This window comes from Arenimonas oryziterrae DSM 21050 = YC6267, assembly GCF_000420545.1.
In the GTDB taxonomy this organism is placed as follows: Bacteria; Pseudomonadota; Gammaproteobacteria; order Xanthomonadales; family Xanthomonadaceae; genus Arenimonas; species Arenimonas oryziterrae.
The window spans coordinates 1-229,032 of the sequence record NZ_ATVD01000001.1; the positions used below are offsets into that span (position 1 = coordinate 1).

Consider the following 229,032-nt stretch of genomic DNA (forward strand, 5'->3'; position numbering starts at 1 on the left):
AGCGCGGAGTCGGCGACGATCAGGCGATCGAGATCGTCGTAGCCGAGGTCGCGAGAAGTCAGGCCAGCCTGCGCGGCATCCGTGATGTAGTCCACATTGCCGTTTTCGTCGAAGACGTAGTTGTCATCCAGGATCGTCTTGCCTGTCACCGGATCCAAATCGATGTCCAGACTGCGACTGGGCATCTGTCGCGTGTTCTGGGCCATCGTGTGCTTGACGCCGTTGCCATAGAAGAAACTACTGATCGCGCCATTCGGGTAGTAAGTGATTGCGTTGGCAAAGACTTGACCGCCTGGCACACGGACTTCGGTCGCACGACCCAGCGCATCCGGGGTATAGGCAATTTCCCAGCCATTCGGATATTTGAGCGATGACAAGTGCGCGTTGGCGTCGTAGTAGTAAAAGATGGAATGCTGCACGCCAGCATTGTCCGACAGCTCGTCGGTGGGAAGGCGTCGTTTGTTGTAGCCGTAAGTCGTGGTAACCGTCTTGTTGCTCGGGTTCGCGGCCGCAATGGTTGCGAGCAATCCGTCCGGCTTGTATGTCATTGCCATGTTGGCCGTATTGCCCGGCGTGGTCACGGCAGTCACGCGATTCATGCTGTTGTACGTGCGCGTTGTCTTGGCGGTTGCAACTACGGCATTGCGATCGCACGTCAGGCTCGTGAGCGCGGTTCCATCGGCGCTCCAGTCGATGTTGCCCGCCGCGTCGTAATTCACCAAGGCCGCTCCCGACTCTGGATTGACCGTCTTGCACAGGCGCTCGCCTGTGTCATACACATAGCTGCGCGTCGCGGTTACGGCGTTGCCGCCATACGTACCACTGCGCGTGACAGCCAGCGGCTTGCCGAAACCGTCGCGTGTGATACTCGTGGTCACGCCCATCGGCAGACTGACGGTCACCGGCGCGTCTGTGCTCGGGCTGTCTTCCGCACGGTAGCTGGTGGTCGTCTGCTTGCCGCGAGGATTTGTGGTGCGGATCTGAAAGCCGGTCAGATATTCCGTAGTCGCCACCAACTGACCCGGAACCGCCTGCCCAGGAAGAATCAGCTCGGAATCCTGCTTGGACTGTGTCGCACGTCCAATGGCGTCGTAAACGGTCGTCACGCCTTTCAGCGTGTCGTCGACCGTGGTCAGGCTGCCCTGCGGGTAGGACGTGAATACTTCCCGGCCCGCAGCATCGTAACGCTTGACCACATACGACTTCGTCGCGGCATTCGCCGTGTCCTCGGTCAGGATCAGGCGCGGACGCCACTGGGCGTCGTAGTACGTCGTCGTCTTGCCATTACCGGTCTGGACGACCTGCTTCCAGTGCCCTGCGCCGAGACCGAATTCCGTCGACGCCACCGGCACAAAGCTGCGCGTGGTGTTGTTCCAGGCCGTGGTGTCACCGGTCGGATACGTAATGCCCGTCATGCGACCGAGGGCGTCGTAACTGTAGCTGGTGACGTAGGTGTTCTGATCTTCCGTCGTCAGCAGGCGGCCGATCGCATTGACCGTTGCTTTCTGGGTCGTGGCGTCGGCGTAAGTGATCAGTCGCGGGATGCCGCGATACCAATTTCCGACCGTCGTGGTGTTGTTCAGACCATCCTTGACGGTCTTCACGACACCGTAGGCATCGGCGACGGCGAATTCATAGGTCAGCTTTTGCTGCAGCACGCCGAAGGTATAGAACTCAATCGGCAGCAAGGACGTCGAGTCGTAGACGACCTCGCTCTCTACCTTGCTTGTCGCCGCATCGGTGACCGTCTTGCTCAGCCCCAGCACCCATTTGAGTGTGCTGTTCTCGTAAGTCAGAAGGTCAGTGCTCGTGTACGTCGATACCGGACCGCCCGCCAGACCGGCGCTGGTGCGCGTGATCTTGGTCGGATTGGCATAGACATCAAAGCAATACGCCGCCGACCCACCCTTCAGGCAGCTATTCGGCACCTGCCAGGTGAACGTCGCGCCTTGCTGGGTGATCGTGCGCACCGTCGTCGGCGTCAGTTTTTCCGACGTGCGATCGCCCTTGAAATACGGGCTCGAGCCGATCAGCGTCGGATAGATCTGCCCGGTCGGGTCCAGCAGATAGGTCGTGTCTTCCGTGGTCAGGATGCCGGTGGGGCCACTGCCCCGCTCGACCTTGAGCAGCTTGCCTTCGTTGACCAGGAACTTGTTGCCAAAGGTGTAGCGGATGTATTCGCCGGCCGGCGCGCTGACTTCCACGGTGCGCGTGGTCGGGCAACCGCTGGCGCATTCGTCTGCGAAGCTGGCATTGGCGGGGCCGTAGGTGTACGCCCACTGCGCCGTCGTCATGCCGGGACCCGAGATGGTCTTGGTCTTGAGGGCGATGACGTCGTACCACTTGGGATAGACGGCGAAATTGGAATAGGCCGGATCGTAGGTGTCGCACACCTTGGTGACGTAGGAGCGGCCATGCCGCTGCGCTTCGAAATAGAACGTGCCCGTCGCGCCCGAGGGATGGGTCATCGTGCCGGTGCGGGCACTCGGGTAGAGCGCGCCCATGTTCTCGCAGGAGAAGGGCTCGGGATCGGTCGTGACGAAGGCGTAGTCCAGATCATCGAGATGGATCTGCCAGGCACTATTGTCGGGCAGCGTGACGCTGGACAGCGTCACCATCGGACCACCAGTGACATAGGTGTAGGTCCAGGTGCGCGTGCCGTCGCTGACGGTCGAGACCTTACCCGCCGCGTTGTAGGTCAGCGTGATCTTGCGGCCGTCGCCGACGTGCGTGCCCCAGTCGGTCTCGATGCTCTTCAGGCGCCAGGGATTGGCGCTGTCGTAGGTGTAGTGAACGGTGTTGCCGTGCCGATCGGTGATCTCGGTCGGCATGATCCAGAACTCCTGCCGGGGCAGGATGTAGGAGTTGGCGATGACGTTCGGCTCGATCTCGCCCGGACCGTCGACGCTGGCCTGCGAGGACTGCGCCATCATCAGCTCGGGCAGCTGCGTGGTCTTGGTGATCGCGGCGTAGTCGCGCTTGACCACCCAGTCGAATTTGTAGGTCGTGCCATCGGGCGCCACGGCGAGGAAGGCTTCACCCGCGACGCCATTGGCCGTGGCGGACAGGCACGAGAAGTACCACTGGTTGTTCGTCACCCAGTAGTAGGTCTTGCCGTCGGTCGGGCCGGTGGGATTGTTGGTGGCGTTGGCCGACAGCATTTCCTGACTGCCCGCACCCGGGACATAGAGGGTATTGCCGCTCCAGTACTCGGTGCCGCTCCAGGAAATGCTCTGATGACTGACCGTCGGCGGCTGCGCGTTATTGGCGCCGACCGAGCAACGGGAATTGGGCGAGTTGTACTTCGAGCTTTGCCAGACGTTCTTGGCGAAGATGCCTTGCAGATGCGGGATGTCGAGGTCCCAGTCGCCAAACGCGCCGTTGAACAGCGGCTGGCCCATCTTGTCCATCGTGAAGCGACGGCCGACGGAGACGGGAACCGAGTAGTTGCCGGGGAGCGAAACATCGGTCGCACGGAATTCCGTGGTGCCGGTGTAGAAGTTGGTCTCTTCGCCGAACATGTCGGGCCCAAGGGCGCCTACCTGTTCCGCGGATTTGATCTGCTTGCTGTATTCGTCCTTGAACTCAACCGCGTTCGAGGACACCGACACCAGACACAACAACACACTGGCCAACACGGCCGACTTCTGCAAACGCATTCCATTCCCCTGAGGAGGTTTATCCGGCAACCACGGGAGTATTGAATCACGCGGCAGTATCACTAACTGCGACACGGAGCACGGAGGACCACGCGTCAGACAAAGTTACTAACTAGGCCAACTGGGCTAGGTTGCTGCACTGCCGCATGACCGGACATCGGGCAGCATGGCTATACACTTTTGGCCATTATGACTGCCTACGGCAGTATCGCTAACTTCCTGCCTGCCCCACCCGCCTGGCAGCTCACGACCCGCGCTTCGACGGCCTCACCCGATAAACCAGCACATACACCCCAAACACCCACGCACAGGCCGATGCCCAGCCCGCCAGAATGTCCGATGGATAGTGCACGCCCAGGTACAGGCGCGAGGCCGCGATCAGCAGCACCAGCGCGAAACTGACCGACACCACCAGCCAGCGCCAGCGCGTTGGCCAGCACAGCAGTACGACCGCAAGCGCGAGCGTCATCGAGCCCATCGCATGGCCGCTGGGGAAACTGAAGGTGCTCTCGGGGGCGATCGACTCCCACAGGCTCGGGCGCTGGCGCGCGAACAGCTGCTTCACGCCGAGATTGAGCAGGGCCGAGCCGGCGACCGACAGACCGAAGAACAGGCCGTCGCGCAGGCGACGCGTCCAGGCGAAGTAGCCGACCAGGATCAAATCGATCGGCACCACGCCCCAGGCGTAACCAAACGCCGACATCGCGATGAAGAACGCATCCAGCCTCGGCGCATGGCGCGCATGCGCCCACAACAGCACCGGGTCGTCGAACAGGAAACGCTCCTGCCGGTGCACGTCTTCGGCGATCTCGGTGAAGCCCCACAGCGGCAGCAGCACGCAGACGAACAGCAGGACCATCGTCCCGCCGTGCTTGCGCGCGAAGTCCAGGCCGAAGCGCAGTTCGTCCGCGAAACGCGACGCAAAGGTTTTTACCGGCTCAGTCGGGCCGGGGGACATAGCGCCTAGCGACGTAATCGTCGATGACGGCAACGAACTCCTGCGCGATGTTCTCGCCGCGTAGGGTCATCGCCTTCTCGCCATCGATGAACACCGGCGCCGATGGCGCTTCGCCTGTGCCCGGCAAGGAAATGCCGATATCGGCGTGGCGCGATTCGCCCGGGCCATTGACGACGCAACCCATGACGGCGAGCGAAAGATTCTCGGCGCCGGGGTTGGTGATTTTCCATTCGGGCATTTTCGCGCGCACATGTTCCTGCACGGTCTTGGCCAGTTCCTGGAAAAACTCCGAAGTCGTGCGGCCGCAGCCGGGGCACGCGGTGACCAGCGGCGTGAATGCGCGCAGGCCCATCGTCTGCAGCAGTTCCTGCGCAACGATGACTTCCTGCGTGCGCGAGGCGCCGGGTTCGGGCGTCAGGGAAATGCGGATCGTGTCGCCGATGCCTTCCTGCATAAGCACGGCGAGCGCGGCCGCCGACGCGACGATGCCCTTGCTGCCCATGCCCGCTTCGGTGAGGCCCAGGTGCAGCGGGAAATCGCAGCGCAGCGCGAGGTCGCGATACACGGCGATGAGTTCCTGCACGCCGCTGACTTTCGCCGAGAGGATGATGCGCTCGCGCGCCAGACCCATCTCGACAGCGCGCTCAGCCGAATCGATCGCCGAGCGCACGAGGGCTTCACGCAGCACGCGACTGGCTTCCCAGGGTTCGGCGCGCGCGTGGTTCTCGTCCATGAGCTCGGCGGCGAGTGCCTGGTCGAGCGAGCCCCAGTTCACGCCGATGCGCACGGGCTTGTCGTACTCGATGGCTTTTTCGATGATCGCGCCGAACTGGCTGTCGCGTTTCTTGCCGAAACCGACATTGCCGGGATTGATGCGGTATTTCGCCAGGGCGGCGGCGCAGGCCGGTTCCGCGGCGAGCAGCTGGTGACCGTTGTAGTGGAAGTCGCCGATGATCGGCACGTCGATGCCCATCATCGCGAGCTTCTCGACGATGCGCGGCACGGCGGCGGCGGATTCGGGGTTATTGACGGTCACGCGCACCATTTCCGACCCGGCGCGCCACAGGTCGGCGACTTGTTTGGTCGTGCCGGCGATGTCCGCCGTATCCGTGTTGGTCATCGATTGCACGACGACCGGGGCATCGCCACCGACTTTGATCTTGCCGATGACCACCTGCCGCGAGGCGCGTCGCGCCCGCGTTGCCGCTTCGCTCATGCCAGGGCTCCGTTGCCGGGCGCGGGTTCGCTCGCGGCCTCCGAGGCCATGACCAGATCCTGACGCAGAGGACGCAGCACGGAGTAGTCGCCGGCGTTCATCAGAACGTCCACGCCGGCCAGCAGATCTTGTTTCAAGGATTTCGCCTCGTAAGCATAGGGGTCGCCGTCGCGCACGACGTCGAGTTGCAGGGGTTCGCCATTGGGCAAGCTGGCCGCGACGAAACAGCGTTCGTCGCCACCGTCGAGCGAATCGATTTCCAGTCCGCGCATCGCCGGGCGGATGCTGCCGTCGCGCTCATGAATGCGCAGGCCGACGGCGACAGCATTGCGCGACATCAGTTCGACGCCGGCCGACAAGCCGCCATTGGCTTCGTAGCGCAGCCAGCGCACGACACCGAGCATCCATTCCGGGTCTTCGTCGCCTTCGGCGAGCGTGATGCCGACGAGTTCGCCGACGCGGGCGCGGATCTGTTCGGCATTGTCCCAGGACATGCGGTAGCCGCCGAGGCTCTGGTCGCGCACGGTCGCCGAATACACGGGCACGCGCGCCAGATCGGTGCTGCCACCGCTTGCCCACTCGGCGCGCGTGACGGTATGCACGACGTGTTGCGCGCTCTGGCGCATGAAGGTGTCGAAATCGCGCAGGCCGGCAAGATGGAAATGCAGACTGCTCAGGCCGATGACGGTGCGCAGTTCGTGCCCGGCCGTCAGGCGCTTGTGGCTGCGCGCGGCGGCGAGGCCGAAGGCGCGCTTGAGGCGCACCAGCATTTCGGCACTGACGCGGATGCCGACGCCGCGCGCGGGCACGAGTTCGGAAAAGCCGTCCTGCTGGCGTGCGATCGCCGAGTCGACTTCCTGGCTGAAAGGACGCATGTCCAGCCACTGCGAATGACTTTCGCCGGCGGCACCGGGGCCCGGGCCGCGGTCGGCGTCTTCGGGCACGACCGGCGCGTTTTCTTCCGGCGCCTGCTTGAGCAGGGCGCAACGCGGCGCGTAGCTGCGCGCGATCTGCCACAGGCTGTCCTGCTCGGACTGGCTGAAAGCGAGCGGATTGGTCACCGCCATCAGCAGGGTCTGCACGTACAGCGCGCGGATCTCGATCGAGGTGCCGGCGACCTTGTCTTCGACCGCCTTGTTCTCGAGCTTCTGTTCGACGGCGAAGCTGTGCACACGATGCAGGCCCTGCCAGGTGCCGACATGCGGCGCGCGATACACGCGCCAGGCCACGGACAGGGCGCGGCTGTAGTGGAAGGCCGCGCGTTCGAGCGCCTGCCCCACGGCGCCGCCGCGCAGCATCGGGATATTGCCCGCCGGTGCGCACAGCTCGACCGCGGCCTTGCGGTAACCGTGCGCCAGCGCGAGGTGGAAGGCTTCGGCCTGGTAGGCCGCCTGGGCTTTCGGGGCCGGCAGGGGCAAGGCACTGCCGGCGTATTGCTGCTGCAGCAGGCCGATGGACTCGACCACGGCGCCGCGGATTTCTTCCATCGCCGCCAGGCGGGAGCCGCCGTCCAGGCGCTGGCCGGACAGGCTGTCGAGGGCTTGTTCGAGTTCCTGCTGGGCGGCCTGGGCATTGGCCCGGGGCAAGGCGGCGACCCAGGATTTGACCTTGCGCGCCTCGGCGTGAAAATGCCCCGCGCCGCGCCCCTGGGGATCGGGCATGCCTTCACGCAACAGTCGATAGGCCTGGCTCATGGGGTCGCTCCTTGCGAGGGAGCAGTTTAGATCAACCTCGCGGGGGAGTGGGCGATTGCCGGGTCGGGGCCCAGGGGCCGCCGGGTTTAGAGGCTAAACCACGGCGTCCGGGAAATTGTCGTTCACGAAAGCGAGCACGAACTCGTAGGGGTCGATGGCCGTGCCATGGTCCTGCGCGAGCGACACATTTTTTTGCCAAATCGCGCGGACCTGAGCAGGAAAGGAGTCGGGGAATTCCATCTGGTCGGCAACGATCTCCGTCCAACTTCCGTCCACGCCGAACGTCGAAGCCAGATTGGGTTCCATGGCCTCAAGCGCCCCGCGTTGCAGATCGTCGAGATGGCCGATGGCATCCAGCACGTAGCAGTCCAGCAGTCGCAGGAAGGGTCGGCCGTCGTACCTGCTCATGAATGGCTTTCCGCTCCTTCGATTATCGGTAGCGCCACCCCGGAAGGTCGCTCCGGGGTGGCGATCACAGTCTACTTCTTGTTCGCGGGCGCGCCGGCAGGCACGGCCCATTCGGCGTAACCGCCTTTCGCGCCGGCGTCCGGATGCAAGGTCCGCCAGAACGGTGAACTCGGCGTGTGCTGGGCCGAAGGCACCAGGCGCATGACGCCCGACTGCCCGAATGCCGTCGACGACGACGCGTGTTCCCAGGTCCAGCCCGCAGGCGTCTTGCGTCCACCGACCGAGGATACCCGCGCGCTGATACCTGGAATCTGCTCTTCCATCATTCGGGCATAACTGGGGTCGGCCTTCATCGCCGTATCCAACGCCGCGTTGGCGCGATTGAAATGCACGCTTCTTCGTCGACCGAAATCCGTCGGGTCAAGCTTTGTCTCGAAAGCGACGCTGTAGGCACTCGGTTTGGTGGGCGTGGACTTTGCTGCCACCGTAGCCGCTTCCCTGCCCGTCTTGGCGAGCAAGGAAGACCCTGCCTCGCGCGCCGCAATCTTCGCCGCCGCCGCCGCACCATCGCCGGCGACCGGGATGAAGGTCGCTGCGACACCGACCGTCGCGAGTCCCACGTCCGTCCACGTCGATTTGCCAAACGGCACTTCGACCGCGGTGAACACCAAATCCACGACATCCGGAACGATGCCCAGCCCCGGGATCACGCCAGCTACGCTCAGCGTGCGATGCGTCCACTTGCTGAAAGTGTCGTAGGCACTTTCGGGATTTTCGGCTTCGAAACCGGACGGGTCGACGAGATTGGTCGGGCTGTTGTTCGCGTACGCGTAGCGGTTGAGGGTCTGCGGACGCTCCGGATCCGGTGCGCTGCTCGGGTCGGGCGTGACGAAAATGCCGAGCGACGGATTCATCTCGCGCGCGCCCATGTGGTACAGGCCCGTCGCATCCAGACGTTGTCCGGCCAAGCCGATCGGATCGGACGGATGGTCGGATGCCAGACGACGACCGTAGGGCGACAACACCTGGCGGCCCAGCAGCTGGCCGGCGAAGTTGCTCAGCGTCGTGGCCGAATTGAGCTGGTCACCGTGGTAGTAGGTGCCGGCCGTTCCCTTGGCGCTGGCCAGGCGCACGCCGTTGAAGAAGTAATAGCGCGTCTGCGTTGCGGTCGCGAGATCGTCCTCGTAAAGCTCGCCGGCCTGGATCGTGTTGCCGATCTTCATGCGCTTGCCGTTGGCGTCGTATTGCATCGCGATGCCGCCGACCGAGATCGGGCGATTTTCCGCGTCGTAGAAGATCGACGTGGAGCCGTCCGAGGTCATGTTGCCGTTGGCGTCATAGGCCAGCGTGGTCGTGTTGCCGGAATAGCCGATGCTCGACGGCGCATGCAGCGGGCGGGTCGGACCCGGCGCGTAGGCATACGGACCGAGGCGACTGCTGGATGTCATGCGACCGATTTCGTCGTAGCCGAACGACTCGGACCAGACCGAAGCACCGCTGTTGGTCGCCGACGTGAGCCTGCGCAGATCGTCGTAGAGGTAGGCCCAGTTGTCGGTGCTCAGCAACGCGTTGCTGCGCGAGGTCACTTCGCCACGCGCATTGCGCGGGAAGGTGACCGAATGCAGCGTCGACCCGCCCGACACCACGGTCACGCCCTTGAGCCACAGGCGATCGGCGTCGTAGGTAAACGTCTCGACCGCGCCGCTGCCCAGGGTGCGACTGGTCATATGTCCGCGCGCGTCGTAGGACGTGGCGGTAACCAAGGGCGTCGCAAACAGGCTCGAACTCAGCGTTGTCACGCGACCGGCGACATCGTAGCCGTAGGTGAGGACTTCGTTGTTGGGATAGGTCTGCGTGCGTACCCTGCCCGCCCCGTCGTAGGACGTGAGGAAGTTGTAGCGGCGCACGGCCGGCCCTTTCAGCATGACTGCGCCGGCCGAGCGCCCCTGCGTGTGGGAAATATCTTCACCCACCTGCAGGGTTTCGCCCGTCACCCGGCCCATCGCATCGTAGCCGTACCAGTTGTAGACATCACCGCGGCGGGCGAACCAGACTCGGCCGATGGTGTTGGTGCACAGGCCCGCACAGTCGTAGGTGAATTCGGTGAGGATGGCGCCGGCGCTTTGCGTGCTGAGAACCCGGCCGATGGCATCGTAGTAGAACTCGATGACCTGGCCCTTGGCGTCGGTCTGCGTGGTCATGCGACCCGCCGCGTCGTAGGTGTAGCTCCACGCTCCCATGTCCGGATCGGTCTTGCTGGTACGACGGCCGAGGCTGTCGAACACCGACTGACTCAGATTGCCCTTGGCATCGGTATAGGCCACCTGTTGGCCGAGCAGGTCGTAGCTGATGGTGGTGTCGAACATGTCCACGCCCAAGGTGCCGGCCGGCGCGAGTACGCAGGTCTTGCCGAGGAACTCGCGGACCCTGACCACCCTACCAGCGGCGTCGCGATAGCGGGTGCGCGGCTTGCCGAGTTCATCGCAGGTCGTGGTGAACCAATCGCCGAAGAGGAAGCGTTGCTGGCTGCCGTCGGCGAACGTCACGGCGGTGACGCGACGCATGGAATCGTAGGTGTACGTCGTCCATTTGGGCGTCTCGCCCGTCAGATGCGGGGCGGACGTCGCCGCCAGCAAACCACGCGCGTCGTAGGTCGACTCGGTGATTTCTGGGACATTGTTGTAGGCCTGCCACTCGCGGCCGAGACCGTCGAAGTAGCTGACCTTCCATTGCGCGCCACCCTGCCCGTCGAACAGGGTCTCCGACAGGTACTGCCCGCCCGCACTTCCGAAATTGACGTAGCCATAGTCGGTGTAGCCGTTGTCGGCGCGGGTTTCGCGAGACCGGCGACAAAGCATGTCGTATTGCGAGGAGGTCGTCGCCTGATTGGGGTCGACCTCGCTGGCCTTGGACGCACAGACGTCGAGCCAGGTGTAGTTGGTGACATGACCCAGTGCGTTGGTACTCGACGAGGGATACAGCGCCCAAGGCGTGGCCCAGGCCGTCGAGGAGGTGTTGCCCATCGGGTCGGTTTCGGTGAGCCGGTTGCCGACGCCGTCGTAGGTGTAGGTCGTGGCGACGTAGCTCGCCGTGGTGTTGAGCCAGCGTTCCTCGCGCGTGACATCGCCCTTGGTGGGCATGACGCCGTAGCCGCCGCCATCGAAGAAATAATGCGTCTGCTTGAGCATCAGGCCATTCGTGCCGTTGCCCGCATAGACGGTCTCGTTTGCCGGTTTGGACACGATGAAGGAGCCCCAGTTGCCGGCGAAATCGTAGATCGTCGTCGTTTCGTCGCCCGCCTGCGCGGTATCGCCCAGGTCGACGACTTTGATGACGTTGCCGAAGAGATCGTAGGTGAAGAGCTTTCCTCGCTCGCGATGATCGGCGTCGCCGTTGTATTCGTGATCATGATCCTGGGTGACATTGCGGACCCAGGGGCCGTTGGGAAGATCGGGTCCGAGACCTTCGACCAGGCGGTACTTCACCGCTGTCACGGCGTTGGCGGCGTTGTACTGATTGCGCTGCATCAGTTCGCCGACCTGGAATTCGCGACCCTGCAGGAAATAGCTGTCGTCGTGCGCGCCGGTCGGATCGACCACCGAGACCTGGCGGAAGCCCAGATGCCTGCGTTCCAGGGGATCCCAGGCGCCGCCGGCGTAGTAGTAGATCGTCGCCATCGACCAACCGCGACCGTCCTTGACGGTCAATCGACTGACGGTCTGCGACTGCGGCGGATTGCCGGTCACCGGCCAGGTCGGGCCGACGACGGCCGGCCATGTGGCGGAAGGCAGGTAGTCGACTTCCGTGATGCCGCCGTAGCCGTTCTGGATCGACGTGACCTGGTTCGACAAGGCAGACGATCCCTTGAGCACGACATGCGGTGTCGCGAACGCGCCGTTGTAGGCGTGCACAAGCACATCGTCGTCGCCGTCGCCGTCGTAGTCGGCGATGCGGAAGTCGGCGTAACCCCATCGGTTGGCGGTCATGCCCGAGACGGTGGTGATGTCGACCGCCGGGCGAAAGCCGTTGCCGCCAATAGAGGTGAGCTGGTAGGCGGCAGCGGGATACGCCGTGACGTTGTTTCTCGCCAGAAGGTCGGTGCGGCCATCGCCGTTGAAATCGCCGGCAAAGACCGGGCCGCGTCCCCATCGCTCCGCATTCATGCCGTAGAGGTTGGTGACGTTCACCGCCGCGTCGAAATACGCGTGAGGCGGACCCGTCGCCGCGTCCGAACCTTGGGCGTACAACAAGTAGGACGAGCCCGCCGGGGCCGCCCAATGATGAATCAGAATGTCACCGCGACCATCCCCGTTGTAGTCACCGACGATCAGCTCGGCGTCGTACCAGCTGATGGCGCTTAGACCGTAGTTGGTACTGATCTCGATGAGGTTATTGAAGCCGCCCAGCGGGTTGGCCATCAACAGATACGTGTGATAGATGCCCGCGTAGATTTCTCGCACCACTAGATCGGTCCTGCCGTCGCCATTGAAGTCGCCCTGGGTGAGCACGGCATGCCAGCGACGCCCCGTCATGCCATAGGCCTGGGTCACATCCACGGCGTTGTCGAATCCGCCGCTGGCGTTGGCGTAGAGGATCGAGGCGTTCGGCAGACCTGACCAGTAGTACAGGGCCAACAAATCGACCCGGCCGTCACCGTTGAAGTCCGCCGGCACCAGGTTCGAGCTGTACCAGCGGATGGAGTCCATCCCTGAGGTGTTGCTGATATTGACTGCCGTCTGGAAACCGCCCGTCGTGTTGGCCAGCAGTTTTTTGGTGATGTAGTCCGACCCCCAGAGGTAGCGAATGAGAAGATCCGCGCGCCCATCGCCATTGAAATCGCCGGTCAGCACACTGGACTTGCCTGCCGTCCAGTCGATGCTGGTCATGCCGGATTGATTGGTGATGTCCACAGCGTTGTTGAATCCGCTGGCATTGGCCAGCAGGAGATAGGAACGCGTCAACGCGAGCTCGCCGCCGCCAAAGGTGTAGACGAGCAGGAAATCCTTGCGACCGTCGCCATTGAAATCGTCGGTGTAGAGCTCGGAGTTCTGCCAGATCTGCAGAGTGAGGCCGTAGCTGTCGGACATCTGCAGAGGCGCGTCGAATCCCGTCGCTGCATCGGACCAGGCCATGGTCGTGGCCGGCAGGGCGGTGCCGCCCGTGACGACACCCGAGATCACCGTTGCGTCGCGACCGAACTGCTGCACCTTCTGCAGCAACGAGCGCGAGGTGCGGACGCTGGTGATGTAGCTCAGACCATAGGCGCGGGCGCGGGCACCGCCCACCACGACGTCGACAGACTTGAGCAGCCGCTTGCGCTTGCCCAGCGTGTAGCCAGTCGCAAACGTGTCGATATCGGTGCGATCGGCGCGGTTGAGTGTGATCGCGACATTGGCGTAGGTCACGCTGGCCGGATAGCACTCGACCGTGATCGCGCTTTCCTTGTCGCAGAACCAGTTGTAGCTGACCGTATTACCGTGGGTATCGACGACCGTGCTCAGGCCCCAGCGCAAGGTCTTGCTGTTGTTCACGAAGGTCGGCAGATAGGTCATGACCGTGCCGTCGGGCTGGGTGACCGTCCAGACGCCGGCGGTACCGGTGATCCGCATCGGGCGCTGACGCAAGGTCACGTGCGTACCGCCCAAGGCGGTGGAGACGACAAGCTCTTCGCCGTCGAGCAGAAAGATGTCGCTCGACGAGGGCAGCGAGAAGCGCGGCGAGCCACGGCGCGGCGCGGCGCGTTCGATCGTCGAGAATCCCTGGAGATCCCAACCGACACCGGCAAACCCGTTCGCGCCCGACGAACTGTAGGTCAGGGCCAGTTTGGGTTCGATGCCATGGAAGGCGGGCGCGTCGAAAGCGATGGAACTGGTGAAGGCGCCGTTCTGCAGGGCCACCTTGGAATCAGCGAGTGCGCGTATTTGCGGCGTCTGTTGGGTCGTTTTCCCGACGGGAGTGTCCGCAGCCGTCGCAACGGCGGACGCGGCCAAGGTCGCGCACAGAATCAGCAGGATGCGAGTCGGGCGTGCGCCGATTCGCAAAGCGCAGTCAAGGAATCCGCGAACGGCGGCGATGGTCGGCATTGGATGTTTCCCCGGTGTTGGTTAGCGGGGCTACCCCTGCCCGCGCCCGTGACTTATACGGGGGCGCCACACCGTACGGCTATCTTGCAAATTGTGAGCAACTGCTCATAACCGATGTCGCTATGCACAAAAAGTAAGCAGCCCCCTTCAAGTAGAGGACTCTAAGTTTCGATGGAGTTAGCAATATTCAACAGGCAAAAAAGGGCGGGGATCGCTCCCCGCCCTCTGTTCGACGCCGGTGTTGCGAATTACTGGTTGATGCCGAAGTTCACGTAGAAACCGCGCATCGAGATGTCGTCGTTGCGGTCGCCCATCGCGGCGTAGCCGGCGACGTACTGCGCGCCGAGGTTCGGGCCAGCGAGATTGGTTGCCGTGGTCTGGGAGGTGTCGAGACCGCCCTGGCGCTGATCCTGATAGCCGAGGCTGATCGTGGCCTTCTGGCCGCCGAAGAGGAAGTGCTTGCCGATCTCGATGCGGGCCATCTGCTGGGTTACGCCGACGTGGTCATCCGGACGGATGCCGTAGAAGAAGCCCGGCGGAAACGCGCCAGGATACTCAAGCACGAGGGCACGGTCGCGCTTGCCACTGGCGTGCGCGTGCTGCAACTCGGCACCGAAGAACCAGGTCTGCGCGAACTCGAGGTTGTAGCGACCGCCGATGACGTAGCCGATGTGGTCGAAATTGGTCTTGAGCTCCTGGTCCTGCACGAAGCCGCCGAGATCGTCGCGGCCAATGCGGCGATCCTGGAACTTGATGCGACGCGCACCGATGTACGGGCTCAGGGTCGAGGCCGGGCTGAGCTTGAAGTCCCAGCCGGCGATCAGGTCGACATTGCGGCTGCGGTATTCGCCGGAGAAGTCGCTGCGCAGCGAGCACTGGCCCCCGAAAAAGTTGCCCGAGGCCGGGCACGGCGTGAAGGGTGAACCGGCGATGGTCGGCTCATGTCCTTCGGCTTCGGCACGCGAGACGATGAGCTCGACGAACAGCGGGTTGGAAAAATGCGCGCCGATGGTCAGGGCGCGGTTGTCCGCCGAGTCGAAATCCGACGGCGGGTACGGGGGGAAACTGCCGGGGAACGCCGCCAGGAATTCGTAGTTGTACTCGCCGCCGCTGACCTGGTTGGCGTGGCCGAACTCGAGGTTTGCGTAGAAGGTCGGGGTCGAGGCAAAAGCGGCGGGAGCCATGAGGCAAAGGCTGAGGCCGAGGGCAAGAGTCGATCGTTTCACTATGCAATCTCCTGAGGCGAGAAATGAAGGAAAGCGCGGGAAGAGGTTCTGATTGGAACGGATCCACGACCCCGAGAAAGGCCAAATGCGACGTGCCCCGCCGGGGTTGTCCGGGGATGGCGAGCCCAACCTTAGCAAAAAAATAACGTTTGGGACGACTTCCGCGCTGCCCGGCCCCGGCGGCCGGCCAAAAAAAATGGGCGGGGAAATCCCCGCCCATCTTCGACCGCGATGGCTTGACCGCTTACTGGTTGATACCGAAGTTCAGGTAGAAACCGCGCATCGAGACGTTTTCATTGCGATCGCCCGAACCGCCCAGGCCGATCCCGTAGCCGATCGACGGACCGATGTTGAGCGTGTTGATCTGGCGCGTGTCCAGGCCGCCGTGGCGCTGGTCCTGGTAGCCCAGGCTGAGCGTGGCCTTCTGGCCACCGAACAGGAAGCGCTTGCCGACTTCCACGCGGGCCATGCGCTGGGTCACACCGATGCTGTCGTCCGGACGGACGCCGAAGAACGTACCCGGAGGCGCGAAACCCGGCAGTTCGAGCACGGCCGTGCGGTGACGGTCGCCGCTGGCATGGGCCTGCTGCAGCTCGCCGCGGAAGAACCAGGTCTGGGCGAACTCGAGGTTGTAGCGACCGCCGACGACCCAGCCGATGTGGTCGAAATTGGTCTTGATCTCGGTGTCATAGGCAATGCCCGGACCGGCAGCGAGCATGTCGCGGCCGACGCGGCGGTCCTGGAACTTGATGCGGCGCGCGCCGATGTACGGGCTGATCGTGGAGGCTTCGCTGAGCTTGAAGTCCCAGCCGGCGATCAGGTCGACGTTGTGGCTGATGTATTCGCTCTTGAAGTCGCTGCGCGTCGAGCAAATCGGCCCGAACATGTTCAGCGAAGCGAAGCACGGCGCCGCCGGGGCACCGACCAGGGTGGGCTCGCGGCCTTCGGCCTCGCCGTGGCTCACGTTGAGCTCGATGAACAGCGGATTGGAGAAATGCGCGCCGATGCGCAGACCGCGGGAATCGGCGGAATCGAAATCCGACGGCGCGGCGTTCTGAAAGGTGGGCGGCGTGACGACGGCTTCGTAGTTGTATTCGCCGCCACTGACATGGTTCGCATGACCAAACTCGAGGTTGGCGTAGAAGGTCGGGGTCGACGCGAACGCGGCCGGAGCCAGCAGGCAAAGACCAAGACCCAGGGCGAGGGGTGACTTTTTCACGGTGACATCTCCAGGAAGCAAAGTGGGCTAGATAAAGACGAGCAAAGAATCTTGTTGCTTTTGTTTGCGACGAGGCCGGATCCTCGGCGCGCCCGCAGGCCGCCGCGAGGCTCCAGACCGGACCCGCGGGAGGCAATTTAGCAAAAAAATAACGTCTAGCGCTCCCCGTGCCGCAGCCACAGATCGGCCTGGCCCTCGTCCTCAAATACCTGGGCGTCCAGGCCCGCTTCGCTGGCATAGATCTGGCAGTACTCCACCAGTTGCAGCCCCTGCGGTTTGACGTGGGCAATACGGACCTGCTCCAGCCCCTGCCCGCGCATCGCTTCGACCAGGGACTGCCACTGCCCGGCGGACAGCGGGTCGCCGCTCATCTCGTCGATCAGCAGCACCCCGCCCGGCTTGCGCAGGCTGGTGCGGACTTCCGCGAGGATTGCCTGCCAATAGGCGATGGTGTTTTCCAGGCTGCCCTCGCCGCGCACACGCACGCGCAGACCGGCGGGATGGGGAGCGATGAGGATGTCGAGTTCGGAGCTCATGATCGGCCTCCTAATTACAGACAATCGGGCACGGAACATCGCGCGGGCACCGGCGTGCCGCCATGGTCGCCGCGCACGGGTTCGCGCAGGTTCCGGGCCGCCTGATTTTCATAATTTACTATGACATTGCGTTCTTCGGCGGTGTCGTACTGCGCATCGACAATCGCCGTGTTGGTCGTAAATGCGCCATCGAGTTCGTTGACCGCGTGCTCGACTTCGTGGCCCATCATCAAAGCCGGCGACAGCGTGCCCTTGACGCCGGTGGTCGCGTCGGTGACTTCGACCGCGCCGCGATCGGCCCAGGTGATCACGTTGCCGAAGGCGTTGTAGCGCGTCTGGCTGGCATCGGTGGGATCGGCCGCTTGGCGAATCGTGAGCACCGCCGGATCGGCCTGCAGCTTGGCGAAACCGTCCGCAGCGCCCTGGCTGGCGAGATATTTGATCGCGGCCTGGACGTTGTTCTTGAACTCCTGCGTCGTGCCGGGCGCGAATTCGATGACGCGTCCGTCCGGGTCGGTGAAGGTGTAGGGATTGTTCGCGGCGTAGGCGTAGCGATTGAAGTTCCAGCCGCTGCGCGGATCGACTGCCATCGGATCGACCGACAGGAACCGGCCGAGGCGCGGATCGTAGTAGCGCTGCTGCAGGTAGCTCAGTCCGGTGGCCGCATCCATGACGTGGCCGGCATAGCCTGTGTCGTCGATGGCCGCGTTCAGCGCTTCGCCAAACGGCGCATAGTCGGTGCGGCTGACCACCGCACCGGTCGCATCGGTTTCGGCGACGGGACTGCCGAGCGCATCGGTGTGCCGATAGCGGATCGTGATCGCCCCCGAGCCCCAGGCCACGCTGCGCGTGGCGACCTGCGATTGGCCCAGATAGAGGTAGGCCGTGTTGACGCGGCGACGGCCGTCGGAGACATAGAGCAATTGTCCCTGCTCGTTGTATTGCCAGAGCATCACCGCCCCGTCGCGGCCGGTCGCCTGCACCCGGCGGCCTTGCCCGTCGTAGCGGTAGTGCTCCACACCGATGGCGGCATTCAGGCGATTGCGACTGTCGAAGGCAAACGCGAGGGTGTCGCGACGCGTGATGTTGCCGCGGACATCGTGCTCGACAGCGACCTGCTGCAGACCCGCGGGGGTGCCGATCGCGGAGAGCTGTTGGCGCGCGGCATCGTAGTGATAGCGATAGCGACGCTCACCGACATCAGCGAGACGCAGATTGTCCAGCGGGTCATAGGCATAGTCGGCGATGCCCCACAGCTGGGGGGCGCTCGCGCTGATCAGCCGGTCGAGCGCGTCATAGGTCAGGCGGCGATTGGTCCGCCCGGCATGTGCCAGATCGATCAGGCGAGTGACATTGCCCCTCGCATCGAAACTTATCGCGTCGTCGAGAACGACGAGGGATTCGCCGGCATCGCGCGAGCGTGCCGGCAGATGTCGGGCGTTCTGCGTCATCGCATGCGTGAGGCCGTTGCCATAGGCAAAACCGCGGATCGCGCCATCGGGGAAATAATCGATGCCGCCGACGTAGTCGCCGATGCGAGTCGGACGGCCGAGCGCATCCGGCGCCAGCCAGACGGTCTGGCCATCGGGATAGGTCAGGCTTTCCGGATGGCCGTTGGCGTCGTAGCGCGTGCCTAGCACGAGCTGATAGTTCGGCAAGGTCTGCGACGAGGCCTCGCGCACCAACAGCCGACGCGGGTTGTACTCGTAGTGCGTCGTGACACGCGCGTCCTCGGGATTGTTGGCGACGAGGGTGTCGATTCGTCCGTCAGGCGTGTAGACGGTGTCGACATCCGCGATCCCGTCGGGGCTGCGCACGTGGGTGACCCGGTTCATCGCATCGTAGGTGTAGCGCGTCGTCAACTCGGTCGCGACGAGTTCGCGATCGCAGACAGGCTCGGCCAGGGTGGGCGCACTCGCCCGCCAGTCGAGGTTGCCGGCGGCGTCGTAGTCGAAGAGCGTGGCACCGGATTCCGGCTCCAGCGTTTTGCACAGTCGCTGCCTGCGATCGTAGATCCAGCGCCGGGTCGCGGCGAGCGCTTGCCCCAGATACGTGCCGCGCCGCGTGATGGCGAGGGCCTTGCCGTAGCGGTCGCGATCGATCGCGATCTGCACCGACAGCGGCAGACTCAGCGCGACCGGGTGCCCTGAGTCGGGCTCATCGAAGGCCTGATAGCGCGTGACGCGTTCGTTGCCGCGCGCATCGCGGGTGCGCGTGGCGAACGCCGGCAGATACTCGGTCGTTTCCGCGAGCACGCCGGCCTCGCTGTCGATCTCGGTACGGATCACGCGACCGAGCGCGTCGAAGACCCGGCGCGTGCCTGGCAAGGGATCGTCGATGCGCGCCAGGGTCGCGACCGGATAGGACACGAACACCTCGCGCCCCTGCGCATCGTAGCGACGCAGCACGAAACTCCGGCTCGCGGCGCGGCTGGTGTCTTCGACCTGGGTGAGCACCGGCTGCCAGCGACCGTCGTAGTAAGTCGTGGTCCGCCCCTGCCCCGTGCTCGTCGTCTGCCGCCAGTGACCGGCCGGCAAACCGAACTCCTCGCTCGCGACGGGGACGAAACTGCGCACGGTGTCGTTCCAGACGGTGGTGCCGCCCTCGGGAGGAATCGCGCGTGCCAGGCGCCCCATCGCATCGTAGTGATAGCCGGTACGAAAACCGTTTTCGTCGGTGACCGAGAGCAGTCGTCCGGCGGCGTCGACCTCGGCGCGGCGCTCGGTGCCATCGGCCTGCTGGATCCGGCGCGGAATGCCGCGAAACCATTGCGTCAGTGTCGTTGTATTGCCGCGCCCGTCGCGGATGGATTGCAGGCTGCCGTCGCCGGCATACGTCAGCGTCTGCTCCAGCACGCCGAACGCGTAGGTCTTCCACGGCATCGCCCGGGCGTCGTAGTCGATGCGTCGGATCGGCTCGCCGGTCGCCGTGTCGTTCACCGAAGCGATCTGCCCGAGCACCCAGGCGCTGCGGTCGTCGAAATAGGTCGTCGTGTCGCCCCGCGTGTAGCCCAGACTGCTGGCCTGGATCACGCGCAACGGACGAGCGAACGCGTCGAAGGCATACGCTCCATTGGCGTCGCGTGCGACCTCCCAGCGAAAACTCGTGCCTTGGCGGGTGATCACGCGCGACACCGGCGGCGTGAGCCGTTCGCCGGCGCGATCGCCCTTGAGATAGGGGCTGACGCCGACCTGCGCAGGAAACGCTTGGCCCCGGCCGTCCAGCAGGTACGTCGTCTCCTGCGTGGTCAGGATCGCGTCGGGACCACTGCCCTGTTCGATCTTGAGCAGTTTCCCTTCGTTGTCGAAGAATCGATTGCCGAAGGTGTAGCGCGTGAACTCGTTCCCGGGCCCGTGTACGTCGACGGTTTTCGTGCCCGGACAGGGCTCGGTGCATTCGCCCGCGTAGCTGTCGTTGGCCGGGCCGTAGTCGTAGCTCCATTGCGCCGGTGCCAGCCCCGGCCCGGTGATGGTCTTACGCAACAAGGCGAGCGTGTCGAATTGCTTGGGATACCGCGCATGCGCGGCGGCATAGCTCGCGCCCGAATACACGCACTGTTTTTCGACCTGGGAACGTCCGTGGCGCACGGTGTCGAAGACGAACTCCGCGCTCGCGCCCGAGGGATGGGTCACAGTGCCGGTGAAGGCTTTGCCGAGGACCTGACCGAGGGCGTCGCAGGTATTGGGCTCGTCGGTGACCCAGGGCGTGGCCGCCGTCAGACGACTGAAATCGTAGGTCCAGCGACTCGCGTCGGGCAGTACGACCGCGACCAGTCCCGTCGACGAGTACAGGTAAGTCCAGGTTCGCAAACCGTCGGACACGGCGACGATCCGCCCGCCGGCGTCGTAGCTCAGCGTGATCTGGCGGCCATCGCTGGCGATGAGGCGCAGCAGTCGCCAGGGATGCGCGGCATCGTAGACATAGTCGACGGCATTGCCGAAGCGGTCCTGCACGCGCGTGGGATAGATGTGCACTTCGCGTCGCGGCAGGGTCGGCGTCGCGGCGATCTGCGGTGCCGGGCCTGTCTTGCGACTCGCCACCGCCGCGAACGACGGACCAGGCGCGGGCTTGCTGAAGGACGCGGTCGGTCGCGACACGATCCAGTCGAAACGGTAGCTCGTGCCATCGGGTGCGACCGCGAAGAAGCCTTCGCCGGGCACGCCATTCGCGGTTGCCGGCAGACAGGATAAATACCATTGGCTATTGGTGACCCAGAACCAGCGCCGCCCGGCCTGCACCGGCTGCTGAGGATTGTCGGTCGCCGACGCCGTCAGCATTTCCTGCGTGCCGCTGCCGGGCACGTAGAGGCTGTTGCCGCTCCAGTAGTCGTCGCCAGAAAACCCCACGCCCTGATGGACCACGGTCGGTGGCACCGCCGTGTACTGGGATACGGAACAGCGCTGATCGGGCTTGCCCGCGACCTGCCCTTGCCAGCCGTCGCGGCCGAAGGTGCCCGACAGATGCGCGATCTCGATATCCCAGTCCATGAACGCGCGATCGAGACCGTTCGTGTCGGCATTGCCGACGCTGAAGTGACGACCGATTTGTACGGGCAATGCCTCGTTGCCGGGCACCCGAACATCGATGACGGCGAACTCGGTTGCGCCGGTGTAGAAATTGCTGCGATCGCCGAACAGGTCCGGCCCGAGTACGCCGATCGCTTCGGCGGATTTGATCTGCCGCGAATATTCGTCGGCGACATCGACCGCGTGCACGAAACCGGCGATCGCGCAGGCGGCGATCGCAAACATCAGCCGCGTGAAGAAGCCTGGGCTTCCCGGCGTGCCGGTGACCGCCGGCGCATCGGCGCGACCGCGCGGATCCCATCCCCTTCGGCTGCGTCTGCGTAAAGAAAATTCAACGTCTGGCGCAGGATTCCGAACACCCGAAATCCACGCCGTCGCCGGGCCCGATCCACCCCTGTCCGTTGCGAACATTCGATCCCCCTGAATGCTTCGTCCCGCCCCTGCGTGCCGCTGTTTTCCGCAGTCCGGCGCTCGAGACTAGCCACATCGGGGAAGAAAGTTTTGATGTAAGCCGTTCATTTGATGTAGTTTCTGCGCAGCGGCACTGCCGCCCGGGCGGCATAACAGGGAGGAAACGCGCCAGCCCGCAGAATGGTCAGTGCAACCGCGCATGTTGTTGTTAGTTTTTGCTTCCTGCTCACACGTACTAACGAAGTCAAAAAAATACAGATAAATGTTCTTTTATTGCCTGGGAAACGCTCAACATGAAAACGCTCACCAACAGGATCAGACAGGCGCGGCGCGCCGCAAGTTATTCACAATCGGAACTGGCGCAACAGGTCGGCGTACAACGAAGCGCCGTGGCGCAGTGGGAACGCCAGGGCGGCTCGAGGCCGACGACGGAAAATCTGTCCAAGATCGCGCTGGCGACCACGATCAATTTCGAATGGCTGGCGACCGGTCGCGGCCGCATGAAGCTGCAGCTCGATGGCGGCGACGACGGCGACGAGGGCCCGGCCCTGCTGCTGCAGTACTTCGCGCAGGATGAAGTCGAGGAACGCATGCTGGTGGCCTTGCGCAAACTCGACTATCGCGAGTGCATGGCCCTGGTGGAAATGACCGAAACCCTGGCGCAGGTGCGTGCGGGCAGCTGACCTCGCTGCGGCCGCGTTCCGATCCAGCAAAAAGAAGCCGCCCTTTCGGGCGGCTTCTTCATTTCTGCGTCGTGCCTTCGGTCAAATCAACCGATGCCTTCGGCCTTGAGTGCGGCCTGCACCGACGGGCGCGCCGCGATGCGCGCGTGGTGCGCGGCGATGACCGGCCACTGGTTGATGTCGAGCTTGACGAACTTCAGCCAGTTCATGACGACGAACAAATAGACGTCGGCAACGCTGAAGGTGTTGTTGGCGATGTAGTCCTTGCCCTCGAGCTGCGCGGACAGCTGGCTCAGTCGCGTGTCGATCTTCTCGGCCGTGGCGGCGCGCGCCTCGTCGCTGAGGTTCGGCGCGAACAGGCTGCCGATGATCTTGTGCAATTCGGAATTGATGAAACCCAGCGCCGACTGCACGCGATAGCGTTCCAACGTGCCATTGAGCGGCGCGAGCTGGTTGCCCGGCACGAGGTCGGCCAGATACTGCACGATGGCCGGACCTTCGGTCAGGATCTCGCCGTTGTCCAACTGCAGCACCGGCACATAGCCGTAGGGATTGAGCTTGAGGAAATCCTGGCCGTCTTCGGTGGTCTTGGTCTTGGTGTCGACCTTGACCAGATCGAAGGCGATGCCGGCTTCGCGCAACACGATATGCGGCGAGAGCGAACAGGCGCCGGCTTTGTAATAGAGCTTCATGGGGATCTCCGTCAGGTAAGGGTCGATCGGGCCCGGCATCATGTGCCGATGACGGGCGCGAGCCTAGCGTCACGGCTGCAACGATGCGTGACGAAAATCCGCCGTTGGTTAAATTCCGGCAAAACTACGCCGCTCAGGCGGGCTTCAAGCGCTCGCCGAAATACGTTTCCAGCTTCTCGACCTTGGGCATCGACACGAAGCGGATGTAGGACTGTCCGGGATTGAGCCGGGCGTAGTCGTGGTGATAGCTCTCGGCGACGAAGAACGCTCCCAGCGGTTCGATCGTCGTGGCGATCGGCGCGTGATAGATGCCGGCGGCATCTAGCTGGCGGATGTATTGCCCGACGACCTCGCGCTGCGCGGCATCGAGCGGAAACACCGCCGAGCGGTATTGCGTGCCGACATCGTTGCCCTGGCGGTCTTTCTGCGTCGGATCGTGCGCGACGGCGAAGAACACCTTCAGCAATTGGCCATAGCTGATCTTGACCGGGTCGTAGACGATCCGGATGACTTCGGCATGGCCGGTGCTGCCGCTGCAGACGGCTTTGTAGTTCGCCGCATCGGCCGCGCCGCCGGCATAGCCGGGCTGCACGTCGGCGACGCCGTCGAGACGGCGGAACACCGCTTCGGTGCACCAGAAACAGCCACCGGCGAGCACGGCCTCGCCGATGTCCTGGGCAGGCGCCAGGTCCTGGGCCGGATCGGGGACGTCGCGCGGGGCGATGCGCAGGCCTTGGCCGGGGATTTCGCAGACTGTCATGGCGGTTCCTTCGTGATTGGCCTGGCTAATGAGGCATCGGGTGGGGCGAAGGATGCGCGAAGAGCCTCCCCTCATCCGGCCTGCGGCCACCTTCTCCCCGGTGGGGAGAAGGAACTTCCCCCTCATCCGGCCTGCGGCCACCTTCTCCCCGGTGGGGAGAAGGAAACCTTGCCGCGGCAGCTGACTCCCTCTCCCGCCTGCGGGAGAGGGACGGGGTGAGGGCCGCCTACTCCTCGGCCGGCATCAACGCTTCCGCATCCTCGGCATAAATGGTGTCTTCCCAGCTGCCCATCAAGGCCAGATACAGCAGTTTCTCGAACTCCGGCCGGAAGCGGCGAATGATCGCGTCGGGATCGGGAATGAGCTTGGCGTCGCCGATCAGGCCGAAATGCACCTTGCCGTTGTAGCTCATGATCGAAATGCCGACGCCGATGCTGCCGTTCTGCGGCACCCAGAACATCATCTCGTGGATCTTGCAGCCGCCCAGATACAGGGGCAGCTGCGGTCCGGGCACATTGGTCGCAACCAGGCTGGCCTTGCGGCTGAACATTTCCAGCGCGATCGACTGGATGCCGGCCGGCGCCATGCCCACCGCCGCCAGCGCGCCGAAGGTCGCCGCGGCCTGGCGCGAGGTCTTGAGCATGCGCATATGCGCCGCGACGCGTTCAAGACGACGCGCGGGATTGTGTTCGCCCACGGGCAGGTCGAGGAAGACCAGACCGAAATGATTGCCCAGCTTCTGTGCATGCTCGAGCGGACGCAGGTTCACCGGCACGGTCGCGCGCAGGGTCACGCCATCGAGTTGCTCGCCGCGTTCGAGCATGTAGCTGCGCAAGGCACCGGCCGCCGACGCGAGCAGCACGTCGTTGACCGTGCAGTCGAACGCGCGACCGACGGCCTTGACCTCTTCCAGATCCAGCGGCTCGGCCCAGGCGACGCGTTTGCTGATGCCCAGCCGGCCCTTGAACACGGTGTCGGGATCGTCGCTCAGGCTCAGCGCGAGCGCGAGTTCGCGCGCGATGTCGGTGCCCTCTTTCGCCAGCACGGTCGCCAACGACGGATCGCGGTACATCTCCATGCCCTTGCTGAGCAGGTTCTCGGTCATCTTCATCGCGCGGTCGACGGTACCGAAACGGCGTTTTACCTTCTCGCCGTCTTTCTTGAGCCAGGCTTTTTCCAGGGCGCTGCTCTTCTTTGCTTCGGCGGTGGTATCGGTCAGCGACAGCAGCACCTGCACGAGGGCGATGCCGTCGGCGTAGCAATGGTGGATGCGCGTGACCAGGGCGGAACCGCCGCCGTATTTCTCGACGAGATGGAACTGCCACAGCGGTTTGGTCTGATCGAGCGGCGAAGACGCCATCTGGCTGGTGAAACGCTCGAGCTCGCGCTTGCCGGCGCGGCCGGGCAAGGCGGTCAGGCGCACGTGGTGGTCGAGATCGAAATCCTGGTCGACTTCCCAGAACGCGGCAGCACCGGTATCGACGGCTTTCTGGGTGAAGCGCGGAAACGCGAGGAAGCGCTGCTTGATGACTTTCTTCAGGCGCTCGAGCGACATCGGCGTGTCGAACATCATCACGCCGGTGATCATCATCAGGTTGGTCGGACGCTCCATGCGCAGCCAGGCCGTGTCGACCCGCGTCATCGGTTCGCGACGGCTCTTGCTCGGTGCTTCGTCGGTCATGGCGCATCCCTCTGGATTGAGGGGATGGTGCATCGCCGACTGCAAGCGGTCAACGAGCCGGCGGCGAGGCGTCGGTCAGATGCCGCCGTGCCACTGATAGCCCTGGTCGTCTTCCCAGTAGCCGCCGTTGCCCTGGCCGATACCAGACAGGTCCGCGACCAGTTCGATGGCCAGCAAATACTTGGCCTGCTTGTAGCCGAGCTTGCGCTCCACGCGCAGGCGCAGCGGCGCGCCGTGCGGCACATCCAGGGCGGCATCGTTCAATTCGTAAGCGAGGATCGATTGCGGGTGCCGGGCTTCGTGCAGGTAGATGCTCTCGTAATAGCGGTTTTCGTCGCCGTCCAGGCTGTCGGCGCAGCGGAACACGACGTAGCGTGCCTCGGGCAAGGGACCGGCGCGATCGATCAGCGGACCGAGCGTGGCGCCCTTCCATTTGCCGATGCAGCTCCAGCCTTCCACGCAGTCGTGGCGGGTGATCTGCGTGCGCGACGGCAAGGCGCGCAGTTCCGGCAGGGACAGGCTCAGCGGCGTGCGCACCAGGCCGCGCACCTGCAGGCGGTAGTCGGCGAACCCGTTCTGCAGCAGGGCGAGGTATTCCGGCGTTTTCGGGTTCACCGAGCCATTGGCCTTGAACACCGGCGACAGGTCGGCCTCGGTGAACTCCTGCGCGAGCGAATCTTCCGGCGTCAACGCATGCAGGGCGGTATCGGTCGGGCCGTCGGCGCGCTTGAGCAGGGCCTGCACGGCCGGCATCTTGTCGAGGCGGTCGCAGCCGCCGAGCAGGACCGCGCCGCTGGCCAGCGCGAGTTTTTCCAGAAACCGGCGACGATCGCTCTTGCTCATGCGCCCTGCTCCTTGTTCTCGACCGGCGCCGGCTTGGGCGCCGGATCCTCATGCCAGGCATAGCGGCCGGTGATCATCGAGCGGATCTGGTTGAGCGGTCCGCTGACCAGGACCATGAAGACATGGATCGCGATAAAGGCCACGAAGGCGAACGCGATGATGAAATGCCAGGTGCGCGCCGACTGCCGGCCGCCGACCAGGTCGACCATCCAGCCCAGCACCGAATCCATATGCGGTGACATCGCCAGCCCCATCAGCACGATGCCCGGTCCGAACACGACAATGACCGCCAGATACGCGAGCTTCTGCAGGATGTTGTAGCGCAGGGCTGCCGCGCCGGTCGGGTGGCGGAATTTCAGATGCTCGACGATCGAATGACCCAGACCGCGCCAGTCGCTGCCGGTCGGCGCGAGATCCGCGCTCAGGTGTTTCGAACGCCAGCTCCACAGCCAGTAGCAGGCGCCATTGATGACGAACAGCCAGGCGAAGAAAAAATGCCAGCGCCGGCCAGCCGCCAGCGATTTGTAGCCCGGCAGGGTCGACCACATCGGAAACCCGCGCGCGCCGATCTCGCCCGACATCTTGACCGAGGCGCCGAGCACGCCGGTCGTGTCGAACCGCAGCGTGCCGATCTGGGTCTCGCCGCGCAGCTTGCCGTCGGGCCCGGGCTTGGCGGTCATCGACAAGGCAGGCCGGTCGAACGTGGAAATGTTGCCCCAGTACAGGGCCGGATGCGCGTTGAAGATCGACAGGCCGCTCATCAGCAGGACGAACAAACAGACCACGTTGATCCAGTGCATGATCCGCACCGGCAGACGATGGCGATAACTCAGTCGGGTGGCGGACTCGGACATGCGCGATCCCGGGGGACGACGATGGCCACAGCCTACCCCGAATCGCTCGCAGGCACTACGCCATCGCCGGAATCGCGTTTCCGCCCCTAGCGGCTGGCACTGAGCGCCCCGAGCGCCGCTTCGCGCGATGCCTTGAGATCGACGAAGGGCTGGGTCGGATAGGCCGGCGCCAGTTCGCGCGCCAGTTCCGCGTGCTCCCAAGGCGCGAACAGGGCCGGCACCGGCATCCGCGCCAGCTCGGGCACCCAGCGACGGATGTAGGTGCCCTGCCCGTCGAAGCGTTCCGACTGCGTGACCGGATTGAAAATGCGGAAATACGGCGCCGCATCCGCGCCGGTACCCGCGGTCCATTGCCAGCCCTGCGTGTTGTTGGCCAGGTCGGCGTCGACGAGCGTGTCCCAGAACCAGTTTGCGCCATGCAACCAGTGGTAGCGCAGGTTCTTGCACAGCACGCTGGCGACGATCATGCGCACGCGGTTGTGCATCCAGCCGGTGGCCCAGAGTTCGCGCATGCCGGCGTCCACGATCGGAATGCCGGTGCGCCCGCGCTGCCAGGCCGCGAGTTTTTCCGGGTCCGGATCGGCCCAGCGGAACGAGGCGAACTTCGGGCTCAGGTTCTCGTTGCTCGTCTTCGGATAGTGGAACAGCAGGTGGTGCGAGAACTCGCGCCAGCCCAGCTCGCTGATGTAGTGGTTGATGTCGATTTCGTATTTCACCGGCCAGTTTTCCGCGCGCAGGCGCTGCAGGATCTGCCGCGGCGAAATTTCGCCGAAGTGCAGGTGCGGCGACAGCTTCGAGCTGCCGGTGCGGTCGGGGAAATTGCGCTGATCCTTGTAGCCGCGCGCGGCGCCGTCGATGAACACGTCGAGCAGTTCCTGCGCACCGGCCTCGCCCGGTCGCCAGTGCTCCCAGAACGTCGTGTCCCAATCGCGCGTCGGCGCCAGTCCCAGGTCGTCGACCGACAGCGAGGACACGGCTTGGGACACCGCCGGCAAACGGGTCGGTGCCGGCGTCGCGAGTTGCGCATCGATGCGCTGCACGGCGTTGCGCCAGAACGGCGTGAACACACGATACGGCTCGCCGGCGCCGGTCGCGATGGTCCAGGGTTCGATCAGCAGCGCGGCGTTGTGGCTCTCCGCCAGCAGGCCGCGGTGCCTGAAATGTTCCTTGACGCGGGTGTCGCGGGCGATGACCGCCGGTTCGTACAGGCGATTCCAGAACAGGGCCTCGGCCTCGGTTTCGGTCGCGAGCCGATCCAGTTCGTCCAGGCTGTTGCCACGACGAATGACCAGGCGCGAGCCCAGCGCCTCGAGATCTTGCTGCAGCGACTGCAGCGACCGGTGCAGCCAGGTGTGGCTGGCCGCGCCGGGTGACCACGGCGCTTCTTCTTCCGGCGCGTGCACGTACACCGGAACGACGGCGTAGCCGGCCTCGAGGGCGGCACGCAAGGCCGGATTGTCGGCCAGCCGCAGATCACGCCGAAACCAGACGATCGCGGTCGCCATCAGCCGCCCCTTACGAGTGGACGTACGGCCGAGAAGCCGCCGTCCAGGCCGATCACCTGCCCGGTGATCCAACCCGCTTCCTTGGACAGCAAAAACGCGGCGAGCGCGGCGGCGTCATCGGCTTCGCCGTGCCGGCCGAGCGGATACTGCGCGGCGAGCTGTTTCGCACCGGCTTCGTTGGCGACCAGGCGCTCGGTCATCGGCGTGCGCATCAGACCGGGCGCGATGCAGTTCACGCGCAGACCGATCGACGAAAAATCAGCTGCCAACGACCGCGTGAGCGCCTCGACGGCGCCTTTCGCCGCCGCGATCGCGGCATGGTTGCCGACCCCGGTGCCAGCCACGACCGACGAAAACAGGATCAAGGCCCCGGCCTGTTTCTCGGCGGTCAGGGCATTGGCGTAGGCCTTGCTGGTAAAAAACGCGGTATCGAGATTGGCGGCGAGCACGGCACGGTACTGCACTTCGCTGGTGCGCGAGATCGGCGCGATCAGGGTGCTGCCGGCGCAATTGATCACCGCGTCGGGTGGCTTGCCGAAGGCCAGGGTCGCCGCTTCCACGGCAAGCACGGCACCGGCTTCGGTGCTGACATCGGTGACGACGAGATCGCCGATGCCGGCCTCCATCTTGCCCGCGTCGCGACTGGCCAGAACCAGACGCCAACCCTGCGCTTTCAAGCGGCGCGCGAGGGCCCGGGCGACGCCGCTGGAGGCGCCGGTGATCAGTGCAGTCTTCATGCGCGCAGAGTAATCGGCTGCCGCGTCCACGGATCGTGAACCCGGTCGCGATGAGCGCCACCGCCCGCCCTCGGTGTCGCGATCCGTGACGGGCTGCCCACCGTAGAATGCGACACCGATCCGCCGGAACGATGCCCTCGAGGCCTGCGCATGACCCTGATCCGAGATTTGCACACGGAAGACATTCCGGCGCTGACCGCGCTCGCCCACGTCAGCGTGCCGCTCGCCTGCCCGCCCGACACGAAACGGGAGGACATCGACCAGCACCTCGATGCGGTCTATTCGCCCGGCAATCTCGCGGACTGGCTCGCGAATCCCGCGCTCGAACTACGCGGCGCGTTCTCCGACGAACAATTGGTCGGTCTGCTGATGCTGGGCGCCGAGGCGTCCCCGGTTCCCGTGCCCGCGTCACGCTCGGCCCGCGAACTGTCCAAGCTATACGTGCATCCCTCGGCGCACGGCCAGGGCATCGCCGCGACGCTGCTTGCCGATGCCCGTGCGCGGGCGCGCACGCAGGGCCACGACGCCCTGTGGCTGAGTACCTCGAAGAGCAACGCCCGCGCTCTCGCCTTCTATCGCAAGCAGGGCTTCCGCGAATTCGGCGAACGCCAGTTCTGGGTCGGCAACGATCCGCAACCGGACTGGTTGCTGGTGTTGCCCTTGGATTGAGTCGGGTGGGTCAGCAGGCGCTGGCGTTCGCCGTCTTGCCGTTGCCCAGCATGATGCCGACACTGCAGGTGTACTCGCCGCGCGTCGTATCCATCGTGCACTGCAAATCACCGGCCTGTTTGCTCAGCAGACCGGCGTCGCAGACGCTCTTTGCCGGACGCGCCGGCATCCTCGCATACATATCTCGCGCCGTAGCGCCGTCGAAATAGAACAGCACCCGATCCGGTCTGTCATCGGGGCCCGGGTCGGTGAGATTGTCCGACGCGATCGCGTAGCTCCCGACGATCTGCTTCGTGTCCAGGGCCAGTGCGACACCTGCTGCAAAGGCGCAGCCCAGCAGGAGCGCAGCCAGGAATGACGTATTGCGCATGGTTTTCTCCAGGGGCTTTACAGCGAAATTTCGGAGCGCGAGGTCGCCGGCGAGCCGGCTCCTACAAGTCGGAGGGGCGTTGGGTGCGGGTGGCGGAGGTGTCGTCGTTGTCGATCTTGCCCATGCCTTCGCCGCGGGCGATGCGCGCACCGAGGACATTGCTGACCTGGACGCGGAACACCTCGTCAGCTTCGACCTGACTGTCGCCGTACACCTTCACCGAGAACGTCGCCGTGGTCTGTCCCGCCGGGATGACCAGGCCGAGTTGCTGCACGGCACCGTAGTCGCGGCCGGCGATCGCGCCGTTGTTCGCATCGGTATCGGCCGTGGCGATGTTGAAGCTCACGCCGCCCGGCGGCGCCGGCGCCGACAGGCCGATCGTGAAATTGGTGGGCTGCCCGCCGATATTTCCCTCGAGCACTTCCATGTCGTAAACCGTCAGGGCCGGCCGGCCATCGAGGATGCGCAAGGCGTCCACGCAATCGATGAATGGATAATTGCGCGCCGATACCGGATCGAACACCGTCGTCGGCGCCAGCTTCATCGCGTCGATGCGCTGCGTCACCGTCGAGGCCGGCATCGCCTGCTTCAAAGCCGCCGCACAGGCCGCGACCATCGGTGCGGCCTGCGAGGTGCCGCCATACGTCGACGTGCCACCGGTATGGCCCGCAGAGGTCACGAACGCGCCCGCGCCGTAGATATCGGTGGTCGTGCTGCGGTTGGTGAAACAGGTCGGTTTCTTCGGCGCCGTGCTTGCCTCGGTGCAGCTGAGAAAGGTCACGCTACCGCCGGTGAAATCCCAGGTCGCGCCGACGCTCATGGCCGTGCTCACGCACGCAGGCGCGCTCATGCCATTGCTGTTGGCCTGGTTGCCGCTCGACACCGTGACGACAGCGCCTTTCGAGATCAGGGAATTCACCGCCGTCGCCAAGGCGATGGTGTACGCCGTAGCCGTGTCGCAGTCGCCGGCGAAGTTCGCGCCCGTGCCCAGGCTCAGGTTCACCGCGTCGACGTCGGGATGATTGGTCGCCACCCAGTCCATCGCGGCGACGACATCGGAACTGCAGCAGAAACTGTTGTTGGCATCGAGCACCTTCACCGCCACCAGCTGCGCATGCGGCAAGGCGCCGCGCGGTGCGACATTGCCCTCGCCCAGGATGATGCCGCTGACATTGGTGCCGTGACCGTTGTTGTCCTCGGCCGACCCATAGCCGCCCATCGTCGCCTGGCCGTTCGGGCAGCAGCCACCGATACCGCTGGAATTCGAGCAGAAGCATTGCTGCGACACGAGCCGCGCATGCAGATCGCTGTGGTCGGTATCCACACCCGAATCGATCACCGCGACTTTCATGCCGGTGCCGTCCAGGCCCAGGGATTGCAGCGGACTGACCGCATTGAGCACGGAGGCGGCATCGGGATCGGCATGACCGCGGCCGGGCACGTCCGGATCGATGCGCAGCACGGCGGGATCGCTCTGCAGACGACGCAAGGTCGCCAGATCGACGTCGAGCGCAAAGGCCGGCACCAGCACGAAGCGCCGTCGCAGGGTGTAGCTGCGTAAGGGCAATGCGGCGAGCACCGCATCGACGCGGGCTTTGACTTGCAGACGGCGGATCAGGCCGGCGTCGCCCTTGGCCGTTGGCAACGCGGTGAGTTTGTCGGTCGCCGGCGCATCGCGCAGCGCCACGAGCACGCGCAAACGGCCCTGCGCGCGTACCGCCTCGACCGTCTGTGGCGAGACCACATCCGCCGCTTGCGCAGTCCATGCCACGAGCAGCAGACACAGGACGGCAACGATGCGGGACAGACCTGCGGACATGCGGGCTCCGGATGGGTGCGGGGGATCGGCTCGCCGAGTATAGAAGCTCGGGCGCCCGGACGGCGCCATGTCTTGGCTAGGCGGTGAAAAGCAGGCTGCAGCAGGTCACGGCGCCTTCGGCTTTCTGCAGCTCGGAGACATCGACGGTGGTCACGGCGATGCCGGCCGCCGCGAGACGCGCCTGCGTGCGGGGGAAACTATCGGGATAGACGATGCCCTGCCCGGCGCGCACGGCATTCGCCGCGTGTTCCTCGCCGGGATCGATCTCGATCAGCCGGTAACCGGCGAACACCGTGGTATCGACCCAGCCCGGATGCACGAGCAAGGTGTCGTCGGCGACCGCGGTCACGGCGGATTTCAGGTGCAGGCAGTCACGCATCGGCACGCTGCGTACCGAATAGCCATAAGGCGCGATCAGGGCGCGCAGCTGCGCGACGCCGTCGGCATTGCTGCGTGCGGAGTCGCCGACGTACACGTCTCGTCCCAGACGCAACACGTCGCCACCGTCGATCGTGCCCGGCGCGACGATGTGCCGCAGCTCGCGATACTTGCCCAGCTCGTCGGCGACCGATGCGCCCTCGCGGCGACGCGATTCCGCGCCGGGCCGCGTCATCACCGCGATTTCGTCGAATACCAGCGCGACGTCCTCGACGAACACGGCATCGGGCAGATCCGCTTCTGCAGGCAGGGACAGCACCCGGCAGCCCAGTGACTCCAGTGCGCGCTGATAGGCCTGGTGTTGCCGGCGTGCGAGCGCGACATCGATCGGCGCGCGGTCGACGAAGGACAGTTCGCAGGCAGCCATATCGGGGCTGACGTCGCGGGTGATAGCTAGCTGCATGATGGGAGAATCCGAAGAGAGAGTTCAAAGGGTAATGCGTGGCCGATGCGGAATCAGGCGGCGGGATCAGCCAGGCTCGCCAGTTCGGTGGCATCGACGAACACCAGCGATTCGGAGTTCACGCAATAGCGCAGTCGCGTCGGTGCCGGCCCGTCCGGAAACACGTGACCCAGGTGCGCGTCGCAGCGTGCACAGAGAATTTCCGTGCGCACCATGCCGTAGCTGCGATCGACGTGGTTGACCACGTTTTCTTCGGCGATCGCCCGGAAAAAACTCGGCCAGCCCGTGCCGGAATTGAACTTGGACGTCGATTCGAACAACGGCAGGCCGCAGCACAGGCAGGCGTAGACGCCGTCGCGCTTGTTATCGAGCAAGGTGCCGCAGAACGGCGCCTCGGTGCCTTTGCCCCGCGCGACCTTGAATTGCTCCGGCGTGAGCTGCGCCTGCCACTCGGCATCAGTCTTGGCGACGTGCGCGCTTTCGACGGGACCGACGAGTTCGCCTTGCGGGTTGAATACCTTGACCTTCATGAAGGACCTCGACTGTGGTTCATGCGCTGAATGGCGTACAGCTTATCGCGGTCGGGCCCGCTCCCACGAGATGCGGTACCATGGGGCGTTGTCCGTCGCTCGTCCGGCGTTTTCACGCCGCTTCGCTCCTTCATCGCGTCATCGCCCGTCCTGCGGGCGACGCTTACAGGAGCGCCCATGCCGGGCTACGTCACCCGAATGCTCACCGTCCGTCTGGGCGGACACGATTACCGGATCCGGGCACTCAGCGACCTGCAGCAATTCGCCGATCCCAACGGCCTGGCCGAACGCGCCGGCATCTCTTCCGCCCTCTGGAGTCTATTCGGCCAGGTTTGGCCCTCGGGTCGCGTGCTTGCCGAAGCGATGTCGACCTTCGATGTCGCGGGAAAACGCATACTCGAAGTCGGCTGCGGCCTGGGTCTGTCGAGCCTGGTGCTGCAGCGCCGGCGCGCCAATGTCGTGGCCAGCGATCATCATCCGCTCGCGAAGTCCTTTCTCGCGCACAACGCCGCGATCAACCATCTGCCCGCGATCGCCTACCACGACCTGCCCTGGGCCGTGCCCGATGCGGGACTCGGCAAGTTCGACCTGATCATCGGCAGCGATATCCTTTACGAGCGCGATCACTCGGCGCAGTTGGCCGCGCTGATGCATCGCCACGCGACGCCGGACGCCGAAGTGCTGATCACCGACCCGGGCCGCGGCAACAGCAGTCCGTTCACGCGCGCGATGGCGACCCAGGGCTACGGCCTGAGCGAACGCCGCAGCCGCTTCAACGCCGACGATGTCGAACCCTTCCGCGGCCGCCTGCTCAGCTACCGCCGCGGCGGCGAGCCGGTGCACGCATGAGCATCGAGATGCGCGACGATGATCATCGGGTCGATCCGAGTATTTCCTGCGATCACTGCGACGCCGTGTGCTGTCGCCTCACCGTTGTGCTCGCCGGCGATGACGTGATTCCCGAGCCTCTGGTCGAAGTCCGCGCGGACGGCGTGCGCCTGATGGCGCGCGCTGCCGATGGCTGGTGCGCCGCACTCGACCGCGCGCACATGCGCTGCGGCATCTACGACCACCGTCCCGGCATCTGCCGGAAATTCGCGATGGGTGGTGCCTACTGCCGCGACGAACGCGAACGCTACCGGCTCGCTCCGCACACGATCGACTCCCACCTCCTGCCCTGACCCGACTTCTCACGCAAGGAACAGCCACCATGGCTCATGTACACGCTCCCGGGCTCGTCCTGCACATGTATCCCGAAGAACTGCTCAAGCACGGCGCCGGCCACACCGTCGAACCTGAAGACGCCGTCTCGGCGCAACACTATTTCGTCTGTCTCTCCAGCGATGCCAAGGAAGGACTGTGGGTGCCCTTGTTCCAGGCGCCGGGCAAGGATTTGAAAATGATTTCGGAAAGCGCGAAGTCCGGCCACGCCCGCTGGACGCGCGGTCCGTCGTACTACGACCTTGAACAGCTCTGGCGTATTCCGCACAAGGCGGCGCAGCGCGGTGCGGCGGCGGCGATGGATCAGTCGCTGACGAAATCGCCGAATACGGTGGCTCTGACCGCCCTGCCCCAGCGCGAGGAATTTCCGTCGGCGACCGCGTTCCGGCCCGCCGCGCGCTGAAACGACACTAGGCTTCGACGCGCTCGGCGATCGGCACGGTCGCCGACGCCGAATCGCCAACCACACGATTGCGGCCCGAGCGCTTGGCCGCATACAGCGCACGATCGGCACGACCCAGCGCGGCGGCGACACTGCCCTGGTTCGCGCGCCACTCGGCCACGCCGATGCTGACCATGACCAGCACGCCGACGAAGTCGCTGCCGGCGATCGCCACGCGCAGCCGCTCGGCCAAGGCCAGCCCGGTGCCTTCGTCGGCATCGGCGAGCATGATCGCGAACTCCTCGCCGCCGTAACGGAACAAGGGCACGCCCGGATCGAGCACGCGCCCGAGCTCGGCAGCGACCTGGGTGATCACGCGGTCGCCGACCAGATGACCATGCTGGTCGTTGATCGCCTTGAAATGATCGATGTCGATGAGCAGGAACGTGCAGCGACGATCGCCGCCCGATGCCGTCAGGCCGGCGATGGCCTCGTTGAAGGTGCGGCGGTTGAAGCAGTTGCTGAGCGCGTCGTGATCGGAGTGGTAGCGCAGCATCGCCGCGGCGCGTTCCTGCAGCAGCGCATAGGTGTACATGAAGCACACGAGCAGGCCGTAGCCGCTCGCGAAGCGCACGACCTCGATCAGCGGCACCAGGGCTGAAGTCACCCAGGACACGTAGACGCCGTAGATCACCATGCCGACCAGGGCGCGCGAGGAACGCATCAGGAAAATCAGCACCGGCGGCAGGATGTAAGCCCAGTGCTGCATCGGCCGGCCGTGCTCGTAACCGAAGGCGACCGCACCGACCAGCAGCGCCGCGATGGCGGTGAAGAAAATCGTGCCACCGATGCCGCGCGGCAACACCAGCAAGGCGACGGTGCAGCTGGCCGATACGCCGAGCACCATCCAGGCGAGCAAGGCCGTGTCCTGCAAACCGAGCCGCGTATTGAGCGTGCCCAGTGCCACCATCAATACCGTCACCAGAACCGCCAGGACGAGCGCGACCCGCCAGCGCATGCTTTCGCGCAGCAGCGAGAACGAATCCCGGCGCATTGACAGCATCTATGACCTCCCCCGGCAAGCTGGACAGTCTAGCGCAAGCGGCCGCCACTGCCAGCGGCGCTTCGCGGGAAACCGACGCGCGCATTCCGTCGCAGGCCCAGGCAGCGAAAGCGATCAAACCCGCTGAAATCAGCCGTTTGCCGAAGAATGGCGCAAACACAGCGCCGCACACGGCGCCGCCACGGCAACCCGATAAGTTATCGTTCCTATCCTTGTTATCGCAGCTCACTTGAGCCGGGCAAGCCGATCAGACCCGACGCGCGGACGCCACCGGCACATGCCAGACCGCGTAGTCCGGCGCCGTCTCGATCGCATGGATCATCGTGTCGAAGTCGGCGGCGACTTCCGCGGCGCGGCGGCCGGAGGCGCCGGCCAGCGCTTCGGTGTAGCCATCGCGCCAGGCGCGGATGATGCCGGCGAAGGTCGCCCGCGGCACGCGCAGGGTGTCGACGGTGAGATAGTCCATCGCGATTTCGCGATAGCCCGCGCGTTCGAGCAAGGGCGGCGTGTGCCGGCCGATGCGGCCGTCGCAGCCGATGCTGCCCAGGAAAGCAACGGCATTCGCGTTCCAGAAACGATCGGCGTCGAACACGGTGGTCGGCATATGCAGCATGCCGTAGTCCTCCGACAGCAGATGCAGCCAGCCGCCGGGCTTGAGCACGCGACTGATTTCGCTGAGCACCAGCGGAAAATCCGGCACCGCCTGCGACATGTGCCGGCACACGACCAGATCGAACGTGGCGTCGTCACTGGCCAGCGCGAACGCATCGCCGACCTCGTAGCGCACCTGCTCGCCGAGTCCGGCGCTGTCGCGGCGCGCGAGCCGCAGGTTGGATTCGAGAATGTCGATGCCGAGCACACTGGCCTGCGGATAGAGCGCGGCCAGGCGGCGCGAAATCTCGCCGGTGCCGCAGCCGAGGTCGAGAATGCGCAAGGGACCCGACAACCCGTAGCGCGCAAACAGCGGCGACTCCTGCGGCCAGATCGCCTGCGCCTGGTGCGCGAGATTGCGCACCATCGACTCGTCGCCCATCTGTTCGGCCTGGGGATTGCGGTCCTGGGTCATGGCGGAGCTCCGGTCGCGGGACAGAGCCGGCATGGTCGCGCAATCTCCGCGTCCCGGCGAGCGCCCGCTCAGGGCATCGAATCTGCGTCGGCCGCCGCGTCGGGATGTCGCGTCAACCATTGCGCCAGTTGCGCGTCGTAACGCGCCAACGCGTCGTCGTAGAGGTCGAAGATGCAGCGTACGCAGCCGCTGCCGCAGCAATCGGCCGGATCCGGCGGCGGCGGTGGCAAGGGGCGAGGATCGGCGCTCATGGCGATCGCAGCAGCACCTAGGCGACCGGCCGGCCCTCGGTGATGGCCAGCAATCTGTTCACCGTCGCCTGCATGTTGCGAATGTCCTCGCTGCGCGGATGCTCGGGGAAACGGGCCGCGAGCGTATCCAGCAACACGCGCGCCTCCGCTTCCTTGCCGAGCTTGTCGTAATACAGTCGCGCGACAGTCAACTGCACGTCGACGATATCGGGACTGCGCGGGAAACGGCTGTCGAAGGCATGCGCAAGACGCACGGCGACCTGGCTCTGCCCGCGTTCCGCGGCCAGCGCGACCAGACGCACGATGTCTTCGGCCTGGGTCAGCGCGAAGGCCGGATCGTAGGCCAGGCACTCGCCGGCGATCGCGAGGGCGCGCTTGTCCTGGCCCTGCGCCATCAATTGCGGAATGTAGACGCGGCCGTGTTCGCACAGCCTTTCGCCGTCGCGCAGGTCGACCAGCAGCTTGCGATAGCGGTCATGGATCGGGGCCGTGGCGCCGCGGCCCATCACCAAGGTTTGCAGCGGTCGCGTCGCGGCGTCGAGATCGCCCTGGTCGACCCCGACCTGCGATTGCCGCATCGCCTCGTCTTCTTCGGCATTGGCGAAGGTCGGGCGCACGATCGTTTCGGTCAGGTCCAGACCGAGCGCGACATGATGTTGGTAGATCAGGTAGCCGATCAGGTGATAGCCCGTCACCAGCGCAAGCAAGGTGATGACACTGCCGACCGGGACGGCGATGAAGCCCGGCGCGAACGCCAGCACGACGTTCGCGATCACCACGACGATCTGCAGCACCCAGATCAGCGCGACCGCGACGACATAGCCCATGCCCACGCGTTGCATCAGGGTGAACCAGGCCTGCGGGTTCAGCGCATACCAAAGGCTCTTGTCGATCGCGAGCAAGGCGACGGCCGCCGGCAGCACCAGCGTTTCCACCAGCAGCACGGCCAGGGCCGCCCAGATGCTGATCCAGTAGCCGACCGCAAGCGGCGCGAAGAAGAACAGCACCAGCAGCAGGATCTGGTCGCGCGCATCGCCATCGGTCGCCCAGGAATTGCCGCCCTTGCCAGGCGTGAGATGACCGCGCGCGGTGTTCTCCAGGGCTTCCACGGCGATCTTGAACGCCATGATCCAGAACACCAGCGACACCAGAAAGCCGGGAATGGGCAGGAAATTCAGCACCATGCGCCCGACAGCGAGCATCGCGATCGGGAACAGCACCTCGAGGTGGAAGGGATAGGCGAGGATCTGCGGGAATCGCTGCCAGAACGGAGCGATGGGTTGGCGCGGGGGCGTCATTGCGGCGGTATCTCGGACGGCATTCGATGATCGTCAGAGTGCCCGAATCGACCGCGGGGGTCGATGGGTGCCTAGCCGCTGAGCTGTTGCAGGAACTGAATGAGCTGGGCGCGCTGGTTCGCCGACAGCAGACGGAAAATCGGCAACAGGCGATTGAGGATCTGCGGCATTTTTTCCAGTGCCGGCTGTTTGTTGCCCAGGCGCACCTGCTCGAGCAAGGGATCGAGCGCGACCGGCTCAGCTGCCGGCGGCGCGGGAGCGGCTGCGGGTGTTTCGACCGCCTTGGCTGCGACCGGGGCGGCCGGTTCGGGGGCTTTGACCGGCACTTTGACCGGTGCTTTCTCGGTCGTCTGCGCGACTTTTCCGGCGCGGCGCGCTTCCAGCTGGGTCTGGCAACGTTCGAGTGCTTCCGGCGCCGTCGGTCCGAGGTGGACCTCCGGACTGTAAACCGCCGCACTCACGGTGATCGGCACGATCTCGCCGTCGACCTCGGGTGGATGCGCGGCGATTTCCGCACACAGGCGCTCGACCATACCTTCGATGCCATCGGGCTTACCCGCCGGCAAGGACAAGGCAAAACCGCCCAGACCGATGCGGCCGGCGGTGTCTTCCTTGCGGATGCGCTCGCGCAGCAGGCGCGCGACATGCACCGCCAACGGTTCGGCGACGGTTTTACCGCGCTTGAGAAAAATATCGCGGAAGCCATCGATTTCCAGGCAGACGAGCGTCAGCAAATGGTCGTGACGCCGCGCGTACGCGATGTCCTGCTGCAGCCGCTCGAGGAACCCAGACTTGTTCGCGAGCCCGGTCAGGGCATCGAGCGTGGTCTGCGCCTGCAGCTGTTTGGTGATGCGCTGGTAGTTGGCATGCGCACGCGCCCGCGCGAGCAGATCGACGCTGGTGAAAGGCTTGGTGATGAAATCGGTGGCGCCGCCGTTCAGGGCCTGCAGGCGCGCCGATTCGTCGTTTTCCGCGCCGGTGACGACGATGACCGGCAGATGGCTCAGACCGGTGTCGCCGGCAGCGCGGATCATGCGCAGCAGTTCGTAACCGTCGCAGCGCGGCATGGTCAGATCGGTGAATACGACCTGGATGCTGTCGTCCGCCTCGAGCTGGGCCCAGGCTTCCAACCCGTCGTTGGCGATGACGATGTCGAACTCGCCGCCCAGCATCTTCATGGCGGCTTTCTGCATGAGCTTGGAGTCGTCGACGACGAGGACCCGCGTCTTGGTACTTGCCTCGTCGCTCATCGGTTTCTCGCCGGCGGGGGGTCGGGGTCGAACTGCGGCCTGCCACGGGCCGGGGCCCGCGCAGGGGTCCAATCTAAACCAAACCCGGGGCGGCCGTTTGCGACGCCCTTCTCATCCCGCCGGGGCGGGCCCGCACGGTGGTGGCACCCGCTATTTCGCTTGCAGTCCGCGCAGGCCGGATTCCGCTTGATGGGCCACGAATTCATCATCGGGCTTGTTCAGATCGACGGTTTCGATCGCCTTGCGGAAAGCCGTCATCGCCTCTTTCTTGTCGCCGCGCACCACGGCCAACTGCCCTCGCAGCAGCCAGCCTTCTGCGAGGCCGGGGAAATCGGCGTTGAGGCGCGTCACCTGCGCCCACCCCCTTTCGGCCTGGCCCGACTGAAACATCATCCTGACCACCTGAAGCGGCGCCAGCTCAGCGAATTTGGGATCCTTCGATGCGATGAGAAACGCTTTTTCCGCCGCTTCGTTTTTCCCCAAGCGGAAGAACAGATCGCCCAGGAGATACTGGTCCTCGGTATCCATATCCGGCATCCCAGGCAAGGGAGCGATCACCTTGGCAGCCCACTCGATTTCGTGGGCGTTGACGAGCGCATTGGCCAACATCAGTTGATGGAAACTTTCGCGCGACCCAAATCGCGTCGCCTCCAGCAGATACATCGCCGTCGTCCATCGGTCGGGACTTCCCGATAGCAGCATGGCCTCGCCAGTATGTATGGTCAGCTCCGTATGCGTGGACGTCCTGATCAACGGCTCGAGCAGGGCGATGACCTCGGCATACCGCCTTTGTTCCAACAATCTTTCGGCGATGGTCACCTGTGGCCAGATGGTATTGAGAGCGAGCAAAGGCCTCTCGGCGACATGCGGCTGCAGTTCCGCAGACAGCGCCATCATTTCCTCCAGGCTGCCGCCCCATTGAGGCTCCAACGACTCCATCAGGTAGCCGGTGATCGCCCGGCACCAGGGATCCTGTTTGCGGCCCTTCTGCACGGCATCCATGACGACGTCCGGCCGGGAATCGAGCTTGCCCAGATCGATCAGCCCCGCATAGGACTGCATCAGTCTCGGCTCGATCGCCAAAGCGCGATAGTTCAATTCGATCGCCTGACCGACGTACTCGCTCATTCGTCGGAAGTTTTCCCTTGGCGTTTTCGACGCCAGCTCTCCTCCTCGAGCCCCGTGCGCCTGCAGGCGCAGGTACTCGGCACGCGAAGCCAGGGCGAAGGCACTCTGCGGCGCCATCTCCAGCCAACGGGCGGTCGTTCGATCGAAATCACCGGCATCGCCGGGATGGAGCAGCGCGCCGTGAATCGACTCGTCGAAATCGTCGTGCGAGAAATGGCGTTCCATGTACCCGCGATAGATGGCGTCGAGTTCGGCCAGTGCCTTGCGATCCAGATAGCCGTCGATCTCCGACAATGTGATCTCGCGGCCGAAAACCATTTCGCAGCTCGCCTTGGCCAGATCGCGAGGCCACGCGTTGCCGGGAAGATCGGGATAGGCCAGGCAGCGTTCGAGGGGGTCCGCTAGCGCATCGGCGGCCTTGGCCTTTGCGAAAAACTCCGCCACGGCCGGCGGCGGTGTGGGACTGACCTGTCTGACTAGCGGCACGACAGCGGGTGCCGCGGGAGCCGCGGGAGCCGCCAAGGGATTGCCGGAGGATGATTGGGCGCTACATCCCGAGGCAGCGATCAGCACTGTCCAAGAAATGCAGAACAGGAAGCGATGCCGCGTGGTCGATCGTGGAAAATTCACTGACACGCTCTCCGGCGCGGAACAAGGCCGCCAGAGTGCCTGAGGATGACGGCCGTTCCAAGGAACGCCATCCCGGCGCATGCAGTTCTGCCAACCGCCTCACGCTTTGTTTCCGAAACCCAGGCAAGATCTTCGGCCAGTTACCGTTCTTGTCGTCGCCGACGAGACGCATGAAAAGGCAGCGTTCACCGCGAATACAAATCGATGATCGTGCTGACCGCATCCCGGCACACCTGACAGAACGCATCGGATCGGTCGAACATCAGGCACTGCATCTGCGAACGGTAGTAGCCGTGCGCTTCGTAGTTCGCGCCTTCGAATGCGCCAATCACGCGGTAGTTGGGGTCGGGCGAGAACAGTTTGTTGGTGTAGGCGCGTTCGCGCTGGAACAGGGCGCTCATTTCCGATTCCGGACGCTGCGCCTTGCGCAGGGCGGCGCGCTCCTTCTGATAGTCGCGCTGGAAGGCTTCGTAGGCGGCCTTTGGCCAAGTTGTCGGTAGCGGCGTACCGGCGGCGACGTGTTCCTTCCATTTGAGGGCGGCCGGATCGCGCAGGGTCGTGACATTCGGCTCCCAGGGCTCGGGGCGCACATCGCCGGTCTGGTAGGCGACCGCGGAGGTGTAGTACTCGTCGGCGAGACCGGCGAAGTGATGGCCGAACTCGTGTACGAACAGATAATTCGCCCAGTCGTTGCTCGCGGCCGCCGTGCTGAACTGGCCGAAGATGCCGCCCCCGCCGTAGGTCACGTTGTTGACGAGAATCTCGACGAATTCGTAGGGCGCGTACTGCGCGAGCTCGCGGAACGCACGATTGTCGAGCGTGAGCACGTAGCGCTCGCTGCCGAAAATGTCGTAACGCGCACCCGTCGCCGACGGCGTGTTCTTGCCTTCCGAGGGACGCGGCACGCCGGACGCGCCGGTCGGCACGGCCAGGGCCCAGACGTTGAAATCGTTCGCGCGCTCCTTGAACGGCGAGACGGAAAAAAGATGATCGCTGAGCCGGCGCACGTCGGCTTCGAACTTGCCCATTTCCGCTGCGGTGTAACCATCGCCGATGATCAGCAGATCGACCTTCTGCGCAGACGGACCGTTGTTGCGAATCGCGATGGGCTGCACCGGCGCCGGCGGCAACTCGCGTACGACGTCGAGCGCCGCCGGATCGATATCCACCGACCAGACCGGGGCGAAGGCATTTTGCGCATCCCGGGCCAGCACGCGGACACGCACCGGTTGCGCGGGCATCGGGAATCGCAGGGATTCCTGGAAAGCGCGGTCGACCGTCCTGGCCTCGTCGGTCGTACGCCATTCGCCGAAGATCGTGCTGTAGCCCCGCGAGTACAGCAGCTGGCCGGTTTTCGCATCGCTGACTTCGAACAGGTTCATGCCGCGATTGCTGTCGTCGAGCGGATGCGCGGGATTGCCGGGCCAGGGCAAGGGCTCGACGACCACGCGCTCGAGCGCGAAATGTTCGGCCTGGGCATTGCCCGAGTGCTGGAAATCCACGCGCAGTGTCGCGGGGGTTTCGGCATTCGCCAGTGGGCTGGCCAGGGCACACACCAGCGCCAGCCAGAATCTCAAACCCGCCGCGTTCATGCCCATGCCCTGCCCTCTGTCTGTGGTGGTTGGATGGCGTCGCCGCCGAGCCCGCTCAGATCGATACGAAAACCTTGAAGCCGCCCCAGAACATGCGCTTGCCGTCGAAGGGCATGGATTTGGGATCCATCATGCAGGCCAGGCGCGGATCGGCCATCGCCTTCTTGTTGACCTTGTCGCGGTGCGCGCGCGACTTGTAGACGATCCAGGAGAAGACCACCGTTTCGCCGGGCTTGAGCTTGACGCTCTGCGGGAACGAGGTGTGCTTGCCGGGCGAAACATCGTCGGCAACGCATTCCTTGTAATCGAGGGCGCCATGATCGCGCCAGACCTTGCCGGCCGTGCGCGCCAGCTTGCGATACGCCGCGAGATTCTTGGTCGGAACCGGCACCACAAAGCCATCGACATAACTCATACGTCCTCCTGCCAAGGATGGATTGCACGGACAGCGTCCGCCTGTCGTGCATGGCGGTCAAGTCGGTGCGGGAACCGCCTTCAGGCGAGCGGCCAGCGCGCCAGTTCCCGATAGGCCTGCTCGTCGGCGAGGCTGTGCACGAGCCTGAGTTCATGGGCGCGCCAGGAAATTGGCGCGATGGCCCGGGGGACCGCCTCGCGGTCACCGTAGCAAAGCGTCACGTGCGGTTCGAAAATCGCGCTCAGCTGCGCGGCGAAGCCCGCGTGCACGAGGGCGTGATGCAGTTCCTTCCACAAATGACGCAAGGGCGCGTCGCCGCTGAGGCTGCGCAATACACAGGGCGGCCGACGCCCCGGAAAACTGCCGAGCGCATCGAGGCGAACGTCGAACGACACCGGATCGAGGCTGTCGGCCGCCGCGCTGGCCGCGGCGACCTGGTCTGCCGCCAGCGGGTCGTATTCGCCCAGAAAATGCAGGGTCAGGTGACGGCGCTCGGGCCGGACCCACTGGCAGCGGCTCGACAGGGTCGGTCGCAGTTCTTCGGCGACGCGCTCGATGCGCTCCGAGGCCGCCGCATCGGGAAAAAGCGCAAAGAACAGGCGATGGATCGGCCGCGCTGCCTCGACGCCGAACAGACCGGGTTGCTGCGCGGCGTGGGTCCAGCGGGAATGGATGGGCGGCATGGGCAGTCGATTGGGAATTCGCGGCATCTTACCGGTTGCCAAGATGGAACCCCGGCCCCAGGCCCTTTTCGAATCTGTTTCACCCCCGTTTCGGGCCGTCCCGTCTTCCCATGCCCGGTTTCGTCGCATCATGCTGGGCGCCGTCCCATCGGCTTCCTATGCTGCCCCCACGTTCCGACACCGGCATGCCCGCATGATCTCCAGCTTCGTCTTTCTTGTCCGCCTGACCTTCGCTTGGCTCATGCCGCTGATGTTCCTGACGATGTTCATCGGCAGCCTCGCCAATCCGGGAACCGACGACGCACCCTGGCCGATCGTGCTGAGCGTGACCGTGGTCATGATCTGGGTGATTACCAAGGCGTTTTCGCATGTCCGCCGCGTGCGTCTCATCGCCGGCGAGGTCAACAACAGCACCCTGTCCAATCGCCAGCGGCGCAAGATCGAAGTGCCGTTCGAAGCCGGTGAGTCCTTCGACCTGCTCGATGCGGCGATCCGCGAGCTGCCCGGCACCGAACAGATCGAAAGTGCGCGCGACAGCCTGCAGGTCCGCGCCAAGATCAAACGCGTCGATCCTTACGGCGACTTACCTGCCAGCCTCACGCGCTGGATGTGGTGGGGACCGTCGCGCAACCAGATCCTCGCGACCGTCACGCCGGGCGACGGCATCGGCAGCCTGACCCTGATCTGCGAGCCCGAAGCTGGCGCCTGGAGCGACTGGTTCCGCGTTGACGACGGCACCAATCTCGAGAATGCCGAAGCCATCACCCGTGCGATCACCCGCCGCGTTTCCGAACGCCGGCGCGGCGAGCAGGCCAGCGCGCGCCAGACCGTCACCGAGAAAGAACTGACGGTCGCCAAACTCAGCCTGCTGCATGCACAGGTGGAACCGCATTTCCTCTACAACACGCTGGCGAGCGCGCAATACCTCACGCGCAGCGATCCGCCGCTGGCCGACCAGATGCTCGGTAACCTGATCACCTATCTGCGTCATTCCCTGCCGCGTACCGATGATTCCCTGTCGACGCTGGGCGAGGAACTCGAACGGGCGCGTGCCTATCTGGACATCCTGAAGATCCGCATGGGTGCCCGCCTGACCTTGCAGATCGAGATTCCCGATTCGCTCCACGCGATTCCCTTCCCGACGATGATGCTGCAGACCCTGGTCGAAAACGCCATCAAGCACGGGCTGGAGCCGAAAACCGGCGGCGGCACGATCTGGATCCTCGCCCGGCGCAACGACGACAGCATCGCCGTCACCGTCGCCGACGACGGCCAGGGCTTCACGGCCCAGTGTCAAAGCCAGGGCACCGGCATCGGACTCAAGAACGTGCGCGAGCGCCTGCGTCTTTCCTACGGCAATGCCGCGTCTTTCGTCATCGTCGCGAATTTCCCCAGCGGCGTCGCCGCCACGATCACCCTGCCGGTGAACGGAGTCGATCATGCCTAAGTGTGTGATCGCCGAAGACGAAGACCTGCTGCGCGCTGCCCTCGTGGATCTGCTGCGCGAGACCTGGCCCGAGCTCGAGATCGTCGCCGAGTGCGACGACGGCGGCAGTGCGCTGGACGCCATCGAAACCTTCCAGCCTGAGGTGGCGTTCCTCGACATCCGCATGCCCGGCCTGACCGGCCTGGAGGTTGCAGGCGCGATCCCGATAACGAGCCCGACGACGGAAGTAGTCTTCGTGACGGCCTACGACCAGTACGCCATCGATGCCTTCGACAAAGGCGCGGTCGACTACCTGCTCAAGCCCATCGCACGCGGACGCCTGATCGCCACCGTGCAGCGCCTGAAGTCACGACTCGCCGCCGGAAGAACCGACACCGGCGCGTTGACCACCTTGTTGCAACAGCTCGCGACGGCTTTGCCGGCAGCAACGAAACCGCCGCCGCTGGGCTGGATCACCGCCAGCACCGGCAAGGAAACCCGGTTGATCATGATCGAGGATGTCGTTTATTTCCGCGCCGACAACAAATACACGGTCGTGATGACCGCCGCTGGCGAAGCCCTGTTGCGCAAGCCGATCCGCGAGTTGCTCGATGCACTGGATCCGGCGGTCTTCCGGCAGATTCACCGCGCCACCATCGTCAATCTCAAAGCCATCGAAGCCATCACCCGCGACGACACCGGCAAGAGCCTGATCAAGCTCAAGTCCCGTCCGGAAACGCTGACCGTCAGCCAATCGTTCATGGCGGTTTTCCGCAGCATGTGACGGCAGGCGGCACCTCGGCCACCGATTCTTCAAGGACACTCCCATGCGCAAGTTATTCGCCTTGCTGCTGTTCGTGCTCAATCTCAACGCCTGCGATTTGGATCCGTCAAAGACGACGCGCGTCAGCGCGATCCGCGAACTCAGTCTTCCCAAGGGGCGCATGCACGAACTGCGCGACCTGCCGAAAGGCTTCCAATACTGCCTGACGCATGGCGCGAAACCGGTCGCCCCGGCCTGCCGGTTCGCCAAGGCCTGAGCGGCGCGGCTAGGACGCGTCTTCGGCGGCGGCTTCGCGGCCCTGCTGGCGGATGATCGCTTCCTGGCGCGCGTCCTCGATCGACATCATCACCGACTGCACGTCGGCGCTGTGCTCGTCGAATTCGAACTCGCCGGTCAGCACGGCATCGGGCTTGAGCTCGCCGCGCTCGAACAAGGCCCACATTTCCTCGCCGTAGTGCGTAAGCGCCAGTTCGGGCGCGAAACGGGCGAGGCAGTCGCGCAGGTTGTGCACGTCGCGCAGCAGCATCGTGCGCGCGGCGTTGTTGCCCGCGGCACTGACGACCTGCGGAAAATCGATGATGACCGGGCCGTCGGGCGCGACCAGCACGTTGTATTCGGACAGATCGCCGTGGATCAGGCCCAGGCAAAGCATGCGCACCACGTCGGCCATGAGCTCGCGATGGAAATCGCGCGCCTGTTCCGGCGTCAATTCGACTTCGCCCAGGCGCGGCGCGCTGTGGCCGTTTTCGTCGGTGACCAGGGCCATGACCAGCACGCCGTGAAAATAGCCGTACGGCCGCGGCACGCAGACGCCGGCATCGGCCAGGCGATAGAGCGCGTCGACTTCGGTGTTCTTCCAGGCGGTTTCCTGCTCGCGGCGACCGAATTTGGTCGCCTTGCCGATCGCGCGGGTCTCGCGGCTGCCGCGGACCTTGCGCCCTTCCTGGTATTGCACGCGCGCCTGGAAACTGCGTTGCGCCATGTCCTTGTAGACCTTCGCGCAACGAATGTCGTCACCGGCGCGCACGACGTAAACCGACGCTTCCTTGCCGCTCTTGAGCGGCCGCAGCACCTCGTCGATCACACCGTCATCGATCAGGGGCTGCAGACCCTTGGGGGTTTTCATCAGGGACGGCGCGGTTCGCAAACAGGGGGCGGCCATTATGACCTGTTTCCCGGGGGCGGACCTACGCGGTGGGCTCCCAGCGGGCTTCGTCGACGATCGTGCGGTTGCGGCCTTCGCTCTTGCTCCGGTACAGCGCCGCATCCGCACGCGCGAGCCACGACTGCCAGTCTTCGCCGCGACGCAGGGCGGCACCGCCGATCGACACCGTCACCGGGCCGTCGTCGCAGCGCAGGCGGTCGGCGATGCGCACGCGCACATGCCGGTCGATCGCCAGCAGGGCCTGGGCATCGGTGCCGGGCATGAGCAGGACGAATTCCTCGCCACCAAAACGGAAGCAACGATCGGCCTTGCGCGTGCAGTCGCGGATCAGACCGGCGAAGCGCACCAGCACCTCGTCGCCGGCCTCGTGGCCGTAGTGGTCGTTGATGCGCTTGAAATGATCCAGATCGAGCATCGCCAATCCGAAGGCGGAGCCGTCGCGTTTGCTGATCTCCACCGCCAGCTGCAATTCGCGTTCCATCGCGCGCCGGTTCTGCATGCCCGTCAGCGGGTCGAGCGTGGCGAGCAGTTCCAGCTGCTCGCGCTGCGTCTCGGTGCGGTACGCGAACACGAATGCGACCATGCCCGACACCGCCGCCGTAGCCAGGAACATCGCCAGCTGCATATTGGAATCGTAAGCCCGGTGCTGCACGGTCAGGATCAGCATCGCGATCGCCGTCACCAGCACGGCGACGTTGCGGCTGAGCAGCAGGAAATTCCCCAGCAGCGCCGGATACATCCAGTACAGCCCCGGCGGACCGAGCACCGTCGCGCTGGCCAGACAGCCGACCGTGTTCACGATGGCGACGAACAGGCTTGCCGCACGCCGGTCCTCGTTGCGCCAGGCATGCGCAACCGCGGCGAGAATGCTGATGACGATGGCGAGATCGAGCGTACCGGCGACCGCGTTGCCGCTGACGAACCGGTAGACCGCGAAAGGCAGGATGCCGAACAAGGCCGCGCCGCCGAACGATGTGATGATCGTCAGCTGGAAGTCGGTCCGCAGCCTCTGCACCAGTGCGCGCATCCCTCCCCCCCGGGTGGCTTGCCCCTAGCCTACGCCTAAAGAAGCGGCGAATCCCAGCCCGGCCCTCGACCAACCCCGGTTCAGGCCGACAGGGCCTGCATCGCCAGCGCGAACGAATGCAGTCGCGCGGCGTGATCGAAGATGTTCGCCGTGAGCAGAAGCTCGTCCGGGCGATGACGTGCGACGAACGCGGCGATACCCGCGCGTACCGTGTCCGGCGCACCGACCACGGCACAGGCCAGCGCCCGGTCGACGCCGGCCTTCTCCACCGGCGTGCAGAATTCGCGGATCGCCCCGGCCGAGGCCAACGGCGGTGGTATGAGTCCCGGCCGGCCGCGGCGCAGGTTCACGAATGCCTGCTGCTGCGTGGTGAAAAGACGCGCGGCCTCAGCGTCGTCGTCGGCGGCGACCACGTTCAGCGCCAGCATGACGTGGGGCGTCGACAGGCGCGCCGACGGCTGGAATTCACGGCGGTAGAGCGCGATCGCCTCATCAAGCGCCTCCGGCGCGAAATGCGAGGCGAAGGCATACGGCAGTCCCAGGGCAGCGGCCAGGCGCGCGCCGAAAAGACTCGATCCGAGGATCCATGCTTGCACGTCCGTGCCGGCACCCGGTACGGCACGCACCGGCTGGTCGTCGGTGGCCGGTTCGAAATAGCGCAGGAGTTCGACGACATCGGCCGGAAATTCATCCGCGCCCTGGTAATAGCGACGCAGCGCGCGCGTGGCCGCCTGATCGGTGCCGGGCGCGCGACCCAGTCCCAGATCGATGCGCCCCGGATACAGCGATGCCAGCGTGCCGAATTGTTCGGCGACCTGCAGCGGCGCGTGGTTGGGCAGCATGATGCCGCCGGCCCCGACACGAATCGTCGACGTCCCGCCAGCGACATGGCCGATCAACACCGCCGTCGCCGCACTCGCGATGCCGGGCATGTTGTGATGCTCGGCCAGCCAGTACCGGCGATACCCCAGCCGCTCGCCCGCCTGCGCGAGTTCGAGCGTATTGGCGAAGGTCTGCGTCGGCGTACTGCCCACGGTGACCGGCGCGAGATCGAGGATGGACAAGGGAATCATGCAAAGCCCCACGAACACGGGAGCCTCCTACATGGGGTCGAACCCACACGACACAATCGCCGGGCCTAGACCAGGCTTGCGACGAACGGTCCAGCGCCCTTGCGTCCGCGTTTCGACCAAGCCGGTAACGTGCGGCGACTCGAAACGCGGGCGCAAGGGCGCCAACGCGACGCCCTCCGGCAGTCATGCGCTTACACTGACGAACATTCCCACAGGTTTCCCCCATGTCCGATCCGGTTCGCCTCGCCAAACGCGTCATCGAACTGACCGGCTGCTCGCGCCTGGAGGCCGAGCAATACATCGAGGGCGGCTGGGTGCGCGTGGACGGCGAACTGATCGACGAACCGCAGTTCATGGTGTCCGGGCAACAGGTCGAACTCGATGCGAACGCCCAACTCGCACCCACCGAACCGGCCACCCTGCTGCTGCACAAGCCCTCCGGCTTCGACTCCGTCGACGGCCCGCAACCGGCGGCGCCGCTGTTGAATGCCGATTCGCGCTGGCAGGACGACCCCACCGGCATCCGTTTCCTGCGCCGGCATTTCGCCCGCCAGACGGCCGTCATGCCCCTCGAACGCGACGCCAGCGGCCTGCTCGTCTACACCCAGGACGGCCGACTCCTGCGCCGCATCGGCGAAGACGCCGATCGCATCGAACAGGAATTCGTCGTCGAAGTCGCCGGCGAAATCAAACCCTACGGCCTGCGCCAGCTCGCCCTCGGCCTGCACTACCAGGGCCGCGCGCCCGCGCCGGCGAAAGTCAGCTGGCAAAACGAAACCCGCCTGCGCTTCGCCATGAAAGGTGTCCGCGACGGCCAGATCACCGCGATGTGCGCCGAAGTCGGCCTGCAGGTCGTCTCGATCAAACGCCTGCGCATCGGCCGCGTCTCGCTCGCCAAGATGCCCATCGGCCAATGGCGCTATCTGCCTGGGAACGAGCGGTTGTAGAGCGGTTGTAGAGCGGGGCTTTCGCCGTAGGCGGTCTTGCATTCGCGCTCCGAGTCGCCGCACGGTACCGGCTTGGTCGGAGCGCGAACGCAAGCCCGCTCGACCAAACGCAGAAAATTTATGGGAAAAGCAAAAGCATCAAGCAGAGCTTTCCCGCCGTGATGTACCTCAACCGATCGAGCGCCCTTGTGCTCGCGATTCAACCAAGCCGGTAACGTGCGGCGACTTGAAGCGCGAGCACAAGGGCGCCCTCAGCGTCGCAGCATCGATGTGCGAGCTTGGAATCATCAAGAGATCAAAATCGTCCATGGCGAAGGCGGTCTTGCCTGCGCATTTCGAGTCGCCGCACGTTACCGGCTTGGTCGAACTGCGCAGGCAAGACCGCCAGACCAACCGTAGAAAATTGAATGAAAAACCGACGGTTTTGTAAGCAATGATGTACCTCATCCGGTCTAGCGCCCTTGTGCTCGCGATTCAACCAAGCCGGTAACGTGCGGCGACTTGAAGCGCGAGCACAAGGGCGCTTTCTGCGACGCAGCATCGATGTGCACGCTGCGAGCCGAAACATCATGCCAAGCCAAGAAATCGTGTTCACCTAAATGAACCCGAAAATATTTCATTAAAAACCCATCGCAAACAGCCGTTTTTGCTGACCGCCAGCTGAAGCGGTGCTTACATGTTGACCGCTGTGGCTGTTAGCCTCGAAAGCCCCCCGCTGCTCAGAGGCCACTGCCATGTCCATCTGGAAAGATCAGTCCCCCGCCAAGCCCGCACCGACGCCTGCGCCCGACACCAAAGAGGCCAACCGTCCCAGTTTCGTTCCGCCCGAACCCGAACCCTTCCGCGCCGCCCCCACCCCGCCCGCGCGTACCGAGCCCGACGTCGTGCGCAAGGAATCCACCATCGCCGCCGACATCACCATCGAAGGCAAGATCGATGGCGCCGGCAGCGTCCGCATCCACGGCAAGTTCAAGGGCGACGTCAACGTCCAGGGCGACTTGACCATCGAGTCCGGCGCCAAGGTCACCGGCGGCGTGCATGCCGACAAAGTCATGGTCTCCGGCGAACTCGAAGGCAATATCGAAAGCGCCTCGCGTGTCGAACTGCTTGCGACCGGCGTCATCATCGGCGACGTCAAAGCCACCTCAATGACTGTTGCCGCCGGTGCCCGCATGCGCGGCCAGGCCGATTTCGGCTGGGACGACAAAGCCGGGAAGTCCGGCCGCAATGGCGGCCACGCGGAGAGCGGTTCGAGCTCATGAGCAATCTGCGCCCGGGCACTCCAGGGGCAACCCGCGAGTGCCCGCATTGCAAGGAAGCCATCCTCGAAAGCGCGGCGATCTGTCCGGGCTGCAAGCATCATTTGCGCTTCGAGCCCGGCGCAATCGCGACCGACCCCGGCACGCTGACGCCGCTGCGCATCGAAGGCAGCATCCGCCACCCGCCCGATGGCGACCCCTGGGAATACAACGTCGTCGTCTCGATCCGCAACGATCGCGGCGAGGAAATCGCCCGCAAACTCATCGGCGTCGGCGCGATCAATCCCAACGAAATGCGCACGTTCACCCTCGCGGTGGAAGTGATGCCCGTGAAATCCAAAAAACCGCTGAAGGCCGGCACAAGGCACTGAGCTTTCTTCGCGAAGGGCGGTCTTGCCTGCGCATTTCGAGTCGCCGCACGTTACCGGCTTGGTCGAACTGCGCAGGCAAGACCGCCAGACCAACCGCAGACAATTTATGGGAAAAGCAAAAGCACCAGCCCATGCTTTTCCGCAGTGGCGTACCTCAACAGACAGAGCGCCCTTGCGTCCGCGATTCAACCAAGCCGGTAACGTGCGGCAGTTCAGAGAGCGAACGAGAGGGCGCCAATCGCGACGCAGCATCGATGTACGAGCTTGGAATCATCAAAAGATCAAAAGCGTCCATCGCAATGGCAGTCTTGCCTGCGCATTTCGAGTCGCCGCACGTTACCGGCTTGGTCGAACTGCGCAGGCAAGACCGCCAGACCAACCGCAGAAAATTTATGGGAAAAGCAAGGGCATCAAGCACAGCTTTCCCGCTGTGATGTACCTCAACAGACAAAGCGCCCTTGCGTCCGCGATTCAACCAAGCCGGTAACGTGCGGCGACTTGAAGCGCGGACGCAAGGGCGCCAATCGCGACACCGTTGCGGAATGCGAGCTTCCCCTCAGCGCAACTGACTATCCTTGCTCCCCCGCCGGTTGTACCCACTGAACCCATCCCCTTCCGCATCGTGGATTTCCTGACAGGAAACGCAGCGACGCACGCCCGGCACAGCCTTGCGCCGTGCCGCGGGAATTTTTTCGTCGCAGTCTTCGCAGCGCAGCAGTCCCGGGCCTTGCGGCAGCTGGCTGCGCACCCGCTTGATGCCGTCCTTGATCGTCGCATCGATCTGGTCTTGCACGGCGCCGTCGCCGGCCCAGCCGGTAGCCATGGCTGTCTCCGCAAATCCTGAAGGGGAAGGCGATTTTACGCCTTCCGCCCGAAAAGGTCCGCTGAACCGCGGCCAGCCGCGTTCACCAAAGAGGTTTGAGGACCATCAGCAGCCCCACCAACCCCGCCGCCCAGATCACCGTGCGCAGATACGGAATGCCGGCCGCATACACCGGCACGTAGGCCACCCGCGCCCAGAAATAGATCTGCGCACCCAGCGCCGTTTGCCCGTCGTTCTTCTGCAACAGCGTCACCAGGAGCACCGCGACCGCGAAAAACGGGAACGTCTCCAGGAAATTTTTCGAGGCCCGATCCAGCCGCCCGGCCACGCCGGTCAGCGGTGGCGGCACGCCATCGCGCGGGCCGGCATTCCAACCCAGGCCACGCTGTTGCGTGGTCAGTGTCGCGGCCAGGCCGATCTGCACCAGACCCAGCACCATCGCCCACACCAACATCTTCAGTTCGATGCTCATTCCTACCTCCCGTCGTGATTGCGTTCGCCACGTCGCCTTCCCCGGCGGCGTGCCCCGGCCCAGCCTACGCTACAGACCGGCTCAAGGACGAACGATCGGCTCGAGCTGCAGTTCCACGCGCGTGGCACTCGCACGCCCCGGCTTCGCCGGCACGCCCGCGACGACAATGCGTTTGTTCGCCACGCCGGCATCGGCGAATTGCCGCGCCAATGACAGCGCCCGCTGTTCGGCCAGGCGCGGATTGCTCAGCGACGCGGCATCCACCGGGCTGACCCGCACCGAAACGAGCACATTCCGGTACTCAACCAGCACCTTGTTCAGGGCCGCCATCGATTCGCGCGTGCCCGGACCCAGCTGCGATCCCGTTGGTTCGAAACTCACCTGTCGCGACAGATCGAGCACGAGGCGCTCACCCTTGCGCGTGACGACGACATTCCGGCCCGCGACTTGCCGCAGACGACCTTGCAGCACATCGAGGTAATAGCCGACCTCGGACGCGGCCAGCGCTTCGCGATCGTTTTTCCCCAGCGTCTGTCGGATGCGCCGTTTTTCCTGCTCGTAGCTGGCCGGCGCGAGTACGACGAAGGCCGGCGCCGGCTCGGCGACCGGGGTGACCGGCACGACTGCCGGCGGCGGCCGCGGCGTCGGCGTTGCCGGCGGCGGTGTACGCGCGGGCATCGTCGAGCAGGCCGACATCCACAGGATCGTCATGGCGAGCAAAGGAAGCCAGCGATAACGGGCACGGCCCCGGGGCGCAGACTCAGGGATGGGATCGACGATTGGCGCGGAAGAACTCAATGAACGCTCCTGCAGGCAAGGGTTTGCTGAAGATGAAGCCCTGTCCGTACGACACTCCGTGCGCCAGCAGCCAGACCACCTGATCGGGTGTTTCGACACCTTCGGCGACCGTCGCCAATCCTAGGGACTTGGCCATCTCGATGACGTGAACGATCACCTGGCTGGTCGCCGCCTCCGTGCCGATCGCGTCGACGAAGGATTTGTCGATCTTGAGCACGTCCAGCTCGAAACTCTGCAGGTAGGAAAGGCTGGAATAGCCGGTACCGAAATCGTCCACGGCCACCTGGTGCCCGCGATCGCGGAATGCCCGGATCAGCGCGCGCGAGGTGTCGCTGTTGACCAGGGCGCGTTCGGTGATCTCCAGTTTCAGCGAATTCGTCGGTAGCCCGGCAATCTCCAGGCAACGCGCGACCTCGGTCCCGATGCGGTCGTTTTTCAGATCGTCCGGCGCGAGATTGAGGTTGATGCTGATGGCGGGAAATTCCTTCAGCACCTTGCGCATCTCGCGCACCGTGGTGCGCAATACCGCGATCGTCAGATCCTGGACCTGACCCGACTCTTCGGCGACGGGAATGAAAACATCCGGGCTCACCGCCTCGCCGCCGTCGCGCTCCCAGCGCGCCAGGGCTTCGGCGCCGACGCAGCGACCGGTCTTGAGTTCGATGACCGGCTGGTAGTGCACGCGGATCTCGCCTTCGGCGAGGGCATCGCGCAACTCCGTGGCGAGACTGAGCTGATGGCGGGAATAACGCAGGATCAGATAGATCCACGCCGCCACGAGCACCAGCCCGACGCCGGCGCCGATCGCCAGCGACTGCGCGTGGCGATGCCAGAAATCGTCGATCGGTTCGATGGCGACGATATCGATCGGCAACAGGCCATTGCGCGCGAAATGCGAGACGACGCGGCCCTGCGCTCGATCCATGGTCACGCCCACGGGCAGGGTTTCCGGCAGCGGCAACTGCGCGCCGACCGGGCTCGAGGCCATGCGCAGTTTTTCCACCCACAGGCCTGCTTGCCGGCGCTCCATCGGCCCCAGGTCAAGTAGCAGGCTCGGGTCGATCGCCACGTCGTGGTCGCCAAAGCGCATCAAGAACAATTGCACGCCGCCGACATCGGTCTGCGGACTCGGCCACCAGGCGATCACGCCGGTGTCGTAGATGCGGTCGGCGCGCGTGGGCTTGAGGCCCTCGCCGGGCACGAATCCCACGCCGCATTGCCGTTGCGCCGCGTGCCAGTAGCCGATCGCTCGCACATACGGGCGCGACACGGCGGCGTCCTGCAAGGCGCGCAGGTGTTCGGGCGAACAGCGCTCGGCGGTCAGATGATCGAAGCCTGCGAGCATGTCGCGCGTGTCGAGGAAAATATGCTCGGTGCGCCGGCCCAGGGCATCGGCGAGACCGCCAGCATTGGCTTCTTCGGCGTTGACCGATTCGTTCCAGAGAAACCAGACGATCGACCCGAACAACAGCGCAACGCCCACCAGCGCCGCGAGCGCCGAGCCGAACATGATGCGGCGCCGACGCAGCATGCGTGCCTAGTGACCCGAGGGAGCTAGCAGGAAGCTGGACGCGAAGGTATCGCCGGGCAGCGGCCGGCTGACTAGGAAGCCCTGCATCTCATCGCAGCCCAGACGGCGCAGGATCTGCCGCTGGGCCTCGGTCTCGACGCCCTCCGCAACCACCTTGTGCTGGAAGGAATGCGCCATGTTGACGATCGTCGACACCAGGGCCTCACCCTGCGGCGTGGCCGTCATGTCGTTGACGAACATGCGGTCGATCTTGAGCGTGTCCATCGGCAGCTTCGACAGATAGCTGAGCGAGGAGAATCCCGTGCCGAAATCGTCGACCGCGATCGTCACGCCCATGTCGCGTACCGCCTGCAGGATCGCGATGTTGTGGGCGACGTCCTCCATGACCAGGCTTTCCGTGATTTCCAGTTCCAGCCCCGCCGCGGCGCGCGGGTCGACCGACAAGGCCTGCCGCACCTCCTCGACGAAACTGCGCGAACGCAGTTGCAGCGGCGACACGTTGACGGCGATGCGCACCGAGGCCAGGCCGGCATTGAGCCAGCGCAGGTAGTCCTCGATCGCCTTGTGCATTGCCCAGCGGCCGACGTCGAAGATCAGGCCGGTTTCTTCGAGCACGGGAATGAACAGCCCGGGCGGCACCAGGCCCGTCTGCGGATCGTTCCAGCGGATCAGGGCTTCGCCGCCGGTCAGCGCTCCATTCACGAGATTGATCTTGGGCTGGTAGTAGAGGACAAACTCGTTGCGCTCCAGCGCCTGGCGCAGGCGCCCCTCCAGCGACAGGCGCTCGGCGACGCGCTCGGTCATCTTGTGCGCGAAGAACAGATAGCGGTTGCCGGTGGCCTTGGCCTTCTTCAAGGCCGCTTCGGCATGGCGCAGCACCTCATCGGCATCGCTGCCGTCGTCGGGATAGATGGCGATGCCGAGCTTGATCGAGACATGCAGTTCGTTGCCGCCGACGTGGAAGCTTGGACTGAACACCTTCGCCATCCGCTCCTCGACATAGCGGCCGACCTGCTCGACATTGCCCATGCCCGGCGCGTAGATGGCGAAGCGGTCGCCACTGATGCGCGCGAAGCGATGAATGCCCTCGCCGTCCAGCCGGCCGAAACGCGCCGCGAGTTGCCGCAGCACCTCGTCGCCGGTCTTGCGGCCCAGGGCGTCATTGATTTCCTTGAAGCGCTCGATGTCGACCACGAAGACCGCGGTCTTGACCTCGCTGTCCCCGGTGGCATGGATCTTCTGCTGCAAGCGCTCGAGGAACGAGGCCTGGTTGCCGAGGCCGGTCAACTCATCGTAACGCGCGAGATAGGCCAGGCGCTCGCCCCGTTCGATATGTCCGATCGCGAACGCGATGTCATCGGCCAAGCCGGTCAACAGCGCCAGCTCCTCGCTATCGAAGAAGCCCGCGCCGGCGGCATAGAGCACCAACACGCCCACGGCCTCGCCATTGACCAGCAAGGGCAACACGATGCGCGAATGCGCGCCCGCCGCGAACGGTTCGTGCGCCAGCATCACGCGGGAATCGTTGCGCAATTCATTGGATACGATCGTCCGCCGCTGGCGTACGGCCTGCGCCACCGCCGTATTCGCACCGGTGGCATCTTCGCGCAGCGGAAAGCTGTCGTAATTGTCGGCCAGGAAGCTCGCCGAGGTGCCGGCCGATGCCGCTGGAATGACCTGCCGCTGCCGGCCGTCGACCAGGCCGATCCAGGCGACGCTGTACTGCCCGAGTTCGACCGCGATACGGCAGGCGTCGCGGAACAGTTCCGAACGCTCGTGCACGCGCACGGTCAGGGCATTGATGCCACTAAGCACGGCGTAGACGCGATTGAGTCGCTGCAGGCGCCGCTCCGCTTCCCGCCGCTGGGTGATGTCGCGGATGAAGCCAGTGAACATCGGCGTCGCCGTCTCGCCGATCGGCGCGATGGTCAGCTCCATCGGAAATTCGCTGCCGTCGGCACGCATCGCGTCGAGTTCGATGCGCTTGCCGAGCACGGGCCCCTCGCCCGTGGCGAGGTAGTGCGCCATGCCGCGGCGATGCGCGTCGCGAAATCGCAGGGGCACGATCAACTCGTCCATTGGCTGGCCCAGGGCCTGCGCGCGCGTATAGCCAAACGTCGTTTCCGCGGCGGAATTGAATTCGACGATGTGGCCTTCGTGGTCGATCGCGATGATGCAATCGAGCGAGGATTGCAGGATCGCCGCCTTCAGGCCCTCACTCTGGCGCAGCCGTTCCGCCGCCTGGGCCACGGCGGCCTCGGCCTGCCGCTGCTCGGTGATGTCCTCGCCGATGCTGGAAACGCCGACGACCTCGCCGGTTTCCGAACGCAGCACGCAGTTGTTCCAACGCAACAGGCGACGCTCGCGCGTGCGCGTGTACATCTCGTTTTCGACGTGCCAGGCCTCGGGAGCGTTTTCCAGCAGGGCCGCGAACGTCGGCTTCCTGTCGCCGAGTTCGGCCGGCATGAAGGTCTCGAACCAGTCGCGCCCCAACACCTCCGCCAGCGTCCACCCGGTCAGGCGCAGCAGGTACGGATTGCAGTAGGTGATGCGCGCCTCGCGGTCGAGCGTCACCGAGGCCAGGTGCATATTGCCGAGCATGTCGCTGAAACGGCGTTCGCTCTCGCGCAGCAATTGCATGGCACGGCGTTGTTCGGTGATGTCGCGGGCCAGTACCGCGATGCCGATGACCTGCCGCTGGTCGTCGAAATACGGCACCTTGTCCAACTGCAGCACGTGCTCGCGTCCGTCCTCGCCGGTCAGGGTCTGCACGATGCCCAGCTTGGGCCGGCCCGAGGCAATCACTTCCAGGTCATCGGCGTAGAACGCATCCGATTCATTGGGATAGATCTCCGCGGCAGACCGACCCTCGATCTCGCAGACCGCGCGACCGGCCGCAGCCGCGGCGAACTGGTTGATGCGCAGGATGGTGTTCTGCGTGTCCTTGAACCAGACCATCGCCGGCATCAGGTCGAACAGGACACGCAGTTCGGTCTGCTGGCGGCTCAGCACTTCCGCGATGCGCATGCGCTCGCTGATATCCACATGCATCACCACCACCCCGGCTGGCTGCTCCGGGCCGATGGGCGTGACCGTCAATACGAACCAGCGCTGCATCGCCGGCGAATGGCAGGGATATTCGAGCGAGTAATGCGGCGCTTCCCCGGAAAGCACGGCGCGGATACCGGCGGCGGCATGCCGGGCGAGCAAGGCATCGTCGCCTTCGGCCTCGTCGCAGATGTCCAGGTAGTTCGTGCCGACTTCATGCCCGGGGCTGTGCCGGCGGTTGGCGTCGCCGAAATCGCGCCAGGCCTGGTTGACCGACGTGATGACGCCCTCGGCATCGAGCAGGGCGATGTGCGCAGTCAATGCGTCCAGGATCGCCTGGCTTCCGATCTCGGCATGGCGGAGCGGACGCAAATCTCTCATCGGGGTCCCCAGCGGGTTCCGGGTGTTGGACACCGCCGAGCACCAGCCTACGCCGGTTGCGTGAACTTGGCGTGGGCCGATCGCGCCCGTCGTCCGCCGGTCGTGTGATACGGCGCCCGGTTCGGTCAAATTGCCTGATGCCGGCACGCGTTGCCGGTCTGTGGGACAATCGCGCCCCCTTACTCCCACCCGGAACTCGCCATGAAGAAGGCTCGCAACCGCCGCCGCGCGGCTCGTCTGCTGAAGTCGCGCTAAACCCGCGCTGCACGGACGACCAGGGGCCAGAGGAGATTCGCGACAGCGCGGGTCCCCTCTGGCCCCTTCTCTTTGGCTCCGGCGGCCGTTGTTCGGCTTGAAAATTGTGGGAGCGCTCCCACAGGGTCCGCTCCTGCAAAAAGCGAAAACCCGGCACACTGCGACGATGCACCGACCGCACCGTCTCCGCCTCTGCCTGCTGCTCGCGCCGATCCTCGCACTCGCCAGCTGCGATACCGCCGAACCGCCGCCCAGCCCCGATCAGGTGCGCGCGCAGATCGTGCGTCTGTTGCCACCAAAGCTCGCCGACCGCCAGGGCTGGGCGACCGACATCTACGCCGCATTCGAGTCGCTGGAAATCCGTCCGGTCACGCCGAACCTGTGCGCCACACTCGCGGTCATCGAGCAGGAATCGGGCTACCGTGTCGATCCCGTCGTGCCGGGCCTGGCGAAAATCGCGCGCGACGAAATCGATCGCCGCGCGACGCGGATGCATATCCCCTTGTTCGTCGTGCAAGGCGCACTCGGCTTCGACTCGCCGAACGGCCAGACCTACGAAGCCCGCCTGGCTGCCGTGCGCACCGAGAAAGACCTCAACGATATCTTCGAGGACTTCATCGATTCCGTGCCGATGGGCCGGCGACTGCTCGGCGGCGTGAACCCGGTGCATACCGGCGGTCCGATGCAGGTCAGCATCGGTTTCGCCGAGCAGTACGTGAAAGCGCGGCCGTACCCGTATCCACTCGCCGAGGACGACACGGTGCGCGGCGAGGTGTTCACGCGACGCGGTGGCGTGTATTTCGGCGTCGCACATCTGCTCGGTTACCAGACCTCGTATTCCTCGCTGCGTTATCGCTTTGCCGATTTCAATGCCGGGTTCTACGCCAGCCGCAATGCCGCGTTCCAGCAGGCCGTGAGCATCGCGGCGGATGCGCGTCTGGATCTGGACGGCGACCTGATCGGCTACGGCCGCAAGAAGAAGGACATCGGCGCGACCGAAACCGCGCTGCGTTCGCTGGCGCCCGCCCTGAACCTGAGCCATGCGCAGATCCGCCGAGCGCTGCAGCGGGGCCAGACACTGCGCTTCGAGAAGACCGAGCTCTACGAACGGGTCTACGCCCTCGCCGAACAGAAAACCGGCAAACCGCTGCCACGCGAGATGATGCCGCGCATCCGCCTCGACAGCCCCAAGATCACGCGCCAGCTGACCACCGAATGGTTCGCCACGCGTGTCGAAGGTCGTTACCGCCAGTGCCTGGCACGCGCGCGCAAATAACCGGCGGGATTACAGGAATTTCGCGACGCCGAGCTGGAGGCCCTTGCCCGGCAAAGCCATCAGCGTCGACGTGCCGTGCGCGATCAGCTCGTCTTTTTCGTCGAACACGCTCGCTTCGGAATAGCTGATCTGACGACCGGCGCGCAGGCAACGTCCTTCCGCGCGCAGCTTGCCGCCGGCAACGGCTTTCAGATAATTGAGCTTGAGGTCGACGTTCACCAACCCGGCGTCCTCGGGCAAGCGCAGGAAGCCGGCCCAGAAGGTCGCGGTATCGATCAGGGTCGCGAGCACGCCGCCGTGCACGATGCCGAAAGGCTGCATATGCCGTTCGCCGAGTTCGAGCACAATGCGGCAGGCATCGAATTCGATCGAAGCGATGCGCATGCCGATGAGGTTCGGGTACGGCGACTGGCGCACGCTTTCCTGCAGGGCATGGAGGTAGACGGGGTTCGGGCTCATGGCGAGGTCGCTGCAAGGGTCGGTAGCGCAAAGTTTACCGCGAGTCGCTAAAGTGCCGTGCACGCGTCGCACTCCCTGCCCTCACTCCGGATCGCCGATGAAATTTCTGCCGCAGATCGCCCTGCTCTCCTTCGCGGCCCTGCTGCTGCCGGTCACCGTCGCAGCGGCCGATGCCGCTAACGCGGCGGACCCCTTGCTCGAGCGCATGGCGGCACTCGACGGCGCGGTGTTCGACGCGTTCAATCACTGCGACGCGCCCGGTGAGCTGGACAAGCATGCGGCGTTCTTCGCGCCCGACGTCGAGTTCTATCACGACACCGGCGGCGTGACCTGGACGCGCGACGCGATGATCGCGAACACGCAGAAATACGTTTGCGGCCATTTCCGTCGCGAACTCGTGGCCGGCAGCCTGCGCGCGTACCCGGTCAAGGATTTTGGTGCCATCGTCCAGGGCACGCATCGCTTCTGCCAGTTCGACACCGGCGCCTGCGAAGGCATCGCGGATTTCTCAATGGTCTGGCGCGAAAAGGACGGCCAGTGGCAGATCACGCGGGTGCTCAGCTACGGCCATCGCGAGAATCATTGACTCAAGGTTAGGGGCGGCACGGCCAGGCTGCGGTCCATGTCGGCGCTGGTGCCGGTGAGCATGTTCGGCGGCAGATGGCCGACGTCGCCGGCGGCGATGACCTGCATGCTGCCATCGGCCTTGATGCGGATCGTGGTGATACTGGCGTGGCCGACCGACATTTCCAGCCAGGCCTGGCTGTCGACGCCGAGCGCGCGCGTGATCAGGTAACGGATCACGTTGCCGTGGCAGACGAACAGATCGGTCTGACTCTTGCCCTGCGCTGCCCGGAAATACGTCGCGAAGATCCGGTCGAGCTGCGCCTGGCAGGCGGCCAGGTCCTCGGGCGTTTCCTTGGCCATGATGTCCGCACGGCGCGTGGGCGGCGTGCATTCTTCCAGATCGTCGACGACGGTGAACGGGCGGCCGGGGAAATCCTCGCCAATCACCGCCGCCGTATCGCGGGCGCGCTGCATCGGGCTGACATACAGCGCATCGAACGCCAGCGGACCCCGGGCCAAGCGCGCGCCGGTCAGGTGCACCTGCGCCACGCCGAGCGGTGACAGGCCGGGCCCACGCGCGGGATCGGCCGCGGGATCGGCCACGTAGTGCCCGTGGCGTACCAGCACGATCGTATGCACGACGGGGGCAGGCGCGGGTTTGTCCGCGGCCTGCGCCAGGCCTGCGCTCAGCAGAAGCAGAACACCGATGAGTTTTTTCATGCCCCGCTCAGCCCGCCAGCATCGGCGTCTCAGTCCCCGGTTGATCCCTCACGGCGTCGCTGCCGTACTGCATCCAGCGATACGCGACGATGCCGGCGAGCCAGACGACCGGGCCGGCGAAGATCAGGCCGATGAAGCAGGCAAGCATGCCGGCCATGACGATCAGGAAACTCAGCAGGGCCAGCACGAACAGATTCACGCGGCTGTTTTCCGTGAGCGTGGAGCTGTATTCGAAGGCCGCGATGACGCCGAGGTCGCGGTCGACGATGGCGGTGAGGAACTGGCCGTAGCGCATCGCGATGTAGATGCCCGGAAAGATGAGCAACAGGATGCCGATCATGAAGGCGATGCCGAACAGCAGCGAGGCGCCGATCGCGCGCAGCAGCTTGCTGCCTTCGCCAAATAGCATGCCGACCGAAACTTCCCGGCCCGAGACCAGATTCAGGCCCACGCGCACCAGCCCCAGCTGCAGGAAGATCGAGAACACCTGCAGGATGATCTGCACAAACATCGACAGCACGATGCGCACCGCACCCGGCTCGACAGGGCCGCCCTGCTCGCGCGAGGTCGCCACCGTGATCATCATGTCGATGATTCCCCAGATGAAACCGGGGCCGGACACGCAGATGAAATACACCAGGCCGATCAGGAAAATATTGAGGTAATAGCGCTTGGTCAGATCGAAGCCGCGACGCACGCATTCCATCGCATCGATCGGCTGGCTGCCCGGCACGATTTCCGCCAGACCAATCGTCGAGGCATAGCTTGGGTCGTCCCAGCGGCTTTGCGGCGCGGCATAAGGATTGGCGCCGCCGGACGCCACGGGCTGCGGGTGCGCGGGCGCGTCGAACAGTTCGCGCATTTCGCCGGCCAGCTTCCAGCCGGACATCGTCGAATTCCACACGCTGTCCACCGCCGGATCGATGCCGCCGGTCCGCACGAGATGCTGCAGCTGTTCGAAGCTCACCGGGCCGTGCTGCTGGCCGCCGCGGGCGTAGTACCAATCGGTCATGGAAGAGCCCCTGTCTGGAATGCGTCGCCGAAAACGAGAAAACCGCGCCCGATCCTGCGGCCGGCGCGGTCTGTTCGACGGGGAGTATTGCGCAGAACGGCGGCGGCGGCCAAGCACCGGCCGCGTGGGGAATCAGTCCTCGGTGCCGGGCTTTTTCGGGGGCTGCAGCTGCGGGTGGACCTCGGGAATCATCATCGCGGCGGCCGAGCCGTACCAGACGTGGTATTCGGCGACCATTTCGCCATTGATGATGACCGGGTCGGTGGCGACCAAGCGCTTGGCTTCCTCGATATCGGTGACCGCGAACAGGAACAGACCGCGCCAGCCCGCCGGGTCGTCGGAGAACGGACCGGCGGTGACCAGTTTCCCTGCCTTGGCCAGCCGGCCCATGTTGGCGAAATGCCCCGCGAACATCGCATCGCGCGCCTCGCCGTCCGGTACGCGCGTGGGTCCGGTTTTCAGGATCACCAGGATGTAGGCGCGCATGCCGCGTTCGTCGGCACCGAGGCGGGTGGCGAGGTCTTTATCGTAGGTGGGTTTTGCTGCGGGGACCGGGTCGGCGGCGGACGCGGCGAAGGACAGCACGAGCAGGCAGCTGGTGGCGAGGGATCGGATCATGAAGAGCGTTCCTTGGTTGATCGATCTTGGGTTTTGCAACGGCTTATCGCGGTCAGGCCCGCTCCCACAAGCTACGCAAGATCCTGTGGGAGCGGGCCTGACCGCGATGCTCTCTCTCAGCTCCTGGCATCCGCATGCCAAGCCGCCAACAACTCCGCTTCGCGCTCGCGCGTGAGTCCATCGCGCAGTTTCGCCTGCCGTTCCGCCGGCAAGCTGCCGAACCAGGCGAGCAGATCGGTGACTGTCGTCGCCAGCGGCCGGAAGGTCAGGCCGGTCGCGATTGCGCGTGCATTGCTGACATCGCCATAGCCTTCGAAGGCATTGTTCTTGGCCGGCACCCAGATCGGCGTCTCGACTTTCTGTTCGTCCAGGAAATCTGCCGACACATGCGTCATCGTCACGCCGCCGCCGGTGACCGCCTGGCAGCCGTGCAGCATCGCGTCCATCGACATCGTGTAGTTGGGGCCGACGGCGTTGAACACGCCGGTCGTGCCGGTTTCGGCCAGACGCACCATCCATTCGGCGAGATCCCGGCCATCGATGATCTGGATCGGATCGCTGCCGTCGCCGGGCACGAGCATCTCGCCGCCCTGCGCCACGCGATGCGGCCAATAGGTGAAGCGGTCGGTCTCGTCGCGCGGGCCGACGATGTAGCCAGGTCTGACGATGGTTACATTTTTGCCGAACTGTTTATGCGCTTCCGCCTCGCTCAAGGCTTTCAGCGAGCCATACAAATGTTCGATATCGGCGCGCAGCGTTTCCTGCGTCTCGGCCATCGCGTCCTTGCCCGGATATTTCGCGAGCGGCGCGTCCTCGGTCATGCCGTGTTTCGTGCCGTCTTCGTAGACCGAGATCGTCGAGATGAAGAGGTAGTGCCCGACCTTGCCCTTGAGCACCTTGCCGGCATCGCGCACCCAGCGCGGCAGGCTGGTCGGGTTGTCGATGCAGACATCCCAGGTGCGACCTTCGAGCGATTTCAGATCGCCGGTATTGCGATCGCCATGCAGTTGCTCGACTTCGCCCGGCCATTCCGGCGATGGCCGCTTGCCGCGATTGAACAGCGTGATCTTGTGGCCACGCGCGAGCGCGTAATTGACCTGGAACGGCCCGGTGAACCCGGTACCGCCGAGGATGAGGATGCGCAGTGGTTTCGCCGCGCGCCCGACCGGCCCGGGCAGACCCGCGGATGAGAGCGTCGGCACCATCGTGGCAGCAGCGGCGAGCGCGCTGATCTTGATCAGTTCACGGCGGGTCAGCGACATGCGATCTCTCCCTGGCGGCATCGAACCCGACAGATACCACTTTCCGCCCCCACCCACCTAGGCCAGAAGTCGTGGTTGTGGGAGCGGGTCTTGTGGGAGCGGGACTTGTGGAAGTGGGCCTTGTGGAAGTGAATCTTGTGGGAGCGGCCCTTGTGGGAGCGGGCCTGACCGCGATGCCTTCAATTCAAATCAAGGCAACTTCTTCTCACCCACCAAATCCCACCCCTTCCACTCGCCGGTGCCCAAATCCACCGACACCAAATGCGGAACCCGACTCGTCACCCCGTCTTTCACCGACTCCTCGTCCCCCATCACCACCAACCGCCCCGGCAACAACCACGTCGACACCGGATTGATCGTCCCCGTCTCACTGAGCGGCAACCTCGCCTCCCACACTGGCTTCAACTCGGCATCCAGTCGCGTCAAGGCCAAGCGCCCCGCCTGATCGATGCGCGTGCTGTGCCAGACCATCAGCCCGTCCGGCGCCGTCATCGTCAAGGCTGTATCGATCTTGCTGGGATCCTTGAAGAAGCGGCCTTTCAGATACACCGGCGCACCCGCGATCGGCTCCAGCTTGCCCAGCCGCGGAAAGCGCTCATCGAAACGCTGCGCCTGCACCACGGTGCCGCGATGGAACGTACGCCGCGCCTGCGCGCCTTCATCGAGCACGGTGTACGGATAGCGAAAGCGCGTACCGAATTCGTCATGCAGCGCATCGGCGGCTTCGCGCTCGGTGTACAGGCCGAGCCACTGCCCGCCCAGCGTCGCCGTACGCGCGGGCACCTCGCCGATCGGCGGGCGCATCGGCACGATGCGCTCGCGGCCATTCGCCTCGCGCTCGGGCTCCGGCGCCACGATCGCCCGCGCCACATAGTCGCTGGCCTTCAGGTCCGCGCCACGGATCACCATCTGACGCGCATCGGCCGTCATCAGCACCAGCCCGCCATCGAACCCGAAATACTTCGACTCCACCGGCAACAGACCCACCAACGCGGGATTGTTCTTCTCAATCGCCACGGCATCACCGACCACATGCCCGTCATGCGCACTCACCGCATACGGCGCATTGCCGATCAGCAACCAGACCAGCTCGCCGTCCTGCCCGAGCATCTGCGCCTCGACATCGGAGCCGATCACGCGCGACGGCGTGGTACCACGCGCCTTCGCATCGCCCAGCGTCACCAGCCGCTGCGTCCACGCCGGCTGCGCCGTCAGCGGATCGAACGCCTTGATCGAAAAATGGAAATACGTATCCGTGCGCCAGCGCCCGCTGCTGCGATTGCTCCCGCCGACACTGACCTGCCGCGATTCTTCCTGCTTGCTCAGCACCCACAGACGCTTGTCGCCGGCGTCGTCGACCAAGGCGGGGCGGCCTTGGATTTCAGGGGGATCGAAGTGGGATGTAGTGCAGGCGGAGAGGAGCAGAGCCAGGCCCAGGAGCAAGATGTCGCGGATATTCATCTGTGGCATCGGGGCGTTCTCTCGCGGTGGCCGAAAAGTGGGCAGGCTCTGGGGACAACGGAAGCGCGACGAAAGTGAGGACGAAAGCAGGAAAAGCCACGCACTCTTACCTGGCGCCCCGCTTTGCCTCCTACTTCGATGCGCTTTTCACGCCGAAGTCGTCGTCCAGTGCATCTGCCAGCAACATCTCGTAAGTATCCAGTCGCAGGGTCGTCAATACCGACCACCAACCGATGCCATACAGGGCAATGAGAACCAAAGCTGCGAGCAATTCAAGATAGTTGGGAATGCCTTCCCACTTGAAGCTGCGGAACTGAAGGAACAAGGCCGCGAGGAGAGGAAGTATTCCCAACCGCTCCACACCACCGCTCAACAGGCCGAGCTTTCGCTTCATTCTCTCGCCGCGACGCCGCACGTACCCCAAGCATCCTCGAAGAACCGGCGAGGGATATCCTCGCAGCCATTCGATGAACTTTCGATGGAGCGAATAGTCAGCGTCCATGTCGCGCGCAAAGTTGATCTTGCCATTGCGCAGGCTCTGCCACTCTCGGCGGGCAATGATCGTTACAAGTACTGCGAAAGCAGCCAGCTCCAGAATGAAGCCGCCGACCACAAGCACCACTTTCCAATTGCCGACAGGAAGGAAGACACCTAGGTAGGCGATGAGCGCACCCGAAAATCCCGCGAAGAAGGAGTACTTCTCCCACTTCGTCTCGAATACCGGGATGTCAGGGGAATATTTGGCGACTTCCTGTTCAAACAGGACGAAGGTGAATTCTGGGCGGTCGGGGCGCATAGGCGCAGTGTGTTCAAAAGCCGGCGATGGCACAACCAGCCCCCACGTCAGCCCCTACCTGGTAACCTGGCAACAGGGGTGCTTCGGCCATGACCAACGCTGTTTTTACAATGTCAGAAAGTTCGGCTTATGACGATCAGCCGGAACTGCGCTATCACTTCCCAAAAACCTATCTTCGCCAAGTGCAACTGGCCCTAGGCGACGGTATTGTTTACTACGAACCGCGTCGCGACGATGGACCAAGCAGCTCCGGCGGCCGGCAAGCCTATTTTGCGACGGCATTTGTAGATCGCATCGAACCGGACGAGCGCCGGGCAGAACATTTCTATGCCTATCTGAAGAATTACACCGAATTTGATTGCGCCGTTCCGTTCCGGGAAGGAGATATCTATAGGGAAGCACTGCTCCGCAAGGATGACGGCAGCACCAACAAAGGGGCATTTGGCCGATCGGTGCGGCAACTACCTCGCAACGAGTTCGAAGCAATCGTTCAACTAGGACTTTCGCATCAGGCTGAGCCTTGGGAGCTGACATCTGGCGTCAATGAAGATGTCGTTCCGGAGTATGTCACTCGACCGATTGTCGAACGCCTGGTCTCGCGCAAGTTCCGCGACGAGGTGTTCCGTCGCCATGTGCGCGCCGCATATGACAACTCCTGCGCCGTCACAGGTCTCAGGCTGATTAATGGCGGAGGGCGACCGGAAGTTCAGGCAGCCCATATTCGCCCAGTGGAAGCTGATGGGCCAGATACCGTGCGCAATGGCCTGGCACTAACAGGCACCATCCACTGGCTGTTCGACAGAGGACTACTATCACTCGATGATCAGTGCCGCGTAATGCTATCGCCGCAAGGTCTGCCCGACGACCTGGATCGGCTAATCCCATCCAATCGCATGTTGCGACTGCCTGCGGCTCCAGAGCTACGACCTCATCCCACCTATCTCTCTTGGCATCGCGAATTTCGTTTCAAGAGATAGCCAGAGGAGCCGGATGAAACTCTACTCTGACCCCGGTTTCCCTGCTTCCGTGTCTACAAGGGTCGGAAAAAAGTAATGATACCGCTGGAGAACAACGCACCGCATCTTATCCTCGCCTACTCTGCGTGAGGCTGAGGGTCAACGACTCGACGCCAACTAGCGCCTTTCAGTGGACCCCGCTAGAGCATGCGCGACCGGGAGCAGGAATCATATCCCGCGCGTCAAGACTGGGCACTGCGCGCGGCTCCACATCCCCAACTAGTCCGAAGCCATTCACGTCATCGCGCAGGCGACTGTCCATAGAAACAATTATCTTGCGGAAGCTTCTAAAAACCGTCCGAGCTACAAGCACATCGGGCGGATTGCAAGTGTAGTGATAGTGCCTATCCATTCCCTCGAACGCAGCGAGAGTCGCCTTGTTTATCTTGGCGTACCTACCTTCTTTGACCAAAGATTGCAGAAGAGCCGCCACAAACGAAGACCCCTGCCCAGAGTATTCGGTCAATAGGCGCTGGGACACGCACAATGACCCGCAGCAATTCAGCCAAACAAATAGCGCCTTTGCGCCACGAGCACCAGAGGCCCCATAGAGCGCCATGATGTTTGTATCAACCACAACATCATTCTGAGGCATGGTCGTCGTCCCCCATCACCGTCATGGCTAGATTGAACGTGTCTACGGAGTATGTAGAAAAGAACTCCTTCGGCATGCCTGAAAGGGTTCCATCTCTCTTCATTGTTACTTTGCTTACACCCGACGGATTCTGCGTCGTTTCCGATCCGCAATAGTAGATAACGACATCACTTTCTTGAAGCTCATTTCTGGCAACCAGAAGACGAAGTCTATTGATCAGATACTCGCTGTGAGTCTCTACAACGTACTGCCGTTTTTTAGAACGCGACGAGAAATAATTCCCAAGCAGCGCCTGACTCGATGGGTGCAGATGGATCTCTGGTTGATTCACCATGAGCATCCCGCCATCCTCGAGCGCGGCGTCTGCCACGAGCATTGGCAATACTTGCGAAACTCCAAAGCCAACATCAGCAATGGTATCCGGGAACTGCCTCCCCTTCGGTTTCACCAGCAACTTTAGGAACTCTCCAAGCTCTAACTCTGCATTGAGATCAGTTGCCAGCTCAAGATTTACCAACGCCTGCTTCACTTCAACGAACCGGGGATTTCTATTTTCCTTCCAGAGAGCCAGCGTATGAGACATGGATTCGCCGTAAGGATCAGCGGTGAAATTCTGCCGTGCTACGGAGTAGTACCGCGAAGGATGAGCTCTAACGGGGCCCAAGTAGCTGGATTGACCGCGAAGAACGTCAAGGGCTTTGTAAACTTGATTTCGGATAGGAACAAAGAATGGCCTCCCTTCAAATTCTGAAAGTGACAGACCAGCATCTGCCGAGGACGACTTTATTCCCTCTCGCCCTATCTCTACGCTCTCAGAAAGCAGGTCTACTAGCATCCCAGTGGCCGGCCCGCTGTCCTCTCTAATGGCGGAGACTAGCTGCGCGACTGACTTCTGATCACTTGGCCTGTTGACCTTGGCGAGCTCAATAAGCGTATCGATGAGTCGCTTTGAATTTCCTGCCAATAGTGATTGTGTCGGATCTATCTTCAATTTGAACTTTCGATCTTTCTGATTCCATTCAATTGATATCGATCCGGACTTTCCTGTTGAACAGCTGATGCTTCGAGGAAAGAGGTTTGGTGAGTCGTCAGCCACCTTGAAGGTGCCGCCAGCTGAATATTCTTCGCCCCCCAAACTAAATTTAATGTGTATTCCGAAGGAGTGTTTCGCGTTGTGTCCATGCACAACATTTCTATAGCTTCCCAATTGGGTTAACTGACCGTTGAGAACAAAATCAAACGGAAATCCTCTTTCACTTTTTGACTGAAGGACTCCATTTATCGCTTGCAGAATGCTAGATTTTCCGGAGCTGTTCGCACCAGCAAGGATGGTAATTCTTGAAAAGTCGATTGTTACCTGCCTGAATGCCCTGAAGTTTTCTAGCCGCAATTGCTTGAGCATTGTCGCCATCCCCTTCCAATTCTGGCCAGCACCAATGTGCACACGCTTACCACTCCACTACGCTTGAGGCTTCCGCAGGGCGAGTGCGATTAAGCCCGCCTAAAACCCGTGAGCTTGAACGGATTGTTCGTGGGACGCAGTTAGCACCCACAACTCCCCTCAACCCCCACCCCAACCCGCTGCCCCTCCGCCTCAACATCCACCTCACACTGGTACGACGTCGATTCGCAGCTCTCGCTGGTGCTCTCGGCACAAGTGACGGTCGCCTTGCAGTCGATAACGGCTTTTGTCCGGTCACCGGCCAGGGTGAACACGGTGCGGTCGCCTTTCTTGAGTTCCTGATCGGCGTCGGTGTTGTCGGGCGTGACTTCGCTGACCAGTTCTAGGCGGCGCGTGCGGCCATTGAGCTGGATGGGGACGTGTTTCTCTTCGCCGAACTCCCAGCCGATGACCGTGCTGCCGCCGCCGGGGCTGCGCTTGGGAGCATAGAAGTTGCAGCTGCAGCCTTGGATTTCTTTTTCGACGAGGGGCTGCGGGAGGAGGCTTAGCGTTAGGGTGCCGTCTTCGGAGCTCGCGACTTCGTCGCCGCTGAGGATGACTGGGGTGGTGGTCAGGGCGAGGAGGAGGATTAGGGGGTGCATGGGGGCACCATCGCCAATTATTGGGGGTGGTGCAAGGTGGGAGGGTTATCGCGGCCGGGGGGGCGCTCCCACAAAGGCTGCTCCCGCAAGAGGCGGTCCCACAAAGGTTGATTCCAGCATCAGTTGCCGGTGGTGGGGAGGTTGCGGACGTCGGGGATGGGGATCTGGTGCCAGGGCTGGTCGAGGTGGTCTACCGATTGCCATTCGACGTGGTAGTCGCCGAGGGCGCTGCCGGGGTCGGGGATGTCGATCTGCCAGATCGTCGTGGTGATCGCGCCCATCGTGCCGCTGTCTTCGGGGCAGCCCCAGGGTTTGCCGGTGTCGTCGGTGCTGGTCGTGGAATCGGCGCGGCTGATGACGGGTTTTTCCTTGACCGTGCGCCAGGGTTGCACGAGGCGCGCGCAGATCGGGCGTGTGTGCAGATTGCTGAAATACGTCGGCACTTCGCGGCCGTGGTTGATCCAGTTCGCGCGGCGCAGGCGCACGCCTTCGAGGCGCGCGACGGCGGCTTCGTCTCCGGGGTCGCGCACGGGCCAGCGATACCAGCGTGTGCGCGTCGTGCGGCCGAGTGAAATGCTCGGACTGTCGCCCCAGCCGACGCTGCTTTCGTAGCTGACGGTTTCGCCAACGATCAGCGCGCCGCTCCAGTCCTGGCCGAGGCGCAGTTTTTCGTAGCGGAAATCGTCCTCGCCCACGTCGTCGCGCGCGTAGCTGTATATCCAGCCGTTGCGGCAGTAGTACTGCGCGTCTTCCTTCAGCGTGATGCTGTGGCCGAGGCCGCCGAACCGTCCTTCGCCTTTGGCCTGTTCGCCACGCGCGGCGAGCATGCCCTTGGCATTGAGACCGAGGTCCAGACGCAGCCAGGAGCCGTCGTCGGCCTGGGTGATGCGCGCATGGTGATCGCGCCAGCGGTCCATCGTCGAGCCCACGCCGAACATCACGAGGAATTCCGCGTCCATGTCGGTGTAGTCGCCCTCGAGGTTCGGGCAGGACACGCCTTTGCGGCCGATCAACATGCCTTTCTTGCCGGGCCAGTCGTCGGGGTATTCGTCGCGGCTGCAGCCGGTCAGCGCGGACATCACCACGATCAACGCGCCCACCCGCCGCCAGCGCGGCGTGCCGGAGCGTGGTGCCCGGTGCGTGGATTCCAACGAGGGATCGATCGATCCGCCCTGCTCCGGTGTTCGCATGCATCCCCGCTTCGGATCGATGTAGGTCGTCGTCGGAATCATAACCAAGATCGGTGCGCGTTCACGGTGGCCGTCACGCTTTCGACGCGACGGGACTGACAGACGCCGGGCGCGCCTGCTAGCGTTCCGGTCCAGCCCGATTCCCGCCGCGAGGAGATGCCCCGAATGACGCCTGCCCTGTCCTGCCGTGCGCTCGCCCTGGCGGCGTTGATTGCCATGATGTCCCTCGCGCCCGCCCACGCGGCGACTGCACCCGCCGCACCGCGATCCGAAACGCGCGTCGGCCTGAGCGAGGCGGACTTCAAGGCCGCGAATGCGCAGTTGTTTGCGCAGGGCCTGCGCCTGGTCGACATCACCGTCGCCGAAGTCCAGGGCAAGCCGGTCATCGGCGCGACCTGGTGGTGGAACGAAGGCATGGCGGCGGGATCGACCGAGCGGGCCAAGCTATTGCAGCAGCAGATCTATCTGAAAAAAAGCGAAGACGAGATCCACGCGCTCGCGCAGCAGCGGCAAAGCCAGCCGGAAGTCATGGACAGCTACAGCGCGGGCGGCAAGGTCTGGTTCGCGGCCGTGTTCGCGCCGCCCGGCGAAACGCCGCTGCAGCCGGTCGGCCTGTTCCTGACCGATGCACAGGTCGGCGCGATGCGCGACGAGGCGCGGCCGGCCGGGTTCGACGTCATCCGTCTGGAGTTGTACGCCGGTGCCGGCGGCGCCCGTTACCTGCCCGCCTTCGCGCCGCGGCCCGCAGCCGAGCTGGACTTCGCCCAGGAATCCACGGCCCTCGGGATGCAGGCCCGCGCGGCGGGCATGACGATCGCCAACAAGTCGCCGCTGTCGGTGTCGGTCCTGGAAACCAAACCCGGCGACCGCAACAGCCTCGCGTTCGTCGCGTCGTTCGACCAAGTCATGGGGCGCAAGCTGCTGCTCATGCAGACCGTCGCGGAGTTCCGCCAGTCGCTGGCCGAGGTCGGCATGGTCTCGGACCTCGACAGTTATGCCCTGCCCGAAGGCGTGCGCTATTCGGCTGTCGTGGTCCCGGCCGCGAAGAAGGTCAACACCGACGCATACAAGACGATGGGCGACGGCCTCCAGCAGATCATCAACCGGCAGTAGCACGTCGCAAATCCGGAAAATCGCGCGCGTTTCCGGATTTGAGGCGCGCGGGCACGGGGGTGGCGGGCAAGGTGACTGGGAATCTCACCCTGGAGCCGTCATGACTCGTCTTCTCGCTGTGGCCCTCGCGGCCCTGTTTCTCCTTTTCCCGGCGCTGGCTTCAGCCACCGCCCCCGCCCGCCTGACACCGAAACAGGCCGCGCGCGAACTGCGCCTACTCGAACGCGCGCTCACCGATCTGCATCCGGGCCTGTATCGCTATCAGACCGAGGCGGGATTGGCCGCGGAATTCGCGGCGGCCCGCGCGCAGGTTGCCGAGGGCGCGGAGCCGGGCGAGATGTTCCTGCTGGCCACGCGTCTGACCGCATCGGTGCGTTGCGGGCATACGTGGACGAACCCGCTCAACCAGAGCGAGGCGATGCAGGCCGTGCTCGCAGACCTGCCCGCCTTGCCGGTGCGCGTGCGACTGCTGCAGGGGCGCTTGCTGGTGACAGCGAGTGCCGATGCGGCGATGCATCGCCACGACGAGATCCTGGCGATCGACGGGCGTTCGGTGACGTCCCTGGTGGCGGAGCTGATGCCGTATCTGCGTGCGGACGGCAGCAGCGACGGTAAGCGGCTGTCGCAGATCGACTCGGTCGCCGAGGGCGGCGTGCTCGATCGTTTGCTGCCGCTGCTGCATGCGCCGCAGGACGGCGTCTATGTGTTGCGGCTGCGCGCTGCCGCGGGCGGCGTCCGCACGGTGCACGTACGTGGCCAGCATGTTGCCGATCGCGAGAAGACCTTGCTGGCCGCGGGCCTCGCCGAAGAAGACATCCGCTGGCGACTGACGTTCGCCGGCGACACCGCGACGCTGACCTTGCCGACCTTCGCGTTCTGGAACAGCGAGTTCGACTGGCGCGGCTTTCTGCAGCGCAGCTTCGACACGTTGACCGAACGGCATGTCACGCGCCTGATCATCGATCTGCGCCAGAACGAGGGCGGCGATTCGGCTGTCGGCAATGCCCTGGTGTCGTATCTGATCGCGGCGCCGCATGCGCTGCCGGTCGGGCGCGTCGAGTCGGCGTACGAACGCGTTCCGTATGATCTGGCGCACTATCTCGACACCTGGGATTTCAGCTTTTTCGATCGCACGGGCCTGGTCGAGCGCTCGCCCGGGCAACGCAATTGGCGCCTGAAAGCACAGCCCGCGCCGGTTGTGCTGATGCCGCGTGCACCGCGCTTCGCCGGCAAGACGATTGCACTGATCGGACCACGCATGAGTTCGGCCGGCTACCTCGTCGCCCGCGACCTGCAGGCGAGCCACGCCGCAACCCTGATCGGCGAACCCACCGGCGGCAACCGCCGCGGCCTCAACGGCGGCGAGCTGGCCTGGCTGACACTGCCGTATTCGGGCGTGTCGATCGACATCCCGCTGATCGCCGCCGTCTACGAGGGCGCACCGGATACCGGCGTCACGCCAGACCGCGTCGTGCCCACGACGATCGAAGACGTGATCGCGGGGCGGGATGCGGTGATGGCGGCGGCGCGGCGGTGATGGCGACGGCGAGCGCTGAGGGCCACGTCGTGCTCGCGACCTGAGCTAGACTCGCGGCACCTCCTGCCAAGGAACACCCGATGAGCCTGCATCGCCTGGTTTCCCGCCGCAACCTCGCCCTGGCGTCGACGTTCGCCCTCGCCTCGCTCTCGCCGCTGAGTTTCGCTGCCGACGCACCCGACCTGGCGCCGGTGCGTGCGCAGCTCGCCGCGCAGCACGATGCCAATGTGCAGCGCCTGCGCGACTGGATCGCGTTGCCGTCGATCGCCGCGGAAAATCTCAACCCGCAGGAAGGCGCCGAGTACATGGCGCAGCTGTTGCGCGATGCCGGCTTCGACCACACCGAGATCATTCCCACCGACGGCAAGCCCGGCGTGTTCGCCACGCTCGATGCCGGTGCGCCGAAAACGCTCGGTGTGTACTTCATGTACGACGTCAAACAGTACGACCCGGCCGAATGGAGTTCGCCGCCGCTGGCCGGGGAACTCGTCGACAAACCCGGCATCGGCAAGGTGATGATGGGCCGCGGTGCGGTGAACCAGAAAGGCCCGGAAATGGCCTTCCTCTCGGCCCTGCATGCGATGCGCGCGGCGGGACGCAAGTTGCCGGTGAACCTGGTGCTGGTGGCCGAGGGCGAAGAGGAAATCGGCTCGGTGCACATCAGCCAGATCGTGCGCACGCCACGCGTGCAGGCCGCACTGGCGAAGACCGAGGGCGTGTTCATGCCGTCGGCTATGCAGGACCTGGACGGCATCATCACCGTCAGCCTCGGTGCGAAAGGCATCGTCGAACTCGAACTCATCGCCAGCGGCGAGGCCTGGGGTCGCGGACCGAGCAAGGACATCCATTCTTCGCTCAAGGCGATGGTGGACAGCCCGGCCTGGCGACTGGTCAAGGCACTGGGCACCCTGGTGTCGGAGGACGGCAACACCATCACCATCGACAACTATCCCGTCGCGCCGCCGATCAGCGCCGAACACCGTGCGATGGTGCTCGCGGCCTCGCCGCAGTCGAGCGATGCCGAGGCCAAGAAGACCTTCGGCGTGCAGCATTGGATCGACGACCTGCCCTATGCCCAGGCGCAGGAGCGCCTGGTCTCGCAGCCGACGGTCAATATCGAAGGCCTGGTGGGCGGCTACACCGGCGCCGGCGGAAAAACCGTGCTGCCGCATCGCGCCGTCGCCAAGATCGACATGCGTCTGGTGCCCGGCATGAAGTTCGACGACGCGGTGGCCGCGCTCAAGGCGCATCTGGCCAAGCGCGGTTATGGCGACATCGAGGTCAAGGTCACCGGTGGCTACAACCCGACGCAGACTGCCGCGAACACCGCGCTGATCCAGTCGGCGCTCGCCGTGCTGCGCGGCCGGGGCATCGAGCCGCTGCTGTGGCCGCGCAATGCTGGCTCGTATCCGGGCTTCGTGTTTACCGATCCGCCGCTGAGCCTGCCGTCCGGGCATTTCGGCCTGGGCTACGGCACGGGTGCGCATGCGCCGAACGAGTTCTTCCTCATCGAATCGGCGAACAAGAATCTCGACGGTTTCGACGGCGCGGCGCTGTCGTACGTGGAATATTTCTACGAGCTGGCCAAGTAGGACCGAACGACGCATGCGAACGTTTGTCTTGAGAGCCCGTGCGGCACCGACCGACAGCCAGAAACTGCTGGCATCGGTCGGTCAGGAAGCCCACGCCGAAATCCTCGCGCATACGCTGATGAACACGATCTTCGTCGCGCAGTCGCACCGCCCCGATGTGACGGTCTATCTGGTGCTGGAAAGCACGCAGGATTTTTCCCGCACGATCCGTTTCGAAGCCAACGCGATGCACGAGATCGGCGGCTTTGACGAGCGCGCCCTGCTGAGCAAGGTCGCCAAGGCCCTCGACGCCTCGCGCGGTATGGGCAAGGAAGAAACCTGCCCCGTGGAATCGGGCGTCACCGTGCGCACGCAGAGTTTCGAAAAACTGGTGCAGGCGCTTGCCGAAGACCACCAGCTATTCGTCATGGACCGCAAAGGCACGTCGATCCGCGAACAGGCCTTCGCCGGCAACCCCTGCTTCCTGCTCACTGACCACATCCCCATGCCGAAAAACACCTTCCACACCCTCGACCGCCTGGGCGCGAAACGCATCACGCTCGGGCCGACGATGCTGTTTGCGTCGCAGTGTGTGGTAGTCATCCACAACGAGCTGGATTTGCGATAGCAAGGAAGCCGTAGTCGCGCTGCGGACCCGCCGCGCGTGGCTCGACACCTCGGCCGCCATCGTGCTGGTCTCGATGGCGCCGGTCTTCATGTCGAAAGGCGAATGCGAGGGTACCTGTTGCGGCATGGATTGGTGTGCGAGCAGTCGGACGCGGGGATCGCGGCCAGGTCCGCTCCCACATCCGATGCTACATGTTGCGGCGGTACTCGCCGCCCACGTCGTACAGCGCGTGGCTGATCTGGCCGAGGCTGTGGGTTTTTACGGCTTCCATGAGGGCGGTGAAGATGTTTTGGCGGGCACGGGCGGTGGATTGGAGGTTGGTTAGGCCGGCCGAGGTGACGGGGCTGCCCTCACCCTGCCCTCTCCCGGGGGGAGAGGGGAGCACGAGGTTGTTGCGGAGCGACTGATAGGTTTTGACGTTGTCGATCTGCTGGTGTTTTTCCGGCTCGGTGCTGCGGATGAGCTCGATCGTCGTGGCGATCTCGCCGCCGTGTTCCTTGGGCAGGAAGGTGTTCACGCCGATCAGCGGCAGGCTGCCGTCGTGCTTCTTGTGCTCGTAGTACAGGCTCTCTTCCTGGATCTTGCCGCGCTGGTACATCGTGTCCATCGCGCCGAGCACGCCGCCGCGTTCGGACAGCGCTTCAAATTCCTTGTAGACCGCTTCTTCGACGATGTCGGTGAGCTTGTCGACGATGAAACTGCCCTGCCAGGGGTTCTCGCAGAAATTCAGGCCCAGTTCCTTGGTGATGATCATCTGGATCGCCACCGCGCGGCGCACGCTCTCTTCCGTCGGCGTGGTGATCGCCTCGTCGTAGGCATTGGTGTGCAGCGAGTTGCAATTGTCGAACAGGGCGTACAGCGCCTGCAGCGTCGTGCGGATGTCGTTGAACTGGATTTCCTGCGCGTGCAGCGAGCGGCCGCTGGTCTGGATGTGGTACTTCATCATCTGGCTGCGCGGATCGGCACCGTAACGCTCGCGCATCGCGCGTGCCCAGATGCGGCGGGCCACGCGACCGATGACCGTGTACTCCGGGTCCATGCCGTTGCTGAAGAAGAAGCTCAGGTTCGGCGCGAAATCGTCGACCTTCATGCCGCGCGCGAGGTAGTACTCGACGATGGTGAAGCCGTTGCTCAGCGTGAAAGCGAGCTGGCTGATCGGGTTCGCGCCGGCCTCGGCGATGTGATAACCGCTGATCGACACCGAATAGAAATTGCGCACCTTGTGGTCGACGAAGAACTGCTGGATGTCGCCCATCATGCGCAGCGCGAATTCGGTCGAGAAGATGCAGGTGTTCTGCGCCTGGTCTTCCTTGAGGATGTCGGCCTGCACGGTGCCGCGCACGGTCGACAGCGTTTCGGCGCGGATCTTCGCGTAGACCTCGGGCTCCAGCAGCTGGTCGCCGGTGATGCCGAGCAGGGCCAGACCGAGACCGTTGTTGGTCGGCGGCAGCTCGCCGTCGTAGGTCGGGGCCTTCTTGCCCTTGAAGAAATCCTTGATCTTCTTCTCGGCCGCGGCCCAGCGCGCGGGCTCGGCCTGGAGATATTTCTCGACCTGCTGATCAACGGCGGTGTTCATGAACATCGCCAGGATCATCGGCGCCGGGCCATTGATCGTCATCGACACCGAGGTCGTCGGCGCGCACAGATCGAAGCCCGAATAGAGCTTCTTCATGTCGTCGAGCGTGGCGATGTTGACGCCGGAGTTGCCGACCTTGCCGTAGATGTCCGGACGCATCGCCGGGTCTTCGCCATAGAGCGTGACCGAGTCGAACGCGGTGGACAGACGCGCGGCCGGCTGGCCGACCGACAGGTAGTGGAAACGGCGATTGGTACGTTCGGGCGTGCCTTCGCCGGCGAACATACGGATCGGATCCTCGCCGACGCGGCGATACGGATACACGCCGCCGGTGTAGGGATATGCGCCCGGCAGGTTTTCCTTCATGAGGAAGGTCAGCAGCTCGCCCCAGCTCTTGTAAGTCGGCGCGGCGATCTTCGGAATCTTCTGATGGCTCAGCGATTCGCGGTAGTTCTCGACCTTGATGGCCTTGCCGCGCACTTCGTATTCGGTGACTTCGTCGGTGATCGACTTCAGGCGCGACGGCCATTCGATCAGCAGATGCACGGCTTCGCTGGTGAGCGCCTTGACGGCGTCCTGGTAGCGCTGGCGCAGCAGCAGCAGCGACCGGTCGATGGGTGCGGCGGGTTCGGCGGCACCGGCCACTGATGTCGGAGTCGAGGCCCCACCGACGCTCGCGTCGAGGCGTTTTTCCCACTGGAACTTGGGCTTGCGACGGTCGCCCTGACCGGTGCGGCGATCGCCAGTGTCCGGATAATGCGTGTCGCTGGTTTCGGCGACGCGGCGTTCGACGGGCGCGAGCGAAGGCGCGATCTGGGCGGGATCGTACAGACCGAGCATCGACGGCAGCTGCGGATCGCCGATGTCCTTGAGCGACTGCCAGTAGGACTGGGCGCGATCGGCGGCTTCGGCTTGCTTTTCGATCGAGCTGTTGATCGCTCGGCCCTGTTCGGCGATTTCCGCGAGGTAACGCGTGCGTGCCCCGGGAATCAGGATCGTCGCGCGCGGCTCCTTCAGCGACGTGTCGAGCACCGGCTTGAAATCACAGCGCAGGTCCGCGCCTACGACGTCGCCGCCGAGACCCAGCTTCTCGCGCAGCAATCGGCAAAGGTTGACGAACATCCAGGTCACGCCCGGATCGTTGAACTGGCTGGCGATGGTCGGATACGCCGGCACGTCCTCGTCCTTGACCATGAAGGCGACGCGGTTGCGCTTCCACTGCTTGCGCACGTCGCGCAGCGCGTCTTCGGCGCCGCGCTTGTCGAACTTGTTGAGCACGATCAGCTCGGCGTAATCGATCATGTCGATCTTTTCGAGCTGGCTGGGCGCACCGAAATCGCTGGTCATGACATAGACTGGGAAATCGACCAGATCGACGATTTCCGAATCGGACTGGCCGATGCCGGCGGTTTCGACGAGCACGAGGTCGTAGCCCTGGCCTTTCAGAAACGCGATGCAGTCCTTGAGCACGACGTTGGTCGCGACATGCTGGCGACGCGTGGCCATCGAGCGCATGAAGATGCGCGGGCTGCGCAGCGAATTCATGCGGATGCGGTCGCCGAGCAAGGCACCGCCGCTGCGGCGACGCGTCGGATCGACCGAGATCACGGCGATGCGCATCTCGGGAAAATGCTGCAGGAAGCGATTCATGATCTCGTCGGTGACCGAGGATTTGCCGGCGCCGCCCGTGCCGGTGAGGCCGACGATCGGCGTCTTGCCGCCGGCGAGCTGCCATTCCTTGCGCAGGGTCGCGAGTTCGTTTTCCTCAATGAGGCCTTCTTCGATTGCGGTGAGCATCTTGCCGACCGAAATCTCGTCGTCCTTGGTCACGCGCGCCGGACGACCGGCGGCGACACGGTGCTTGCGCGTGCGCGCGACGAGATCTTCGATCATCGCGACCAGGCCCATCTGCATGCCGTCGTTCGGGTGATAGATGCGCTCGACGCCGTAGTCCTGCAGTTCCTTGATTTCTTCGGGCGTGATCGTGCCGCCACCGCCGCCGAACACGCGGATGTGCGAGGCGCCGCGTTCCTTGAGCATGTCGACCATGTACTTGAAGTACTCGACGTGGCCGCCCTGGTAGCTCGACAACGCGATGCCGTCGGCGTCTTCCTGCAGCGCGGCGCGCACGACGTCCTCGACCGACCGGTTGTGGCCCAGATGCACGACTTCCACGCCCTGCGCCTGGATCAGGCGACGCATGATGTTGATCGCGGCGTCGTGGCCGTCGAACAGGCTGGCGGCGGTGACGAAACGTAGCGGGCTGCGCTCGTTCTGGGAATCGGAGTCGGCGAGAGTGCTGGCGGGGCTGCTCATGGTGTCGTTGCCCCGGCGAGGGGGACTTGGATGCGGGCAAGTCCCGATTGTAGCGCGCAGGGAAAATGGGAAGCGCCCCTCATCCGGCCTGCGGCCACCTTCTCCCCGTGAACGGGGAGAAGGAGAGGTGTGGCGCAGCAGACGACTCCCTCTCCCCGCGAGGGGAGAGGGCCGGGGTGAGGGGCGCTCCCATCCCATCACCGGTATAGTCGGCGCGGGGGATACTTTTGCGTATGGAAAGAACGGTTCCATCGACCGCTTCTGCCAGGGGACTGGTGCTGCTCTTGGCAGCGCTGTTCGCCGCGCCGCTGTGCGCGCGCTCTGCCGGCCCGATCGATCTCGAACAGATCAGCCAAGTGCCGGCGCAATTGTTCGACGAAGGCAGCGGCCTGCCCGATCTCACCGTGACCGCCGTGGAAACCGCGCCCGACGGCTTCGTCTGGGTCGGCACGATGCGCGGCGTCGCGCGTTTCGACGGGCATCGCATGACCGCGGTGCCCGGTCCCGACAACGCCCTGACGGGCCCGATCCGCGATCTCAAGATCGAACCGACCGGTCAGGTTTGGGTCGCGACCGCGCGCAACGGCGTATATCGCTGGGATGGTCACGACTGGCAGCGCTTCGACGAGAACGTCGGGCTGCCGGCGCAGAACGCGATTCGTCTGCGCGTGTTCGCCGCCGAACAGGGACCGCGATTGTTCGCGACCGGCGCCGGCTTCGTCGCCGAGTGGGACGGCAAGCGCTGGCATCCGCATGCCTTGCCCGACGCGCTCGCGGACGTCGAAATCTTCGACGTGGAACTGCTCGAACAGGACGGTATCCAGACGCTGTGGATTGCCAGTTTCGGTCAGGGCCTGCTGCGTTGTGTGGCGCGCGCGCCGTGCACGTCGGTCACGATGCCGGGACCGGGGCCGCGGTTTTTCGAAGTCAGCTCGCTCGCCAGCGTCGCCGAAACCGATGGCAGCACCAGTCTGTGGGTCGGCAGCTACGGCGGCGGTCTCGCGCGGTTGAATGCCGGCCAATGGACGCGCTTTCATTCCGGCAACACCGCCTTGACCGGCGACTACGTGCTGCGCCTGCAGACCCTGCCGCGCACTGGTAAACGTCCGCAATTGTGGGTCGGCCTGCGCAGCGGCCTGGCGCGCCTGCGCCACGGCGAATTCGAGATGGTCGCGCCGGTCGGGCAATGGGCGAACGGCCGCATCAATTCGCTGTCGGTGACGCGCGACGCGCAGGACAACGCACAATTATGGGTTGGCAGCGACGCCGGCGCGGCGCGCATGCGCCTGCAAGGCAACTGGCGGACGATCAGCCGCGCCGGACAACGCGGCAATGGCGTGTGGTCGGTGCTGTTCGAAGCCGACGGCGCGGGCAACGAGCGTCTGTGGCTGGGCACCGACGGCGAGGGCCTGCTGCGCTACGAAGGCGGCGAATGGCAGCAATACGGGACCGCCGAAGGCCTGCCGACGATGACCGCACGCACCGTGGTGCGCGTGCCCGATGGCAGCGCGCTCGGCCAGTTGTGGGTCGGCACCTGGGACGGACACATCGCGCGTTTCGACGGCGCGCGCTTCCGGGAAATGCCGACGCCGTGGCCGAAATTCGATCGCGAGGCCGTCGGCGTGATCCTGCCGGTGTCCGAGAACGAGGTGTATGTCGGTCTGCGCGCCGGTGGCGTCGCGCACTGGATCGATGGGCAATGGCGGCGTTTCGATCCGGCCGATCCGGTCAATCCCGCGCGCGTGCCCGATCTGCAACTCACCGGCACCGACGGCGACCGCGTGCTGTGGGCGACGACCTATGGCCGCGGCCTGGCGCGACTGCGCGACGGCCAGTGGCGATATTTCTATCGCGACATCGGCTTGCCCGCCGACGATCTGGGCGGCATCACCCTGATGCCCGATGCCAAAGGCCGGCAGATCCTGTGGATCGGCTCGAAAGCCCACGGTGTGCTGCGCATCGACGTCAGCGAGCCCGACGCGCCGCGCATGGTGACCACGCCTGCCCTGCCCGATCCGCCGGATCGCTATGTTTATGGCGTCGAACGCGACGGCGCGGGCGATCTGATCGTGTGCACGAATTACGGCGCGGCGCGCTGGCGGCCGCGCGCAGACGGCAGTTTCGATGCGCTGACCTTCCATCGCAGCGACGGCCTGCCGCACGACGAATGCAACGGCGGCGCACTGACGATCGACTCCCTGGGTCGCGCCTGGATCGGCACGATTGGCGGTGCGGCGGTGTATCTGCCGCGGCCGCCGGGCAGCGAAGGCGCACAGGCGCCGCTGCGCATCGCGCGCGTCACGGCCGATGGTGTCGACCGCACGGCCGATGTGCTCGCCGGGGCGATCCGGCTCAAGGCCGATGCCCGCAGCTTCGACGTGCAATACAGCCTGCTCAACGGCGACCGCGAAGCGCTGACGCGTTATCGCACGCGCCTGGAGCCGGTCGAGGCGCAGCCCGGCGACTGGTCGGATGCGCATAGCCGCTCGTTCACCGGATTGCCGCCGGGCAGCTACGTGCTGCATGTGGAAGCGCGCGATTACGCGGGTGTGCATGCCAAACCGCTGGCGGTGAAATTCGACATTCCGCTGCCGTGGTGGCGCCAACCGCTGGCAGAGGCGGCGTTCGCAATCGTGGCGCTCGGCGCCGGCCTGATCCTGCTGCGCTGGCGCGAGCGGCAGTCGCGCCAACGCGAACAGCAGCTCATCGAACTCGTGCGTCTGCGCACGCACGAACTGGAAACACGCGGCCTGGAACTGCGCCGCATGAACGAGGAACTCACGCGTCTGTCCTACCACGACGCGCTGACCGATCTGGCCAATCGCCGCATGCTGCTCGAACGCCTGCACGGCGAGTGGGAGCTGAGCCAGGCGCGCGGCACCTCCCTCGCCTTCCTGCTTTTCGATCTGGACCAGTTCAAGGCCTACAACGACCATCGCGGCCATCTGGCGGGCGACGATTGCCTGCGCGACCTGGGACACCGCATCGAAGCGGAACTGCGCAAGCCCGAAGACACCGCCGGTCGTTACGGCGGCGAAGAATTTGGCGTGGTCCTGCCCGGCCTGTCACTCGACCAGGCGATGGTGGTGGCCGAGCGCATCCGCCGCGCGGTCGAAACCGCCGGGCTGTCGCATCCGACAACGCCACAGGGCGTGGTCACCATCAGCGTAGGCGTCGCCGCGATGCAGCCGCGCCCCGGCCTGAGTGCGGAACTGTTGATCGCCGCCGCCGACGCCGCGCTCTACCGTGCCAAGCAGACCGGCAAGAATCGCGTCGAAGCCGCGAGCCCCGATCATCCGCGCAACCCGGCCAATTCCTGACGGTGCTCGCTGGTCAGCGCTCCGGGTTCTGGCGCAATCGTTCGATGTCCGCCTGCAATTGCGCGATGACTTGGTCTTTTTCCTTCAAGGCGGCCAAGACATCTTCGGCTTCGAAACGCACGGGGATGTGCTGGGGGCAATTCGCATCCCAGGCGCTGACCTGGAACAGCAGTATCTGCTCAGGTTTTGCCCGATAGCCCTCGGGCATGAGGCGGGCAAGCCAGGCTTCGTCCGCTTCGGCAGTGCGTGCCTGGCCCCATATCTTGACGCGCCGGCGCTGCCGGTAGTCGATCAGGAACAGATGCGCCTTCGGATTCTCCAGCAGATTTCCGCTACTGATGTATTGGCGGTTTCCGACGAAATCGACGAAGGCCAGCGTGTGCTCGTCGAGCACGCGCAGGAACCCCGGTGGACCGCCGCGGTGCTGGATGTAGGGCTGTCCTTCCGCATTGACGGTGGCGAGGAAGCAACTGCGCTGCGCCGCGATGAAGTCGGCGAGCTCCGGCGTGATGCGCGTCTGCCAGGACCCGTTCTGCTCCATCCGCGCATAGGCCGACCGCGAGCCGCGGGCCGTCTGCAGCCCCTTGACGGTCTCCGTGAATGCAATATCGCTGGAAGGAATGTCCGCCGTCATCGCAGGTCACAAACCAAGGTCGCTCAATGACGGCGCGCTGTCGGGGCGCCTGCCCATCGGCCAGCGAAACAAGCGCTCATCCTCGTCGATCGACAGGTCATTGATGCTCGCGAAACGCGTGCGCATCAATCCATCCGCATCGAACTCCCAATTCTCGTTGCCGAAGCTCCGGAACCAGGCGCCCGTCGGGTCCCGCCATTCATAGGCGAAGCGCACGGCAATGCGGTTTTCGCGGAACGACCAGAGTTCCTTGTTCAGGCGATACTCGTGTTCTTGCTGCCACTTGCTGACGAGGAAGGCCTCGATGGCTTCGCGACCTTGCAGGAAAACGTTGCGATTACGCCATCGGCTGTCGAGGGCATACGCCTGGGCCACCCGAACAGGATCGCGGGAATTCCAGCCGTCCTCCGCCAGGCGCACCTTCTGCAAGGCGGAGTCGAGGTCGAAGGGCGGGAGCGGAGGACGATGCATGGCGGTATCCGGTGGTGCCGAAAAGTCGGGTCATGGCCGCTCAGCGGCCGTGCGAGGCACGGCCGGCGAAAGCGATCGACGCAGGCTTCAAGCCGCCTGTCGCAGCGTGACCACGGGGAAGTCGATGTCGGTCTTGGCGACTTCGTTGATGTAATTCGTCCAGGTGTTCAGCGCGACGTGCTGCACGATCTCGATGAGCTGAGCATCGCTGTAGCCGGCGGCTTTCACAGCATCGACATCCCCGGCACTGACCTTGCCGCGTTGCTGCGTGACCTTGGTGGCGAATTGAACGGCCGCAGCAGCCTTCGGATCGTTGGAACTCCCGGCTCGGTTGGCGGCGATCTCGGCGTCGTCGAGCTTGGCCAAGTTCTTCCCGAGGAAAGCATGCGCCGACAGGCAGTACGCGCAGCCGTTGACTTCGGCCACGGCCAGCGCGATGCGTTCGCGGGTCGCGGCGGGCAGGCTGCCTTTTCCGAGGGCGCCGGACATGCCGAGATAGCCTTCCAGTGCGGCGGGACTCAGCGATACGAGGCGGAACAGATTCGGCACGGAACCGATCTGCTGGTTCACGGCCTGCAACAGGGGCTGGGAGGCGGCGGGAGCGGAGGCGATATCGGCGGGAATGGCGATGCGGGACATGACGTTTTCTCTTCGGTGGATGGGCGCTCGGCCCGGTGAAGAGAGCGTATTTAGTTCCACCTGACGAAACTAGCCGGCATATAATGAATCCACCCTTCCATTAAATGGAATATTCTAGATGGACCGACTCGAAGCAATGAGCGTCTTCTTGCAAGCCGTGGAAGGCGGAAGCCTGTCGGCCGCCAGCCGAAAGCTGGATATGCCCCTGGCCACGGTCAGCCGGAAGCTGTCCGACCTCGAAGGCCACCTCAAAGCGCGTCTTCTTAATCGATCCACGCGTCGCCTCACGCTCACCGACGCTGGTCGCGACTATCTGGTCGCCTGCAAACGCATCCTCGAGGACGTCGACGATGCCGAGCGCTCGGCCGCGGGGGAATTCAGCGAGCCACGCGGCGATCTGGTGGTGACCGCGCCGATCGTGTTCGGTCGCCTGCACGTCCTGCCAGTGATCACCGAATTCCTGACTGTTTATCCGCAAGTGGATGTGCGCCTGGTGCTCGGCGACAGGATCGTGCATTTGCAGGAGGAACACGTCGACGTGGCCGTCCGCGTCGGAGCACTCCCGGACAGCCGCCTGGTGGCAACACGCCTCGGCACGACCGCGCGCGTGGTCTGCGCCAGCCCGGACTACCTCGCCGCCCGTGGACTTCCCGCTGCGCCGTCCGACCTGGCAGGTCATCACTGCATCACTTTCGATGCGATGGGTTCGACCGATAGCTGGAGCTTCCTCGTCGATGGCGCCGAGGTCCGCGTTCCGGTGCATTCGCGACTCGGGGTAAACACCGCCGAAGCCGCGATTGACGCGGCCATTGCCCGCGCGGGCGTGACCCGCGTGCTCTCCTACCAGATCAGGGAAGCGCTGGGTCGCGGGCAATTGCAGACCATTCTTCGTGACTTCGAATCCGCGCCGCTGCCGGTGAGCCTGGTGCATGCCGGTCAGCGACGCCTGGCGTTGAAACTGCGCATGTTCCTGGACTTCGCGACACCGCGACTGCGCGAACGCCTTGCCGAAATCCCATGATGCTCAATTCCCCGGGCTGGGTGCCCGGGATCGGCTTCGGATGATCGCTGGCAGATCTCCCTCCTGAGCTAGAGCGTCTCAATCTCCCGATGCATCGGCGCCAGCTTCGCCAGCAGCTTGTTCTGCGCCGCGAACGGAATCTTGCGTTTGTTCATCGCGATTTGCAGATCCTCGACCAGCGCATTGAAGCTGCCACGATCGATACCCAGATTCGCGTGCGAGCTTTTCATGTCGCGACCCGTGTACGTGCACGGGCCGCCGAGAATCACGCAGAACTGCTCGACCAAGTGCTTCTTGATGCCCGCCTGATCGGCGTTCTCGAAAAATGGTCGCGTGCGCTCGTCGGCGAGCAACAACACCATGAACTCGTCCATCAGCGCGACCAACCCCGCTTCCTCCCCGAACTGCCGGTAGACCGGCAATAGCGCAGGATCGGCCTTCGCCGGGTCGGCCGCCGTCGGGTCGCGCATCGGCAGCGTTGACGCGGGCGTGGCCGGCGTCGCCGGAGTTTCCTCAGTCGCATCGTCTTCGGCGATGACTTCCTCTTCCGGCGCTGCCTGCGTGGCCGGCGTCGGTGTTTGCTGCGCCTGCACCGGGGCGATCGCCGCGAGGGCGAACGCCAGACCGAGTAGCAGGCCGATCGATTTGTTGTTCATGCACCTCTCCTTAGAAACCGACCTGCAGCGAGGCATAAAAACCGCGCTGGTTGTCCTTGATGACGATGTTGCCGAGATCGGCGTAGGCCAAGGTCAGCGACACATTCTTGTTCGGGGCGTAGGCGACGAATAGGTCGTACCAGTCGTCTTCCTTGGCGATGCCGAGGTTGTCGGGCTTCATGCGGTACTCGGCGCCGATCGCGACCTTGCGGCTGAGCAGCCACGCCGCCGACAGTTCCAGTTGCGGCTTGTAGCTGTCGTTGCGGTCGCCGCCAAAGCCGAGGATGCCGATCTGGTTGGCCTTGGTGAAGCGCAGCGTGCCGTTGAGCAGCAGCCCCTGCCCCAGGTACAGCTTGGTGGCCGACACGTACAGATCGGTGCCGGAATCGCTCTCGGCGCCGATGAAGGCGAGCACGCCGCTGCGATTGTTTTTTTTGTACTGCAGACCGACCGAGATCTGCGGCATCGCACTGTCGCTGTCGAGTACGGCTTCGCCGGCGACGCGCACTTTCACGCCGAGCACGTTCTGCTGGAAGGTGTAACCCTGGCCCAGGCCGAGCGCAGCGCCGACGTCCTCGGTGTCGAATCGTTGCTGGGCCAGGCTGATTTCGACGCGGTCGCGGATGCCGATCATTGCGCCGTAGTCGTCGAGATGGTAATCGCCGACCGTGACGCGCGTGTAGAACGCGTTCGCGCCGATCTGGTCGCGCGTACCGTTGCCGCCGATCACGGCCCAGGGCGTCAAACCGCCACCGGCCGCGCCTTCGAGCTGACTGACGCCGCCGGTGAGCAGCAATTTGCCGCTGGTGCCGACGCCGATGTCTTCTTCGGACGCCGCGTCCTGCGCGAATGCAGGCAGCGACAGCGCGCACAGGGCGAGAAACAGCGAGGCGCGACGCGGGCGCGTCGCGCGATCAGAGCGATGCGACATCGCGGCGATCTCCCTGTGGCGACTCATCGGATGCCCTGCCCGTCGGCGCGTGCCGGCGTTGTCGTGGTCGCGGGTTTCGGCGCCGCCGCCGTCACACGCACCAGATGCCAGACGCCGCTGACGCCATCGCCGCCGGCATCGCCGCGTTTGTAATCGGAGGCCCAGCGGTACAGCGGCTTGCCGCGATACGCCCACTGACGCGTGCCGTCGTCACGAACGACGAGGGTGAACGGCGGCTTGGGCTGCGCGTCGGCCTCAGCAAGAATCGGCGGCCACAGCAGTCGGCACTGGTTGTTGCAGCTGCTGCGACCGGGCGTTTTGTCGCCGTCGAAGGTGTACAGCCCGCGCCCCTTGATGTCGACGAGAATGCCGGCGCGCTGGCGGATCGGCGGACTGCCCGGCGCGGGTTCGGCGGCCTGCAGGCAGGCGGTGGCGCCGGCCAGGATCAGGCAAAGAAGAAATTTGCGATGCATGCGGATCCCCTGGACTCGCGACAGGCCCAAATGGCCTCGATGTTGCTTACGCAGGGATCCACGTCGCCGGATGCAGCACTCAGCGCGGCAAGCGCGCCAAAACGGCCGGATCGGGAATCGGCTCACCGCGGATCAGGAACAGCGCGCCTTCCGGCGCTTCGAAAACCCTATGGCTTTCGCCGGCCCGTGCGAGCAGGTAGTCGCCAGAGAAATAGGAAACGCCGTCGTGGACGATGCGGCCTTCGAGCACAAGGCATTCTTCCTCGTGCGCATGCACATGCGGCGGCACGCGGCCGCCGGGCTGCACGCGCCACAAGGTGGTCTGCGTCTGCGCATCGCGGCGCAGGGTCTTGATCTGCACGCCGGGCAACAGATCGCGCCATTCGCCTTCGTCGCGGCGGATCACGTTGATCGGGGCGGCGCCAGCGCGCTGCAGGATGTCGACGCGCAATCGCTCGCGCACGGCGTCGGCAGGACCTTGCTCGGGCAACAGGCCCGCCATGGCCGCCAGCAGGAGCGCGTCGTGGGTCGAACGCTCGCTCATTCCGGCTTCCATGCCGCCAGAACCTCGCGCAGCGCGGCCAGGCCTCGACGCGCATGCGATTTCACGGTTCCGAGTGGCAACTGGGTCAAGATGGCGATGTCCTGGTGGGTCATGTCTTCGTGGAAGGCGAGGGTCAATACGCGGCGTTGTGCCTCGCTGAGCGCGGCGAAGGCCCGTTGGATGGCCTGCGCCGAGGTCCAGGCTTCGGTCGCCTGCTCGGCGTTGAGGCTTTCACAATCCGTATACGCCTCTTCCCCGTCTTCCGGATGCAGCGAGATGTCGCGCGCGCGGCGCAGGCCGCGCCGCTGCCGGTCGACCGCGCGGCTCCAGGCCATGTTGAGCATCCATGCCATCACCGTGCCACGCGTCGCCTGATAGTCGCGGGCCTTCTCCCAGACCTGCAGATAGAGATCGCTGACGACTTCCTCGGCGTCTTCGGGTTGCCGCAGGACGCGCAGGATCACCGCATAGGTTCGCGCCAGCGTGCGGTCGTACAAGGCGCCGAGGGCGGCGGTGTTGCGGTCGGCGATCTGTTGCAGCAGCTGCTGCAGGGCCGTTTCGTCGGCGAAGGCGGTGGGCAGTTCGGCAGCGGAGGTAGTCAAGGCGGGGCGCAGGAAGAGGTCCGCCGCCATTGCAACATTCCCGACGTGCACGACGATGTGAAGGCAGTTTGCAATCCCGACCGGGCCGCTCTGCGGCGGCGCACAAAAAAAGGCGGCCGGAGTGCGGCCGCCTAATCCCTGCTCAAGGGTCTGTGCCGGCCGGTTTCCGGGGAGAGACAAATCGGCCAGGCAAGAAAGGGAACGGGCGGTCTTCACAAAAGCGGACAGCGATCGCGATGGCAGCCGATTTCCCGTGCCGGCACCCCGGTTAGAGCGATTGCTTTACACTACGGCGCGCCGACGGCCCTGCCCGCCCCGGCCTGGTTCGAACTATCCTTTAAATTACATACACTTGCGGACGTTTTTTGAAGCCCAATCGCACTGTCAGCGGTTGTCGTTTCAGCGCACGCGAGCACGGAGCTCCCCATGATTTTCGAAACCCTCGCCCAAACCGGTCACGAAGAAGTCGTCTTCTGCCATAACAAGGACGCTGGCCTGAAGGCCATCATCGCGATCCATAACTCGGTGCTCGGCCCGGCCCTCGGCGGCCTGCGCATGTGGCCGTATGCGACCGAACAGGATGCGTTGAACGACGTGCTGCGCCTGTCGCGCGGCATGACCTACAAGGCGGCGGTGTCGGGCCTGAATCTGGGCGGCGGCAAGGGCGTGATCATCGGCGACCCGAGCAAGGACAAGTCCGAGGCGCTGTTCCGCGCGTTCGGCCGCTTCGTCAATTCGCTCAACGGCCGCTACATCACGGCCGAGGACGTCGGCATCGACGTCAACGACATGGAATACGTGTTCCGCGAAACCGAATTCGTCACCGGCGTGCACCAGGTGCATGGCGGCTCGGGCGACCCGTCGCCGTTCACCGCCTACGGCACGCTGCAGGGCCTGATGGCCGCGCTGCAGGTCAAGTACGGCAACGAGGACGTGGGCAAGTATTCCTACGCCGTGCAGGGCGTCGGTCATGTCGGCATGGAATTCGTCAAGCTGCTGCGCGAGCGCGGCGCCAAGGTGTTCGTCACCGACATCAACAAGGAACTGGTGCAGCGCGCGGTCGACGACCACGGCGCCGAAGCCGTCGCCCCGGACCAGATCTACGACGTCGACATGGATGTGTATTCGCCTTGCGCGCTCGGCGGCACGGTCAACGCCAACACGCTGCCGCGCCTGAAGTGCCAGGTCATCTGCGGCGCGGCGAACAACCAGCTCGCCACCGACGAGATCGGCGACGAAGTCATGCGCAAGGGCATCCTGTACGCGCCCGACTACGCGGTGAACGCCGGCGGCTTGATGAACGTCTCGCTCGAGATCGACGGCTACAACCGCGAACGCGCGATGCGCATGCTGCGCACGATCTACTTCAACCTCGGCCGCATCTTCGAGATCAGCAAGCGCGACAACATCCCGACCTACAAGGCTGCGGACCGCATGGCCGAAGAGCGCATCACCACGATCGGAAAGCTGCGCCTGCCGCACCTGGGCCAGACGGCGCCGCGTTTCCAGGGCCGCCGCGGCAACTGATCCACGCACCAACCATGTAGGAGCGGACCTGGCCGCGACAAACTGCTGATCGCTTGCTTCGAACGACAAGCGATCGCGGCCAGGTCCGCTCCCACGTGGTGCTGTTTCTTTCTCAACTCACGGACGAACCATGCGCGCATTCCCCCTCGGTGACGACATCGACGCCCTCCGCGACGCGGTTCGCCGCTTCGCCGACAGCGAGATCGCGCCGCGCGCCGCGCAGATCGACCACGACAATCTCTTCCCCGCCGACCTGTGGCCCAAGCTCGGCGAGATGGGTCTGCTCGGCATCACGGTGCCCGGCGAATACGGCGGCAGCGATATCGGCTACCTCGCGCATCTGGTGGCGATGGAAGAGATTTCTCGGGCGTCGGGTTCCGTCGGTCTGTCCTACGTCGCGCACTCCAACCTGTGCGTGTCCAATCTCTACGCGAACGGCAACGAAACGCAGCGCCGGAAATACCTGCCCGGCCTGTGCAGCGGCGAGTCCAAGGGCGCGCTGGCGATGAGCGAACCCGGCGCGGGCTCCGACGTGGTCGGTTCGATGAGCTGCCGCGCGGAAAAGCGCGGCAATGCCTGGGTCGCGAACGGCAACAAGATGTGGATCACCAACGGCCCGGAAGCGGACGTGCTGGTCGTCTACATGCGCACCGCCGGCAAGGACGCGGGCAGCAAGTGCATGACCGCCTTCATTGTCGAAAAGGGCATGAAGGGTTTTTCCACCGCGCAAAAACTCGACAAGCTCGGCATGCGTGGTTCCAACACCTGCGAACTGGTGTTCGAGGACTGCGAGATTCCCGCTGAGAACGTGCTCGGTGAGGTCAACGAAGGCGTCAAGGTGCTCATGCGCGGCCTGAACACCGAACGCCTGGTCATCACCGGCGGTCCGCTCGGCCTCATGCAGGCAGCGCTCGACATCGCCCTGCCCTACGTGCGCGAGCGCAAACAGTTCGACCAGGCGATCGGCACCTTCGGACTCATGCAGGGCAAGATCGCCGACATGTACACCGCGCTGCAGTCTTCGCGCGCGTTCGCCTACCAGGTCGCGCGCGATTTCGACGCCGGCCACGCCTCCCGCATCGACCCGGCCGCCTGCCTGCTGCACGCCTCCGAGGCCTGCGTGCAGGTCGCGCTGGAAGCGATCCAGTCCCTGGGCGGCAATGGCTACATCAACGAATACGCCACCGGCCGTATCCTGCGCGACGCCAAGCTTTACGCGATCGGCGCGGGCACCAACGAAATCCGTCGCATGCTGATCGGTCGCGAGCTGTTCGAAGGCAAGCACTAGCCCCACGCTCCTCATCGCGAGCTTTTGCGATGGTGTACCTCAGCCCATCAAGCGCCCTTGCGCTCGCGTTTCGACCAAGCCGGTAACCTGCGGCGACTCGAAACGCGAGCGCAAGGGCGCCGCTGCGAGGGCGTTTCAGCCAGGCCTGACCGAATCCCCTCTCCCCGCCGCCCGCGCTCGTGGGATAATTTCGGTTTACCCGTATCGGCCGCTTCCACGGCCAGCCACTTTCCGGAGTCGCCATGTCTTCTGTCGTCATCGTCGGTGCCAAGCGCACCGCCCTCGGTTCCCTGCTCGGCCAGTTCACGGGCGTCCCCACGCCGGCGCTTGGCGCCACCGCGATCCGCGCGGCGATGGACCAGTCCGGCCTGCCGGCCGAAGCCGTTTCGGAAGTCATCATGGGCTGCGTCCTGCCGGCCGGTCTGGGCCAGGCCCCGGCGCGCCAGGCGGCCATCGCCGCCGGCCTGCCGCTGGCAGCGGGCGCGACCACGATCAACAAGGTCTGCGGCTCGGGCATGAAGGCCGTCATGATGGGTGCCGATCTCATCAAGGCCGGATCGGCCGAGGTCGTCGTCGCCGGCGGCATGGAAAGCATGACCAATGCCCCGCACCTGCTCAACGGCTCGCGCACCGGCATCCGCTACGGCAGCGCCGAAATGCTCGACCACATGGCCTGGGACGGTCTGACCAATCCCTATGACAAGCAGGCCATGGGCGTGTTCGGCGAACTTTGCGCCGGCAAGTACCACTTCACCCGCGAAGAGCAGGACGCCTTCTCCGCCGAATCCGTGCGCCGCGCGCTGGCCGCCCAGGCCAATGGCGACTTCCGCGACGAGATCGCTCCGGTGACCGTGACCGGCCGCAAGGGCGACGTGGTCGTCGACACCGACGAACAGCCCGGCCGCTGCGACATCGCCAAGATCCCGACCCTGCGCCCGGCGTTCAAGAAGGACGGCACGATCACCGCCGCCAGCTCGTCGAGCATCAACGACGGCGCCGCCGCCCTCGTGCTGATCGGCGAAGACCAGGCCCAGGCGCGCGGCTTGACCGCGCTGGCCCGCATCGTCGCGCACAGCACCCATTCGCAGGAGCCGGAGTGGTTCACCACCGCACCGGTGGCGGCGATCTCCAAGGTGCTGGCGAAGGCCGGCTGGGACGTCGGTTCGGTCGATCTGTTCGAGGTCAACGAGGCGTTTGCCGCCGTCGCGATGGCGCCGATGCGCGAACTGGGCATCCCGCACGAAAAACTCAACGTCAACGGCGGCGCCTGTGCGCTGGGACACCCGATCGGCGCCAGCGGCGCCCGCCTGATCGTGACCCTGATTCATGCCCTCCAGCGGCGTGGCGGAAAGCGCGGCGTGGCGGCTCTTTGCATCGGCGGTGGCGAGGCGACGGCACTGGCGATCGAACTGCCCTGACCGGCCGTTCCGGGCCCGCAAGGAATCGCTTGACTAAAGCAAAGATATTGTCATCATATCCAGCACGTGCGCCTTCGCGCACGTTTTGTTATTAACAAACGTTAACGTCTAGACGAGGAATCACCCATGTCCCTGAACAAAACCCTGCTCGCCCTGGCTCTTGGCCTGGCCCTGACGGCCTGCACCAAGCCGGCCGACGAAGCTGCTGCCACCGCCACCGACGCCGCCGCCACCGCGACCGACGCCGCTGCCACCGCTAGCGACGCCGCTGCTGACGCCGCTGCCGCCGCTACCGACGCCGCCGCCACCGCGACCGACGCCGCTACCGACGCCGCTGCTGCCACGACGGACGCTGCTGCGACCGCCGCTGACGCCGCCACCACCGCCGCTGGCGCTGCTACGGACGCCGCTGCTGCTGCGACCGACGCTGCCGCCGCTGCTGGCGACGCAGCTGCTGACATGAAGGCCGAAGGCGACAAGAAGTAATATCGCCTTTCGACTTCTGTCGAAAACGAAAGCCGCCGACGCAAGTCGGCGGCTTTTTTCATGCCCGCGATTCGGCACCGCCGCACCCGTCCAGCCAGCGCAGTGCTAGGCGCATCCGGAGCCTGCCTTTAAACTCGCCCGATCAGCCAGGAAGCGATCGCCCATGCCCGTCCTCCCGTCCCAGATCGACCCGCGCAGTCCCGAATTCCGGGACAACGCCGACACCCTGAAAGCCCTGGTCGCCGATCTGGACAGCACCCTGGACCGCATCGCCCTCGGCGGCGGCGAAAAAGCCCGCACCAAGCACACCGAACGCGGCAAGCTGCTGCCGCGCGAACGCATCAGCGCGCTGCTCGATCCGGGCTCGCCGTTTCTGGAGTTTTCCGCGCTCGCCGCCGAAGGCATGTACGAGGGCCAGGCGCCCTGCGCCGGCATCATCACCGGCATCGGCCGTGTGCACGGACAGGAAGTCGTGGTCGTGGCCAATGACGCCACGGTCAAGGGCGGCACCTACTTTCCGACCACGGTGAAAAAGCATCTGCGCGCGCAGGAAATCGCCCTGGAAAACCGCCTGCCCTGCGTCTACCTCGTCGATTCCGGCGGCGCCTTCCTGCCCCTGCAGGACGAGGTGTTTCCTGATCGCGAACATTTCGGCCGCATCTTCTACAACCAGGCACGCCTGAGCGCGCTCAACATTCCGCAGATCGCCGTGGTCATGGGCAGCTGCACGGCGGGCGGCGCCTACGTGCCGGCGATGTGCGACGAGAGCATCATCGTGCGCGACCAGGGCACCATCTTCCTGGGCGGCCCGCCGCTGGTAAAAGCCGCGACCGGCGAGATCGTCGACGCCGAATCGCTGGGCGGTGCCGAAGTGCATACGAGCGTGTCCGGCGTCGCCGACCATCTGGCCGAAAACGACCCGCATGCGCTGGCGATCGCGCGCGACATCCTCGCGCATCTCAATCGCCAGAAGACCCTGCCCGTCGCCGTCCAGCCGGCCACCGAACCGGTGTACGCGGCCGACGAGCTGTACGGCATCATTCCCAAGGACACGCGCCGCCCGTTCGACATCCGCGAGATCATCGCGCGCCTCGTCGACGGCTCGGAGTTCCAGGAGTTCAAGGCGCGCTACGGCAAGACCCTGGTGACAGGCTTCGCGCATATCCACGGCTACCCGGTCGGCATCGTCGCCAACAACGGCATTCTGTTCGCGGAATCGGCGCTCAAGGGCGCGCATTTCATCGAGCTGTGCAACCAGCGCAATATTCCGCTGGTGTTCCTGCAGAACATCACTGGCTTCATGGTCGGCAAGAAATACGAGAACGCCGGCATCGCCAAGGACGGCGCGAAGATGGTCACGGCGGTCGCGTGCTCGCATGTGCCCAAGTTCACCGTGGTGATCGGCGGCAGCTTCGGCGCCGGCAACTACGCGATGTGCGGTCGGGCGTACGGCGGCCGCTTCCTGTGGATGTGGCCGAACGCGCGCATCAGCGTGATGGGTGGCGAACAGGCTTCGTCCGTGCTCGCGACCGTCAAGCGCGACGGCATCGAAGCGTCCGGAAAAACCTGGAGCGCCGAGGACGAGGAGGCCTTCAAGGCCCCGATCCGCGACCAGTACGAACGCCAGGGCCATCCCTACTACGCCAGCGCACGTCTCTGGGACGACGGCATCATCGATCCGGCCGATACCCGCCGCGTGCTCGGACTCGCGCTGTCCGCTTCGTTCAATGCGCCCATCGAACGATCGAATTTCGGCGTGTTCCGGATGTAGTCCACGCTGCACGACTGCCTCCCGCGCTACGCGCCACCTGCCTGCCGTCGCCCGGCGCGGCGACCACCTCCACCGGATTTGTCTGAATGCTCGTCGGTATCGATCTCGGCACCACCCACTCGCTGATCGGCGTCTATGGCCCCGACGGCCCCCGCCTCATCCCCAACGCCCTCGGCGAATTCCTGACGCCGTCGGCGATCAGCGTCGATCCCGACGGCACGGTGCTGGTCGGGCGCGCCGCACGCGATCGCCTGGTCACGCAGCCGGGCAACAGCGTCGCGGCCTTCAAGCGCTGGATGGGCACGCCGAGGGAAACCCGCCTCGGCAAAAAGTCCTTTCGCCCCGAAGAACTGTCGGCGCTGGTATTGCGCAGCCTGGTCGCCGACGCCGAGGCGCATCTGGGCGAAAAGATCACCGAGGCCGTCATCAGCGTGCCGGCCTACTTCGGCGATGCCCAGCGCAAGGCCACGCGTGCGGCCGGCGAACTCGCCGGACTGCGCGTCGAACGCCTGATCAACGAACCCACGGCCGCGGCGCTTGCTTATGGTCTGCAGGAGCGGCTCAGTGGCTCGACTTTCATCGTGCTCGACTTGGGCGGCGGCACCTTCGACGTCTCCATCCTGGAGATCTTCGACGGCGTCATGCAGGTGCATGCCAGTGCCGGCGACAACCACCTGGGCGGCGAAGATTTCCTCGAACTGATGCTGCAGGCTTGCTGCGCCGACTGGCAGCTCAAGCCCGAATCGCTCGCGCCGCCCCTGCGCGCGCAGTTGCTGAGCAAACTCGAGCGCGCCAAGCGCCAGCTCACTGGCAAGGGCGATGTCGCCATCGAAGCCGAGATCGACGGCCAGACGCGGGAATGGCGCCTGGGCAGCGAGCGCTTTGAAGCCCTGGCCGAACCCTTGGTGCAGCGTCTGCGCCAGCCGATCGAACGCGCGATGCGCGACGCCAAGCTGCGCCCTGACCAGCTCAATGAAATTTTGCTGGTCGGCGGCGCCTCGCGCATGCCGGTCGTCGCACGTCTGGTCGCGCGCATGCTCGGTCGCCTGCCGATGCGTCACGTCGATCCCGACCAGGCGATCGCGCTCGGTGCCTGTGTCGCGGCCGGTATGAAGGCGCGCGATGCCGCCCTCGAAGAAATCGTGATGACCGATGTCTGCCCATACACCTTGGGCGTGGAGATCAGTCGCCGCGATGCCGACGGCCGCATCACGCCGGGCGTGTTCTCGCCGATCATCGAGCGCAACTGCTCGGTACCGGTCAGCCGCGCCGAAACGTATCAGCCGATGCAGGCCAACCAGACCCTGCTCGAACTCAATGTCTTTCAGGGCGAGAGCCCGCTGGTGGCCAACAACATCCGATTGGGCCAGTTGCAGATCAAGCTGCCGCCCAAACGCGAGCCGACCGACAATATCGTCGAGGTGCGCTTCACCTACGACGTCAACGGCGTGCTGCAGGTCGAAGCGACGGTGCTGTCCACGGGAGGCAAGCACGAGTTGATCCTGCAGCAGAACGCGGGCGTGCTGACCCAGGCCGAGATCCGCAGTCGGCTCGACAGCCTGGCTGCGCTGAAAGTGCATCCGCGCGACCACCAGGAAAACCTCGCCCTGATCGCCCGCGCCGACCGTCTTTACGCCGAGAGCCTGGGCGCGACGCGCGAACAGGTGCAGCAATGGCTGGTGCAGTTCATCGCCGAGCTCGATCGCCAGGACATGGCCAGCATCGCCCGCCATCGCCAGGATTTCAGCGCGGCGCTGGATGCGCTGGAGGCGAGCTTCGACGAATGAGTCCGTTCCGGTATCTGGGGCTGACCAAGCGCGCGACGATCGTGGAGATCAAGCGCGCGTATGCCGCGAAGCTCAAGCAGACCCGACCCGACGACGACGCCGCCGGCTTCCAGCGCCTGCACGAGGCCTATCAGGCCGCGCTGGAACAGGCCCGGCATCGTGATCTGTTGAACGAAGCCGGGCTGCTCAACGCCGACACCGATCCCACCGGCGAACACGAAGGCGAAGACGCGTCGGTCGACCTGTGGCCGGTGTTCGCTGCGCCCGAGCCCGCGGCGGAAATACCCGCCATGGAAGCCTTGCCGGAGACTTCGCCGCCTGCCGAGCCCGCGCTGGCCGACGACGGCGAAACCGAAGTCCTGACCTTCGATTTCGCGCGCTTCATCGCCGAGCTGCACCAGGCCGCCGACGGTGAACTCCCGGCGTTCCAGCATTGGCTGGACAGCCATCCGGATCTGTATTCGCTGTCGCTCAAAGACCAGCTGGCCTGGCCGCTCATGGAATATCTGGCCAGTGCCGAACGCCCGCTGTTGCCGAAATGGCTGGCCGCGCTCCTGCATTTTTTCCGGCTCGACACCGTCGGTTCGCGCAGTTACGAACTCGACCACTTCATTGAGGCCGCGCAGCAGCATGCCGAACGCTACTGGCGTCCGAATGCGATCGCGCACCGCTACCGCGACGGTCGCGGCTCGGTGATCGACCGGCTGCTGTTCCGCGAACTGCAACGCCCGCTGCATGCCGGCCGCCGCGTGTTCGTGACCCTGGTTCCGGGCCTGCCGACGCGCATCTGGGAAATCGCCGCCGAGCTCAATACCGTGCCGGTTGACTACCAGCAACGCGTCGCCGATCCCGAGGCCGTGCAGTTCTGGCTGGACCAAGCCGACCCTTCGCGCATTGGTGCGCGCCGGGCGATCGCGGGTGCGCTGCAGATCCTGCTCGTCGTGGCCTTGATCTGCCTGCTGCCCGATTCGGCGACGCTCGCGCTTCCGGCTTTTATCGTGCTGTATGCGCTCTGGTGGCTGGTGTCCTGGAACCGGACCCGCGTTTTCCGCAAGCAACAGGCCATCGCCGAAGGACGCGCGGCACCGGGGTCGGGCTTCGACTGGCGGTGGCTGTGGCTGGTGTTCCTGGCCGCGCAATTGGCACGACTGGCGGCGCAGTAGGACGCCGCAAGCTCAACCTTGCAGACGGATGTGCAGGGGATTGGGTTTTTCGACCGGATTGGTCGCGCAACCGCCGCAGGTCGAACAACCGCTGCCACAACCATCGCCGGTCGCGACTTCAGTCGGGCGCAGCCAGTGTCCGAACGCACGCGACCACGCGGGCCGCCCTTTGCGTTCGAAGAAATACGACAGGCCCGCCTGCGACCGCCATGCGGTCTTCGGCGCGTAGCGCTTGATCGCACGCCAGGCGCATACCGCGACGATCAATCCGACGATCAGCAGCTGCAGGGAGTCGCTCAAGCCAGCGCCCTCGCTACCTGGTAGGTGATGAACGAGGCCAGGTAAGCCAGCGCGAACAAATAACCCGCCGCGATGAAGACGTTGCGCCAGGAATTGGTCTCGCGCCGGATCACCGCCAGCGTCGACAGGCATTGCGGTGCGAACACGTACCAGGCCAGCAGCGACAGTGCCGTCGCCAGCGACCACTGGCTGCCGATGATCGTGCCCAGCTGCTGCGCGGCAACCTCGTCGGCGCCGGAAATCGCGTACACCGTCGCCAGCGACGACACTGCGACTTCGCGCGCCGCGAGACCCGGAACCAGGGCGATGCAGATCTGCCAGTTGAAACCGATCGGCGCGAACAGCGGTTCCATGAAGTGGCCGATGCGTCCGGCGAAGCTGTAGTCGATCGCGGGCAGCGTGGCGTCGACCGGCGCGCCCGGGAAGTTCAACAGGAACCACAGCAGCACAGTCAGCGTCAGGATGATGCCGCCGACGCGTTTGAGGAAGATCATCGCGCGCTCGTACAGGCCGATCGCGACGTCGCGCGCGTTCGGCACGCGATACGAGGGCAGTTCCATCAGCAACGCATGTTCGCTCTTGTCGCGGCGCAGGGCTTTCATGACCCAGGCCACCGCCATGACGCTGAGGATGCCGAGCACGTACAGCGAAAACAGCACGATGCCCTGCAGATTGAAAATGCCGGCGACTTCCCGCTGCGGAATGAACGCGCCGATCAGCAACGCGTACACCGGCAGACGCGCCGAGCACGTGGTCAGCGGCGCGACGAGGATCGTGGTCAGGCGATCGCGTGGATCCTGGATGCTGCGTGTGGCCATGATGCCCGGGATCGCACAGGCATAGCTCGACAGCAGGGGGATGAACGAGCGCCCGGTCAGGCCCGCCGCGAACATCGTGCGGTCGAGCAGAAACGCCGCGCGCGGCAGATAGCCCGATTCTTCGAGCACCAGAATGAACAGGAACAGGATCAGGATCTGCGGCAGGAACACCACCACCCCGCCGAGGCCGGCGATGATGCCGTCCACAATCAGACTGCGCAGCAAACCATCGGGCAACAGACCGCCGACTAGATGACTGATTGCGCCCGTGGCGACTTCGATGCCGTCCATGAGCGGTGCCGCCCAGGAAAAAACCGCCTGGAAGATCAGGAACATCACCACCGCGAGCATCACCAGGCCCCAGACCGGATGCAGGGCCCAGCGATCGAGCGCGTCGTCGATCTCGGCTGTGCGCCGCGGCATCACGACGGTGTCGTCGATCAGCGCGCGCACCTGCGCATGCAACTCGGCATCCGAATCGGTATTGACCGCGGGCGCCGCGGGCAGGTCGCCATCGAGCTGCCTGACCAAGGCCTCGGCCCCGCCGCGTTTGACCGCGATCGTTTCCACGACCGGCAGACCCAGACGCTGCGACAGCGCGGCGACATCGATCACGATGCCACGCCGGCGTGCGGCGTCCATCATGTTCAGCGCCAGCACCATCGGCCGGCCCAGCCGGCGTACTTCCAGCACGAAGCGCAGGTGCAGACGCAGATTGGTGGCATCAGCGACGCAAACGATCAGATCCGGCACCGCTTCGCCGGGGAAGTTGCCGTGGCAAACGTCGCGCGTGATCTGTTCGTCCGGGCTCGCCGCGTCGAAGCTGTAGGCACCCGGCAGATCGAGCACCTGGATCACGCGACCCGAGGGCGCGGTGATGCGGCCTTCCTTACGCTCGACGGTGACGCCGGCGTAGTTCGCGACTTTCTGGTGGCTACCGGTGAGCTGATTGAACAGCGCGGTCTTGCCGCAATTCGGGTTGCCGACCAGGGCGATGCGCATCGTGCTCATTCGCTCAGGCCTCGAGCACGATGCGGATGCGCGCCGCTTCGCTGCGGCGCAAGGCGAAGCGCGTATAGCCGATCTGCACGAGCAGCGGCTCGGCACCGACCGGGCCCTGCGCGACGATGCGCACCGGCTCGCCCTTCACAAAGCCCAAGTCGCGCAGACGCTTGGCGATCCCGTCGACGGCCGCGACGTTTTCGACCCCTTCGACGACGGCAGCAGCCCCCTTGGCAAGCTCGGAAAGGCGCACGGGCGAACATCCACGAATAAGAATTGTTCTCATTATACGCAAGACCCGGGTCTTGGCGACCGTCCGGCCCCGTCCGGGCCGACGGGGAGGAATCGCCAATCCGGCTATCATTCGAACTTTCCAGCGCGTGGGGCCTGCATGTCCGACACCGTCCAGATCTCGCGCCAGGGCGGCGTCGCCCGGGTCACGATGCACCGCCCGGAAGTCCACAACGCCTTCGACGAGGCGCTGATCGCCGATCTCACCCAGGCCCTGCTCACTCTGGACGCCGATCCGGGCGTGCGCGCCGTCGTGCTGACGGGTGCCGGTTCGACCTTCTCCGCCGGTGCCGACCTGAACTGGATGCGCGGCATGGCCCGCGCCAGCGAGGCCGACAACCTCGCCGATTCCCTGCGCCTGGCCAAGCTCATGCGCACGCTGAATTTCCTCAGCAAACCCACCCTCGCCCGCGTGAACGGCTCGGCCTACGGCGGCGGCGTCGGGTTGGTGGCTTGCTGCGACATTGCCATCGGCGTCGACGGCGCGAAGTTTTCGCTCAGCGAGGTCAAGTTGGGGCTGGTGCCGGCGGTGATTTCGCCGTACGTGATCGCCGCGGTTGGGCAACGCCAGGCGCGCCGCCTGTTCGTGACGGCGGAAGTATTCGACGCCGGCGAAGCCGAACGCATCGGCCTGCTGCACCAGCGCGTTGAAACCGGCGCCTTTGACGACGCCGTCGATCGCGCCCTGCATTGGCTGGGCAAAGGCGGTCCGGTCGCCCAACACGAAGCCAAACAGCTGGCGCTGCGCATGTCCGGCATGGACGCCGCGAATGCCGAACGCATCGATGCGGAAAACGCCGCCCTGATCGCACGCCTGCGCGTGTCGTCGGAAGGCCAGGCCGGCCTCGGCGCCTTCCTCGCCAAACAATCCCCGCCCTGGACCGACTGAGGAGTTCCGCATGATCGATCACATCGGTTTCCCCGTGTCCGACTACGCGCGCAGCAAGGCGTTCTACAACCATGTACTTGCCCCGCTCGGTTACGGGCTGGTGCTCGAAGTGACGCCGGAAATGACCGGCAGTCAGGACTCGCACGCCGGCTTCGGCCTGCGCAGTCGCCCGCAGTTCTGGATCAGCTCCGGCGACGCCCTGCGTGGCCGCATGCACATCTGTTTCCAGGCGAACACGCGCGCACAGGTCAACGCCTTCCATGTCGCCGCGCTCGCCGCCGGCGGCAGCGACAACGGCGCGCCGGGCCTGCGCCCGCATTATCACGAGAACTACTACGGCGCCTTCATCATCGACCCCGACGGCCACAACATCGAAGCCGTCTGCCACACCCCGGCCTGACTCCACGGACCCTCACGTCATGAGCAAACCGATACTCAACCTCGACGAGGTCGAACTCGCACCCATGGGCTTCCCGGTTCCGGACGCGCAGGCCGCGCGTTTCGGCGCGAGCTTCGGCCAGATCGGCACGGTGGTCGGCGCACAGAAGCTCGGCTACAACCTCACCGTCGTCCCGGCCGGCAAGCGCGCGTTTCCGTTGCACAACCACCGGGTGAACGAGGAGATGTTTTTCATCCTCGAAGGCCGCGGCGAAGTCCGCATCGGCACCCAGACGCACCCGATCCGCCGCGGCGACGTCATCGCCTGCCCACCCGGCGGCGTCGATACCGCGCATCAGATCATCAACACCGGCGACAGCGACCTGCGCTACCTCGCCGTCAGCACGAAAATGTCGCCGGAAATCTGCGACTACCCCGACTCGGGCAAGTTCGGGGTCATGGCGATCGCGCCCGGCGCCGACGGCAAGCCGGACATCTTCCGCTACGTTTCCCGCCCGGGTACGAGCCTCGACTACTGGGACGGCGAATAAACGCATGTTCGACAAGATCCTGATCGCCAACCGCGGCGAAATCGCCTGCCGGATCATCCGCACCTGCCGACGCCTCGGCATCCGCACCATCGCCGTGTATTCGGACGCCGACGCCCGCGCGCAGCATGTACGCCAGGCCGACGAGGCGTTTCCGATTGGCGGCCCACGTCCGCAGGACAGCTATCTGCGCGGCGATGCGATTCTCGCTGTCGCCAAGGCGACCGGTGCGCAGGCGATCCATCCCGGGTACGGGTTTCTGTCGGAAAGTGCGGAGTTCGCCGAAGCCGTCGAAGCGGCGGGCCTGGTGTTCATCGGCCCGAAGGCCGCCTCGATGCGCAAGATGGGCAGCAAGGCCGGCGCCAAGGATCTGATGGCCTCGCATGGCGTTCCGGTCGTGCCCGGCTATACCGGCGAAGACCAGGACGTCGCACTATTGCAGCGCGAAGCCGACCGCATCGGCTATCCGCTGATGATCAAGGCCGCGCACGGCGGCGGCGGCAAGGGCATGCGCATCGTGCGCGCCAGCGGCGAGTTCGCTGCGTCGCTGGAATCGTGCCAGCGCGAGGCGAAAAACGCCTTCGGCAAGGACCGGGTACTGCTCGAGCGCTATATCGAACAACCGCGCCATATCGAATTCCAGGTTTTCGCTGATTCCCGCGGGCAGACGATCCACCTCGGCGAACGCGAATGCTCGGCGCAGCGCCGCTACCAGAAGATCATCGAAGAATCGCCCTCGCCCTTCCTCACGCCCGAGCGTCGCATGGCGATGGGCGCGGCGGCCGTGCAGGCGGCGCAGGCGATCGACTATGTCAACGCCGGCACGGTCGAATTCATCGTCGGCGCCGACGGCGATTTCTATTTCATGGAGATCAACACGCGCCTTCAGGTCGAGCACCCGGTGACCGAACTGGTGACAGGACTGGATCTCGTCGAATGGCAGTTGCGCGTGGCCGCCGGCGAAGCGCTGCCACTGGCGCAGGACGCGATCGTGCATCGCGGCCATGCGATGGAAGTACGCCTGTACGCCGAAGATCCGGAAAAAGGCTTCCTGCCCGGCTCCGGCAAACTCGACTCGCTGCGTCTGCCCACGGCCGACGCGCACGTGCGTCTGGACGGCGGCGTGATCAAGGGCGATGTCGTCAGCATCTTCTACGACCCGATGATCGCCAAGCTCATCGTCTGGGACGAAGACCGCCCGCGTGCCCTCGCCCGCCTGCGCGAGGCCCTCGCCGACAGCGAGATCGTCGGTCCGAAATCGAACATCGAGTTCCTCGAACTGCTGATCCGGCACCCGGTCGTCGTCGAAGGCCGCATCGATACCGGCTATCTGGACAAACATCTCGACGAAGTACTGCCCGTTGCCGTAGCGCCAGATGCGGAAACCCTCGCTGCCGCGACCACCGCCTGCCTGCTGTTCGACGAGGCCGCGACGCGCACGCACGCACGCGCGTCCGGCGATCCGACCTCGCCCTGGGCGATCGCCGACGGCTGGCGTCTGGGCCATGCCGGGCAGCGTCTGCTGTGCTTCGGCCACCGCGACCAGCGCATCGAAGTGATCGCGCACGGCAGCGGCGGCAACTACCACATCGACGCCGGCGGCATGGGTCTCGCGGTCGAACGTGCGCTGATCGGTGCGGGCAAGCTCTCGCTCGAACTCGGCGGCGCGACGCGCCGTTACCGCGCGCACGCCGACGCCGAGCGCGTGTTCCTGCATGACGGCACGCGCCGCACGACGTTGCTGCGCCTGCCCGCGTTCCAGGCCGACACCGCCCAGGCGGCCGGCAGCGGCCACCGCGTCGTCGCCCCGATGCCTGGCCGCATCGTGCTCATCAAGGTGAACGCCGGCGACAGCGTCAGCGAAGGCCAGGAACTGGGCGTCATGGAAGCGATGAAGATGGAGCTGTCGTTGAAAGCCCCGCGCGCCGGCCTCATTGATGCCATCCAGGTCGCTGCTGGCGATTTCGTCGAGGCGGATGCGGTGCTGGTCAAACTCAAGGAGTGATGCCATGAATGCCGGAACACGGATCGCCGCTGTCCTGATCGCGCTCGCGTCCCTGGGGCTCGGTGCCTGTTCGACGACGCTCGTCGAAACACTCCCGGCCGGCAAGCGCACGACCTGCGATGCGTCGTGGCCTGGACGCTGGGAAGCCAGTTCGCCCGCGCCGAAGAAGCCCGACGAGCATTACTTCCTGGAAATCAACGCCGATTGCTCGGAGTGGAATTTCATCGACACCGAAAAAGCGGACGTCGAGAAACATACGATCACACTGATCTCGTCGAAAGCCGGCGACTTCATCTCGATCTCCAGCCCCGACGACAAGCCCGAGTGCTTGGGTACTGACAGCGCCAAGCGCTGCGGCGTCGAACTGATGCGCTACGAGCGCACGGGCGACGAAATCCGCATCTACCAGCCCGATCACGTCAAGGTGAATGCGGCGATCGCCGCAAAAACCGTGCAGGGCCTGACCGAACAGACCGGCATCACCAAGCCTGCAGAAGAACTAGTGGCCAGCGACAAGCCCAAGCAAGAGGCCAGCGAAGCACCGGATGCGACGCCGCCCGCGACGGACGCCGCCGCCACCGGCCCCGCCGAAGCGCCCGCCACGCCGACCTATCGCAATCTGTTGCTCGGCAATGGCGCAAAAATCGCCGAAGTACTCAGAAAGCACCCCGAGTTCTTCGAGTCGACGCCCTGGCTGATCCTTCGCCGCGACACGAAACCCGCCGAAAGCAATAAACCATGATCGACTCCCTTCGCATCGTCGAAGTCGGTCCGCGCGACGGACTGCAGAACGAAAAAACGCTGATCGCGGCGGCCGACAAGATCGCGCTGATCGACCGGCTGTCCGAGACCGGGCTGCGCTCGATCGAGGCGACGAGCTTCGTCAGTCCGAAGTGGGTGCCGCAGCTCGCCGATGCCGCCGAAGTGTTCGCCGGCATCGCGCGCAAGCCCGGCATCCGCTATCCGGTACTGGTGCCCAACGAGCAAGGCTACGAACGTGCGCGCGCGGTAGGGGCCACGGAGGTTGCGATCTTCACCGCCGCGTCGGAGGCTTTCAACCGCAAGAACATCAATGCCTCGATCGACGAGAGCATCGAGCGTTTCCTGCCCGTCCTGGAGCGCGCGAAAATCGATGGCGTGAAGGTGCGCGGCTATGTCTCCACCGTGCTCGGCTGCCCTTACCAGGGCGAGGTCCCGATCACCGACGTGGTTCGCGTCGCGAAACGCCTGCACGACCTCGGCTGCTACGAAATTTCCCTTGGCGACACCATCGGCGTCGGCACGCCGGCAAAAGCCCGCGCGATGCTCCACGCCGTCGCCGCCGAGGTTCCGATGAGCGCGCTGGCGGTGCATTTCCACGACACCTACGGCCAGGCGCTCGCAAACATTCTTTCCTGCATCGAAGAAGGTGTGCGCGTCGTCGACTCGGCCGTGTCGGGCACCGGCGGCTGCCCCTATGCCAAGGGCGCCAGCGGCAATGTCGCCAGCGAGGACGTGGTCTACATGCTGGAGGGGCTGGGCCTGTCCACCGGCGTCGATCTCGACCGTCTGGTCGATACCGGCCGCTGGTTGTCCGGCCTGCTCGGGCACGCCACCGGCAGCAAGGTCACGCGCGCGCGCAGCGAGGCCTGACCGCCGCCACCGGGGCCTCACGTTGGTGCTAACCTGAGCCCAGGTCGATGGCGCCAGCACCATGAGCGGAAACGGCATCCGATTCCAGGACGAAGTCCCGAGCGACCCCGGGATGGCCTTGTCCCGCGCCGAAGCCGCTCTCGCCGATCTCCTCCTGCTCTCGACTTCCCCCGACCTCGCCAACGGCGCCGCCGAACGACTGGCCGCGGCCATCGCCGCGCTGCAGTCGGTCGTGCGCGATGCCCAGGCCGAACGTCTGCGTTACGAGGGTCTGTTCAACGCCCTGCCCGACCCGATCAGCATCCTCGACGACGAAGGCCGCATCCTCGATCTCAATGTCGCGGGCATGACCGCCTACGGCATGGCGCGCGACGCGCTCGTTGGCAAGCTCGTGCACGTGATCAATCCCGATCTGCCGCGCGATCACATGAAACCCGTGCTCGACGTACTCAATCAGGGCCAGAGCTACGTCATCGAAGTCACCAATATGCGCAGCGACGGCAGTCGCTTCCCGGTCGAGGTGCATTCGGCGGCCTTCATCGATCGCGGCGAGCGCCACATCGTCGCGGTGGCGCGCGATCTCAGTCGCCGCCACGAAGCCGAGCGTCGCTACCGCCAGCTGATGGAGAGCATCGACAAGGGCATCCTGATCCAGGACGCCAACGGCCGCATCCTGTCGGGCAATCCGGCGGCGATGCGCATGTTCGGCATCGACGACGGCGACAGCCTCGCCGATGCGCTGAGCCTGGACAAATGGCTGATCGTCGACGAACGCGGCCAGCCCGTGCCCTTCGAGGAACTGCCGCCGGTGCGTGCGCTGCGCAGCGGCCTGACCATCGAAAGCACCCTGCTCGGCCTCTACCACCATCGCGACAAGCAGCTCACCTGGCTGTCGGTGACCTCGGTGCCGCAGTACGCGGCCGACGGCAGTCGCCCGCACATGGTGATCTCGCTGTTCAGCGACGTGACCTCGCTCAAACGCGACAGCGCGCTGTTCGACCGCGCGCAATCGCTCGCCAGCATCGGCGGCTGGGAATGGGATGCCGCGCGTGGCGGCCTCTACCTCACCAACGAAGCCCTGCGCATCATGGGCCGCGAGGACGACCCGCCCAGCGATCTGCCCGAGGCGCTGCGCCTGGTTGCGCCGCACGATCGACCTGCCGTCGAACAGGCAGTTTCGCGTTTGCTGCGCGAGGGCGGCAGCTTCGATCTGGAGGTGTTCGGCCATCGCCCGGACGGTCAGGCCCTGTGGGCGCGCATGATCGGCGAGGCCGAGCGTCGCGGCCCGATGACCACGCGCATCACCGGGACGGTGCAGGACATCACGCAACGCAAGCTCGAGGAAGACCGACTGCGCGTGCTCTCGCGCACCGATCCACTGACCGGCCTGCTCAATCGCGACGGCATGATGTCCGAACTCGCCACGCGCCTGGCGCGCGAGGACGGCGACACCGCGCTGTTCTACATCGACCTCGACCGTTTCAAGATGGTCAACGACGTGCTCGGCCACGGCGCCGGCGATCAGACGCTGATCGCGGCCGCACGGCGGTTGCAGCGCGCGGTCGGCGACGGCGCGGCGCTCGCGCGCTTCGGTGGCGACGAATTCCTCGTCGTCGCCGACCCGACCTCGCTCGATGACACGCCCGAGCGCGTGGCCGCACGCATCAATGCCGCGTTCGCCGACAGCTTCCGCGTCGGCGAAGAGGATTTCTCGATTACCGCCAGTGTCGGCCTGGCCTGTGCGTCCGACGCCGGCCGGCATCCTGAAGAACTGCTCAGCAATGCCGACGCCGCGATGTACGACGCCAAACGCCGTGGTCGCAATACTTGGCAGCGCTTCAATCCCGGCCTGGCGCGCCGGCAACAGGATCGCGTGCAGATCGAATCGCAACTGCGTCGCGCGCTCGACGACGACGAATTCCATCTCGTCTACCAGCCGATGGTGTCCCTGCACGACGGCCGCGTGCGCGGCGCCGAAGCCCTGCTGCGCTGGCGCCATCGTACGCTCGGCGAAATCATGCCGGACAACTTCATCGGCCAGGCCGAGGCCACCGGCGACATCGTGCGCATTGGAGCGTGGGTGATCGGTCAGGCCTGTCACCAGATCTGCGCCTGGCGCAAGAGCGGCCTACCGATCGAACGCGTGTCGGTGAACGTGTCGCACCGGCAGTTCCTCGGCGAGGAGCTGCCGCAGATCGTGGCAGCGGCACTCGGCAAATGCGATCTGCCGGGATCGATCCTCGAGCTGGAAATCACCGAACGTGTGCTCATCGAGGAAGCGCCGGACATCCTCGCCACCTTCGCAGCGCTGCGCGCGCTTGGCGTGAGCCTCGTCATCGACGACTTCGGCGAGGGCTACAGCGCGCTCAACTATCTGCGCCGCTTGCCGATCCAGGGCATCAAGCTCAGCCGGCAATTCCTGCAGGGCGTGCCCGAGAACCGCTCCGATGTCGCGATCTGCCAGGCGGTCGCGGGCATGGCCAAGGGCCTGGGGCTGTCGGTCGTCGCCGAGGGCGTCGAGACCATCGCGCAACGCGATTTCATGCTCGACCTGGGCATCGAACAGGGCCAGGGTTTTCTCTACAGTCGCGGCCTGCCGCCACTGGAAATGACCGAGTACCTGCGCAGACCGTCGCGCTGAGGGCTTCGCATCCGTCGGCATGGCTGGTTAGACTTGCGGCATGGACTTCCGCATCCGCCCCATCCGTCCCGAAGACGACGCCACCATGGCCGCGGTCATCCGCACCGTCATGCCCGAGTTCGGCGCGACCGGCGACGGCTTCGCGATCAACGACCCGGAAGTGGACTGGCTGTCCAAAGCTTATGCCGAACCGCGCTGTGCGTATTTCGTCGTCGAACGCGACGGTGTCGTCATGGGCGGTGGCGGCATCGCACCCCTGGTCGGCGGCGAGGACGATGTCTGCGAACTGCGCAAGATGTATTTCCTGCCAGCACTGCGCGGCGTCGGCGCTGGCGCGGCGATGATGGCGCAGTGCCTGGATGCCGCCCGCGCGATCGGCTTCCGCCGCTGCTATCTGGAAACCCTGCGCGGCATGGACGCGGCCATGCGTCTGTACGAACGCACCGGCTTCCAGCGCTTGCCCGGCCCGATGGGCGCCACCGGCCATGGCGGCTGCAACGCCTTTTACCTGCTGCCCCTGTCGCCGGCCTAGGCGCGACATCGCGGCTGAGGCCGCTCCTGCGGTAAAATCACGGCTTTCCTGATTCCGGGATATCCCATGCAGCTTTCCCATACCCGCGCCGTCATCACCGGCGGCGTCTCCGGCCTCGGCTTTGCCGTCGCCCAGCACCTGGTCAAGCACGGCGGCAAGGTCGCCCTGTTCGACATCAACGATCTCAAGGGCGACAGCGCGGTTGCCGAACTCGGCGCGGGCCAGGCCCGCTACTTCCGCACCGACGTCACCGACGAAGCGAATGTGCAGGCCAATCTCGCCGCGGCGAAGGAATTCCTCGGCGGCCTCAATGCCGCGATCAGCTGCGCCGGCATCCTCGGTGCCGGTCGCGTGCTCGGTAAAGAAGGCGCGATGCCGCTCAAGCAGTTCGCCGGCACCGTGATGGTCAACCTCGTCGGCAGTTTCAACGTCGCCAAGGGCGCAGCCGAACTGATGCAGCACAACGAAGCCGGTGAAGACGGCGAGCGCGGCGTCATCGTCAACACCGCGTCGGTCGCGGCTTACGAGGGCCAGATCGGCCAGGCCGCGTATTCGGCCTCGAAAGGCGGCGTGGTCGCGATGACCTTGCCGATGGCGCGCGAGCTGTCGCGTTTCGGCATCCGCGTGATGACGATCGCGCCCGGCATCTTCTGGACGCCGATGGTCGATACGATGCCGCCGGCGGTGCAGGAATCGCTCGGCGCTTCGATCCCCTTCCCGTCGCGCCTGGGCCGGCCGGAGGAATTCGCCGACACCGTCGCCTTCATCCTCGGCAACCGCTACCTCAATGGCGAAACCATTCGCCTCGATGGTGCCGTGCGCCTGGCTCCCAAATAATCAGAGACTGCAGGAACCCCAATGAAAGCCTCCGAAGTCAAGAAAGGCAACGTCGTCGAGCACAACAACACCGTCTACCAGGTGCGCGACATCGAACGCAGCGCGGCCCAGGGTCGCAGCGGCAACATCACCTTCCGTTTCATCATGTACAGCGTGCCGGGCGGCAACAAGTTCGACCTGAGCCTGCGCAGCGAAGATGAAATCCGCGAAGTCGAACTGGTCCGTCGCGAGGCGACGTTCTCGTACAAGGACGGAGAGGCGTTCGTTTTCCTCGACACGGAAGATTTCACGCCGTATCAGCTCGACGCGGACGTCGTCGGCGACAATGCCGGCTACATCACCGAAGGCCTGGAGAACTGCCAGATCCAGCTCATCGACGACGCGCCGGTCGCCGTGCAGCTGCCGCCGAACGTGATCCTGGAAGTCGTGGAAACCCCGCCGGAACTCAAGGGTGGCACGGCCACCAAACGTCCGAAGCCCGCGCGCCTGAATACCGGTCTGGAAATCCAGGTGCCGGAATACATCACCAACGGCGAAAAGATCTACGTCAGCACGATGACCGGCGAGTTCAACGGTCGCGTCTGAGCAACCAACGCTGCGCCATGCGGCGCAGCGATTCGTCCGTCCGCGGATCGCCGGCGATGTCGGCGATCGGTCGCCACGCCAGCGCCTGCGATTCCTCGTTGAGCACGAAGGCTTCGTTGTCCGTCGCCCGCACGACGAAACGCACGTCGTAATGCCAATGCTCGGCTTCGGCACCACGCGCCGGAATCGCATGCCGGTCCAGATCGAAAACGGTTGGCTCCACGCGCAGCCGGGTCAGGCCCGATTCTTCCTCCGCCTCGCGCAAGGCCACACGCGCCAGGTCGCTGTCGCCATCGGCATGGCCGCCCGGTTGCAGCCAACGGTCGAGCTTGCGGTGGTGCATCAGTAGCGCACGCTCGCCGTCGGCCGAGACCAACCAGGCGGAACCGGTGAAGTGACCGCTTGCCTGCGAGCGCTCGCAGGCATCCGGATGCGCCCGGGCGAAGCTCAGAAAATCACCGACGACGGCGGCGTCGAAACCGGCGCGGCCGAGCAAAGGTTCCAAAAGATCAATCACTTGCCGCTGAGCGTCGTTCAGCATATCGGTCCGGGAGGGGTGCCCTTGCTGGTCTGCGGGCGGGTCGCGTATGGTACCGGGGCCTTATACAGCCGCGACATGACAGCGGCCCATCGAAACATCCCCGGGGAGAACACAATGCTATTTCAGCGCGTAAAGCCGCTGGACCAGATTCTTGCGACGGCAGAAAAGAAAGGACTCAAGCGCCAGCTGGGTGCCTTCTCGCTCACGATGCTCGGCATCGGCGCAATCATCGGTACCGGTATCTTCGTCCTGACCTCGGTCGCCGCCAACAAGGCCGGCCCGGGCATGATGTACAGCTTCGTCATCGCGGGCATCGTCTGCGCCCTGACCGCCTTGGTCTACGCCGAAATCGCCTCGATGGTGCCGGTCTCCGGCTCCGCCTACACCTATTCGTACGCCGTGCTCGGCGAGATCCTCGCCTGGATGGTCGGTTGGGCCCTGATTCTCGAATATGCCGTGGCCGCAGGCGCCGTCGCCGTCGGTTGGGCGGGATACGCGAACGGATTCTTGGCCGCAAACGGCTGGGGACTGCCGCACTTCCTCACGGCCGGTCCTTTCGATCCCGTGATCCTGCCGGACGGCACCGCCGCAAAGGGCAGCTTCAACCTGATCGCGTTCCTGCTCTCCCTCGTCGTGACCTGGCTGCTGGTCATCGGCACCTCGAAGAGCGCAAAAGTGACCTCGGTGCTCGTGCTGGTGAAGATCGCCGCGCTGACGGTCTTCGTCATCCTGGCCCTGCCGGCAGTGCAGAGCGCCAATTTCCTGCCGATGCTGCCCAATGGCTGGGGCACCCCGCTTTCGGGCGTGGGCGTGCTTGGCGCCGCGGCGTCGATCTTCTTCGCGTACGTTGGCTTCGACGCGGTCTCGACCGCCGCCGAGGAAACCGAAAACCCGAATCGCAACATCCCGATCGGTCTGATCGGCTCGCTCGCGGTCTGCACGGTGTTCTATCTGCTGGTGGCCTACGCGGCCGTCGGTGCGATCGGCGCCCAACCGGGCGGTCCGCTGTCGCTGTCGAAAGAACCGCTGGCGTTCGTGCTGCGTGAACTCGGCCACGGCCAGATCGGCAATTGGGTCGCCGCCGCCGCCATCATCGCGCTGCCTTCGGTCGTGCTGATGATGATGTTCGGCCAGACGCGCATCCTCTTCACCATGGCCCGCGATGGCCTGATGCCGAAAATGTTCGCCGATGTGCACCCGACCTACTTCACCCCGCACAAGGTCACGATCATCACCGGCGTGCTGGTATCGCTGTTCGCCGCGATGTTCCCGGTCGGCGCGCTCGCTGACATCTCCAACTCGGGCACGCTGTTCGCGTTCTTCCTGGTCGCGCTGGGCGTGATGATGCTGCGCATCCAGCAGCCTAATCGCGCGCGTCCGTTCAAGACCCCGCTGATCTGGATCGTTGGACCGCTGGCCATGGCCGGTTGCGCCCTGCTGTTCGTCAGCCTCGGCCTCTACACGATCAAGCTGTTCCTGGTTTGGGCCGTCATCGGCATCGTCGTGTACTTCGCCTACAGCCGCAGCCGCAGCCACCTGGCAAACGGCACCTCGCACGACTGACGTTCCTGCAAGCAGCTACCAACCAACGGCGCGGATCATTCCGCGCCGTTGTCGTTTTCGGGGTCCGATTCGGCGTCGGCATCCGCCTCGGGAAGGCCGAGGGCGCCGCCGAGCAGACGCTGGCTGTCGCCTTCGCTGGCCGCTTCCACGCCGCGCAGCTTGCGTTCGATCGCGCGCGTCCGGATGTCGGCCTGGTCGATGACATTGGTCGCTTCGGTGAGCTTCTTGCGCGTCTTTTCCAGCACGCCGGCGAACTTGCCGAACTCCGTCTTCACGGCGCCCAGCACCTGCCAGACCTCGCTGGAGCGCTGCTCGATCGCGAGCGTGCGGAAGCCCATGCGCAGGGAATTGAGGATCGCCGACAGCGTGGTCGGACCGGCAACGACGACGCGATGGTCGCGCTGCAGGGCTTCGACGATACCGGGCCGGCGCAGCACTTCCGCGTACAGACCTTCGGTCGGCAGGAACAGGATCGCGAAGTCGGTCGTGTGCGGCGGCGACACGTATTTGCCCGCGATGGTTTTCGCCTCGTCGCGGATGCGGCGCTCAAGCGCCGCGCCAGCCAGCGTAGCCGCCTCGGCGTCGGCGCGTTCCTGCGCATCGAGCAGGCGCTCGTAATCTTCGCGCGGGAATTTCGCGTCGATCGGCAGCCACACCGGCGCGTCGGGCCGGTCGGCCGCGCCCGGCAGGCGGATCGCGTATTCCACGCGTTCGTTGGATCCGGGCACGGTCGCGACATTCGCCGCGTACTGGTCGGCGGTCATGACCTGTTCGAGGATGCCGCCGAGCGCGACTTCGCCGAAGATGCCGCGCGTCTTGACGTTGCCAAGCACGCGTTTGAGGTCGCCCACGCCGGTGGCCAGGCTCTGCATCTCGCCGAGACCGCGCTGCACCTGTTCCAGCCGTTCGGAGACCAGACGGAAGGATTCGCCCAGGCGCGTTTCCAGCGTCGACTGCAATTTTTCGTCGACCGTCTGCCGCATCTGTTCGAGCTTGGCGGCGTTGTCGGTCTGGATATCCTTGAGCCGGCCTTCCAAGGTTTGCCGGACGTCGCCCAGACGGCGCTCGGTCGTCTCGTTGAGCTTTTCCAGGCGCGCCTGCAGGGATTCGCCGAGGCGTTGCTGGCTGGCTGCCGATTCTTCGCGCGACCGGCGCGCGTCGTCGCCGAGATTCTGGCGCAGGGCGCCCAGTCCGACTTCCGTGCGCTCGGTGAATTGCCCCAGTCGCGTCTCGAAACCGCTAAGCGTGGTTTGCGCCTCGTTGCGGCCCGTGCGTTGCTCTTCGCGGACATTGCGCTCGACACGATCGATATCCGCACGCAGCAAGGCTAGCTGCGATTCCAGCTCGGCCGCCAGCCGGCGCGCAGGGTCGCGGCGCCAGAGCAGGATCTGGAAAACGACGGCGACGAGGGCCAGGCCGATCAGCAGGTAAAGCAGGAGTTCCATTCCGTTTCCCGGTCGAGGCCACGGCGGGGCGATCGCCGGCGGCCCAAAAAAAACGGCCCCGCCTGTCCGGCTGGGGCCGATTCTACGGGGCCGTGCGTCTCAGGGGTCGAGATGCCGCCCGGTCAGGCTTTCTTGGCCCAGGCGCTACACCAGCCCTTGGTGTTCACGCTGAAGCCGGCGAACAGGGTGCAGGCGCCGGTAGCCGCCGTGAAGAACTGGCAGTTGCCGCAGATGCTGCCCGGTTTGTGGGCGGCTTCGGTGGTCTTGCTGGCGTCCTCGACGTACTTGAGCGCGATGGCTTGGGGATTGCTGGCCGGCAGTTTCTTGAGTGCCTGGGCCTGCGCGGTCTCGCTGCCCAGAACGCCCAGCAGCGGCAGGGCACTGGTCGCGATCGCGGCCTGGATCAGGAAGCGGCGGCGGGGAGGCTGTGGGCTGTTCATGGCAGGTCTCGGCGGGGAACTGGGCGAACTATATGCCCGTTCCGTGAACGCCGCGTTGATGTGAATCAATCGCAGGCGGGCCCGCCGACCCCGCGCTAAACTGTGGCCATGACGACCCTGCCCTACGACCCGGCCCGCCTGAGCGTCTGCGCCGCCGACATCATCGCCAACACCCGCGAGCTGGCCGCGCTGGGCTGGACTCCCGCGACCAGCAGCAACTTCTCGATGCGCCTGGACGATCGCCATGCCGCGATCACCGTCTCCGGCCGCGACAAAGGCAAGCTCACCGACGCCGACATCATGGTCGTGGATTTCGACGGCCAGCCGGTGGCCACGCCGCATCGCCCGTCGGCGGAAACCCTGCTGCATACGCAGCTGTACCGTCGCTTCCCGGAAGTGGGCTGCGTGCTGCACACGCATTCGCTGAACCAGACGCTGGCGTCGCGCCTGTACGGCGGTGCCGGCCACATCCGTTTCGAGGACTACGAGCTAATCAAGGCGTTCCGCGGCCAGAACACGCACCAGACCTCGATGGACGTGCCGGTGTTGCCGAACAACCAGCACATCCCGACGCTCGCCGCGCAGGTCGACGTGCTGCTCGATGCCGGCTCGATCTGGGGATATCTGATCAACGGCCACGGCCTGTACGCCTGGGGCGCGGACATGGCCGAAGCCCGGCGCCACCTGGAGGCCTTCGAATTCCTGCTGGCCTGCGAACTGGAAATGAGGAAGCTGCACCGATGAGCCGTTTGCGCATCTTTTCCGAACAAGACCCGTCGAGCCCCCTGCTGATCGCCTCCACCCACGAATACATCGCCGAACAACTGGCGAAGATCGGCGTGCGCTTCGAACAATGGCGCGCCGACCATCCGGTCGAGCCGGGCGCCTCGCCGGATGCGGTGATGGCGGCGTATCGCGGCGACATCGACAAGATCGTCGCGGAAAAAGGCTTCCGCACGGTCGATGTGGTCAGCATCCATCCCGAGCATCCCGACCGCGAAGCGATGCGCAAGAAATTCCTCGACGAACATTTCCACAAGGAAGACGAGGTGCGTTTCTTCGTCGCCGGCTCGGGCCTGTTCACCTTGCATGTCGACGATCGCGTCTACGAGATCAAATGCGAATCGGGCGACCTCATCGGCGTACCCGACAGCACCAAACACTGGTTCGACATGGGGCCGGCGCCCTACTTCATCGCGATCCGCTTCTTCACCGAGCCGGACGGTTGGGTCGGCCATTTCACGGGCAGCGATTGGGCGCAACGCTTTCCGCGCTATGAAGCGGGACAGGCGGGCTGAGGCGCATGAAAAAAACCATTCTTACCGACATCGAAGGCACCACGAGCTCGATTTCCTTCGTCAAGGACGTGCTGTTTCCGTACGCGCGCCGCGAACTGCCCGGCTTCGTGCGCGAACACGCCGACGACCCGAAGGTGCGGCACTGGCTGGAACAGGTGCAGCTGGAACTGGGCGGCGAAGACTTCGGCGACGACCTCCTGGTCGCGACGCTCATCGACTGGATCGATGCCGACCGCAAGCACACTGCGCTCAAGGCCCTGCAGGGCATGCTGTGGAAGCGCGGCTATGCCGACGGCGACTATGCCGCGCATGTGTATGCCGATGCGGTGACCGCGCTGCAAGCCTGGTATGCCGCCGGCCATCCGCTGTACGTGTATTCGTCGGGCTCGGTGCCGGCGCAACGTTTGCTGTTCGGCCACACGACGGCCGGTGACTTGACGCCGCTGTTTTCTGGCTTCTTCGACACCGAAGTCGGCGGCAAGCGCGAAGTGCGCAGCTACCGCAACATCCTCGATGCCCTGGCCCTGCCCGCCGATCAGGTGATCTTTCTTTCCGACGTCGTCGAGGAACTCGATGCCGCGCGCGAAGCCGGTCTCGACACGGTGCTCATCGATCGCCGCGAGGACTATGCCGAACCCCGCCTCGGCGAAGCGACGCACGGGCATGCGCGCAGCGTGTCGTTCGACGGGATCGTCGTTTGAATGCGAGCGACAACGACCTGCGCGGGAGCGTTCGACTGCTCGGCCAGGGATTGTCGCTGGCGCTGTTCCGCCGGCCCGATACCCGCATCGCAGCGGTGGATTTCAGCGGATTTCTCGTGCTGATGCTCGTGTCCTTGCTGGCCTTCGAAGTGCAGGACTGGCGCCTGACCGAGGGCACGCATCATTTCATCGCCGACAATCTGGGCCTGCACGGCGGCTGGTTTCTGGCCGTGCTGATGGTTGCCTGGCTGTCGGCCAAGCTGCTCCTGCGACCGGCGATGTGGCTGAGCCTGGGTAGCGTGATGCTGGCCGCGAGCCTGCCGTGGAGCGTGCTGCAACAGGAACTGGCCTATCGGTTCGTCGACGCCGAACCCATCCGGCTCGGCGCCTGCCTGCTCCTCATCGGCGTGGCCCTGTGGGCGGTCTTGCTGCGCGTGTTCGGCACGATCGCCGGCGAAGCGTCCTTCGCACGACGCCTCGCCGTCACCTGTCTGGCCTGGGGGCTGCTGGCGGCGCCCTGGAACCAGCATCAGGTCGCCTGGTTGTGGTTTTCCGACGAGGACGTGGCGACGGAAGACGCGCCCCTGCCTGCCGACGCGTTGCCCGACTCCGCGCCCTCGCCCACCAAACCGCCGATCTCGCCAGCCGAACTCGCGCGCACCGGCCTCAGCGAGAACGACCGCCGCCTGCTGGCCGAACAACCGGCGCGCCTGAAAGCCGCGACCGGCACACTGCGCGCGCAGACGCCGGGCAAGGTCGATCTGTACGCCGTCGGCTTTGCCGGCGACGGCGAGGAGGCGGTGTTCCGCAACGAGGTCGAGTTTTTCGACAAGCTCGTCTCCGCGCGTTTCAATGCGCAGGGACGGATCCTGCCGCTGATCAACTCGCCGTTGACGACCGACCAAGTGCCGCTGGCGACGCTCTACAATCTGCGCACGGGTCTGGCCGACGTCGCCCGTCGCATGGATACGCGCGAGGACGTGCTGCTGCTTTTCCTCACCAGCCACGGCAGTCGCGAGCATGAACTATTCGTCCAACTGGGCGACCTGCCCCTGCAGCAGATCACCCCGCGCGATCTGCGCAGCGCGCTCGACGATGCCGGCATCCGCTGGCGCGTCGTGGTCGTGTCGGCGTGTTTCTCCGGCGGTTTCATCGATGCGCTGCGCGATGCGCATACGCTGGTGATCACGGCCTCGCGCCGCGACCGCAGTTCGTTCGGCTGCGGCAACAGCTCCGACATCACCTGGTTCGGCAAGGCCTTCCTCGCCGACGGCCTGAATCACAGCAGCGATTTCCGCGAGGCCTATGCCATCGCGAGTCGCCGCGTGCGCGAGTGGGAACTGGCCGAGGACTACACGCCGTCCTCGCCGCAGATCAGCGAGGGCGCCCTCATCGGCGCGCGTCTGGATGCCTGGCGGGCCACGCTGGCGCCGTCCGAACCCGTGCCTTTCGTGCCGGCTGTGCCGGCGTCGAAAATCGAAGACGACAGCAAGTCGAACGAAAAACGCTAGCGGTTACCCGCTCCGGCACCGGTCTCGTCCAAGCGGTAGCTTGAGCTCGCGCGCACTTCGCCGCGCCAGCGATCGAACGCGCGCACCTCGATGCGATGCTCGCCGGCGGCCAGCGTCGTCGGCAAGGCGCCGCGCCACAGATGCACCGAGGCTTCGGCTTCCGGGCTGCGGTCGAAACCGCGCAGGCCCGGCGCGAGATCGTCGGCGATGTTCTCGGCGAGCATCGCCGGATCGGCCTGCACGACGCGGACCATCGGCTTCCACTCGCCCTCGTCGATGCGGTATTCCACGCGCGACTGCGCATCGCCCATGTAGTAGTTCGCGAACACGCCGTAAGCCGGATACGCGCCGCGTCGCAGCACCTTCGGCGCGTGCAGGCCGATCTGGGCCGATTCCGGACCGCGTGCGGGGAACCAGCGCAGACGGTAGTCCTTCGCCGTGAGCGACAGCACCGCGTAGCCGTTGGGCGTGCCGTCGGCCATCGTCGCGGACGGGATGCCGTCGGCGTCCTTCACGCCCGACCAGTAGGCGCCGCAGGCGGCGCCGACATTGAACTCGTGCAGCGGCTGCGCACCCAGCCAGCCGTTCTCGGGACCGTGGAAATAATGTTTCTGCGCATGCGTATGCGCACTCAGCAACAGCACGCGTGGAAACTTGCGCAGCAGTCCGAACAAGCGTGTGCGGTCCGCGCGGCGGAACGTTTCCACGCCGGGGGCGGCATCGTCGAAGAACGGGATGTGCACCGAGATCACCAGCAGCCGGCCGGGATCGGCGCCCGCGAGATAGGCTTCCAGGAACGCGAACTGATCCTCGCGCAGCCCGCCGACGTACGCCGGCTTCTGTCCCGGACGGTAGATCACGTCGTCGAGCACGATGAAGTTCGCCTGCGGCTCTTCCCAGGCATAGGTGTCGGGACCGAAGGCCTGACGGAAACTCTGCAGCGAATCCTCGTCGCGAACAGCATCGAAATCGAGATCGTGATTGCCCGGCGTATGCAGCCACGGCAGTCCGAGCTTGGCATCGACCGCCTTGAGCGCGGGATACAGCGACAGGTCGTCGTTGACCAGATCACCCATCGTCAGGCCCAGGCGGGCCGGCGTATGTCCGACCAGCGGCGCGACGATGTCGCGTTCGTAGTAGCCGACGTCGATCGTGGATTTGGGCTGCGGATCGCCGAACAGCAGCACGTCCATCGCTTTCGCGGGCTTGCGCTCGCGCTGCAGACCGTAGTCGCGGCACATCGGAAAGGCCTGCGGCACGCCGCCGAAACGAAGCGTCGGTGGCGTCTGGTACTGGATCGTGCGCCAGGTGTCGGGCAGGCCGTCCGGACGCAGCGCGGCGCGATACCCCGCCGGCTTGATCACGAAACTGCTGCGCACCCCATCGACACCGAGATGGTAGGCGCCCTGCGCGTCGGTGCTGACGATGTGCTGGCCATCGGAAACCCGGATGCCGGCCAGACCATGCTCTCCCGCATCGCGTTGTCCATTGCCGTTGCGATCTTCGTAAACGGTGCCGCTGTTGCAGGGTGGCGCCAGGGCAAAGGCAGGCGTGGACAGACAGACAAGGCAAAGCGACAGGAATACGCGCATGGATCCTCCGGGCAGGCGGCGATTATCGCCGCCCCGGGCCGGAGTTCCTACCCAAGTCCACCCAAGGGCCCGGGGCCGGCGTGCCTAACGGTGACGGCTGTCGAGCACCTGCACCGCATCGGCCAGCGCCAGACCGCGTGCGCGCAGCAGCACGGCCAGGTGATAGACCAGGTCCGCGGCTTCGCCCAGCAAGGCCGCATCGTCCTGGACGACACCCGCGAGCGCGGTTTCGACGCCCTCCTCGCCGACCTTCTGCGCAATCCGGCGCACGCCGGCCTCGAACAGGCGTGTGGTGTAGCTGCCCTCGGGCCGTTCGCGTTCGCGCTGCGCGATCAGCGCATCGAGATCGGCAAGGAAGTTCGCCGGCGCGTGTTCGAAACAGCTGACCCGCGCGAGATGGCAGGTGTCGCCGCGGGGCGTGACCTGAACGAGCAAGGTGTCGCCGTCGCAGTCCGCTTCCAGCGATACCAGCTCGAGGATGTGTCCGCTGGTTTCGCCCTTGGTCCACAGCCGCTGACGGCTGCGGCTGAAAAACGTCACGCGACGCTCGGCGATGGTTTTCGTCAGCGCTTCGGCATTCATGTAGCCGAGCATGAGCACGCGGCCATTGCCGGCGTCCTGAACGATCGCGGGCAAGAGGCCGCCCTGCTTGTTCCAGTCGAGGCGGGCGATGTCGTCGAGGGTCATGGGAACGTCCCGGGAGAATCAGTGCGGATGTGGAAGCCTTCGCGGCGCAGATAGTCCTTGAGCACGGGAATCGGCAAGGCGCCACTGTGGAAAACGCTGGCGGCGAGCGCAGCATCCACATCGGCCTCGGCGAAGACCGCCGCGAAATCCTCTTTCGCGCCCGCCCCGCCCGACGCCACCAGGGGCACCGCGCACACGGCCCGCACCGCTCGCAGCTGCGCGATGTCATAGCCTCGCCGTTCGCCATCCGAGCCCATGCAATTGAGCACGATCTCGCCGGCACCGCGCGACACCGCCTCGACGATCCAGTCGAGCGTTTCCTTGGCCAGCGCGCGCGTCTTTTCCGGATCGCCGGTGTACTGACGCACGCGCCAGACGCCATCGGCATCGGCGAGGCTGTCGACCCCCACGACCACGCATTGCACGCCGAAGGCCGTGGCCAGCTCGCCGATTAGCGCGGGGTTCTCCAGCGCCGGCGAGTTGATCGAAATCTTGTCGGCGCCGGCCGCGAGGACCTCGCGCGCCTGCTCGACACTGCGAATGCCGCCCGCCACGCAGAACGGGATATCGATGAGCCGGGCCACGCGCTCGATCCAGCGCCGGTCGACCGAACGACCCTGCGGACTCGCGGTGATGTCGTAGAACACCAGTTCGTCGGCGCCTTCGTCGCGATAGCGCAAGGCGAGGTCCTCGATCGCACCCATGACCACATGGTCGCGAAAGCGCACGCCCTTGACGACCTCGCCATCGCGCACGTCCAGACACGGAATCAGCCGGCGACTCAACATGCCAGGGCCTCCGTCAGCGCAAATTTTCCTTCGAGCAGACCGCGGCCCAGGATCGCGGCACCCGCGCCGGCCGCTCTGGCCGCACGGATGTCGTCGAGACTGCGCACGCCACCCGATGCCTGTATCCGCAGGGCCGGCCAGGTCTGCGACAGCCAGCGATACAGCGACAGATTGAAGCCCGACAACATGCCGTCGCGCGCGATGTCGGTGCACAGCAAATGCACGAGCCCGGCATCGGCATAACGTTGCAGCAGGTCGGCCAGACGCCAGGGCGAGGCTTCCGTCCATCCCGCCGCCGACAACCGCCATTCGCCGTCGTCGTCCGCGCGCGTGTCCAAGGCCAGGGTGATGCGCTGCGCCCCGAAGCGCGCGATCCAGGCGAGCACGCGCTCGGGTTCGCGCACGGCAAGCGTGCCCACGACCACGCGCGCCGCACCGGCCTCGAGCAGCGCTTCGACATCGGCCTCGCTGCGCACGCCGCCTCCGGTCTGGACCTGCAGATCGGCGCCGATCTCTCTGAGCAGAGGCAGCAGCGTGTAGCCGCCGGCCCGGGCCGCGTCGAGGTCGACCAGATGCAGCCAGCGCGAACCCGCGGCCGCATAGTCCTGTGCCAGCGTCAGCGGCGATTCGCCGTAAACGGTCTCGCGGGCATAGTCGCCCTGGTTCAAGCGCACCACGCGTCCCTGACGGACGTCGATCGCAGGCAGAACAAGGAAGTCGTCGTTCATAGCGCGAGGAAATTCCGCAGCAGGCGCGCGCCGGCGCCGCTGGAGCGTTCGGGATGGAACTGCGCGCCCATGACCCGGTCCGCCGCGACGACGGCACTGAACGCCGCACCATGCGTGCAATCGGCCACGGTGGCGGCCGCCGTCGGCGCGGCATAGCTGTGCACGAAATAGACCCAGGCGGCATCCAGACCCTCGGTCAGCGGATGCGTGCGCGTGGTTTGCAGCTGGTTCCAGCCCATGTGCGGCACGCGCACCCCCGGCTGCGCGCGCAGATGCGCCACGCGGCCGGGCAGCAGGCCCAGGCATTCGGTGTCGCCTTCGTCGGAGGATTCGAACAGCAGCTGCATGCCCACGCAGATGCCGAGCAACGGTTGCGTCAGCGTCGGGATGAGCTTGTCCAGGCCGTTCTCGCGCAATCGCGACATCGCGGCAGCTGCGGCACCGACTCCGGGCAGGATCACATGCGTCGCAGCACGGATCGTCGCCGCCGTAGAACTCACCGGCGCGTCGACGCCCAAGCGCGCAAACGCGGCCTGCACCGAACCGAGGTTGGCACCGCCCGAATCGAGCAGGACCAGACGCGGCGTCACAACACGCCCTTGGTGCTCGGCAGATCACCACCCTCGCGCCGCACCGCCTGCCGCAGCGCGCGTGCGACGACCTTGAAACAGGCTTCGACCATGTGATGCGCGTTTTCGCCGCGCACTGCAAGATGCAGATTCAGGCCGGCGGTCTCGCACAAAGAGCGGAAGAAATGCGGCACGAGTTCGGTCGGCAGTTCGCCGACGTTGTCGCGCGGAAACCGGCCTTCGAACACGAAGTACGGACGACCGGAAAAATCCAGTACCGCACTCGCCACCGTCTCATCCATCGGCAGCGACAGGCCGAGCCGGCCCGCGCCCGGCGTCATCTGTTCGGCATCGGTGTCCGGTGCCGCGCCATAGCGACCGATGCCGCGTTTGTCGCCGAGCGCCTGGCGCAGAGCGGTGCCGATCGCGAGGCCGCAGTCCTCGACCGTGTGGTGTTCGTCGATGTGCAGATCGCCGGCGCAGCGCAACTGCAGGGCGAAACCGCCGTGCTTGCCGAGCTGTTCGAGCATGTGGTCAAAAAAACCCAGGCCGGTGGCGACAGTCGCGTCGGCCGCGCGGTCGAGGTCGATTTCAACTTCGATGCGCGTCTCTTTCGTCTGCCGTTCGCTGCGGCCGATACGCGGCGCGTCGGCCAGCGCATGGGCGATCCCGGCCCAGTCGTAGGCCCCGGGCCCGAAACGGAACCCGCGCACACCGAGATTCGTGGCGAACTGCATATCGGTCTCGCGGTCGCCGACCATCGCACTGCTCGCCAGATCGATGTTCCGATCGCGCAAATAGTGCATGACCATGCCGATGCCCGGCTTGCGGTTCGGGGAATTGTCGTTGGGAAGGTGCTCGTCGATGAGCACCTCGCGAAACACGATGCCCTGCGAGGCGAGAATCTGCAGCAGCAGCGCCTGCGGCCCCTCGAAGTCCGCGCGCGGGAAACTCGCTGTGCCCAATCCATCCTGATTGCTGACCATGACGAAGGCGAAACCGGCGTCGCGCAGTTTCAACAGCGCCGGCACGACGCCTTCGACCAGGCGGAACTTTTCGTAGCGATCGATCTGGAAATCCGCGGGCTCCTCGATCAGGACGCCGTCGCGATCGATGAAAAGAATCCGGTTCATGCCGCCCTCCCCGACTTCAACGTGGCGAGCGCCGCGATCAGGGCCTCGTTCTCGGCGGGACTGCCGATGCTGATGCGCAGCGCATCGGCGAGCACTGGGTTCGCGCGCATGTCGCGCACGACCACGCCGGCGGCGAGCAGGCGCTGGAAGGCCGCCTCGGCATCCTGAAATCGCAGCAGCAGATAGTTGCCGGCAGACGCATAGACGTGCGTGACGCCCGGCGCCGAGCGCAAGGCCGTTTCGACACGACCACGCTCGGCGATCGTGGTCTGCACGCGGCTGCGCGCGGCGGCCGCCGCTTCCGGTTCGAGTGCGGCCAAGGCCAGGGCGGCCGAGGGTGCCGGCACCGGGTACGGCGCCGCGAGATTGCGCAGCACGCCGATCAGGTCCGGCGCAGCGATGACACTGCCCACGCGCGCACCCGCCAAGGCGTAGGCCTTGGACAGCGTGCGCAGCACGACGAGATGGTCGAACTCCGCGAGCAGGCCGATCGCAGAATCGACCGGCGAGAATTCCGCATAGGCCTCGTCGATGACCAGCACGGCGCGTCCGCGCAGCGCGAGCGCCAATCGCCGGATGTCGGCGGTCGGTAGCGCCTGGCCGGTCGGGTTCGCCGGCGAGCACAGAAACACCAGCCGGATGGGCTGAGTGGCGACACGTTCGATGACCCGCTCGACGTCCAGCGACCAGCGATCGCCATCGTCGATCAGTGCGACCTCATGCAGCGGCGCATTCTGCACACGCGCGCAGACGGCATACATGCCGAAAGTCGGCGGCGCAATCAGCACGCCATCCTGGCCGGCGCGACAGAACGCGCGCACCAGCAGGTCGATGCCTTCGTCGCTGCCGCGGGTGATCAGCAGTTGCGGCGTGGCGACGCCATACAGGCGTGCGAGTCGTTCGCGCAGCAACACCGGTTGCGGCTCGGGATAGCGGTTCAGCGCCAGTCCCGGATCGGCCGGCGACACCCAGGGCGATTCGTTGGCATTGAGCCAGATGCTGCCGCTGACGGTCGTGCGACGCGCGGACGAGTAACCGGCGAAGTCGCGCAGGTCGTCACGCACGAGATCGAGCACCGGGCTCATACACGCTCTCCCAGCCGGATCAGCACCGCCTGCGCATGCGCTTCCAGGCCTTCAGCGCGCGCCAGGGTCACCGCGCAGGGTCCGATGGCTGCCAGACCGGCACGGCTGACTTCCTGCACGCTGATGCTGGTCTGGAAACTCGCCACGGACACGCCCGAATAGGCGCGTGCGGCGCCATTCGTCGGCAGCACGTGGTTGGTGCCCGAGCAATAGTCGCCGAGCGATTCCGGCGCATAGTCGCCGAGGAACACCGAACCGGCAGCCCGCACCTGCGACAAGCCTTCGCGCGGCCGGCGCAGGGACAGGATCAGGTGTTCGGGCGCATAGCGGTTGCTGATCGCGAACGCCGTTGCCAGCGTATCGACAACGATCAGGCGCGCATGGTCGAGCGCGCGTCGCGCGATGTCGGCACGCGGCAGCGCCGCGAGCTGCGATTCCAGGGCGTGCTGCACTGGCGCGATCAGCTCGGGCGCATCGGTGAGCAGCAGCACCTGCGAGTCCGGGCCGTGTTCGGCCTGCGACAGCAGATCGGCGGCGACATGTGCCGGCGGCGCTCCCGCATCGGCGATGACCAGCACTTCCGACGGTCCCGCCGGCATATCGATCGCCGGCCCGCCGGACACCGTCGACACCTGCCGCTTCGCTGCGGTGACGAACGCATTGCCCGGGCCGAATAGTTTGTCGCAGGCGGGAATCGACTCGGTACCGAACGCCATCGCTGCAATTGCCTGCGCGCCGCCGCATTTGTATACGCGCGAAATGCCGCACAGGCGCGCGGCAACCAACACGGAAGGATCGGCGCGGCCATCGGCGCGCGGCGGTGTGCACAGCACGACGTCCTCGCACGCGGCGAGCGTCGCCGGCACGCCCAGCATCAGAGCCGTCGAGGGCAGCGGCGCGGAGCCGGCCGGCACATACAGACCAACGCGCCCGATGCCGCGCAGCAGGCGCCCGCAGCGCACGCCCTCGGCCGTGTCGATCTCGAACTCGCTCGCCATGCCGGCGCGGTGCCAGGCCAGCAGGCGCTCGCGCGCTTCGGTCATCGCCTGTTTCAGCGGCGCGTCGACCTCGCGTTCGGCATCGGCGAATTCCGCGTCGGTGACGCGGAAGTCCGCGATCTCCACGCCATCGTAGCGACGCGTCAGCGCCCGCAACGCCACGTCGCCGTCGGCACGTACCTGCTCGATGATGCGCGCGACGGCGGCATCGAGTTCGGCGGACGTCGTCGACGCGGGCCGCTGCAACAATCGCGTCTGCGCGTCCGCCTCCAATTGCGACCAGATCACCGTCTTCATGCCAGCATTTGCTCCACGGGCAGGACGAGCAGGCCCGAGGCGCCGGCGCGTTTCATGTCTTCCAGCCGCTGCCAGGTCATCGCAGTGCGGCACAACGCCTGCAGCGCGACCTCCTCACTGCGGCCCTCGATCGGCATGACAGTCGGCGGTTCGGCATCGGGCAGCAGCTTCATGATTTCCGACAGCGCGCTGCGCTTGGCCTGGAACAACAACAACTTGCTGGCCTTGACGCTGAGCACGCCGTCGAGGCGGCGCAGCAACATGCTCGCGAGATCTGCGCGGACATCGGCGAAGGGTTTGGCCGGACCGGCCAGCACCGCTTCGCTCTCGAGGATCACCGCGACTTCCTTGAGCTGGTTCGCCTGCAGCGTGGCGCCCGAAGACACCAGGTCGCAGATCGATTCGGCCTTGCCCAGGCGCGGCGCGATCTCCACCGACCCCGACAGCACGACCGCCTCAGCCGCGATGCCCTGCTCGCGCAACCAGCGCGTGAGCAGGTTCGGATAGCTCGTCGCGATGCGCGTACCGTCGAGACGGGCGTTGCCCGACCACTCCCATTCGTTGGGCACCGCGACCGACAGGCGGCAGCGACCGAAGCCCAGGGAACGAACGATCTGGTAAGCCTCGTCCTGACCCGCGGCTTCGCGTTCGGCCGCCTGTTCGGCGAGCACGTTCTGTCCGACCACGCCCAGATCGCACACGCCTTCGGCGATAAGTCCGGGAATGTCGTCGTCGCGTACCAGCAACAGGTCGATCGGCAGCGACTCGCCGTAGCAGAACAGGCGATCGCGGCTCTCGCGGAAGCTCAATCCCGCCCGCGCGAGCAGGTCGCGAGCGGGATCGGACAGACGTCCGGATTTCTGGATGGCGATGCGCAAACGGTCGTGCGTCCGCATGACGCGGTGTCCTTGTACGAATGAATCAGTGGGAAGAGGAGTCGTCGAGAACGCGGTCGGCGGCGATGCGGTAGCCACCGGCCCCCAGGTCCAGACAGCGGGCGATGCGCCCGATCGTCGTCACGCTCACGCCGGTGCGGTCGTGGATCTCGCGGTACGGCACGTCCTCTAGCAACAGAGGAACGACGCGCCAGCGGTCGGCGATGGCCTCGAGTTCGGCCGGCGTGCACAGGTCTTCGAGGAAGGCCCGCAGTTCCGCCGGCGTGCGCAGCGACAGCAGCGCGTCCAGCAGGCGATCCAGTCCCTCGGGACCGCGTTCGCGGACCGCAGGGGACAGGGGGGCATGGCCGGTATCTTTGCGTTTCATTGTATTAATGTAACAGCGCGTTATTACATTATCAAGCTCGGAACCTCCCGTAGCCAAGCCACCCGGCCCCCGTTAAGGTGTGCGCAGGGGGGAATCGCGTGCTTTTCAGAGACTTGTTGCGGATCGCCGGCGTGATCGTCCTGGGGCTGCTGTGCTTCAGCGCCCCCGTGCGGGCGGACGATATCCCGCGGGCCGAGCTCGAGGCCGGGCTGACTCATCTGCCGCTGTCTCCCTACGTGGGCTATCGCACCGACCCCGACGGACGCGCCGACGCCACCACCTTGTTCCAGCTGGCCGCCCAGGGCGGATTCCAGCGACTGCCGAAAGGCGATGCGACCTTCGGCTTCCGCGACGAACAAGCGTTCTGGTTCCATTCGCGCCTGTTCAACGAGAGCAATACCGAACAGCGCTGGCTGCTCGTGCTGCAGTACCCGCTGCTCGACAACATCGACGTCTACCTGCGCTATCCCGACGGCCGAGTCGATCACCTCGCCTCGGGCGACATGCTGCCTTTCACCTCGCGCGCGATCCGTTTCCGGCAGCCCAATTTCTGGGTCGATCTGCCGCAGCGCACCGAAGTGGAATTGCTGGTGCGCGCCTCGAGCAAGAGTTCGATGCAGGCACCGCTCGCCCTGTACACGTTCAGCGCCTTCGCCGAGATGGAGCGCGATGCGCAGCTCGGCATCGGCCTTTACGACGGCATTCTGTTTGCCTTGTTCTTCTACAACCTCGTGCTGTGGATCTCGCTGCGCGACAGCAGCCACTTCTGGTACATGTGCCACATCTCGGGCTTCGGCCTGGTGCTGTTCTGCCTCAACGGCTTGGCGTTCGAATACCTGTGGCCGAACCAGCCCAAGCTGGCGAACCTCGCGATCCCGCTGTCGATGTGCTTTTCGCAGATGGCGATGCACCAGTTCGCTCGCGTGTTCCTCGAACTCAAGGAACGCTGGCCGCTCGGCGACTGGATCTCGCGTGGATTCATCTACTGCTACGCGATCGCCGCCGTCGCCTCGCTGTGGGTCGACTATCGCGTCGCCGTGCAGCCCCTGACGTACAGCGTCTTCCCGGGCGTGCTGATCGTGCTGTACCAGGCTTTCCACGCCATCCGCAACGGCTACCGCCCGGCGCGCCTGTTCCTGGTCGCCTGGGCGATGCTGCTGCTGGGCACAGCGATGTATGCGTCGGTGTCGGCCGGCCTGGTGAGCAAGGTGTTCGTCACCGAATACGGCATCCAGGTCGGCTCGGCGATGGAGATGATCCTGCTGTCGTTCGCCCTCGCCTACCGCTACGCGAACCTGCGCACCGAAAACGAACGCGTGGTACGCGAGGCCAATGAACAGCTCGAGCGCAATGTCTCGCGGCGCACCGCGGAGCTGAGCTCGGCGCTCGAACAACTGGCCGACGCCAATGCCCGCCTGCGCGAATCCAACCGCCGCGACGTCCTGACCGGCGTGTTCAACCGCCGGCATTTCCGCGAAGTCTTCGAACACCTGTTGCACCAGGCTGCCGAGACGCGACAGCCGATGGGCGTGCTGCTGATCGATCTGGATCATTTCAAGAAGGTCAACGACACCTTCGGCCATCTCGCCGGCGACGAATGCCTGCGCGTGCTGTCGCAACGACTGCAGACCGAAGTCGCGGCCGACAACGCCGTGGTGGCGCGCTTCGGCGGCGAAGAATTCGTCGTGGTGCTGCCGTCGGCGACGGCGGCGCGCGTGCAGGAAATCGCCGAACGCCTGCGCCGGCGCATCGGCTCCGAGCCCGTGCGCTACGGGGGCAAGGAAATCGTCATCACCGCCAGCATCGGCACCTTCAGCATCCCGCTGGGCTTCAGCTTCAACCCTGACGACGCCCTGCATCAGGCCGACGACGCGCTTTACGTGGCCAAGAACAATGGTCGCAATCGCGTGCACGCCGCCAACAAAAGCTGACCCGTCGATTGCGTAGGAGCCAGCTTGCTGGCGATCACATCCAATCGCCAGCAAGCTGGCTCCTACACCGACGGGCGGGAATCAGGTCGCCGCGCGGGCCGCGCTCAGCAGCTCACCCTGCTCGACCAGGGACACGGCTTTCGCCACATCGCCGTCCATCGCGCGGTCGGTGCCCATGAACGCGATGTCCTGGCGCAGGCGCACCAGAGCGGCGTTGACGGCTTTCGCGGGTTGGAACTCGGGCGCCGCCGCCAGCTCGACGCGCAAGGCTTCGACTTCGGCCAACAGCACCGTGCGATCGGCACTGCCCGGCAAAGGCGCGCCCTGCACTTTCGCTGCCAGCGCTTCGGCGTCGCCGACACGGGCAAGCTCGCGCGCGGCATTGATCATATCGCGACGATAGTCGAGCGCCTGAGCGGCGGTGTAGATCTCCAGCGCGAGCACGCGCGACAGATCGGACACCATGTCGAGCACGTGACGCGCCTCGTTGGCGCCCATCGAGACGTGGTCCTCGGCATTGGCGCTGGTCGGAATCGAATACACCGACGCGGGATGCGCGCGACTGCACAGATCGTTGACGATGGCGGCCGCGGTGTACTGCACGATCATGAAACCGCTTTCGGTGCCGTCCTCGTTGCCGATCAGGAACGGCGGCAGGCCGTCATTGGTCGCCGGATCGACGAGCTTGTTGAGGCGTCGCTCCGAGATCGAGGCGAGCACCGGGATCGCCGCCTTGAGATAGCTCATCGCCAGGGCCAGCGGCATGCCGTGGAAATGACCGGCGGAAACCACCTGGTCTTCGACGAAGCGCGCGCCCGTCATGTCGGGGAACAGCAACGGATTGTCGGTGACCGAATTGAGCTCGACATCCAGCACGCGCTGCGCCTGCGCGAGGGCATCGCGCACCGCGCCGTGCACCTGCGGCACACAACGCAACGAATAGCTGTCCTGCGGCTGATGCTTCTTGCCGCCGCGGAAAGGTTTGAATCGCTGATAGAAACGCTCGCGGCCATGGCGCTGCGACAGCGGCACCCAATCCCAACCGATATCGAAAGCCAGCGACTGCTGTTCCGGCGTCGTCCAGCTGCCCGGCAGCCAGGAACGGAAGCGCGGCACGAGGTGGTAGGCGATGTCCGCCAGCGTCGAGCCTTGCAGCAGCTCGCGCAGATGTGCGGCGGCCGCGACCTGGCCCGGATGCGGACGCAGGGCGTGCACCTGTTCGTCGAACGCGCGCACGCGGCCGGCGAAGGCATCGATGGTCATCGCGGCGGCGAGATCGGCGGTATCGCACAACTCCTCGAGCTTGTTCACCGCGAGCACGCCGGTGGCAAGCATCTGGGCGGTACCGTTGTTCAGTGCCAGGCCTTCCTTGTGCGACAAGGTGACCGGCTGCAGGCCGGCGCGCTTGAGCGCCTCGGCCCCCGGCATGCGCTCGCCCAGATAAAAGGCTTCGCCGCCGCCGAGCAGCACGATCGCCAAATGCGACAGCGGCGCAAGATCGCCGCTCGCACCGACCGAACCCTTCTGCGGTACCACCGGCACGATGCCGGCATTGAGCAGGTCGGCCTGCGCCTTGAGCGTGCTCACGCGGATGCCGGAATGCCCGCGCATCAGGGTGTTGATGCGGATCACCAGCATCGCGCGCACGACCTCGGGCGCAAACGGCTCGCCCACGCAGACCGCGTGGGTGATGATCAGGTTGCGCTGCAGTTCGTCGAGCAGGCTTTCTTCGTTCGCCGTCGCGCCCGGCAGACCGTCGCGCACGCGGCGCGAGCCGAGCAGCTTGTCGGCATTGCTGCCGAAGCCGGTGGAAACGCCGTAGATCGGCTCCTGCAGACGCACCTGTTCCGCGAGGAAGTCGGCGGCGCGCTGGACTTTCAGCAGCTGCGCGGCGTCGAGTTCGACGGACGCGCCGTACGCGACCGCAACGACCTGCTCGCGCGTGAGGGAACGACCATCGAGATGGATCGGCTTCATGTCAGCGTCCTTGCAGCGCACGCTGCTGTTCGAGTTCGACTTTCAGGGCCGCGACGAGCTCGCCGCGCGGCACCTCGAATTGTTCCTGCCGGCGCAGGTCCTTGACCGTAACCACGCCGCGTTCGGCCTCGGCCTCGCCATACAGCACCATGAAGCGGATGCCGGCACGATCGGCGTACTGGAATTGCTTGGCGATCTTTTTCGCCTCCAGCTGCACCTCGGTGTGGATGCCGCCCGCGCGCAGCAGACCGGCGATTTCGAGCGAATCGCCCAGGCGCGCTTCGTCCATGAGGCCGACCAGCACTTCGACCGAACTGTCGGCGGTACTCAGGATGCCCGCTTCGCGCAGCTGCCAAAACAGTCGGGTCGCACCGATCGAAATGCCGACACCGGGCAGTTTCGACTTGGTGTAGCTGCTCGCGAGATTCTCGTAGCGGCCGCCCGAGCAGATCGAGCCGATCTGCGGGTAGTCGTCGAGGATGGTTTCGTAGACGGTGCCGGTGTAGTAATCGAGGCCGCGTGCGATGGAGAAATTCAGCGCGTAGTTTTTTTCCGGAACGCCATAGGCCTTGAGCAGCTCAAGCACGTCGCGCAGTTCGGCGATGCCTTGGGCGAGCATCTCGCTGCCCTGCCCCAAGGCCGCCAGACGCGCCAGGGCATCGGCATGCGAAGTCGAACGGACCTGCACGAAGGCCAGGATCTTGTCGGCCACCGCGTCGGCCAGCGAAAAGCCGTCGCCGACCAGGGTCGCACGCACCGCCTCGGCACCGCGCTTGTCGATCTTGTCGACCTCGCGCAGCACCAGCATCTGCTGCTCGCCTTCGGCAATGCCCAGGCCTTCGAAGAAACCGCGCAGCAGCTTGCGGTTGTTCAGATGCACGGTGAACGGGCCGATGCCCAGTTCGGAGAACACGGCATGGATGACAGCCGGCATTTCCGCGTCGTAGCGCACGGACAGCGTGTCCTTGCCGATGACGTCGATATCGCACTGGTAGAACTCGCGAAAACGACCGCGCTGCGCACGTTCGCCGCGATAGACGCGCTGCATCTGGTAACGACGGAACGGGAACGCGAGATCGTGCTCGTGCTCGGCGACATAGCGCGCGAGCGGCACGGTGAGGTCGAAGCGCAGCGCGAGTTCGGGCGTGCCGCCCTGTTCCAGGGCACCGGTCGACTGCACGAAATACACCTGGCGCTCGGTTTCGCCGCCGGTCTTGGTCAGCAGTACGTCGGTGAGTTCGAACACGGGCGTCTCGACCGGCAGGAAGCCGAAGCGCTCGTAATTGCGGCGGATCACGTCGAGCATGCGCTGGAAGGCGATCTGGTCGCGGGGCAACAGCTCCATGACGCCGGGCGGGGTGCGGGGCTTGATCAAGTCCGAAACTCCTCGAATGCGGGACGAGCCTGCCGACCGCGCCACCGGCACGGACGCCGGGCAACGCAGGAGCGGGCAAAGACGGGCATTTTAGCCACCATCGCCTCATCGTGGCGGCGATGCCCAAACCCGCTTGCCTGAACCGGGTCCGATCCTTACAATACGCGGCTTCCCTCGGGGTGTAGCTCAGCCTGGTAGAGCGCTACGTTCGGGACGTAGAAGTCGCAGGTTCGAATCCTGTCTCCCCGACCAATAATTCGACAAAAAGCCGCCCTTGGGCGGCTTTTTTGTTGGCGCGACCCTCGCGTCCCCGACGCGCCGGACCTACAGGTCGGACAGGCGCGACTTGAGCATCTCCAAACCCAACGCGGCCGCGGCACCGGGCGAGACCCGCGCGGCCAGGCTGGCTTCGGGATCGGCACCGTGCTGCGGCAACGGCTGTTCAGCCGCCTGCTTGTAGGCCTCGCGGAAGGGCAGGCCCTGCCCCGCCAGCTCGATCGCACGATCGGTCGCGTACATGCCGTCGTCGATCGCCGCGCGCATCTTGTCGGCGCGCCATTCCATGCGGGCCAGCAAGGGCGGCACCAGGGCCAACGCCGCCAGGCCGTGGCCGAACGCGTGGATCAGCGAGCCTTTGCTGTACTGCAGATCGCGGTGATAGCCCGAGGGCAGCGACAACAGGTGTTCGATCTCGCTGCGCGCGGCGGCCACGGGCGCGTAGCTCGCACGCAGGAGCTCAACGACATCGGGATTGCGCTTGTTGGGCATCAATGAACTGCCGGTGGTGTATTCGGCAGGCAGTCCGACGAAACCGAATTCCCCGGTCGTGAACAGGGACAGGTCCCAGGCCAGACGACGCAGGTCGAGCATCGCCGCACCGAGGGCGTCGATCGCCGCGATCTCGAACTTGCCGCGCGAGAGCTGGGCGTAGATCGGATTGAGCTGCACGCGCGCGAAACCCAGCGCCTGCGTCGTGTGTTCGCGATCGAGCGGCAGGCTCACGCCATAACCGGCGGCCGTACCCAAGGGATTGGCGTCGATCCAGTCCAGCGCCTGGCGCGCGCGCAGGGCATTGTCGATGAAGGCTTCGGCGTAACCGGCCTGCCACATCGCGGTCGAGGACACCATCGCGCGCTGCAGATGCGTGTAGCCCGGCATCGGCAGGGCCGGATCGGAATCCGCGCGAGCCAGGCACACCGCCGCGATGTCGCGGCAGATCGCGTGCACCTGCTGCAAACGATTCTTCAGCCACAGCCGCGAGGCCACCAGCACCTGGTCGTTGCGGCTGCGACCGGTGTGGATCTTGCGGCCGGTGTCGCCCAGGCGCTCGGTCAGGCGCGCTTCGATCGCAGAATGTCCGTCTTCGTAGCGGTCGTCGAGCACGAATCGGCCGTCGGCAACATCCGCCGCCAGGACATCGAGTTCGCGCAGCAGGTCGGCGGTTTCCTGCGCGGAAAGCAGCCCGATGCGTCCCAGTCCTTCGGCATGCGCCTTGCTCGCCTCGATGTCGTAAGGCAGCAGTTCGCGATCGAGCAGCACGTCGCTGCCGGCCAGGAAGGCCATGATCTGGGCGTCCACGCGCACGCCGTCCTTCTGCCAGAGCAGGTCGCTCATGGTGATATCCCCGTCAGTTCCGGCAGCCCGAAGGCCAGGTTGAGATTCTGCAGCGCCTGCGTCGCCGCGCCCTTGAGCAGATTGTCCAGCGTCGCCACCACGACCAGGCGCTGGCCGTCCTCGGACAGCGTGAACCCGCCGATGTCGACGTGATGGCGTCCCGCGATGCGGCTCACCCAGGGCGCCTCCTCGAGTACGCGCACGAGCGGTTCGGATGCATAGAACTCGCGATACCAAGCCAGGACCGTCTCGCGCGTCGTCGTCTGCGACAGATGCAGGTTCACGGTCATCGTGATGCCGCGAAAATGCGCGGCGACATGCGGCATGAATTCGACCGGATGCCGCAACTGCCGGCTGACCTCGCGCTCATGCACATGTCCGGTCAGGGCATAGGGCATGAGGTTGTCGCGCAGTTTTTCCGGATCGTTCTTGTCCGACGTGGCCGTGCCCGCGCCCGAATAGCCGGACACGCCGAAACACTGGGCCGGCCCCGCGAGCTGCGCCAGCATCGGCGCGATCGCCAGCTGCATCGCCGTGGCATAGCAGCCGGGGTTGCTGATGCGTCGGTGACCGGGCGCCTGCGCGCGGGTCAGTTCGGGCAAGCCGTAGTACCAGTCGTCGTCGAACCGATAGTCGGCCGACAGGTCGAGCAGCACGGTGTTCGGTGCGGCGAGCGCCGTGGCCTCGGCGAATTCGGCGGCCTTGCCGTTTGGCAGGGCGAGCACGAGGGCATCGGCATCGGCGGCCGCAGCGTCCTGCGGTCCGAACGAGACATAGCTCATATCGCCCGAATACCCGTCCTCATGCTCGGCAAGGCGCTGGCCCACGCGTTCGCGCGAAGACACGAAGGCGAGCTCGAATTGCGGATGTGCGCCGATGAGCCGGATCAGCTCGCTGCCGACATACCCCCGCGCGCCGACAAGGCCGATGCGCAGGCTCATGCCGGCGTCGCCGGTTCGTCGAGCTTGTATTGCAGATGCTTGCGCACGGCCGGCCATTCCGAATCGAGGATCGAGAACACCACGGTGTCTCGGCGGGTGCCGTCGGGCATGATCATGTGATTGCGCAGCACGCCGTCCTGTTTGGCACCGAGACGGGCGATGGCGTTGCGCGAGCGATGATTGAACCAGCTCGTGCGGAACTCCACGGCGATCGCCCCCAGCGTCTCGAACGCATGCGCGAGCAGCAGCAGTTTGGCCTCGGTATTGAGCGCCGTGCGCTGCACGCTCGCCGCGTACCAGGTCCAGCCGATCTCGACGCGACGGTTGTCGGCGTCGATATTGCCGTAGCGGGTCGAGCCGACGACCGCACCCTGCGCGTCCTTGACCACGAAGGCCATCGCCTTGCCGAGCTCGCGCTGTGCAAGCGCGGTTTCGACATAGGTCTGCGCCTTGTCGGGCGACGGCACGGCGGTGTACCAGAGCTTCCAGAGGTCGCCGTCGGTCGCCGCCACGCCAAGCGTCTCGACATGCTCGAGCGCAAGCGGCTCAAGGCGGACATGCTGACCGGCCAAGGTCACCGGCTTCACCCAGGGGGAATTGCCTGCAGTCATCGTCAGCCCTTCAGCGTGGCCGGGCGCGCCCGGCAATGGTCGACAGCGAAGCGGATGTCGTCGAACGATTCCAGTCCGTACCAGAATACATTCCACTTCTCGCCTTTGTGGCAGCCATCGGCTTCATCGAAATAGAAATCGTTGATGGCATTGTCGGCGCGCGAGCGCCAGAACAGACGCTCGACCTCGTGGCGCATGACCTGCCAGGCGGCGCGACCGAGGCCTTCGCCCTGGGCATCCTCGCTGACCGCGAACTTGTCCAGGTGAGGAATACCCTCCTCCAGCGTGAGGATCAGCGCGGCGCGGTAGTGCTCGCTGTAGTAGATGCGATAGGGCTGGGTGGTCTCGAAATAGTCGAGCTTGAGCTTGCGCCCGAATCCGGACTCGACCAGGGTTTGCAGGCGATCGCGATCCACCTGCGACCAGTCCGTCGCGCACAGGATCTTCTCGCCACGACGCACGAGGGTGCCGGAGCCGCGGTGGGTAAACAATTCCTTCGCCAGCTCGTCGGGCTTGGTGATCGACACCGACGACGACGGCGGCAACGCCATCAGCAGATCGTGGATCTGTTCGATCTTCACGCGCATGCCCGAATGCAGCCAGTCCTGCTGCATCAGTTCCTCGTATTCGGTGCTGAGGTTGATCGAGTCGATGAGGCGGCCGTCGCCATCGAGCAGGCCGCCGGTACCGGTCAGGAACACGATCTTGTAGGGCTGCAGCTCCTTGACCAGGTCGTTCGCGGCCCAGTCGGCATTGATATTGAGGATCTGCCCGCTCGCGGTTTCGCCCATGGACGCGATGACCGGGATGGACCCGTTCTTGATCGCGGCGTGGATGGCTTCGGTATGCACGGCATTGACCTTCCCGACCAGTCCGTATTTCTTGCGATTGAGAAACACCGATTCGAACACGCCGCCGATGACCGAGGTCGCGCGCACGCCATCTTCAACGAGGGCGTCAACGAGACGACGGTTCTGCTGCTGGAATACGCGGCGCACGACCGCCAGGCCTTCGGGCGAAGTGACGCGCAGGCCGTCGGCGACCTGTTTCTCGATGCCGGCAGCCTGCATTTCCTCGTCGAGCTGCGGGCCGGCGCCGTGCACGACGATCGGCGTCAGACCGACCTGCTGCAGGAACCCAAGCGAGGACACCAGCGCGTCGAGCTCGTCGCGCAGGATCGCGCCGCCGACCTTGACCACGGCGAAGCGCGCGGCGTCCAGCTGCGAGAAGCGCTTGAGGTATTGCTGGATCTCCTTGGCACTGGCCATGTTGGAGAGCAGCCGGACGATGGTGGTGCGGGTGTCGTTCATGGCATCAGCCGAAAATGCGTTGATAGGTGGCCGCCACGGCGGCGAGCTGGTCGAGCGCGACCCACTCGTCGGCGGAATGCGCTTGCGCGATGTCGCCCGGGCCATAGACAAGCGCGGTCAGGCCAGCGGCAGAAAACAGCGAAGCCTCGGTCCAGAAGTCGACGGCGTTGCCAATCGGCAGGCCAAGCGAATCGGCGAGGTCGCGGGCCTCGAGGCGACGGTTTTCCGCGTTCGCCACATCGCCCGAGGGCAAGGGCGGACCCCGGAAGGTTTCCTCGTACTCGGCCAGCGCGGCCAGGTCGGCGAAGCCGCGAAAATTCGCGTGCAGGGTTTCGAAATCCTGCGATGGCAGCGGCCGGAAGCCGAAGCGAACCTCGGCCGAGGGCGCGATCATGTTCGCCTTGATGCCGCCTTCGACGCGACCGATATTGAAACGCAGACCGGTCAGTCCGCCGAAACGCTGATGCGACAGCGCGCCGACATGATCGAGCGCCATGCCACCCCAACGCATCGCCTGATGCAGGGCGCTCAGCTCCATCGCATTCGCGTTCGATGCGTGACCGGCCTGGCCCTTGAACGCCATGCGCACGGAAACGATGCCGCGATGGGCGAGCACCGCTTCGGCCATCGTCGGCTCGGCCACGATAACCTCACGAAAGCCATGATCGGTCTTGAGGAACCCAGGAATGCAGCGCGCGTCGTTGGCCTCTTCGTCCGTACTGAACAGGAAGGCCGCCGGACCCGTCGTCGCTTCCGCCGCGGCGAGCAGGCAGGCCGCGGCCCCTTTGATGTCGCAGGCGCCCAGGCCGATCGCACGATCGCCCGTCACCCGCAATTTCAGCGGATCCGCCGTCCACGCCGGCGAACTCGGCACGGTGTCCAGATGCACGTTGAACAGCCTCGGTGAGTCCCCCCGCACGGCCAGCAGGGACACGGCGCCGGCGCCGTAGTCGACCACGTCGATGCGGAAGCCCGGCAGGCTGGCGCGCAGATAGTCGAAAATACCGCCGGTGCCGATCGCGCGCGGCGGATTGCGGGTGTCGAATCCGACGAGGGCTTCGAGGTGCTTGAGGACAGGGTTCAACATGACATTCCTTACCGGTTGACCTCGGCCCACAAGGTGCTGCTCATGCCGTACAGGCGGATGAAACCTTCCGCCTCCGCCACGCCCCAGTCTGCCGATTGCGCATAGGTCGCGCCCTTGGCATTGAGAATATGCGGCGACGACACAGCGACGGCCTGGACGCTGCCGCCCTGCGATTCCAGCGTGACTTCGCCATTGACCTTGCGCTGGCTGGAGGCCAGGAAGGCTTCCAGATCTGACTTCAACGGATCGTGGTAGAAGCCTTCATAGACCAGCTCGACCCACTGCTTGGCGACGGCGGGCTTGAAGCGGTTCTGTGCCTTGGTCAGCACGGTTTCCTCGAGCGCGCGATGCGCCGCGAGCAGCGAGACCAGACCCGGCGCCTCGAAAATGATGCGGCCCTTGAGACCGATCGTCGTATCGCCGGTATACATGCCGCGGCCTACGCCGTAGCGGGCGAACAGCTGATTGAGTCTGGCCAGCATGAGATGACCGGGCAGGCGCTCGCCATCGAGCGATACCGCTTCGCCGTTCTCGAAACCGATCTTCACCTGCAAGGCTTGCGTCGGCCACTCGGCACGCGGCGCGCACCAGCCGCGTGCCCCCTCGCCCGGCGCCTGCCAACGATCGATCTCGCCGCCGGACATGGTCAGGCCGAGCAGGTTCTCGTTGATCGTGTAGGCCTTCTGCTTGGCGCGCACGCCGAAACCGCGTTCTTCGAGGTATTGCTGCTCGTAGGCGCGCGTCTGCGTGTGTTCCTTCTGGATTTCGCGGATCGGCGCGACGATCGTGTAGTCGCCGAGCGCCTTGACGGCGAGATCGAAGCGCACCTGGTCGTTGCCCATGCCGGTGCAGCCGTGCGCGATGAGCTTCGTTCCCAGTTCCCGGCAGCGTGCGATCGCCGCTTCGACGATGAGATAGCGATCCGACACCAGCAAGGGATACTGCCCCTGGTAGCCCTCGCCCGCCCAGACGAAGGGCTTGACGAAACCGGCCCAGATCGCCGGCCCGCCGTCGACGGTCACGTGCGAGGCGACGCCCAGCTCTGCGGCCCGCTGCTCGATGAAAGCGCGCTCCTCGGCATCGACGCCGCCGGTGTCGGCGAACACCGTATGCACGGCATACCCGCGTTCCTGCAGGTAAGGCACGCAGAAGCTGGTGTCGAGGCCGCCGGAGAAGGCGAGGACGATGTCTTTCTTGTCGGTCATTTCAACATTTCCTGAAGAGTCCCCTCGCCCGCCTGCGGGAGAGGGTTAGGGTGAGGGCATGCAGCACTACTGATTGGCCAATGCCGCCATGATCGCCTTCTGCACATGCAGGCGGTTCTCCGCTTCCTCGATGGCGATACAGGCCGGCGAATCCATGACGGCGTCGGTCGCCTTGATATTCCTTCGCAGCGGCAGGCAATGGCTGAAGACGCCGCTGTTGGTGAGAGCCATCTTGGCTTCGTCGACGATGAAGTGTTTGTACTGGTCGCGGATCGGCTTTTCCTGCTCCCAGTTGCCGAAATACGGCAGCGCGCCCCAGCTCTTGGCGTAGACGACGTCGGCGCCGGCGTAGGCGCTCGCAATATCGTGGCTGACCTGCAGCGAGCCGCCGCTTTCGGCGACGTTCTGTTCCGCCCAGCCCATGTAGCGTTCGTCGAGGATGTAGTCGGGCGTCGGGCACAGCAGGGTCACGTCCATGCCCATCCGCGTGGCGATGGTCAGCGCCGAATTCGCCACGGCGGTGTTCAGGGCCTTCGGATGATAGGTCCACGTGAGCACGTATTTCTTGCCGCGCAGATCGCTCGTGCCAAATTTTTCCTGCAAGGCGAGGATGTGCGCGAGCTCCTGGCAAGGATGGGTGATGGTCTCGAGATTGATGACCGGCACCGTCGAATATTTCGCGAAACCACGCAGCACCTGGTCCTCGCGATCAAACGACCAGTCCTGGAATTTCGGAAACGCGCGCACGGCGATCAGGTCCACGTAGCGCGACAGCACCCGGGCGACCTCGGCGATATGTTCCTCGGTCTCGCCATCCATGACCGAACCGAGCTTGAACTCGATCGGCCAGGCATCCTTGCCCGGCTGCAGCACGACCGCATGGCCACCGAGCTGGAACGCGCCGAGCTCGAAACTCGTGCGCGTCCGCAGCGACGGATTGAAGAACACCAGGGCGATGCTCTTGCCCTTGAGCTGATCGCCGGCCTTGCTGCGCTTGAACGCCGCGGCCTGCGCCAGCAGCGCGTCGAGCTCGGAGCGGGACCAGTCCTGGGTGTTGAGGAAGTGCTTCATTGGGAATTCCTGAGGATAGAAAGCAAAAAAGCCCAGCGCGAGGCTGGGCTTTTCCGGTGTACGCGTGATGACGTCCGGTTACCCAGCTGGCGTGTGGGGTTCCGGTCGGCGAGCGCGCGAGGTCATGCCTGCCGCCATGTAGGCAGAGGTCAGGACGTCGGCGTTGGCCAGGAGGGTCTTCATTGGGGACGAAGTATTGCAGCCTTCGGTTAGAGCCGCAACTCAGCGGTAACCGATCGACGAGATTTCGGGCGTGACCGAGACCCGCACCCGCAGGCGGTTTCCGGGGTCGTAGGGCAGTCGCGACATGTATTTTTCGCCCTTGTACACGTATTCCACGTCGTAGCCGACGACGCGCCGCTCCTCCCGCTCGACCTCGACCGTGCGGCAGCGGCCGCTGCTGGCCGAGCCGTTGTTGCGGTCGATGTTGCGGCCGATCACCGCGCCGGCCACGGCGCCGGCGACCGTCGCGGCCTTGCGGCCATCGCCCTTGCCGACCTGATTGCCCAAGGCGCCGCCGACCACCGCACCGGCGACCGTGCCGCCAGTCGGGTTGCCGCCATCGCGAACGGCTTGCCCCTCGCACCGTTGTTCCGGCGTGCGGATGCGGAAGGTCTCGAACGCCGGACGTGCGCGCAGGACCTGCGCATAGCCGTAGGTCACGTTCTCGTCGGGACCGCGGCCCTGCCCTTGCGACTGCGCCGCGGCCATACCCGACGATCCGGCCAGCAGGACCAGGACGGCGACACGGGCAAACAAGCGTTCCATGGATTTCTCTCCTGAATCTGGGGCCGGGCAAATGTGATCAGGTTCCAGGGCCCATCGGCGGTGCGTCCCGTTTCCCTTCGGGTAGCGCAGCGGCATGCACTGGATTCAAGCACCCCCTCACTGAACCCGAACCCAAGATTTCCGTTAAGGGCAAGGCAAGCCTTGCTAAACTGCCGACATGGAACTGCGCCTCTACAACAATCTTCATCGCCGCCTGCAAACCTTCGAACCGCTCGATCCCGAGCGCGTGACGATGTACCTGTGCGGGCCCACCGTCTACAACTACGTGCACGTGGGCAATGCCCGCGGACCGGTCGTGTTCGACGTGCTGGCCAAGATGCTGCGTCGTCGTCATCCCAAGCTGGTCTTCGCCCGCAACATTACCGACGTCGACGACAAGATCAATACCGCGGCGCAGGAACTGGGCGTGCCGATCGCCACGATCACCGACAAGTTCACCGCGATCTATCGCGAGGACATGGCGAAGCTGGGCATCGTGCCGCCGGATGTGGAGCCGCACGCGACCGCGCACATCGGTCAGATCATCGCGATGATCGAGCAGCTCATCGCGCGCGGCCACGCCTACGTCGCCGAAGGTCATGTGCTGTTTTCGGTGGGAAGTTTCGCGGCCTATGGCGAGCTTTCTCGTCGTTCGACCGAAGACATGCTCGCCGGCGCGCGCGTCGAAGTGGCGCCGTACAAGAAGGACGCCGGCGATTTCGTGCTCTGGAAGCCGTCCACGCCCGATTTGCCGGGCTGGGATTCGCCCTGGGGCGTCGGCCGACCGGGCTGGCACATCGAGTGCTCGGCGATGGCAGCGGCCCACCTGGGCGAGACCATCGACATTCATGCCGGCGGCGTCGACCTGCAGTTCCCGCATCACGAGAACGAAGTCGCGCAAAGCACCTGCGCCCATGGCGGCAAGGTGTTCGCACGCTTCTGGGTGCACAACGGCATGCTCAATTTCGGCGGCGCGAAGATGTCCAAGTCGCTGGGCAATGTCAGCGTCCTGCACGAGCTGCTGGCGCAACAACCCGCGGAAGCCGTACGTCTGGCCCTGCTCTCCGCGCATTACCGGCAGCCGCTGGACTGGTCCGATGCCACGCTCGAGCAGGCGATCCGCACGCTCGATCGCCTGTACGGCACCTTGCGCGACCTGGCTTCGGTGACGGCCGACACGGTCGCCCTGCCCGCCAGCGTCGAAGAAGCCCTGTGCGACGACCTCAACACACCGGCGGCGCTGGCCGAAATTTCCCGGATCGCCGGCGAAGCCCGCAAGGCCGACACGCGCGAGGCGCAGCGACGGCTGAAAGGCGAGCTTCTGGCTGCCGGTGAAATCCTCGGCTTGCTGCAGCAGGATCCCGCCGCATGGTTCTCGCGCGGCAGCGCCGAGGGTGACGAAGCGCGCATCCAGGCCCTGGTCGACGAGCGCAATCTCGCCAAGCAATCGCGCGACTTCGCGCGTGCGGACGCCATCCGCAAACAGCTGGCCGACGAAGGCGTGCTGATCGAGGACACCGCCGCGGGCGTCCGTTGGCGCCGCGCGTGATGTCGTTGCGCCGACGCAGCCCATGATGTCCAGCCCCTTCCCCACCGAAGCCACCGCGGCCGAGGCGCAGCGCGCCATCGCGGAGGAGTTCGCGTTCTTCGGCGACTGGTCCGAGCGCTACCAGTACCTGATCGACCTGGGCAAACGCTTGCCCGCACTGCCCGACGAATGGAAGATCGAAGCCAATCGCCTGCTCGGTTGCCAGTCGATGGTCTGGATCGTGCCCGAAGGCGATGCCGGCAAGCTCGTTTTCCACGCGATCAGCGATTCGACGATCGTCTCGGGACTGATCTACCTTGCCCTGCGCGTGTATTCCGGACGCAGCGCCGCGGAAATCCTCGCGACGACGCCCGACTACATCGCCGACATCGGCCTGGCCAAACATCTTTCGCCCACCCGCAGCAACGGCCTGGCATCCTTGCTGCAATTCATCCAGCACACCGCGCGGCAGCACCTGCCCGCCTGACCGGAGTTCCATGATGCGCCTTGCTCCCCGTCTGTTGACGTTTTGCCTGGGAGCGGCGCTTGCCGGTCCGATCGCCGCCGCCGACAACCCGATCGCCGTGCCCTCCCTCGCCGCGATGCCGGTCAATGCGCAGCGACTGGCACCGGTGTTGCTGCGCTTCGAAGCCGACCTCGCCAGTGTCGAGCACACGCACGACGTCACCGCGGGCCCGCAACGGGAAGCCGCATTGCGCTCGTTTTATCAGGGCTGGCAGCTTCGCCTGCGCGAATTCGACTATGCGACGCTGGCGCTCGAGGACCAGATCGACTTCGCCCTGCTCCAGCGCGAATTGAACTACCGCTTGCAGCAACTGGATTTCGAACGCCGCCGCTACGACCAGGCGGCCCCGCTGCTGCCCAAGGTGGACACGCTGATCGCGCTTGCCGAGGCGCGCCGCGCCCTGCAGTACGCCGACGCCCGGCACAGCGCGGCCACCCTGGATGCCGCACGCAAGACCTTGGCCGACCTGCAGTCGCGCATCGACCATGATGCCAAGTCCGCGCCCGTGCAGAGCCCGATCGTCGCGTACCGTGCCGCGCGCCTGCTCGACGGCGTGCGCGAAGATCTCAAGGATTGGTACACGTTCTACAACGGCTACGATCCGGAATTCAGCTGGTGGAACAAGCAACCTTACGAGGCCCTCGACCGGCAGATGGAAAGCTACGCCAAACTGCTGCGCGACAAGCTCGCAGGCGCGTCCGATCCCGAGACCATCATCGGCGACCCGATCGGCCGCGATGCGCTGGAAGCGGGATTGCAACACGAGATGATCCCGTACACGCCCGAGCAGATCATCACGCTCGCCGAACGCGAACTCGCCTGGTGCCAGGGTGAGATGAGCAAGGCGGCCAAGGACATGGGCTACAGCGACTGGCATCAGGCGCTGGAGAAGATCAAGCTCGACAGCCCGCCACTGGGCGAGCAGCCGAAACTGGTCGTGCAACTCGCCGACGAGGCGATCGACTATGTGACGCGCAACGATCTGGTCACCGTGCCCGAGTTGGCCAAACGCGACTGGCGCATGACCATGCTCACGCCCGAGTACCAGTTGCAGGCGCCGTTTTTTCTCGGCGGCGAAGATGTCTGGGTCGCGTATCCGACCGACTCGATGCCGCAGGACAAGCGGCTGATGACGATGCGCGGCAACAACCGTTATTTCTCGCGCGCGGTCGTGCATCACGAGCTCATCCCCGGTCACCACCTGCAGTATTTCTACAACCAGCGCTACCAGCCGCAGCGCCAGCTGTTCGATACGCCGTTCTGGACCGAGGGTTGGGCCCTGTACTGGGAGTTCCAGCTATACGATCGCGGCTTCGCCAAGTCGCCCGAAGAAAAGCTCGGCATGCTGTTCTGGCGCAGCCATCGCGCCGCACGCATCCTGTTCTCGCTGTCGTTCCACATGGGCAAGATGACGCCGCAGCAGGCGGTCGATCTGCTGGTGACGCGCGTGGGCCACGAACGCGAGAACGCGGCCGCAGAAGTGCGGCGCAGCTTTGCCGGCGACTACGGTCCGCTGTATCAGGCGGCGTACATGCTCGGCGGTCTGCAGTTCCGCGCCCTGCATCGTGAACTGGTCGAGTCCGGAAAGATGAGCGACCGGCAGTTCCACGACGCCATCCTCATGGGCGGTCCGATGCCGGTGTCGGTGGTGCGCTCGCGACTGCGCGGCGAAGCGCCAAAAGCCGACCTGCCGGCGGAGTGGAAGTTCTACGAAAACCTCTAGGGCTTGAGGTTGATCCAGGTCGACTTGAGCTCGGTGTATTTGTCGAAGGCGTGCAGGGATTTGTCACGCCCGTTGCCTGATTGCTTGTAGCCGCCGAACGGCGCGGTCATGTCGCCGCCGTCCCAATAGTTGACCCAGACGCTGCCCGCACGCAGTTTGCGCGCGACGCGGTGCGCGCGCGACAGATCGTTGGTCCAGACGCCCGCGGCCAGCCCGTAAGGCGAATCGTTGGCGATGCGCAGGGCCTCGTCTTCGCTGTCGAAACTGATTGCTGCCAGCACCGGCCCGAAGATCTCCTCCCGCGAGATCGTCATCTCGTGCGCGACCTCGTCGAAGATCGTCGGCTCGATGTAGTAGCCGCCGCTTTCCTGCAGCACGCGACGGCCACCCAGGGCCAGCCTGGCGCCTTCGGCCTGACCTTTGTCGATGTAGCCGAGCACGCGCTTCATCTGGCCTTCGTCGACCATGGCGCCCATAGGCGCACCCGGTTCGAAAGGATGCTTGGGCTGCATGCGCTTGCCCGCTTCCACGACCATGGCCAGGAATTCGTCCTTGATCGAACGCTCCACCAGCAATCGCGACGCCGCCGTGCACACCTCGCCCTGGTTATAGAAAATGCCGCTCGCCGCCGCGACGGCCGCGGACTTCAGGTCAGGCGCGTCGGCGAATACGATGTTCGGGCTCTTGCCGCCGCATTCCATGTACGCCCGCTTCATGTTCGAGCGACCGGCGCATTCGAGCAGGAACTTGCCGACCGCCGTCGAGCCCGTAAAAACCAGGCCGTCGACATCCATGTGCAGCGCCAGCGGCTCGCCGGCACCCTTGCCGAAGCCAGGCACGACGTTGAACACGCCCGGTGGAATACCCGCCTCCATCGCCAGCTCAGCCAGTCGGATCGCGGTCAGCGGGGATTTTTCCGACGGCTTGAGTACGACCGAATTGCCCATCGCCAACGCCGGCGCGATCTTCCATGCCGCCATGAGCATCGGGAAATTCCACGGCACGATCGCGCCGATCACTCCCAACGGCTCGCGCGTGACCAGACCGAGCTCGTCGCGGCCGGTCGGCGCGATTTCATCGTAGACCTTGTCGATTGCTTCGCCGGTCCAGTTCATGCAGCGCACGGTCGCGGCGACGTCGACCTGGAGCGCGTCGCTGACCGGCTTGCCCATGTCCAGCGATTCGAGCAGGGCGAGTTCTTCGCCGTGCGCTTCGATCAGCTGGGCGAACTTGATGAGGGTGCGCTTGCGATGCACGGGCGAGCTTGCCGACCACAGGCCCTTGTCGAATGCGCGGCGCCCGGCTTCGACGGCGCGATTGATGTCCTCGGACTCGCATTCGGCGACCGCCACGATCACGCGTCCGTCGATCGGGCTGATGCAATCGAAGGTCTTGCCCGAGGCCGCGTCGGCATAGCCGCCGTCGATGAAGGCCTGGCTGCGGATTTCCAGCGCGTTGGCGCGGGCCTGCCATTCTTCGCGGGATTGGGGCTTGCTCATGGCGGACTCCGGGGATGGTTGCGATGGGGCGGCCCTCACCCCGGCCCTCTCCCGGCGGGAGAAGGAGAACAGCGTTAGAAGGTGGGCGGCGTGCTGGCGCTGACCAGGATCGCGGGTTCGCTGCCGACATTGCGAAAACGATGCGGCGTGCGGCTTTCGAAATAGTAGGCTTCGCCCGGACCCAGCACGCGGATGCGGTCGCCGACGGTGATTTCCACCTGTCCTTGCACGATCACGCCGCCTTCCTCGCCATCGTGCGCGAGCATGGTTTCGCCTGTGTCGCTGCCCGGTGGCATGACTTCGCGGAGGATGCACATCTGGCGCGCACCGCGGCGCTTGCCGACCAGGAAGTAGTGGATATCGTTGTTGCCCAGGTCCGGCAGATCGTCGGCCGAATAGAAGGGGCCGTCCTGGCTGTCGTTGTCCATGTCCAAGGTGAAGAAGTCGGCCAGCGAGATCGGAATGCCGTCCAGCACCTTCTTCAGTGAACTTACCGACGGACTGACCTTGTTCTGCTCGATCAGGGAGATCGTGCTGTTGGTGACACCCACACGTTTGGCGAGCTCGCGCTGGCTCAATCCCTTGCCAGTACGTACCGATTGCAGACGCGAGCCGATGTCCATGGAAAGCCTGATTTTTGTGATGCGGAATATTTAACACCCGGGGCCCGCATGGTCAATTATTCAACAGAACGCATCGTGTTGTAAATTTTATTCAACACTGATAGCTTGCCCCAAAACACGCGCCGAGCCCGTCCGATGAGCATGAATTCCGCCGATTCCCCGTCCGCGCACGCCGCCCTGGGAGACGCCTACGAGGCGCAGGCCCGGAGCGCGCCGGAACGACTGGACGCCTTCTGGATGCCGTTCACGGCAAACCGGCAGTTCAAGCAGCATTCGCGCCTGCTCGCCAGCGCCAGGGACATGCATTACACGACCGTGGACGGGCGCCAGGTGCTCGACGGCGTTGCCGGCCTTTGGTGCTGCAATGCCGGCCACGGCCGGACACGGATCATCGAGGCCGTCAGCCGGCAGATCGCAACCCTGGATTTCGCGCCGACTTTCCAGATGGGCCATCCCCTGCCCTTCGTCCTCGCCGAACGCCTGGCCGCCATCGCGCCCGATCCGCTCAAGCATGTCTTTTTCACCAATTCGGGCTCCGAATCGGTCGATACCGCCCTGAAAATCGCACTCGCCTATCACCGCGCGCGCGGCGAGGGTCAGCGCACCCGCCTCATCGGTCGCGAAAAGGGTTACCACGGCGTCGGTTTCGGCGGCATGTCGGTCGGCGGCATGGTCAACAACCGCAAGTTCTTCGGGCCCATGCTGCCCGGCGTGGACCATCTGCGGCATACGCTCGACATTTCGCGCAATGCGTTTTCGCGTGGTCTGCCCAAGCACGGCGCGGAATTGGCCGATGACCTCGAACGTCTCGTGCAACTGCACGACGCCAGCACGATCGCGGCCGTCATCGTCGAGCCCGTGTCCGGCTCCGCGGGCGTGGTTTTGCCGCCCGAGGGCTACCTCAAGCGTCTGCGCGAGATCTGCGACAAACACGGCATCCTGCTGATCTTCGACGAAGTGATCACTGGCTATGGCCGCGTCGGCAATGCGTTTGCCGCGCAGCGTTTCGGCGTCACCCCGGACATGATCACCACCGCGAAAGGGCTCACCAACGGCAGCGTGCCCATGGGCGCGGTGTTCGTGTCGAACGCGATCCACGACGCCTTCATGCAGGGCCCAGAGGGCGTCATCGACCTGTTCCATGGCTACACCTATTCGGGCCATCCGCTTGCCTGTGCCGCCGCCCTGGCTACGCTCGACACCTATGCCGAAGAGAAACTATTCGACAAGGCGCTCGACATCGGAGCGTTCTGGGAAGAATCCATCCACGCGCTGAGGGACCTGCCCCACGTCATCGACATCCGCAATTTTGGCCTGATCGGCGCGATCGAACTGGCGCCGCGCGAGGGCAAACCGGGTTCGCGCGCGTTCGATGTGTTCACCAAGTGCTTCCACGACAAGGACTTGCTGATCCGTACGACGGGGGATGTTGTCGCGTTGTCGCCGCCGCTGATCCTGGATAAATCGCATATCGGACAGATTTTCGGCCGCCTCGCCGAAGCGATCCGCGAAACGGCTTAGTACAATGGGCGGCCCGGTCCTGCGGCAGGCTGGAACCTGGACCGGCGAAAACGAACAACAACGCTTCGTGCCCCGGGAGGGCAAATCATGCTTATCGGCGTCCCCAAGGAAATCAAGAACCACGAGTACCGCATCGGCCTGACGCCTTCGGGCGCGCGCGAGCTGATCGCGAACGGCCACAAGGTCATCGTGCAGCGCGACGGCGGCAAGGCCATTGGCCTGACCAATGAGCTGTACGCCAAAGCCGGTGCCGAGATCGTGGACACGGCGGAAGAAATCTTCCGGCGCGCGGACATGATCATCAAGGTCAAGGAACCGCAGCCGAACGAATGCAAGATGCTGCGCCCGGGCCAGGTGCTCTATACCTATCTGCATCTCGCGCCGGATCCGGAACAGACCAAGGCGCTGGTCGCCTCGGGCGCGACCTGCATCGCGTACGAAACCGTCACCGATCGCAAGGGCGGCCTGCCGCTGCTCGCGCCGATGAGCGAAGTCGCCGGTCGCATGTCGATCCAGGCCGGCGCGCATGCGCTGGAGAAAGCGCAGGGCGGTTCCGGCGTGCTGCTGGGCGGCGTGCCGGGTGTGAAGCCGGCGGAAGTGCTGGTCATCGGCGGCGGCGTGGTCGGCATCAATGCCGCGCGCATGGCGATGGGCCTGAACGCGCACGTGACCATCCTCGATCGTTCGCTCGATCGCCTGAAGTATCTCGACGAGGTCTATGGTGACCGGCTCACCACGATCTATTCGACGCACGATGCGATCGAAGAGCGCCTGCCCGATACCGATCTGGTCATCGGTGCGGTGCTGATTCCGGGCGCGGCTGCACCCAAGCTCGTTTCGCGCGATCAGCTCAAGCTGATGCGTCCGGGTTCGGTGCTCGTCGACGTCGCGATCGATCAGGGTGGCTGCTTCGAGACCAGCAAGGCGACGACGCACCAGAATCCGACCTACGAAGTGGACGGCATCATCCACTACTGCGTCGCGAACATGCCCGGCGGCGTTGCGCGCACGTCTACGTTCGCTCTGACCAATGCCACCCTGCCCTTCGCCGTGCAGCTGGCCAACAAGGGCGCGAAAACGGCCATGCTCGCCGACGAGCATCTGCTCAACGGCCTCAACGTGCATGCTGGCAAGCTGACCTACGAAGCCGTGGCCAAGGATCTGGGCTACGAATACGTGCCGGCGGCAAAAGCGCTGGCGTAACCGACAACTTCCCTCTCCCGTCAGCGGGAGAGGGAATCGATGTTTCGTTCAATGTTGCTTCCGGAAGACCCATCGCCATGACTGAAACCCCCGCCACCCTTGCGCACTTCATCCACGGAAAGGAAGTCGCGGGAACCAGCGGGCGTTTCGGCGACGTTTTCGATCCAGCAACGGGGCGGATCACCGGGCGCTTGCCGCTCGCCTCGAAAGCCGAAGTGGAAGAAGCGATTTCGATAGCATCGGCCGCGTTTCCCGCCTGGGCCGCGACCACGCCGCTCAACCGCGCACGCGTGCTGTTCCGGTTCAAAGCCTTGCTAGAGCAGCATGCGGACGAAATTGCGTTGGCGATCACGCGCGAGCACGGCAAGGTTCTGTCCGACGCGCGCGGGGAACTGACCCGCGGCATCGAAGTCGTCGAATTCGCCTGCGGCATTCCGCAATTGCTCAAGGGCGAGCACTCGATGAACGTCGGCAGCGGCGTCGACAGCTACAGTGAATATTCTCCGCTCGGCGTCGTCGCCGGCATCACCCCGTTCAATTTTCCCTGCATGGTGCCGATGTGGATGTTTCCCATCGCGATCGCCTGTGGCAACACCTTCATCCTCAAACCATCCGAGCGCGATCCGACGCCGACGATGATCCTGGCCCGGCTGCTCAGTCAAGCCGGCCTGCCCGACGGCGTGTTCAACGTCTTACACGGCGACAAGGAAGCCGTCGACACCCTGCTCGACGATCCGCGCGTGCAGGCGGTGAGCTTCGTGGGCTCGACGCCGATCGCCGAATATCTGTATGCCCGCGGCAGCGCCGCCGGCAAACGCGTGCAGGCACTGGGCGGCGCCAAGAACCACATGGTCGTGATGCCCGATGCCGACATGGATCAGGCCGCGAATGCACTGCTGGGCGCGGGCTATGGCTCGGCAGGTGAACGCTGCATGGCGATTTCCGTCGCGGTCTGCGTGGGAGACGCCACGGCGGACGCACTGGTGTCGCGTCTCAAACCGATGGTCGAAGGATTGCGTGTCGGTCCGGGCTGCCAGGGCGATCCCGACATGGGCCCGCTGGTCACTGGCGCACATCGGGACAAGGTACGGGGCTACGTCGATCTGGGTGTCAGCGAAGGCGCCGAGCTGATCGTGGATGGCCGGGCACTGAAAGTCGCTGGTCACGAGGCCGGTTTCTACCTGGGCGGCTGCCTGTTCGACCGGGTCACGCCGGAGATGCGCATCTATCGCGAAGAAATATTCGGACCGGTGTTGTGCATCGTCCGCGTCCCCGATTTCAACCGCGCGGTGGCCCTGGTCAACGAACACGAGTACGGCAACGGCACGGCGATCTTCACGCGCGACGGCGATGCCGCACGCCAGTTCGCCCATGGCATCCAAGTCGGTATGGTCGGCATCAATGTCCCGATTCCGGTGCCGATGGCCTTCCACAGTTTCGGCGGCTGGAAGCGTTCCCTATTCGGGCCCCTGCACATGCATGGTCCGGACGGCGTGCGTTTCTACACGCGGCTCAAGACGATTACCGCACGCTGGCCGACCGGCATTCGCGCCGGCGCCGAGTTCAGCATGCCGACAATGAAGTAGCACGCTTCGAAAGACCGGTGACGCTCGTCCCGGCGACTGCGCTCTGCAGGGAACGACGAGTGGACTGCTTGCTCCGGAGCCCACCATGTCCACGAACGAAAAATCCTCCGCCACTGCCAGCCATGTCGACTTGGCATTCACCCGCGAATCGCCGTACGGAACCCGAGCCGAACCGACCTATTCGGGTGCACTGAGCTTTCTGCGTCGGCGCTACAGCAAGGAACTCGCGGGAGTCGATGTCGCCGTCGTCGGTGTGCCTTTCGACCTGGCGACCACCAATCGTCCTGGAACACGCCTGGGTCCGCGCGCGATCCGCGCGGCATCGGCCTCGTTGGCCTGGTGTCCTCCCTATGCCTGGGACTTCGACCCGTTCGATCGTTTGCAGGTCGTCGACTGGGGCGATGTCTTTTTCGATCCCGGCGAGCCGCACAAGGCGCCGGAGGCAATCGCGGCGGCCTATCGGCATTTCGTGGCGAGCGGCGTCGTGCCGTTGACCCTGGGCGGCGATCATTTCATCAGCTTTCCGATTCTGCAGGTGCTGCACGAACGCCACGGCCCGCTTGCCTTGATTCATTTCGACGCCCATTCCGATACCTGGCGTGATCGCGAAGGCCGTATCGACCACGGCACCATGTTTTTTCATGCGGCTCGCCTGGGTCTGGTCGATCCGGCCCGTTCGATCCAGTTGGGCATGCGCACGCACAACGACGAGACGCATGGCTACGAGGTGCGCGATGCGCGTTGGCTGCATGCGCAGGGCATGGACGCGGCGATTGCCGCCATTCGCGCGCGCGTCGGAAAAGCGAAGTGCTACGTCAGTTTCGACGTCGACTTCCTCGATCCTTCCTTTGCCCCCGGCACCGGCACGCCTGTCGTCGGTGGATTCAGCACGCAGGACGCGCTCCGGCTGATTCGCGGTCTTGCCGGCCTGGATATCGTCGGTATGGATGTCGTGGAAGTGTCGCCACCGTACGATATGAGCGAGTTGACGGCACTCGCGGCCGCGTCGATCGCCCAGGAATTGCTGGCGGCGCACGCCAGCCGGTTCCCATCGCGCTGAGGATTCGGCCGGGCACCCGGACGCGGTATCCTGTACGACCCGCGATACCGAAATCCGCATGTCCTCCCTGATTCGCGAACGCGCCATCCTCAAGCCCGCCCAGCTCAATGCGCTGGCGCGCGACTTGCTGGAAGGCAGTTTTGCGCAGGTCTGGGTCGAGGGAGAAATCAGCAACTTCTCCCGGCCCGCCTCCGGCCACCTGTACTTCACGCTCAAGGACGAACGGGCGCAGGTACGTTGCGCATTATTCAAACAGAAGGCCATGTATCTGCGCTTCGTGCCGCGCGACGGCGCCCAGGTGCTGGTGCGTGGCCGGCTGACGCTGTACGAGGCGCGTGGCGACTACCAGCTCGTGCTCGAGCACATGGAGGAAGCCGGCGAAGGCGCTCTGCGCCGGGCTTTCGAGGAGTTGAAGGCCAAGCTCGCGGCCGAGGGCCTGTTCGCGCCTGAACGCAAGCGGCCGGTGCCGACCTTCGTGCGCCGCCTCGGCGTCATCACCTCGCCGCGCGGCGCCGCCGTTCGCGACGTGTTGAGCGTGCTGGCGCGACGTTTTCCGCTGCTGGATGTGGAAATCCTGCCTGTTCCCGTGCAGGGCGACGGCGCTGCCGTCGAGATCCGCGCGATGTTGTCCCGGGCATTGCATTCGCGACGCTACGACGCCTTGCTGCTGACCCGCGGCGGTGGCTCGCTGGAAGATCTGTGGAGCTTCAACGACGAGGCGCTGGCTCGCATGATCGCTGAGGCGGATATCCCGATCGTCTCCGCCGTCGGTCACGAGGTCGATTTTACCCTCGCGGATTTCGCTGCCGATCTGCGCGCCCCGACGCCGTCGGCGGCGGCCGAACTGCTCGTGCCCGACCGCGGCGAATTGCTGACGCGCCTGGCGAATGCCCGTCGTCGACTGGAGACGGCGCTCGCGCGCCGGCTCACCGCGGCCGCACAGCGCAACGACCAGGCCTGGCTCCGCCTGCAGGCATTGCGGCCGCAAATTCGCGTGGAGCGCGGCGCCCATCGCCTGGCCAACTTGCGCGCCCGACTCGATGCCGCCACCACGAAAGGCCTGGTTGCCCGCGTGGACCGTCTGCGACAACTTGCGCAACGGCTTCAACATCGGCATCCGCGCGAAAATCTCCTGTTGCAGCGCCATCGCCTCGACCTGCTCGGCCACCAACTGCACACCCAGATGCGTCTGCGCGTGGAGCGACAGTCCACGCGTCTGCAGGGACTCGCACGAGCGCTGCACTCGGTAAGCCCATTCGCGACGTTGGCGCGCGGTTACGCGATCGTGCGGCGCGAGGACGGCAGCGTGCTGCGAAGCGCGGTCGATGCTCGCGACGGCGAGCCTGTCCGGACGCAGTTGGCGGAAGGCGTCCTGGCGATGATCGTGAAAAAGCCGGCCGATTGACCGACGCGATCAGCGAGATTCGCCCGATTCCGCAATCGCCAATTCCACACCATGCCCCTGACCTTCGCCGCGCTTGGCCCGATACATGGCCGTGTCGGCCTCGCGCAACAAAGCGGCCGCATCCTGTCCGTGCTTTGGATAAGCCGCTACTCCGATGCTCGCACCGACGTACAGCTCCTGTCCCTGGATGCGGATCGGATTGGCCAACGCCGCACGGATGCGCTGTGCGTACGCAAGAAGGCGTTCGTCGCTGATCGCATCAGCGTCGTTGACCAGCAACAAGAACTCGTCTCCGCCCATACGCGCAATGGTGTCGCTGCCGCGCACGGCCTGCTTGAGGCGAAACCCAACCGCGGCCAGCACTTCGTCTCCCGCCGCATGGCCCAGGGTGTCGTTGATCGGCTTGAATCCGTCCAGGTCGATGCACAGCAAGGCGAACACCCGCTGATTGCGTTGTCCTCGCCCGATCAACTGATTGAGTCGGTGCAGGGCCGCCATGCGGTTGGGCAATTGCGTCAGCGGGTCGACGCCGGCCATCGTGCGGATGCGCAGACGATCGCGCAGGATCCGAAAGACCGCCAGAACCGTCATGGCGGTGACGAACAATCCGATCAGACCCGCTTGCGTGAGGAACCAGACAGGCTCGCTCCAACCCGCATTGGGCATCGCCGAAATCAGCCAGCTGCCGCCGGGAACGAACGCCGGGACGCGCACGGCAAGCTTGTCCATGCGACTGTCGTCGCCGTAAATACTTGCACCCGCCGGCCCCATCGCATCGCGTCCACGAATTTCCACGCGCAGCTCGCTCTCCAACGCAGGCATGCCGGCGTCCTCGAGTAGGGCCTCGAAATCCAGATGCAGTGTCGTCGCTCCCCAAAGCCTCGGTACGCCTTCGCGCGACACCCACACCGGCAGGACGCAGGTGAGCGCCTTTTTGCCGCCGGGAGCCGGCCACGGTCCGGCCACGACAGCATTGTCGAGTTGAATGGCATTGAGCATCGCGGGCTTGTAGGCATCGGCCGCCATCAGGTCGGTGCCGAGCAGATATTCGTTGTCGCGCTGCGGATAGATCGTACTAATGCGATAGCCGGGCGCCAGCGTGAGCGCCAGCATGTACGGATCGCTGATCTTGAGTTCTTCGGCGATACGCTGGAAATCGTCTTCGCTCATGCCCTCGCGAATGACCAGGTCGGCCGTCAGTCCGCGCAATTGGGCGACGCTGGAATAGATGCGGGTTTCCAGGCGTGCACGGAAATCCGACAACTGCATCTGGATCTTGGACTGTTGCTCCGTCAAACCGCGCTGTTGCGACAAGCGACCCGCCTGCCAACTGAGCAGCAGGCCCAGCAGCAGGACAGCGAGCGTCGTCAGCCACACCAGCCGCATGCGATGCGGCGGCAGCTTGGGCAGCGGGTGGCGATCGAAATCGGCCATGACCTGACGGGTTGAGAGCGACCTCGCCAGTATCCCACCTAACCCCGTGAATCCGGCCTATCCGTTCCGGAATACGCCCACCCACCACGGAGTTCCGCCATGCGCCCGTCCGCCCTCGCTTTCGCCATTTCCCTGGCCTTGCTGGCCGCCTGCAGCCAGACCCGCCCCAACACCGCGGCAGACACGACGAAAGCCGAAGAGGCGCCTCGGGATCGAGTGGCGCAGCTTGCCGTCGCTCCCCAACCTGTCTCCACGCCCGAAACCGGCGCCATCGCCGCCAGTACGGCCGATCCCCGCCGGGCCGAAAGCGATGCGATTGTCTACGAGGCAACGGATCAGGCCGCTGCCGTGAGCAAGGTCGCCGGCAACATCGCCAGCCCGATGTCGATGCCTCCGCCGCCGCCGGGCATTGGGGGCATCGTCGGCTATGCCGCGCCAGCCAATACCGAGCACTACGCGGAGCACCAGGACAATCCGACGCAACTCGTCGCCGAGAATTCGGTCAGCACGTTTTCGATCGACGTCGATACCGGCAGCTACAGCAACGTGCGCCGCATGCTCATGTCGGGCCAGCGTCCGCCGGCCGACGCCGTGCGCGCGGAGGAGATGATCAACTACTTCGACTACGGCTATGCCGGTCCCGCCTCGCGCACGACGCCGTTCCGGGTCAGCACCGAAATCGCACCGGCTCCCTGGAATGCGAAACACCAGTTGCTGCAGATCGGCATCCAGGGCTACGACGTCGACCGGGCCGAGATCCCGGCGTCCAATCTGGTCTTCCTGATCGACACCTCCGGTTCGATGCAGAGCGAAGACAAGCTGCCCTTGCTCAAGCAGAGCTTCGCCGAGTTGGTCAAGCAACTGCGCCCGCAGGATCGGGTGTCGATCGTCGTCTATGCCGGCAGCGCCGGTCTGATCCTCCCCCCGACGACGGGCGACCAGAAACAGACGATTCTCGCCGCGCTCGATCGCCTCGAAGCAGGCGGCTCCACCAATGGCGGCGAAGGTCTGCAATTGGCTTATGCGATGGCCAAACAAGGCTTCATGCGCAATGGCGTGAATCGCGTGATCCTCGCTACCGACGGCGACTTCAACGTGGGCACCGTCGACCAGAAGGCACTGGAGACGATGATCTCCGATCAGCGCGCCAGCGGCGTGGCCCTGACCACCCTGGGCTTCGGAACGGGCAACTACAACGACGCCATGGCCGAGCAATTGGCGGATCTGGGCAACGGCAATCACGCCTACATCGACACCCTCAACGAGGGCAAGAAAGTACTGGTCGAGGAAATGTCGTCGACGATGCTCACCATCGCACAGGATGTGAAAATCCAGGTGGAATTCAATCCGGCGGTGGTCGCCGAATACCGGCTGATCGGTTACGAAAATCGCGCCCTTCGCCGCGAGGACTTCAACAATGACAAGGTCGATGCAGGCGAGATCGGTGCTGGCCACGACGTGACAGCGCTCTACGAGATCACCCTCGTCGGAAGTGGCGGCGACAGCGTCGACCCCTTGCGCTATGGCCGCAACACCGCTGCGGCCGCCGGCAAGGCGGACGAGATCGCCCTGCTCCGTCTGCGCTACAAGCAGCCCGGCGCGGACAGCAGCCGACTCATTGAGACGCCCCTGTCGAAACGTCAGATCCAGACCCAGGCCAGCGCCCGCCTGCGTTGGGCAGCGGCCGTTGCCGCCTATGCCGACCTGCTGCGCGGCGGGAAGAACGTGGGTCGATTCGGTTGGAACCAGGTCCATGCGCTGGCCGCCTCGGTGCCGGGCGACGATCGCTGGGGCTACCACGCCGAATTCCTCCAGCTCATCGACCGCGCTCGCGGGGTGACCCAGGGCGATGCCCCGGTGGCCGTCAGCGAATGACCGCCATGTGTCTAGGCGAAATCATGAAAACTACGTACGCTCCGCCTCATGCAGGCGGAGCAACCCGACGAAGAACTCATGCTGGCCTACGGGGCCGGCAACGCGTCGGCTTTCGAAGTGCTTTACTCCCGCCATCGCGGTCCGCTGTTCCGTTTCATGATGCGCCAGGTTCGTGAACACGGCACGGCGGAAGAGCTCTACCAGGATGTCTGGCAACGGGTTATCACCGCCCGGGAGCGTTATCGGCCCGAGGCCAAGTTCACCACCTGGCTCTATCAGATCGCGCACAATCGGCTTACCGATCATTGGCGAGCGCAGTCGCACCGCCCGCCTGCACCGGAGGACGCCGTCGAACGCGCCGAACGCGAGCCCGATCCGCACACTCCCGAACGACAGCTGTCTGCATTCGAGGAACGCCGGCGCCTGCAATTGGCTTTGGAGGAATTGCCCGCAGAACAGAGGGAAGCGGTGATGCTTCGCCTGGAACAGGAATTGTCCCTGGAAGAAATCGGTGAAATCACCGGCGTCGGCAGGGAGACGGTCAAGTCGCGATTGCGCTATGCCCTCGACAAGCTTCGGCAACGATTGAACACATGAATACTCACGAGCCAACCCGGGAACCGCTGGACGAGAACGAACGCGAGTTTGCGCGCGTCGTCCGGGCGTTGCCGGGCGGCGAGCCCTCCGCCAGCCTGGACGCCCGCATCCTCAAGGCAGCCCAGGATGCCGTCGCTGCCGCCCCGTCGCGACGGGCGCGCAGTTGGGCCGCGGGCGGCGCGTTGTGGGGTATCGGCTCGGCCGCTGCCGCTGTGCTGGCCATTGGCGTCGGCTGGCAAGTGCTGGCCCCGCCGTCGTCGACCTTGCCGGTGCCGGCAACCCGTACCAGCAGTGCGCCCGCGGCGATGGAAGAAAGCGGCACGACCGTCGAGTTCAAGGACGAAGCGCCGCGCGCGTTCGACAACTCGCCGCCGCCGCCTCCAGAAGCCGCCGCTGCACAACCGCGTCCCGCACGCGCTCCGATGCCGCCACCACCGCCTCCGGCGGCGCCGCCGCCAACCGCGATGGAAGCGCCCTCGCCCTTCATCGACGAGCACGTTGCCGCCAACAGCGCCGCTGCCGCCAGCGATGCAGTCGCCAGCGCAGAATCGGACGCCGCGGCGACCGCTGCCGAACCGGCACTAGCCGCTCGGAGCAGCGGGTTGGTCGGGAAAGCCGCAGAAACCGAAAGCCGTCGCGAACGCGCGATGGATCAGGCCGTCGTAGGTGCCGCCGCCCCGACCGCCGTAGCTGCGCCGGCACCGGCTGCAACGCGCCCTGCATCTCAAGCCGCGGCGGCAAAAGCCGACTACCGCGGCAAGCCCGCCAACTGGCTCGCCCACATCCGGCAGCTGCGTGATGCGGAGGACCTGGCGGGCGCTCGCGAAAGCCTGCGGAATTTCAAGAAACGCTATCCCGACTACGTCATTCCGACCGATCTCGCGCCGCTGTTGCGCGAGTGAGCCTCTGATGAGCCTGCACACGCTGGCGGCGCCGGCGAGGTTCACTCTGGAGGTCAAGAAGAGCCGCTTTCTCGCCCAGGCGGCTCCTGCGGAAACGCCCGAGGCGGCTCTCGCCTGGCTCCGGCAAGTCTCGGATGGGGACGCCACGCACAATTGCTGGGCCTACCGCATCGGACCGGCCTATCGCTATTCCGATGACGGCGAACCTGGCGGCACTGCCGGGCGCCCGATCCTTGCGGCTATCGAAGGCCAGGCACTGGACGGCGTCATCGTCGTGGTCACGCGTTGGTATGGGGGCATCAATCTCGGCGCAGGTGGACTGGTACGCGCGTACGGTGGCTCAGCGGCCGAATGCCTGCGAACCGCACCGCGACAGGCCCTCATCGCCTGGGTCGAAGCCCGTCTGGCCTGCGACTTCAGCCTGGCTTCGAACGTGCATGCGCTGATGGTCGCCGTGGGTGCAGAAAAGCTGGGGGAGAGCTTCGACGAAACCGGCCTGCGCTTGCATTTGCGTCTGCCGGCACCCATGTTCGACCGGTTCGCCCTACGCCTTCGCGATGTCAGTCGCGGCGCGGCCCACCTGCTCCGGATCGAGACCGACATCGAATGAACACGCCCGCCGAGTCGCCACGACAGCGTCTGGTCTCGCTCAAGGGAATCCTCCCTTTCCTGTCGCCGCATCGCCGACTGTTGATGTACTGGCTGGTCGCACTCGCGATCTCTTCCACGGCCACCCTGTTCTTCCCGGTCGCCATCAAGGAACTGATCGATCAAGGTTTCCGCCAGGGAGGCGAAGTCGATTCGCGCTTTCTCCTGCTGTTCGGCGTCGCCGTCGTACTCGCGATGGCGACCGCAGCGCGCTTCTATTTCGTTTCCCTGCTCGGCGAGCGGGTAATCGCCGATCTGCGCACGAAACTCTATGCGCATTTGCTCGGACTCGACCAAAGCTTCTTCGAACGTACCCGTAGCGGCGAACTTTTGTCGCGGCTGTCCGCCGACGCCGAATTGTTGCGCAGTGTCGTCGGTTCGAGCATGTCGATCGCTTTGCGCAGCGGCATCACCGTCATTGGCAGCGCGGTGATGCTGTTCATCACCAGTCCGCGTCTGGGCGGCATGGCCTTGATCGGCATTCCGCTGATCGTCATGCCGATCGCCCTGTCGGGCCGGCGCGTACGCGGTGCCGCTAAGGACAGCCAGGACCGCGTCGCCGACGCGAATGCCCGGGCCGGCGAGACGTTCAATGCCATGCATACCGTGCAGAGCTACGCCCGCGAGCTGTTCGAACGCGATCGGTTCGCTGAAGCCGTCATGCGCTCGCTTGGCGCAGCACGCAAGCGCATCCGCATGCAGTCCCTGCTGACGGCCTGCGTGATCGTGCTCGTGTTCGGCGGCATCACCGCCATCCTGTGGACCGGCGCCCGCGATGTCATGGCCGGAACCTTGACGCCCGGAACGCTGCTGCAGTTCCTGCTTTACGCGATGATCGGTGCCGGCTCGGTCGGCGCGCTCACGGAAGTCTGGAGCGAGGTGCAGCGCGCGGGGGGCGGCATGGAACGCATCAACGAGCTGCTCGGCGAAACGTCGACGCTGCCCATTCCTGCACAACCCGCCGTGCTGCCTCGCCCATTGCGAGGCGAGGTGCGACTGGACCACGTACGTTTCCACTATCCAAGCCGACCGGATGCCGCCGCGCTGGAGGACTTCAGTCTGCAGGTGGCACCGGGCGAGACCGTGGCCCTTGTCGGCCCGTCGGGCGCAGGCAAGAGCACGGTGTTCCAGTTGCTGCTGCGCTTCCACGATCCCGAATCCGGTGTCGTCTCCGTCGACGGCCTGGACCTGAAGACATTGGATCCGTCAGCCTTGCGTGAGGCGATCGCCCTGGTGCCGCAGGACCCGGTGATCTTCGGTACGACCGCGCGCGAAAACCTGCGCTACGGCAAACTCGACGCCAGCCCTGACCAGATCGAAGCCGCCGCACGCAGCGCGGAAGCCCACGAATTCCTGCTGGCCCTGCCCCAGGGCTACGACAGTGAACTGGGCGAGCGCGGTGCGCGTCTGTCGGGTGGGCAGCAACAGCGCTTGGCGATCGCTCGCGCCCTGCTCAAGGACGCTCCCATCCTGCTGCTCGATGAAGCAACCTCGGCACTGGACGCGCAAAGCGAGCGCGCGGTGCAACAAGCCCTCGAACGGTTGATGGAAGGCAGGACGACCCTGGTGATCGCGCATCGTCTCGCGACGGTTCTCAAGGCCGACCGCATCATCGTCATGGACCACGGCCGGGTCGTTGCCCAGGGAACGCATGCCGAGCTGGTCGCACAGGGGGGGCTCTACGCCGAACTCGCCCGACTGCAGTTCGATCACTGACGAACAGGCCCGATCGCCGAAAGCCACGCTTCGTCCACGTCTTCCAAGAAAAAACCCCGCCGAGGCGGGGTTTTTCCTGAGCAGGGATCGGAGTTGTCAGGCAGGCGCGACGTTGGCCGCTTGCTTGCCCTTCGGGCCCTGGACCACCTCGAAACTCACGCGCTGGCCTTCCTTCAGCGAGCGGAAGCCGGTGGAGGCGATCGCGGAGAAATGGACGAAGATGTCCTCACTGCCGTCTTCCGGCGCGATGAAACCGAAGCCTTTCGCGTCGTTGAACCACTTTACGGTGCCGAAACTCATGTTCTACCTCGGATGCTGATCTGGACGGAATGCCACGGCCCCGTTTGGAAGCGTTTCCACCACACAACCGGCGCGTGCGCGGCCCGAGTATGAACAAGCCCTAAAGGCTTGACAACATCACCGAAGCATCGCTTCCAGCAGGTTCGGCAAGGGCGCCGTCGCCGCTTCGACGTTCGCCAGCACTTCTTCGAGGGTGATCTCGCCGGCGTCTCCACAACCGGCCGCCCAATTCGCGACCAGGGCCAGGCAGGCGTAGTCCAGACCCAGCTCTCGCGCCAGGCCGGCTTCGGGCATGCCGGTCATGCCGACCAGATCACAACCGTCGCGACGCATGCGCGCGATCTCCGCGCGAGTCTCCAGGCGCGGCCCCTGGGTTGCGCCGTAACAACCGCCATCAACCATCGCTATCCCGGTGAGCGACGCTGCCGCCAACACGTCGCGGCGCAGACTGGCGGTGTAGGGCTCGGTGAAGTCGACGTGCAAGACCTCGGTGCCGGGTTCTTCGCACAGCGTGCTGATCCGACCCCAGGTGTAGTCTATGATCTGGTCGGGGCAACCGATGACGCGTGGACCGTAGTGGTCGGTGATGCCGCCGACGGCATTGATCGCCAGCACCCGGGTGGCACCGATGTCCTTGAGCCTACGTAGGTTGGCGCGATAGTTGATCTTGTGCGGCGGCAGGGAATGACCTTCGCCATGACGCGCGAGAAAGGCGACACGCTTGCCGGCGATGCGGCCGATGCGCAGCGGCCCGGACGGCTTGCCGTAGATCGTTTCGCCCTCGAGCGCGTGCGCGCCCTCGAGAGCGGCCAATTTGTACAGTCCAGTGCCGCCGATGACGGCGAGCGCGATGGGATCGGTCATTATTTCAATGCATACAAGGCTGGCAGGTTGCGACCCTGCTCGTGGTAGTCCATGCCGTAACCGTAGACATAGCGATCGGGCACTTCCAGCGCGACATAGTCGGCGGCGATGCCTTCGACGCAACGGTCGTGTTTTTTCACCGCCATGACAGCGATGCGCACGTCCAGCGCGCCCTGGTCTTCGCACCAGTTGCGCACGGCCTTGAGCGTGTGGCCCTCGTCGAGAATATCGTCGGCAAGCAGCACGCGACGACCTTCCAGCGGTGTCGCCGGACGATGCAGCCAAGCCAGACCCGATCCGGTCGTCGCGCCGCGATAGCGCGTGGCGTGCAAATAGTCGAATTCCAGATCGATGCCGACCGACAGCGACAGCTGCGAGGCAAAGAGCATGCCGCCGTGCATGACCGTCAGATAGACCGGCTTGGCGCCCGCGTAGTCGTTGCGGATATCGACGGCGATGCGCGCGATGGCGCGATCGATCTCGACGCGCTCGAAGAGGCATTCGGAGTTCTGCAAGGCGACAGCGAGATTGTTCGGCATGGCAGTCACGCGAGTTCCGGGCCGGACAGACGGGTCCGGGCGCCATCGTAGCGCGCCTGGGCCAGCAAACCGCGCCAGCCGTCGCCACCCCGCCCCATGAGGGCCGACAACGAGGCGGTGTTGCCCGCCGGGCGTCGATCCATGGCGGCCAGCGAATCGGCGACCAGCGTCGGCGGACAGACCAGGACAACGTCGCAGCCCGCGTCGAGATGCGCGTCGATGCGTGCGGCAACGCCGCCGGCAGATTCTGCGGCGGCCATGCCGATATCGTCGCTGAAGATCACGCCGCGGAAACCCATCTCGTCGCGCAGAATCTCGTTCATCCAGCGCGGCGCATAGCCGGCCGGTTCCGGCGCGACGGCCGGGTAAACGACATGCGCCATCATCACCGCATCGGCGCCGGCGTCGATGCCTGCCACGAAGGGCATGAGGTCTTCCGAACGCAGGACCTCCAGCGAACGCGGGTCGATGGCGTCGTCGAAATGGGTGTCTTCGAGCACCGAACCATGCCCGGGAAAATGCTTGAGCGTCGCCGCCATGCCGGCCGCGTGCATGCCGCGCACGTAAGCACGGGTGAATTCAGCGACGATCGCCGGCTCGGCATGGAAAGCCCGGTTGCCGATCGCGCGATTGCCGCGTCCGAGATCGACGACCGGCGCAAAACTCAGGTCGACGCCGGTGGCCCGGATTTCGCTGGCCATGAGCCAGGCATGTTCTTCGGCGAGCGCCAGCGCACCCGCGGGATCGGCTGCGTAACGCGCGCCAAACACCTCCAGCGGCGGCAGTTCGACGTAGCCCTCACGGAATCGCTGCACTCGCCCACCTTCCTGGTCCACGCAAATCAGTTGCGGGCGAGGCGCGGCGTCGCGGATGGCCTGGGTCAGCTCCGCCACCTGGTCGCGCGAGGCGAAGTTGCGGCTGAACAGGATGACGCCCGCACAGGCGGGGTTTTGCAGCCAGTCGCGCTCTTCGGCCGTCAGCGTCTTGCCGGAAATACCGATCACCAACATCAACGTTTCTCCTCGTCCGCCCACTGCGCATAGGGCCGTTCGGCCAGGGCCAGATTGTAATAGCGCAATTCATCCGTGACTTCACGACCCGCCCAATCGGGCCGCGCGAACTCGGTGTCGGCCGAAGGCAATTCGATCTCGGCGACCGTCAAACCGGCGTTTTCACCCTCAAACACGTCTATTTCCCAAAGAAAGCCGGCGTGGCGTACGTAATGGCGCGTCTTGTCGATCAACCCGCCGACGCACAGACGCAGCAAGGCCTCGGCATCGTGCACAGGAATCGGATAGTCGAATTCCTGGCGAGTGTGGCCGAGTTCGCGCGACTTCATGTTCAGGAATGCCATGTCGCCGGCGATGCGCACGCGCACCGACGCTTTCTGCGTTCCGTCGCGCAGGGCGGCCATGTCGTTCAAATAGCCCTGGGCCATGCGCACGGAATTTTCCACCTCGCTGCGCCAGCGATCGTCGACCACGGTAAACTTTCTTTCTATCTCGATTCCCATCGCTTCTTCCGTAGGCGCAGCCCGAGCCGCGGCAAGCCGCCGATCATTTTTCGAACAGCGCAATCGACTCGACATGCGCAGTGTGCGGAAACATGTCCATCGCGCCCGCCGCCTTCAGCGTATAGCCGCGCTCGCGCACGAGAAAACCTGCGTCTCGCGCCAAAGAAGCGGGATGGCAAGACACGTAAACGATGCGGCGAATGCCCTTCAGCGGCAACTGCGCGAGCACTTCGGCCGCTCCCGCACGCGGCGGATCCAGCAGGAGCTTGTCGACGCCCTGCTTCATCCACGCCTCGCCGGAAAGATCCTTGGCCAGATCGGCCGCGTGGAACTCGACGTTGGTCAAGCCATTGCGCTGGGCATTTTCCCGCGCACGCGCCACCAGCCCCGCCTCGCCTTCCACGCCGATCACCTGCCCCGCCCGACGCGCGAGCGGCAAGGTGAAGTTACCCAGACCGCAGAAAAGGTCCAACACGCGATCGGTCGGCTGCGGATCGAGCAGGTCGAGCGCACTGGCGATCATTTTCTGGTTGAGGCCGTCGTTGACCTGGATGAAGTCGAGCGGGCGAAACGCCAACGACAAATCGAAGGCCGGAATCGTGAACGCCAAGTCGACCGATTCCGGCCACAGCGCGCGCACGGTATCGATGCCGCCAGGTTGCAGGAATATCGCGAAGCCGCTGGCCTTGGCGAAATCGACCAGGCGCTGGCGATCCGACTCGCCAAGAGGCTCCAGGTGCCGGAACACCAGGGCGATCGGGCCGCCGCCGGTAATGAACTCAATCTGCGGAATCGTGCGTTTGCCATCCAGCGCATCGACCAGGGCGGCGATGTCCGGAATCTTTTCGCCCAGGGCCGGAATCAGCGTATGGCAATGCGCGAGCTCAGCGACGAAACGCGGATTCGTTTCGCGAAAACCGACGACCGTTCGTTCCTTCTTCTCGACGAAACGTACTGAAAATCGGCCCTTGCGGCGGTAGCCCCAGGCCGCATCGCTCAGCGGCGCCAGCACGCGCGAGGGTTCGACGTGACCGATGCGCGTGAGATTGTCCATCAACACCCGTTGCTTGGCCTCGATCTGTTTTGGCTCGGCCAGATGCTGCAGCACACAGCCGGCACAGACACCAAAATGCGCGCAGCGCGGCGCGACGCGATCGGGCGACGCGACCAGCACTTCCAGCGTTTCGGCTTCGTCGAAATGGCGGTTGCGGCCGGTCTGTTTGACGCGCACGGTCTCGCCGGGCAGGGCGCCCGTGATGAACACGGCCTTGCCTTCCTGACGACCGACGCCGCGCCCGTCATGACTGAGGCCGTCGACTTCGATCTCGAATTCGCGGTGGAGTTTGGTACGGGATCGGGCCACGGGCGGGAACACAAAAGAAAGGGCCGCGGATTGTCGCAAATCCGCGGCCCCAAGGCTCGTTTTCTACCGTCCCGACGCAGGCCGGATACCGTCAGGTCGAGTTATTTCTGCTTCCAGACACCGTCCGAGGACTGGTACCACCAGCCGCGGTGAGCGCTGGACACCCACTGCTTGGCGAACGTCTGGCGAATCTGGTCTTCCCACTCGGGATGGCCGTTGGCGACGGCGATCTCGCGATAGACCGCCTTGCGGTCGCGATTGTCGTCGGCGACGAACTGATTCACCGACACGCGGTCCTTGAGCGCGATCTTGCTGGCATCGCGCACGACGACCAGACCGTCTTTGCCGAAGCCCAGCGCACCGGAGTCGAACTGTGTCTCCAGCGAGCTCTGGAAGCGCTCAGCCATGCGGTCCTGGATCGCCTGGATCGCTGGCGTGCGGATCGTGATATCGACCGTATCGGCTGCCTGCGCGCTGCTGATGAACAGCGACATCGGATCGAAGCGCGGACGCTGCCAAGCCGAGGGGTTGCTGCCTTCGGGCTTCGGTGGCGGCTGCTGGGCGGGCGCACCCTCGTCGCCGATGACCTTGTCGACGAATTCCTTCGCCGCTTCCTGCGCCTCGGCGGCCGGGAAGTAGACATTGATGGTCACGCAGGAAGCCAGAATCAGCGCGCCGGCAACCAGGCAGGGACCGGCCAACAACCGGGACATCGACTTGCGCATACCACTCTCCTTATTGAATGACCGGGGTCTGGCCTTCCGTCGCCGCTTCCAGGCGCGAAACCAACGTCGGCCAATCGACCCGACGACGAAAGCCTACCACCTGAATTCGCGGCAGGCCCGACCCTGCGACGATGATATAGCCGTCGCCGGCTGAACCCAGGCCTGTCATCTGGCAGACGTTGTCCTTGAGCTTGCAGCCGATACCCAGCCGCTCGTAGCCAAAGTCGTCGAATATCTGCAGCACCTGCGCCTGCAAACCTGCCACCAGGCCGCCACCGCCGACATTGGTGATGTCCTTGACCGCGCGCTGGCTCAAACGGCGCTTGCCCTTGAACGAGCGGTCGGTTTCGAAATACGCGTCGAAGGCGACCGGCGACCAGTCGACCAGGCGCAACTGGTTGATGTGCCCGTCCAGTCGACCCGTCATGGAACCGAAATCGAAGGCCTTGGTCATCGGCTCCAGGTCCATGTCCTGCAGTTCCACGTCCGCCGACAGCGTCGGCGCGATGCCCAAAGGCCGTTCCATGACCAGATCGGCCAGCGTCACGCTGCCGCCGAACACGTCCATGCGCAAACCGCCGTCGAGCGTGAGGATGCTATCGGCATAGCGCGCCGATGGAATCTTGCCGCCGATGGTACCGGTGAACGGCGGCCAGCCCAGGCGCTGCGACAGACTGCCCAGATCCAATTGCTGCATGCCGAGACCGAACTGGAAGCGCGCGCCGATTTCGCCTTTCGGAGCCTGCCAGCGCATGTGATCGAGCGTGATCCTGCCTTCGAGCATTTCCATCGCCACGGGCGAATCGAGGCGCAATTCGCCGTCCTTGCTGGTGAAAGCGAACTTCGCCTGCCCCAGACCGATGCCGTAGAGCGCACCGCTGCTCCACCCGAATCGGCTTTGCACCGGCGAGGCACCGCCATTCCAGCGCAATTCGCCGTCGACGCCGGCGATGGTGAAACGCGCCTTGTCGTCGATCGCATTGACGCCGGAAAAGTTCGCCTGCATCGCGTCGAGTTCGCCGCCGCGCAATTGCAGTCCGGCGACCACTTTTCCGGTCAGCAGCAGCTCGGGAAAACCGGCGGGCGCCAGAAATCCGCTCAGATACCGGTCGCGCGCGATCGTGAGGTTGCCCATGTCCAGCGCGAGATCGAGATCCGAAATCGAGGCGTCCTTGGCGAGCGTCGCTTTGCCGCTGGCTTCGAACACGCCGGGGTCCTGCCAACTGAGCACCGGCAGACGCCATGGCGCGGTGCCCTGGTGTTCAGCCAGCACGCGAATGTCGACGGGCGTCGACGGTAGCTGGGCATAGAAGTTCTGCGCGAGGAACTCGCCGCCGCGCAGGGTCAGTCGCGTGTCGACCGACTGCTTTCCGGCAAGATCCCGATAGTCGACCAGCAACCGCCCTTTCAGGCCCGCTGCCGCCAGCCAACCGGTCGGTGTTTCCAGGCCGAGCGCGTCGACGGTCAGGTCCGTACGCACCTCGAAGGGGCCGGCCTTGGGCGTAAGCACATCCACCTGCCCGCTCAAGCTTCCCTGGGTCCAGCGACCCTCCGCCCACAGGCTGGCCAGGTAGGCCTTGAGCCAATCGACGGGAATCTTTTCCACCAAGACCCGCGAACGATCCGGCGCGGCCGCCAGCGCCTGGTACTGGATCCGGCTCTTGCCTATGCGCAAGTCGGCCAGCGTGGCGCCCGCGGAAATATCGAGCGCCAAGGGAAAGCCGCCGGAGCCGTTGGCCCGCACCGGGCCGACGCACCGCCACCCGCCGGCCGCCGTGCGCGCCAGCGGACACTGCCAGTCGACATTGCGCGCGCGATAGGAAAGCGTCGGAAAATCCAGGCTCTGCGCGCGCAAGCGCATCGTGCCGGTAGTGCCGCCATCGGGCCAGTCCAGAGACAACTGCACGCCCTGCAGCGATCCGGCGCCCGTGCTCAATTTCGCAATACGCGCTTCGAGTTCCTTCGCCTGCGCGCCGGCGGCCGCGCACAGGGCGGAGAGCCAGAGCAGCTTGATGATCCAGTGCGTTGTCCGCATGCTCGAAGGATAGTCGGTTTGGCTGGCCACCGTGAGGCATGCATCAGACGATGGAACCCATGAACCTGCGCTTGCTACTACTCGAAGACGATGCCGTAAGCCGCGCCTTTCTGACCGATGCGCTGGCGGCCTTGCCCGCGCGCGTCGATGCCGCCGAGACCATCGCGAGGGCTAGCGATCTCGTCCTCGACCGGCCCCATGACCTGTGGCTGATTGATGCGCATCTTCCCGATGGTGACGGCGTTGACGCCCTGACGGCGCTGCAGCATCTCTCCCCCGGCGTTCCCGCGCTTGCGATCACGGCCGAACTGCACCGCGACGGCTTCGACCAGCTATGTGCCGCAGGCTTTCTGGAGGTCCTGCAAAAGCCCATCGCCATCGCCGCCTTGCATGCGGCAGTGCAGCGCGCACTGACGGGGACGACGGCGTTCCCGGCAACACCCGCCACAGGAAAATTGCCGGTTTGGGACGAGCAGCGCGCACTCGCCGCGCTGGGCGGTCGTCGGGAATCCCTGCAGGCGCTGCGCGCGCTGTTTCTCGACGAACTGCCGCACCAGAGCGAAGAGGTGCTGGCCGCCTGCGCGGCCAACGACGCCGATGCCGCGCGGGCCGTTCTGCATCAGCTCAAGGCCGGCTGCGGCTTCGTGGGTGCGACGCGCCTGCTTGCCGCCGTCGAAGCCCTGTCGCGATCGCCGCTCGACGGCGCGCAACGGCGACTGTTCGAGTTCGCGGTCGCCGATCAGCTGGCGACCATCGAGGTTACGGGCGATCGCGAGGCTTGATGCGCGCCAACTCGCCGAGCAGACCCCAGGAACGCAAGCCCTGTGGACCGAGATGCGAGGCGAGCACGTCGCGCAGCGCCTGACGCAGTTCCGGCAACAGATCGTTGCCCGGGAACCGGTCCTCGGCCAGGGCCAGCAAAGCCGCCCCAGTGACACTGTCGATGCCGCGACGCGGGTCGCGGATCGGACCATGCTCCGGATCGAGCCGGTAGCGCGCCGACGGATCCAGAGCTTCGCCGTCGGCCGTCGTGCCCCAGGGCAGTCCGTAGCCCAGGACATCGAGCAGGTCGCGCTCGAAGCGCCGCAGCGTCCAGCCCAGCGAATCGTGAAGGCGCAGTTCGTCGCGCACGCGCGCGTAGAGCTCGTAGACGGTCGTGAGCGGATCGTTTCGCGGCGTCAGCTTGAGCAGGAGCTCATTGATGTAGAACGCCGCCATCAAGGTGTCGCCGGTGAGCAACGGCGCGGCGTCGCTCGCTTCGGCATGCAGAAGGCGGGCGAGTTCGCCGCGAGGCATGTAGTCGATGCGGATCGATTGCAGAGGCTGCAGGCAGGCACGCAGCGGGTGGCGCTTGGCGTGCGTCAGTCCGCGTGCCACGACACCGACGCGGCCGTGATCGCGCGTGAGCAGTTCGACCAGCAAGCTGGTTTCGCGCCAGGCACGCGCATGCAGGACGAAGGCCGGTTGGGCGTCGACGCGCACGGAAGCTAGTTTCGGGGGTCGACGGCTGGACCGGGACGCATCTCAGTCCGTGTAGCCGAACCGGCTCAACGCAGCCTCGTCGTCCGACCAGCCCTCGCGAACGCGGCACCAGGTTTCCAGGAACACCTTGCGATCGAACAATCTCTCCATGCCCATGCGGGCACCGGTCGAAATCGCTTTCATGCGCTCGCCGCCCTTGCCGATGACGATGGGCTTCTGGCTTTCGCGTTCGACCCAGATCACGGCCGCGATACGCAGCATCTCGCCGTCGACTTCGAATTTCTCGATTTCCACCGTCGCCGCATAAGGCAGCTCCTCGCCCAGACGCAGCATCAGCTGCTCGCGGACCAGCTCGCCGGCGAGAAAGCGCTCGCTCTTGTCGGTGATCTCATCATCGGCATAGTGCGGCTCGGACTCGGGCATCATTCCGATCAGGGTCTTGACCAATGCGTCGGTGCCTTTGCGCTTGGACGCCGAAATCGGATGGACGGCGGCAAATTCGCGCTCGCGGGTGACCTCGGCGATGAAAGGCAGCAGGCTGCCCTTGTCGACGATCTTGTCGACCTTGTTCACGACCAGCACGCAAGGCACGCCCGATTCCTTGAGCGCGGCATAGGCCAGCGCATCATCGTCGAACCAGCGCCCGGCCTCGACGACGAGCACGGCCGCATCGACGTCCGACACAGCGCCGCGGGCAGCACGGTTCATATAGCGATTCATGGCGTTCTTCTGCTTGCCATGGATGCCCGGCGTATCGACCAGCATCAACTGGCCTTCCGGGAACGTGGCGATGCCGAGCAGACGATGGCGCGTGGTCTGCGGTCGCGGCGACACGATGCTGACCTTGGCGCCGACCAGGCCGTTGATCAGGGTCGACTTGCCGACATTAGGACGACCGACGACCGCGATGGTGCCGGCACGGTAGGGAGTGTTCATTTGTTCGTCTCGAGTTGGCCCAACACCAGTTCCGCGGCAGCCTGTTCGGCCGCGCGAAGCGAGCTGCCTTCCGCTTCGGCCGACAGCGCCGGTTCGGCAACGGTGCAGCGGACACGGAACACACGCTCGTGTTCCTGACCGAGGGTCTCGATCAGGGAATAATTCGGTCGCTCACGCTGGCGCGCCTGCAGCCATTCCTGCAAACGGGTCTTCGGGTCCTTGTCCACCTTGCCCGCCGGCAATTCGGCCAGCATGGCATCGAACCAGGGCAGGACGACTTTCCTGCAGGTTTCGAAGCCGGCGTCGAGATGGATGGCGCCGACCAGCGCTTCCAGGGCGTCTGCGAGAATGGAGTCGCGCCGGTGACCGCCGGTCTTCATCTCGCCCATGCCGAGCTCGATCTGTTCGCCCAAGCCATGGGCCCGGGCGATGCTGGCCAGCGCGGATTCGCGCACCAGACTGGCGCGGGCGCGGGTCAGCGCCCCTTCGTCGGCCTTGGGCCAGCGCGCGTGCAGCGCTTCGGCGACGATCAGGTTGACCAGCGCATCGCCGAGGAACTCGAGGCGTTCGTTGTTGGGAACTCCGGCGCTGCGATGACGCAGCGCCTGGCGCAGCAACTCGGGCTTCAGGAATTGATGGCCGAATTCTGCTGGCACCGAATCAAAGTTCTACGCTGTAATCGAACTTGACCACGAAGTCGACGTTGTAGACGAACGGCGTGCGCACTTCGTAGTTCATGTTCAGCTTCTTGGTGCCGGCGCCCGGCGCGAAACGCAGCTGCTTGGCATTGATCGAAGTGACGTAGTCGATGTCGAAACGACGCTGCAGCATCACCTGGATATCGCCGATGTCCTTGTTGCCGACGCCTTCCTTCGCGACGCTGTTCATCGCGGACTTCACGCTCATGTACTCGCTGTAGATGGGCACCAGCTTCATGCCGACCGCGGCGAAAACGCAGACCACGAGCAGGACCATGATGAAGCCGATCAGCGTCATACCCTGTTGTTTCTTGTCCATGACCTATCCCCTGGGTGGATGTGGAAGTGCCGGTTACCGGATGGTATCGCCAATCCGCGTGTAATCGAAACCATCGCCGCAGAGCGAGCCGGGGCTGTCGCAATTGAGCCAGATGACCATCGCCCGCCCGACCAGGTTGGCCTCGGGGACCAGGCCCCAGTCGCGGCTGTCGGCGCTGTGGTCGCGGTTGTCGCCCATGACGAAGTAGTGGCCGGGCTCGACAGTCCACTCCCCCGGGGGGAAGGGGCTGCCGGGCTGGTCGAGGATGACGTGCTCGCGACCGGGCAGGAGTTCCTTGTTGATCGGCGACCCGGTCATTTCCATGGATGCGCCAGTCCCCACGAAGACGCCCTCGGGGGCGTATGCCACGGCCTGGCCGTTGATGGTGACCTGGTCGTCGTTGACCGAGATCGTGTCGCCGGGCAGGCCGATCACGCGCTTGATGTAGTCCACGCCCTTCTCCGGATCGGTCTCGGAGCGGCCGGGATAGCGGAAGACGATGACGTCGCCGCGCTTGGGCTCGCCCAGCGGGACAACCTTGGTGTTGAGCACGGGCAGGCGCAGGCCGTAGCTGAACTTGTTCACCAGGATGAAATCGCCCTGCAGCAGGGTCGGCATCATGGAGCCGGACGGGATCCGGAACGGCTCGGCGATGAACGAGCGCAGCACCAGCACGAAGAACAGCACCGGGAACAGCGATCGCGCGTAGTCGACGATGACCGGTTCGATCATGTCTTCGCCTTCCTTCACCATCAGGTTGCGGCTCTTGGCGAAGAACAGGCGGTCCACCAGCCAGATCACGCCGGTCACGGCGGACAGCACGGTCAGGATCAGGGCGAAATCAAATTTCACGGGGTACGGTCCTTGCAGGGATCGGTCGGGTTATTTGTTGTCTTGCTGCAGCACGGCAAGGAAAGCTTCCTGGGGAATCTCGACCTTGCCGAACTGTTTCATGCGCTTCTTGCCTTCTTTCTGCTTCTCGAGGAGCTTCTTCTTTCGAGTCGCATCACCGCCGTAGCACTTGGCCAGCACGTTCTTGCGCATGGCCTTGACGGTCGAACGGGAAATGATCTGCGCACCGACCGCCGCCTGGATGGCGACGTCGAACATCTGGCGCGGAATCAGGTCCTTCATCTTTTCGCACAGATCACGACCGCGACGGTCGGCGTGCGCGCGATGCAGGATCATCGACATCGCGTCCACGCGGTCGCCGTTGATCAGCACGTCCACGCGCACGAACGGACCGGCGTCGAAGCGCAGGAAGTGGTAGTCGAGCGAGGCGTAGCCGCGTGAGACAGACTTGAGGCGGTCGAAGAAATCCAGCACGACTTCCGCCATCGGCAGCTCGTAGCTGATCTGAACCTGGCTGCCCATGTAGTTGATGCCCTGCTGCGCGCCGCGCTTTTCCTCGCACAGGGTGATGATGTTGCCGACGTATTCGGGCGGCGTGAGGATGGTGGCGAGGATGATCGGCTCGCGAATTTCCTGGATCTTGTTCACCGGCGGCAATTTCGCCGGATTATCCAGCGGCAGGACCGCGCCGTCCGTCGTCAGCACCTCATAGATCACCGTCGGCGCCGTAGTGATCAGGTTGAGGTTGTACTCGCGCTCCAGACGCTCCTGCACGATTTCCATGTGCAGCATGCCCAGGAAGCCGCAGCGGAAGCCGAAGCCCATCGCCTCGGAGCTTTCCGGCTCGAAGTTCAGCGCGGCGTCGTTGAGCTTGAGCTTTTCCAGAGCCTCGCGCAGCGCCGGATAGTCCTCGGCATCGACCGGGAACAGGCCCGCGAACACGCGCGACTGCATTTTCTGGAAACCGGGCAAGGGTTCGCTGGCCGGATTGGCCAGCAGGGTCAGGGTGTCGCCGACCGGCGCGCCGTGCACGTCCTTGATCGAGGCATTGATCCAGCCCACTTCGCCGGCACCGAGCTTGGCCAGGGACTTGCGTTTGGGCGTGAACACGCCGACGTCGTCCACGAGGTGCCAGCGACCGGTCGACATGACCAGGATTTTGTCGCCGGGCTTGATCTCGCCCTGCATCACGCGCACCAGCGAGACCACGCCGAGATAATTGTCGAACCAGGAGTCGATGATCAGCGCCTGCAACTGGTCGCTGCCGCGCGGCGTCGGCGGCGGAATGCGCTTGACGATCGCTTCGAGCACTTCGATGACGTTCAGACCGGTCTTGGCACTGATCGCCACGGCATCGTCGGCATGGATGCCGATGACCGCTTCGATCTCGGCTTTGACTTTCTCGATGTCCGCGGTCGGCAGATCGATCTTGTTGAGGACCGGAACCACTTCCAGGCCCTGCTCCACCGCCGTGTAGCAATTGGCCACCGACTGCGCCTCGACGCCCTGCGCGGCGTCCACGACCAGCAAGGCGCCTTCGCAGGCTGCCAGCGAGCGCGAGACTTCGTAGCTGAAGTCGACGTGTCCGGGGGTATCGATGAAATTCAACTGATAGGTCTTGCCGTCGCGCGCGGTGTACGGCAACGACACGGACTGGGCCTTGATGGTGATGCCGCGCTCGCGCTCGATGGGATTGGAGTCAAGCACCTGGGCTTCCATCTCGCGCGCCTCGAGGCCGCCGCAAAGCTGGATGATGCGATCGGCCAGCGTGGACTTGCCGTGATCGACGTGGGCGATGATGGAAAAATTGCGAATGAGCTGCATGGGGGCGGCGCGGGGCCGTCTTGATATGTAAACGCGCCATTATCGCACAGCGTCCCGGGGCGCGACCCGCCCTGAACAGGCCGGCCCGGGACGCTGACGACTAGACGCCTTAAGGCACGACTACCGTCGCCAAGCCGGTGCTTTCGGCATTGCGGACAAGCAGACGTACGCGATCTCCGGTCTTCGCCCCTTTCAGGGCCGCATCGAAATCGGACGGACTGCCGACCGGGGTCTTGCCGACCTGCAGGATCACGTCTCCGGGGCTCAGGCCCGCCTGCCGCGCCGCCAGACTGGCCACGCGACCGATCTTCACACCTTCGCCCGCCCCCAGACCCAGCTTGCCGCGTGTCGGCGCATCGACCGGGCCGACCACGAGGCCCAGCGCATTGACGTCCGGGCCGCTGCCGCCAGGCATCTGCGGTTTCTCCGGACCGGCGACCGCCGCATCCAGGGCCGTCAACACGACCACCAGATCCACGGGCTTGCCGTCGCGGATCAGTTTGACGCTGGCTCGGCTGCCGGGGGCCATCGCGCCGACGAGCGGAGGCAGCTCGGACGCGTTGCCGATTTCCTTACCGTTGAAAGCGATGATCACGTCGCCCGGACGGATGCCCGCGCGCGCGGCCGCACTGTTGTTCGCGACCGAACCGACATAGGCGCCGCCCGTGCGGCTCAGGCCCAACTCGGACAGCTGCTCGCGGCCGACATCGCCGATTCCCACGCCGAGCTGGCCGCGTGTGACCTTGCCGCTGGCCTTGAGTTGCTGCACCGCATTCATCGCAACTTCGATCGGAATGGCGAAGCTCACGCCCATGTAGCCGCCGGAATTGCTGAAGATCTGCGAGTTGATGCCGACGACTTCGCCGCGCGTGTTGAGCAGCGGACCGCCGGAATTGCCGCGGTTGATCGCGACGTCGGTCTGGATGAAGGGAACGTACTGCTGGCTGCCGTCGATGCTGGGACGACCCAGACCGCTGACGACGCCTGCAGTGACCGAGTGGTCAAAGCCGAAAGGCGACCCGATCGCGAGCACCCATTGACCGGGCTTGAGATTGCGCGAGTCGCTGATGTGCAGCACCGGCAGGCCGCTGGCCTCGACCTTGAGCAGGGCCACGTCGGACATCGGATCGCTGCCGACGATGCGCGCTTTCAGTTCGCGCCGATCAACCAGGTGCACGATGACTTCGCTAGCACCGTCGACGACGTGGTGGTTGGTCAGCACGTAGCCGTCGGCAGAAATGATGAAGCCGCTGCCGAACGAGGTGCCGCGTCGCGGCGAGTCCGGTGCGGGTCCCGGCATGCCGGGACCGCCGGGCTGGCCGAAGAAGCGCTTGAAGAATTCGGGCATGTCTTCCGGATTGGCGGGCGCCTCCTCGTTTTCATCGGGCGCCGTGGCGGCGGCGCGACGGCCGCCACCCACGAGGGCTTCGATGTTCACGACGGCAGGACCGGCTTGCTCGACAAGACGGGAGAAGTCCGGGAGGTTGACCAGCGGGGCATCCGTGCTCGCGGCCAGGGCCTGCATGGCCGGGGCAGTCGGTTTCGATGCGAGGGCCGTGGCCTGAGCGGGGCCCTGGAACTCGGCAAAAACGAGACCGGCCAAGGCGAAGGTGGGAATCAGGAGGGCAAATCGGGACAGGGATTTCATGGCGTCGTTCGTTCGCAGTCCGATGGAATTTGAGGGTAGCAGCCAGCCCCAGGGGCGAGCTCGTCCTTCGACTAGGTGTTGTGCGCTAAGTTCCCGCCCGTCGCGCCGGCCCAGGGCCGGCGAGTCCCGGACGCCGGGCAAAAAAAGGGGCGGATCGCTCCGCCCCTCGTTTCGTCACTGATGCGAATCGGATCAGTTGTTGATGCCGAAGCTGAGCATGAAGCCCTGCGTGGTCACCGACTCGTTGCGCACGCCACGGTTGCCGCCGAACGAGGCGGCCATCGACGGCGCGATGGTGTCGATGCGGGTGTCGTAGCCGTTGCCGCGCTGAACCTGGTAGCTCAGGTTGATCGTCGCCGGCTGGCCGCCGAACACGAAGCGGTGGCCGATGCCGAAGCTCAGCGCTTGCTGGCGGACGCTGATGTCCTCGGTGATGCCGTGATCCACCGCGATCAGGGTCGCGCCGGTGTTGTCGACCAGGGCCGAGTGGTAGCCGCGGACGCGATCACCGCTCGCCTGGGCGTGCTGCAGGTCGCCGGTCAGGTAGAACGACTTGAATTCCTGGTCGTAGCGAACGCCGATGAGGAAACCGTATTCATTGAAGGACGAGATGTCGACGCCCCGGTCGGTGAACGGTGCGCCCAGCGGCACATTGTTGATCTTGCGCTCGTCCTGCAGCTTCATGCGGCGCACGCCGGCATACGGGCTGAAAGTCACGGTCTCGGTCGCCTTGAAACCCCAACCGGCAACGAGGTCGACGTTGTTGTGGTCGACGCGGGTAGCCAAGCTGGCGCTGGCCAGGCAGTACGGGATCGCGGCTTCGAACGGCACGCCGCAGGGCGGCGCCGGAATGGCGCGCGTATCGGTCTGGACGGTCGTGTTGGTCAGCGAGTCACGCGACACGCTCAGCTCGATGAAGAGCGGATTGTCGAAACGATAGCCCAGGGTCAGGCCCACGTTGCGGCCCGAACCGTAGTCCGTGGTGCGCGTGCGCAGCGACGGGTAGTCCATCGAGAACGGGATCGCGGAGTCGTCCGCGTTCTGCACGCCGGCTTCGAGGCTGCCGTAGAAGTGCGAATTGGCGGCGGATGCCGACGAAGCGGCGAGGCTCAGGCCAAGAGCAGCGAAAACGCTAAGGGTCAGTTTCTTATGGTTGATCATCGGAGCAAATATCCTTGGTTTCGTATTTTTTGGATCATTCAAGAAAAAGGGCGGATGTCTCCGCCCTTCCTCCCCCTGGTCGGCGCCAGAAATTAGTTGTTGATGCCGAAGTTCACGAAGATGCCACGCGCCTTGGCGGAAGCATTGTTGCTGCCCAAAGCATTGGGGGCATAGTCATTGTTGTTGGTGATACGCGTATCCAGGCCATTGGCATAGGCTTCCTGGTAACCCAAAGTCACCTTGGCCTGCTGGCCGCCGAACAGGAAGCGCTTGCCGATGCCGAGGCGGAACATACGGTTGTTCACGCCGCGGCGCTCGGTGATGAAAACCTCGGCGTCATCGACGGTGGCGCCGTCATTCATGTGGAAGCGGTGATCGCGGATGCCGCGGGTGCGATCGTCGCTCGCGTGTGCGTACTGCAGCTCGCCCGAGATGAAGAAGTGGGTGAAGTTCTGCTCGTAGCGGGCACCGGCGACCCAGCCGATGTCGCTGAAAGACGTGAAGTCGGTGACGCTGTCGTTGAAACCGGGAATGTAGCGGTATTCGACGAGACGGCGCTCGTTGTACTTCATGCGGCGCATGCCAGCGTACGGGCTGAGCTTGATGGCCGGCGTCAGGTCGAAATTCCAGCCGGCGATCAGATCCTGATTGCGCGAGGTATAGCGACGCGTGATTTCCGCGCGGTTGAAGCAATCGTTGAACAAGCCGAGCGTCGGGGAGATATCGCAGGGGCCGGCGGTGTTGGCGACGCCAGGGCCAGAGATCGCGCTCTGGTCGAGGTGGGAATTGGTCTGGCTGAATTCAATGAACAGCGGCGAGCTCAACTGGAAGCCGAGTTTCAGGTTACGGATATTGCCGTCGCCCAGATCGGTACGGGACACCGGGAAGCTCGGCTGACCGTTGTCGTAAGAAAAAACGACATCGCCGCCCGAGTTCGAGCTCAAGCGTCCGAACTCGACGCTACCGTAGAACTTCGGACCGGCCATCGCCGTGGAAGCGAGAAGGGACAAGCCGACCGCGCTGGCAAGCTGGAGGCGACGGATGGCGTTTTTCTGGGTAGCAGTCTTCATCTTGGCAAATCCTCTGGATCGTCGAACGAAGTAACGCCCCTCGTACGGGGGCACCGTGGCGAATTAACGGAATATTTGCGAATGACAGGACATTAACGCGGCCGGGACCAAATTCCTACTGGTTCAGCGCAGATTTAGCCCAATTTTGCACAAAACCGCCCGTCCCGAGGGGTCCAACCCGGGTGCGACGGTCGAAAACCATTGAATTGACTAGGAAATGACCAGCACGGCCGAAGGCCGGCGCCGGCGAGAGGCTCAGCCGCCGGTCTTGATGCCGGGGGCCGCCTGGACGTTGCGGGCAAAGTATTCCGCGGTCTGGGCCGGGACTTTGCCGATGGCCACCACGCGGCGACCGCCCTGCCAGACCGAATGGGCGTTCACGGCGCCGCGCCGCATCGCCGACTGACCGGCCTGATTGGCGGGCATGGGCTCGATGTAGACCGACACACTGGCGAGCCCGTCGCTGTAAAGAAGCTGGACCGAATCGCCGAGCCGGCGACCGGCTCGCAGGGCGAAGCCCGGGGGCGGAGCAACAACGCGCCAGCCCGGATCCGAGTCCTTGCCTGGGCTCAGAGTCTGGATACGACGCAGGCCCTGCTCGGTCGAGGGGCGCAGGTCGATCGGATCGGGAACGACCCCCAATTGCAGGTCGGTGAAGACCATCTGCTCCAGCGGCTGGCCGTTTTCGCCCATCAGCGCCATGCGCAGTGGCAAGGCGGTTTCCTTGTCCAGCCAGAGCCGGTGTCCGTAACGCCAGTTGTCGCGAGCCTGGATATCGATGATCTGCGCATCGCGATTGGCGACACGCCCCACCGAGCCGAGCTTGGCCCGGTAGCCGTCGAGACTGGCCGCCATGGCGAATTGCTCGGCGGGATTCCAGCGACCGCCAGTATCGGCGTCGTAGCCCACCGGCCCCAAGCCCGTGCCGATGCACATCACGAGCTTGTCATCCTGGATCACTTCCCGTCGCGGGCCGGTCAGCGCGACCAGGCGCATGCGCTCGATGCCGCCCTCGAAGGCGTGGAAGATTCCGAGGGTTTCCATGTGCGCGCCGGACACCATGACCAGGGTGCCCTGGTAATTCTGTTCGGTCAGGGCCGGTCCGATGCGCTGCAACCAGTCTTCGGCCCCCTTGCCCCACAGGCCGGTGACCCAGGACTTCGCGTCCTGATACCAGCGCGCCGGCGCCGAGGGTTCGTCCGCCCAGGCGGGCTGAGTCAGACTTGCGGCCATCAAGAGGGCGAGCAGGCGGGGCTTCACTGCTTCGCGTCTCCGTTGTCATCCTGATTGGCGGCGTTGGGATCGTTAGCGACCACATCGACGTAAGGGACGAATCCGCTGAGGCCGTCATCGCTCATCATCTGGTTGTGGCGGACGAGATAGGCCTCGAGCGCGGGATCATTGCTCGCGCCGGACAACGGCGAGCGCGGCCAGGCCTTGCTGCCGGCCGCTTCGACCAACGGGAAGTCCGCAGGCGACTGTCCGCCCGTGCTCGCAACCACTGGGGCCGACGAGGTCGGCGGCGCCGGGGTGCCGCGATCGGTTGCAACCGGAACCTCGACGGTGGCGCCCGACGAGGTCGCGTCAGTGCTATCGACCGCGACCAGATCCGCAGACGCAGGCGTGGCATTGACGGGCAGCGCCGGCACGACCGGCACTTGGACATCGGCGACCGGCACGGTCGCCGGCGTTGCGGGCGCTCCCAGCCATTGCGGCACAAGGGCAAGCGCGAGCAATCCGACCGAGGCCGCCACCGCCCATGCGATGAGCGGTCGCCAGGCCCGACGCGACGGCGCCGCTTCGACGGCGAGCGCAGCCGCGATGTCGTCCGGCAAGGTTGCGCGCATCGGTCGCAGTGGCTGCCCTTTCAGGCAGGAAGACGCGACCTGCATGCGCTCCCAGAGCGCGCGCAAGGGCGGCTCGTTCGCCAGGCGCCGCTCGAGGAAACGGGCCTCGTCGGCTGTCAGCTCGCCATCCATGTAGGCACTGAGCTGTTCGCGGAGTGTTTGGTCGAGGGTTGTCATGGGCGTACTCGTTCGCTGTCCATCAAGGGGCGCAAGCGGGCGTCAATCGCCTCGCGGGCGCGGAAAATTCGCGAGCGCACGGTGCCGATGGGGCAATCCATCGTCTCGGCGATCTCTTCGTAACTCAGGCCATCCATTTCGCGCAGGGTGATCGCCTGGCGAAGTTCTTCGGGAAGTTCGGCGACGGTGTCGCTGACTTCGCGGGCGATTTCCTGGCGAAGCATTTCGTGCTCCGGCGTGTCGTGGTCGTGCAGGCGCTGGGCACCGGTGAAGTGTTCGGCCTCGTCCGCCTCGATATCCGAGGTGGGGGGGCGGCGTTTCATGGCGACGAGGTGGTTCTTGGCGGTATTCACGGCAATCCTGTAGAGCCAGGTGTAGAACTGGCTGTCGCCGCGGAAATTGCCGATCGCGCGATAGGCGCGGATGAAACTTTCCTGCGCGATGTCCTGGCTCTCGGCATAGTCGGGCACGAAGCGACCGATGACGGCGCCGATCCGGTGCTGGTACTTGCGCACCAGCAGATCGAAAGCCGACTTCTCGCCACGCTGTACACGCTTGACCAGTTCCAGGTCCAGTTCGTTCTCGCCCATCAGGGCCGCTACTCCATGCAGCCGACGGGGCCGCTCGAAAGACCGTGGTCTCGGGAAAAAGTTCAGGGGCTCGTGCAAACTCGTTGACCGCGCCACACCCTGCCCCGATGATACGGCCATCCCACCCTACCCTGACGTATGGAACCGCCATGTTCGACGGTCTTCGCCTTGCCCACTGGAAACCCGAGCGCCGCCCCGACGGGTTTCTGATCCTCACGCTCGATCGCGCCGACGAAAACGTGAATGCGCTCTCGCGCAGCGTCATCGACGAGCTCGATTCGATGCTCGAACGCATCGCCCTGGATCTGCCGAAGGGCGTCGTGATCCGTTCGGGCAAGGCCGCGGGCTTCATTCCCGGCGCCGACATCAAGGGCTTCGAAGCGATCGCCGCGAAAGGCCAGACCGAAGACTGGATCCGCCGCGGCCAGCTGATTTTCCAGCGCCTCGCGGAGTTGCGCTGCCCCACCGTCGCCGCGATCCACGGCCATTGCATGGGCGGCGGTACCGAAATCGCGCTGGCCTGCCGCTATCGCGTCGCCAGCAATGACGAGAAAACGCGCATCGGCCTGCCCGAAATCAAACTGGGCATCTATCCGGGCTGGGGCGGCAGCGTGCGCCTGCCGCGTCTGATCGGTGCGCCTGCGGCGTTCGACCTGATGCTCACGGGCCGCGCCCTGTCGGCAACGTCGGCGCGCGCCATGGGCCTGGTCGACAAGGTCGTCGAACCCTCGATGTTGCTGGAAACCGCGCTCGGTCTCCTGCAGCGCGGTGCAAAACGCCCGCTCAAACAGCGCTTCCTGGCCTGGGCGACGAACACCTGGCTGGCGCGCCAGATTCTCGCGCCGCAGATCACCAAGGCAACGGCCCGCAAAGCCCGCAAGGAGCACTACCCCGCTCCCTACGCCCTGATCACGACCTGGCAACGCACGGGCGGCCAGCCGATCCATGCCGCGCTGAAGGCGGAAGCGAAATCGGTGGTGAAGCTGTCGCAGACGCCGACCGCGCACAACCTCGTGCGCATTTTCTTCCTGATGGACCGCCTCAAGGGTCTGGGCGGAAAGGAACACGGCATCACGCACGTGCACGTCATCGGCGCCGGCGTGATGGGCGGCGACATCGCGGCCTGGTGCGCCCTGCGTGGTTTCGACGTGACCTTGCAGGACCGGGAGATGCAGTACGTGCAGCCGGCGATGGACCGCGCCGAGAAGCTGTTTGAGAAGAAGGTCAAGAACGAGGCCAAGCGCGCGGCAACGGCGGCGCGTCTGGTCGCCGACGTCGAGGGCACCGGCGTGGCCAAGGCCGACCTGGTCATTGAAGCGATCTTCGAGAATCTCGACGCCAAACGCGCGCTCTACGCCAAGCTCGAAGAAGAGATGAAGCCCGATGCGCTGCTGGTCTCCAACACCAGCTCGATCCCGCTGACCGACCTGCGCGCGAACCTGAAGAAACAATCGCAGTTCGCCGGCCTGCACTATTTCAATCCGGTCGCACTGATGCCGCTGGTGGAAATCGTCAAGCACGATTTCATGGCGCCGGAAGTCGAGCGTCGCCTCGCCGCCTTCTGCCGCGCGATCGATAAGTTGCCGGTGCCGGTCGCCGGTACGCCGGGTTTCCTGGTCAACCGCATCCTCGCGCCGTACATGCAGGAAGCGATCATCGCGTTCAGCGAAGGCATTCCCGGCGCCGTCATCGACAAGGCGGCGCTGAAGTTCGGCATGCCGATGGGTCCGATCGAACTGGTCGACACCGTCGGTCTGGACGTCGCCGCCAGCGTCGGCCGCATCATGGCCGACTTCCATGGCCAGACACTGCCCGATGCATTCAAGGTCGAGCCGGGCAAGCGCGGCAAGAAAGACGGCCAGGGCCTGTACAAATGGGAGAACGGCCGCGCGGTGAAACCCGAGGTTCCGGCCGGCTACCAGGCTCCTTCCGATCTCGAAGAGCGCCTGATCCTGCCGCTGATCAACGAAGCCGTGTCCTGTCTGCATGACGGCGTCGTCGCCGATGCGGACCTGCTCGATGCCGGCGTGATTTTCGGCACCGGTTTCGCGCCTTTCCGTGGCGGCCCGATCGCGTACGTGAAATCCGTCGGTGCCGCGAAGCTCAAGTCGCGACTCGAAGAACTGAGCGTGCGCTACGGCGATCGCTTCAAGCCACGCCAGGGCTGGGACGCGCTGTAGTCAGGCGCATCGCCGACGTCTAGTCGGCGAGAAATGCTTCCAGAGCCGACGAATAGTCGGCCTGGGCCGAGATGTCGTTGTGCCCGGCTTCGGGCACCACGACGACCTCGGGCCGCTGCGTGAAACTGGCGACCAGCGCATCGGAATTTCCGCGCGGAATCACCCGATCCTTCGCTGCGATCAGGACGAGGGTCGGCATCGCCAGGGCGGGCGCCCGCCGCCAGGATTCGTACTTGTCCTTCAGCAACAGTCCGATCGGAAACAGCGGGTACTTGCCCTGCGCGACCTTGGCGATGCTGTCGTAAGGCGTGACCAGCACCAGGCGATGAACCGGACGATGCGCCGCGACATACGTCGCCACGCCTGAGCCCAGACTCCGGCCCATGACCACGACCTGGGCATGATCGACGCGAATCCGGTCGAACTCGATCAGCGCATCGGCGTACAAATCCTTTTCCGTCGGCATGCCCGGGTTGCCGCTATAGCCCCGATACGGAATCAAATACACGGTGATCTCCGGCAGCGTGCTGCGGAAAAAATCCGCATTGCGCTCCACCGCTTCGCCGTTGCCGCCGAAATACAGCAGGGCGCGTGGCTTTCCCGGATTGACGGCCCAGCCGTGCAGGGTCAGGCCATTCGACGTCACCGAGAACGAGGGCGCTTCGACGGCAGCGGCGCGCGTCGGGAAATACAGCAGCGAACGCTGCTTCGAGTACAGCAACCCCGCCAACGCCAGGTACAGCAGCACCGCGATCACCAGCACGATGATCAGCAAGCGGCGCAGCAGCATCCACACGACCGAACGCGTGGTCACCTCGGCTTCGCTCATCGGATGCGATTCCGGCCGTGCGCCGGGCTCATTCCTCGCAGCTCTTCAGCTTCAGGCGCTGCCCCGGTCGCAGGGCGTAGTCCGGCCCCTTGATGCGGTTCTCGCGGGCGAGCGCGGCGAGATTGCAGCTGTGCTCGCGTGCGATCGCCATCAGGCTGTCGCCGCGACGCACGCGATAGTCGCGTGGCTTCTTGCGGGACGTCGCCGACTGTCGCGCCACGGACGCCTGCGCGCCGGCCAGCGGTGCGCTGGCATCGACCGGATTGTTCGGGCTCGCCGCGTACGCGGGAACGATGTACTTGTTCGCGCGCATCAGCGTCGACGCCAGTTCGGCGCGCGGACCCTGTGTGCAGTTGTTCTTGTACAGGGCCGTCACGCGTTTGGGCGCTCGCAATACCGTGCCGGCGAAAATCGTCGCACCCGGCTCATAGCGCGGATTGAGATTGCGCAGCACGCGGAACCAGCCGTCGCGGCTGCCCCCGTTGCCCAGGCAGATCGTCAGTTCGTTGATCGAGGTGTCGCGGGCGAGCGTGAACTGGTCCGGCGTCGTGTCGATCTTCGGGAATTCCAGACCGTATTGCTTCGGATGCAGGAACAGCCACGCCGCTGCGATCACCATCGGCACGTAGTCGCGCGTTTCCGGCGGCAGCTGGCCATAGGCCTCGGGCGACCAGAAACTCTGCCCGCCCGACGCGGCATACAGACGCGCGGCACGGCCTTCGCCGCCGTTGTAGGCCGCGACGGTGTATTCGAGGTTGCGGTTGAGCTCGCGGAAACGCTCGTTGATGTAGGCGGCATTCGCGCGCGCCGCGTATTGCGGATCGAAACGCGTGTCGAAGCCGCTGCTGTCCTTGCCCAATCCGAAACGCATGCCGGTGCCGTACATGAACTGCAGCGGTCCGCTGGCGCCAGCACGGGAAACGGCATGCACCTTGCCACCCGATTCCTTCGCCATGATGCCGAACAGCAGCGCTTCCGGCAGCCCAGCCTTCTCGTACTCGGGGTACATGAGGTAGCGCATGTACTGGTAGTTTTCCCAGGCATCGATGAGGAACGCGCGCTGCGTGGTCAGCCACTCGCGGATGCCAGCCTGGACCGGCTCATTCATCTGCACCATCTGGTCGAACGCATGGTCGTTGCGCAACAACTGCATCGTGCGCGCCGCTTCCGGGGAGTTGGCAACGACCGGCGAAATCATGTGATCGGGATCGGCCCCGGTCTCGCCCTGTGCGGTCACCTCGGGCGCCATGCCCTGCTCCTTGAGCAGGATTTCGTAGGTGGTGATGACGCGCGTGGGTTCGCAGCCCTTCTGCTTGAGGCACTGCTGGGCGAGGTCCTCGATATCCTCGAGCGCCTTGCTCATGCGCGCCATCGCGGTGTCGTCGCCGTTCTGCAGTTGCACCTGCGCCTCGCGATAGCGCTGGCTGGCGGCATCCATCTGCTGGTAGAGCGGCTGGAACTTGTCGGTGCGGGCGGCGTTCGCGGCGCCCGAGCAACCCAGGCCGATGGCCAGAGCGAAAAATAGGGAGTTTCTGAATGCGGGCATCTTGCTTCCTTACTGGAAAAGCAGGGTATCGGTTCCGGTCCACTGACGGCAACCGTTTCGCGGCTGCAGCCAAGGCCCTATGATCGGTTCATCTTCGGAGGCCCCATGAGCGAAATCCTTGTCGGCAAAGGTGATATCCCGGTTTACCTGCTGGGTAAATATGGCAACCGTCACGGTCTGATCGCCGGCGCGACCGGCACCGGCAAGTCGGTATCGCTGATGGTGCTCGCCGAAGGCTTTTCGCGCATGGGCGTGCCGGTGTTCATGGCCGACGTGAAAGGCGACGTCAGCGGCCTGGCGATGCCGGGCGTCACGAATGAAAAAATAACATCTCGCGTGCAGCAGATCGGCATCGAGGGATACACCAATGAAGCCAGTCCGGTCGTGTTCTGGGACCTGTACGGAAAACTCGGCCATCCGGTGCGCACCACGGTGTCGGAGATGGGCCCCACCCTGCTCAACCGCATTCTCGAATTGAACGAAGTGCAATCGGGCGTGCTCGACATCGCCTTTAAGCTGGCCGACGACGAAGGACTGTTGCTGCTCGATCTCGACGATCTGCGCGCCTTGCTCAACTACGTCGCCGAACACAAGAGCGAGATCTCGCAGAAGTACGGCCTGGTCAGCCCGACCTCGGTCGCCGCGATCCAGCGCGCGCTGCTGCGCCTGGAACAGGAAGGCGGCGAAATGTTCTTCGGCGAGCCCGCGCTCGAACTCGCCGACCTCATGCGCCAGGACATGTCGGGGCGCGGCATCATCAACCTGCTCGCCGCCGACCAGCTGATCCTCAAACCGCGGCTGTATTCGAGCTTCCTGCTGTGGCTGCTTTCGGAACTGTTCGAGAACCTGCCCGAAGTCGGCGATCTCGAACAACCCAAGCTCGTTTTCATCTTCGATGAAGCCCACCTGCTGTTCGCCGACTGTCCGCCGGCCCTGCAGCAGCGCGTCGAACAAGTCGTGCGCCTGATTCGCTCCAAGGGCGTGGGCGTGTATTTCTGCTCACAGAATCCCGACGACATCCCCGACGTGATCCTCGGCCAGCTCGGCAATCGCATCCAACACGCGCTGCGCGCCTACACCCCGCGTGACCAGAAAGCGGTGAAAACCGCTGCCGAAACCTTCGTCGCCAACCCCAAGCTCGATGTCGCGAAAGTGATCTCCGAGCTCGCCGTCGGCGAGGCGCTGACCTCGATGCTGCTCGACAAGGGCATCCCGATGCCGGTCGAGCGCGCCTACATCTGTCCGCCGCGCTGCCGCATGGGCGCGATCACGATGGAAGAGCGCGCGGCGGTGCGCGGCCGCAGCCCGGTCGGCGGCAAGTACGACACGGCGGTCAATCGCGAATCGGCCTTCGAAATGCTCAACAAGCGCGCCGACGAAAAAGCTGCGAATCCGGAACCTGCCAAAACCACCGGACGCGCATCCGCCGCGAAACCCGAGGCCGAACCGCCGTCCAAGCTCAACGAATTCCTCTGGGGAACCAAGCGTCGCCAAGGCGCGGTGGAAGCCGCGGCGAAATCGGCGACGCGCACGGTGGCCACCGGCATCGGTCGGCAGATCGTGCGCGGACTGCTCGGCGGACTGCTCGGCGGAAGGCGCTGACCCGCGCTATTCGCCGTCTCGACCCCTGCGACACCGGTGCGGGATGATGTCCGCCTGCCCCGCTCCCCTCTTTCGTGGACCCCTGCCATGCCCATTCAGGCCGCACTGATCAAACCGCTCGTCGATGCGATTCTCGGCCTGGTCGGCCAAGGTCGCGACGTCAAACTCAAACGCGACGCGGCCAAGGCCGTGCGCGAAGCGATCCGCGAGCTGCTGCTCGCAGATCCGAACGAGAACGAGGTCGAGGCCAAGCTCGCCATCGCCAAGGCGGCCGGCATCATTTCGCAGGACGTGCTGCTCGCTGACGAAATGCTGCGCAAGGTCAAGGCCACGCCCAAGCATGCGGCGAGCAAAAGCGTCGGCAAGAAATCGGCGGCCAAACCGGCGTCGGCAAAGCCCGGCACCGCCAAACCAGCGAAAAAAGCTGCGAAGAAACCTGCAAAGAAGTCCTGACGTGTCGCGTTGGCGTCCCCCGTCCGAAGCATCGACCGCGATCATCACGCGCGAGGGTTTCGAGCGGCTGCGCGACGAGCTCAACCATTTGTGGAAGGAAAAGCGCCCTGAAGTGGTGAAAGCCCTGGCCGCCGCTGCGGCCGAAGGCGACCGCTCGGAAAACGCCGAATACACCTACCGCAAGAAACAACTGGGCGAGATCGACCGTCGCGTGCGCTATCTGAGCAAACGCCTGGAATCACTCAAGGTCGTCGACACCTTGCCGGCCGATCGCGAGGCGATCTATTTCGGCGCGCACTTCGAGGTGGAAAACATCGCCAACGGCGAGATCTCGCGCTACCGCATCGTCGGGCCCGATGAAACCGACGCCCGGCTCGGCCTGATCAGCATCGATTCGCCGCTGGCGCGCGCCGCGTTGAAGAAGCGAGCCGACGACGAATTGGAGGCGCTGCTGCCCGGTGGGCTCACGCGCTTCGCTGTTCTTTCGGTGTCGTATTCCTGATCGGGCGGTCGCCAGCGAGCTGGCTCCTAAGGGTGTGTCATCCGCCGATGCCCAGGGTGTCTTCCGCCACCGGCGCGGTCTCCAGATACAGCTTCTGGACCTTGACCTTGGTCTGCTTGGGTTTTTGCGGGACGTAATTCTCGCCCGTCAGTTTGCGCACCTGGGTGATGCGGGCACCGGTCACGCGATTGGTGCTGATCTCGATCGCGTCGTGCTGATTGGTGCGACTGTAGTAGGTGACGTCGTCGCCGATCAGTTGCATGCGATCACTCGCCGCGTCGTAGCGATACCGGTATTTAGAGAAGACCGCCGATGTGCCGCCGGTCAGGTCTTCGATGAGCAGCACGCCCTTGGGCGCGGTCAGCGTGGCGTTCCCCAGCGGGTAGGCGTCGATCTCGCCCAATCCGACGCGACGCAGGCCCTTGCCCTCGCGTACCGCCACGAGCAGGTAGCGCACGTCCTCGCCACGAATCACGGCCGCGGTATCGGCGATGCCGTCCTTGTTGAGATCCGCCTCGAGCTGCGTCTCGATCGTCATGCCCGCGGGTACGAAGACCGGCAGCGCATCGGCGCGCTTGGGAAATTCAACCGCGGCAACCGGGGCGGCGACCGCGAGAGCGGCCACGGACATCAGCACGACAGTGGCAAGGCGCATGAGCAAGACTCCGGGTTTCGCGACGAGGACGAACTATAAGACGGAATCCGGCCGGCGCGCGGGCCGGCGACTCAGGCCTCGACCAGTCCGAACAGATCGTGCTCGTCGGAGCCCATGATGTGCACGTCGACGAACTGACCGGGCTTGAGACCCGCGGACTCGCCATCCTGGATCTGCACCAGGCCGTCGATCTCCGGCGCGTCGGCCATCGAGCGGCCGATTGCGAGCTCGCCATCGATCGAATCGACCAGCACACGCTGCACCGTGCCGACCTTGCGCTCGAGCTTGGCCGTGCTGATCTCGGCCTGCAGCTCCATGAAGCGCGCCAGGCGCTCCTGCTTCACGTCCTCGGGCACCGCATCGGGCAGGTCGTTGGCCTTGGCGCCTTCGACCGGCGAATAGGCGAAGGCACCGACGCGATCGAGCTCGGCCTGGTCGATGAAATCCAGCAGCTGTTCGAATTCGTCCTCGGTCTCGCCGGGGAAACCAACGATGAAGGTGCTGCGGATCGTGATGTCGGGGCATATCTCGCGCCAGCGCTGGATGCGTTCGAGCGTCTTGTCGACGGCGCCGGGGCGCTTCATCAACTTGAGGATGCGCGGACTGGCGTGCTGGAACGGGATGTCCAGGTAGGGCAGCAGCTTGCCTTCGGCCATCAACGGAATGATGTCGTCGACATGCGGATAGGGGTAGACATAGTGCAGGCGCTGCCAGACACCGAGCTCGGACAGACCTTCGCACAAGGCCTTCATGCGCGTCTGGTAGGACTTGCCGCGCCATTCGCGCTCTGCGTACTTCATGTCCACGCCGTAGGCGCTGGTGTCCTGCGAAATCACCAGCAGTTCCTTGACGCCGCCCATGACGAGTTTTTCCGCTTCGCGCAGAACCTCGTCGACCGGTCGCGAGACGAGGTCGCCGCGCATCGAGGGAATGATGCAGAAACTGCAGCGATGATTGCAGCCTTCGGAAATCTTCAGGTACGCATAGTGCTTCGGAGTCAGCTTGATGCCCTGCGGCGGCACGAGATCCAGGAAGGGATCGTGTTTGGGCGGCAATGCCGCGTGCACCGCGTTCATGACCGTGCCGTAGTCCTGCGGACCGCTGATCGACAGCACGCCCGGATGTGCCTCGCGGATCACATCCGCGCGCTTGCCCAGACAGCCGGTGACGATGACCTTGCCGTTTTCGGCGAGCGCCTCGCCGATCGCATCCAGCGACTCGGCGACCGCCGAATCGATGAAGCCGCAGGTGTTGACCACGACCACGTCGGCGTCGTCGTACGTCGGCACGATGTCGTAACCCTCGACGCGCAACTGGGTGAGGATGCGCTCGGAATCGACGAGGGCCTTGGGGCAACCGAGGCTGACGAAACCGACTTTGGGCTGGGACAGGGACATCGATGGCGACCACGGGGAAGGGGCGCGGATTATACCCCTGCCACCGGGCCCGGCCCGGGCGTATGCTTGGACCGGGGCTATCGGGGGGACCGCCATGGCAAGCATCTCGTTGAGCACGCGGCACGGCCGCATTTCGGCCTGGAAAGCGATGCCGCGCATCACGCCGCGCGGCGCGGTGGTCATCGTGCAGGAAATCTTCGGGCTCACCTCGCATATCCGACAGGTCGCGGACCGGTTCGCCAACCACGGCTATGTCGCGGTCGCGCCGGCTCTGTTCGACCTCGTGCACCCTGGCGTCGAGCTGGCCTACGACGAGGCTGGCGTCGCCCGCGGCCGAGAAATCGTCGAGGAGCTGGGCTTCAACGGCGCGCTCGACGGTGTCCGCGCCGCCTACGATCATCTTGAGGCCGATCACAAGGTCGCCATCGTCGGCTACTGCTGGGGCGGCACGGTGGCCTTCCTGGCCAATACGCGTTTCGGTGCGCCGGCGGTCAGCTACTACGGCGGCCGCACGGTGCCCTTCCTGCGCGAACGGCCGAAAGCGCCGCTGATGATGCATTTCGGCGATGCCGATCCGATCATTCCGCCCGAAGATCTGCAGAAGACCCGCGATGCCCAGCCCACCGCCGAGATTCTGGTCTGGCCGGCGGGCCATGGCTTCAACTGCGACCAGCGTGCCGACTACAACGCCGAGGTCGCGCAGCAGGCGATGACCCGTACGCTGAATTTCCTGCAGAAGATCCTGCACTGACCATGCCCGACGCGTTCGATCTCGACGCCCGGCTGGCATCGGATTCCCATTTCGTCGCCGACGGCCCGCTGTCGCAGCTGCGCCTGATCGACGACACGCGATTCCCGTGGCTGGTGCTGGTGCCGCGTCTGGCCGGCGCGAGCGAATGGCTGGACCTGCCCGGCGATGCGCAACGCCTGCTGCTCGCCGAGATCAATCAGGCCGGCCGCCTGCTGCGCGCGAGCGGCCGCTGCGACAAGATCAATATCGGCGCCCTGGGCAATATCGTGCGGCAGCTGCACGTGCATGTGGTCGCCCGCGTCGAGGGCGACAGCGCCTGGCCTGGCCCGGTCTGGGGCTGGGGCTCCATGCAGCGCTTCGGCAACGAGGCCCGCGACGCCCGACTCGCCGAACTGCGCGAAAAACTCTCTTGGGAGCGGACCTGACCGCAACGGGATGGATCAGGTGCGCGGCAGCGTGACGCCCGTCTGGCCCTGGTATTTGCCGCCGCGATCCTTGTAGCTGGTCTCGCACATTTCATCGGATTCGAAGAACAGCATCTGCGCCACGCCTTCGTTGGCGTAGATCTTCGCCGGCAGCGGCGTGGTATTGCTGAATTCCAGCGTCACATGCCCTTCCCACTCCGGCTCCAGCGGCGTGACGTTGACGATGATGCCGCAGCGCGCATAGGTGCTCTTGCCCAGGCACACCACCAGGGTCGAACGCGGAATGCGGAAGAATTCCACGGTGCGCGCCAGCGCGAAACTGTTCGGCGGAATGATGCAGACATCAGCCTCGACGTCGACGAAGCTGCTCGGATCGAACGCTTTCGGGTCCACGATGGTCGAGTTGATGTTGGTGAAGATCTTGAACTCGCGCGCGCAGCGCACGTCGTAGCCGTAGCTGGACGTGCCGTAGGACACTATGCGATGGCCGTCGGCCGCGTGCTTGACCTGGCCAGGCTCGAACGGGGAAATCATGCCCTGCTGTTCGGCCATGCGACGGATCCACTTGTCGGACTTGATGCTCATGCGTTTTCCGGAGTCTTGGGTTGATTGGAAGGCAGACGGCGGCGCGGCCACAACAGCCAGACCACGATCAGGTTCACCAGCAGCACGCTGAAGGTGCCCCAGCTGGGGCCCTTGATGAAATAGTAGAGCTCGAACGGCACGTACATGCCCGAAGAAATCAGGCCCAGCCAGCGCGCCCAGTCGCGCGTGAACCACAGGCCGTAAGCCTCGACGAAACGCAGCAGCGCGTAGATCGACGCGGCGAGGCTAAGCAGGCCATGTTCGTCGTCCGCGGCATGCAGGAACGCGAGGAACTTGCGCGGTGCGCCCAGTGTGGGATCCAGGTCGAGCAGGCGCAGCAAGGACACGCCACCGTTCTCGAGCACATGGCTGTGGGCGCTGAGGATGCCCAGGGTGATCGCGATGATCACCACGCCCTTGAAGATGTCGATGCAGGCGACGATGCGCAGGCGGCGACGCGGAGTGAGTTCGATCTTCTTCATCGGGTCGCCCCGGCCGCGACCGGCGTCGCCGGCCAGCGGTAGTGGCCGACCTGGCGCCAGTCGAACAGCACGTCTTCCTCGCGCGCGCCGGCGCCGATGTTGTGCACGACCAGCGGCCGGCCGCCGAACAGGCTGCGGCGCGCGGACACCACGCCGATGTGCGCCAGACCATTGGGCAGGCGCCAGCTGACGATGTCGCCCGGCCGATAGTCGGCGGCCCGATCGGAGACGGCCAGCGATTGCGCGCGGCGAGCGAAATAGCGTTCGAGATTGGGGACGCGACGATGGTCGATGTTGCTGTCGGGCTTGCTCAGGCCCCACAGGCGCGGATAGACGGCGAAATTCGCGCGCATGTCCTCGTGCACGAGACGTTGCAGGTCCACGCCTTTCGCACGCAACGCACGGATCACGACATCCGAGCACACGCCGCGGTCCATCGGCACGTCGCCGCCCGGATAGGCCAGCCGCACATAGGCCGGGTCATAGCGCAGGGTCACGCCGACCTGCGCCTGGGCGGCCTGGGCGAGTGCGGTCGCGCCCGCGCAGGGCGCAAAGAGCGCGACGAGCGCGAGCAGCACGCCTGGGGGTCGGGAAGCGCGCATCTCAGGTGTTCTGGATGACGATGTTGGGGAAGGCGATCGACTTGTTCTTCGCCTGCTGCGACAGGCGCGCCGCCGCCTGGCGCGCGATCGAACGGTAGCTGCGCGCGATGTCCGACTCCGGCTGCGCCACCACGGTCGGTGCGCCGGCATCGGCCTGTTCGCGGATCGCGATGTCCAGCGGCAGCGAACCCAGCAACGGAACACCGTATTGCGCAGCCATCTTCTCGCCGCCGCCGGCACCGAAGACATGTTCGGCGTGGCCGCAGTTCGAGCACACATGCACGGCCATGTTCTCGACGATGCCAAGCACCGGCACTTCGACCTTCTCGAACATCTTCAGCGCCTTCTTCGCGTCGAGCAGGGCGATGTCCTGCGGCGTGGTCACGATGATCGCGGCCGACACCGGCACGCGCTGCGCGAGCGTGAGCTGGATATCGCCGGTGCCCGGCGGCAGGTCGATGATCAGGTAGTCCAGTCCCTGCCAGAGCGTCGTGGTCAGCAACTGCTGCAGGTACTGCGTGGTCATCGGGCCGCGCCAGATGGTCGGCGTGTCCTCGCCCAGGAACAGGCCGATCGACATCGCCTGCAGGCCATGGCTGAGCTTGGGCTGGATGTTCTTGCCATCCGGACTTTCCGGTTTGCCCTGCAGGCCGAGCATCATCGGGATGCTGGGGCCGTGGATGTCCGCATCGAGGATGCCGACCTGCGCGCCTTCGGCCGCGAGCGCCAGGGCCAGGTTCACGGCGGTCGTGGACTTGCCGACGCCGCCCTTGCCCGAGGCGACGGCGATGATGTTCTTCACTTCCGGCAGCGGCGTCAGGTCTTTCTGGACACGGTGGGCGCTGATCCGCGTGCCGATCGCGACTGTGACGGCCTCGACGCCGGGCAAGGCGCCGACGACCTGCCGGACCTGCGCTGCGAGCGTCTCGTGCCAGCTTGCCGCCGGATAGGCCAGCTGCAGCTCGACCGCGACCTTGCCGCCGTCCACACCGACGCCGCGCACGGACTGGGCGCTGACAAGATCGGTCTGGACATGCGGATCGATGACCTGCGCGAGGGCGGAACGTACAGCGTCGGGGCTCAGGCTCATGCGAGGGGGTCTGATAGCGAGGCGCGAATTGTACCCTCAAGCCCGTGACCGAGGCCTTGCAGCCCGTCCGACTACGGCCCGGCCCCCGCCGTCTGCGATAATCGGCGCATGAAACCCGCCCCCGCCCTCGTTACCACCGCCCTTCCCTACGCCAACGGCCCGCTGCACCTGGGCCACCTGGTCGGCTACATCCAGGCCGACATCTGGGTCCGCGCGCGCCGCCTGGCCGGCGGCGGCGTGCATTTCGTCTGCGCCGACGACGCCCACGGCACCCCGATCATGCTCGCCGCGGAAAAGGCCGGGCAGACCCCGGAAGACTTCATCCGCGCGATCCAGGTCGGGCACGAGCGTGATTTTGCCGACTTCGGCGTCGCCTTCGACCACTACCATTCGACGCATTCGGAAGAAAACCGCGCGCTCGCCACCCTGATCTACACGCGCCTGCGCGACGGCAGCCACGGCGAGAAGGTCATCGCCCGGCGTTCGATCCAGCAGTTGTTCGACCCGATCAAGCAGATGTTCCTGCCCGACCGCTACATCAAGGGCGAGTGCCCGAACTGCGGCAGCCCCGACCAGTACGGCGACAACTGCGAAGTCTGTGGCAAGGCGTACTCGCCGACCGACCTGAAGAATCCGCGCTCGGTGGTCTCGGGCGCAACGCCGGAATTGCGCGACTCCGAGCATTATTTCTTCGAGCTCGGCAAGTTCGAAACCTTCCTGCGCAGCTGGCTGACCGGCGAAGTCGCGCACAGCTCGGTCAAGGCCAAGCTCGGCGAATGGCTCGAAGGCGGCTTGCGCGACTGGGACATTTCCCGCGACGCGCCGTATTTCGGCTTTCCCATTCCCGACGCACCCGGCAAGTTCTTCTATGTCTGGCTCGATGCGCCGATCGGCTATCTCGCCAGCTTCCGCGCGTACTGCGACGCCAACGGCGGCGATTTCGCCGCGTACACCGACGCCACGCGCAACGCCGCCGGCGAAACCGAGATGCATCATTTCCTCGGCAAGGACATCATCAATTTCCACGGCCTGTTCTGGCCGGCGATGCTGCACGGCGCCGGCTTCCGCACGCCGACCAAGCTGCACGTCAACGGCTACCTGATGGTGAACGGCGCGAAGATGTCGAAATCGCGCGGCACCTTCATCATGGCGCGTACCTTCCTGGACGTGGGGCTGAACCCGGAGACGCTGCGCTATTACTTCGCCGCGAAATCCGGCGCGGGCGTCGACGATCTTGATCTCAACCTCGAGGACTACACGGCGCGCGTGAATGCCGACCTGGTCGGCAAGTTCGTCAACATCGCCAGTCGTTGCGCGGGCTTCATCGGCAAGCGCTTCGACGGTCGGCTCGCGGCAACGCTGCCGGACCCGCCGATGTACGCCCGTTTCGCCGCTGCATTGCACGAGGTGCGCGATTTCTACGCTGCCGGCGAATTCAATCTGGCCATCCGCCACGTGATGACGCTCGCCGACGAAGCCAACCGCTACATCGACGAAAAGAAACCCTGGGTCATCGCCAAGCAGGAAGGCGCCGACGCCGAACTGCAGGCTGTCTGCTCGCAGGGCCTGAATCTGTTCCGCGTGCTCGCTGCCGGTCTCAAACCCGTGCTGCCGACCCTCTGCGCGCGTGCCGAAGCGTTCCTCAACGCGCCCGTCGCGCACTGGGACGACGTCGCGCAACCACTGACCGCGCACGTGATCGCCCCGTACGAGCCCCTGCTCACCCGCATCGACCCCCAACAGATTGAAGCCATGATCGACGCCTCGAAAGAAACCCTCAAACCCGCCGATGCCGCCGTAGGAGCGACCCCGGTCGCGACCACGGCAGGCGTGCCGGCGGCTGTCGCGACCAAGGTCGCTCCTACAGGCACGGCGGGCGCGGTGATCGGCATCGACGACTTCGCCAAGCTCGACCTGCGCGTGGGCAAGGTGCTCGAGTGCGCCTTCGTCGAAGGCTCCGACAAGCTGCTGCGTTTCCGGCTCGATGCCGGCGACCTGGGCGAGCGGCAGATTTTCTCGGGCATCCGCGCCGGCTATCCGGAACCGGAAAAACTGCTCGGGCGCCACGTCGTGTTCATCGCCAATCTCGCACCGCGGAAGATGCGCTTCGGCGTCTCCGAAGGCATGATCCTGTCCGCGGGTGGCGACGACGGCCTGTTCCTGCTCGACGTCGATGCCGGTGCGATGGCGGGCATGACCGTCAAATAACGGCAGGCCATGACCGATCTGCTGCTCCTCTTCCTCGGCGCTGCCTTCGTCAACCAACTCGTGTTGGTGAAACTGTTCGGCCTGGCGCCGTTCGTAGGCGCGTCGCGGACGCTCGAGGCGGCGCAGGGCATCGCCGTCATGACCGGGATCGTGCTGACGATTTCGGCCGTGTTGAACTGGGGCCTGCAGCAGGGCCTGCTCGCGCCGCTCGGACTGGCGCATCTGCGCATCCTGGTCTTCCTCGTCGTGATCGCCGCGGTCGCCTGCGGCTGCGATCTCGCCCTCGCCCGTCGCCGTCCGCCACAGCATCGCGCGCTCGGTGCCTATCTGCCGCTGGTGCTCGCCAACTGCATGCTGCTAGGCGTCGCACTGGTCGACGCGCAGACGGCGCGTTCCCTGCTGGCCACGCTCGTCCATGCGCTCGGAGCGGCCTTGGGTTTCGCCGTGGCGCTGGTGTTATTTTCGGCAATGCGCGAGCGCCTGGAGACAGCGGACGTGCCGGTGGCGTGGCGCGGCCTGCCGATCGTCTTGACGACAGCCGGCCTCCTGTCGCTGGCCTTCCTGGGCTTTGCCGGCATGATCCACGACACATGAGCCTGACCGCACTCGCGCTGGCGATGTTCCTCCTGGCGATGCTGGGCTTCCTCGCGAGTCGTTGGATCGGTCGCGCACCGCCGCTCGGAACCGACGCGGTCCCGCTGGACGAACAGATCAACCGCCTGCTGCCGCAGACGCAATGCGGACAATGCGATTTCGCCGGTTGCCGTCCTTACGCCGAAGCGATCGCGCGTGGCGACGCCGACATCAATCGCTGCCCGCCCGGTGGCGACGCCGGCATCCGCGCGCTGGCGCTATTGCTCGGACGCGAACCGAAACCGCTCGATCCCGCGCACGGCATCGAAAAACCGCCGGTGGTCGCTTTCATCCGCGAAGCCGAATGTATCGGCTGCACCAAATGCATCCAGGCCTGTCCGGTCGACGCGATCATCGGCGCGCCCAAACTCATGCACACCGTGCTTGCCGATCTGTGCACCGGCTGCGAGCTGTGCATCCCGCCCTGCCCGGTCGACTGCATCGATCTGATTCCGCCGCGCCGCCATCCGGGCGCGACGGCGGTCCGCTACAGCCTTTCGACCTTGTAACCCTTGGCCTTGAGCTGGGCGACCAGTCCCTCGCGGCCGAGCAGGTGCAAGCTACCGACTACGACCAGGGTGTCGGTCTCGGATTCCTGATCGAGCATCGCGTGGATCTTCGGCAACCAGGCGTTGTTGCGATCGACGTCGATGCGCTGATACAGGCCCGGGTACTCGGCCTTGAACTTCGCGCCCATCTCGGCGTAGAGCGCCTTGTCATTGCCGGCTCGCCACTGTGCATGCAGCCTGTCGATTTCGGCCTTGAAGTCATCGGCGGTATCCAGCGCTTCGGCCAGGGCCTGCTGCTGTTCCTGGGCACTCATGCTGTCGAGGGCGGCGATCTGTTCGTCGGCGGTTTCCAGGCCGAGCGTGGCCTTGTTCGCTTCGGCGGCGCGCGCCATCAAATGCCGGTCCAGACCCTGCTTGGGATCGAGGCCGGCCTGCTGCATCTCCATCGAACTGATCACCAGCGACATGAACCAAGGTTCCAGACGATCGTAGTTGGCCAGATTGAGATCGTGCTTGCTCGCGTAGGCCTGCAGCTGGGCGAATTCCGCCGGGGTCATCTGCTGCTGCAAGGACGTGCCGGCCGGCAACACGGCCGCCATCATCATTTTTTGTACCAGCATCGGCGACTGCAGCTCTTCGGGCGACAACTCGAACGCGACGCGTTCAGCATCGGCGAACGCCGCTTCGACCGAGTCCGCGAGCGGATAGTCGTCGGGCTTCAGCGCATGGAACGAGCCGAGCAGATAAACCGAATTGTTACCGTCACTGACTTTCCACAGCAAAGGCTTCGGCGGTTTTGCCTGCACGCACGAGCAGCACAGCGCCAGCAGCACCAGCGGCAAAAGTTTTTTCATGGTTCTCTTCATTGAGCGACCGCCGCGCCGAGCTTGCGGGGTTTCTTTTCGCCGGCGGTGATCGCCAGGTCCAACCGGTTCGACAAGGGCGGCATCGGACAGGTGGAGTAAGGCGTGAACGCGCAGGGCGGGTTGTAGCCCTTGTTGAAATCGACCACCGTCGTGCCATCGGCGCCGGGATAGTCGGCATAGAGGAAGCGCGCCGCGGCATAGCTCTCGTGGCCGCTGGTGCGGTCGGCATAGATCAGGAACAACTGATGGTCGCCTTCATCCACTGCCTCGAGCGTGTACGACTTGCCGTCCTTCTCGAAGGTGACCGTGCCGGGATTGTCCATCGGCTCGACCTGGCTGAGGATGTTGACGATGTCGATCTTCTGGCCGGCCGGGTGCGGCGTGAATTTGGCCTGGAAGCGGAAGCTCTGGTCGATCGGGAAATAGTCGATGCCGGTGAACCCCGTGCGCGTCGCCGCCATCGCATTGCGCACGCGCATCGCATAGCGGCCGCCGCGTTTGATCACGATGAAACTGGCGTCGCCCTGGTTGAAGCCCACCACGGTCGGTCCGGCATCCGGACCGGCGTCGGCATCCGACACCAGCCGGGTCGGCCCGGTTGCGGGCACGCCATCGATGGTCACGCCGGCATCGCTTTCCGGACGGAAGCTCAGCGTGCCGTCCTTGGTCAGGGTCAGCATGCCCAGCAGGGACGGGCCCACGGCCAGCGGCGTGTTGAATTTCGGATTCGTGCCCACGCGCGACGTGCCGACTTCGATCCAGTGCATGCCTACCAGTGACAGCCAGCCGTCGACTTTCTGCAGTCGCTGCACGCGCTCGTTGCGCCAGTCGCGGATGGTTTTCTCGTAGGCCTGCTTGGCAGCCGTGGCAGCCGGATCGGCCGTCGCGACGGTTTCGTCCTTGCCGCAGGCGGCGAGCAGGACGGTGGCGGCCAGGGCCGCGGTCAGGATCAGTTTGCGCATCGGCTAGCGTCCCCGCAGGAAAAGTTTGTCGAGTTCGGATTTGGACAATTGCACCCAGGTCGGACGGCCATGATTGCATTGTCCGGAGCGTTCGGTGGACTCCATGTCGCGCAACAGTGCGTTCATCTCGGGGATCGTCAGACGCCGGTTGGCGCGCACCGAGGTATGGCAGGCCACGGTAGACAGCAGTTCGTTGCGCGCCTGCTCGATGACGCGGCTGCTGCCGTGCTCGCGCAGATCGTTGAGCACGTCGAGCACCAGGGCCTTCGGATCCAGGTCGGCCAGCAGCGCGGGCACCGAGCGCACGCTCAACGCCTGCGGACCGGAGCGCCGCAGTTCGAAGCCCAGTGCCGCGAGTGCGCCGGCGAATTCCTCGGCGATATCCGCCTCGCGCTCCGCCACCGCCAGGGCCAGCGGCACGAGCAAGGGCTGCGCGCGGATGCCCTCGCCGTCTTGCGCCTGCTTGAGGTGCTCGTAGGTGATGCGCTCGTGCGCCGCGTGCATGTCCACGAGTACGAGGCCGTGTTCGTTTTCGGCGAGTATGAAAATGCCGTGCAACTGCGCCAGCGCGAAACCCAAGGGCGGCGCCGTCGCCTCGTTCGCGGCGGGCCACTGGGTGGAGCCGACGGGAATCGGCTGCGAGCTCGACCCGCCGCCGCGATACAGGGCCGCGTAATTCGCGACGGCCTCGCCGCCGCCGAGCGGCAGATTCATCGCACCCTGCGGCGCCGTCTGCCAGGACCCGTAAGACGACGTCGCCTCGCCTACCGCAAACGCCGGCTCGGAGAGCGCATTCGCGCCGGCGCGCGTGCCTGCGAGGGCTTCATGCAAGGTCTTGAACACGAAATCGTGCACCAGGCGTCCGTCGCGGAAACGCACCTCGTGCTTGGCCGGATGTACGTTCACGTCCACACGCCGCGGATCGAGTTCCAGGAACAGCACGAACGCCGGATAGCGGCCATGGAACAACACGTCCGCATACGCCTGGCGCACCGCGTGCGCGACCACCCGGTCTTTCACCGCGCGGCCGTTGACGTAGAAATACTGCTGGTCGCCGCTCGAACGCGACGCCGTCGGCAAGCCGACCCAGCCATGCAGACGCAGGCCGGCGACGCCGTGGTCGATCGTCAGGCAGTTGCCGACGAATTCCTGTCCCAAGGCTTCGGCAACGCGCTTGAGCTGCTCGTCTTCCGCGACCACCGGCCGGTAGTGTTTGGCGAGCTTGCCGTTGTGCGACACGCGCAATTCCACCTGGGGCCGAGCGAGCGCGAGGGAGCGCAGCCATTCCTCGACGTGGCCGAACTCGGTGCGTTCGGCGCGCAGGAATTTGCGCCGCGCCGGCACGTTGTAGAACAGATCGCGTACTTCGATCGTCGTGCCGGTCGGATGCGGATGCGGCTGCACGTCGCCGGTCTTGCCGCCTTCGATGTCCAGACGCGCACCGTGCTCGCTGCTCGGGGTTTTCGAACTCAGGGAAAACCGGCTGACGGACGCGATCGAAGGCAGGGCCTCGCCGCGAAACCCGAGGGTCGCGACCTGTTCGAGGTCATCGAGCGAGCCGATCTTGCTGGTCGCATGGCGCGATACCGCCAGCGCGAGATCCTGTGCCGCGATGCCGCCGCCGTCGTCGCGAATGCGGATGAGGCGGATACCGCCCTCCTCCAGATCGATGTCGACGCGCCGGGCGCCGGCATCGAGGGCGTTCTCGACCAGTTCCTTGACCACGGAGGACGGACGTTCGACCACTTCGCCGGCGGCGATCTGGTTGATGAGGGTGTCGGGAAGCTGACGGATCGGCACGGCTTTGGCGGTCTCCAAAGCCGGAATCATAGCAGCGGCGCCGTGCCGCCCCGGGGGCCGCCCTTACTCGGGCGCCGAAGCGATCAGCGGGATCTTCAGGCGCTCGCCGACGCGCACGCGGTCGGTGTGCTTGTTGTTGGCTTCCCGCAGCGAATTGACCGGCACGCCGTGCTGGGCGGCGATCAGGGTCAGGGTCTCGCCGCGGCTGACCACGTGCTGGCGGGTGGCGGAGCGCACCGGCTTGTCCGGCACCGAAGCCAGGACCGTTTCGCCGTCCGCCTGCTGGGCGGCGTACCAGGTGCCCGGCGGCGGCTGGTCGGTGAAGTACTGGCGCACGCCCGAGGCGATCGCGCTCGCGAGGCGGCGACGATAGTCGGGATCGTTGAGCTTCTTTTCTTCGCCCGGATTGGTGATGAAGCCGGTTTCGACCAGCATCGAGGGCACGTCCGGCGAGCGCAGCACGACGAAATTCGCCCGCTCGACGCCGGCCTTGTGCGCCTTGCCGACATTCTTGAGCGAGGCGAGCACCTGGCTGGCGATATCGTCGGACGCGCGCATGGTCGCGCTCTGCGACAGGTCCAGCAGCACTGCGGACAGATTGCGATCCTTGTCGTCGAGCGACACGCCGCCGACCAGATCGGCCGCGTTTTCCTTGTCCGCGAGCCAACGCGCGGCCTGCGAAGACGCACCGCGCGTGGACAGCACATACACCGAGGCACCGGACGCGGAATTGTTCAGCGCGGCATCGGCGTGGATCGAGATGAACAGGTCCGCCTGCGCGCGGCGCGCGATCATGTAGCGGTCCTGCAGCTGTACGAAGCTGTCGCCTTCGCGGATCAGCACGGCCTTCATGCCCGGATCGGCATCGATCTGGCGCGCGAGTTCGCGGGCGACGGCGAGAGTCACCACTTTTTCGTTCAGACCGCTCGGGCCATGGGCACCGGGGTCCTTGCCGCCGTGGCCGGCATCGATGGCGACGATCAGCTCACGCTGGCTGCCGCCGATGACGTCACGCAGGGTCCGCGCCGGCGCGGCGCGCGGCACCACCGGTTCCCGCGGTTCCAGCACCGGTGCAACGACCACCGGGGCTGGCGTAGACGGAGCCACCGATGGCGGAGACGAGACCGCCATCGATGTCTGCTGCGAAGGGACGATCGGCCGGGCTTTCGCCCCCGGCGGCGTCAGGTCCAGCACCAGCCGGCTGCCGCCGCCCTCGCGCTCGAGCCGGCCCTGGGCCGTGACCGTGCGACCGAGTTCGAAAACAATGCGCAGGGTGTCGGGCGTGGGTTTGCCGGTGCGGACATTGGTGACCACGCCGTTGGCGGCGGGCGCGCCATAGCGGCCATCGAGGCGGCCGCCCTGGATGTCCAGGACCAGGCGCTCGGGGTTCTGCAGGGTGAAATACTTGTATTCGACCGGGCCGGACAGGTCAACGACCGCGCGCGTGCCCAGGTCGTTTTCCATGAGCTTAACCGCACGCAGGTCCGCCGCCGACGCCGCCGAAACCGGCAACGCAAGCGCAGCGAACAGCGTGATCAAGGACGGCATCGGGCGCATGGCCGGGATTGAAGCACCCGTTTGATCGGATTGCAAGGGCTTTTCCCTTCAAAATCCGCGACCTGGCCGATCTTCCTCGGATTGGCCTAAGAAGAGGCTCCGAGAGCCGCCAATTTGCTGAGGCCGGCCAGCCAGGCCTCACCCGCCGGGCTACGGGACTGCAATCGGGCCCGGCGGCCGGCGCCGGACAGGTCCAGGGCAATGTCCAGGTCCGCCGGCGGCAGGCTCTCGCCGCCCCGTTCGGGCCACTCCACCAGCCAGAGCCGGGCCTGCGCCGCGAGGTCGTCTAGCCCCAGAAAATCCAGCTCCCCGGACTCGGCGATGCGATACAGGTCCAGATGCGCGGCCTCGCCCGCCGGCAATACATAGCGCTCGACCAAGGTGTAGGTCGGGCTCTTGATCGCGCCGCTCACGCCCAACTCGCGCAGCAAGGCGCGCGCCAGCGTGGATTTGCCCGCGCCCAGTTCGCCGCGCAGATACGCGATCGCACGCTCGGGCAGCGCGCGCGCCAGCTGACGCCCGAGCAGATCGGTGGCCTCGGCATCGGCGAGAAACATCTCGAGCGTCATTCCGGATTCGCCATGCGCCGCAGATGCGGAAACAGGTCGGACGGCAGCAGGCCGCGTTCGCCGTCGACACGCGCCGCGATGTCGCCGGCCGCGCCGTGCAGCAGCGCGCCGAACACCGCCGCATCGAATCGCGACAGATGCTGCGCATGCAGCGCGCCGATCACGCCGGTCAGCACGTCGCCCATGCCGCCTGTGGCCATGCCGGGATTGCCGGCATCGATGACGGCGGTGATTTCTCCCGGCGCACCGACGAGGGTGCCGGCGCCTTTGAGCACGATCACGCAGGCGAATTTTTTCACCAGCGCATCGACAGCCGCGTAGCGATCGGCCTGGATCTGGTCGTTGCTGCAGTCAAGCAGGCGCGCCGCTTCGCCCGGGTGCGGCGTGAGAATCGCCTGCGGCAATTCGCGCGGATGCAGGGCGAGCAGATTCAATGCATCCGCATCGAGAATCAGCGGCTTGCCCGACAGCGCGGCGGTTTCGAACAGCGAGCGCCCCCAGGGTCCCTGCCCCAGGCCCGGGCCGACCGCGAGCACGTCGGCTTTGCGGATCAGATCGTGCAGAGCGTCGGCGTCTTCGACGGCATGCGTCATCGCCTCCGGTCGCGCGGCAACGAGCGCGGCGACGCCTTCGCGACGGGTCGCCACGCTTGCCAGGCCCACGCCCGTGCGCAGCGCCGCTTCCGCGCATAAACGCACGGCGCCGCCCATGCCGACTTCGCCGCCGACGCAGAGCAGATGCCCGTACTCGCCCTTGTGCGCATTGGCATGCCGCGGCGCGAGGCCGGCGGCAAGATTTTCCGCGCGGTACAGGCGCGCCTGCGTGTCGAACCCTTGCAGGACATCCGCTGGCAGGCCCAGGCCATCGATGAAGACCTCGCCGACATAGTCGCGCGCCGGCCCGGTGTGCAGGCCGCGTTTGCCGGCGATGAAACTCAGCGTCGCCTGCGCGCGGATCGCCACGCCCTCGGCATTGCCGCGATCGGCATCCAGTCCCGAGGGCAGATCGAGCGCCAGCACGGGCAGTCGCGTCGCATTGATGCGTTCGATCATCGCCTGGGTCGCGTCGCCGGGCGCCCGCGTCAGACCCAGACCGTAGATCGCATCGACCCAGATTTCCGCCGCGGGCAGGTCGCCATCGAAGATACGCGTCACGCCGCCGGCCGCACGCCAGTCGCGCGCGCAACGCTGGGCATCGGGCGTCCGCGGATCGGCACCGGGCGCGACCAGCACCTGCACACGACAGCCCGCGGCTTTCGCCAGACGCGCGAGCACATAGCCGTCGCCGCCGTTGTTGCCCGGCCCGCAGGCGACCGCGATGCTGCGTGCCTGCGGCCAGCGCTTGCGCAGCAGGGCCCACGCCGCGGCGCCGGCGCGACCCATGAGTTCGTAGCCGGACAGACCCAGCTCGGTCAGCGCACGGCGGTCCATGTCGCGAACCTGGGCAGGTCGATACAGCGGGAGAGGCAAGTTCATCGGTCAATTCTATACTTGCGCCATGCCCAACCTGCCCGCCCTCGCCGAAGACATCAAACGCTGGGGCCGCGAACTGGGCTTCCAGCAGGTCGGCATCACCGGCATCGAGCTGGCGCCCGATGAGGGCCATCTGCAGGACTGGCTGGAACAGGGCCAGCACGGCGAGATGGACTACATGGCGCGCCACGGCGACAAACGTTCGCGCCCGGCCGAACTGCAGCCGGGCACCCTGCGCGTGGTCAGCGTGCGCATGGACTACGGCACCGGCGAAGACGAGGAAGCCTGGCGCACGCTCGCGCAGGGCGAGCGCGCCTACGTGGCCCGCTACGCCCTGGGCCGCGACTATCACAAGGTCATGCGCAACCGTCTGCAGAAACTCTCCGACCGCATCGCCGACGCGATCGGACCGTTCGGCTATCGCGTCTTCGTCGACTCCGCGCCCGTGCTCGAACGCGCGCTCGCGCGCAACGCCGGCCTGGGCTGGATCGGCAAGAATGCCTGCGTGATCAACCGCAACGCCGGCAGCTGGTTTTTCCTCGGCGAAATCTTCATCGACCTGCCCGTGCCCGTCGACACACCGGCGAGCGCGCACTGCGGCACCTGCACGCGCTGCATCGACATCTGCCCGACCCAGGCGATCATCGCGCCCAATCGCATCGATGCGCGCCGCTGCATCAGCTATCTGACCATCGAACTCAAGGGCTCGATCCCGGAAGAGTTCCGCGCGGCGATCGGCAACCGCATTTTCGGCTGCGACGATTGCCAGCTGATCTGCCCCTGGAACAAGTTCGCCACGCGTTTCGACGAACCGGATTTCCGCGCGCGCAACGACCTCGATCGCGCGACGCTCGTGGAGCTGTTCGCCTGGACGGAAACGGAATTCCTGCAGCGCACGGAAGGCTCGGCGATCCGCCGCACCGGCTACGAAGGCTGGCTGCGCAATATCGCGGTCGCGCTGGGCAATGCACCACGCAGCGCGGAAGTGCTTTCGGCGCTGGAATCACGCCGCGAGGATGCCTCGGAGATCGTGCGGGAGCATGTGGCGTGGGCGCTTGCGCATTCCACGCAGAAAGACTGACGCGCCTCGATGGGACCACGCCCACGAACTAGCGCCGCGCGCGAATCTCGTCGAGCAAGGCGCGCGTCACCGGATCGTGGATATCCGCGCCGGCGGTGCCTGCCAGCGCCGGCAGCAACTGGTTGGCAATGCGCTTGCCCAGCTCCACGCCCCACTGATCGAAGGCATTGATGCCCCAGACGACACTTTGTACGTACACGCTGTGCTCGTACATCGCGATGAGCGCGCCGAAGGATTCGGGCGTGAGTTCGTCGAGCAGGAACAAGGTCGAAGGTCGGTTGCCCGGATAGCGCTTCTGCGCATCGGCATCCTCTGCGCCATTGGCGAGCGCTTCGCCTTGCGCGAGCAGATTGGCGAGCAGCGCCTCATGGCTTTCCGCATACGAATGCGCAGGCCGGACTACGCCGACGAAATCCGAGGGCACGGTGTCCGTGCCCTGGTGCAGTGCCTGGAAAAAGCTGTGCTGGCTGCTCGTGCCGGTACCGCCCCACAGCATCGGCACCGTTGCCACGGGCGCCGGCGTGCCGTCGGGACGCACGGATTTGCCGAGGCTCTCCATGACCAACTGCTGCAGATACGCCGGCAACAACGCCAGGCGCTCGTCGTAAGGCATCACCGCATGCGTGTCGAAGCCCAGGCCATTGCGGTTCCAGATCACCGACAGCGCATGCCAGACGGCGAGATTGTCGGCGAGTGGCGCCGACAGCACGTGCGCGTCCATCGCCGCTGCACCCGCCAGCAAGCGCTTGAAATGCTCGCCGCCGATCGCGATCGCGACGACGAAGCCCACCGCCGACCACAACGAATAACGTCCGCCGACCCAGTCCCACATTGGCAGCACGCGTTCGGCTGGAACACCGAAGGCCGCGGCTTTCGGGACATTGGCGGTGACCGCATACAGACGATCATCGCTGCCGAGCCAGTCTTTCAGGATCGCGCCATTGAGCAGGGTTTCCTGCGTGCCAAAACTCTTCGAAACCAGCACCACCGCGGTGCGCGCCGGATCGAGCCCGCGCAGCAGGTGCTGCACCGCACTGGCATCGGCATTGTTGAGGAAATGGATGCGCTGACGGCCATCGGAAAAATCGCGCAGCGCATCGACCGCCAGACGCGGACCCAGATCGGAACCGCCGATACCGACATTGATGATGTCGGTGATCTGGCTGTCGCGAAGGCGCTCCGCCATCGCCAACATGCGTGTCTGCGTGGGCAGGACTTCGCTGCGCGCTGCGCGGGCCGCCTCGCCCTGCCCCAGATCGGAGCGAAGTGCGGTATGCAAGGCCGGTCGCGCCTCGGAGACATTGACCTTCTCGCCGTCGAACAGGGCACGAAACGCGGCGGGCACGCCGGCTTTCTGCGCCAGATCAAGCAGGACCGCACGCGCGGCAGCGTCGTAACGTTGCCGGGCGAAGCTGGCGTATACGGGGCCGACGCGCAACGAGAATTCGCGCGCACGATCGGCGCGGGAGGTGGTGAGCTCGCTCAACGGCGTCTGGATCAGACGCGCTGCTTCGACGCTCAGTGCCTGCCAGTCAGGGTCGATCCGCATGAAAAATCCGGGGCTGAAGTTGATCCGAGTCTAACCGGCGGACGTGACCGGCGCTGCCGCCGTCCGTCACGCGATGTCGAATTCCAGGTTGTCGATCAGCCGGGTGCGGCCCAATCGCGCGGCAATCAGGGCCAGCAGGCCCTTTTCGTCGCTGGCGCGCGGGCGCGACAGGTCGCTGCGGCGGATTTCCGCGTAGTCGACCGTGAATCCGGCCATTTCCAGGCGCTGGCGCGCCTCGGCCTCGATGCCGCCCGGCGGCATGCCCAGCGCTGCCTGGTCGCGCATGAAACACAGGGTCTGGTAGATGAAGGTGGCCGTCTGTCGCTCTTCGCCCTGCAGATACTGGTTGCGCGAACTCATCGCCAGACCATCGGTCTCGCGCAGCGTCGGCGCCGGCACGATGCGCACGGGGAAACTCATTTCCGTGGCCATGTACCGGATCACCTGCAACTGCTGGTAGTCCTTGCGCCCGAACACCGCGACATCCGGCTGCACCATGTTGAACAGGCGCGCGACGACCTGCGCGACGCCGTTGAAGTGACCGGGCCGATGCGCGCCGCACAGGATGTCGGTGATGCCGGGAACGTGCATCTGCACGCAGCCCATCGTGCCGAACGGATACATTTCCTCCACGCTCGGCAGCAGCAGCGCGTCGCAACCGGCGCCACGCAGTCCGTCGATGTCGGTGTCGGGCGTGCGCGGGTAGCGCGCGTAGTCCTCGTTCGGACCGAATTGCGTGGGATTGACGAAGATGCTCGCGACGATCTTGTCGGCATGCTGCCGTGCCAGCTCGACGAGCGCGAAATGACCGGCGTGCAGGTTGCCCATCGTCGGCACGAAGCCGACGCGCAATCCCGCGCGGCGCCAGTCGCCGATCTGCCGACGCAGGTCGGCCACTTTGCTGAAACTGAGCATCAGTCGTATCCGTGTTCGGCAGTGGGGAAGGCGCCGGACTTCACCGCGTCGACGAAGGCGCGGATCGCGCCGTCGATCGAGCCGCCCTGCTCCAGGAAATTCTTCACGAAACGCGGCCGACGGTGCCCGGAGTTGATGCCGAGCAGATCGTGCAAGACCAGGATCTGGCCATCGCAATCGGGACCGGCGCCGATGCCGATGGTCGGAATCGCGAGGCTGCGGGTGATTTCGGCAGCGAGCGCACTGGGTACGCATTCGAGCACCAGCAGGTCGGCGCCGGCGTCCGCGACCGCGTGCGCGTCGGCGAGCAGCTTTTCCGCCGCCGCTTCTTCACGCCCCTGCACCTTGTAGCCGCCCAGGCGCAGTACCGATTGGGGCGTCAGACCCAGGTGCGCACAGACCGGAACATCGCGCTCGCTGAGGAAACGGATGCTGTCGAGCAAGGCGCCCGCACCTTCGAGCTTGACCATGCTCGCGCCGCCTTCGGCGAGCATCGCGGTCGCGGCGTCGATCGCGCGATCGGGCGTGGCATAACTCTGGAACGGCATGTCGGCGATGAGCAGGGCAGACTTCAGACCGCGCGCCACGCAGGCGCTGTGATAGACGATGTCCGACACGGTCACCGGCAGCGTGCTGGCGTGGCCCTGCACGACCATGCCGAGGGAATCGCCGACGAGCACGACGTCGATGCCGCAGGCGTCCATGGTGCGCGCGAAGCTGGCGTCGTAGGCGGTCAGCGAGGCGATGCGCTGGCGCTCGGCTTTCATCTGCCGCAGCTTGGGCACGGTCAGGGCGGTGCGCGTGGTCTTGGTATCCGTTGCGGCGTACATGCGTGGCCCGAGGCTCGTGGATCCGGAAAGTCGCTTACGTTACCGCGTGGACGCCATCGGTAGCCACCATCGTCAGCAAGGCATCGACGCGCCCGCGACCGGGAATTTCCAGCGACGGGGCGATTTCCGCCAAAGGCACCAGCACGAACGCCCGCTCATGCAGGCGCGGATGCGGCAGGTGCAGACCGGGCTCGTAGACGGTCTGGTCGCCGTAAACGAGCAGGTCGAGATCGAGCGAACGCGGTCCCCAGCGGTCTTCCTCGCTGCGCACGCGGCCGAAGCGCTGTTCGATACTGAGCAGGTGATCGAGCAGCACGCGCGGCACCAGGCGCGATTGCAGTTCGACCACGGCATTGAGGAAATCGGGCTGGTCGGTCCGGCCCCAGGCCGGCGTCCGGTAGAACGCCGACTGCGCGCGCACCGAGGTCTGCGGCAATTCATCGAGCGCGAAAATCGCTTCGTCCAGCGTTTCCGCCGACTCGCCCAGATTGCTGCCCAGGCCGACGAATACACGTACCGGCGGATCGGGCGGCAAGGTCATTCGGGCGTTCCCGCAGCAGGCGCGGCTCCGGCACCCGGCGGCTTGCGCCGGCGGCGGCGACGCTTCTTGGGCGCATCGCCGACACTGCCTTCGACGTAGTCGCTCTCGATCTCGCCTTCCCCGCGATCGCCGCGTGCGGACTTGCCGGGCAGGCGCTCGGCGAGCTGCTCGGGCGACTGCAGCTGCGCCTCGCGCCAGAAGACGACGTCATCGGCGACTTCCGGCGATCCGGATTGGCGCAGTTCGAGGAAATCAAACGCCGCGCGGAAGCGCGGATGCGCGAGCAGGCGGAACACGCGCTTGCGCACGCGCTGGGTGAAGCGCGGTTGCAGCAACCAGATTTCCTGCATCGGCAGCGAGAACCGGCGCGGCAACGCGATGCGTTCGGCCTGGTGCAAGGTCACGCGATCGGCGGCGCGCTGCTGCGCGACCAGCGGATCGGTGCCCGCTTTCTGCAGGACCGCGAGTTCGCGGCAATACGCAGGCCACAGCAGCGCGGCGAACAGGAAGGCCGGCGTGACCGGCTTTTCGTCGGCGATGCGCTGATCGGTATTGCGCAGCGCCTGGATCACCATCGTGCGCAGGGCGCCGCTGCGATTGGTGATCAGGGCTTTCGCCGTTTCCGGGAACAGCACCGGCAACAGACCGTTCTTTTCCAGCGCGAGGAAACTCTTTTCGGCGTGCCCGGCGAGGAACATCTTCAGGCATTCGTCGAACAGGCGCGCCGGTGCGGCGCCCGACAGCAGCGGCGCCAGGCGCGCGATCGGCTCGGCCGCGGCCGGGTCAATCGAGAAATCAAGCTTCGAGGCCAGGCGAACCGCGCGCAGCATGCGCACCGGATCTTCGCGATACCGCGCTTCCGGATCGCCGATGAGCTTGAGCACGCGCGCCTGCACGTCCTCGAAGCCGCCGACGTAGTCGCGGACGGAAAAATCCTCGACGGTGTAGTACAGCGCGTTCGCGGTGAAGTCGCGGCGGATCGCGTCGTCCTCGATCGTGCCGTAGACGTTGTCGCGCGACAGGCGGCCTTCGTCGACGGTTTCGCGATCGCCGCTGCCATCGTCGGCATTCGAACGGAAGGTGGCGACTTCGATGATCTCGCGACCGTAGACCACGTGCGCCAGACGGAAGCGGCGACCGATCAGACGGCAGTTGCGGAACAGCGACTTGACCTGCTCGGGCGTCGCATCGGTGGCGACGTCGAAATCCTTCGGATGTCCGCCAATCAGCAGGTCGCGCACGGCGCCGCCGACCAGGTATCCCTGGAACCCGCCTTCGCGCAGGCGATACAGCACCCGCAACGCATTCGGACTGATGTCCTTGCGGGAGATGCCGTGCGCGTCGCGCGGCACGATGCGCGGGACGAGCTTGAGGGGTGAGGTGGTTTCCGTCATGGGATCTCGAGGCCGGAATCCTTCCGGCCGGGCGGAGCCGCAGGCAAAGCCTAGGCGGCGGGCAAGTGAGCCGCTATACTAGCCTCTGCCATCGGCGCAATCCATGCGCTCCCTTCGTCTAGTGGCCTAGGACATCGCCCTCTCAAGGCGAGAACACGAGTTCGAACCTCGTAGGGAGCGCCAACGCCCTTCTCCCGTCGGACGCAACATGCCCTTCGTCGTTACCGAGAACTGCATCCGCTGCAAGTACACCGACTGCGTCGAAGTCTGCCCGGTGGACTGCTTCCACGAAGGTCCCAACTTCCTGGTCATCGATCCCGACGAGTGCATCGATTGCACCCTGTGCGAGCCCGAATGCCCGGCCAAGGCGATCTATCCCGAAGACGACGTGCCGGCCGGCCAGGAAAACTACATCGCGCTCAATGCCGAGCTGGCCAAGGCCTGGCCGGTGATCACCACGCGCTCCGAACCTCTGCCCGATGCCGCCGAATGGGATGGCAAGACCGGTAAGCTCGACCAGCTCCAGCGCTGAATTCCACGGAACGCAGACCAACTCCACGGAACGCAGACCAACAAAAAGGGCGCCATCGGCGCCCTTTCTGCTTTGCGGCGACGGCAGGCTTAGAGCTTGCCGCGCACCTGGGTCAGCAGTTCCGCCGCCGGACCGGAGGTCATTGGCAGGCCGTCGGCGCTGATCGCGCTGACGCGGCTCTGACCGCCGCTGGCTTCCACGCGGATCAGGAAATTGACCTCGCGATAGCTCACGTCGTAGCTGGTGATGGCTTCCGCGCGCCCGGTGATGGTCGCGCCATCGATGCCTTCCAGCGCGCTGCCGACCCGGCCCCAGACGGCCTTGGTGTCGCCGTCGACGAGGAATCCACCGGTGTTGGCCGGGCTATGCGGGCCACCCAGCAGGGAGGCGGCCGGCAGGGCCGTGGCACCGGAGGTATCGGGCACATCGAGGTCCGGCGGCACTTCCAGGGGACGGTTCTCGACGCTGGTGGCGTAGGAATTCTTGTTCGAACGGCTCTTGAGCCAGCCGCAGCCGGTCGCGGAGATCATGGCCAGGGCCACGAAGGCGACCAGCACGGGACGGGTGTAACGACGGACGGAAATCATCAGTTGCTCCTGCGGAATGAGGCGGGCGGCCAGGCCGCGGATTGAGTAGACAGTAGACCAGTCGGCAAAGTTCGTCACGACAGGCCCGATTCCAGCCGCGTGCAGAGGGTAGCCATGGCGTCGGCGGCGGCGCCGTGCGCGGACGACAGCGTCGTCAGCGGCAGGCGCAGGCCCTCGCCGATACCCAGGCGCTGCAGCAGCGCTTTGAGCGGAATGGGATTGGATTCGATACCGAGGAAGTCGTACAGCGGCGCCAGACGCGCATCGAGTGCCGCCGCCTCATCGCCCTTGCCGGCGCTGACCAGACGGCACAGCTGCGCGAATGCGGCAGGAACCGTGTTCGACGCCACCGAAATCACGCCGACCGCACCGCCGCGCATCGCGCGCACGAAGGTCGGATCGTCGCCGCTGAGCAGGGCGAAATCGGCCGAACCCAGCGGATACAGGGCGTTCCAGCGCGCTTCGTCGCCGCGCGCTTCCTTGAGACCGACGATATTGGCGTGCGTGCACAGCTGCGCGACGGTGTCCGGCTGCAAATCGCAACCGGTGCGCCCGGGCACGTTGTAGAGCACGACGGGCAAGCCACCTTCTTCGGCAACGGCGGTGTAATGCGCGAACAAACCCGCCGGCGTCGGACGCACATAGGGCGGCGTGACCACGAGCGCGAAGCCGGCCCCGCCATCGCGTGCCAGGCGCGTCTGGGCGATTGTCTTGGCAGTGTTGGACTGGCCGGTACCGGCAAGCACGAGCATGCGCCCGTCGATGTGCTCCACCGCCGAGCGCAGCAGGCGGCTGAACTCCTCGTCCGACAGCGCGGCAGCTTCGCCGGTCGAACCGGCGACGACCACGCCACGCGTGCCGCCGGCGATCTGCCGGTCGAGCAGACGCCGCCATGCGGGAAAATCGATCTCGCCCGACGCCGTGAACGGGGTCGCCAGGGCCGTGATGCTGCCTGAGAGGTGCAAGGGAGTGGCCTTCAGAAATCCATGTGCGATGTTACTTGCGGGGGGAAAGCGGCGGCAAGTATGCTGGCTTGGCATTTCAGGCGCGAAACCCTCCGCGCCGCCGCTGGAACATCGCATTGACCGACGCTGCCGCTCGACCCGCTGCCAACGAAAACCACCTGCTGATCAGCGCATACACCACGCATCCGCAGTCTCCCCTGCTGGCGGTCACCCGTCGCATCGCTGATTCCGGCTGCAATATGGTCGACGCCCGGCTGTCGACGGTCGGTCGCGACGTGTCCGTGATCGCGCTCGCGGTCGGTTCCTGGGACGCGGTCGCCAAGCTCGAAGCCCAGCTCACGCGGCTCGAGCGCGAGGAAGGTTTCAAGCTCGTGTGGTACCGCACCGGCCCCAAGCCGATGCAGTCCAACCTGCTGCCCTACATCGTGGAAGTCGTCGCCGCCGACAAACCCGGCATCCTGTTCCAGCTGGCCGATTTCTTCGACCGTCAGGGCATCACCATCGAAACCCTGCAGAGTTCGCGCTACCGGGCGATGCAGACCGGCGCCGAGATGTTCACCTGCCAGGTAACCGTCGGCATCCCGGCGAACATGCACATTGCTGCACTGCGCGACGATTTCATGGAGTTCTGCGATCACCTCAACCTTGACGCCATCATGGATCCGATGAAATTCTGAGCGCGAATGCCCGAACGCCTATCACCCGCCCTCGCCGATCCGCCCGTCCGTCGTCACGGACACCCAGCCGCCCTCCGCTTCGGCTGCCTGCAATGACCGTCCCTCGTTTTCACCCCACCCGCCGTCTCGCCATGCGAGCCACGGCGGCATATCGCTGTCCCTCTGTCAGGAACCATCAATGACCAGAAGCAAGCGCATCTATGTGTTGGACACCAATGTGCTGATGCACGACCCGACTGCGCTGTTCAAATTCGAGGAGCACGATGTCTTCATACCGATGATGGTCCTGGAGGAGCTCGACAACGGCAAGAAAGGCCATTCCGAAGCCAGCCGCAACGCCCGCCAGGTCAGCCGCTTCCTCAACGAGCTGATCGAGGCGCACGGCAGCAACAATCTCGACGGCGGTGTGTCGCTGGCGCCGCCGAAAGGCCTGCAACTGCGCAGCGCCGAGAGCGTCGGCAAGCTGCTGTTCCAGCTCAAGCCGGTCGAAACCGGCAAGCGTTTCGGCACCGTCATGCCGGACAACCTGATCCTCGGTTCGATCCTGCAACTGCGCGAGGACAATCCCGGCATCCCGGTCGTGCTGGTGTCCAAGGACATCAACCTGCGCATCAAGGCCTCGATCTGCGCCGTGCCGGCCGAGGACTACGAAAACGACCGCGCGCTGGACGATTTCAACCTGCTGTTCACCGGCGCGACCGAACTGCCCGGCGATTTCTGGGAACGCCACGAAGGCAACCTGCGCTCGTGGACGGAAAAGGGCCGCACCTTCTACGAAGTGCGGCGCATGCCCGACGACGGCTGGTACGCCAACCAGTTCCTGTACCTGCCGGGTGAGGACGAAGTCGAACTCAAGGTCGCCAAACTCGATGGCGATCGCGCGATCCTGCAGATCGTCGACGACTATCGTTCGCACCAGCACCAGGTCTGGGGCATCAACGCGCGTAACCGCGAACAGAATTTCGCCTTCAATGCGCTGATGGATCCGGAAATCGATTTCGTCACCCTGCTCGGCACCGCCGGCACCGGCAAGACCTTGCTGGCCCTGGCCGCCGGTCTCGCACAGACGATGGACGTGCAGCGCTATCGCGAAATCATCATGACCCGCGCGACGGTCAGCGTCGGCGAGGACATCGGTTTCCTGCCCGGTACCGAAGAGGAAAAGATGACGCCGTGGATGGGCGCGCTGACCGACAACCTCGAAGTGCTCACGCACACCGACGACCACGGTGCCTGGGGCCGCGGCGCAACCAATGACCTGCTGGCGAGCCGCATCAAGATCCGCGCGATGAACTTCATGCGCGGCCGCACCTTCCTCAACCGCTGGGTCATCGTCGACGAGGCGCAGAACCTCACGCCCAAGCAGATGAAAACCCTGATCACGCGCGCCGGCCCGGGCACGAAGATAATCTGCATGGGCAACGTCGAACAGATCGACACGCCCTACCTCACCGAAACGACCTCCGGCCTGACCTACGCCGTGGACCGCTTCAAGAACTGGGCACACAGCGCGCACATCACCTTGCGTCGCGGCGAGCGCTCGCGCCTGGCCGACTACGCGTCGGAAGTGCTGTAGTTCCATGGCCGAGCGGCTGGCCACGTGGGTCTGGGTCGGCGCCGCCGCCCTCGCCTGCGTGGCCGGCATCGTCAATGTCGTCGGCTTCCTGGGCTATCAGCACCAGGCCATCACGCATCTCACCGGCAATACCAGCCTGCTCGCGGCCGCGCTCGTCGACGGCGATGCCCTCGGCGCCAGACATCTGTTCGGCGCGTTGGCGGCGTTTGTCGGCGGTGCGATGCTCAGCGGCCTGATCATCCAGGACAGCACCCTGAAACTCGGCCGGCGCTACGGCGTGGTGCTGACGCTCGAATCGCTGCTGCTGCTGGCGGCGGTGCCGCTGTTCCAGCGCCAACAACCGGCCGGCGCCTTGTGTGCGGCGATGGCCTGCGGACTGCAGAACGCGATGGCGACCACGTACAGTGGCGCGATCGTGCGCACCTCGCACGTCAGCGGCATGTTCACGGATCTCGGCATCATGCTCGGCCACGCGCTGCGCGGCATGCCGGTGGCACGTCGACGGCTGGGCCTGTGCACGCTGGTGATCGCATTCTTTTTTTCCGGCGGCCTGCTCGGTGCCTGCTTGTTCGCGCGTTATCAGTACGCCGCCCTGTATCTGCCGGCGGCGCTGACCGGCATCACCGGCCTGGCCTACGTCGCGTATCGCCAACGGCAACGTTTGCGCGAGGGTTCCGGGTCATGAGCAACCAGCGGCGTGCGATCTGCGCGCTGACCATTGCCGGCTCCGATTCCGGCGGCGGTGCCGGCATCCAGGCTGATCTGAAGACATTCGCGGCGCATGGCGTGCACGGCCTGTCGGCGATCGCGGCGCTGACGGCGCAGAACACCCGGGCCGTCACTGCGGTGAACGTTCCGCCGACGGCCTTCCTGCACGCACAGATCGACGCCTGCTTCGATGACTTCCGCATCGGCGCCGTGAAGCTGGGCATGCTCGCGAATGCGCGTGTCATCCACGCCGTCGCCGATGCGCTCGAACGCCATCGGCCGAAACACGTCGTGCTCGATCCGGTCATGGTCGCCAGCTCCGGCGCGCGCCTGCTCGATCCTGCGGCGCTGAACGCCCTGCGTTCGCGCCTGATACCACTCGCCACGGTGATCACGCCGAATATTCCCGAAGCCGAATTGTTGCTCGGTCACACCATCGTCAGCGGCGCGGACGCGGACCGGGCCTTGGCCGAGTTGCGCGCGCTTGGCGCGCGCGCGGTGCTGCTCAAGGGCGGGCACCTCCAAGGGCGCGAGATGACCGACCGTCTCGATGACGGCCGTCGTCGCCACGCGTTCGTGCATGCGCGACTGAAGGTCGAAGGCCACGGCACCGGTTGCACGCTGGCGTCGGCGATTGCAGCGCAGCTCAGCCTGGGGCAGTCACTCGCGGGAGCCTGCGCGGCGGCCGCGGACTATGTGCATGGTGCGCTCGTGCACGCATCGCGACCGGGCAAGGGCAAGGTCGCCGTGCTCGATCATTTCTGGAAACTTCGCGGCTGACCAGGAAAAGGGCGCCATCGGCGCCCTTTCTCTTGCGACAGCGGAAGCCTCAGTTGCCGGTCGCTGTGACGTTCGCGGTCACGGTGAAGGTGACCGTGGCGCCGCTGGGCAGCGTGGGAATGACCAGACCGCCGCCTTGTAGCAGGACCACCGTCACTGTCGCCGGGCAGACCGCACCACCCGTCGTGCCGGAACAGACGACGCCGGTGACGCTCAGACCGGTCACCGCCGGATCGGCGAGCACGGCATTGTTCGCACTGCTCGGGCCCAGATTGCTTACGACCAGGGTGTAGGTCGTGGTACCGCCGGCCGTCACGTTGCCCGTGCTGTCGGTCTTGGTCACGCGCAGGTCGGTGCTCGTGGTGATGCGCACGCGCGTGACATCCGGAATCGCCGTGCCGTCCTCCGGCTGGTTGACCACGTCGCCGGGAATGAGCGCGCCGTTGTTGTCGGTCGTGATCGCCGCGCCGAGGCCGGTCGCAGTTCCGCTGCCCTGGTTGTCGAGATTGCCCGAGATGTTCGCGTTGACTGTGGCGTCGATGTTCGCAGTGATGGTGGCGCCGGCAACCAGGGATTGCGCCGCAGCGAGCAGATTGCCGCTGCCGGCGTAGCCGCCAAGCGCGGTCGCGCCCGTCACCGACAGGCTGGAGAACGTCAGACCAGCAGGCAAGGTGTCGGCGATCTGCACGTTCGTCAGCGTCGTCGCACCCGCCGGCAGCGAATAGCTCAGCGAATAGCGCAGCGTATCGCCCGTCGACGGGCCGGTCGGCGCGAGATCGGTGAGCACGCTGACGGTTTTCACTGGGCACAGCACGGCCACCGACGCGGTCGCGCTGTTGGGCTGGAACACATAGCCGGCATTACCCGCCACGCTGGTGCCCTCAGCGAGCGCATCCGCGCCGGTACCGGTCGCGGTGGTCGCGACGGTAGCGGCATTGCTCGACAGCGTCTGGCAAGACGCGCCGGCCGACGCCAGCACGGTATTGATCGTGTAGGTCAAGGAACCACCGACCGGCATCGCGGCCGTCGTCGGCAGCGCACCCGAGCCGCTCGCGGCGGAACACGTCGCGCCCCCGGCGGCGACGCAGGTCCAGGCTCCGAGGGTCAGGCCGGTCGGCGTATCGGACACGGTGACGGCGCTGACGTCGTGCGCGGTCAGCGGTGCAAGCGTGAGCACGCTCGGCGTGACATTGCTGTAGGTCAGGGTGAAGACGGCCGCCGCCCCGAGACCGCCAGCGGCGACGTTCGAGGTCTTGGCCACGCGCAGATCGACGTCGTCATCGATCAGGGTATAGGTCGACGTCGTGCGGCCCGCGCCGCCGCAAGTGGCGATCGAGCTGATGTTGTAGGTGGCGCCGGCGTTGACCTGGAAGGTGATCGTCTCGTTGTTTTCGATGATCGCTTCGTTGGTCACGGTGATCGGCAACGCGAACGAACTGGCGGTGACGCCGTCGTAGTTGCCGGCGGGAATCGTCATCGTGAACGCCGCGACGCCGGTGGGCGTTGTGTAATCAGTGCCGAGCGTCGCCGTGCCACCGGTGACCGTGATCGCGACGACGACACCGCCCACCGGCACGATGCCCGAGACATTGATGCGCGGCAGACCGGTGCCCACGGCTTCACGGCCGGAGGACGCGGCAGCTTCGAACTCCACCACCGGACGCAGCGTGACCACGAATTCGTCGAGGAAGTTGCCGGAGGTGATGCCGCCTGCCGCCGACACCGCGGTCAGCGCCAGACGATTGACGCCGCCCGCGCCCGTGTAGACGAAGGTGCCCTGGTACTGGCGCCAGCCATTGCCGGCGAGCGCGTTGGCGCCGAGGACTGTGCTCGGTCCGGCGACTGGCGCGGCAGACGCCGTGCCATTGGAAGTCGTGGATACGCGCACGATCTGCTGGACGAGCGCGCCGGCGGTGCTCAGGACCTGGAAGTCCATGACGTCGCCGGTGGTCGTGCTGCTGCGGCCGCGATGCAAGAAACTGTAGGAGCCGCTCTCGCCGTTGACCAGGCAAACGGTCTGGTACTGGGTCGCGGCGCTGTTGGAATTGAGCTCGGCGTATTGGTTGCCCGCGCCGGTCGCGGTCGCCACGCCATTGAAGCCCGTGGTCCACATTTCGATGACCGGTCCGGGCGTGGTCAGCGCCGGCGGGATCGTGCAGCCGCCGAAGACGGTCCAGGCCGTGGTCGGCTCGGTCGTGTTCCAGCCGGGAATGAACTGGTCGGGGATCCAGTACGCGCAGTTCGCCGGCAGCACCGGCGTTTCGAAACCGGAATTGAGGAATGAGCGCTGGATCTGCGCCTGCGCCGTGCTCGATACGAACAGACCGAGCAGCATCGACAGCGTGACCCATGCCATGGCCCGCCACAGGCGCAGACCGCGATTGAAAGCCTTGAAGCCCATGCCCTGTTCCCCGCGGCGCAAGCCGCTCAGTCTTGCCTGTCGCGCATCATGCCCTGTTCCGGGGGTCTTTCGGACCGGTTTGCCGGTCGCCAGGCGTCCGGCGCCGGTCCGTCTCAGGCACCCAGGCGCGAGGCGATGGCCGCCGCGAACGACATCGTCGTGCCCTGGCCGCCGAGGTCCGGCGTCAGGTTGTCCTTGGCCTGCAGGGTCTGGACGATCGCGTTGCGCAGACGCCGCGCCTCGTCGACCTTGCCCAGATGGTCGAGCATCTGGCCCGCCCCCAGCAGCAGGGCGCAGGGATTGGCGATGCCCTTGCCGGCGATGTCCGGCGCGGACCCGTGCACGGCTTCGAAAATCGCGGCATCGGTACCGATGTTCGCCCCCGGCGCCAGACCGAGCCCGCCGACCAGGCCGGCGCACAGATCGGAAATGATGTCGCCGAACAGGTTGGTGGTCACGATGACGTCGAACTGCTCGGGCTTCATGACCAGCTGCATGCAGGTGTTGTCCACGATCATCTCGTTGCACTGGATGTCGGGGTACTGCGCGGCGACTTCCCGCGCGACCTTCAGGAACAGACCCGAGGTCGACTTGAGGATATTGGCCTTGTGCACGATGGTGACTTTCTTGCGACCGACCTTGCGGGCGAGATCGAAGGCATAGCGCACGATGCGCTCGGAGCCCTTGCGGGTGATCTTCTGGGTCAGCAGGGCGGTCTCGCCGTCGGCGGACAGACTCTGGCCTTCGCCGATGTAAGCGCCTTCGGTGTTCTCGCGCACGGTGATCAAATCGATCGCTTCGTAACGCGACTTGGTGTTGGGGAAGCTGATCGCCGGACGCACGTTCGCGTACAGGTCGAAGCGCTTGCGCAGCTCGACATTGATCGAAGAGAACCCTTCGCCGACCGGCGTGGTCAGTGGACTCTTGAGCGCGATGCGGTGCTTGCTGATCGCGGCCAGGGTGGCGGCCGGCAGCAGTTCGCCGTGCTTCTCGTAGGCCACCAGGCCGGCATCGACGAAGTCGTAGCTCAGGCCGAGGTTGAGCTGGTCGAGCACATGCAGGGTGGCGTCCATGATTTCGGGGCCGATGCCATCGCCACGGATAACCGCAATCGTCTGAGTCATAAAGGCTTGTTCTTCTTGAGGATTCGAGGGCGGGAAGGTCACCGCCAGAGGGGCCGCATTATGCCAGATCGGGGGTCCGCCTTGGGCCTGTGCCAGCGGCAACAACGCAGCTTTCCACCGGCGGCGACTGGAAACGGCAGCGCCCGGTCCCATTAGCACTAACAGTTCCGCGACGAAGAAGACCATGACCGCGCTTTCAGACCACCCGATCACCCGCCAATGGCCGGCCAAGCATCCGGACCGGCTGCAGCTGTATTCCCTGCCCACGCCCAACGGGGTCAAGGTCTCGATCTTCCTCGAAGAAACGGGCCTGCCCTACGAGCCGCACCGGGTCGATTTCGATACGCAGGAGCAGCTCTCGCCCGCCTTCCTGTCGCTCAACCCGAACAACAAGATTCCGGCGATCCTCGACCCGGACGGCCCCGACGGTGTGCCGCTGGCCCTGTTCGAATCCGGTGCGATCCTGCTCTACCTCGCCGAGAAGACCGGCCTATTGCTGCCCGCCGATCCGGCCCGTCGCTACGAAACCATCCAGTGGCTGATGTTCCAGATGAGCGGCATCGGACCGATGTTCGGCCAGGTCGGCTTCTTCCACAAATTCGCCGGCAAGGACTACGAGGACAAGCGCCCGCGCGATCGCTACGTCGGGGAATCCCGACGCCTGCTGGCAGTGCTCGAACATCGCCTTGCCGGTCGCGACTGGTTGATGGGCGACGACTACACGATCGCCGACATCGCGACCTTCCCCTGGGTGCGCAACCTGATCGGCTTCTACGAAGCACGCGACCTGGTCGGCTTCAACGACTACCCGAACGTCAAACGCGTGCTCGACGCGTTTCTTGCACGGCCGGCAGTGATCCGCGGGCTGACGATTCCCCAGCGCAGCTAAGGCGTTGGATCAGGCGTGGTCGTGCGAAGGCTTCGTCGCGTGGATGCCCTCGCCTTCGATCTGGTCGAGGAAATCCACCGCGCGGCGTAGGTGCGGAATCACGATCGAGCCGCCGACGACCAAGGCCACGCTGAAGGTCTCGAAGAACTCGTCGCGGTTCACGCCTGCTTCCTTGCACTGCGCGATGTGGTAGCTGATGCAGTCGTCGCAGCGCAGCACCATCGACGCGACCAGGCCGAGCAGCTCCTTGGTCTTCACGTCCAGGGCACCGTCCTTGTAGGTCTGCGTGTCGAGCGCGAAGAACCGCTTCACGACCTGGTTGTCGTGACCGAGGATGCGCTCATTCATGCGCTGCCGGAATTCCGTGAACGCCTTCACGCGATCGGCTTCGTCGATGTGGCTCACGGCGTGGTCTCCAGCAGGGGTTTCAGGCCGCCGGCGCGGTCGAGCGCGACCAGGTCGTCGTAGCCGCCGACATGCGTGTCGTTGATGAAGATCTGCGGCACCGACGTGCGCTTGGATTTCTCCATCATCAACGCCCGCGCGACCGGGTCGATGTCTACGCGCACCTCGGTGTAGCCGGCGCCGCGCGACTTCAGAAAATTCTTGGCCGCCACGCAATAGGGGCAGACGGCGGTGGTGTACATGATGACTTCGGACACGCGGTTCTCCTGGCTGACCCGGTTCAGATGGGGATGCCGAGGAACATTTTACAGGGCACGGGGTCCGTTTCCGTAGAAAGTTAATTCCCGATTCACTCGTTGCCCGACCGGCTGGCGCATGCTTGACCGATCTTATGGAGTCATCCGTGCGCCGAATCGCTGCCCTGTCCCCCGCTCCCCTGGCTGCCGCCCTGGTCTTCGCCCTCGGGCTGAGTGCCGGCAGTCGCGCCCAGGAAAACACCCTGCCCGACATGGGCTCGTCCGCCGCCACCCTGCTGACCCCGGCCGAAGAGAGCGAATACGGCGCCTACACCCTCTACCAGCTGCGCCACTACGGCTACGTCCTCGAAGACCCGCTGATCGACAGCTGGCTCGACGGCATGGGCCATCGCCTTGCCGCAGTCAGCGACCGGCCGCAGCAGGACTTCACCTTTTTCATGATGCGCGACCGCGACATCAATGCTTTCGCGACCCTGGGCGGCTACATCGGCGTGAACGCCGGCCTGGTGCTCACCGCGCAAAGCGAAGACGAAGTCGCCGGCGTGGTATCGCACGAAATCTCCCACGTCACCCAGCGTCACGTGCTGCGCGCGGTCGAACGCGCCAAGCGCGACCAGCTGCCGATCATGCTGGCGATGCTGGGCGCGATCGTCGCCTCGCAAAGCTCCAACAGCCGCAACAGCAGCGACGCCATTCCGGCCGCCGTCGTCGGCGCGCAGGCGCTGGCGATGCAGCGGCAGATCGACTACACCCGCTCCAACGAATCCGAGGCCGACCGCATCGGCATCCAGACGTTGTATCGCTCCGGCTACAACGTCAACGGCATGGCCGATTTCTTCGAACGCATGGATCGCGCCACGCGCGGCAATTCCGGCGGCTACCAGGTTCCGTCGTACCTGCAGTCGCATCCGGTCACCACCACGCGCATCAGCGAAGCGCGCGATCGCGCCGCGCGTCTGCAACGTGAATCGCCACGCCTGGTCAGTGACACGCGCCCTGCCTACAGCCCCTTGCTGCCGGCGAGCCTGAGCACGATGGGCGGCGGCTCCGCGAACGCGGCGCCACCGCCGCCGATGTTCCATTGGGCGCGCGAGCGCCTGCGCGTGCTCAGCGCCACCAGTCCCGGTGCGGCGGTGAAGGAATACAAATCGCTCTCCGACCTCGCCAGCGGCCGTCTGTCCGATGCACAACGCTACGGACTGGCACTGGCGCAGATGAAGGCAGGGTTCCCCACGGCGGCGGAAACCGCCTTCCAGTCGCTGGCAAAGGAACACCCGGACAATCTGTGGATCGCACTGGCGTTGGCCGAGACGGCCCACGTGGCCAAGAGCGACGATATCGCCCGGGCGCGCTTCGAGGAACTGCTGCGACGCAATCCGCAGGACCGTGCGATCAGCCTCAGCTACGCCCTCGTCCTCAACGACATCGGCACGCCGCAGGCCGGCCGACGTGCGCAGGCCGTGCTGCGACCGCTGCTGACTTCGAGCGCCGACGACCCCCTGTTCCAGAAAAACTTCGGCCGCGCCAGCGAACTGGCCGGCGACCTGCCGCGCGCCTCCGAGGCCTATGCCGAGTCCGCCTTCCTCAACGGTCGCGCCGAAGATGCCTTGAGCCAGTTCAACAGCCTGCTCAAGCGCGAGGATGTCGACTACATCCAGCGGGCGCGCATCGAAGCACGCATCGCCGCGATCACGCCGATCGTGCTCGACATGCGCCGCCAAGGCATGAAACCCGAGGATCAGGGGCCCGACAGCGGTTAGGAACCTGTCAGGCTGGTCACTGAACGGTCACAAAAGTTTTATCTACTTGCACGCAGCCCCCACCAGTGACAGGGTACCGCAGTGCAAAAACGCATCCTCATCGTCGACGACGAACCCGCCATCCGCGACATGGTCGCCTTCGCCCTGCGCAAGGGCGAATACGAACCGGTGCACGCCGGTGATGCCCGGGAGGCCGCCTCGGCGATCGCCGAACGGGTCCCCGACCTTATCCTGCTCGACTGGATGTTGCCCGGCAGCAGCGGCCTGGAGCTGGCCCGGCGCTGGCGCCGGGACGACCTGACCCGCGACATCCCGATCATCATGCTCACTGCCCGCGGCGAGGAGAACGACCGCGTCAGCGGCCTCGAATCCGGGGTCGACGACTACGTGGTCAAGCCCTTTTCCGCCCGTGAACTGCTCGCCCGCATCAAGGCCGTACTGCGCCGCTCGCGCGAGGACGAAGACGACGGTTCTGTGACAGTCGGTAAACTGCGCATCGACGGCGGCGCCCACCGGGTCTACGCCGGCGACCAGTCCATCCACGTCGGCCCCACGGAATATCGCCTGCTGCATTTCTTCATGACCCACGCCGATCGCGTCTACAGCCGCACCCAGTTGCTGGACCATGTCTGGGGCGGCAACGTCTATGTCGAGGAACGCACGGTCGACGTGCATATCCGCCGGCTGCGCAAGGCACTCGAACCCACCGGCCTGGAAGAAATGGTCCAGACCGTCCGCGGATCGGGCTACCGATTCTCCGCGGCGATCCATTGATCCGGGACGCAGGGATGCGCCGCTCGCTACTGCTCCGGCTTGCGTGGCGACAATCCCTGATCCGGCTGCTGGTCCTGTATGCGTTCGCGGTCGCGCTCGGCCTGCTGCTGCACCAGCTCGCCTGGGTGCTGCTGCTCGCCACGGCCGGCGTGGCGGCGCGCGCGTACTGGCGCCTGTACCGCGTCTCGCGCTTCCTCGACTGGCGCCAGCAACTGCAGACCGTGCACGGCCAAGGACTGTGGGCCGCGCTGGAAACCCTGATCTTTCGCCGGCAGACGGAAAACCGCGCGCGCAGCCGCCGTCTGGTCGGCCTGTTGCGCGCGTACCGGCAGGCCGCGACGGCGATGCCCGATGGCGCCCTGATCCTCAACCGTCGCGACAACCACCTGATCTGGTTCAACAAGTCCGCTCGCCGCCTGCTCGGCCTGAACTATCCGCAGAGCCTGGGCCAGTCGTTTACCGACATCGTCCATGCGCCGGCCGTGAAGGAGTGGCTGGCCGCCGGTGTGACCGACGACTCCCTGATGGACGTCGCCAGTCCCGTCGACGAGAACCAGCGCCTGAGCCTGCGCCTGATCGCCTATTCCGGCCGGCAGTGGCTGCTGGTCGTGCGCGACGTGACGCAGCTGATGCGGCTGGAACAGGTACGTCGCGATTTCGTCGCCAACGTCTCGCACGAACTGCGCACGCCGCTGACCGTCGTGCACGGCTACCTCGACATGATGGAGCCCGCGGACAATCCCGAATGGGCGCCGATGGTCGAGGAAATGCGCCGGCAATCGCAGCGCATGACCCAACTGGTCGAAGACCTGCTGACCTTGTCGCGCCTGGAAGCGCAGGATCATCTGCCCGAAGAATCGATCGGCATGGCCTCGTTGCTGGTCACCCTGCGCCGCGAGGCGGAAGCGATCAGCCAGGGCCGCCATGAAATCAGCGTGCTCGACGACGCCGCCTGCGACCTGTTCGGCTCGGCCAAGGAGCTGCACAGCGCCTTTTCCAACCTGGTCAGCAATGCCGTACGCTACACGCCGAACCAGGGGCGCGTGGAGGTCCGTTTCGAACGCACCGACAACGGCGGCACGCGATTGAGCGTGAAAGACAGCGGCTACGGCATCCCGGCCCAGCATCTGCCGCGCATCACCGAACGTTTCTATCGCGTCTCCACCAGTCGCTCGCGCGAATCCGGCGGCACCGGCCTCGGCCTGTCCATCGTCAAGCATGTATTGAGCCTGCATCAGGCGCGTCTGGAAATCGAAAGCGAGGTCGGTCGCGGGAGTACCTTCGCCTGCGTCTTCGGCCCCGAACGCACCCGGCCGCGCAACCACTGACCCATCTCATCGCCATGACCTCGAGAATTCCCAAGCCCATGACTTCCAGTCTCACGCCAATCGAGCCGTCCGATGGCGAGCTGTTCCTCAACCGCGAGCTGTCGCAGCTGGAATTCAATTTCCGCGTGATGGCCCAGGCCGAGGACACCAGCCTGCCCCTGCTCGAACGCCTGCGCTACCTGTGCATCTCGTGCACGAATCTCGACGAGTTCTTCGAGATCCGCGCGGCGACCGTGCGTACCGCACTGCAGTTTGGCGGCCCGCTGATTCCCGATGGCATGGCCCCCGCGCGTGCGCTCGAGCTGATCCATGCCAAGGCCAGCAAGCTCGTCGAGGCGCAGTACCGCTGCTGGAACGAGATCCTGCGTCCCACCCTCGCCGACGCCGGCATCCGCGTGCTCACGCGTGCGAGCTGGACGGAAACCCAGCAGCGCTGGCTGCACGACTATTTCGAGAACGACATCCTGCCGGTGCTGTCGCCGCTCGGCCTGGATCCGGCGCATCCGTTTCCGCGCATCCTCAACAAGAGTCTCAATGTTGTCGTCGTGCTCGAAGGCAAGGACGCGTTCGGCCGCAAGGGCGGCATGGCCATCGTGCGCGCGCCGCGCTCCCTGCCGCGCATCATCCAGTTGCCCGAAGAGATCTCCGGCGGCAAGCACGACTACGTATTCCTGTCCTCGGTCCTGACCGCGTTCGTCGACGACCTGTTCCCCGGCATGAAGGTCAAGGGCGCGTACCAGTTCCGGGTCACGCGCAATTCCG

At 65.3% G+C, this 229,032-nt stretch carries 208 protein-coding genes and 2 tRNA genes (1 of these 210 only partly in view); 79 read left to right on the plus strand and 131 right to left on the minus strand.

From position 1 onward, the window contains the following. The 10 genes from G467_RS14805 to G467_RS14815 all read right to left on the minus strand — a co-directional run. On the minus strand, positions 1–3,659 hold a 3,659-nt coding region (locus tag G467_RS14805; RefSeq protein ID WP_022652407.1), incomplete at its 3' end, for an RHS repeat domain-containing protein. 244 nt (positions 3,660–3,903) lie between these two features. After that, positions 3,904–4,617: a phosphatase PAP2 family protein gene (locus tag G467_RS14810; protein ID WP_022967676.1), complete on the minus strand. Its 714-nt coding sequence runs from the start codon at positions 4,615–4,617 to the stop codon at positions 3,904–3,906. Next, positions 4,598–5,833 carry a flavodoxin-dependent (E)-4-hydroxy-3-methylbut-2-enyl-diphosphate synthase gene (gene ispG, locus G467_RS0100015; protein ID WP_022967677.1) on the minus strand — a complete coding sequence of 412 codons (1,236 nt, stop codon included), beginning with the start codon at positions 5,831–5,833 and terminating at the stop codon, positions 4,598–4,600. The genes G467_RS14810 and ispG overlap by 20 nt, the downstream gene beginning before the upstream one ends. Beyond that, a complete protein-coding gene (locus G467_RS0100020) occupies positions 5,830–7,527 on the minus strand; it encodes a hypothetical protein (protein WP_022967678.1) in 1,698 nt (565 codons plus the stop codon). The genes ispG and G467_RS0100020 overlap by 4 nt, the downstream gene beginning before the upstream one ends. 93 nt (positions 7,528–7,620) lie before the next feature. Then, complete coding sequence (locus tag G467_RS0100025) at positions 7,621–7,935, minus strand: hypothetical protein (protein ID WP_022967679.1); 315 nt, start codon at positions 7,933–7,935, stop codon at positions 7,621–7,623. A 71-nt stretch (positions 7,936–8,006) separates the two neighbouring features. After that, entirely contained in the window at positions 8,007–13,832 is a 5,826-nt protein-coding gene (locus G467_RS0100030) for an FG-GAP-like repeat-containing protein (RefSeq protein WP_162140733.1), read from the minus strand. Positions 13,833–14,266: 434 nt separating this feature from the next. Next, positions 14,267–15,244, minus strand: coding sequence for a hypothetical protein (locus tag G467_RS0100035; protein WP_155844797.1), 978 nt, complete (start codon positions 15,242–15,244; stop codon positions 14,267–14,269). A gap of 244 nt (positions 15,245–15,488) precedes the next feature. After that, on the minus strand, positions 15,489–16,463 hold the full coding sequence (locus tag G467_RS0100040; protein ID WP_022967682.1) for a hypothetical protein: 975 nt from the start codon (positions 16,461–16,463) through the stop codon (positions 15,489–15,491). Between the two features lie 155 nt (positions 16,464–16,618). Next, positions 16,619–16,999, minus strand: coding sequence for a hypothetical protein (locus G467_RS0100045; RefSeq protein WP_022967683.1), 381 nt, complete (start codon positions 16,997–16,999; stop codon positions 16,619–16,621). A 14-nt stretch (positions 17,000–17,013) separates the two neighbouring features. Then, positions 17,014–21,750 carry an RHS repeat domain-containing protein gene (locus G467_RS14815; RefSeq protein WP_022967684.1) on the minus strand — a complete coding sequence of 1,579 codons (4,737 nt, stop codon included), beginning with the start codon at positions 21,748–21,750 and terminating at the stop codon, positions 17,014–17,016. Between the two features lie 479 nt (positions 21,751–22,229). Between G467_RS14815 and G467_RS0100055 the strand changes: the two genes are divergently transcribed. Next, a complete protein-coding gene (locus tag G467_RS0100055; RefSeq protein WP_022967685.1) occupies positions 22,230–22,619 on the plus strand; it encodes a helix-turn-helix domain-containing protein in 390 nt (129 codons plus the stop codon). A gap of 86 nt (positions 22,620–22,705) precedes the next feature. On the opposite strand, the gene gstA is transcribed toward G467_RS0100055, so the two are convergent. From gstA to G467_RS0100090, 7 genes are all read right to left on the minus strand, one after another. Beyond that, positions 22,706–23,311 carry a glutathione transferase GstA gene (gstA, locus tag G467_RS0100060; RefSeq protein WP_026802203.1) on the minus strand — a complete coding sequence of 202 codons (606 nt, stop codon included), beginning with the start codon at positions 23,309–23,311 and terminating at the stop codon, positions 22,706–22,708. A 133-nt stretch (positions 23,312–23,444) separates the two neighbouring features. Next, on the minus strand, positions 23,445–24,071 hold the full coding sequence (gene msrA / locus G467_RS0100065; protein WP_022967687.1) for a peptide-methionine (S)-S-oxide reductase MsrA: 627 nt from the start codon (positions 24,069–24,071) through the stop codon (positions 23,445–23,447). A gap of 226 nt (positions 24,072–24,297) precedes the next feature. Then, the gene (locus tag G467_RS0100070; RefSeq protein ID WP_022967688.1) at positions 24,298–25,752 is read right to left on the minus strand and encodes a WS/DGAT/MGAT family O-acyltransferase; all 1,455 of its coding nucleotides are present in this window, start codon (positions 25,750–25,752) and stop codon (positions 24,298–24,300) included. Between the two features lie 75 nt (positions 25,753–25,827). Next, positions 25,828–26,595 carry a molybdopterin-binding protein gene (locus tag G467_RS0100075; protein ID WP_022967689.1) on the minus strand — a complete coding sequence of 256 codons (768 nt, stop codon included), beginning with the start codon at positions 26,593–26,595 and terminating at the stop codon, positions 25,828–25,830. Further along, a complete protein-coding gene (locus G467_RS14820) occupies positions 26,592–27,449 on the minus strand; it encodes a cytochrome b/b6 domain-containing protein (RefSeq protein ID WP_022967690.1) in 858 nt (285 codons plus the stop codon). The genes G467_RS0100075 and G467_RS14820 overlap by 4 nt, the downstream gene beginning before the upstream one ends. Positions 27,450–27,535: 86 nt before the next feature. Further along, positions 27,536–28,954 (minus strand): cryptochrome/photolyase family protein, encoded by a 1,419-nt coding sequence (locus G467_RS0100085; RefSeq protein ID WP_022967691.1) that lies wholly within the window; start codon positions 28,952–28,954, stop codon positions 27,536–27,538. Beyond that, entirely contained in the window at positions 28,954–29,691 is a 738-nt protein-coding gene (locus tag G467_RS0100090; protein ID WP_022967692.1) for an SDR family NAD(P)-dependent oxidoreductase, read from the minus strand. Before G467_RS0100090 ends, G467_RS0100085 begins: the two co-directional genes overlap by 1 nt. Before the next feature lie 150 nt (positions 29,692–29,841). Here G467_RS0100090 and G467_RS0100095 point away from each other — a divergent pair, with 150 nt between their 5' ends. Continuing rightward, positions 29,842–30,360, plus strand: a complete 519-nt coding sequence (locus tag G467_RS0100095; RefSeq protein WP_022967693.1) for a GNAT family N-acetyltransferase — start codon at positions 29,842–29,844, stop codon at positions 30,358–30,360. Positions 30,361–30,370: 10 nt separating this feature from the next. On the opposite strand, the gene G467_RS0100100 is transcribed toward G467_RS0100095, so the two are convergent. From G467_RS0100100 to msrB, 4 genes are all read right to left on the minus strand, one after another. After that, the gene (locus tag G467_RS0100100) at positions 30,371–30,730 is read right to left on the minus strand and encodes a hypothetical protein (RefSeq protein WP_022967694.1); all 360 of its coding nucleotides are present in this window, start codon (positions 30,728–30,730) and stop codon (positions 30,371–30,373) included. Between the two features lie 61 nt (positions 30,731–30,791). Next, positions 30,792–32,549 carry a S8 family peptidase gene (locus G467_RS0100105; protein ID WP_022967695.1) on the minus strand — a complete coding sequence of 586 codons (1,758 nt, stop codon included), beginning with the start codon at positions 32,547–32,549 and terminating at the stop codon, positions 30,792–30,794. A gap of 76 nt (positions 32,550–32,625) precedes the next feature. Next, a complete protein-coding gene (locus G467_RS0100110) occupies positions 32,626–33,390 on the minus strand; it encodes a dimethylarginine dimethylaminohydrolase family protein (RefSeq protein ID WP_022967696.1) in 765 nt (254 codons plus the stop codon). A gap of 53 nt (positions 33,391–33,443) precedes the next feature. Beyond that, positions 33,444–33,920, minus strand: coding sequence for a peptide-methionine (R)-S-oxide reductase MsrB (gene msrB / locus G467_RS0100115; RefSeq protein WP_022967697.1), 477 nt, complete (start codon positions 33,918–33,920; stop codon positions 33,444–33,446). Positions 33,921–34,097: 177 nt separating this feature from the next. Here msrB and G467_RS0100120 point away from each other — a divergent pair, with 177 nt between their 5' ends. From G467_RS0100120 to G467_RS0100130, 3 genes are read left to right on the plus strand one after another with little or no spacing between them, the layout of a single operon-like run. Then, the gene (locus tag G467_RS0100120; protein ID WP_022967698.1) at positions 34,098–34,769 is read left to right on the plus strand and encodes a class I SAM-dependent methyltransferase; all 672 of its coding nucleotides are present in this window, start codon (positions 34,098–34,100) and stop codon (positions 34,767–34,769) included. Next, positions 34,766–35,101 carry a YkgJ family cysteine cluster protein gene (locus G467_RS0100125; protein WP_022967699.1) on the plus strand — a complete coding sequence of 112 codons (336 nt, stop codon included), beginning with the start codon at positions 34,766–34,768 and terminating at the stop codon, positions 35,099–35,101. Before G467_RS0100120 ends, G467_RS0100125 begins: the two co-directional genes overlap by 4 nt. A gap of 29 nt (positions 35,102–35,130) precedes the next feature. Then, positions 35,131–35,544 carry a hypothetical protein gene (locus G467_RS0100130; RefSeq protein ID WP_155844798.1) on the plus strand — a complete coding sequence of 138 codons (414 nt, stop codon included), beginning with the start codon at positions 35,131–35,133 and terminating at the stop codon, positions 35,542–35,544. 7 nt (positions 35,545–35,551) lie between these two features. Here G467_RS0100130 and G467_RS17210 read toward each other — a convergent pair whose 3' ends face one another. The 9 genes from G467_RS17210 to thpR all read right to left on the minus strand — a co-directional run bounded on the left by G467_RS17210 (position 35,552) and on the right by thpR (position 44,899). Beyond that, on the minus strand, positions 35,552–36,586 hold the full coding sequence (locus tag G467_RS17210; protein ID WP_051130356.1) for a GGDEF domain-containing protein: 1,035 nt from the start codon (positions 36,584–36,586) through the stop codon (positions 35,552–35,554). A gap of 247 nt (positions 36,587–36,833) precedes the next feature. Further along, positions 36,834–37,652 (minus strand): class I SAM-dependent methyltransferase, encoded by an 819-nt coding sequence (locus G467_RS0100140; RefSeq protein WP_022967702.1) that lies wholly within the window; start codon positions 37,650–37,652, stop codon positions 36,834–36,836. Between the two features lie 68 nt (positions 37,653–37,720). Continuing rightward, positions 37,721–37,903 (minus strand): oxidoreductase-like domain-containing protein, encoded by a 183-nt coding sequence (locus G467_RS0100145; RefSeq protein ID WP_026802208.1) that lies wholly within the window; start codon positions 37,901–37,903, stop codon positions 37,721–37,723. A gap of 17 nt (positions 37,904–37,920) precedes the next feature. Beyond that, on the minus strand, positions 37,921–39,201 hold the full coding sequence (locus tag G467_RS0100150) for a tetratricopeptide repeat protein (protein ID WP_022967703.1): 1,281 nt from the start codon (positions 39,199–39,201) through the stop codon (positions 37,921–37,923). Positions 39,202–39,272: 71 nt separating this feature from the next. Then, the gene (locus G467_RS14830) at positions 39,273–40,451 is read right to left on the minus strand and encodes a GGDEF domain-containing response regulator (protein ID WP_022967704.1); all 1,179 of its coding nucleotides are present in this window, start codon (positions 40,449–40,451) and stop codon (positions 39,273–39,275) included. A 150-nt stretch (positions 40,452–40,601) separates the two neighbouring features. Next, positions 40,602–42,023 carry a tetratricopeptide repeat protein gene (locus G467_RS0100160; RefSeq protein ID WP_022967705.1) on the minus strand — a complete coding sequence of 474 codons (1,422 nt, stop codon included), beginning with the start codon at positions 42,021–42,023 and terminating at the stop codon, positions 40,602–40,604. A 371-nt stretch (positions 42,024–42,394) separates the two neighbouring features. After that, positions 42,395–43,801 carry a M64 family metallopeptidase gene (locus G467_RS0100165; RefSeq protein WP_022967706.1) on the minus strand — a complete coding sequence of 469 codons (1,407 nt, stop codon included), beginning with the start codon at positions 43,799–43,801 and terminating at the stop codon, positions 42,395–42,397. 55 nt (positions 43,802–43,856) lie between these two features. Continuing rightward, complete coding sequence (locus tag G467_RS0100170; RefSeq protein WP_022967707.1) at positions 43,857–44,216, minus strand: DUF1428 domain-containing protein; 360 nt, start codon at positions 44,214–44,216, stop codon at positions 43,857–43,859. Between the two features lie 80 nt (positions 44,217–44,296). Beyond that, a complete protein-coding gene (thpR, locus tag G467_RS0100175; RefSeq protein ID WP_022967708.1) occupies positions 44,297–44,899 on the minus strand; it encodes an RNA 2',3'-cyclic phosphodiesterase in 603 nt (200 codons plus the stop codon). Positions 44,900–45,092: 193 nt separating this feature from the next. On the opposite strand from thpR, the gene G467_RS0100180 reads away from it, so the two are divergent. Genes G467_RS0100180 through G467_RS0100190 form a run of 3 tightly spaced genes read left to right on the plus strand, consistent with a single transcriptional unit; the run spans position 45,093 to position 47,365 of the window. Beyond that, the gene (locus G467_RS0100180; RefSeq protein WP_022967709.1) at positions 45,093–46,346 is read left to right on the plus strand and encodes a sensor histidine kinase; all 1,254 of its coding nucleotides are present in this window, start codon (positions 45,093–45,095) and stop codon (positions 46,344–46,346) included. Next, complete coding sequence (locus G467_RS0100185; protein WP_026802210.1) at positions 46,339–47,109, plus strand: LytR/AlgR family response regulator transcription factor; 771 nt, start codon at positions 46,339–46,341, stop codon at positions 47,107–47,109. The genes G467_RS0100180 and G467_RS0100185 overlap by 8 nt, the downstream gene beginning before the upstream one ends. Positions 47,110–47,152: 43 nt before the next feature. Further along, positions 47,153–47,365 carry a hypothetical protein gene (locus G467_RS0100190; RefSeq protein ID WP_022967711.1) on the plus strand — a complete coding sequence of 71 codons (213 nt, stop codon included), beginning with the start codon at positions 47,153–47,155 and terminating at the stop codon, positions 47,363–47,365. A 9-nt stretch (positions 47,366–47,374) separates the two neighbouring features. Here the strand turns inward: G467_RS0100190 and G467_RS0100195 are convergent, their stop codons facing one another. The 3 genes from G467_RS0100195 to G467_RS0100205 form a co-directional block, all read right to left on the minus strand. Next, positions 47,375–48,235 carry a PA4780 family RIO1-like protein kinase gene (locus tag G467_RS0100195; RefSeq protein WP_022967712.1) on the minus strand — a complete coding sequence of 287 codons (861 nt, stop codon included), beginning with the start codon at positions 48,233–48,235 and terminating at the stop codon, positions 47,375–47,377. A gap of 61 nt (positions 48,236–48,296) precedes the next feature. Further along, positions 48,297–49,301: a GGDEF domain-containing protein gene (locus G467_RS0100200; RefSeq protein WP_022967713.1), complete on the minus strand. Its 1,005-nt coding sequence runs from the start codon at positions 49,299–49,301 to the stop codon at positions 48,297–48,299. An 80-nt stretch (positions 49,302–49,381) separates the two neighbouring features. Beyond that, positions 49,382–50,374, minus strand: coding sequence for an LLM class flavin-dependent oxidoreductase (locus G467_RS0100205; RefSeq protein WP_022967714.1), 993 nt, complete (start codon positions 50,372–50,374; stop codon positions 49,382–49,384). 224 nt (positions 50,375–50,598) lie between these two features. Here G467_RS0100205 and G467_RS0100210 point away from each other — a divergent pair, with 224 nt between their 5' ends. The 3 genes from G467_RS0100210 (at position 50,599) to G467_RS0100220 (ending at position 52,951) form a co-directional block, all read left to right on the plus strand. Next, positions 50,599–51,321: an rRNA pseudouridine synthase gene (locus tag G467_RS0100210; RefSeq protein WP_022967715.1), complete on the plus strand. Its 723-nt coding sequence runs from the start codon at positions 50,599–50,601 to the stop codon at positions 51,319–51,321. Between the two features lie 734 nt (positions 51,322–52,055). Next, the gene (locus tag G467_RS0100215; protein WP_022967717.1) at positions 52,056–52,583 is read left to right on the plus strand and encodes a bactofilin family protein; all 528 of its coding nucleotides are present in this window, start codon (positions 52,056–52,058) and stop codon (positions 52,581–52,583) included. Then, positions 52,580–52,951, plus strand: a complete 372-nt coding sequence (locus G467_RS0100220; RefSeq protein WP_022967718.1) for a hypothetical protein — start codon at positions 52,580–52,582, stop codon at positions 52,949–52,951. The genes G467_RS0100215 and G467_RS0100220 overlap by 4 nt, the downstream gene beginning before the upstream one ends. A 556-nt stretch (positions 52,952–53,507) precedes the next feature. Here the strand turns inward: G467_RS0100220 and G467_RS0100225 are convergent. The 5 genes from G467_RS0100225 to G467_RS17215 form a co-directional block, all read right to left on the minus strand. Next, the gene (locus G467_RS0100225) at positions 53,508–53,774 is read right to left on the minus strand and encodes a DksA/TraR family C4-type zinc finger protein (RefSeq protein WP_022967719.1); all 267 of its coding nucleotides are present in this window, start codon (positions 53,772–53,774) and stop codon (positions 53,508–53,510) included. Between the two features lie 82 nt (positions 53,775–53,856). Further along, positions 53,857–54,246 carry an MAPEG family protein gene (locus G467_RS0100230; RefSeq protein ID WP_022967720.1) on the minus strand — a complete coding sequence of 130 codons (390 nt, stop codon included), beginning with the start codon at positions 54,244–54,246 and terminating at the stop codon, positions 53,857–53,859. Between the two features lie 81 nt (positions 54,247–54,327). Next, a complete protein-coding gene (locus G467_RS0100235; protein WP_022967721.1) occupies positions 54,328–54,957 on the minus strand; it encodes a hypothetical protein in 630 nt (209 codons plus the stop codon). A 49-nt stretch (positions 54,958–55,006) separates the two neighbouring features. After that, positions 55,007–56,575, minus strand: coding sequence for an EAL domain-containing protein (locus G467_RS0100240; RefSeq protein ID WP_022967722.1), 1,569 nt, complete (start codon positions 56,573–56,575; stop codon positions 55,007–55,009). A 6-nt stretch (positions 56,576–56,581) separates the two neighbouring features. Next, the gene (locus G467_RS17215) at positions 56,582–60,004 is read right to left on the minus strand and encodes an EAL domain-containing protein (RefSeq protein WP_081644519.1); all 3,423 of its coding nucleotides are present in this window, start codon (positions 60,002–60,004) and stop codon (positions 56,582–56,584) included. Between the two features lie 421 nt (positions 60,005–60,425). Here G467_RS17215 and G467_RS0100250 point away from each other — a divergent pair, with 421 nt between their 5' ends. After that, on the plus strand, positions 60,426–61,535 hold the full coding sequence (locus G467_RS0100250) for a DUF1615 domain-containing protein (RefSeq protein ID WP_022967724.1): 1,110 nt from the start codon (positions 60,426–60,428) through the stop codon (positions 61,533–61,535). A 9-nt stretch (positions 61,536–61,544) separates the two neighbouring features. On the opposite strand, the gene G467_RS0100255 is transcribed toward G467_RS0100250, so the two are convergent. Next, entirely contained in the window at positions 61,545–61,994 is a 450-nt protein-coding gene (locus tag G467_RS0100255) for a PaaI family thioesterase (RefSeq protein ID WP_022967725.1), read from the minus strand. 97 nt (positions 61,995–62,091) lie between these two features. On the opposite strand from G467_RS0100255, the gene G467_RS0100260 reads away from it, so the two are divergent. Beyond that, positions 62,092–62,580, plus strand: coding sequence for a nuclear transport factor 2 family protein (locus G467_RS0100260; protein ID WP_022967726.1), 489 nt, complete (start codon positions 62,092–62,094; stop codon positions 62,578–62,580). Here the strand turns inward: G467_RS0100260 and G467_RS17220 are convergent. The 6 genes from G467_RS17220 to G467_RS17230 form a co-directional block, all read right to left on the minus strand. Continuing rightward, positions 62,574–63,281 carry a histidine phosphatase family protein gene (locus tag G467_RS17220; protein WP_022967727.1) on the minus strand — a complete coding sequence of 236 codons (708 nt, stop codon included), beginning with the start codon at positions 63,279–63,281 and terminating at the stop codon, positions 62,574–62,576. The genes G467_RS0100260 and G467_RS17220 overlap by 7 nt on opposite strands. 7 nt (positions 63,282–63,288) lie before the next feature. Beyond that, positions 63,289–64,293 carry a DUF4339 domain-containing protein gene (locus G467_RS17225; protein ID WP_022967728.1) on the minus strand — a complete coding sequence of 335 codons (1,005 nt, stop codon included), beginning with the start codon at positions 64,291–64,293 and terminating at the stop codon, positions 63,289–63,291. Between the two features lie 132 nt (positions 64,294–64,425). Beyond that, entirely contained in the window at positions 64,426–64,911 is a 486-nt protein-coding gene (locus tag G467_RS14850; RefSeq protein WP_022967729.1) for a YciI family protein, read from the minus strand. 116 nt (positions 64,912–65,027) lie between these two features. After that, on the minus strand, positions 65,028–66,173 hold the full coding sequence (locus tag G467_RS0100280; RefSeq protein WP_022967730.1) for an NAD-dependent epimerase/dehydratase family protein: 1,146 nt from the start codon (positions 66,171–66,173) through the stop codon (positions 65,028–65,030). Between the two features lie 189 nt (positions 66,174–66,362). Continuing rightward, a complete protein-coding gene (locus G467_RS14855; RefSeq protein ID WP_033397143.1) occupies positions 66,363–67,634 on the minus strand; it encodes a PA2928 family protein in 1,272 nt (423 codons plus the stop codon). Between the two features lie 130 nt (positions 67,635–67,764). Next, complete coding sequence (locus tag G467_RS17230; RefSeq protein ID WP_022967732.1) at positions 67,765–68,430, minus strand: hypothetical protein; 666 nt, start codon at positions 68,428–68,430, stop codon at positions 67,765–67,767. An 89-nt stretch (positions 68,431–68,519) separates the two neighbouring features. Between G467_RS17230 and G467_RS17740 the strand changes: the two genes are divergently transcribed. Further along, entirely contained in the window at positions 68,520–69,407 is an 888-nt protein-coding gene (locus G467_RS17740; protein ID WP_081644520.1) for an HNH endonuclease, read from the plus strand. Positions 69,408–70,027: 620 nt separating this feature from the next. Here G467_RS17740 and G467_RS17745 read toward each other — a convergent pair. The 3 genes from G467_RS17745 to G467_RS0100315 form a co-directional block, all read right to left on the minus strand. Continuing rightward, positions 70,028–71,443: an AAA family ATPase gene (locus G467_RS17745; RefSeq protein WP_162140734.1), complete on the minus strand. Its 1,416-nt coding sequence runs from the start codon at positions 71,441–71,443 to the stop codon at positions 70,028–70,030. 140 nt (positions 71,444–71,583) lie between these two features. Next, on the minus strand, positions 71,584–72,084 hold the full coding sequence (locus G467_RS0100310; RefSeq protein WP_022967736.1) for a hypothetical protein: 501 nt from the start codon (positions 72,082–72,084) through the stop codon (positions 71,584–71,586). A gap of 119 nt (positions 72,085–72,203) precedes the next feature. Next, positions 72,204–73,274, minus strand: coding sequence for a hypothetical protein (locus G467_RS0100315; protein WP_155844802.1), 1,071 nt, complete (start codon positions 73,272–73,274; stop codon positions 72,204–72,206). Positions 73,275–73,439: 165 nt separating this feature from the next. Here G467_RS0100315 and G467_RS0100320 point away from each other — a divergent pair, with 165 nt between their 5' ends. The 4 genes from G467_RS0100320 to trmY all read left to right on the plus strand — a co-directional run bounded on the left by G467_RS0100320 (position 73,440) and on the right by trmY (position 78,123). Then, on the plus strand, positions 73,440–74,387 hold the full coding sequence (locus G467_RS0100320) for a hypothetical protein (protein ID WP_022967738.1): 948 nt from the start codon (positions 73,440–73,442) through the stop codon (positions 74,385–74,387). 100 nt (positions 74,388–74,487) lie between these two features. Continuing rightward, positions 74,488–75,924, plus strand: coding sequence for a S41 family peptidase (locus G467_RS17235; protein ID WP_162140735.1), 1,437 nt, complete (start codon positions 74,488–74,490; stop codon positions 75,922–75,924). Between the two features lie 80 nt (positions 75,925–76,004). Beyond that, the gene (locus G467_RS0100330; protein WP_022967740.1) at positions 76,005–77,516 is read left to right on the plus strand and encodes a M20/M25/M40 family metallo-hydrolase; all 1,512 of its coding nucleotides are present in this window, start codon (positions 76,005–76,007) and stop codon (positions 77,514–77,516) included. A gap of 13 nt (positions 77,517–77,529) precedes the next feature. After that, entirely contained in the window at positions 77,530–78,123 is a 594-nt protein-coding gene (trmY, locus tag G467_RS0100335; protein ID WP_022967741.1) for a tRNA (pseudouridine(54)-N(1))-methyltransferase TrmY, read from the plus strand. A 187-nt stretch (positions 78,124–78,310) separates the two neighbouring features. Here the strand turns inward: trmY and G467_RS0100340 are convergent, their stop codons facing one another. After that, on the minus strand, positions 78,311–82,015 hold the full coding sequence (locus G467_RS0100340; RefSeq protein WP_022967742.1) for a methylmalonyl-CoA mutase family protein: 3,705 nt from the start codon (positions 82,013–82,015) through the stop codon (positions 78,311–78,313). 275 nt (positions 82,016–82,290) lie between these two features. Here G467_RS0100340 and G467_RS0100345 point away from each other — a divergent pair, with 275 nt between their 5' ends. Further along, complete coding sequence (locus tag G467_RS0100345; protein ID WP_022967743.1) at positions 82,291–85,335, plus strand: diguanylate cyclase; 3,045 nt, start codon at positions 82,291–82,293, stop codon at positions 85,333–85,335. A 13-nt stretch (positions 85,336–85,348) separates the two neighbouring features. Here the strand turns inward: G467_RS0100345 and G467_RS0100350 are convergent, their stop codons facing one another. From G467_RS0100350 to G467_RS0100360, 3 genes are all read right to left on the minus strand, one after another. Continuing rightward, a complete protein-coding gene (locus G467_RS0100350) occupies positions 85,349–85,969 on the minus strand; it encodes a pyridoxamine 5'-phosphate oxidase family protein (RefSeq protein WP_022967744.1) in 621 nt (206 codons plus the stop codon). 6 nt (positions 85,970–85,975) lie between these two features. Next, positions 85,976–86,440 carry a nuclear transport factor 2 family protein gene (locus G467_RS0100355; protein WP_022967745.1) on the minus strand — a complete coding sequence of 155 codons (465 nt, stop codon included), beginning with the start codon at positions 86,438–86,440 and terminating at the stop codon, positions 85,976–85,978. An 87-nt stretch (positions 86,441–86,527) separates the two neighbouring features. Further along, positions 86,528–87,079 (minus strand): carboxymuconolactone decarboxylase family protein, encoded by a 552-nt coding sequence (locus G467_RS0100360; RefSeq protein ID WP_022967746.1) that lies wholly within the window; start codon positions 87,077–87,079, stop codon positions 86,528–86,530. A gap of 136 nt (positions 87,080–87,215) precedes the next feature. Here G467_RS0100360 and G467_RS0100365 point away from each other — a divergent pair, with 136 nt between their 5' ends. Continuing rightward, a complete protein-coding gene (locus G467_RS0100365) occupies positions 87,216–88,100 on the plus strand; it encodes a LysR family transcriptional regulator (RefSeq protein ID WP_211214039.1) in 885 nt (294 codons plus the stop codon). A 68-nt stretch (positions 88,101–88,168) separates the two neighbouring features. Here G467_RS0100365 and G467_RS0100370 read toward each other — a convergent pair whose 3' ends face one another. The 5 genes from G467_RS0100370 to G467_RS14880 form a co-directional block, all read right to left on the minus strand. Then, positions 88,169–88,756, minus strand: coding sequence for a group I truncated hemoglobin (locus tag G467_RS0100370; protein ID WP_022967748.1), 588 nt, complete (start codon positions 88,754–88,756; stop codon positions 88,169–88,171). Between the two features lie 10 nt (positions 88,757–88,766). Then, positions 88,767–89,687 carry a DUF3034 family protein gene (locus G467_RS0100375; protein ID WP_022967749.1) on the minus strand — a complete coding sequence of 307 codons (921 nt, stop codon included), beginning with the start codon at positions 89,685–89,687 and terminating at the stop codon, positions 88,767–88,769. A 23-nt stretch (positions 89,688–89,710) separates the two neighbouring features. After that, positions 89,711–90,160: a COG4315 family predicted lipoprotein gene (locus G467_RS14870; protein ID WP_022967750.1), complete on the minus strand. Its 450-nt coding sequence runs from the start codon at positions 90,158–90,160 to the stop codon at positions 89,711–89,713. A gap of 79 nt (positions 90,161–90,239) precedes the next feature. Beyond that, the gene (locus G467_RS17240; RefSeq protein WP_022967751.1) at positions 90,240–90,704 is read right to left on the minus strand and encodes a cupin domain-containing protein; all 465 of its coding nucleotides are present in this window, start codon (positions 90,702–90,704) and stop codon (positions 90,240–90,242) included. Beyond that, entirely contained in the window at positions 90,701–91,522 is an 822-nt protein-coding gene (locus G467_RS14880; protein WP_155844804.1) for an RNA polymerase sigma factor, read from the minus strand. Before G467_RS14880 ends, G467_RS17240 begins: the two co-directional genes overlap by 4 nt. 210 nt (positions 91,523–91,732) lie before the next feature. Here G467_RS14880 and G467_RS0100395 point away from each other — a divergent pair, with 210 nt between their 5' ends. From G467_RS0100395 to G467_RS18265, 7 genes are all read left to right on the plus strand, one after another. After that, on the plus strand, positions 91,733–92,833 hold the full coding sequence (locus G467_RS0100395; RefSeq protein WP_022967753.1) for a Glu/Leu/Phe/Val dehydrogenase dimerization domain-containing protein: 1,101 nt from the start codon (positions 91,733–91,735) through the stop codon (positions 92,831–92,833). Positions 92,834–92,963: 130 nt separating this feature from the next. Next, positions 92,964–94,121 (plus strand): isovaleryl-CoA dehydrogenase, encoded by a 1,158-nt coding sequence (locus G467_RS0100400; protein ID WP_022967754.1) that lies wholly within the window; start codon positions 92,964–92,966, stop codon positions 94,119–94,121. 242 nt (positions 94,122–94,363) lie between these two features. Then, the gene (locus G467_RS0100405; RefSeq protein ID WP_022967755.1) at positions 94,364–95,539 is read left to right on the plus strand and encodes a thiolase family protein; all 1,176 of its coding nucleotides are present in this window, start codon (positions 94,364–94,366) and stop codon (positions 95,537–95,539) included. 126 nt (positions 95,540–95,665) lie between these two features. Next, on the plus strand, positions 95,666–96,025 hold the full coding sequence (locus G467_RS0100410) for a hypothetical protein (protein WP_022967756.1): 360 nt from the start codon (positions 95,666–95,668) through the stop codon (positions 96,023–96,025). A 163-nt stretch (positions 96,026–96,188) separates the two neighbouring features. Continuing rightward, positions 96,189–97,796 (plus strand): carboxyl transferase domain-containing protein, encoded by a 1,608-nt coding sequence (locus tag G467_RS0100415; RefSeq protein ID WP_022967757.1) that lies wholly within the window; start codon positions 96,189–96,191, stop codon positions 97,794–97,796. Positions 97,797–97,882: 86 nt separating this feature from the next. Continuing rightward, positions 97,883–99,583, plus strand: a complete 1,701-nt coding sequence (locus G467_RS0100420) for a molecular chaperone HscC (protein WP_022967758.1) — start codon at positions 97,883–97,885, stop codon at positions 99,581–99,583. Beyond that, positions 99,580–100,746 carry a J domain-containing protein gene (locus G467_RS18265; protein ID WP_022967759.1) on the plus strand — a complete coding sequence of 389 codons (1,167 nt, stop codon included), beginning with the start codon at positions 99,580–99,582 and terminating at the stop codon, positions 100,744–100,746. The genes G467_RS0100420 and G467_RS18265 overlap by 4 nt, the downstream gene beginning before the upstream one ends. A gap of 12 nt (positions 100,747–100,758) precedes the next feature. On the opposite strand, the gene G467_RS14885 is transcribed toward G467_RS18265, so the two are convergent. Genes G467_RS14885 through G467_RS0100440 form a run of 3 tightly spaced genes read right to left on the minus strand, consistent with a single transcriptional unit; the run spans position 100,759 to position 103,119 of the window. Continuing rightward, the gene (locus G467_RS14885) at positions 100,759–101,046 is read right to left on the minus strand and encodes a DUF6587 family protein (RefSeq protein ID WP_022967760.1); all 288 of its coding nucleotides are present in this window, start codon (positions 101,044–101,046) and stop codon (positions 100,759–100,761) included. After that, positions 101,043–102,875 carry a ferrous iron transporter B gene (gene feoB, locus G467_RS0100435; RefSeq protein WP_022967761.1) on the minus strand — a complete coding sequence of 611 codons (1,833 nt, stop codon included), beginning with the start codon at positions 102,873–102,875 and terminating at the stop codon, positions 101,043–101,045. Before feoB ends, G467_RS14885 begins: the two co-directional genes overlap by 4 nt. Positions 102,876–102,879: 4 nt before the next feature. Beyond that, entirely contained in the window at positions 102,880–103,119 is a 240-nt protein-coding gene (locus G467_RS0100440) for a FeoA family protein (RefSeq protein ID WP_022967762.1), read from the minus strand. Positions 103,120–103,257: 138 nt separating this feature from the next. Between G467_RS0100440 and G467_RS0100445 the strand changes: the two genes are divergently transcribed. The 10 genes from G467_RS0100445 (at position 103,258) to efpL (ending at position 113,204) form a co-directional block, all read left to right on the plus strand. Further along, positions 103,258–104,046, plus strand: a complete 789-nt coding sequence (locus G467_RS0100445) for an enoyl-CoA hydratase-related protein (RefSeq protein ID WP_022967763.1) — start codon at positions 103,258–103,260, stop codon at positions 104,044–104,046. A gap of 10 nt (positions 104,047–104,056) precedes the next feature. Further along, complete coding sequence (locus G467_RS0100450; protein WP_022967764.1) at positions 104,057–104,446, plus strand: VOC family protein; 390 nt, start codon at positions 104,057–104,059, stop codon at positions 104,444–104,446. Between the two features lie 19 nt (positions 104,447–104,465). Beyond that, positions 104,466–104,975, plus strand: a complete 510-nt coding sequence (locus tag G467_RS0100455) for a cupin domain-containing protein (protein WP_022967765.1) — start codon at positions 104,466–104,468, stop codon at positions 104,973–104,975. A 4-nt stretch (positions 104,976–104,979) separates the two neighbouring features. Further along, the gene (locus G467_RS0100460) at positions 104,980–106,977 is read left to right on the plus strand and encodes an ATP-binding protein (protein ID WP_022967766.1); all 1,998 of its coding nucleotides are present in this window, start codon (positions 104,980–104,982) and stop codon (positions 106,975–106,977) included. Between the two features lie 4 nt (positions 106,978–106,981). Beyond that, complete coding sequence (locus G467_RS0100465) at positions 106,982–107,719, plus strand: hypothetical protein (protein ID WP_022967767.1); 738 nt, start codon at positions 106,982–106,984, stop codon at positions 107,717–107,719. Next, entirely contained in the window at positions 107,716–108,609 is an 894-nt protein-coding gene (locus G467_RS0100470; protein ID WP_022967768.1) for a hydroxymethylglutaryl-CoA lyase, read from the plus strand. The genes G467_RS0100465 and G467_RS0100470 overlap by 4 nt, the downstream gene beginning before the upstream one ends. A 112-nt stretch (positions 108,610–108,721) precedes the next feature. Next, a complete protein-coding gene (locus G467_RS14890) occupies positions 108,722–111,250 on the plus strand; it encodes a sensor domain-containing protein (RefSeq protein ID WP_022967769.1) in 2,529 nt (842 codons plus the stop codon). 40 nt (positions 111,251–111,290) lie between these two features. Further along, on the plus strand, positions 111,291–111,782 hold the full coding sequence (locus G467_RS0100480; protein ID WP_022967770.1) for a GNAT family N-acetyltransferase: 492 nt from the start codon (positions 111,291–111,293) through the stop codon (positions 111,780–111,782). Between the two features lie 66 nt (positions 111,783–111,848). Then, the gene (locus G467_RS0100485) at positions 111,849–112,619 is read left to right on the plus strand and encodes an SDR family NAD(P)-dependent oxidoreductase (protein WP_022967771.1); all 771 of its coding nucleotides are present in this window, start codon (positions 111,849–111,851) and stop codon (positions 112,617–112,619) included. A 21-nt stretch (positions 112,620–112,640) separates the two neighbouring features. Next, positions 112,641–113,204: an elongation factor P-like protein EfpL gene (gene efpL, locus G467_RS0100490; protein WP_022967772.1), complete on the plus strand. Its 564-nt coding sequence runs from the start codon at positions 112,641–112,643 to the stop codon at positions 113,202–113,204. Here the strand turns inward: efpL and G467_RS14895 are convergent. After that, positions 113,188–113,721: an NUDIX hydrolase gene (locus tag G467_RS14895; RefSeq protein ID WP_425386814.1), complete on the minus strand. Its 534-nt coding sequence runs from the start codon at positions 113,719–113,721 to the stop codon at positions 113,188–113,190. The genes efpL and G467_RS14895 overlap by 17 nt on opposite strands. A gap of 138 nt (positions 113,722–113,859) precedes the next feature. On the opposite strand from G467_RS14895, the gene G467_RS0100500 reads away from it, so the two are divergent. Beyond that, the gene (locus G467_RS0100500) at positions 113,860–115,308 is read left to right on the plus strand and encodes an amino acid permease (protein WP_022967774.1); all 1,449 of its coding nucleotides are present in this window, start codon (positions 113,860–113,862) and stop codon (positions 115,306–115,308) included. Between the two features lie 35 nt (positions 115,309–115,343). Here G467_RS0100500 and G467_RS0100505 read toward each other — a convergent pair whose 3' ends face one another. Further along, positions 115,344–116,753: a DNA recombination protein RmuC gene (locus G467_RS0100505; protein WP_022967775.1), complete on the minus strand. Its 1,410-nt coding sequence runs from the start codon at positions 116,751–116,753 to the stop codon at positions 115,344–115,346. Positions 116,754–116,875: 122 nt separating this feature from the next. Beyond that, a complete protein-coding gene (locus G467_RS0100510; RefSeq protein ID WP_022967776.1) occupies positions 116,876–117,193 on the minus strand; it encodes a high-potential iron-sulfur protein in 318 nt (105 codons plus the stop codon). A gap of 108 nt (positions 117,194–117,301) precedes the next feature. On the opposite strand from G467_RS0100510, the gene G467_RS0100515 reads away from it, so the two are divergent. Genes G467_RS0100515 through G467_RS17245 form a run of 4 tightly spaced genes read left to right on the plus strand, consistent with a single transcriptional unit; the run spans position 117,302 to position 120,703 of the window. Then, complete coding sequence (locus G467_RS0100515) at positions 117,302–117,937, plus strand: methylthioribulose 1-phosphate dehydratase (RefSeq protein WP_022967777.1); 636 nt, start codon at positions 117,302–117,304, stop codon at positions 117,935–117,937. Beyond that, positions 117,934–118,491, plus strand: coding sequence for a 1,2-dihydroxy-3-keto-5-methylthiopentene dioxygenase (locus tag G467_RS0100520; protein WP_022967778.1), 558 nt, complete (start codon positions 117,934–117,936; stop codon positions 118,489–118,491). The genes G467_RS0100515 and G467_RS0100520 overlap by 4 nt, the downstream gene beginning before the upstream one ends. A 5-nt stretch (positions 118,492–118,496) precedes the next feature. Further along, positions 118,497–119,192 (plus strand): acireductone synthase, encoded by a 696-nt coding sequence (gene mtnC / locus G467_RS0100525; RefSeq protein WP_022967779.1) that lies wholly within the window; start codon positions 118,497–118,499, stop codon positions 119,190–119,192. Beyond that, a complete protein-coding gene (locus G467_RS17245) occupies positions 119,189–120,703 on the plus strand; it encodes a C13 family peptidase (RefSeq protein WP_022967780.1) in 1,515 nt (504 codons plus the stop codon). Before mtnC ends, G467_RS17245 begins: the two co-directional genes overlap by 4 nt. On the opposite strand, the gene G467_RS0100535 is transcribed toward G467_RS17245, so the two are convergent. The 10 genes from G467_RS0100535 to G467_RS0100580 form a co-directional block, all read right to left on the minus strand. Then, positions 120,700–122,295: a calcineurin-like phosphoesterase C-terminal domain-containing protein gene (locus G467_RS0100535; protein ID WP_022967781.1), complete on the minus strand. Its 1,596-nt coding sequence runs from the start codon at positions 122,293–122,295 to the stop codon at positions 120,700–120,702. The genes G467_RS17245 and G467_RS0100535 overlap by 4 nt on opposite strands. 84 nt (positions 122,296–122,379) lie before the next feature. After that, complete coding sequence (hisIE, locus tag G467_RS0100540; protein ID WP_022967782.1) at positions 122,380–122,982, minus strand: bifunctional phosphoribosyl-AMP cyclohydrolase/phosphoribosyl-ATP diphosphatase HisIE; 603 nt, start codon at positions 122,980–122,982, stop codon at positions 122,380–122,382. Further along, the gene (gene hisF / locus G467_RS0100545; RefSeq protein ID WP_022967783.1) at positions 122,979–123,770 is read right to left on the minus strand and encodes an imidazole glycerol phosphate synthase subunit HisF; all 792 of its coding nucleotides are present in this window, start codon (positions 123,768–123,770) and stop codon (positions 122,979–122,981) included. Before hisF ends, hisIE begins: the two co-directional genes overlap by 4 nt. Beyond that, positions 123,764–124,498 carry a 1-(5-phosphoribosyl)-5-[(5-phosphoribosylamino)methylideneamino]imidazole-4-carboxamide isomerase gene (locus tag G467_RS0100550; RefSeq protein ID WP_022967784.1) on the minus strand — a complete coding sequence of 245 codons (735 nt, stop codon included), beginning with the start codon at positions 124,496–124,498 and terminating at the stop codon, positions 123,764–123,766. Before G467_RS0100550 ends, hisF begins: the two co-directional genes overlap by 7 nt. Further along, positions 124,495–125,088, minus strand: coding sequence for an imidazole glycerol phosphate synthase subunit HisH (gene hisH / locus G467_RS0100555; RefSeq protein WP_022967785.1), 594 nt, complete (start codon positions 125,086–125,088; stop codon positions 124,495–124,497). The genes G467_RS0100550 and hisH overlap by 4 nt, the downstream gene beginning before the upstream one ends. Beyond that, positions 125,085–126,200: a bifunctional histidinol-phosphatase/imidazoleglycerol-phosphate dehydratase HisB gene (gene hisB, locus G467_RS0100560; protein WP_022967786.1), complete on the minus strand. Its 1,116-nt coding sequence runs from the start codon at positions 126,198–126,200 to the stop codon at positions 125,085–125,087. The genes hisH and hisB overlap by 4 nt, the downstream gene beginning before the upstream one ends. Next, the gene (gene hisC / locus G467_RS0100565) at positions 126,197–127,285 is read right to left on the minus strand and encodes a histidinol-phosphate transaminase (RefSeq protein WP_022967787.1); all 1,089 of its coding nucleotides are present in this window, start codon (positions 127,283–127,285) and stop codon (positions 126,197–126,199) included. The genes hisB and hisC overlap by 4 nt, the downstream gene beginning before the upstream one ends. Continuing rightward, positions 127,282–128,580 (minus strand): histidinol dehydrogenase, encoded by a 1,299-nt coding sequence (gene hisD, locus G467_RS0100570; protein ID WP_022967788.1) that lies wholly within the window; start codon positions 128,578–128,580, stop codon positions 127,282–127,284. Before hisD ends, hisC begins: the two co-directional genes overlap by 4 nt. Beyond that, the gene (hisG, locus tag G467_RS0100575) at positions 128,577–129,476 is read right to left on the minus strand and encodes an ATP phosphoribosyltransferase (RefSeq protein WP_022967789.1); all 900 of its coding nucleotides are present in this window, start codon (positions 129,474–129,476) and stop codon (positions 128,577–128,579) included. The genes hisD and hisG overlap by 4 nt, the downstream gene beginning before the upstream one ends. A 25-nt stretch (positions 129,477–129,501) precedes the next feature. Then, entirely contained in the window at positions 129,502–129,843 is a 342-nt protein-coding gene (locus G467_RS0100580) for a YerC/YecD family TrpR-related protein (RefSeq protein WP_022967790.1), read from the minus strand. A gap of 131 nt (positions 129,844–129,974) precedes the next feature. Here G467_RS0100580 and G467_RS0100585 point away from each other — a divergent pair, with 131 nt between their 5' ends. Next, the gene (locus G467_RS0100585) at positions 129,975–131,774 is read left to right on the plus strand and encodes a sensor domain-containing diguanylate cyclase (protein WP_162140736.1); all 1,800 of its coding nucleotides are present in this window, start codon (positions 129,975–129,977) and stop codon (positions 131,772–131,774) included. An 81-nt stretch (positions 131,775–131,855) separates the two neighbouring features. Here G467_RS0100585 and G467_RS0100590 read toward each other — a convergent pair whose 3' ends face one another. Beyond that, on the minus strand, positions 131,856–133,751 hold the full coding sequence (locus G467_RS0100590; RefSeq protein WP_022967792.1) for an HAL/PAL/TAL family ammonia-lyase: 1,896 nt from the start codon (positions 133,749–133,751) through the stop codon (positions 131,856–131,858). A 1-nt stretch (position 133,752) separates the two neighbouring features. Continuing rightward, positions 133,753–135,126: a histidine--tRNA ligase gene (gene hisS, locus G467_RS0100595; protein WP_022967793.1), complete on the minus strand. Its 1,374-nt coding sequence runs from the start codon at positions 135,124–135,126 to the stop codon at positions 133,753–133,755. 175 nt (positions 135,127–135,301) lie between these two features. Between hisS and G467_RS0100600 the strand changes: the two genes are divergently transcribed. Beyond that, positions 135,302–135,378, plus strand: a tRNA-Pro gene (locus G467_RS0100600). Between the two features lie 72 nt (positions 135,379–135,450). Here the strand turns inward: G467_RS0100600 and argH are convergent. The 8 genes from argH to G467_RS0100640 all read right to left on the minus strand — a co-directional run bounded on the left by argH (position 135,451) and on the right by G467_RS0100640 (position 143,733). Then, positions 135,451–136,740, minus strand: a complete 1,290-nt coding sequence (argH, locus tag G467_RS0100605; RefSeq protein WP_022967794.1) for an argininosuccinate lyase — start codon at positions 136,738–136,740, stop codon at positions 135,451–135,453. Then, positions 136,737–137,681, minus strand: a complete 945-nt coding sequence (argC, locus tag G467_RS0100610; protein ID WP_022967795.1) for an N-acetyl-gamma-glutamyl-phosphate reductase — start codon at positions 137,679–137,681, stop codon at positions 136,737–136,739. The genes argH and argC overlap by 4 nt, the downstream gene beginning before the upstream one ends. Further along, positions 137,678–138,292, minus strand: coding sequence for a GNAT family N-acetyltransferase (locus tag G467_RS0100615; protein ID WP_026802219.1), 615 nt, complete (start codon positions 138,290–138,292; stop codon positions 137,678–137,680). Before G467_RS0100615 ends, argC begins: the two co-directional genes overlap by 4 nt. 2 nt (positions 138,293–138,294) lie before the next feature. Further along, the gene (locus tag G467_RS0100620; RefSeq protein WP_022967797.1) at positions 138,295–139,602 is read right to left on the minus strand and encodes an acetylglutamate kinase; all 1,308 of its coding nucleotides are present in this window, start codon (positions 139,600–139,602) and stop codon (positions 138,295–138,297) included. Positions 139,603–139,606: 4 nt separating this feature from the next. Next, the gene (locus G467_RS0100625) at positions 139,607–140,689 is read right to left on the minus strand and encodes an acetylornithine deacetylase (protein WP_022967798.1); all 1,083 of its coding nucleotides are present in this window, start codon (positions 140,687–140,689) and stop codon (positions 139,607–139,609) included. An 8-nt stretch (positions 140,690–140,697) separates the two neighbouring features. Beyond that, on the minus strand, positions 140,698–141,894 hold the full coding sequence (locus tag G467_RS0100630) for an argininosuccinate synthase (protein ID WP_022967799.1): 1,197 nt from the start codon (positions 141,892–141,894) through the stop codon (positions 140,698–140,700). Between the two features lie 66 nt (positions 141,895–141,960). Further along, on the minus strand, positions 141,961–142,965 hold the full coding sequence (locus G467_RS0100635; RefSeq protein ID WP_022967800.1) for an N-acetylornithine carbamoyltransferase: 1,005 nt from the start codon (positions 142,963–142,965) through the stop codon (positions 141,961–141,963). Between the two features lie 222 nt (positions 142,966–143,187). Beyond that, positions 143,188–143,733, minus strand: coding sequence for a glycine zipper 2TM domain-containing protein (locus G467_RS0100640; RefSeq protein WP_022967801.1), 546 nt, complete (start codon positions 143,731–143,733; stop codon positions 143,188–143,190). A gap of 178 nt (positions 143,734–143,911) precedes the next feature. Here G467_RS0100640 and cysS point away from each other — a divergent pair, with 178 nt between their 5' ends. From cysS to G467_RS14905, 3 genes are read left to right on the plus strand one after another with little or no spacing between them, the layout of a single operon-like run. Beyond that, on the plus strand, positions 143,912–145,282 hold the full coding sequence (gene cysS, locus G467_RS0100645; RefSeq protein WP_022967802.1) for a cysteine--tRNA ligase: 1,371 nt from the start codon (positions 143,912–143,914) through the stop codon (positions 145,280–145,282). A gap of 22 nt (positions 145,283–145,304) precedes the next feature. Beyond that, positions 145,305–145,748: a SufE family protein gene (locus tag G467_RS0100650; RefSeq protein ID WP_022967803.1), complete on the plus strand. Its 444-nt coding sequence runs from the start codon at positions 145,305–145,307 to the stop codon at positions 145,746–145,748. A 13-nt stretch (positions 145,749–145,761) separates the two neighbouring features. After that, a complete protein-coding gene (locus tag G467_RS14905; protein ID WP_162140737.1) occupies positions 145,762–147,510 on the plus strand; it encodes a DUF885 family protein in 1,749 nt (582 codons plus the stop codon). On the opposite strand, the gene G467_RS0100660 is transcribed toward G467_RS14905, so the two are convergent. Both G467_RS0100660 and G467_RS0100665 read right to left on the minus strand, forming a co-directional pair. Next, positions 147,507–149,009 (minus strand): aldehyde dehydrogenase, encoded by a 1,503-nt coding sequence (locus G467_RS0100660; RefSeq protein ID WP_022967805.1) that lies wholly within the window; start codon positions 149,007–149,009, stop codon positions 147,507–147,509. The two genes, G467_RS14905 and G467_RS0100660, sit on opposite strands and share 4 nt — an antisense overlap. A 74-nt stretch (positions 149,010–149,083) precedes the next feature. Beyond that, positions 149,084–149,632 (minus strand): cupin domain-containing protein, encoded by a 549-nt coding sequence (locus G467_RS0100665; RefSeq protein WP_022967806.1) that lies wholly within the window; start codon positions 149,630–149,632, stop codon positions 149,084–149,086. A gap of 135 nt (positions 149,633–149,767) precedes the next feature. Here G467_RS0100665 and aptA point away from each other — a divergent pair, with 135 nt between their 5' ends. The 5 genes from aptA (at position 149,768) to xseA (ending at position 156,407) form a co-directional block, all read left to right on the plus strand. Beyond that, positions 149,768–151,153: an omega-aminotransferase AptA gene (gene aptA / locus G467_RS0100670; RefSeq protein ID WP_022967807.1), complete on the plus strand. Its 1,386-nt coding sequence runs from the start codon at positions 149,768–149,770 to the stop codon at positions 151,151–151,153. Positions 151,154–151,240: 87 nt separating this feature from the next. Continuing rightward, entirely contained in the window at positions 151,241–152,356 is a 1,116-nt protein-coding gene (ald, locus tag G467_RS0100675) for an alanine dehydrogenase (protein WP_022967808.1), read from the plus strand. Positions 152,357–152,433: 77 nt separating this feature from the next. After that, positions 152,434–153,942 (plus strand): CoA-acylating methylmalonate-semialdehyde dehydrogenase, encoded by a 1,509-nt coding sequence (locus tag G467_RS0100680; protein WP_022967809.1) that lies wholly within the window; start codon positions 152,434–152,436, stop codon positions 153,940–153,942. An 85-nt stretch (positions 153,943–154,027) separates the two neighbouring features. After that, the gene (gene speB, locus G467_RS0100685; protein ID WP_022967810.1) at positions 154,028–155,002 is read left to right on the plus strand and encodes an agmatinase; all 975 of its coding nucleotides are present in this window, start codon (positions 154,028–154,030) and stop codon (positions 155,000–155,002) included. A gap of 58 nt (positions 155,003–155,060) precedes the next feature. After that, on the plus strand, positions 155,061–156,407 hold the full coding sequence (xseA, locus tag G467_RS0100690) for an exodeoxyribonuclease VII large subunit (protein WP_022967811.1): 1,347 nt from the start codon (positions 155,061–155,063) through the stop codon (positions 156,405–156,407). Positions 156,408–156,416: 9 nt separating this feature from the next. Here xseA and G467_RS0100695 read toward each other — a convergent pair whose 3' ends face one another. Beyond that, complete coding sequence (locus G467_RS0100695; protein WP_022967812.1) at positions 156,417–157,841, minus strand: sensor domain-containing diguanylate cyclase; 1,425 nt, start codon at positions 157,839–157,841, stop codon at positions 156,417–156,419. A gap of 99 nt (positions 157,842–157,940) precedes the next feature. On the opposite strand from G467_RS0100695, the gene G467_RS0100700 reads away from it, so the two are divergent. The 5 genes from G467_RS0100700 to G467_RS0100720 are packed head-to-tail and all read left to right on the plus strand — an operon-like array spanning position 157,941 to position 163,579. Next, on the plus strand, positions 157,941–159,716 hold the full coding sequence (locus G467_RS0100700; protein ID WP_022967813.1) for a vWA domain-containing protein: 1,776 nt from the start codon (positions 157,941–157,943) through the stop codon (positions 159,714–159,716). A 48-nt stretch (positions 159,717–159,764) separates the two neighbouring features. Next, entirely contained in the window at positions 159,765–160,313 is a 549-nt protein-coding gene (locus G467_RS0100705) for an RNA polymerase sigma factor (protein ID WP_022967814.1), read from the plus strand. Next, positions 160,310–161,215, plus strand: coding sequence for a hypothetical protein (locus tag G467_RS0100710; protein WP_022967815.1), 906 nt, complete (start codon positions 160,310–160,312; stop codon positions 161,213–161,215). Before G467_RS0100705 ends, G467_RS0100710 begins: the two co-directional genes overlap by 4 nt. Positions 161,216–161,222: 7 nt before the next feature. Further along, positions 161,223–161,825, plus strand: a complete 603-nt coding sequence (locus tag G467_RS0100715; protein ID WP_022967816.1) for an IMPACT family protein — start codon at positions 161,223–161,225, stop codon at positions 161,823–161,825. Further along, complete coding sequence (locus tag G467_RS0100720) at positions 161,822–163,579, plus strand: ABC transporter transmembrane domain-containing protein (protein WP_022967817.1); 1,758 nt, start codon at positions 161,822–161,824, stop codon at positions 163,577–163,579. The genes G467_RS0100715 and G467_RS0100720 overlap by 4 nt, the downstream gene beginning before the upstream one ends. A 96-nt stretch (positions 163,580–163,675) precedes the next feature. Here G467_RS0100720 and G467_RS0100725 read toward each other — a convergent pair whose 3' ends face one another. The 8 genes from G467_RS0100725 to G467_RS0100760 all read right to left on the minus strand — a co-directional run bounded on the left by G467_RS0100725 (position 163,676) and on the right by G467_RS0100760 (position 170,918). Then, the gene (locus G467_RS0100725; protein WP_022967818.1) at positions 163,676–163,879 is read right to left on the minus strand and encodes a cold-shock protein; all 204 of its coding nucleotides are present in this window, start codon (positions 163,877–163,879) and stop codon (positions 163,676–163,678) included. A 117-nt stretch (positions 163,880–163,996) separates the two neighbouring features. Continuing rightward, positions 163,997–164,746 carry an S-methyl-5'-thioinosine phosphorylase gene (locus G467_RS0100730; protein WP_026802222.1) on the minus strand — a complete coding sequence of 250 codons (750 nt, stop codon included), beginning with the start codon at positions 164,744–164,746 and terminating at the stop codon, positions 163,997–163,999. Beyond that, on the minus strand, positions 164,743–165,282 hold the full coding sequence (locus G467_RS0100735; RefSeq protein WP_022967820.1) for a hypoxanthine-guanine phosphoribosyltransferase: 540 nt from the start codon (positions 165,280–165,282) through the stop codon (positions 164,743–164,745). Before G467_RS0100735 ends, G467_RS0100730 begins: the two co-directional genes overlap by 4 nt. Before the next feature lie 5 nt (positions 165,283–165,287). After that, positions 165,288–166,292 carry a beta-N-acetylhexosaminidase gene (gene nagZ / locus G467_RS0100740; protein ID WP_022967821.1) on the minus strand — a complete coding sequence of 335 codons (1,005 nt, stop codon included), beginning with the start codon at positions 166,290–166,292 and terminating at the stop codon, positions 165,288–165,290. Beyond that, positions 166,292–166,795: a CYTH domain-containing protein gene (locus G467_RS0100745; RefSeq protein WP_022967822.1), complete on the minus strand. Its 504-nt coding sequence runs from the start codon at positions 166,793–166,795 to the stop codon at positions 166,292–166,294. The genes nagZ and G467_RS0100745 overlap by 1 nt, the downstream gene beginning before the upstream one ends. A gap of 43 nt (positions 166,796–166,838) precedes the next feature. After that, entirely contained in the window at positions 166,839–168,158 is a 1,320-nt protein-coding gene (gene rlmD, locus G467_RS0100750; RefSeq protein WP_022967823.1) for a 23S rRNA (uracil(1939)-C(5))-methyltransferase RlmD, read from the minus strand. Positions 168,159–168,259: 101 nt separating this feature from the next. After that, positions 168,260–168,883 carry a YdbL family probable chaperone protein gene (locus G467_RS0100755; protein ID WP_022967824.1) on the minus strand — a complete coding sequence of 208 codons (624 nt, stop codon included), beginning with the start codon at positions 168,881–168,883 and terminating at the stop codon, positions 168,260–168,262. A gap of 10 nt (positions 168,884–168,893) precedes the next feature. Then, a complete protein-coding gene (locus tag G467_RS0100760; RefSeq protein WP_022967825.1) occupies positions 168,894–170,918 on the minus strand; it encodes a translocation/assembly module TamB domain-containing protein in 2,025 nt (674 codons plus the stop codon). Positions 170,919–170,977: 59 nt separating this feature from the next. Here G467_RS0100760 and G467_RS14910 point away from each other — a divergent pair, with 59 nt between their 5' ends. Then, positions 170,978–171,700, plus strand: coding sequence for a response regulator (locus tag G467_RS14910; protein WP_162140738.1), 723 nt, complete (start codon positions 170,978–170,980; stop codon positions 171,698–171,700). Here G467_RS14910 and recO read toward each other — a convergent pair. From recO to rpoE, 12 genes are all read right to left on the minus strand, one after another. Then, positions 171,678–172,400, minus strand: a complete 723-nt coding sequence (recO, locus tag G467_RS0100770) for a DNA repair protein RecO (RefSeq protein ID WP_022967827.1) — start codon at positions 172,398–172,400, stop codon at positions 171,678–171,680. The two genes, G467_RS14910 and recO, sit on opposite strands and share 23 nt — an antisense overlap. A gap of 42 nt (positions 172,401–172,442) precedes the next feature. Further along, positions 172,443–173,336 (minus strand): GTPase Era, encoded by an 894-nt coding sequence (gene era / locus G467_RS0100775; RefSeq protein WP_022967828.1) that lies wholly within the window; start codon positions 173,334–173,336, stop codon positions 172,443–172,445. Further along, entirely contained in the window at positions 173,333–173,992 is a 660-nt protein-coding gene (rnc, locus tag G467_RS0100780; RefSeq protein ID WP_022967829.1) for a ribonuclease III, read from the minus strand. The genes era and rnc overlap by 4 nt, the downstream gene beginning before the upstream one ends. Positions 173,993–173,996: 4 nt before the next feature. Further along, positions 173,997–174,353: a DUF4845 domain-containing protein gene (locus G467_RS0100785; RefSeq protein ID WP_022967830.1), complete on the minus strand. Its 357-nt coding sequence runs from the start codon at positions 174,351–174,353 to the stop codon at positions 173,997–173,999. 33 nt (positions 174,354–174,386) lie between these two features. Then, positions 174,387–175,205 (minus strand): signal peptidase I, encoded by an 819-nt coding sequence (lepB, locus tag G467_RS0100790; protein ID WP_022967831.1) that lies wholly within the window; start codon positions 175,203–175,205, stop codon positions 174,387–174,389. Positions 175,206–175,235: 30 nt separating this feature from the next. Beyond that, on the minus strand, positions 175,236–177,029 hold the full coding sequence (gene lepA, locus G467_RS0100795) for a translation elongation factor 4 (protein WP_022967832.1): 1,794 nt from the start codon (positions 177,027–177,029) through the stop codon (positions 175,236–175,238). A gap of 109 nt (positions 177,030–177,138) precedes the next feature. After that, complete coding sequence (locus tag G467_RS0100800; RefSeq protein WP_022967833.1) at positions 177,139–178,677, minus strand: Do family serine endopeptidase; 1,539 nt, start codon at positions 178,675–178,677, stop codon at positions 177,139–177,141. Between the two features lie 192 nt (positions 178,678–178,869). Next, positions 178,870–179,838 (minus strand): outer membrane beta-barrel protein, encoded by a 969-nt coding sequence (locus G467_RS0100805; protein ID WP_022967834.1) that lies wholly within the window; start codon positions 179,836–179,838, stop codon positions 178,870–178,872. A 92-nt stretch (positions 179,839–179,930) separates the two neighbouring features. Beyond that, positions 179,931–180,908: a hypothetical protein gene (locus G467_RS0100810; protein ID WP_022967835.1), complete on the minus strand. Its 978-nt coding sequence runs from the start codon at positions 180,906–180,908 to the stop codon at positions 179,931–179,933. 255 nt (positions 180,909–181,163) lie between these two features. After that, positions 181,164–182,168, minus strand: coding sequence for a MucB/RseB C-terminal domain-containing protein (locus G467_RS0100815; protein ID WP_022967836.1), 1,005 nt, complete (start codon positions 182,166–182,168; stop codon positions 181,164–181,166). Continuing rightward, positions 182,165–182,932, minus strand: coding sequence for a sigma-E factor negative regulatory protein (locus tag G467_RS0100820; protein WP_022967837.1), 768 nt, complete (start codon positions 182,930–182,932; stop codon positions 182,165–182,167). The genes G467_RS0100815 and G467_RS0100820 overlap by 4 nt, the downstream gene beginning before the upstream one ends. After that, a complete protein-coding gene (gene rpoE / locus G467_RS0100825; protein ID WP_022967838.1) occupies positions 182,929–183,522 on the minus strand; it encodes an RNA polymerase sigma factor RpoE in 594 nt (197 codons plus the stop codon). The genes G467_RS0100820 and rpoE overlap by 4 nt, the downstream gene beginning before the upstream one ends. 149 nt (positions 183,523–183,671) lie before the next feature. Between rpoE and G467_RS0100830 the strand changes: the two genes are divergently transcribed. Continuing rightward, a complete protein-coding gene (locus tag G467_RS0100830; protein WP_022967839.1) occupies positions 183,672–185,702 on the plus strand; it encodes a 3-hydroxyacyl-CoA dehydrogenase NAD-binding domain-containing protein in 2,031 nt (676 codons plus the stop codon). 19 nt (positions 185,703–185,721) lie between these two features. Here G467_RS0100830 and G467_RS0100835 read toward each other — a convergent pair whose 3' ends face one another. After that, entirely contained in the window at positions 185,722–186,531 is an 810-nt protein-coding gene (locus G467_RS0100835) for an alpha/beta hydrolase (protein ID WP_022967840.1), read from the minus strand. Between the two features lie 28 nt (positions 186,532–186,559). Next, positions 186,560–188,077 (minus strand): lytic transglycosylase, encoded by a 1,518-nt coding sequence (locus G467_RS0100840; RefSeq protein ID WP_022967841.1) that lies wholly within the window; start codon positions 188,075–188,077, stop codon positions 186,560–186,562. A 105-nt stretch (positions 188,078–188,182) separates the two neighbouring features. Here G467_RS0100840 and G467_RS0100845 point away from each other — a divergent pair, with 105 nt between their 5' ends. From G467_RS0100845 to greB, 3 genes are all read left to right on the plus strand, one after another. Beyond that, positions 188,183–189,679: a helicase HerA-like domain-containing protein gene (locus tag G467_RS0100845; RefSeq protein ID WP_022967842.1), complete on the plus strand. Its 1,497-nt coding sequence runs from the start codon at positions 188,183–188,185 to the stop codon at positions 189,677–189,679. A gap of 87 nt (positions 189,680–189,766) precedes the next feature. Further along, on the plus strand, positions 189,767–190,132 hold the full coding sequence (locus G467_RS0100850) for a hypothetical protein (protein WP_022967843.1): 366 nt from the start codon (positions 189,767–189,769) through the stop codon (positions 190,130–190,132). A 1-nt stretch (position 190,133) separates the two neighbouring features. Beyond that, positions 190,134–190,634: a transcription elongation factor GreB gene (greB, locus tag G467_RS0100855; RefSeq protein ID WP_022967844.1), complete on the plus strand. Its 501-nt coding sequence runs from the start codon at positions 190,134–190,136 to the stop codon at positions 190,632–190,634. Positions 190,635–190,671: 37 nt separating this feature from the next. Here greB and G467_RS0100860 read toward each other — a convergent pair whose 3' ends face one another. Next, on the minus strand, positions 190,672–191,289 hold the full coding sequence (locus G467_RS0100860; RefSeq protein ID WP_022967845.1) for a hypothetical protein: 618 nt from the start codon (positions 191,287–191,289) through the stop codon (positions 190,672–190,674). Positions 191,290–191,360: 71 nt separating this feature from the next. Then, positions 191,361–192,686: a 30S ribosomal protein S12 methylthiotransferase RimO gene (rimO, locus tag G467_RS0100865; protein ID WP_022967846.1), complete on the minus strand. Its 1,326-nt coding sequence runs from the start codon at positions 192,684–192,686 to the stop codon at positions 191,361–191,363. Between the two features lie 94 nt (positions 192,687–192,780). Between rimO and G467_RS0100870 the strand changes: the two genes are divergently transcribed. Beyond that, positions 192,781–193,437: a dienelactone hydrolase family protein gene (locus G467_RS0100870; protein WP_022967847.1), complete on the plus strand. Its 657-nt coding sequence runs from the start codon at positions 192,781–192,783 to the stop codon at positions 193,435–193,437. A 2-nt stretch (positions 193,438–193,439) separates the two neighbouring features. Further along, the gene (locus G467_RS0100875) at positions 193,440–193,862 is read left to right on the plus strand and encodes an HIT domain-containing protein (protein ID WP_022967848.1); all 423 of its coding nucleotides are present in this window, start codon (positions 193,440–193,442) and stop codon (positions 193,860–193,862) included. A 15-nt stretch (positions 193,863–193,877) separates the two neighbouring features. On the opposite strand, the gene dcd is transcribed toward G467_RS0100875, so the two are convergent. Genes dcd through apbC form a run of 4 tightly spaced genes read right to left on the minus strand, consistent with a single transcriptional unit; the run spans position 193,878 to position 196,621 of the window. Beyond that, positions 193,878–194,447 (minus strand): dCTP deaminase, encoded by a 570-nt coding sequence (gene dcd / locus G467_RS0100880; RefSeq protein ID WP_022967849.1) that lies wholly within the window; start codon positions 194,445–194,447, stop codon positions 193,878–193,880. Further along, positions 194,444–194,929 (minus strand): DUF2127 domain-containing protein, encoded by a 486-nt coding sequence (locus G467_RS0100885; RefSeq protein ID WP_022967850.1) that lies wholly within the window; start codon positions 194,927–194,929, stop codon positions 194,444–194,446. The genes dcd and G467_RS0100885 overlap by 4 nt, the downstream gene beginning before the upstream one ends. Beyond that, entirely contained in the window at positions 194,926–195,531 is a 606-nt protein-coding gene (locus tag G467_RS14915; RefSeq protein WP_081644526.1) for a DUF1287 domain-containing protein, read from the minus strand. The genes G467_RS0100885 and G467_RS14915 overlap by 4 nt, the downstream gene beginning before the upstream one ends. A 1-nt stretch (position 195,532) precedes the next feature. Beyond that, the gene (gene apbC, locus G467_RS0100895) at positions 195,533–196,621 is read right to left on the minus strand and encodes an iron-sulfur cluster carrier protein ApbC (protein ID WP_022967852.1); all 1,089 of its coding nucleotides are present in this window, start codon (positions 196,619–196,621) and stop codon (positions 195,533–195,535) included. 108 nt (positions 196,622–196,729) lie between these two features. Between apbC and metG the strand changes: the two genes are divergently transcribed. From metG to rsxB, 3 genes are read left to right on the plus strand one after another with little or no spacing between them, the layout of a single operon-like run. Beyond that, positions 196,730–198,829, plus strand: coding sequence for a methionine--tRNA ligase (metG, locus tag G467_RS0100900; RefSeq protein ID WP_022967853.1), 2,100 nt, complete (start codon positions 196,730–196,732; stop codon positions 198,827–198,829). A 9-nt stretch (positions 198,830–198,838) separates the two neighbouring features. Continuing rightward, positions 198,839–199,423, plus strand: coding sequence for an electron transport complex protein RnfA (locus tag G467_RS0100905; protein WP_022967854.1), 585 nt, complete (start codon positions 198,839–198,841; stop codon positions 199,421–199,423). A 23-nt stretch (positions 199,424–199,446) separates the two neighbouring features. Next, positions 199,447–199,971 carry an electron transport complex subunit RsxB gene (gene rsxB, locus G467_RS14920; RefSeq protein ID WP_211214043.1) on the plus strand — a complete coding sequence of 175 codons (525 nt, stop codon included), beginning with the start codon at positions 199,447–199,449 and terminating at the stop codon, positions 199,969–199,971. Here the strand turns inward: rsxB and G467_RS0100915 are convergent. The 6 genes from G467_RS0100915 to G467_RS0100940 all read right to left on the minus strand — a co-directional run bounded on the left by G467_RS0100915 (position 199,950) and on the right by G467_RS0100940 (position 207,200). Next, on the minus strand, positions 199,950–200,825 hold the full coding sequence (locus G467_RS0100915) for a TraB/GumN family protein (protein ID WP_022967856.1): 876 nt from the start codon (positions 200,823–200,825) through the stop codon (positions 199,950–199,952). The two genes, rsxB and G467_RS0100915, sit on opposite strands and share 22 nt — an antisense overlap. 8 nt (positions 200,826–200,833) lie before the next feature. Further along, on the minus strand, positions 200,834–201,799 hold the full coding sequence (locus tag G467_RS14925) for a DUF1684 domain-containing protein (RefSeq protein WP_022967857.1): 966 nt from the start codon (positions 201,797–201,799) through the stop codon (positions 200,834–200,836). A gap of 3 nt (positions 201,800–201,802) precedes the next feature. Beyond that, on the minus strand, positions 201,803–203,599 hold the full coding sequence (gene mutL / locus G467_RS0100925) for a DNA mismatch repair endonuclease MutL (RefSeq protein ID WP_026802228.1): 1,797 nt from the start codon (positions 203,597–203,599) through the stop codon (positions 201,803–201,805). A gap of 63 nt (positions 203,600–203,662) precedes the next feature. Continuing rightward, positions 203,663–205,156: an N-acetylmuramoyl-L-alanine amidase gene (locus tag G467_RS0100930; RefSeq protein WP_022967859.1), complete on the minus strand. Its 1,494-nt coding sequence runs from the start codon at positions 205,154–205,156 to the stop codon at positions 203,663–203,665. Positions 205,157–205,242: 86 nt separating this feature from the next. Next, positions 205,243–205,725: a tRNA (adenosine(37)-N6)-threonylcarbamoyltransferase complex ATPase subunit type 1 TsaE gene (gene tsaE, locus G467_RS0100935; RefSeq protein WP_022967860.1), complete on the minus strand. Its 483-nt coding sequence runs from the start codon at positions 205,723–205,725 to the stop codon at positions 205,243–205,245. Then, a complete protein-coding gene (locus tag G467_RS0100940) occupies positions 205,722–207,200 on the minus strand; it encodes a bifunctional ADP-dependent NAD(P)H-hydrate dehydratase/NAD(P)H-hydrate epimerase (protein WP_022967861.1) in 1,479 nt (492 codons plus the stop codon). Before G467_RS0100940 ends, tsaE begins: the two co-directional genes overlap by 4 nt. A 22-nt stretch (positions 207,201–207,222) precedes the next feature. On the opposite strand from G467_RS0100940, the gene queG reads away from it, so the two are divergent. Next, complete coding sequence (gene queG, locus G467_RS0100945; RefSeq protein ID WP_022967862.1) at positions 207,223–208,278, plus strand: tRNA epoxyqueuosine(34) reductase QueG; 1,056 nt, start codon at positions 207,223–207,225, stop codon at positions 208,276–208,278. Between the two features lie 28 nt (positions 208,279–208,306). Here queG and pgi read toward each other — a convergent pair whose 3' ends face one another. The 5 genes from pgi to pcnB form a co-directional block, all read right to left on the minus strand. After that, positions 208,307–209,827, minus strand: coding sequence for a glucose-6-phosphate isomerase (gene pgi / locus G467_RS0100950; RefSeq protein WP_022967863.1), 1,521 nt, complete (start codon positions 209,825–209,827; stop codon positions 208,307–208,309). A gap of 66 nt (positions 209,828–209,893) precedes the next feature. Continuing rightward, on the minus strand, positions 209,894–210,745 hold the full coding sequence (gene panC, locus G467_RS0100955) for a pantoate--beta-alanine ligase (RefSeq protein ID WP_026802230.1): 852 nt from the start codon (positions 210,743–210,745) through the stop codon (positions 209,894–209,896). After that, a complete protein-coding gene (gene panB, locus G467_RS0100960) occupies positions 210,742–211,572 on the minus strand; it encodes a 3-methyl-2-oxobutanoate hydroxymethyltransferase (RefSeq protein ID WP_022967865.1) in 831 nt (276 codons plus the stop codon). Before panB ends, panC begins: the two co-directional genes overlap by 4 nt. Positions 211,573–211,606: 34 nt before the next feature. Continuing rightward, positions 211,607–212,113, minus strand: coding sequence for a 2-amino-4-hydroxy-6-hydroxymethyldihydropteridine diphosphokinase (gene folK / locus G467_RS0100965; protein ID WP_022967866.1), 507 nt, complete (start codon positions 212,111–212,113; stop codon positions 211,607–211,609). Then, positions 212,110–213,507 carry a polynucleotide adenylyltransferase PcnB gene (gene pcnB, locus G467_RS14930; RefSeq protein ID WP_022967867.1) on the minus strand — a complete coding sequence of 466 codons (1,398 nt, stop codon included), beginning with the start codon at positions 213,505–213,507 and terminating at the stop codon, positions 212,110–212,112. The genes folK and pcnB overlap by 4 nt, the downstream gene beginning before the upstream one ends. A gap of 107 nt (positions 213,508–213,614) precedes the next feature. Here pcnB and G467_RS0100975 point away from each other — a divergent pair. After that, a tRNA-Glu gene (locus G467_RS0100975) sits at positions 213,615–213,690 on the plus strand. A gap of 25 nt (positions 213,691–213,715) precedes the next feature. Next, positions 213,716–214,039 carry a ferredoxin FdxA gene (gene fdxA / locus G467_RS0100980; RefSeq protein ID WP_022967868.1) on the plus strand — a complete coding sequence of 108 codons (324 nt, stop codon included), beginning with the start codon at positions 213,716–213,718 and terminating at the stop codon, positions 214,037–214,039. Positions 214,040–214,128: 89 nt separating this feature from the next. On the opposite strand, the gene G467_RS0100985 is transcribed toward fdxA, so the two are convergent. Both G467_RS0100985 and dapA read right to left on the minus strand, forming a co-directional pair. After that, positions 214,129–214,626 carry a hypothetical protein gene (locus G467_RS0100985; RefSeq protein WP_026802232.1) on the minus strand — a complete coding sequence of 166 codons (498 nt, stop codon included), beginning with the start codon at positions 214,624–214,626 and terminating at the stop codon, positions 214,129–214,131. A 74-nt stretch (positions 214,627–214,700) separates the two neighbouring features. Further along, positions 214,701–215,591, minus strand: a complete 891-nt coding sequence (dapA, locus tag G467_RS0100990) for a 4-hydroxy-tetrahydrodipicolinate synthase (RefSeq protein WP_022967870.1) — start codon at positions 215,589–215,591, stop codon at positions 214,701–214,703. Between the two features lie 116 nt (positions 215,592–215,707). Between dapA and G467_RS0100995 the strand changes: the two genes are divergently transcribed. The 4 genes from G467_RS0100995 to thiD all read left to right on the plus strand — a co-directional run bounded on the left by G467_RS0100995 (position 215,708) and on the right by thiD (position 219,332). Next, positions 215,708–216,268: a glycine cleavage system transcriptional repressor gene (locus G467_RS0100995; protein ID WP_022967871.1), complete on the plus strand. Its 561-nt coding sequence runs from the start codon at positions 215,708–215,710 to the stop codon at positions 216,266–216,268. A 178-nt stretch (positions 216,269–216,446) separates the two neighbouring features. After that, positions 216,447–217,844, plus strand: a complete 1,398-nt coding sequence (locus G467_RS0101000) for a PhoH family protein (protein WP_022967872.1) — start codon at positions 216,447–216,449, stop codon at positions 217,842–217,844. Between the two features lie 4 nt (positions 217,845–217,848). Then, positions 217,849–218,529 carry a YoaK family protein gene (locus tag G467_RS0101005; RefSeq protein ID WP_022967873.1) on the plus strand — a complete coding sequence of 227 codons (681 nt, stop codon included), beginning with the start codon at positions 217,849–217,851 and terminating at the stop codon, positions 218,527–218,529. Beyond that, positions 218,526–219,332, plus strand: coding sequence for a bifunctional hydroxymethylpyrimidine kinase/phosphomethylpyrimidine kinase (gene thiD, locus G467_RS0101010; RefSeq protein ID WP_022967874.1), 807 nt, complete (start codon positions 218,526–218,528; stop codon positions 219,330–219,332). The genes G467_RS0101005 and thiD overlap by 4 nt, the downstream gene beginning before the upstream one ends. Before the next feature lie 49 nt (positions 219,333–219,381). Here the strand turns inward: thiD and G467_RS0101015 are convergent, their stop codons facing one another. Further along, entirely contained in the window at positions 219,382–221,733 is a 2,352-nt protein-coding gene (locus tag G467_RS0101015; protein ID WP_022967875.1) for a beta strand repeat-containing protein, read from the minus strand. A gap of 113 nt (positions 221,734–221,846) precedes the next feature. Continuing rightward, positions 221,847–222,857, minus strand: coding sequence for an isocitrate dehydrogenase (locus G467_RS0101020; RefSeq protein ID WP_022967876.1), 1,011 nt, complete (start codon positions 222,855–222,857; stop codon positions 221,847–221,849). 184 nt (positions 222,858–223,041) lie between these two features. Between G467_RS0101020 and G467_RS0101025 the strand changes: the two genes are divergently transcribed. Further along, entirely contained in the window at positions 223,042–223,746 is a 705-nt protein-coding gene (locus G467_RS0101025) for a glutathione binding-like protein (RefSeq protein ID WP_022967877.1), read from the plus strand. Positions 223,747–223,755: 9 nt separating this feature from the next. On the opposite strand, the gene G467_RS0101030 is transcribed toward G467_RS0101025, so the two are convergent. After that, entirely contained in the window at positions 223,756–224,151 is a 396-nt protein-coding gene (locus G467_RS0101030) for a carboxymuconolactone decarboxylase family protein (protein ID WP_022967878.1), read from the minus strand. Continuing rightward, entirely contained in the window at positions 224,148–224,393 is a 246-nt protein-coding gene (gene grxC, locus G467_RS0101035; protein WP_051130385.1) for a glutaredoxin 3, read from the minus strand. The genes G467_RS0101030 and grxC overlap by 4 nt, the downstream gene beginning before the upstream one ends. A gap of 179 nt (positions 224,394–224,572) precedes the next feature. Between grxC and G467_RS0101040 the strand changes: the two genes are divergently transcribed. From G467_RS0101040 to ppk1, 4 genes are all read left to right on the plus strand, one after another. Further along, entirely contained in the window at positions 224,573–226,168 is a 1,596-nt protein-coding gene (locus tag G467_RS0101040; protein WP_026802235.1) for a M48 family metalloprotease, read from the plus strand. An 81-nt stretch (positions 226,169–226,249) separates the two neighbouring features. Continuing rightward, on the plus strand, positions 226,250–226,942 hold the full coding sequence (gene phoB, locus G467_RS0101045) for a phosphate regulon transcriptional regulator PhoB (protein ID WP_022967881.1): 693 nt from the start codon (positions 226,250–226,252) through the stop codon (positions 226,940–226,942). 14 nt (positions 226,943–226,956) lie between these two features. Then, the gene (gene phoR, locus G467_RS0101050; RefSeq protein ID WP_022967882.1) at positions 226,957–228,270 is read left to right on the plus strand and encodes a phosphate regulon sensor histidine kinase PhoR; all 1,314 of its coding nucleotides are present in this window, start codon (positions 226,957–226,959) and stop codon (positions 228,268–228,270) included. A 38-nt stretch (positions 228,271–228,308) separates the two neighbouring features. Continuing rightward, positions 228,309–229,032: the 5' end (the start) of a polyphosphate kinase 1 gene (gene ppk1 / locus G467_RS0101055; RefSeq protein ID WP_022967883.1), read on the plus strand. It continues 1,352 nt past the right edge of the window; the window shows 724 of its 2,076 coding nt (coding positions 1–724); the start codon lies at positions 228,309–228,311; the stop codon falls past the right edge of the window.

Excerpts from the sequence above, each read along its gene's own strand:
- G467_RS0100075 (WP_022967689.1), bottom strand. The coding sequence starts at position 26,595 with ATGAGCAAGAGCGATCGTCGCCGGTTTCTGGAAAAACTCGCGCTGGCC.
- G467_RS0100735 (WP_022967820.1), bottom strand. The coding sequence starts at position 165,282 with ATGCCGAACAATCTCGCTGTCGCCTTGCAGAACTCCGAATGCCTCTTC.
- lepA (WP_022967832.1), bottom strand. The coding sequence starts at position 177,029 with ATGCAGCTCATTCGCAATTTTTCCATCATCGCCCACGTCGATCACGGC.
- G467_RS0100835 (WP_022967840.1), bottom strand. The coding sequence starts at position 186,531 with ATGAGCGAAGCCGAGGTGACCACGCGTTCGGTCGTGTGGATGCTGCTG.
- G467_RS0100915 (WP_022967856.1), bottom strand. The coding sequence starts at position 200,825 with ATGAAAAAACTTTTGCCGCTGGTGCTGCTGGCGCTGTGCTGCTCGTGC.
- G467_RS0100630 (WP_022967799.1), bottom strand. The coding sequence starts at position 141,894 with ATGACCGACAAGAAAGACATCGTCCTCGCCTTCTCCGGCGGCCTCGAC.
- G467_RS0100315 (WP_155844802.1), bottom strand. The coding sequence starts at position 73,274 with ATGCGAACACCGGAGCAGGGCGGATCGATCGATCCCTCGTTGGAATCC.
- G467_RS0100100 (WP_022967694.1), bottom strand. The coding sequence starts at position 30,730 with ATGCGCAATACGTCATTCCTGGCTGCGCTCCTGCTGGGCTGCGCCTTT.
- G467_RS0100845 (WP_022967842.1), top strand. The coding sequence starts at position 188,183 with ATGAGCGAAATCCTTGTCGGCAAAGGTGATATCCCGGTTTACCTGCTG.
- hisIE (WP_022967782.1), bottom strand. The coding sequence starts at position 122,982 with ATGACCCTCGACGACATCGCCCGCCTCGACTGGAACAAGCAGGGCGGC.
- G467_RS0100185 (WP_026802210.1), top strand. The coding sequence starts at position 46,339 with ATGCCTAAGTGTGTGATCGCCGAAGACGAAGACCTGCTGCGCGCTGCC.
- G467_RS0100640 (WP_022967801.1), bottom strand. The coding sequence starts at position 143,733 with ATGGAACGCTTGTTTGCCCGTGTCGCCGTCCTGGTCCTGCTGGCCGGA.
- G467_RS0100070 (WP_022967688.1), bottom strand. The coding sequence starts at position 25,752 with ATGACCGACGAAGCACCGAGCAAGAGCCGTCGCGAACCGATGACGCGG.
- rimO (WP_022967846.1), bottom strand. The coding sequence starts at position 192,686 with ATGTCCCTGTCCCAGCCCAAAGTCGGTTTCGTCAGCCTCGGTTGCCCC.
- G467_RS0100180 (WP_022967709.1), top strand. The coding sequence starts at position 45,093 with ATGATCTCCAGCTTCGTCTTTCTTGTCCGCCTGACCTTCGCTTGGCTC.
- thiD (WP_022967874.1), top strand. The coding sequence starts at position 218,526 with ATGAGCAACCAGCGGCGTGCGATCTGCGCGCTGACCATTGCCGGCTCC.
- nagZ (WP_022967821.1), bottom strand. The coding sequence starts at position 166,292 with ATGTTGGTGATCGGTATTTCCGGCAAGACGCTGACGGCCGAAGAGCGC.
- G467_RS0101000 (WP_022967872.1), top strand. The coding sequence starts at position 216,447 with ATGACCAGAAGCAAGCGCATCTATGTGTTGGACACCAATGTGCTGATG.
- grxC (WP_051130385.1), bottom strand. The coding sequence starts at position 224,393 with ATGTACACCACCGCCGTCTGCCCCTATTGCGTGGCGGCCAAGAATTTT.
- queG (WP_022967862.1), top strand. The coding sequence starts at position 207,223 with ATGCCCAACCTGCCCGCCCTCGCCGAAGACATCAAACGCTGGGGCCGC.
- aptA (WP_022967807.1), top strand. The coding sequence starts at position 149,768 with ATGAGCATGAATTCCGCCGATTCCCCGTCCGCGCACGCCGCCCTGGGA.
- G467_RS0100055 (WP_022967685.1), top strand. The coding sequence starts at position 22,230 with ATGAAAACGCTCACCAACAGGATCAGACAGGCGCGGCGCGCCGCAAGT.
- G467_RS0100905 (WP_022967854.1), top strand. The coding sequence starts at position 198,839 with ATGACCGATCTGCTGCTCCTCTTCCTCGGCGCTGCCTTCGTCAACCAA.
- G467_RS17210 (WP_051130356.1), bottom strand. The coding sequence starts at position 36,586 with ATGCTGTCAATGCGCCGGGATTCGTTCTCGCTGCTGCGCGAAAGCATG.
- folK (WP_022967866.1), bottom strand. The coding sequence starts at position 212,113 with ATGACCTTGCCGCCCGATCCGCCGGTACGTGTATTCGTCGGCCTGGGC.
- G467_RS0100110 (WP_022967696.1), bottom strand. The coding sequence starts at position 33,390 with ATGCAGCTAGCTATCACCCGCGACGTCAGCCCCGATATGGCTGCCTGC.
- G467_RS0100240 (WP_022967722.1), bottom strand. The coding sequence starts at position 56,575 with ATGCTGCGTCGGCGCCGCATCATGTTCGGCTCGGCGCTCGCGGCGCTG.
- hisD (WP_022967788.1), bottom strand. The coding sequence starts at position 128,580 with ATGAAGACGGTGATCTGGTCGCAATTGGAGGCGGACGCGCAGACGCGA.
- G467_RS0100805 (WP_022967834.1), bottom strand. The coding sequence starts at position 179,838 with ATGATCAACCATAAGAAACTGACCCTTAGCGTTTTCGCTGCTCTTGGC.
- G467_RS0101015 (WP_022967875.1), bottom strand. The coding sequence starts at position 221,733 with ATGGGCTTCAAGGCTTTCAATCGCGGTCTGCGCCTGTGGCGGGCCATG.
- G467_RS0100260 (WP_022967726.1), top strand. The coding sequence starts at position 62,092 with ATGAAATTTCTGCCGCAGATCGCCCTGCTCTCCTTCGCGGCCCTGCTG.
- G467_RS0100025 (WP_022967679.1), bottom strand. The coding sequence starts at position 7,935 with ATGAGCAGGTACGACGGCCGACCCTTCCTGCGACTGCTGGACTGCTAC.
- G467_RS0100210 (WP_022967715.1), top strand. The coding sequence starts at position 50,599 with ATGTCCGATCCGGTTCGCCTCGCCAAACGCGTCATCGAACTGACCGGC.
- G467_RS0100695 (WP_022967812.1), bottom strand. The coding sequence starts at position 157,841 with ATGGCCGATTTCGATCGCCACCCGCTGCCCAAGCTGCCGCCGCATCGC.
- phoR (WP_022967882.1), top strand. The coding sequence starts at position 226,957 with ATGCGCCGCTCGCTACTGCTCCGGCTTGCGTGGCGACAATCCCTGATC.
- G467_RS14855 (WP_033397143.1), bottom strand. The coding sequence starts at position 67,634 with ATGAATATCCGCGACATCTTGCTCCTGGGCCTGGCTCTGCTCCTCTCC.
- G467_RS0100360 (WP_022967746.1), bottom strand. The coding sequence starts at position 87,079 with ATGTCCCGCATCGCCATTCCCGCCGATATCGCCTCCGCTCCCGCCGCC.
- G467_RS0100410 (WP_022967756.1), top strand. The coding sequence starts at position 95,666 with ATGTCCCTGAACAAAACCCTGCTCGCCCTGGCTCTTGGCCTGGCCCTG.
- G467_RS0100445 (WP_022967763.1), top strand. The coding sequence starts at position 103,258 with ATGTCCGACACCGTCCAGATCTCGCGCCAGGGCGGCGTCGCCCGGGTC.
- G467_RS17740 (WP_081644520.1), top strand. The coding sequence starts at position 68,520 with ATGACCAACGCTGTTTTTACAATGTCAGAAAGTTCGGCTTATGACGAT.
- G467_RS14910 (WP_162140738.1), top strand. The coding sequence starts at position 170,978 with ATGAACCTGCGCTTGCTACTACTCGAAGACGATGCCGTAAGCCGCGCC.
- G467_RS14870 (WP_022967750.1), bottom strand. The coding sequence starts at position 90,160 with ATGCATCGCAAATTTCTTCTTTGCCTGATCCTGGCCGGCGCCACCGCC.
- G467_RS0100330 (WP_022967740.1), top strand. The coding sequence starts at position 76,005 with ATGAGCCTGCATCGCCTGGTTTCCCGCCGCAACCTCGCCCTGGCGTCG.
- G467_RS0100620 (WP_022967797.1), bottom strand. The coding sequence starts at position 139,602 with ATGAACGACACCCGCACCACCATCGTCCGGCTGCTCTCCAACATGGCC.
- trmY (WP_022967741.1), top strand. The coding sequence starts at position 77,530 with ATGCGAACGTTTGTCTTGAGAGCCCGTGCGGCACCGACCGACAGCCAG.
- G467_RS0100120 (WP_022967698.1), top strand. The coding sequence starts at position 34,098 with ATGCCGGGCTACGTCACCCGAATGCTCACCGTCCGTCTGGGCGGACAC.
- G467_RS0100465 (WP_022967767.1), top strand. The coding sequence starts at position 106,982 with ATGAATGCCGGAACACGGATCGCCGCTGTCCTGATCGCGCTCGCGTCC.
- G467_RS0100755 (WP_022967824.1), bottom strand. The coding sequence starts at position 168,883 with ATGCGCAAGTCGATGTCCCGGTTGTTGGCCGGTCCCTGCCTGGTTGCC.
- ispG (WP_022967677.1), bottom strand. The coding sequence starts at position 5,833 with ATGAGCGAAGCGGCAACGCGGGCGCGACGCGCCTCGCGGCAGGTGGTC.
- G467_RS14830 (WP_022967704.1), bottom strand. The coding sequence starts at position 40,451 with ATGAGCGACGAGGCAAGTACCAAGACGCGGGTCCTCGTCGTCGACGAC.
- G467_RS17215 (WP_081644519.1), bottom strand. The coding sequence starts at position 60,004 with ATGAGAGATTTGCGTCCGCTCCGCCATGCCGAGATCGGAAGCCAGGCG.
- xseA (WP_022967811.1), top strand. The coding sequence starts at position 155,061 with ATGTCCTCCCTGATTCGCGAACGCGCCATCCTCAAGCCCGCCCAGCTC.
- G467_RS0100205 (WP_022967714.1), bottom strand. The coding sequence starts at position 50,374 with ATGATTCCCTTGTCCATCCTCGATCTCGCGCCGGTCACCGTGGGCAGT.
- G467_RS0100365 (WP_211214039.1), top strand. The coding sequence starts at position 87,216 with ATGAGCGTCTTCTTGCAAGCCGTGGAAGGCGGAAGCCTGTCGGCCGCC.
- G467_RS17225 (WP_022967728.1), bottom strand. The coding sequence starts at position 64,293 with ATGACCGATTGGTACTACGCCCGCGGCGGCCAGCAGCACGGCCCGGTG.
- G467_RS0100800 (WP_022967833.1), bottom strand. The coding sequence starts at position 178,677 with ATGAAATCCCTGTCCCGATTTGCCCTCCTGATTCCCACCTTCGCCTTG.
- hisG (WP_022967789.1), bottom strand. The coding sequence starts at position 129,476 with ATGCGGACGCACGACCGTTTGCGCATCGCCATCCAGAAATCCGGACGT.
- argC (WP_022967795.1), bottom strand. The coding sequence starts at position 137,681 with ATGAGCCTGCGCATCGGCCTTGTCGGCGCGCGGGGGTATGTCGGCAGC.
- hisC (WP_022967787.1), bottom strand. The coding sequence starts at position 127,285 with ATGAGCCCGGTGCTCGATCTCGTGCGTGACGACCTGCGCGACTTCGCC.
- apbC (WP_022967852.1), bottom strand. The coding sequence starts at position 196,621 with ATGAGCCTGAGCCCCGACGCTGTACGTTCCGCCCTCGCGCAGGTCATC.
- G467_RS0100930 (WP_022967859.1), bottom strand. The coding sequence starts at position 205,156 with ATGCGCCCGATGCCGTCCTTGATCACGCTGTTCGCTGCGCTTGCGTTG.
- G467_RS0100665 (WP_022967806.1), bottom strand. The coding sequence starts at position 149,632 with ATGGACATCGGCTCGCGTCTGCAATCGGTACGTACTGGCAAGGGATTG.
- argH (WP_022967794.1), bottom strand. The coding sequence starts at position 136,740 with ATGAGCGACCTGCTCTGGCAGAAGGACGGCGTGCGCGTGGACGCCCAG.
- G467_RS0100045 (WP_022967683.1), bottom strand. The coding sequence starts at position 16,999 with ATGAGCTCCGAACTCGACATCCTCATCGCTCCCCATCCCGCCGGTCTG.
- G467_RS14925 (WP_022967857.1), bottom strand. The coding sequence starts at position 201,799 with ATGCGCAAACTGATCCTGACCGCGGCCCTGGCCGCCACCGTCCTGCTC.
- G467_RS0100515 (WP_022967777.1), top strand. The coding sequence starts at position 117,302 with ATGACGACCCTGCCCTACGACCCGGCCCGCCTGAGCGTCTGCGCCGCC.
- G467_RS0100460 (WP_022967766.1), top strand. The coding sequence starts at position 104,980 with ATGTTCGACAAGATCCTGATCGCCAACCGCGGCGAAATCGCCTGCCGG.
- pcnB (WP_022967867.1), bottom strand. The coding sequence starts at position 213,507 with ATGACGGAAACCACCTCACCCCTCAAGCTCGTCCCGCGCATCGTGCCG.
- G467_RS0100470 (WP_022967768.1), top strand. The coding sequence starts at position 107,716 with ATGATCGACTCCCTTCGCATCGTCGAAGTCGGTCCGCGCGACGGACTG.
- cysS (WP_022967802.1), top strand. The coding sequence starts at position 143,912 with ATGGAACTGCGCCTCTACAACAATCTTCATCGCCGCCTGCAAACCTTC.
- G467_RS0100415 (WP_022967757.1), top strand. The coding sequence starts at position 96,189 with ATGCCCGTCCTCCCGTCCCAGATCGACCCGCGCAGTCCCGAATTCCGG.
- G467_RS0100085 (WP_022967691.1), bottom strand. The coding sequence starts at position 28,954 with ATGGCGACCGCGATCGTCTGGTTTCGGCGTGATCTGCGGCTGGCCGAC.
- G467_RS0100200 (WP_022967713.1), bottom strand. The coding sequence starts at position 49,301 with ATGCGCGCACTGGTGCAGAGGCTGCGGACCGACTTCCAGCTGACGATC.
- G467_RS14905 (WP_162140737.1), top strand. The coding sequence starts at position 145,762 with ATGCGCCTTGCTCCCCGTCTGTTGACGTTTTGCCTGGGAGCGGCGCTT.
- G467_RS0100705 (WP_022967814.1), top strand. The coding sequence starts at position 159,765 with ATGCAGGCGGAGCAACCCGACGAAGAACTCATGCTGGCCTACGGGGCC.
- era (WP_022967828.1), bottom strand. The coding sequence starts at position 173,336 with ATGAACACTCCCTACCGTGCCGGCACCATCGCGGTCGTCGGTCGTCCT.
- G467_RS0100350 (WP_022967744.1), bottom strand. The coding sequence starts at position 85,969 with ATGACGGCGGACATTCCTTCCAGCGATATTGCATTCACGGAGACCGTC.
- hisF (WP_022967783.1), bottom strand. The coding sequence starts at position 123,770 with ATGTTGAGTCGCCGGCTGATTCCGTGTCTGGACGTGCGCGATGGCGAG.
- G467_RS0100230 (WP_022967720.1), bottom strand. The coding sequence starts at position 54,246 with ATGAGCATCGAACTGAAGATGTTGGTGTGGGCGATGGTGCTGGGTCTG.
- gstA (WP_026802203.1), bottom strand. The coding sequence starts at position 23,311 with ATGAAGCTCTATTACAAAGCCGGCGCCTGTTCGCTCTCGCCGCATATC.
- G467_RS0100375 (WP_022967749.1), bottom strand. The coding sequence starts at position 89,687 with ATGTCGCATCGCTCTGATCGCGCGACGCGCCCGCGTCGCGCCTCGCTG.
- G467_RS0100535 (WP_022967781.1), bottom strand. The coding sequence starts at position 122,295 with ATGCGCGTATTCCTGTCGCTTTGCCTTGTCTGTCTGTCCACGCCTGCC.
- G467_RS0100255 (WP_022967725.1), bottom strand. The coding sequence starts at position 61,994 with ATGAGCCCGAACCCCGTCTACCTCCATGCCCTGCAGGAAAGCGTGCGC.
- G467_RS0100310 (WP_022967736.1), bottom strand. The coding sequence starts at position 72,084 with ATGCACCCCCTAATCCTCCTCCTCGCCCTGACCACCACCCCAGTCATC.
- dcd (WP_022967849.1), bottom strand. The coding sequence starts at position 194,447 with ATGAGCATCAAGTCCGACAAGTGGATCCGTCGCATGGCCGAACAGCAG.
- G467_RS0100590 (WP_022967792.1), bottom strand. The coding sequence starts at position 133,751 with ATGAAGCCGATCCATCTCGATGGTCGTTCCCTCACGCGCGAGCAGGTC.
- G467_RS0100940 (WP_022967861.1), bottom strand. The coding sequence starts at position 207,200 with ATGAACTTGCCTCTCCCGCTGTATCGACCTGCCCAGGTTCGCGACATG.
- G467_RS14815 (WP_022967684.1), bottom strand. The coding sequence starts at position 21,750 with ATGTTTGCGATCGCCGCCTGCGCGATCGCCGGTTTCGTGCACGCGGTC.
- G467_RS0100635 (WP_022967800.1), bottom strand. The coding sequence starts at position 142,965 with ATGAAGCACTTCCTCAACACCCAGGACTGGTCCCGCTCCGAGCTCGAC.
- G467_RS0100195 (WP_022967712.1), bottom strand. The coding sequence starts at position 48,235 with ATGAAAACCCCCAAGGGTCTGCAGCCCCTGATCGATGACGGTGTGATC.
- G467_RS0100785 (WP_022967830.1), bottom strand. The coding sequence starts at position 174,353 with ATGGACAAGAAACAACAGGGTATGACGCTGATCGGCTTCATCATGGTC.
- G467_RS0100095 (WP_022967693.1), top strand. The coding sequence starts at position 29,842 with ATGACCCTGATCCGAGATTTGCACACGGAAGACATTCCGGCGCTGACC.
- G467_RS0100745 (WP_022967822.1), bottom strand. The coding sequence starts at position 166,795 with ATGGGAATCGAGATAGAAAGAAAGTTTACCGTGGTCGACGATCGCTGG.
- G467_RS17220 (WP_022967727.1), bottom strand. The coding sequence starts at position 63,281 with ATGAAAAAACTCATCGGTGTTCTGCTTCTGCTGAGCGCAGGCCTGGCG.
- G467_RS0100875 (WP_022967848.1), top strand. The coding sequence starts at position 193,440 with ATGCCCGACGCGTTCGATCTCGACGCCCGGCTGGCATCGGATTCCCAT.
- G467_RS0100660 (WP_022967805.1), bottom strand. The coding sequence starts at position 149,009 with ATGAGCAAGCCCCAATCCCGCGAAGAATGGCAGGCCCGCGCCAACGCG.
- G467_RS0100485 (WP_022967771.1), top strand. The coding sequence starts at position 111,849 with ATGCAGCTTTCCCATACCCGCGCCGTCATCACCGGCGGCGTCTCCGGC.
- G467_RS18265 (WP_022967759.1), top strand. The coding sequence starts at position 99,580 with ATGAGTCCGTTCCGGTATCTGGGGCTGACCAAGCGCGCGACGATCGTG.
- G467_RS0100615 (WP_026802219.1), bottom strand. The coding sequence starts at position 138,292 with ATGACTGCAGGCAATTCCCCCTGGGTGAAGCCGGTGACCTTGGCCGGT.
- fdxA (WP_022967868.1), top strand. The coding sequence starts at position 213,716 with ATGCCCTTCGTCGTTACCGAGAACTGCATCCGCTGCAAGTACACCGAC.
- panB (WP_022967865.1), bottom strand. The coding sequence starts at position 211,572 with ATGTACGCCGCAACGGATACCAAGACCACGCGCACCGCCCTGACCGTG.
- G467_RS0100105 (WP_022967695.1), bottom strand. The coding sequence starts at position 32,549 with ATGTCCGCAGGTCTGTCCCGCATCGTTGCCGTCCTGTGTCTGCTGCTC.
- speB (WP_022967810.1), top strand. The coding sequence starts at position 154,028 with ATGTCCACGAACGAAAAATCCTCCGCCACTGCCAGCCATGTCGACTTG.
- G467_RS0100830 (WP_022967839.1), top strand. The coding sequence starts at position 183,672 with ATGTTCGACGGTCTTCGCCTTGCCCACTGGAAACCCGAGCGCCGCCCC.
- G467_RS0100020 (WP_022967678.1), bottom strand. The coding sequence starts at position 7,527 with ATGAGCCAGGCCTATCGACTGTTGCGTGAAGGCATGCCCGATCCCCAG.
- G467_RS0100235 (WP_022967721.1), bottom strand. The coding sequence starts at position 54,957 with ATGACGATCCTGTGGATGTCGGCCTGCTCGACGATGCCCGCGCGTACA.
- G467_RS0100395 (WP_022967753.1), top strand. The coding sequence starts at position 91,733 with ATGATTTTCGAAACCCTCGCCCAAACCGGTCACGAAGAAGTCGTCTTC.
- G467_RS0100455 (WP_022967765.1), top strand. The coding sequence starts at position 104,466 with ATGAGCAAACCGATACTCAACCTCGACGAGGTCGAACTCGCACCCATG.
- G467_RS14850 (WP_022967729.1), bottom strand. The coding sequence starts at position 64,911 with ATGATCCGATCCCTCGCCACCAGCTGCCTGCTCGTGCTGTCCTTCGCC.
- tsaE (WP_022967860.1), bottom strand. The coding sequence starts at position 205,725 with ATGACGCTCGAGATGTTTCTCGCCGATGCCGAGGCCACCGATCTGCTC.
- G467_RS0100215 (WP_022967717.1), top strand. The coding sequence starts at position 52,056 with ATGTCCATCTGGAAAGATCAGTCCCCCGCCAAGCCCGCACCGACGCCT.
- G467_RS0100225 (WP_022967719.1), bottom strand. The coding sequence starts at position 53,774 with ATGGCTACCGGCTGGGCCGGCGACGGCGCCGTGCAAGACCAGATCGAT.
- G467_RS0100710 (WP_022967815.1), top strand. The coding sequence starts at position 160,310 with ATGAATACTCACGAGCCAACCCGGGAACCGCTGGACGAGAACGAACGC.
- G467_RS0101025 (WP_022967877.1), top strand. The coding sequence starts at position 223,042 with ATGACCGCGCTTTCAGACCACCCGATCACCCGCCAATGGCCGGCCAAG.
- G467_RS0100450 (WP_022967764.1), top strand. The coding sequence starts at position 104,057 with ATGATCGATCACATCGGTTTCCCCGTGTCCGACTACGCGCGCAGCAAG.
- G467_RS17745 (WP_162140734.1), bottom strand. The coding sequence starts at position 71,443 with ATGCTCAAGCAATTGCGGCTAGAAAACTTCAGGGCATTCAGGCAGGTA.
- rpoE (WP_022967838.1), bottom strand. The coding sequence starts at position 183,522 with ATGGGCGAGAACGAACTGGACCTGGAACTGGTCAAGCGTGTACAGCGT.
- G467_RS0101020 (WP_022967876.1), bottom strand. The coding sequence starts at position 222,857 with ATGACTCAGACGATTGCGGTTATCCGTGGCGATGGCATCGGCCCCGAA.
- efpL (WP_022967772.1), top strand. The coding sequence starts at position 112,641 with ATGAAAGCCTCCGAAGTCAAGAAAGGCAACGTCGTCGAGCACAACAAC.
- G467_RS14810 (WP_022967676.1), bottom strand. The coding sequence starts at position 4,617 with ATGTCCCCCGGCCCGACTGAGCCGGTAAAAACCTTTGCGTCGCGTTTC.
- G467_RS0100720 (WP_022967817.1), top strand. The coding sequence starts at position 161,822 with ATGAACACGCCCGCCGAGTCGCCACGACAGCGTCTGGTCTCGCTCAAG.
- G467_RS0100500 (WP_022967774.1), top strand. The coding sequence starts at position 113,860 with ATGCTATTTCAGCGCGTAAAGCCGCTGGACCAGATTCTTGCGACGGCA.
- G467_RS0100510 (WP_022967776.1), bottom strand. The coding sequence starts at position 117,193 with ATGAACAGCCCACAGCCTCCCCGCCGCCGCTTCCTGATCCAGGCCGCG.
- msrB (WP_022967697.1), bottom strand. The coding sequence starts at position 33,920 with ATGAAGGTCAAGGTATTCAACCCGCAAGGCGAACTCGTCGGTCCCGTC.
- G467_RS0100700 (WP_022967813.1), top strand. The coding sequence starts at position 157,941 with ATGCGCCCGTCCGCCCTCGCTTTCGCCATTTCCCTGGCCTTGCTGGCC.
- G467_RS0100650 (WP_022967803.1), top strand. The coding sequence starts at position 145,305 with ATGATGTCCAGCCCCTTCCCCACCGAAGCCACCGCGGCCGAGGCGCAG.
- mtnC (WP_022967779.1), top strand. The coding sequence starts at position 118,497 with ATGAAAAAAACCATTCTTACCGACATCGAAGGCACCACGAGCTCGATT.
- rsxB (WP_211214043.1), top strand. The coding sequence starts at position 199,447 with ATGTTCCTCCTGGCGATGCTGGGCTTCCTCGCGAGTCGTTGGATCGGT.
- G467_RS0100140 (WP_022967702.1), bottom strand. The coding sequence starts at position 37,652 with ATGACCCAGGACCGCAATCCCCAGGCCGAACAGATGGGCGACGAGTCG.
- hisB (WP_022967786.1), bottom strand. The coding sequence starts at position 126,200 with ATGAACCGGATTCTTTTCATCGATCGCGACGGCGTCCTGATCGAGGAG.
- G467_RS17240 (WP_022967751.1), bottom strand. The coding sequence starts at position 90,704 with ATGAGCGAGCGTTCGACCCACGACGCGCTCCTGCTGGCGGCCATGGCG.
- ald (WP_022967808.1), top strand. The coding sequence starts at position 151,241 with ATGCTTATCGGCGTCCCCAAGGAAATCAAGAACCACGAGTACCGCATC.
- G467_RS0100340 (WP_022967742.1), bottom strand. The coding sequence starts at position 82,015 with ATGAGCAGCCCCGCCAGCACTCTCGCCGACTCCGATTCCCAGAACGAG.
- G467_RS0100725 (WP_022967818.1), bottom strand. The coding sequence starts at position 163,879 with ATGAGTTTCGGCACCGTAAAGTGGTTCAACGACGCGAAAGGCTTCGGT.
- G467_RS0100090 (WP_022967692.1), bottom strand. The coding sequence starts at position 29,691 with ATGAAGACTGCACTGATCACCGGCGCCTCCAGCGGCGTCGCCCGGGCC.
- G467_RS0100870 (WP_022967847.1), top strand. The coding sequence starts at position 192,781 with ATGGCAAGCATCTCGTTGAGCACGCGGCACGGCCGCATTTCGGCCTGG.
- G467_RS0100220 (WP_022967718.1), top strand. The coding sequence starts at position 52,580 with ATGAGCAATCTGCGCCCGGGCACTCCAGGGGCAACCCGCGAGTGCCCG.
- feoB (WP_022967761.1), bottom strand. The coding sequence starts at position 102,875 with ATGAGCACGATGCGCATCGCCCTGGTCGGCAACCCGAATTGCGGCAAG.
- G467_RS0100480 (WP_022967770.1), top strand. The coding sequence starts at position 111,291 with ATGGACTTCCGCATCCGCCCCATCCGTCCCGAAGACGACGCCACCATG.
- G467_RS0100820 (WP_022967837.1), bottom strand. The coding sequence starts at position 182,932 with ATGACAACCCTCGACCAAACACTCCGCGAACAGCTCAGTGCCTACATG.
- G467_RS0100760 (WP_022967825.1), bottom strand. The coding sequence starts at position 170,918 with ATGCGGACAACGCACTGGATCATCAAGCTGCTCTGGCTCTCCGCCCTG.
- G467_RS0100625 (WP_022967798.1), bottom strand. The coding sequence starts at position 140,689 with ATGTTGAACCCTGTCCTCAAGCACCTCGAAGCCCTCGTCGGATTCGAC.
- G467_RS0100505 (WP_022967775.1), bottom strand. The coding sequence starts at position 116,753 with ATGGAACTCCTGCTTTACCTGCTGATCGGCCTGGCCCTCGTCGCCGTC.
- G467_RS0100715 (WP_022967816.1), top strand. The coding sequence starts at position 161,223 with ATGAGCCTGCACACGCTGGCGGCGCCGGCGAGGTTCACTCTGGAGGTC.
- G467_RS0100850 (WP_022967843.1), top strand. The coding sequence starts at position 189,767 with ATGCCCATTCAGGCCGCACTGATCAAACCGCTCGTCGATGCGATTCTC.
- metG (WP_022967853.1), top strand. The coding sequence starts at position 196,730 with ATGAAACCCGCCCCCGCCCTCGTTACCACCGCCCTTCCCTACGCCAAC.
- G467_RS0100165 (WP_022967706.1), bottom strand. The coding sequence starts at position 43,801 with ATGAACGCGGCGGGTTTGAGATTCTGGCTGGCGCTGGTGTGTGCCCTG.
- G467_RS0100885 (WP_022967850.1), bottom strand. The coding sequence starts at position 194,929 with ATGAAGAAGATCGAACTCACTCCGCGTCGCCGCCTGCGCATCGTCGCC.
- G467_RS0100130 (WP_155844798.1), top strand. The coding sequence starts at position 35,131 with ATGGCTCATGTACACGCTCCCGGGCTCGTCCTGCACATGTATCCCGAA.
- G467_RS0100680 (WP_022967809.1), top strand. The coding sequence starts at position 152,434 with ATGACTGAAACCCCCGCCACCCTTGCGCACTTCATCCACGGAAAGGAA.
- G467_RS0100145 (WP_026802208.1), bottom strand. The coding sequence starts at position 37,903 with ATGAGCGCCGATCCTCGCCCCTTGCCACCGCCGCCGCCGGATCCGGCC.
- G467_RS0100355 (WP_022967745.1), bottom strand. The coding sequence starts at position 86,440 with ATGCATCGTCCTCCGCTCCCGCCCTTCGACCTCGACTCCGCCTTGCAG.
- G467_RS17235 (WP_162140735.1), top strand. The coding sequence starts at position 74,488 with ATGACTCGTCTTCTCGCTGTGGCCCTCGCGGCCCTGTTTCTCCTTTTC.
- G467_RS17230 (WP_022967732.1), bottom strand. The coding sequence starts at position 68,430 with ATGCGCCCCGACCGCCCAGAATTCACCTTCGTCCTGTTTGAACAGGAA.
- msrA (WP_022967687.1), bottom strand. The coding sequence starts at position 24,071 with ATGACAGTCTGCGAAATCCCCGGCCAAGGCCTGCGCATCGCCCCGCGC.
- G467_RS0100190 (WP_022967711.1), top strand. The coding sequence starts at position 47,153 with ATGCGCAAGTTATTCGCCTTGCTGCTGTTCGTGCTCAATCTCAACGCC.
- G467_RS14820 (WP_022967690.1), bottom strand. The coding sequence starts at position 27,449 with ATGTCCGAGTCCGCCACCCGACTGAGTTATCGCCATCGTCTGCCGGTG.
- G467_RS0100125 (WP_022967699.1), top strand. The coding sequence starts at position 34,766 with ATGAGCATCGAGATGCGCGACGATGATCATCGGGTCGATCCGAGTATT.
- G467_RS0100860 (WP_022967845.1), bottom strand. The coding sequence starts at position 191,289 with ATGCGCCTTGCCACTGTCGTGCTGATGTCCGTGGCCGCTCTCGCGGTC.
- thpR (WP_022967708.1), bottom strand. The coding sequence starts at position 44,899 with ATGCCGCCCATCCATTCCCGCTGGACCCACGCCGCGCAGCAACCCGGT.
- G467_RS0100170 (WP_022967707.1), bottom strand. The coding sequence starts at position 44,216 with ATGAGTTATGTCGATGGCTTTGTGGTGCCGGTTCCGACCAAGAATCTC.
- G467_RS0100320 (WP_022967738.1), top strand. The coding sequence starts at position 73,440 with ATGACGCCTGCCCTGTCCTGCCGTGCGCTCGCCCTGGCGGCGTTGATT.
- G467_RS0100580 (WP_022967790.1), bottom strand. The coding sequence starts at position 129,843 with ATGAAACGCAAAGATACCGGCCATGCCCCCCTGTCCCCTGCGGTCCGC.
- G467_RS0100520 (WP_022967778.1), top strand. The coding sequence starts at position 117,934 with ATGAGCCGTTTGCGCATCTTTTCCGAACAAGACCCGTCGAGCCCCCTG.
- G467_RS0100550 (WP_022967784.1), bottom strand. The coding sequence starts at position 124,498 with ATGAACGACGACTTCCTTGTTCTGCCTGCGATCGACGTCCGTCAGGGA.
- G467_RS0100405 (WP_022967755.1), top strand. The coding sequence starts at position 94,364 with ATGTCTTCTGTCGTCATCGTCGGTGCCAAGCGCACCGCCCTCGGTTCC.
- G467_RS0100280 (WP_022967730.1), bottom strand. The coding sequence starts at position 66,173 with ATGTCGCTGACCCGCCGTGAACTGATCAAGATCAGCGCGCTCGCCGCT.
- G467_RS0100250 (WP_022967724.1), top strand. The coding sequence starts at position 60,426 with ATGCACCGACCGCACCGTCTCCGCCTCTGCCTGCTGCTCGCGCCGATC.
- G467_RS0100810 (WP_022967835.1), bottom strand. The coding sequence starts at position 180,908 with ATGAAGACTGCTACCCAGAAAAACGCCATCCGTCGCCTCCAGCTTGCC.
- G467_RS14890 (WP_022967769.1), top strand. The coding sequence starts at position 108,722 with ATGGCCTTGTCCCGCGCCGAAGCCGCTCTCGCCGATCTCCTCCTGCTC.
- G467_RS0100420 (WP_022967758.1), top strand. The coding sequence starts at position 97,883 with ATGCTCGTCGGTATCGATCTCGGCACCACCCACTCGCTGATCGGCGTC.
- G467_RS0100370 (WP_022967748.1), bottom strand. The coding sequence starts at position 88,756 with ATGAACAACAAATCGATCGGCCTGCTACTCGGTCTGGCGTTCGCCCTC.
- pgi (WP_022967863.1), bottom strand. The coding sequence starts at position 209,827 with ATGCGGATCGACCCTGACTGGCAGGCACTGAGCGTCGAAGCAGCGCGT.
- G467_RS0100840 (WP_022967841.1), bottom strand. The coding sequence starts at position 188,077 with ATGCCCGCATTCAGAAACTCCCTATTTTTCGCTCTGGCCATCGGCCTG.
- G467_RS0101005 (WP_022967873.1), top strand. The coding sequence starts at position 217,849 with ATGGCCGAGCGGCTGGCCACGTGGGTCTGGGTCGGCGCCGCCGCCCTC.
- G467_RS0100150 (WP_022967703.1), bottom strand. The coding sequence starts at position 39,201 with ATGACGCCCCCGCGCCAACCCATCGCTCCGTTCTGGCAGCGATTCCCG.
- G467_RS0100400 (WP_022967754.1), top strand. The coding sequence starts at position 92,964 with ATGCGCGCATTCCCCCTCGGTGACGACATCGACGCCCTCCGCGACGCG.
- G467_RS14915 (WP_081644526.1), bottom strand. The coding sequence starts at position 195,531 with ATGCGCGCTTCCCGACCCCCAGGCGTGCTGCTCGCGCTCGTCGCGCTC.
- G467_RS0100985 (WP_026802232.1), bottom strand. The coding sequence starts at position 214,626 with ATGATTTCCGTCCGTCGTTACACCCGTCCCGTGCTGGTCGCCTTCGTG.